The organism is Aeromonas veronii (genome assembly GCF_040215105.1).
Taxonomy (GTDB): Bacteria; Pseudomonadota; Gammaproteobacteria; order Enterobacterales; family Aeromonadaceae; genus Aeromonas; species Aeromonas veronii_G.
In genome coordinates this window covers 2,001,703-2,231,019 of record NZ_CP157875.1, presented here as the reverse complement: position 1 = coordinate 2,231,019, position 229,317 = coordinate 2,001,703, and the positions used below count along the sequence as shown (strand labels likewise).

The window sequence follows — 229,317 nt, the reverse complement described above, 5'->3', positions numbered from 1 at the left end:
ATAAATACAAATGCACCTATTGGCATCCAGTGATGCCAAACTCGCCATAATTGCTGTGCTTTAGGGTCTTGCGATGAAACTCTAAATAGCCTGGCTGTTTCTGGGAATTTTTCACCCAAGAACTCTTCAATACGATGCAAAGGATACATCCCGGCGGCGTTCGTTACCACTAAACGCCCTTCCCTTAATGCCGGTAATAATCGATACCAAATGACTGACGAGCTTTTATATGAGCCGTTGTGACCATGTTCAATTACGATTGCCATTTACCACCCCATAATATTCATTACGAAGCGGGTTATGTAACAATTAATAATTAAATTTAACCCATTAACGAACCCCAATTGCTCAAGCCCCCAACGTACACTAGAAGGCAATTGAGATATAGAAGAGAGCAAGTAACCACTGATATTTATATCGGTGGCTATCTGCTTAGCGACCAGATAGGCAAACTCAATCATCTGTAATTTAGCTGTTATGACGCAGAGAGTATAAAACTCAATACCCCAAGCAACAAAGCGATGGAATATGCCCGGCACCTCTTCGGTAATAACGTAGTGCATGCCGTTGAGCCTATCGGCTATGTAGTCAAGGAATGACGGCTCGTCAGCGGCCAGCGCAAGCGAAGGCATAAGCAGCAAACCCCATAAAATGATATTACGCATTTTTCCTCCCCCCCATCAAAATTGCGAACGCGACTAGGACAGCCAAGAACCAGAGCGCTTGTTTTGGCCCCAGTGAAAAGAAAAGTTCAAAATTAGATTTGCCACTTAAATCTATATTGGCGCCTTTAATATCGTGAAAGTCTGTATTGTAAGTGCCTGATATCTCGAGCGGGTCGGCAATGAACACAGATCTAACCTCTTGCATCTTGTCTTTAAGCGCCTTTTCCTTTTCAACAATCTGCTGCTTAACGCCGGCAATCGCCACTTCGCCAAAGATGTCAGAGAACCCCGTGCCGCCAGCACCAGAAGGCGGCGAGAACGTGCAAAGCGGGCCAGTGCAAGGCTTGTCCCCTACCCCGCCATCGCCACCCGAGCCAGCCCCATCCTTGATTGCGTCCTTGATGGCAGCCAAATCCCCGGCCATCTGAGTTTGTAAATTCGTCTGCTGTTTATTGAAGTGTTCCAGCATGGGAAACATAGGAGCCACACTATTAGAAATCCCCGTGAGCTGGCTATTAATAGCACTCAAGTTTCCAGGCGTACCGCCCCACCAACCCATGGCCGTTTGCATCATGTTTTTAATCGCCGCCGTGTCACCCGACGAAGAACCACCACCCCCATTACCACCACCCAAATGCTCACAGTTATTTCCATTTGGGTTTACAACACAGTTAGTTAATTGCTGCAAGGTGTCTTGGGTTTTCCACATAACACCTTGTTGCTGACGAAGGACCTCCTCAATACCACCCATGCCGTTATTAGTCGCCTTGGCCGTATGTAGCAAGTCATACATCTTTACATCCATTGAATTGGCATAAGCCACCATGCCAGCCCCTTGCTCAGTGAGTTTTAGCATTCCTCCCCGCAAAGTATCATTAACATGCCTCAAGGCTGCGGTTGTTGCATCCTGATAAGCTCCACCAACTTGAATAGGGTTCGTTGGTGGAAGCCAAGACGGAAAACCACCGTTATCACCACCGCCGTTATCACCACCGCCATTATCACCACCGCCATTATCACCACCGCCATTATCACCACCGCCGCCTAATTCACATTCCGTACCGTCAGAGAAATAAGGGCCTTTACTAGGTGGTGTGGCTGCAGGCAATTCAACGCAAACAGATGAACCTGCCCCACCGCCGCAATAAGCAGTACATCCCCCAAGTGTGGAGCCAGAATAAGCAATACAGACAGGGCTGGGAGACGTTAAATCGAGAGAGCCATAGTTAACGCCGGGGGCACAGGCCGCATATGAAAGCGAGGGAATGAACAGAAGGGGAAAGAAATGACGCATGACACCACCAGATCTCGAAGGGGGCCGAAGCCCCCTAATTACGATGTGAACACTCCAGAGAAGAAGGCCGAACCAAATACGAACGCACCCGTGGAGGCCATGATAGCCGCGACTAACATTACTTACGCAGCCAGGAAACGACCATACCCACGCAGAAGCCGAACGCCGCCGCAGAGATAACACCGGTAATAACCAGCTCATAGCTCAAAGAGCCATTGCTGACGGCCGCGGTGATAGCGGCCTTGATCTCTTCATAGCCAGCATGTGCCCCAGTGGATACCGACAACGCAGGAACGGCAACAACCGCAGGAACAGCCACTTTACGAACAGCAGCACTTTTCAGACCAGCCTGGAACAACTCAACAATCTTCTTCATGGTTTTACTTCCCTTTTGTTATTAACGGCCAAGCTTTCTAGCTATAAGGCCAGCGAAATATCCTGATACAAAGAGCAGGACGTAATACATCAAAAACATTGAAAATATTTCAGCGTCAAAGCCGAATAGTTCATTTAAAGAGGCAGCGTTTTTATATTCGGCTTGAGTTAAAGCCGTAAAAACAGTTTCACCTTGGGGCCCTATATCGGGGCAGGTTTCGAGATTCCTGATATAGACAGCATCCGAACCAGCCCCCACGAAGAAACAAGGGCGAAGCATTAGAACTTATCCTTATTCCCCTCAGTGTTCAGCTTCCCGCCTTCACTGGCCTGTTTGATGGCCTCAGCAAGGGGGAGTTTCTTACCGTTAGGCACGAAGCCCACCACGGTCGGCTTAGAGCCTTTGAGGCTGAACGAGAGTTGGAACTCAAATTCAGCGTTACCTGGAACAAGCTCACCCGAGCGAACGGCGGCATGGATGGACTTGGCCAGCTTGTTACCGTCGGAGGTGTCGAGGGTGATTTTACCCAAGTCACACCCGGCGAACCCGTCACGAACGTCTATGGTGTCCTCGATAACGTGGATATGAGCCCAGACGTTGCCGCCGTCGCTCTCATCCATCTGGCCATAGCGAACGTTCACGAAGTTCACGGTTTGCTTCATACCTGACATGCAATTTCCCCTTGTTTGATGTTGCGGCCACGGGAGTCAGTGACCTGATTGGCCCAATACCAGAGACGGTCTAACCGCCGCTTGGTGTGGGTGATTCGTTCGCGGAGCTTGACCGCCTTGGCGATCATTTCCGGGTCTTGTTCGGCGTCGGCCAGCTCGGCCCGCAGGTAATCGAGGATGCGAGATTGCTTACCGTGCTCAGCTTCCGCATATGACCGGGCATCAAATTCAGGCGCGGCCTTCGTGCCCAGATAAGCGGCGAAGTCGTCCCGCAGCTCCTGCTCGGTGCCATATTTGGGTTGCTCTGGAAGCGGGATCTTGTAGTTCTCGTGGTACTCAATAACATCGCCACGAACCAGCTCGAACGAACCGTCATCAAAGACAGCAAGATGCAGGTCAAAGCCCTCACTGACACGCAGCGGTCGGCCTGCAATGAGGTGCTGGACGGATGCCTCAGCAGCGGCAAGATCCACATAGGATCCAACAGCACGGGCAATAAGCTGCTCGCGGGACTGGCCGAACGACTGGACGAAGCCACGGCCAAACTTATCGCCAATGCTCAACAGGTCGCCCTGCTTATCAAGCACGGTGCCGACTGGCTCGACGTAATTGGCGGGACGCTGGTTAGCGAAATCTATCTTGATCAGGTGCAAGAGCTTGAGGGTCTGGCGCTTCTTCAGGTTCTGAAGCTGGGCCTTGGTCAGACCGATGGCCATCAAGCAGTTCACGGCATCATAGAAGGTGCTGGAAGCGGTCAGGCGCTTGGTCTTATCCCACCCGTCTGTTGCCAGACTGCGATAGAACAACATCAAGCGATCCGCACGGGCATAGCTCCACTTTTCGGCAGTGGTGCCGTCAGGGTTGTTGATCACCTTGCAGCGGCCGTAATGCTTGCGAAGCTGCTCCTGCACCCGGCTGTTTTGAGTCAGGGAAACCTTGGTTGCCCCCAGTGCCTGGAACATGTCAGAGAACAGGTCACGCCATGCCCACTCGCAGAACGTCATGCCCGCATTGTCCGGGTTGCTCTCAAACTGACCAACGAACGTCAGGAACTGCCACACGTTGCGGGGGATCTTGTTGCGCTCAAACCACCGGGTCAGCGCCCTCCCCTCAAAACGGAGACGGTTCGCCGCAAACGCATTCAGTTCGGGGTTTTCAAGGCTGCGGATTACAGCGTCATAGCGGGAGGTTTTTTCGGTGCGCTTGGCCCGGCGTAGCTGCTCAAGCTGGTGCTGCATCTCATTGTGCTTGGCGTAGACCACGAGCACCTTAGTTCGCCCGGCATCCTTCTGGTCTTGGCTGCGCTTGTTGAAATAGATCGTCGATTCATAATCAGCCTCTTTGGCTGCCCTCATATGGCGGTGTGAGAGATTACCAATGGCAGAAAGGCAGTTCGCCAGCGTCTCGGCGTCTGGAAGCTGGATCGAGTTGGTGACGTCTACCCGGCGAATATGGGCATGCCCCCAATCGAGCATTTCGGCGACTCGTGGAAGGCTTCGAGCGAAGGCCGCGAGTAATTCGAGGATACCAGCAGCAGCATTGTCCGGCCCGTAGACGTTGTGACCTTGCAGCAACTTAGCCGGTGATGCCTTGAGAGCAATGCAAGGCCAACTGCGCTTGAGATGGGCTTGATGGAGCTTGACCGCGATGTCAGTGAAGCTTGAAGGGAGAGACTCCCAGGGGTGATACAGGTCATGGATGGTGCCCTCTCTATCGATGGCGAAGTCAACACGTCTAGAGCCAAGGGATAAACCACGACGACCGCACTCTTCAAGATCTACCATCCCCACGATATCGGCAGAGCCAGCGCCTACACGCTGGGTTGTGCACCACCTATCGGCAAAGGGGATATGGATTTCCCAGAAGTCGTACATTTTCGTGATTTCCCGGTCGAATATTTAACGCATGCGCGCATGTGACCGAAAAATCATACGGTGATCGCATACGCCATGCAAGCATGGTGATCACAAAAAACTAGCATGCTGTAGACTTGTGCCCACGTGTTGAGGAGTGAATCAGGAGGCTCACATGAGCAAGCCACAGAGAGAAGACACCACCGTTCGTATAAACGGACCCCGGCGAATGAGGCTGGAACGGAAGGCCATAGAGACAAGTTTCAAGTGCAGCTCAACTGTGAAGATGAGCGACATAGTGAACTGGCTGATCGATAACAGGCTAGAAGAGGCCGCAAGCGCCATTGAAAGGGAGAGAAAGGAAGCCGCCAACTAATCCCACAAGCCCCACTCTCGATTTAGCACCCCATACCAAAGCTAACACACTAAAAAACAACAAGAATTGTCCCGAGTCCTAGTCCGGCTCCCGGAGTCAAAGCCACAGTTAGAGTACGTGGCTTGCTCCAACCCCACCCGGCCCCCTTCGGGGGCCAAAATTCCCCGCCTTGAACCTGCTGCCCGCGAGCGGGCCCACCCTCTCTGTAGATGGACGAACGTCACCGGGCCGCAAAGACGGTTTAGCAGGAAGGGGGGTGCTCACTGCCTCTGGGGAGCACTCCAAAGAAGTTGCGGCGGGCCTACCGCTTTCCCAGATATGAGCAACTGGGGGCCGCCTTATACTCGCTTGCACTGCGTGCGCTCGTTTGCAGCAGTGGATCACATGGGAAGTGGGGGGAGTCGGAATGATAGCAGGGGGAGCAGCTGCAGGAAGTTGGCCAAGGCCGAACGCGCGAGAAGGTGATAGCAAAAAGTCGCCCCGGGTTTATCCAGGGCGATGCGTTTTGCTACAGGTTGTCGAAGTCTTGCCGAGCCGCCTTGTACCGCCCGACGACCTGCCGATACTCGGCGAACTCACGGCGCAGGGTCTCCAGTTCGGACCGCTGCCGTTCAACGGTCTGGCCTAACTGGACGAACGAACCAGCCGCCATCATCACGGCCTTGGAGGCGGCACTCTGCCCGGTGGCCTGCTTCAACTGCTCGACAACTTGATCCTCTTCCGGGGTCAATCGCAGGGTAAGGATCATGCGCCCTCCCCTTTGCGAGCTTTACAGCGGGCAATGCGTCTTGCACGGGCACGGCGTTCAGTCCAATCAGCGAAAGAGGCTATGCCGAACATCAGGGCAGCGCCCACAAACGGCGAGGCAACCAGCGCAACGATGAAGCCCCAGAAGGTGATAGAGAAACCGAGATAATGAGCCGCACCCAGAGGGCCTAGCAAACCGAGCACTACGAACAGCGGGAACACTTCTTTCAAGCTCATTTGGTATCACTCCGTTGATGGGCACCGATGCCCCATGACAGTAATGATAGCAAATAGGGCTCGCCAGGTAAACATCGATGTGCTGTTTTGATAGCAGAAAGTCGCCCAGGTAGCGCGCCGGCGACAAGTTTTTGATAGCAATCCCCAGTCGCGCACAACACAGATTATGTTACGGGCGCTCTGTCGTTGCGACGATGCCGCTGCGCGTCCCACGTAGCGGCCTTGTCGCGTCCCCCTGCCCCTTCGGGATGCTGGCAGGGGGCAGACCCTCAACATAATGCTGAACGACATTATGCGCGGTTGTGGCTTGCTGTGTGGCGGGATGGGGTGTCAGAGTTGGCTGATGCCGATAATTCTGTTTATCGGCACCAACTGCGCCGGGCCGCTGGCCCTTGCCGCTCGGCCCGCTACGCGGGCTGCGCGGCCCGGCGCAGTCGTATTTTTTTAGCTCGACAAATTGGTCATGTTTGCCAACTGGACAACGTTGTCAGGCATGACATTTTTGCCAGATGCCTCGGGCTTGCTGTAGATCCTCGGTGCACAGTTGACGGTGATGGCCCGGCCAGTCTTGTCAGTCACCACCGAATAGCAATCGCCCAGGTAATCGACCTTATAGCCCATGTTCACCAAGTCGTCAGAGTTAAAGGCCAGCTCTTGATTGCCACGAACGCCAGAGAAAATGACCATCCCCTCGAACCGCCCGGCATATATGGCACCACTGGCCCCAGTCATAAATAATTCAGTCACCCGGAACGGCATCAAAAAAGGCTGCCCAGCAACTGCGCCGACACCATCCGAACCAGAAACAGGCATAGCCACAGAACCAGCAGTCGAATCAGCACCACCCGAACTATCCACCATAGCGGCCTCTTTAACGAGCGGATTATCCATCGCAGACCGCTGATAAAGAAGATAAAAGAAATAACCAAGTAAGCACGGAAGGACGCCAAATAAGACAAGCCGGACTTTAAAAGAAGAAAGCGGGCCTTTTGACTGCCCTGACTTGGTAATGTTTCCAGTTTGCGTGGATTTATATAGACGGTGAACAGCCACAGGCACATGCCTTTTAAATATAACGCTCTGCTTCGTAGGGATGCCGTTATCAAGCGGATTGTGCTCATAGATGCGTGGTTTCCGTTTTGAAAGAATAAAGCTGTCCTTGCTGCTATAAGAAAAAGCCACTTCACAGCAAGCGCGAACAGGTCGAGGAATAGCCGTTATATCTGGGGTTGCAAGCACCACATCCCAGTTATAATGACGATGCCGCATAAAAGATTCTTTTGGCGATGTGGGATACATAATTCGCCCGGCCTCATCAAATACAACCTTTCCAGTGTCATCAATATCACACTCTTCGATATTATCAGGGCGATAGCTCTCTAATGTATCCTTGTACTGCTGAATAAAGTCAGCAGGTAAAATACTATCGTAATAGTCTATGGGCTTTAAGTCATATTCAGGCTTACCTGAAAATACATCCCGATCATATATATCCTGACACTCATCTATAAATACAAATGCACCTATTGGCATCCAGTGATGCCAAACTCGCCATAATTGCTGTGCTTTAGGGTCTTGCGATGAAACTCTAAATAGCCTGGCTGTTTCTGGGAATTTTTCACCCAAGAACTCTTCAATACGATGCAAAGGATACATCCCGGCGGCGTTCGTTACCACTAAACGCCCTTCCCTTAATGCCGGTAATAATCGATACCAAATGACTGACGAGCTTTTATATGAGCCGTTGTGACCATGTTCAATTACGATTGCCATTTACCACCCCATAATATTCATTACGAAGCGGGTTATGTAACAATTAATAATTAAATTTAACCCATTAACGAACCCCAATTGCTCAAGCCCCCAACGTACACTAGAAGGCAATTGAGATATAGAAGAGAGCAAGTAACCACTGATATTTATATCGGTGGCTATCTGCTTAGCGACCAGATAGGCAAACTCAATCATCTGTAATTTAGCTGTTATGACGCAGAGAGTATAAAACTCAATACCCCAAGCAACAAAGCGATGGAATATGCCCGGCACCTCTTCGGTAATAACGTAGTGCATGCCGTTGAGCCTATCGGCTATGTAGTCAAGGAATGACGGCTCGTCAGCGGCCAGCGCAAGCGAAGGCATAAGCAGCAAACCCCATAAAATGATATTACGCATTTTTCCTCCCCCCCATCAAAATTGCGAACGCGACTAGGACAGCCAAGAACCAGAGCGCTTGTTTTGGCCCCAGTGAAAAGAAAAGTTCAAAATTAGATTTGCCACTTAAATCTATATTGGCGCCTTTAATATCGTGAAAGTCTGTATTGTAAGTGCCTGATATCTCGAGCGGGTCGGCAATGAACACAGATCTAACCTCTTGCATCTTGTCTTTAAGCGCCTTTTCCTTTTCAACAATCTGCTGCTTAACGCCGGCAATCGCCACTTCGCCAAAGATGTCAGAGAACCCCGTGCCGCCAGCACCAGAAGGCGGCGAGAACGTGCAAAGCGGGCCAGTGCAAGGCTTGTCCCCTACCCCGCCATCGCCACCCGAGCCAGCCCCATCCTTGATTGCGTCCTTGATGGCAGCCAAATCCCCGGCCATCTGAGTTTGTAAATTCGTCTGCTGTTTATTGAAGTGTTCCAGCATGGGAAACATAGGAGCCACACTATTAGAAATCCCCGTGAGCTGGCTATTAATAGCACTCAAGTTTCCAGGCGTACCGCCCCACCAACCCATGGCCGTTTGCATCATGTTTTTAATCGCCGCCGTGTCACCCGACGAAGAACCACCACCCCCATTACCACCACCCAAATGCTCACAGTTATTTCCATTTGGGTTTACAACACAGTTAGTTAATTGCTGCAAGGTGTCTTGGGTTTTCCACATAACACCTTGTTGCTGACGAAGGACCTCCTCAATACCACCCATGCCGTTATTAGTCGCCTTGGCCGTATGTAGCAAGTCATACATCTTTACATCCATTGAATTGGCATAAGCCACCATGCCAGCCCCTTGCTCAGTGAGTTTTAGCATTCCTCCCCGCAAAGTATCATTAACATGCCTCAAGGCTGCGGTTGTTGCATCCTGATAAGCTCCACCAACTTGAATAGGGTTCGTTGGTGGAAGCCAAGACGGAAAACCACCGTTATCACCACCGCCGTTATCACCACCGCCATTATCACCACCGCCATTATCACCACCGCCATTATCACCACCGCCGCCTAATTCACATTCCGTACCGTCAGAGAAATAAGGGCCTTTACTAGGTGGTGTGGCTGCAGGCAATTCAACGCAAACAGATGAACCTGCCCCACCGCCGCAATAAGCAGTACATCCCCCAAGTGTGGAGCCAGAATAAGCAATACAGACAGGGCTGGGAGACGTTAAATCGAGAGAGCCATAGTTAACGCCGGGGGCACAGGCCGCATATGAAAGCGAGGGAATGAACAGAAGGGGAAAGAAATGACGCATGACACCACCAGATCTCGAAGGGGGCCGAAGCCCCCTAATTACGATGTGAACACTCCAGAGAAGAAGGCCGAACCAAATACGAACGCACCCGTGGAGGCCATGATAGCCGCGACTAACATTACTTACGCAGCCAGGAAACGACCATACCCACGCAGAAGCCGAACGCCGCCGCAGAGATAACACCGGTAATAACCAGCTCATAGCTCAAAGAGCCATTGCTGACGGCCGCGGTGATAGCGGCCTTGATCTCTTCATAGCCAGCATGTGCCCCAGTGGATACCGACAACGCAGGAACGGCAACAACCGCAGGAACAGCCACTTTACGAACAGCAGCACTTTTCAGACCAGCCTGGAACAACTCAACAATCTTCTTCATGGTTTTACTTCCCTTTTGTTATTAACGGCCAAGCTTTCTAGCTATAAGGCCAGCGAAATATCCTGATACAAAGAGCAGGACGTAATACATCAAAAACATTGAAAATATTTCAGCGTCAAAGCCGAATAGTTCATTTAAAGAGGCAGCGTTTTTATATTCGGCTTGAGTTAAAGCCGTAAAAACAGTTTCACCTTGGGGCCCTATATCGGGGCAGGTTTCGAGATTCCTGATATAGACAGCATCCGAACCAGCCCCCACGAAGAAACAAGGGCGAAGCATTAGAACTTATCCTTATTCCCCTCAGTGTTCAGCTTCCCGCCTTCACTGGCCTGTTTGATGGCCTCAGCAAGGGGGAGTTTCTTACCGTTAGGCACGAAGCCCACCACGGTCGGCTTAGAGCCTTTGAGGCTGAACGAGAGTTGGAACTCAAATTCAGCGTTACCTGGAACAAGCTCACCCGAGCGAACGGCGGCATGGATGGACTTGGCCAGCTTGTTACCGTCGGAGGTGTCGAGGGTGATTTTACCCAAGTCACACCCGGCGAACCCGTCACGAACGTCTATGGTGTCCTCGATAACGTGGATATGAGCCCAGACGTTGCCGCCGTCGCTCTCATCCATCTGGCCATAGCGAACGTTCACGAAGTTCACGGTTTGCTTCATACCTGACATGCAATTTCCCCTTGTTTGATGTTGCGGCCACGGGAGTCAGTGACCTGATTGGCCCAATACCAGAGACGGTCTAACCGCCGCTTGGTGTGGGTGATTCGTTCGCGGAGCTTGACCGCCTTGGCGATCATTTCCGGGTCTTGTTCGGCGTCGGCCAGCTCGGCCCGCAGGTAATCGAGGATGCGAGATTGCTTACCGTGCTCAGCTTCCGCATATGACCGGGCATCAAATTCAGGCGCGGCCTTCGTGCCCAGATAAGCGGCGAAGTCGTCCCGCAGCTCCTGCTCGGTGCCATATTTGGGTTGCTCTGGAAGCGGGATCTTGTAGTTCTCGTGGTACTCAATAACATCGCCACGAACCAGCTCGAACGAACCGTCATCAAAGACAGCAAGATGCAGGTCAAAGCCCTCACTGACACGCAGCGGTCGGCCTGCAATGAGGTGCTGGACGGATGCCTCAGCAGCGGCAAGATCCACATAGGATCCAACAGCACGGGCAATAAGCTGCTCGCGGGACTGGCCGAACGACTGGACGAAGCCACGGCCAAACTTATCGCCAATGCTCAACAGGTCGCCCTGCTTATCAAGCACGGTGCCGACTGGCTCGACGTAATTGGCGGGACGCTGGTTAGCGAAATCTATCTTGATCAGGTGCAAGAGCTTGAGGGTCTGGCGCTTCTTCAGGTTCTGAAGCTGGGCCTTGGTCAGACCGATGGCCATCAAGCAGTTCACGGCATCATAGAAGGTGCTGGAAGCGGTCAGGCGCTTGGTCTTATCCCACCCGTCTGTTGCCAGACTGCGATAGAACAACATCAAGCGATCCGCACGGGCATAGCTCCACTTTTCGGCAGTGGTGCCGTCAGGGTTGTTGATCACCTTGCAGCGGCCGTAATGCTTGCGAAGCTGCTCCTGCACCCGGCTGTTTTGAGTCAGGGAAACCTTGGTTGCCCCCAGTGCCTGGAACATGTCAGAGAACAGGTCACGCCATGCCCACTCGCAGAACGTCATGCCCGCATTGTCCGGGTTGCTCTCAAACTGACCAACGAACGTCAGGAACTGCCACACGTTGCGGGGGATCTTGTTGCGCTCAAACCACCGGGTCAGCGCCCTCCCCTCAAAACGGAGACGGTTCGCCGCAAACGCATTCAGTTCGGGGTTTTCAAGGCTGCGGATTACAGCGTCATAGCGGGAGGTTTTTTCGGTGCGCTTGGCCCGGCGTAGCTGCTCAAGCTGGTGCTGCATCTCATTGTGCTTGGCGTAGACCACGAGCACCTTAGTTCGCCCGGCATCCTTCTGGTCTTGGCTGCGCTTGTTGAAATAGATCGTCGATTCATAATCAGCCTCTTTGGCTGCCCTCATATGGCGGTGTGAGAGATTACCAATGGCAGAAAGGCAGTTCGCCAGCGTCTCGGCGTCTGGAAGCTGGATCGAGTTGGTGACGTCTACCCGGCGAATATGGGCATGCCCCCAATCGAGCATTTCGGCGACTCGTGGAAGGCTTCGAGCGAAGGCCGCGAGTAATTCGAGGATACCAGCAGCAGCATTGTCCGGCCCGTAGACGTTGTGACCTTGCAGCAACTTAGCCGGTGATGCCTTGAGAGCAATGCAAGGCCAACTGCGCTTGAGATGGGCTTGATGGAGCTTGACCGCGATGTCAGTGAAGCTTGAAGGGAGAGACTCCCAGGGGTGATACAGGTCATGGATGGTGCCCTCTCTATCGATGGCGAAGTCAACACGTCTAGAGCCAAGGGATAAACCACGACGACCGCACTCTTCAAGATCTACCATCCCCACGATATCGGCAGAGCCAGCGCCTACACGCTGGGTTGTGCACCACCTATCGGCAAAGGGGATATGGATTTCCCAGAAGTCGTACATTTTCGTGATTTCCCGGTCGAATATTTAACGCATGCGCGCATGTGACCGAAAAATCATACGGTGATCGCATACGCCATGCAAGCATGGTGATCACAAAAAACTAGCATGCTGTAGACTTGTGCCCACGTGTTGAGGAGTGAATCAGGAGGCTCACATGAGCAAGCCACAGAGAGAAGACACCACCGTTCGTATAAACGGACCCCGGCGAATGAGGCTGGAACGGAAGGCCATAGAGACAAGTTTCAAGTGCAGCTCAACTGTGAAGATGAGCGACATAGTGAACTGGCTGATCGATAACAGGCTAGAAGAGGCCGCAAGCGCCATTGAAAGGGAGAGAAAGGAAGCCGCCAACTAATCCCACAAGCCCCACTCTCGATTTAGCACCCCATACCAAAGCTAACACACTAAAAAACAACAAGAATTGTCCCGAGTCCTAGTCCGGCTCCCGGAGTCAAAGCCACAGTTAGAGTACGTGGCTTGCTCCAACCCCACCCGGCCCCCTTCGGGGGCCAAAATTCCCCGCCTTGAACCTGCTGCCCGCGAGCGGGCCCACCCTCTCTGTAGATGGACGAACGTCACCGGGCCGCAAAGACGGTTTAGCAGGAAGGGGGGTGCTCACTGCCTCTGGGGAGCACTCCAAAGAAGTTGCGGCGGGCCTACCGCTTTCCCAGATATGAGCAACTGGGGGCCGCCTTATACTCGCTTGCACTGCGTGCGCTCGTTTGCAGCAGTGGATCACATGGGAAGTGGGGGGAGTCGGAATGATAGCAGGGGGAGCAGCTGCAGGAAGTTGGCCAAGGCCGAACGCGCGAGAAGGTGATAGCAAAAAGTCGCCCCGGGTTTATCCAGGGCGATGCGTTTTGCTACAGGTTGTCGAAGTCTTGCCGAGCCGCCTTGTACCGCCCGACGACCTGCCGATACTCGGCGAACTCACGGCGCAGGGTCTCCAGTTCGGACCGCTGCCGTTCAACGGTCTGGCCTAACTGGACGAACGAACCAGCCGCCATCATCACGGCCTTGGAGGCGGCACTCTGCCCGGTGGCCTGCTTCAACTGCTCGACAACTTGATCCTCTTCCGGGGTCAATCGCAGGGTAAGGATCATGCGCCCTCCCCTTTGCGAGCTTTACAGCGGGCAATGCGTCTTGCACGGGCACGGCGTTCAGTCCAATCAGCGAAAGAGGCTATGCCGAACATCAGGGCAGCGCCCACAAACGGCGAGGCAACCAGCGCAACGATGAAGCCCCAGAAGGTGATAGAGAAACCGAGATAATGAGCCGCACCCAGAGGGCCTAGCAAACCGAGCACTACGAACAGCGGGAACACTTCTTTCAAGCTCATTTGGTATCACTCCGTTGATGGGCACCGATGCCCCATGACAGTAATGATAGCAAATAGGGCTCGCCAGGTAAACATCGATGTGCTGTTTTGATAGCAGAAAGTCGCCCAGGTAGCGCGCCGGCGACAAGTTTTTGATAGCAATCCCCAGTCGCGCACAACACAGATTATGTTACGGGCGCTCTGTCGTTGCGACGATGCCGCTGCGCGTCCCACGTAGCGGCCTTGTCGCGTCCCCCTGCCCCTTCGGGATGCTGGCAGGGGGCAGACCCTCAACATAATGCTGAACGACATTATGCGCGGTTAGGTCAGGCCCGGGACTAGGCGCCAGAAGGACAGCAATACCAAGGGCTAGCGCCGTACTGGTGCCCTTGGTGTACTTTGCCAGGATGTCGTACCAAGCCTGTTTTAACTCGGGATCGGTTTCTCTAACTGCGGCAAGGCTTAACAGCACCTCTTGCACGTCGAGGCCGATTTCCTGGGCAATCTTTTTCGCAGTCGCATCAGTGAGTTGCACTTTACCAGTGGTCAGGCTGGAGATGTGCGATTTGGTAAAACCAAGTTCAACGGCCACTTGCTGATACTGGCTGAGTTTTTTGGCTCTCATGTAGGCCTGAATCAGTGCTTTTGAGTCCATCTTACTGTTTCCTCACTTTTGCTAATGGGCATATAACACACCGAAAAACGCGAAATGTCACCCGTTGTTAGTTAGATATAGTTCTGATTCAATCCAGTCAGTTCATAATAAATCTGACCTACACATGACCCACTCTAGCCCACAACACACTGATTTGCCTGCGCTCCTGGAGCGCAAGGTCTATTGGCAGGATGAGCCCACGGGCGACATTTCCGCTTGTGTGGCGGGCCAGGTCGAGATATTCCGTGATCTGCACGAGATGCGGATCTACCTGGCCATGACGTACCCCGACACCGCTTTTGAGCTGGTCGAGGTGACTGAGGAGACTTGGCAAGGCTTCTATGACCAGGGAGTGTTTTTCGATGACTGGTCATAAATCCGTAATGCCGATAAATGGGGTTATCGGCAACAAAACCCTGATCGATTATCTGTCCTTTACCTGGGCACCGGACGAATTGCGCCGGATGACCGACTTGGCCAAGCAAGGTGCCTTGCTCAAAGCCATCCCGCGCTTTGATACCCAGGTGCTCGGCATCAAGGCGGCGTTTGCTGCGCCGGCGGTGGCTGATCTGCGTTACCTGTGGAAGCGCCCTGCCTCCTTCGCTCCCCTCTCCCGCTTTGAGCAAGAAACCCAGCGGCTACGGGACAAGGCCTACCCCAAGCATGAGGCTCGCCCTGTGGCGCCGGTGCTCACCCCTTCCATGGCCCAGATGATGGAAACCGCCCTGCACTCGGGCTACAGGTCTCGCGCCGACATGCGTAAAGAGCTCAAGGCCGTCTGCTCTGCCCTGCTCGACTTCTCCGAATTCGAGGTGGTGCCCGATGCCAAATACTGGCACGTCTATAACGACATCATCGACAGCTATGGTGTCCAGTTCCTGGACGCCCTCTGCTGCGCCGAAATTGATTTCTGGCTTGAGGAGCTGAATCAGCAGATCGGGGTGCCCATCCCCTCCCCTCGGTTCAGCAAACGGGATCGCCGCGCCGGTCTGCACGGTTATGCCCATTCCGCCGACCTGCTGTGTGATGGCCTCCCCTGTGGCCTGATCGGTTGGGGGGCAGCCAACCACGGTTGCATGGTGAGTTTTTCCGGTGTGGGTTGTGCGGCCCTCGACTTGCCAGCTTTGCACGATGTTATCTCTCACATTCCGGGTATCCGCATCACTCGGGTCGACTTGGCGCTGGACGATTACCAGGGAGACACCATTTCTTACCTTGGTGCTGTCGAGGCGGCCAAATGTGGCCAGTTCCACCCGCAGCGGGGAAAGGCACCGTGCTGGATGGCTATCGAGTCCGGCGAGTTCGTGCCCTCTGAAGTCTCCAAAGGCATCGTCAAGCGTTATGGTCTCCTGCCTTCCAAGGGCTGCTCCTTCTATGTGGGCAGCCGCATCAACGGCAAATGCGCCCGCATCTATGAGAAAGGCAAGCAGATGCAGTCGGCTGACTTCCCGAACTGGGTGCGAGCCGAGGGCGAGCTGCATAACAAGGATCGCATCATCCCCTTGGATGTGCTGATCAACCCCGACCCTTATTTCGCGGGCATGTACCCACAGTTTGCGTCTTGGCTGGAACAAGTAGCCGACGTGGAGGCTGAACCTATCCGCATTACCACGTTCAAGAACCGCTTTAAGACCTCGCGGGATAATGCAGTGTTCAATATGTCGAGAATGGCGGGTCGCCTTGTCAATTGGTTAGCGAATATTGAGGGGTTATCCCCTGACAAGATTATTAACCAATTAACAGCGCACCTTGAGCCGTTGGATATTCCAGCGCGGTTAAGAATGCCATTACCGCCCGATATTATTTCGGGTGACTATCCATTGCTATCGACCTAACCAAGGTTCTTCAACGAGGAAATAACATGTCTATTCTGTCCGGTGTTCTGGTCACTCGCGTGACTCATGGCTATGGCGTCTCCCGTAAATCCGGCTCTCCGGTGCCTTATGATTTCGCTCAGGTGGAATATCTGGCTCCGGCGAATAACGTGAATAAACCGGAGTGCAATATCACCTCTTGGGGCTATGAGGTTCGTCAGCTAGCCCTGCGCAATGACGCTGCCACCATCAAAGAGCTGTCCGACTGCCCGAAACTGGTGGCGGTGGATCTCGTGCTGGAAGCCGACCCCAGTAATCCGACCCGCAACGTGGTCGTTGCGTTCCAGGCAACCAAGAAGCCCCTTTAATCCGCCGCGCGTGAGGAGGAGGAGCGAGGGCGCGCAGCGACCGACGACGAGAGCGCGAGAATATGCTCTGTTTAGATATTACCGCTGAGGGATATACCAAACTCGCTCAGCCGGATAACTGTCAATATGTGCTCCTGACAATTCAGGAGCATTCCAAACTCACCGATATATCCAACTGGTTTCAGTTTGATATGACGGAGGTAGGAATAGCCTTTAGCTCTGGCATTGTTATATGGGCTCTGGGTTTAAAAGTGGGCGCAATTGCCCGAATAATCGTAGGTGCAAAAAGAGGATAATCGAGTATGAGAAATTATATCCGTAATGGTTCCATCGCTCTGGTGGGTTCCCTGGTAGCCATGGGGGCAAGTGCTGAATCCGGTGGTGCTGCTGCCGCCGCTGGGGCTGCTCTGGATCAAGCGCAATCTGATGTGAACATGACGTCGCCGAAGGTCATGATGGTCGTGGCCTCCGTCGTCGCCGTCACCATCCTGATTGGCTTGATGCGCAAGGCTTAAACCATGTCCCTGCTCATCGGGACGCTGTGGTTTCTGTTCTTTGTCGAAGGCTACAGATCATCGTTTTCGATATGACACAAGGCGGCTCCGGTCGCCTTTTTTATTGGGGGTCGTGTGAGAGTTCTTTATTTGCTGCTCCTGGTGCCGTTGGGAGCGCTGGCGAGCTGTCCAGCAGGTCTCCAGTTATCCAACGTGCCCATCAGCACGACGCTGCCGTACTGCGTGAAATGGGAGTCATCCAGCCTGGGTGGGTGTGAGGTTAATTGCCCTGGCGTGTGTGTCGAGATGCCTAATGCCGACTCCAAAGGTCCTATCCAGACAACGGGAAGTGAGTGCAAGCTCGGGGGTAGTGAAGGCGGTGGTGATGGAGAAGGTGGTGGCAATGTGGATCCCTCTCTGCCATTTCCGAACCAGATAAGTCCGATTGCGGTTGGCGGTGCGTACCAGGAGGGAACGACCGCAGCCCTAAAGCAGATAGATTCGGATCTGCGGTGGTTTGCGATTAAAAGTCATGAGCAAGGAAAAGAAACGCTCGCCACGTTCAATGCCTTTGGCAAGGACTTGATGAAAGTCACCGATGCGCTAACTACTCAAAGTAATTCTTTTGAAGAATATGGAAAGACACAGTTTTCCATGCTGACTTCACTGGTGAAAACACAGGATACCTTGCAACAGCTAACTAATTGCGTAGTGAATCCATTTAATAATGGCTGTGACCATTTGGGCGGTTCTGGTGGCGGCGGCTCTTCATCGAGTGATACCGCTGCAATTAAAGGCATGATGCAAACGGCCATGGGATGGTGGGGTGGCACACCGGGCAACCTGTCTGCAATTAACAGCAATCTCACTGGTATATCAAACAGCATATCGCCGATGTTCCCCATGCTCGAGCATTTCAACAAGCAGCAGACCAATCTGCAGACCCAGATGGCCGGTGATCTGTCCGCAATCAAAGAATCACTGGGTAATGGGCAAGGGTCTGGTGGTGGCGTTGATATTGATTATTCGAAAATGCCAGGTGCAGCGGGCAATCCATTACAGATAGCAGGTGCCGAGTATGAGTCTGGTTTGTGCCAAGAAGGTGATAATTGCGCCTTCAATTTGGCCAACATCAACAAGCAATATGACGAAAGCAAAGATGCCTTGAAGAAAGCCTACAAGGATATAAGGACTGAGGTTGCCGACACATTCAAATTTCAGTTAAACGGCTCTGGTGCTGCCCCCAAGTGTTTCGAGATGTTCTCGTTGTTCGGCAAGTCTTATTCAGTGTGCCCATCGGTTGGTGGCTATTGGGAAACGTTGGCAGCCATCATGATGTTCATATTTTATTTCATAGCATTGATGATTGTGGCGAGGAGATAATTCATGGAGTGGTTAGGGGATTTGTTTAGTGGATTGTTCAACGACATATATGACCTCGCTGTCCAGGTAACCGCGTGGATGGCGGTCAAGCTCGCCATCCAGTGGGTCGAGTTCAAGCTGTTCATGCTGATGTTTTCTTGGGACGTTGCCAGGGAAATCCTGATTAACCTGCAATTCAGCGACTTGATCTCGCAGTCCTTTAATAACCTGCCGAGCGATGTGCGGGACATATTGCTGTATCTGCACCTGGACAAAGGCTTGTCGATTATCACCCAGGCATTTGTGACCCGCTTCTTGCTGAATATCATGGGGTGGTGATCCATGTCCATTAAAATCCACCACGGCGCCCCTGGTTCTTATAAGTCGTCCGGCGCCATTCATACCGATGTGATCCCGGCTATCAAGGCAGGCCGCCACATCATCACCAACGTGCGCGGTTTCTCGGTGGAGCGTTGCCGTGAGGTGCTCGGCAAGGATGTGCCAGACAGCTTCGAGGTGCTCTATATCGATACGGAATCCCAGGATGGCCGAGACCGTTTGGCGCGGTTCTATCACTGGGCACCCAAGGGGGCATTCTTCCTGGTCGATGAGGTACAGCGCATATTCCCGCCTGCTTGGCGCCAGGGTGATTTGGACAGGCTCGATTATCCAGGTGGGCCGGACGTGGCTAAGGCTGATGGACGCCCAGAAACTATCGATGTGGCCTTTGATATGCACCGTCACCATAACTGGGACTTTGTATTAACCACCCCGAACATCAAAAAGGTGCATCAGGTAATCCGCGCCGCTGCTGAGACTGCCATTCGTCACACCAATATGGCGATATTGGGGATTGGTGGTCGTTATAAGACGGTACTTCACCTCTCTGATAATTCCGGCACATCAATGTCTGATGTGCTGCAAGCCAAGCCATTTAACAAGGTGCCGAAATATGTTTTCAAGCTTTATGACTCGACTACAACCGGTAAGGTTTCGGATACAATCGCGGGTAGCTCGATACTGCGAGATCCTAAAGTTCTCTTTATTCTGGCGGTGTGGGGACTCTGTTTATACTTTGGTTTCATCAAGCCTGAATATGTTGATGCTCCTGCTAAGGCCCCTGCGCCCTCTCCTACCGCTTCTGAGGCTCCTGGGGCGGTGGGTGCTTCGCCCACTGCTGATGTACGTCCTAGCAGCGCTCCTGCTGCGTCTGCTGATGGCCTCCTTGCTGTAGGCCCATTCGCGGGTTATCGCCTCATCATCAACTGCCATGTGCTCACCAAGAGCAGCCGAGACGTCTACAGCGTCGAATACTGCTTTGCCCTGCGAAAGGGCGACGACGAGCAGGCGATCTATGCTGAGGAGTGGCCACAATACTTCGTCGATTTGAAGCCGATGACGGCCTGCCATGCGGTGATCCAGTACCAGGGGCAACCCGTGGATGTGTACTGCGACCCTGACGGGGATGCACTGCGCAAACGGGTCAACTCCGCCCTCTTCGCGGGTCGGGATAACAAGGCGGCACCCAATGATGACCGGACATAACAAAGTGGTCGAATATTGCTACCGCGATAGTGGGTTTCTTATGTTAAAGACAGAGGTTTCAGAATGAATATGATGCTGGGTGTTATCGTCGTTTGCCTGGATATTGCCATCCTGGTTGCTCTGGGGATGAATGCTGAGTATTCCGCTGAGGTGCGTTGGGCCTGTGTTGCGCTGGTCGCGCTGCTCTCGGTGCCTCCTTTTCTATGGCTCTTTGAAGGACAACTTATCGAGCTGGAAGAAAGGTGGCAGGTTTACTGTCGTAATAGGCGCCGTGCTCGCGCTGTGGCCACTCGTCTCAAGGATAACCGCTGAACTACAGGGGCGTGAGCCCCTATAAGGCGATACACTGCGGCCCATTGTCGGGAGGGTGGTATGCTCGCCGAAGCTTCTTTGGAGTGCTTCTGTGAGGCTGTGAACCCCCTTCCCTGCTAAACCGGCTTTTGAGGCTTTCTCAGCCTGAGGGCTATCAGTTCTACCACGCAAGGGGATTATTTTTCCTTAGTGCAAAATTATAATATTGATTATCGAGCTCAAACCTATTTTGGTTGGTTGTATATTTGTATATCTTTACATGTTTATAATTATCATCGCTTAGTATTTTTTTAATTATGGAATCTTCATTTTCTTGACTAATTCTGCACCCGAGATGGATGCTTTTAATCGCTTTTTTATCTATTTTCTTAAGAAATAAAAAGTCTTTGTCATTGGAGAATTCGACATACGAACCTTTATAATTCTCGGGTTGAATTGAGCTAAGGTCTTCTTTTGATGGAGTTTGCTTGCCAACATATACCACCTCATCACAATTCTTTAATGGAAGAATTATCCTATATTCTTTTTCATATATCCATTCGTCGCTCTTTGTTGTTAGAACATGAAGTAATATAGACTTTAGCTTTTCATTGTGACTGCTTTTTATGTTAATTGACATGTTGGTGAAATCATACCGACAATTATTATATTTTATTTTTAATGGGAGTGTTGATATTGGTAATCTCTCATCATGTGAATTTTCATCATTAAATAGTTTGCTGTCATAACCGATACAAAAACCTTGGTGGTTATTTGCATAATGAGCCCACATTAGTAGATTTCTTGATGTTTCAGACATGGAAATTATCCCAATACTTCTAACCATCCCAAGATAACCCATATCATTTATAAGCTGAGCGGATATATCGTCTCTTGGGTGGCCATCTTTAGTTAAATTAAGTTCATATTTCTCACGTGTATCTTCAACCGTTAAGGATTTCAGTTCACTTGGTATTATGGATTCAAAGGGGTCGTTAAGGCTCTCCGGTGGTGATATTTTTAAATTTGGATTGTCAAAATAGCTTATAGGTAGCTCTGTGTAATATTTATACAATATGTCACTGTGATTGTTCATTGCTGTTCTCTCTTTTGCCCCCCCGTATAGTAATACGGGGGGAATTCTTCTACCAAGTTAAACCTCAGGCACATCCCTGTGGGGATCGAGCCCGAAGGGCTCTCATCTGTATCTTTGCTTTAAAGGGTTGAAACACAACTGGAGAGTACCCATATGCATCCTGAGCATACGGCTCTGAACTATGGTGAATCTTATGATTATTGACTCTGCTTTTGCTGACAAACTCTTGAAGCTGCAGGCTGCGGTTGATCGCCTTGAAGCTGAACTGGATGCTATGTATCTCCAGAAGGCCACAATTGAAGATCTGCATGCAAAGACGAAAGAGTACACTGAGGCGTACAAGGCCTTGAATGACTTGGCTCTGAGTGCTGTGACAGTCTCTTGATGCCGATAAAATAATTGGTACAAGTTGTGCTGATATGAAAAGGGGGCTTCTGCCCCCTCCTCTGTTTAGTTGATGCCCAGTCTCTTCCTCCAATAGAAAGTTTCTTTCTGCTTCTCTGTCCGTTCTGCATGGATGACGGCCAACGCCTCGATCCTTCTTCTATCGAACCTCACACCGTTGGGAGAGATCAGGCAGTCATTCGCCATCCGCCAGCCTTCCCAGGCTTTGAAGATCGTGGGCAGCTCCCGCCCCGATGCCATACGCATAAGCCGTTTATAGACAGGTGGGATCTCTTTACCCTTATCCCAATATGTGACCTGCCTCACAGAAACGAAACATAGATTTGCCGTCTCCTCTTCCGATAAACCGCATTCAAACCAACGAAAAATGAAGTTTTTGGTCAACTCTCGTTCCATCCAAGTAAATACCTGATAAACCAGCAAAATTGCGTGGGCTGGCTTATCGGCAGGTTTCAGATGGGCATTTAACAAAACCGGGCATTATGCGCGGTTTTCTGTAGGGGACATATCGAGGGAGACGTCGGCGCTGCTCGTAGACCACCTTGATGGTGTCTTGCTCCGGCTCATTCGTGCAGATGGTCCAGCGGTTTGCGGTTGGCGCTTTCGTGCCGTTCGCTGTGACCGGTATGCAAATACTTGGAGGTGGTGTCTATGCTGTCGTGGCCTGCGTCGGCTTGTACGTGGGACAACGGCCGGCCGTTCAAGTTGATGTCATGCGTAATGCCGGTGTGGCGGATGGAGTGCGGCGTCAGGCTGCGCATCTCGGCGGCATCCTGGGCAAAGCCATCCTGTTCGGCCAGATGAGCCGCTTGTTCGAGTACCGCCATCACCAGTTCTCTCAACTGACGGATCCCGAGGTTGGCATTGAGCTCACCCTGTTCACGACCGTGAGCCGCCGCCTTGTGGCGTATGAAGAGTGGCGTCTGATCGCCTGGCGCCGGCAAGGCAGGCAATCCTAAAAAGGTGCGATAGCGCTTGAGCGCATCCAGCAAGGCCTGTGACACCGCAACGGTGCGCCGCTTGCCGCCTTTGCTGCGCGGGATGAAATAGCCCCAGACGCCCGTCTTGGCGTCGCGCCGAAACTGGCTCATCACCGGGCTGAAACCGGGTCTGGCGGCGACCTCGGAGATCCGCAGATAACAGGCATACATCAGGCAGATGAGAAATCTGCTTCGCTCGTGCTGAACGGGATTTTCTTCTGCCAATTGTTCGGCCGCCTGCATGACATAGGCCCACTGCAGTTCGGAAAAGGATTGGCTCTGCTCCTCCTGCTGCGGCTGCACGGGGCGATTGACCCGTTGCAGCAACAGGGCGGGATTGCGATCCATGTACTCTTCCTGGACGAGGAATTGGAAGAAACTCGAGAGGATGGCGAGCTTGGTCTTCATGGCCTGCTCGCTTAAGCGGTATGGCAGCTCCCGCCCCAGTTCCCGCTTGCCCAGAAATGGCCGCCACAGGGGATTGGGCAGCCGCTCTCCCCACTCCTTGTCCTGCACGAACTGGGCGACGTTGCGATAAGCGATAAGCGTCGTCGGCGGCGCCTGGCAGTAGTCGAGATAGCGCATCATGATGCGCCGGGTAAGATCCTTGGGGCTGATGGCCAGCTCCGCGAAACACCAGTGAAAAAAGGTGGTCAGCTCGCTGCGATAGGTTTTGTAATTGTTTTCGCTGTGGCGCTGCTCCAGCAGCCAGTCGACGGCGAGCTCATAGACGAGTCCCGCATCCGGTACATTCCCCAGGCTGAGATTGGCCAGATACTGGTTGACCAGCGGGTTGCCCGCCTCCAGATGGAGCAGGCTATCGAACAGTGGCATGGCGGGGGGTAGAGACGGATGAGTCATGGCGTTCTTGTTGTTGAAATAAGGTGTGACAGGGTTCGAGCCTGATGCCGATAAATGGGGTTATCGGCATCATTGCCCGGCTTGGCGGGATCAATACGGGCCTGCCTCCTGGTGGCACCGCCATCACCGCGCTAGCGTTATTATTCAATGAATATGCAGGTTGGTTGGAAAATTCTCGGGGTAAATATCAATAAAAATGAATTTAAAAACTGGATATCTGAATAAACCACCCAGTTCTCTCCCCGTGAAGGCTTCTGCTACCCGCCTCCCCCTCAGGCCACGCTCTTGAGGGATTTACCCTTGGGCTTGTCGGCAGAGATAGCCTCGCTTTTCTCATCCCTGGCGGGGATCCCCTGCCCTTTGCCGCCTCGCAAGACGCTTTGCAGCAGATCCCGCTGCTCGGCCAGGTAGAAGGCCAGCCCCTCTTGCTGCTCCGGGGTCAGTTCCACCGGCGCAGTGGCCAACACTGTCATCAGTTCGTCGGCGGTATCCAGCAGCTTGTCATAGGCATCCGCCTCTTTCTTGCTGGTAAAGGTCATCTTCTCCACTCCCCCACGCACCACTACATACTTGATCTCAACGGCCATGATGGCGTCCTCCTCATGATAGTGAGATAATTATATGTACGGATATACAGTGTTTGTAAACAGCTATCCGTTCCAAGGCACTGACGGCGATCATCTAGGCCCTGGCGGGATCCTGATGACGGGCGGACAAGACGAGTCATCCCCCCGGTATGCAACATGCCGACACACTTTTCTTGGGGCAAGGCGGTGCCCGGGCAAGACAGCTGGCTGGTTTTAGGGTAAATTTTGTCAATTCCTTCAACAGGTTGAATCGTATGTCGGAGACCCGTTCCGTGACCGTTTGCCCGGCCTGCGACTTGCTGATCGAACGCAAGTTATTGCCGCTGCGTCGTCATGCCCATTGTCCCCGCTGTCATCAGCACCTGTACGGGCGCTACGCCTTCCGATCTTCCCAGTTGATGGCGCTCACCATCACGGGGTTGCTGTTGCTGCCGTCGGCCTTCTTCGAACCCCTCATCTACCTGCGGCTCGCGGGGGTCAACTCGGACGCCAACCTGCTCAAGGGCATACTGGTGCTGTTTGAAGAGCGCGAATTCTGGGTGGCGGGCTTGGTACTCTGGTGCGCCGCTCTGGCGCCGACGGGCTTGCTGCTCGGGATCTTCACCCTCGCCTCCGGCCTTGCCAAGCGCTGGCACATACTGGCGCCGACCTTGAAACTCGTCGAGGTGTTTCGCCACTGGGCCATGCTGGAGGTCTACATCGTCAGCCTGCTGGTCGCCCTGTTCAAGCTCATCGACATCGCCGATGTGCGGTTGGGGGGCGGCTTGTTGAGCCTCGGGATCCTGATGCTGCTCAACATGACGCTGCTGATCCTGTTCGACCCCTCCCCTTACTGGGAGAAGATTGCTCTGCACACCCCCTCACAGGAGCCGGCCCATGAGTCAGACCAGCGCCCGTGAGCTCGGGCTCTGCCGCTGCCACACCTGCGGCCTGCTGGTGCGCTATCAGAGCGGCGCGAGCTGCCCGCGCTGCCACAGCCATCTGCAGATGCGTATCCCCAGATCCCTTGCCTGGTCTTGGGGGCTGCTGGCGCTCGCCACCTTCATGTTGCTGCCCGCCAATCTGCTGCCCATCACCCACTTCTACAACAAGGGTTTACTGCAGTCCGATACCATCTTCAGCGGTATCATGGCGCTCTATCGCAGCAAGATGTCGGGGATCGCCACCATAGTGCTGACCGCGAGCATCATAGTGCCCATCGGCAAGATCCTGGGGCTGGGCTGGATCTGCTGGCAGCTGCAACGGAGCAAGCCGGTGCGACGCAAACGCCAGCTCATCATGTATCGCATCATCGATTTCATCGGCCGCTGGTCCATGCTGGATCTTTTCGTCATCTCCCTCATGGTGGCGCTGGTGGATCGGGGTGTGTTGCTCAACGTGCGGGCCGGCCCCGGCGCCACCGCCTTCGCCGGCGTGGTGGTGCTCACCATGATGTCGGCGCGGATGCTGGATACCCGCCTGTTATGGGACAAGGCATCTCGCTAGTCTATTTTCGTCTGTATCGGATGTGCTGTTACCACGGCCAATGTAAGGAGTCGGTATGATCGGGGCTGAACCCGTCATTGAGAAACATCGCTGGTTATCCCCAGTCTGGTTATTGCCCGCCATCGCACTCTTGCTGGCGGGGGGCTTCCTCTACCAGCAGTGGAGCAACAGCGGTCAGCTCATTCGCATCAACTTTGCCCAGGGCAACGGCATCTTGCCGGGCAAGACCCAGCTGCGCTATCAAGGGGTGGCCATCGGCGTCGTGCAAGAGCTGGAGCTCGCCGCCGACGGCCGCAAGATCGCCGTGCTGGCCAAGGTGGACAGCCGCGCCCGTCCGCTGATCCGCAAGGGGTCCGACTTCTGGCTGGTAAGTCCCAAGGCGTCACTCACCGAGATCTCCGGCCTCGACACCCTGGTCTCCGGCAACTACATCAACCTGCAACCCGGGCGGGAGAACAACCCGCAAGAGGATGAGTTCGACGCCATTGACGGCCCTCCCCCCGGCTATCAGGCCCAGGGGCGCACCCTGCATCTGACGGCCGACTCCCTGGGGTCGGTGGGTATTGGTGCCAAGATCTATTTCCGCGGGCTGGAGGTGGGCAGTGTCATCAATACCCGCCTCGGTGAGGAGAACCAGAACGTGATCCTGGATCTGGTGATCGAACCGCGCTTTGAGCACCTCATCAAGACCGACACCCGCTTCTGGAACATCAGCGGCATCAAGGGCTCCTTCAGCCTGGAAGGGGTCAAGGTGGAAGCCGGCAGCCTCACCTCCATACTGAGCGGCGGCATCGCCTTCGACTCTCCCAAGGGCTCGGCCTCTGCCGAGAAGGGCCAGAACTTCACCCTCTACAAGGGGCTGGCCGAGGCGGCGCGCGGTGAGCGCATTCAGATCCAGGCGGGCTCGCTGCCCATCAAGGGAGGGATGCCCATCCTGTTTGAGGGCATCGAGATTGGCCGCATCGATCCCATCCGCCTGACCCAGCAGGGCCGGGAGGTGACGGCGCTGATCAATCCGGAGCAGGCCTTCAGGATGACCGGCAAGAGCCGTCTGGTGTGGGAAGCGATCTCCCTCTCCCCCTCCGGCCTCAAGCATGCGGATCGCCTGCTGGCCGGTCCCGCCATTCGCCTGGACTACGTGGCCGGTGAGCGAGTGCATGCCATGACCCTAGAGAGCCAGGGACAAGTGGGCGGCATCCTCCTGACTCTGCAGGCTGACGATCTCGCCGGCTTGAGCGAGGGCGCCCCACTCTGGTTCAAGGGATTGCAGATAGGTCAGGTGGGGCCGCTCAGTCTGGATGCCAGCGGCAATGCCAGGGTCGCCCTGCGGGTGGAAGAGGCCCATCGCGCCTTGCTGAATCGAGCTCGCTTCTACCGCGCCTCCCCCTTGCAGATCGATGCGAGCCTCGCGGGCATCAAGGTTGATACCAGCCCGGCCAGCGCCTGGCTCGGCGGCGGCATCAAGCTCGTTCAGGCGCCCTCGGGGGAGCGGATCGACCGCCTCTACCCCAGCGAAGAGCTGGCGCTGCTCGGCAGTCGCAATGCCAAACCGGAGCGCTGGTTGCTGCGGACCGACCAGGCCGACGGGATCGGGATTGGCTCCCCCGTGCTCTATCTGGGACTGGAGGCAGGCCGGGTCAAGGGGCTCAAGGCTGACGCCAAGGGGGTCGAGATCACCCTCGAGATCGATGCCACTTATGCCCCCCTGCTCAGGCAGCTCCCCCAGTTCTGGAAGAAGGCGGCCATCGACGGCAAGATCCGGCTCGACGGCGTGCAGGTCAAGATGGGCAACCTCGCCACCTTGCTGCGCGGAGCCATCGAGTTTGACCGCCTCGGCACCGGTCGCAGCAGCCACCAGCTGTTTGACAGCAAGGAGCAGGCGCAAACCCAGGTGAGAACGCTGACCCTGGTGGCCGAGAGCAATCCGGGTCTGGGGGTCGGCAGTCCCATCCGCTATCGTGGGGTGGACATCGGCAAGATTGAGCAGGTACTGCTGGATCCCTCCCTCGGCCAGGTGAGCTTCAAGGCGGAGCTAGACAACCAGTATGCCGAGCGCTTCCTGCAATCCGGTGCCCGCTTCACCCTGGTACAGGCCAAGCTGGGGCTGGGGGGCGTCTCTCACCTCGACACCCTGATCAAGGGCGCCTTCGTCGAGGCCAGTCCTGGCCAGGGCGCCGGCAAGGAGCGTTTCCCCTTGAGTCAAAGTGGCCCCACCGGCCTGGTCCTGACCCTCAAGAGCCCTTCCGTCAGCGGGATCAGCGTCGGCAGCCCCTTGCTGTTTCGCAAGCTGGTGGTGGGCAGCGTGACCCGGGTCGCCCTGGCCCGCGATGGCAGCGAGGTGCTGATCGATGTGAGCATCGACAAGGAGTATGCCCATCTGGTGCGGGCCAACAGCCGCTTCTGGAATGTCTCCGGCGTCAAGGCGGACATCGGCCTCACCGGCGGCACCATAGAAGTGGAAACCGTGCAGAGTCTGCTGGCCGGTGGTATCGCCTTCAACACGCCGGAGCGGGAGATGGGCCCCACCGTCAAGGGTGGCCACAGCTATCCCCTTTACGGCAAGGCGGAGAAAGAGTGGCTGGAGTGGAGCCCCCGCATCCAGCCTTGATCCTCTCCTGCTTGAAGAAAACCGGCCTCTGGCCGGTTTTTTATTGAGCGGAGGGTCGCTGCGCCATGAAAGTGGCCTGAAGAGGGAGCACTCCCTGTGATAAGATGTCGCCCCTTGTTTTGGGTCCGCGAGATTGCACCGTGCACGACAACACCTACCTCCCCGATCACTTCCTGCGTCATATCGCCGCCATCATGCCCGATCACCTCTCCATGGATGAGTTCGTGGCGAGCTGCCGACGACCGCTGCGCCGCAGCATACGGGTCAATACCCTCAAGATCGGCGTCCCTGAATTTGTCTTGCAGATGCAGCAGCTGGGCTGGCTGCTGGATCCCGTGCCCTGGTGCGAGACCGGCTTCTGGCTGAGTCGAGAGGACGAAAGCGTGCCCCTTGGCAACACCGCCGAGCACCTGAGCGGCCTCTTCTATATCCAGGAGGCGAGTTCCATGCTGCCGGTAACGGCGCTCTTTGCCAGCGACAAGGTCAAACGGGATGGCATCTTGCTGGATGCGGCGGCGGCGCCGGGATCCAAGACCACCCAGATTGCGGCACTGATGAACAATCAGGGCATGCTGGTGGCCAACGAATACTCCAGCAGCCGCCTCAAGGTGCTGAGTGCCAACATCCAGCGCTGCGGCGTGACCAATGTCGGCATGACCCATTTCGATGCCAAGGTCTTTGGCCAGTGGTTGCCGGAGACCTTCGACGCCATTCTGCTGGACGCCCCCTGCTCCGGTGAAGGGACGGTGCGCAAGGACGACGATGCCCTGCGCAACTGGAGCCTGGCGAGCATCGATGAGATAGCGGCGGTGCAGGCCGGACTGCTGGAAAGCGCCTTCCATGCCCTCAAACCCGGCGGCGTGCTGGTCTACTCCACCTGCACCTTGAGCACCCTGGAGAACCAGGCCATCTGCCAATCCTTGCTGGATAAATTCGGCGATGCCCTGAGTTTTGACTCGCTCGCGGACCTCTTTCCCGGTGCGGACAAGGCCTGCACGGCCGAGGGTTACCTGCATGTCTGGCCCCAGATCTTCGACAGTGAAGGCTTCTTTGTCGCCCGTCTTCGCAAACATCATTCGGTGCCCAACCCCCTGTTCAAACCGGGCAAGCTCGGCAAGTTCCCCTATCTGCCGCTGCCGGCAAAAGAGAGTGAGCCCATGGTGCGCGAGATCGGAGCCAACTTCGGGGTGGCGCCCCGAGGCGTGCTTTATGGGCGCAACGATGAGATCTGGCTCTTCCCCGAGGTATTCGGGGAGCTGCAGGGCAAGCTGCGCTTCGATCGCATCGGCATCAAGCTGGCGGAAACCTTCAAGAAGGGGTATCGCCTGACCCACGAGTGGGCGCTGGCCTATGGCGGCGCGGCCACTCACGGGGTGGTGGAGCTGGATTCGAACAATGCGCGGGAGTACATGATGGGGCGGGATGTCTGGCCGGAGCTGGCAGCAGGATCCGGCGAAGTGATCGTCCGTTATCAGGGACAGCCGCTGGGCATGGGGAAATGGGTCGGCAGTCGGGTCAAGAATGCCCTCCCCCGTGAGCTGGTGCGCGACAACAACCTGTTCAATGGGTGAGTGGTATGCCGGTGGCTGGGGTTGGTTCGATGGCGTCACAGACTGATGCTAAACCTGAACGAGTCTGAAAAACCTACACTCTGGTTGAACTTTTAGTCAGATCTTGAAATGCCTTGGGTCTTGTCTACGCTTAAGGCTATCTGCACACCCGTTAGCGCACGGCTCTGCAAGGAGCCAATTCCCCTATGCCAGGTACAAGGAATTCGTACCTGGCTTTTTTTATGCCCTCACAAATGAAGATCGCTGCTCGTGTTCTCTTTATTCCACCGGATCCGGGAGGGGGCTCTCTGCTTCGCGATAGCTGGGCACCAGTTCGTGCTGGTAGAGCAGATCGATGGCCTGTTCGATGAGAGAGGCTTGACTGTCTTCCAGATGTTGGCCGAGATCCTGCAACCGCTCGGCGTGACGATTGCTGATCCAGCATTGCAACCGGCTGTGACTCTCCTGCTTGCGCTTCACATGTTGGCGCTGACGCTCGGCATTGTCCTGCGGCTCTGAAAGCGGTTTTTCTTGCGTGATATTCTGGCTCATATGACCTTGCAACATTCAGGTTTCTTGACTGTTATCTCTCACTTCGCATATTGCGGGCGGCAAAGAAGTGCTTCCTTGCCGCTGCCCTCCCCCCGAGAGAGAGCGTGAAGGCTGTTCAGGGGGACGGCTAAATATACCATTGGATCAACAAGATGCAATTTAACATAAAAAAGGCCCTGACGCAGTTGGGCTGTAAAGGTTAAGTCCTCATGCCCCGCTTCAGAAAAATGGTGATGCCAAAACATGGCCATCCGGTTTCACTGGCGATGACGATCGGCGCGTCGGTAAAGCCCCCATTAAATGACGCAGACGTATATTGCTTCTTGCCCCCTGCGCCAGCTCTGGCAAATGCAGAGGATGGTTTCAAGACAATGATGGAGTCAGTGGTCATTGATACCTGTCAAGGTTCCTACCCACATAAAAATCAATGATACTGCCTATCAACATGTGACAGCGAGAATGGGAAAAATATGTTTGAAAATACACCAACATCACCATTGGCACTTAGCCTCAGTGACCTGTCTGCGTCGATCGCCCGCAAAGAATATAAGGCAGCAGAGGTGACGGAGTTGGCACTCCAACGCATTCAGAAATACGATATTGAATTACACGCATTTTGTTTGGTTGATGGCGATGGCGCAAGGCAACAGGCCGAACATATCGATGATTTGATATTAGCCGGCAAGCCAGTCGGCCCCTTGGCCGGTGTCCCCGTTGCGGTCAAAGATTTAATTTGTACCAAAGGCGTTCGTACCACGTTCGGTTCATTATTGTACGAAGATTTTATTCCTGACACTGATGATATTGTTGTTCAGCGCCTGAAAGAAGCAGGTGCCGTCATATTGGGTAAAACGAATACCTCGGAATTTGGTTATGGGGCAGTCGGTCATAACAAGTTATTTCCTACGACAAGAAACCCCTGGAATACCGATCTCACGCCAGGCGGCTCAAGCGCGGGATCTGCGGCGGCGGTCGCGGCAAGAATGGTTCCTCTTGCCTTGGGAAGTGATGGGGGGGGATCTATCCGGATACCCGCCGCACTGTCGGGTGTGTTTGGGATGAAACCCTCCTGGGGGCGCGTTCCTCTTTATCCCGGTTGCAGGGATGAGCGCTATCCCGGCCAGTCAGGATGGGAGTCGCTGGAGCATATTGGCCCGCTGACGCGCAGTGCGGCTGATGCGGCGCTGGCACTCTCTGTCCTCAGTGGCCCATCCCCTTATGATCGCCATTCCATTCCTGCTGAATCAGATGACTGGGCGTTAAAAAGCATCGATTCATTGCGACATTGTCGATTTGCCTACTCAACGGATCTGGGTTTTGCCGTGGTAGATCCTGAAATCATTGCCGCCGTTGATAGCGTCGCCATGCGATTAAAAGCCGTGCTTGGCAATATGGAGCAGGCATTCCCCGCCATAGGAAACAATGAAACGTTATTGGATACGATCGTTGCGCTAGAGACGGATCGCTCTGGTTTGATATCAATGTCGGAAGATAAAGGGGTTGCCATTGACGGATGGCTGGGCAGTATTCTTGAAAGAACATGGTCGGGTGATCAATTCAGCCATGCCTTGGTCGAAAGAAAACGTATTGTAAATGCGACTGCCCGTTTTATGCAGAATTTCGATTTTCTGATCACCCCAACGACGGCATCGGCAGCCTTTCCCATTGATACTTATGGCCCTTCACTGATTGCCGGAAAAGCATTGTCCCCTTCGGCTTGGGTGCCATTTTCGGCACTGGCAAACTTTACCGGGCTCCCGGCGGCCTCTGTTCCTATCGGGTTCACTCGGGATGGTCGCCCCATCGGATTGCAAATCATGGGCAGGCACTTGGATGATCGCGGCGTATTAGCCTTGTCTGCGGTGGTTGAATCGCTGTTCCCAAGTGTCCAATGGCCAGGCCCGGCACTCTAAGAGACAGGGTCAGCGATTGACGATGATTACGCTTAGCTGGCCCCTCCCCCGGTTGATACCGGGGGCGCCTAATGGCCGATAAACATCTCAGTTGTAATCGATGGTCACCATGCCCTGGACCATGACGGTGCCCGGGGTCAGGCTCTCCTCGGTCTGCACGTATTCGGCTGAAAACGGCAGGCTGATGAGGTTTTGTCCACTGCCGAGGTTTTGCAAGGGAAACTCGCTGCCGCCGGCATCGAAGGCCTGGCCGGCGGCATTGAGGATCTGGTAACCGACGCTGGGGGGCATGCCCGCATAGGTATAGACATCGCTATAGCCGGGGACCAGGGTCGGGATGACACCCGATACCGGGCTGAGGGCCCAGCCGCCGCCGCCGGCACAATCTTGCATGTTGTTTTGCCAGGCCGATGTACAGGTGATATTGACGGTGAGGCGCGCATCCGAGCCCGGGATCAGGCTGCCGAGCGCCGTATTATTCGTCAACTGGCTATTCATCATGGCCGTGTTGGGCAGATCGCCGCTGCTGCAGTTATTGGTATTGCCCGCCTGGGCCGGGAGCGGCAGAGAGAGTGACACACTCAGGCAGAGCGCCATCGACAGGCTCCAGTACAGGCTTATCCCGTTCTTCATGTTTCTCTCCTCTGTACCCGCCGGGCGGGTCAATATGCACGGATGACCACGTTAAAAAGCATACCGTGACCGCATGGTGAATCGTAAAAAAAACATCTATTACATATGTCACAAAATGAATTTCTTGGTTATTAATGCTGAAAAATAACCTATTAACGGTGTTATGTTTCAATGCGATCCTCCTGCCAATGCTGGCTAACCGGATGTCGCCCCTCGCGATGCATGAGCATCAAGGCAGTGTCATGGTGACGATGGCCTGGGCACTGAACTGCCCCACTTCGATGGCCTGACCGGGTAGCCGGGCTGGATACAGGTTGACGAAGAAGTGCGTCGATGCGTTGGTCGAGGGCACCGAAACCGAGTTTTCGAACCCCAGTCCAATGGGGTTGTGGTTGTCGTCGAGCAACCCGATCCCGACGCCGGGCAGGGTGGTCTTGATCAGGTTGCCTTCCGAGCCGGAGGCGCTCTGGAAGGTATAGTCAATGACCTGGTTGCTCTGCATATTGACGCAGTCCACACCGAGATCGAGCCGCGCCGGTGGCGGGCTCAGGGGGGGCTCCCCTGTCTTGAGCGCATATTTGCCAATCTTGCCCAGCTCCACGGTAAAGGTATCCCCCTGTCTGAACGAGCAGGAGGTATCGGCATTGAGCTGGATATTCGCATCGACATAGGCGAAGGGATAGGCGTAATCGACGGAGCCAGGATCAGGGGCCAGTCGCCAGTACAGGGTGGCGAGCCGTCCGGAAAACAAGACCTGGGCGATGATGCCCTTGCGCAGCCGAAACTGCGTCTTGATTTGACTGCCGGTGGCGACCCCGCTGACCAGGGAGTCCCGCTTATAGCAGGTCGACAATCCGGCATTCTGGACGCTATCAAACGGCACTTCCTGAAAACCTGGACCATAGATGAATATAAAGGTTTTCACCTCGATATAATCATTGAGCATCCGCCAGCCATTGCCTGCATCTGGCAAGTCGGTCGTCGCCGTGAAAAATGAGTAATATTGGCCATCCTCCCAGCAATCACATTTCCCTCTGCCGGATTGCCCGGAGTGACTCTCCTCCTCTATCAGGGTGCCCGCGGCATTACCCGTGCTATCCGCAGCCAGGTCGGATTCAACCGCGAATTTATGCACAATCAAGGGATCCCCTTCACACTGCCAGCGATGTTTGGCTGATGCTACATTGGGCCAGGCAAAGAAGAGGGTCAGCGAAAGAATGCCCACCGATTTCAATAACCAGCGAGGCCCGGCAATCATAAGGTTCATCATGGCAATACTCATACAGTTCTGACCGGTTGATTGTGGATATGACCCACCCTGGGCCGATGAAGAATTGAGCAACAACCGTTCCCTGCAATTGAAAGCGAAAAAGGGAATCCATCTCGGATCCCCTTTGCGACCATGGCTACCAATATGCATGGGGCCGCGTCTGTGTTTGAACATTCAGCCTGGCACTAGGGTATTGAAACCGTCACGATGGCTTGCGCCGAGAAGTGGCCAGGCTGCACCTCTTGTCCTGCCAATTTGGTCGGATACAGTTTGACATTAAAGTCGCTTGCGGAATTATCTACTGTACCAACCGTCGGGACCGTCACCGCATTATTGATGCCGAGTCCAATGGGGTTGCCACTCCCATCGAGCAACCCCACGCCCACTCCCGGAAGATCCGTGTTGATAAAATCACCGGTGGAGCCGGAGGCGCTCTGGAAATTATATTCAAGGGCCGAGCTGTCCAGATTGGTGCAATCCACACTCAGATCAATGTTTCTGGGGGTGTAATTGTTCGGTATGTTGCCGTCCGTCATATTGCCCTTGTAGACATCGCCCAGATCAACGGTAAAGGTATCGCCTTGTCTGAAATTGCATTGCGCGAGCGCCCCCAGCGTAATATCCGCATTCACCACCGCGAAGGGATAGTTAAAATCGGGGAGCTTATTTGAACCTATCATCCAATAGAGGGAGGCGAGCTCACCTGAATATTTCACGTACCCCACAATCCCTTTGCGCAAGCGGAAGGTCACCATTGCCCGTCCCCCTGTGGCGACCCCAGAGACCACGGTATTGGCACCGGCACATTGAGAGGTCGCGCTATTTTGTACCGAGGTAAAGGGCACCAGTTGAAATCCGGCGCTATAAACATAGATAGAAATTTGTGCGTCGAGATATTCGTTGAGTTGATAGTAACCGCCCCCCGCCTCGGGTAAGTTGGATCGCCCTGTGAACCACGAATAATAGCTTTTGCTGTCACGGCAATTGCACAGGCCAGTGCCTGACTGTCCGGACCCTGCTTCCAGGGTCATTTTATCTCCGGTGGCGGCCGTGCCATCCCCGAATGTTTGATCAATCACCAGTTGGTGATTGATCAGCGGATTACCCTCGCACTGATTCACTGGCAACTCGGCCATGGCCCCCTTGGACCAGAGGGAGACGACAACCAGCATCACCGTCAGGCAGACCCTGGTTATTGCCCCTTTATGCGCCATTGCGTGCGGGTCATTCATATGGCGTTTCCTGTATTGCTATTGCGGCATTTTTTCAAATAAATGGTCAGCATCAGGGGAGCGTGACGGTGACGGTGACGATGGCGTTGGCCGAAAAGGCCCCCGGTTCGATGGGGGCGCTGTAACCCGGCGTCTTGGCGGGGTAGAAACGCAGGTCCATGCTGGACTGGCCGTTCTGGAAGGGGCGCAACACGCTGTTGCTGCTCCCCAGCCCGATGGGGTTACCAGCATCATCTGTCATGCCGACCACGACGCCGGGGTTGCTGGTGGCGATAAAGGGACCCTCGGCGTTGGGCGCGCCCACACCATTGAAGAAGTATTCAAGTTGGGTTGGGGCAGTGACCAAGTTGCTGCACTCGATGGTGATATTGAGGGGCCTTGGGCTGTAACCAGCGGGCGGCGCCCCGTCCTGCAGGCTCTGCCTTGCCACGGAACCGAGATCCACGGTAAAGACCTCCCCCCCCCTCGAAGCTGCACTCGGCGCTGGATTTGACGGTGAGATCCACATAATACTCGGCGATGGGGAAGGCGCGGTCGGGGATGTTGCCATAGGTGCGATAGAGGCGACCCAGAATGCCGGTGAATCTCGACTCCCCCAGTATGCCCTTGGTGATCTTGACGTCGAAACTGCCGCTCATTCCCTCCGAATCCTGAAACTGGTTGTTGGCGCTGTTGCACTCCTGGCTATAGGAAGAGAAACGCTCGAACGGCAACTGCAGGCTGCCCGCGCCCGGCGCATTGTAAATGGAGGCTCTCGTTGAGGATGGCCCAGATATTGCCGTTTTGACCGTTATCGGGAAGGGTGTAGTAGGCCGAATAGGTCACGCCACTGAAGTTGTAGGGGTCTGGACAATTGCAGACCACGGTGGACTGGGTGCCGGTGTTGAAGTTGTTTTTATAGATGACGCCGGAACCCACATCCTGGCCATTGTCGCCGGTATCAACCACGGCAGTGACATTGCGGGTGAGATCACCGCTGCACTGCTTTTGCGGCAAGCCTGCCGGAATGGGAGTGCTGGCGGCAAAGGCCTGGTGTGCGGGCAGCAGGCTGGAGAGGGCCAGCAGCAACCAAGCTAGAGCAATATATAATATGTTAACCATACGAGACTCCACAAAGCAAAACAAAACACTGAAATATTAGGTATTTCATTATTTAAAACCTGCCACTAGGTGCATGTCGCATCGCGCTGCTGGTAGACATTCTCGCTGCTGTCATCGCTCACGGGGGGATATTGCAACTGGCATTGATGCTCAGACTGCGGACCCCAGACGACTTTCAGCCCCTTGTGTTCGCCGCGCAGGAAGATGATCCCCCCTGCCCCACCAGGGCCACCTGGTTGTTGTCCCCATCTTTCACACTCGCCCCGAAGGGAATGCGGATATCGTCCAGGCGCAGTAGCAGCGGCTTGCCATTGAGGGTGGCGTAATCGAGTCGTACCACGGCGCCACGGCGTGGCACCGCGCGTTGGGAGGTGACCTGCAGCTCGACATCCATCGGCAAGCCACGGGGGCTGATGCCGAGCGTGTTCTGGCGATAAGGGGTGAGCTCTGCCTTGAGGGCCTGACCATCGCCATCCAGACGATTGCCCTGGTCGGTGTTGAGCATGGCGCCGGGGGCGCCGTCGGCCACCATCAGTGCCATGGTCTCGCCCCGCTCCGGGCTCATGACCACACCGCCCGAGTGAAGCACCAGGGTGCCGCTCGCCGTGGCCGAGTATTGGTTGTAGCTCTCTCCGTGGCTATAGCTGGCCCCGAGCTGGGCGGCCGAGGTGCGGTAGTTGAGGTTGCCGCCATAGGTGTAATCATTGCCCGTGCTGTCATGGTCCCGGCTGCCATAGAGGCCGTAGTTGAGCTGGCTGTATTCGCCGAGGGAACCGGAGAGGTTGGTTCGAACCGAACTGCTGTGGTCCTCGTTGAAGGTGGCCGTGGTGCTGAGCAGAGGGCGCTGGCGGCCGCTGCCGATGGGGATGCTGGCGGTCAGCATCAGGGTGTCGTTGCTGCCGTACTCCTGCAGTTCCCGGCTGGCGGAGACGCCGAGGCTGCCCCAGCCGAAGCTCTTGTTGTAACCGAGCTGATAGGTAGTGACGCTCGACTGCTCTCCCCAGTAATTACGGATAAGGCCGGTGAAGTTGAGATCCCCATACTGCCCCATGGGCTGGCTGACGCTGAGCTGGAAGCGATTGCGCTCGCGCATGTAGGTGCTGTCCGTGTTTTCGCGCTGGCGGGCGAAGTCGCCAAAACTCAGAAACTCTTCGCTGGAGAAGCGATAGGCGGCGAGGGAGAAGTTGGTGCGGCTCTGATCCAGCAGCTTGCTGTAGCTCACCCGGTAACTCTGACCCGTCATGTCGCCATCCTGGGGCAGACCGTTTAGTCCGCCGGGCAGCCCTCTGGCGTGGGAGAAGGTGGCGTCCAGCGCCACGGCACCAATAGGGGTCGCGAAGGCCGCTCCCCCCAGCAATGAACCGTAATCCTCAGCGAGGCCCCCCCATAGAGGGTCAGGCTGTTGCTGATCCCGCGCCGATAGGTGCCCTGCAAGAACCAGGGTTCATCGCTGAGGCTCTCGTCACGGTACTGGCCCGCCGCCAGGTTGAAGCGGGAAGCATCCGGGCGCAACATCTGCACCACGGAGGAGAAAGGCACGGTGAAGTGCTTCTCACGCCCATCCGCCTCGGTGACGGTCACCTCGAGATCGCCCGCATAGCCGGTGGCATAGAGATCGTCGATGACGAAGGCGCCAGGTGCGACCGTGGTCTCGTAGACCTGGTTGCCGTTCTGGCTCACCGTGACCTTGGCGTTGGTGTCGGCGGTGCCCCGGATGACGGGGGCGAAGCCCCGCTCGCTCTCCGGCAGCATGCTGTCGTCGCTGGCCAACTGCACTCCGGTGAAGGGGATGCAGTCAAAGTCATTGCCCGAGGTGAAATATTCACCCAGGGTCAGCTGGGACTGGAGGGGATCAATATCGGTCTGGGCATAGGTATTGAGGGCCGTATAGGTGCTGCCGGTGTCGTTACCGCTCTGATAGCTGCCGTTATGGCGCAGTCGCCAGCCGCCATGATTGATGCCGGCGTTGATATTGACGCTGTAATCCGTGCTGGAGGCCGCGCCATCGCGCTCATTGTGGAAGGCGTTGGCGTGATAGCCGAGGATGGCGGCGTCGATCCCCTCATCCCACTCGGCGGGATCCACGTAACCGCGTTTGACCTGGCCCGCATAGGCCTGGGGGATGCTCAGTACCCCGGTGAGTTCGGCCGTGTCCATGGTGAAGGTCGCCCCCGGGATCAGCTTGCCGACCTCGATGCAGTCGGTTGCCAGCAGTTGCGTGACGTCCTCCTGATTGGGCAGCTGTTCGAGCTTGGCCCCCCAGCGATGGACATCGGCGGCCTTAAAGCAGAACTTGGATGAGGCTTGCCCCTCCCCTTGAGTCACTTCGACGGATTGGCGCAGCCGCTCCTTGCCGTTGAGGGTGATGTCCAGGGTATAGGTGCCGGGCAGGATGGCCCCGGCCTCGGAGAATTGAGAAAGGTCGATGTTCTGGCCCAGCCCCCGCAGGAATGTGTTGTCAAACTGGACGGCTTCATTGCTCGACACCGCCGGGATCGCCTCTGGGGATTCCGTCGCCAGCGCCGACGAGAGCATGCCCATGCCGAGCAGCGCACAGATCGCCTCGGCGATGGCCGTGGGTCGCCATGGTCGCTCGGCAGGCATCTGCGGGTTATCTGTGTTGGTGCATCGGGAGAAGTTCATACCGCGTATCCAGAAGAGTGAGAAATGGACAGCATGAGCGGGCCGGAGGCGGTCACTCGCGTCTGAAGTGAGCCTCGTTCATGCAAATCGAAACAGGCGATAGAGCGTGGATGATCAGGGTTTCAAGGTGTAGCTCTGGTCTCGGGTTGCCCCGAAGTCGTCGATCCAGTTGGCGCTGACGGTGCCCGTTGCGCCCTGCCACCCCTTGAGGGGGTAGTCGCGGCTGGAACGCGGGTTCACCATGCCGGCGGCCGCTATCTTGAATTGCCTGCCGGCCGCCTTCACGGTGACATCGGCAAAGCTGACGTGAAAGGCCGAGTCATTGCGCACCCGGATCCCCGTGGGGGTTGGTGTCCAGCTCAGGGACTTGGCAGCGTCAATCGGGGAGCCAGTCAACCCAGCGGGCCGATAGAACAGCTTGAGGCGCGAGCGGAAGGCAAGCTGCATGACGTTGCGATCCTGGGTGCCTTCGGCCCTTGGCGGGATCTCCAGCACATTGAGCCAGTAGACGGATTCACGATCCTGCACGGGATTGGCAACCTTGGTAATGCGCAGGACCTGCCCCTTGTTGGCTTCGATACGGGTCAGAGGGGGCAGCACCATGAAGGGGAGCTTTTCTGCGCCCGGCTCTACCGATGGATCCCCTTTGTCGAGCCAGGATTGGACCAGGGTCGGCCTTGCCGAGTTATTGGTCAGGCGCACCGTGATCTCGCGTTCCTGCTCCGGGTAGATGAAGCGGGTGCCCATGATCTTGACACCGGCCTGGGCCAGCAAGGGAAAGCAGAGTGCGCCGGCTATCAGGCAGGCAGACAGTCTCTTCAAGCTGGTTTTCATAGTGATTTCCTCAAAAAAACACTGGCAACAGCAGAGAACACTGCTGCCAGAGACGGCTTATCGATAGATATCCATCTAAAAAAGTATGGCAGCAGCACAGGGTCTGCTGCCAAGGGGTTATAGCTCGCCACGGTAGCGACGGTACCGGCAACAGCTGCGTCAGTGGCCACGTATTGAACGGTGTATTGAATGTCGGCCGAGCCGACACCGGCATTGTCAACAAAGGAGGTGAACATGTTTTGGCTTTGGTCACGCATGTCGATAGCGGCCCCAGCAGGGTTGGCAAACTGAACCTGGACATTCTGGGCGGAACCCAGGTTCTGGAGGTTGCCGGTACTCTGGTCAACGTTCATGGCTTCAAAGAAGGCACGTACGGCACCGGAGGCCGGGCAGTTGCTCAGGGACATCATGACTGGCGTGCTGCCCGCGATGTCACCGGCATTGGCCAGGGCGGTCTTGGAAATGGTTGGCAACTGGACAGTGGCATCACTCACACCACCATTGACGGCGATGTCACAGGCAGCATCGACAACCTCACCGGTGATGGTGATTTGGCCATCGGCAGCATAGGCGCTCTGGGCACTCATCATGGCAAGACCGGATACGGCGGCGAAGATTACTTTTTTCATGTTTAGCTCCTGATAATGAAACGAGCGTCTATGTGTATTCACAACGCACCGCCATTTTAAGAATTCAGCACGAGAATCTCTGTCGGTCCCAGCCTACGGATCTGTAGGAAAAGTCTTAACCACCTCGAGTCCAGTTGACCAAATGTTAACTCATGGTTTGTTTGTGGTTAATCTGGGTTTTGTTCAGCACTTGTTGCTCAATGGCCGTGATCAGCTCTTCCATGGCGGTGGCCAGTTGCAGCGCCTGTTGGGTAACCCGTGACATGTCCTGGCGCTGACACGACGCCTCCAGGGCCTCACAACAGGCAAACAGGGGGCGGGCCTTGATGATCTTGGCCGCTCCTTTAATGCGGTGAGCCAGACTGTCAAAACGCGCCAGATCCGGGGACTTGAGCAGTTGCTCCAGCGTGGCCAGATCCCCTCGGGTGCTCTCATTCATCTGCTCCAGCAATGTGATCACCAGGGTCGGGTTGCCTCCCGTCATCTTCTCCACCCCTGAGATATCGAATATGGCCTCAACGGCAGGCGTAGGCTCGGGGGTGAGATGAATTTTCTTTTGGAAAACAGGGTGATGAAAATCACCCTATGGACAGATAACTGGCGGTGAACAGGACGAGAGGCTTATAACAGGCCATCCAGGGCATGGTCGGAGAACTTGTGCGCGTCATCGAAGTACTCCTGCAAGGTGCGTATGTCCTTGTGCCTCGTTACTTCGATGATCTTGTTCATGGGCTTGCCGGCGGTGACCGCCGAGGTGATGAAACCGCGCCGCAGACTGTGGCCGCTGACCTGGAGATCGTCGATGGCCTGGCCGGTGCGGCGCTTGATCATCAGGTTGATGCCCTGTGGGCCTAGGGCATCCGGCATCAATTGTCCCCAGCGGTTCATGCGCCGAAACAGCGGCCCCTCATCGATCCGGCTTTGTTTCAGCCAGCGTTGCAGCGCTCTGACCGGACAGTGGTGTTTACCGGGGATTAGGGCTATCTCGGTCTCGTGCAACTGATGTTTGCTCGGTTTGAGGCGAAGGCGGATCCCCTGCCCCACGAACTGGAGATCGCTCACTTCGATACGGGCCGCCTCCGAGCGGCGCAGGGCGCCGCTGAACATCAGCAGCAGCAAGGTGTGATCCCGCAAACCGGCGAGGCTGCGGGTATCTATCTCATCCAGTACCTGGTTCAGCGGCTGCAGGGTCAGCGCCCCGGTCTTGCGCTTGCGATTATCCCCGAGGCGCACGATGCCGCGCATCATCTCCTTGATCTCTGCGTGCTCGGTCGGCATGGGGTGAACGCCTTTTTGTTTGAAGGCGTAGCGAATGCCGGCAAGACGCCTCACCAAGGTTGCCGGTTTGCGCGGCTCGCCGTTGCGAAGCTCTCCCTTCCCCTCCTCCTTATCGAGCCAAACCCAGTCGGCGAGAATGCCGTCAGCCTGATCCGCCAGGAAGTTCATGATGTCATGATGGGTGCTTTGCAGTGGATCCAGCCGCTGCAACTGGCACCAGTAGACGAAGATGCGGGTGTCCGCCTCATAGGCATTGAGGGTCGAGTCCGATTTTGCGCTGCGCAGGAAGCGGCGAGCTCGGCTGTTGAGCCCGGGATCGAATACTGCCTGCAATGAGTGATGGGCAGACACCTGTGAGGATGGATAGGTCACTTAAGCTGATGATTCAATGAGAAGTTTACGAGGATCTTACAGGATCTTCCAGATCCATCAAGTATCGATAATGAATATTATCGATACTTATAGGAAGTCAGTTTTAACCCCCTTCAGCATCAGTGGGAACCTCCCATCCCCCGACTGCCATTTCACCTGTTTCCAGAAACCGAGTTGCTTCTGTTCAGTTGAATGGTGAGAGATAACGTGATTCGGTTTTCGTTTTTATCAGGTGGGTTATCCTGTCGATTGAAAATAACAAGGCCCCGTTGATGGGGCCTTGTTGATTATTTTTTTGCCAGCTTGAACAGCTCGAAGAAGTTGTGGCTGGTGGCCTCGGCCAACTGCGTCAGCGGGATCTGGCGAAGGTCGGCAATAAACTGGGCGACGTCTCGCACGAAGGCGGGCTCGTTCTCCCTCCCCCGATGGGGAATAGGCGCAAGATACGGCGAGTCGGTTTCGACCAGCAGCCGCTCGAGGGGCAGCACCTTGACCACCGCCTGCAAGGCGGCGGCATTCTTGAAGGTGACGATGCCGGAGATGGAGATGTAAAACCCCATCGCCATGGCCGCCTCGGCCATCTCGAGAGACTCGGTGAAGCAGTGCAGTACACCGCCCACCTGATCCGCCCCCTCTTCACGCATGATCCGCAAGGTATCGTCCTGAGCATCCCGGGTATGAATGATGAGGGGCTTGTTCAGTGCCCGCGCTACCCGGATGTGTTCACGGAAGGAGTCTTGCTGCACTTCCTTGTTTTCCGGCGAGTAGAAATAGTCCAACCCCGTCTCGCCGATAGCGACCACACGAGAGTCAGCCGCCTGAGTCAGCAGCAGGCTCGCATCGACCCCGGGATCCTGGTTGAGCGGATGCACACCGCAGGAGGCAAAGACCTGGGGATAGGGAGCGATCGCCGCCAACATGGTCGGGAACTGGCCCTGGGTCACACTCACGCAGAGAAAGTAACCCACCTCCTGCGCCGCCGCCTTGGCCAGCACATCGGCCATGTCGGTCTGCTTGCTGCCGTAGCTCAGGCGATCGAGGTGACAATGGGAATCAACGAGTAACATAGCTAACCTTGTGTGCTTGAACGCAAATCATAACCAGCGATTGAGCCAGTTCATGAGATGAATGGTGGGGTTGGAGAGCTGCCCCGGCTGACAGGCGGCCTTGAGGCCGACGAGTTGCTGCTCCGCCTCCAGCAATTTTTCACTGGAGTGACGCTCGGCCAGCTGCTGGCTGAGGGCCGCGAGATCCGGCATGGCCAACTGGTGATGACCGCAACCTGCCTGGGTCTTGAGGGCATCACACAGAAACAGCTGCAGCCAGTGCAGGCGAACCTGACTCTCTTCCGCCAGTTGGCCACAGACGCTGGCCGCCCGTGTCGGGGCTTGTGACAGGGAGACAAAACTCTCCAGCAGAGTCCGGCGAGCCTCATCTTGCTGGGCTTCGATATAGTCCAGCACCCGCAGCGGCGCCCCCTGGCAGATCCGCACCTGGGCCTGGGTGGCCTGGTGCCCCTGCGCTGCGAGCCAGTTTAGCGTCTCCCCTTCCGTCGGCAATTGGCAGACATGCTTGTGGCAACGACTCAGGATCGTCGGCAGCAGACGGGAAACCTTGGAGGCGATGAGCAGCAGCAGGCTGTCGCCGGCCGGCTCTTCCAGGGTTTTCAGCAGGGCATTGGCGGCAGACTCCGTCATGCGCTCCGCGTCAAAGATGATCACCACCTTGCCACGACCGAGCTGGGAGGTGCTCTGCAACCGGCCACAGATCTCGCGAATGGCCTCGACGCCGATGGTCTTGCTCTCGGTGCCGATGGTGCCGAGATCCGGGTGATGTCCCTTGTCCAGCAACTGGCAGGAGTGACACCGATCGCAGGGCTCCCCGTCCCTTGGCTGCTGGCACAGGTGCAACCTGGCCAGCCGCTCGGCCAGCTGCTCCTTGCCAAGACCGGGATCCCCGAGCAGCAGCCACGCATGGCCGAGTCGACCACGCCGGGCATTCAGGCTCAGACTTTGCCATTCCGGGATCAGCCAGGGATACATAGGCCCTCGCGCGTGAAATAAGCATCGAGGGTGGCCTCGATGGCGGCCTTGACCTCGGCCGGTGTCTGGCCTGCGTCGATCACCTTGATGGCCTCATCCTGCGCCGCCAGTTCCAGGTAACGCAGGCGGGTGCGCTCGAAGAAACCGATTTTTTCCAGCTCGATGCGATCCAGCTCGCCGCGATGGCGAGCACGTTGCAATCCGAGGGCGGGATCGATATCCAGATAGAGGGTCAGGTCCGGTTTGAAATCTCCGAGCACCGCCTGCTTGATGGCCTTGATGAGTTGGGCATCGATACCGCGTCCGCCCCCCTGATACGCCTGGGAGGAGAGGTCATGTCTGTCCCCCACCACCCAGACGCCGTCCGCCAGGGCGGGCTTGATCCGGGTTTCCACCAGTTGCACCCGGGAGGCGTACATCAGCAGCAGTTCGGCTTCGATGGTAAGGCGCTCGTCGTGCACTTCTTTCACGATGGCGCGTATCCGCTCGGCGAGCGGTGTGCCGCCCGGTTCACGGGTGCACTCGATCCGCCCCACTCCATGCGTCTGCAGATAGTCGGTGACATAACGTACGGCGGAGCTCTTCCCTGCCCCTTCGAGTCCTTCAATCACGATAAATTTAGACATTAGGGTTTCTTCAATATGTATTCGCGCACCGCCCGATTGTGTTCATCGAGGGTCTTGGAGAAGTAGTGGGCCCCGCCCCCTTTGGCGACGAAATAGAGATAGTCGGTCGACAGGGGATTGAGCGCCGCCTCGATGGAAGCCTTGCCCGGCATGGCGATGGGGGTCGGCGGCAGGCCATCGATCACATAGGTGTTATAGGGGTTGATGTCGGTCAGATCGCTGCGGCGGATGTTGCCATCGTACCTGTCCTTGACCCCGTAGATGACGGTGGGGTCAGTCTGCAGCTTCATGCCAAGACGCAGGCGATTGACGAAGACGGAGGCGATCTGCGCCCGTTCGTCCGGCTGACCGGTCTCTTTTTCGATGATGGAGGCCATGATCAGCGCCTCATAAGGGCTCTTGTAGGGCAGATTGGCCTGACGCTTGTCCCAGTTCTGCAGCAGGAAGGACTGCATATCCTGATAGGCGCGACGTAAGATGGAAATATCGCTGGCGTGGGTGGTGTAAGCATAAGTCTCTGGCAGGAACCACCCTTCCAGCTTGCCATTCTCTATGCCCAGCTCCTGAGCGATTTCCGTCTCGTCCTGCTCCACCGTCAAACGCTCCAGATAAGGCGCGCTGGCGAGCTGTTTCTGCCAATCCTCGAAGCGGGATCCTTCCACGAAGGTGAGGCTGAAGTGGAACTCCTTGCCAGAGGCGAACAGGGAGAGGGTCTCCTTGAGCGGAGCCCCTTCCTTGATCTCATAGGTGCCGGACTTGATGGCCACCAATTCGGGATGGCCACGCAACCACAGACGCACCGCCCAGGGGGCAGGTTCCCCCTCCCCGAGCTCGGTGATGAGGCGCGCCGCATGGGCGCCCTTCTCGACGGTGAAGAGGCGGGTCGGCCCCTTGTTGGTGAGGGTCTCCACCTCTTGCCATTTGTAATACACATACCCCCCGGCGACGGCGGCCGTCAGGGCCGCTCCCGCGAGCAGAGTATAAAGTCGATTAAACTTCAATGACCAAACGCTCCTGTAAACGGCGGATCAATACCGGGTTGGGATAGCCTTGATCGCCAATGCGATTGAGCGGCACTATGCCCATCAGGGTATTGGTCAACCATACTTCTTCGGCCTGCCACAGTGACTCCAGCGGAGCCTCCACGACACGCAGTTCAATGCCCATCTGTTTAAGCATCCCCATCACACGTCGTCGCATGATGCCGTCCACACCGCCATGGGTGAGATCCGGGGTAAACACCGTCTTGCCACGACGCCAAAACAGATTCGCGCTGACACCTTCTACCAGAAATCCGCGGCTGTTCAACACTATACCTTCGACTCCACCGCGCGCGGCAAGTTCGCGCTTGAGCAAAACTTGCTCTAGCCGCCCGAGGCTCTTGAGCCCCGCCAGCATGGGGGCGTCCCCGAGGCGTTGCTGACAGATCAGCGCTTCAATGCCGGTCCGCTGCCAGTCCGGGTAGTGGGCCGGATAATCAGCCAGCGAAACAATACGGGTGGGTGAGTCGCAGTTGACCCCGTCATAACCCCGTCCGCCACTGCCACGGGTCAGCACGACTTTCACGACAGCCTGCGTCTGACCCGCCGCCAGGCTTGCCACCTCGGCGGCAAGCTGATCCCAGGGGATGGCGGCAAAGCCGAGCCGATGGCTGGCCTGCTGCAGGCGAGCCAGGTGATCCGGCCACCAGACGACCTCCCCTCCCTGCACCAGCATGGTGGTGAAATGGCCATCTGCGTATGCCAGACCGCGGTCCCTGGCAGATAGGGCTTCTGTTGACACTCCATTGATCAGCATACAGGTCCCTTTGATAAAAAAGGCCCGATACTGGCGTATCGGGCCCGACACTTCGCTAGCAATCTGCCCAGCGAGAATTATACGCGTTTGAAGATCAGGGAGCCATTGGTGCCGCCGAAACCAAACGAATTGGAGAGGGCATACTCAAACTGACCGGCCTTGGCCACGTGGGGCACCAGATCCAGATCACACTCCTCGTCCGGGTTGTCCAGGTTGATGGTGGGAGCCACCTTCTGATCCCGCAGGGACAACACGGTGATGATCGCCTCGATGGCGCCGGCAGCGCCCAGCAGGTGACCGGTCATCGACTTGGTGGAGCTGATCATCAGGGCATTGGCATGTTCGCCAAACACCTTCTTCATGCCACGCAGTTCCGCCACGTCCCCGAGGGGGGTGGAGGTGCCGTGGGCATTGATGTAACCGATCTGCTCGGGGGCGATGCCCGCATCCTTGATGGCGTTCTTCATGGCACGCGCGCCACCGTCACCGTCCGAGGGAGGCGCCGTCATGTGGTAGGCGTCGCCGCTCATGCCAAAGCCGACCAGCTCGGCGTAGATCTTGGCGCCGCGCGCCTTGGCGTGTTCGTACTCTTCGAGCACCAGCACCCCGGCGCCGTCACCCAGCACGAAGCCATCGCGATCCTTGTCCCAGGGGCGGCTCGCCTTCTGGGGCTCGTCGTTGCGGGTGGAGAGCGCCTTGGCCGCCGCGAAGCCGCCCATCCCCATGGGGGTGGAGGCCTTCTCGGTCCCGCCCGCCACCATGACATCCGCATCCCCGTAGGCGATCATGCGCCCGGCCATGCCGATGGCATGGGTGCCCGTGGTGCAGGCGGTGGTCACGGCGATGTTCGGGCCTTGCAGGCCTTTCATGATGGAGAGATGACCGGACACCATATTGATGATGGTGGACGGCACGAAGAAGGGGCTCAGCTTGCGCGGGCCGCCATTGATGAGGCTGCTGTGGTTCTGTTCGATGAGACCCAGGCCACCGATGCCGGAGCCGATGGCAACGCCTACCCGCTCGGCATTCTCTTCGTTGATGACGAGGCCAGAATCGTCCAGCGCCTGCACACCCGCCGCCACGCCGTACTGGATGAAGAGATCCATCTTGCGGGCTTCTTTGCGGTTGATGCCGTATTGTTCGGGATCGAACTCTTTCACCAGGCCGGCGAAGCGGGTCGCGAATTCACTGGTATCAAAGTGGTCGATGAGGGAAATGCCGCTCTGCCCGTTGAGCAGGGCTTGCCAGCTGGATTCGGCAGTGTTACCCACCGGGGAAAGCATCCCCAAGCCGGTCACCACGACTCTGCGTTTTGACACTGAGGTAGTCTCCGAGAGGTGTTTTATGAGGGAACAAACATAAAAGAAGCGGCCCTTGGGCCGCTTCTTTCAGAACAGGATCTTATTCCTGATTAGCGGTGATGTAGTCGATAGCCGCTTGAACAGTGGTGATCTTCTCGGCTTCTTCATCAGGAATTTCGGTATCGAATTCTTCTTCCAGCGCCATTACCAGTTCAACGGTATCCAAAGAGTCAGCGCCCAGGTCGTCGACGAAGGAGGCAGCGTTCTTAACGTCTTCCTCTTTAACACCCAGTTGTTCGATGATGATTTTCTTTACGCGTTCTTCGATGTTGCTCATGACCTGAATTTTCCTTTAAAAATACGCTATTGCGTCTGGTTGGGGTAGTGTATTCAATTGACTGGAGTTTGCAAGTAGCTTGCCGCTGGTCAAACCACGAAATGTGCCAAACTTCGGCGTACTATCGCAAATTTGAACAGATCTCACGACAAATTGATTACACCATGTACATCCCGCCATTAACATGCAGGGTTTCGCCAGTGATGTAAGCAGCGTCATCAGACGCCAAGAATACCACAGCGGCGGCAATTTCTTTCGGATCGCCCAAACGGGCGGCAGGCACCTGGCTCATGATGCCGGCGCGCTGCTCTTCGTTGAGTGCACGGGTCATGTCGGTCTCGATGAAACCGGGGGCAACCGCATTCACAGTAATGCCACGGGAAGCCACTTCACGGGCCAGGGACTTGGTGAAGCCCACCAGACCGGCCTTGGCGGCGGCATAGTTCACCTGACCCGCGTTGCCCATGGTGCCAACCACGGAACCGATGCTGATGATGCGGCCATGGCGCTTCTTCATCATGGCACGCAGCACCGGCTTGCTCAGGCGGTAGAGCGAGGTCAGGTTGGTGTCGATGATCTCGTTCCACTCATCGTCTTTCATGCGCATCAACAGGTTGTCACGGGTGATCCCGGCGTTGTTGATGAGAATGTCGATGTCACCGAAACGCGCCTTGATATCGGCAAAGACGGCTTCAATGGATTCCTGGCTGGTCACGTTCAGTGCCATACCGCAGCCCTGCTCGCCCAGATAGGCGCTGATGGCGGCGGCGCCGCTCTCGCTGGTGGCCGTGCCTACAACCTTGGCGCCACGGGCTGCGAACGTTTCGGCAATCGCGCGGCCGATGCCACGACTGGCACCGGTGACCAAGACAACCTTATCGGTAAAACTCATCTTCTGCTCCTGTTTACTTGGCTTGGGCCAGCGCCTGCTCGAAAGAGGCGGCATCGGTGGCGTGAACACCTTCCACGCGCGAGTCGATGCGCTTGGCGAGCCCAGTCAGTACTTTGCCCGGTCCCATCTCGACTTCGAGGGTGACCCCGTCGTTTGCCATCCGCTCAACGGTCTCGGTCCAACGGACCGGACTGAACAGCTGGCGCACCAGGGCTTGTTTAATGGCGGCCGGATCCTGCTCACAGGATACGTCCACATTATTGATGACTGCGATGACAGGAACCTTGATCTCGATCCCATCCAGCGCGGCGGCCAGTTTTTCGGCGGCCGGCTTCATCAGGGCGCAGTGAGACGGCACCGAGACCGGCAGCGGCAAGGCACGCTTGGCGCCGGACTCTTTCATCAGCACGTTGGCGCGCTCGACCGCCTCCTTGTGACCGGCAATGACCACCTGGCCCGGGGAGTTGAAGTTGACCGGCGACACCACCTGGCCCTGGGCTGCCTTCTCGCAGTTGGCGGCGATGCTGTCGTTGTCCAGACCGATAATGGCGGCCATGGCACCGGTACCTTCCGGCACGGCTTCCTGCATGGCGAGGCCACGCAGCTCGACCAGCTTGACGGCATCGGCAAAGCTCAAGGCACCGCTGCACACCAGGGCGGAATACTCACCCAGGCTGTGCCCGGCCATCACGGCGGGGGTCGCCCCACCCTGCTGCTGCCACAGGCGCCAGAGGGCGACGGAAGCGGTCAGCAGCGCAGGCTGGGTACGCCAGGTCTTGTTCAGATCCTCGGCGGGGCCATTCATGACCAAGGCCAGCAGATCGTAACCCAGTACCTGGCTCGCCTCGGCGAAGGTCTCTTTAATCACGGCATGTTGCTCGGCCAGTTCGGCCAGCATGCCGACGCTCTGGGAGCCCTGTCCCGGGAAGGCAATGGCAAATCGGGTCATCATTGATTCCTTTAAGGTAAGACGAAATCGGTCAGCGAGCGCCCGAGGCCCAAACCCCGGACGCGGCTTGATATCAGAAGCGCACCAGCGCCGAACCCCAGGCGAAACCACCACCAAAGGCTTCCAGCAACACTAGCTGGCCCGGCTTGATCCGGCCATCACGCACCCCTTCATCGAAGGCGATGGGCACGGAGGCGGCAGAGGTATTGCCGTGCTTGTCGAGAGTCAGCACGACCTTATCCAGCCCCATGCCAAGCTTCTTGGCGGTAGCGCTGATGATGCGGAAGTTGGCCTGGTGAGGCACCAGCCAGTCGAGCTCGCTGGGATCGATGCCGTTGGCGGCCAGGGTCTCGGTCACGATCTCGCTCAGGCGGGTCACCGCCACCTTGAACACGTCGTTGCCCTTCATATACATGTAGGCTTCGAGCTCGGCCCCCGGCATGCCGCGGTGAGGCTGCGGCAGCTTCAGTAGATCCCCATAGCGGCCGTCCGCGTGCAGATGGGTGGAGATGATCCCCGGGGTCTCGCTCGCCCCGATCACCACGGCCCCTGCCCCGTCACCGAAGATGATGATGGTGCCGCGATCCTTGGGATCGCACATGCGGGACAGGACGTCCGCGCCGACCACCAAGACGTTGCGGGCGGCGCCGGATTTGACGAATTGATCCGCCACGGCGAGGGCGTAAGTGAAACCGGCACAGGCGGCGGCCACGTCGAAGGCCGGGATCCCCGGCACCCCGAGCAGCCCCTGCAATTCGCAGGCGGCGGCCGGGAAGGCATTTTCTGCGCTGGTGGTGGCCAGCACTATCATGTCCAGATCGGCGGCGGTCAGGCCGGCCGCGTCCAGTGCCCGCAAAGCGGCTTGATGAGACAGGGTGGCGACTGTTTCGTCGGCCCCGGCGATGCGGCGCTCACGGATCCCGGTACGCTCCACGATCCATTCGTCACTGGTTTCCACCATCTGTTCAAGATCGGCATTGGTACGCACTGAACTCGGCAGGTAACTGCCAGTACCCAGAATTTTGCTATGCATAGAGTTTTATAAATCCCTGTCGGAAAAGACAGATTCAAGGCGATCTGCAATCTGCAATGGAAGCTGATGCTTGGCCTCTTGTGCGGCCAGCAGGATCGCATGACACAGAGCGCGCCGCTCGGCACGCCCATGGCTTTTTACCACAATGCCGCGCAATCCTAACAGACTCGCGCCATTATACTGGTCGGGGTTCAGGTAAGAAAAACGCCGTTTGAACATAAATCCGGCGAGTCGACCAAGAAAACTGCGTTTTTTACGGGGATATCCGGCCAGTTCGGCCATCATCCGCACCACACCTTCGGCGGTCTTGAGCGCCACGTTGCCCACGAAACCGTCGCAGACGATCACATCGCAGTCACCGCTGAAGATCCTGTCCCCCTCGATGAAACCGACAAAATTGAGGGCGGGACACTGGCGCAGCAGTTCGGCGCTGTGACGTACCAGGTCGTTGCCCTTGATCTCCTCCTCCCCCACGTTGAGCAGTGCGACCCGGGGAGACGGGATCCCCGCCACCTGCTCGGCGACCACGGACCCCATCACCGCAAATTGCAGCAGGGTATCGGCATCGCAGCTCACGTTTGCCCCCAGATCCAGCATCACGGTGCGCCCGCCCCCCAAGGTAGGCAGCGCCTTGATGAGCGCGGGTCTGTCGACACCGGGCAGGGACTTGAGCACGCATTTCGCCATGGCCATCAGGGCGCCGGTATTGCCGGCACTGACGCAGGCATCCGCCTCGCCAGCCTTGACCAGATCCAGCACGACCCGCATGGAGGAGTCTTTCAGGGTGCGCAATGCGACAATGGGTTTCTCGCCCATGCCGACGACTTGAGAGGCATGCACGAAACGAACGCGAGGGTGATCCAGCAAGCCATGTTGCTGCAAGAGAGGGGTGGTCTGGTGTTTGTCTCCGACCAGAATGAGATTGAGCTGAGGCAGAAGAGACAGTGCCTGCACGGCGGCAGGCACTGTTTCCGAGGGGCCAACATCTCCCCCCATTATGTCTAGCGCGACAGTTTGCGTAGACAAAGGCAATCCTTAAGCGATTACCTTTTTACCGCGGTAGAAACCATCGGCAGTCACGTGGTGACGACGATGAATTTCGCCACTGGTCTGATCAACAGTCAGTGCAGCGGTGGTCAGGGCATCGTGGGAACGACGCATGCCACGCTTGGCGCGGGTTTTACGGTTCTGTTGTACGGCCATGGTAGGCTAACTCCTAAAATTCACTTACGTTTGAGCTCTTCAAGAACTGCAAAGGGATTTGGCCGCTCATCAGCAGGTTCGATGTCACCCCAGGTCATCTCCATGTTCCCTCGCGGACAGACATCCAGAGGATGCATGGCCACTTGAGGCAACGAGAGGATAAGTTCATCCTCCAGGATTTGATGAAGATCTATCTCGCCGTTTTCGTCCAACTCAATGGGCTCATAAGCTTCCGGCAGTTCTTCCTCGTTTGTTCTCTCGAACAGCGGAGTGTAGATAAAATCAGCTTCACAAAGGTGTTCGAACGTCTCTCCGCAACGCTGGCAAACCAGGTCAACCTTGGCATGGGCAGTGCCTTTCATAACGGTCAACTTCTGGATGTCTTTACCAAATTGCAGTGTGACATCAACATCACTTCGCAAGCCTTCGGTTGATTCTTCCAATCTGGGCATCTGCGACTTTTCCACTATCCCGACATAGTCGAGTAGCTTCAAGGCATTACGGACTGGATCAACCTTAACGGGCAACTTCACCTTTTGCATAGGGCGCGAATATTATAGGTCCAACAAGGGATAGTCAAAGGAAAAAGTCCTTACCGCCGATGATTTTAACTGCGCAGACCCCTGTTCACAGGAACTTGCGCTCACCGGTGACTGATTATGCCATAAACAGCCGGATCCCACACGGGATCCTGCACGGTACGGGCATGCAGGAGGGGGAAATGCGGACAAATCCCCTCAACCCCTACGCGATGCCCGCTCTGCTGATTTGACCAAATCTGACGCTTTGCTTGAAAACAACCCGCTGAGGCTCGACTTTGTGTCTTAGGATAATCAGGGAGATGAGACGGGGTTTATCTGGAGGTTATCGATGAAGGTGGTAATTTCTTGGTGGTTTATGCTGATTTTTATCCTGTCAGCGATGCAACCTGTGGTTGTCTTCGCCGAAGAGAAGAGCAGCGGTCATGTCTACCTGGATGACAACATGCCGGTCTTCCTCCCCTGCGGTTCGGACAACGCCTTCTTGCTGATTGGCCCGGACAAGCTGCTGCAATCCTTGCAACAGCAATGGCACCAACTCAATGCGCAGCGCTCCACCTCCCCTCGCCCGCTTTACGTAGAAATGACGGGGCATTTTGAAGAGAATCCCGATGCCGAGGGACGCTCGGCAGATTTCGACGGCCGCTATCGTGGAGAATCCCTCCTGCGCAGTCAGGCCGAGAGTCCCGCCACCTGCCCGGTATTGGTGGTTGAGGGCTAGATCAGGACGCTCATTTCCCCGGCTATATCAGGGCCTGGCCATGCACGTCGGCTTTTGGGTGAACAGGGAGACCGGACGGCGGGGCGCCGCCTCCATCAACCGGCGAATGGCTTGAAAACTCTCGAGGGCCGCCTTGATGGCAATGGGATTGACTATCCAGCCCGGCAGGTTGTTGCCCGGATTGGTGTAGGTTTCGAGTCGCACCAGGGTGGCACCATCCCCTTGGGGCAGGGCCTCCCAGCGACCGCTGCTGGCCCGGATCCGCACCAGCCCCGGCCGCTCGCGCAGGGCATCGGGTTCGGCCCAGACCTTGAGCACCAGGCCACAATCCGCCCGTCTCGACACATGGGAGCGGGTGATGAGCTCCCTGTCCTGCACCGGCCAGGGGGATTCCAGCCGGGTGTAGACCAGTTCATCATCCTCGCCGGCTCGCGCCAGTACCCGTACCTCGCGACTCTTGGGCAGCCACTCCCGATGCCGGGCGGTGTCCCGCAGCACCGCCAACAGGGCCTCAGGGGCGGCCTTGACCCGCATCTCCAGACGCAAGGCCAGGTAGGGGCCTGGCGGGCGAGGCTGGGTCCAGAGGCTCACATTCCCCTCCCCCTGCTGCGGCAACCATGCCTGCCCCCAGCTGGCAAAGGAGAGCAAGATCACCACCAGTGCTCCGTATTTGATCATGCCATCTCCCCCCGTCCGTCCATTATCCATACCAATGCAAGTGCAGTATGACAGTCACGCCCTGGCATGAGAGCTGACCATCGATGTATCCAGTGTCGGAAGCTATGTGCTTATCCATGTCGCTGCAGGCAAGCCAGTTTACACCCTGCCTGCTGGCCTTATAGAATCAACCAATTGATTTATCACTGGATATCACCACATGATGGCTGCCACTCTGATCCTTGCCTCCACATCCCGTTATCGCAAGGCCCTGCTGGAAAAACTCGGCCTGCCATTTCAGTGTGCGGCCCCTGACGTGGATGAAACTCCGCATCCCCAGGAGTCGGCCCAGGCACTGGTAGCAAGGCTGGCACATGCCAAGGCGAGCGCCATCGCAGCGCAGCATGATCACGGCCTGGTCATCGGTTCTGATCAGGTGTGTGTCTGCGATGGGCGCATTCTTGGCAAACCGGGCACGGTAGAAAACGCGGTGGCACAGCTGATGGCCGCCCAGGGTAAAAGCGTCACCTTCTATACGGGGCTGTGCGTACTGGATGCGGCGAGCGGCCGGGCTGAACAGTGGGTGGAACCTTTCACCGTGCACTTCAGAACCCTGGGTGAGGCGGCCATCCGCCGCTACGTAGAGGCGGAACTGCCGCTCGATTGCGCTGGCAGTTTCAAGTGTGAAGGCATGGGTATCGTGCTGTTCAAGGCCTTGGAGGGTCGCGATCCCAATGCACTGATCGGCCTCCCCCTCATCGCCCTGATCGAGCTGCTCGAGCGCCATGGGCTGGCCCTGCCATGACCCTGGCGAGAGACACATCGACATAGAAAAACGGGAGCCTTGATGGCTCCCGTTTTATGTTTTCGATGCTGGCTCATGCCAGCAGCTGGCGCAGCTCCGCCATGGTATCGACGATGGCAACGGGTTCGTATTGCGCCAGCCTGGCCCTGTCGTGCACACCCCAGGTCACCCCGATGCGCGGCATGGCAAGGGCTGCGGCCATCCCCATGTCGTGGATGGAATCGCCGATCATCACCGCCTGCTCTGGTTCCAGGCCCAGTTCATCCAGGATCTGGGTCAACATCAAGGGGTCGGGCTTGGAGTGGGCTTCATCTGCTCCGCGCGTCGCGGCAAAGAGCGGACGTAATCCCGTCTCGTCCAATACCCTGTCCAGACCCTGCCGGGACTTGCCGGGACTTGCCGGTGGCCACGGCCAGTTGAATGCCCGACTCCCGCCAGTGATGAAGCAGTTCGCTCGCCCCCGCAAACAAGGGGCTCGGCGTGTCATCGTGCAGATAAAGGTGGCGATAGCGGTCGATCAGGGCCTGGGCCCGCTCGCTCCCCTCCTTCAGGGTGAACAATCGGGGGATCCCCACCGCCAGGCTGAGGCCGATGATCTGATGGGTCTGCTGCACCGACGGCACCGCTTCCCCACAATCGCGGGCGGCCCCCTGCACACAGGCGACGATCCGCCCCACCGAATCCATCAGGGTGCCGTCCCAGTCGAAGATGGCGAGGTGGATATCCTGCATCAGCGGGCCAGCTTGCCGAGGAAGGTTTCAAGTTCAGGGGCAAGCGGCGCTTCCACCTGCATCTCCCTGTCATCCACCGGGTGAGTAAAGCTCAGCTTCCAGGCGTGCAGGAAGAGCCGCTTCAGCCCTTGATTGCGCATGCTCTCATCAAATGCCGCCTCACCGTATTTGTCATCACAGGCGATGGGGTGGCCGGCATGCTGGGTATGGACCCGGATCTGGTGAGTCCGGCCGGTGATCGGGCTGCACTCCACCAGGGTCGCCTCGGCAAACTGGCGGGCGATGCGAAAACGAGTCTCGGACGGCTTGCCATCGGCGCTGACCCGCACAACCCGTTCGCCGGATTGCAGATCATTCTTGCGCAGAGGCGCATTGACCACCTTGACGTGAGGCTGCCATTGGCCGCGTACCAGCGCCAGATATTGCTTGCGCATGGTCTTGACCCGCAGCTGCTCATGCAGACTGCGCAGGGCGCTGCGCTTCTTGGCAACCAGCAACACGCCGGAGGTATCGCGATCGAGGCGATGCACCAGCTCGAGGAAACGGGCTTCCGGGCGCAGGGCCCGCAGCCCCTCGATCACTCCGAAGGAGAGACCACTGCCGCCGTGTACCGCCATGCCGGAGGGCTTGTTCAGCACGATCATGGCCTCGTCTTCAAACAGGATCTGGCTCTCCAGACGCTGGATGCTGCCAAGGTTGGCCGAGGGCAGTTCGTTCTTCTCGGCAACGCGCACGGGCGGTACCCGTACTTCGTCGCCGGCACAGAGCTTGTATTCGGGTTTGATGCGTTTCTTGTTGACGCGCACTTCGCCCTTGCGAAGGATGCGATAGATCAGGCTCTTGGGGACGCCCTTTAGCTGAGTCTTGAGAAAATTGTCGATGCGCTGCCCTTCATGCTCAGCTTCGATGGTGAGCAGCTGCACTTGTTGATGTATCTGTGTCATGGCGCGGATTTTAACACTGCCGATGGCCCTTGGCTCCATGCTTTGTTAAAAAATGGCGTCTTGCTATAAAAGTGGTTTAAATGGGATAATAAACAAGGTTTTGTCATTGTGTTCAAGCCTTGTACTAAGTGGCCAAAATTTATGCCACCCAATCCCGAAACACCGTGTATACAAGAACATGACGGTTCCCGGGTGCGAGGTACAACGCATGGAGAACGCAAACAGAGCCGCTTTAATTGTCTCCACATCGGTATCCTTAATTCGCGCCTTCGAGAAGGCAGAACCCGAGTGCCCTTAATTAGCGCCTCATGCATACCCCAACCGGGAGGTTGCCCAAGCATGCTGAAGACCCGAGGCCGGCGCCGGCAGGACCCTGTGGAGGGATCAAAATGACAAAATAATGAGAACTCAATGAAAAGAATGCTAATCAACGCGACTCAGGAAGAGGAGTTGCGCGTAGCGCTGGTTGACGGACAACAGCTCTACGATTTGGATATTGAAAGTCCGGGGCACGAGCAGAAGAAAGCGAACATCTACAAGGGCAAAATCACCCGCGTAGAACCCAGTCTCGAAGCTGCTTTTGTCGATTATGGCGCCGAGCGCCACGGTTTCCTGCCGTTAAAGGAAATCGCCCGCAATTATTTCCCCTCCGGTTATTCCTATCAGGGTCGCCCCAACATCAAAGAAGTGGTCCGCGAAGGCCAGGAAGTGATCGTCCAGATCGATAAGGAAGAGCGTGGCACCAAGGGTGCAGCCCTCACCACCTTTATCAGTCTGGCGGGCAGCTACCTGGTGCTGATGCCGAACAACCCCCGTGCCGGCGGCATTTCCCGTCGCATCGAGGGTGACGAGCGGACCGAGTTGAAGGAAGCCCTGAGCGGCCTGACCGTGCCGGACGGCATGGGCCTCATCGTGCGTACCGCCGGTGTGGGCAAGTCCCCGGAAGAGCTGGAATGGGATCTGAACGTACTGCTCAACCACTGGGATTCCATCCACAAGGCCTCCCAGAACCGCTCCGCTCCGGTGCTTATCCATCAGGAAAGCAATGTGATCGTGCGGGCCATCCGTGACTACCTGCGTCGCGACGTCGGCGAGATCCTGATCGACAACCCTGTCATCTTCGAGCGCGCCAAGTCCCACATCGAGCTGGTTCGTCCCGATTTCCTCAATCGCGTGAAGCTGTACAAGGGTGATGTTGCCCTGTTCAACCACTTCCAGATCGAGAGCCAGATCGAGTCGGCCTTCCAGCGCGAAGTGCGCCTGCCCTCCGGCGGCAGCATCGTCATCGACCCGACCGAAGCGCTCACCTCCATCGATATCAACTCCTCCCGCGCCACCAAGGGCGGCGATATCGAAGAGACCGCACTGCAGACCAACCTGGAAGCGGCCGACGAGATTGCCCGTCAATTGCGTCTGCGCGACCTGGGTGGCCTCATCGTCATCGACTTCATCGACATGACCCCGGTTCGCCATCAGCGCGAAGTGGAAAACCGTCTGCGTGAAGCCGTGCACCAGGACCGTGCCCGCATCCAGCTTGGCCGGATTTCCCGTTTCGGTCTGCTGGAGATGTCCCGCCAGCGCCTGCGCCCCTCCCTCAACGAGTCCAGCAGTCATATCTGCCCCCGTTGCCAGGGCCAAGGGGTCATCCGTGACAACGAATCACTGGCCTTATCCATCCTGCGTCTCATCGAAGAAGAGGCCATGAAGGACAACACCGAGCAGGTTCACGCTCAGGTGCCGGTCGATGTCGCCGCCTATCTGCTCAACGAGAAGCGCGCCTCCATCGCCAGTCTGGAGCAACGCAATGAGGTACGCCTGTACATCATTCCGAACCAGCATCTGGAAACGCCGCACTACGAAGTGACCCGCATCCGTCAGAACGAAATTCCGGAAGTGGCCAGCTACGAGCTCAAGACCGAGATTGCCAAACCGGTTTACCAACCGAAGCAGGCTCAGGTCATTGAGCGCGAGCAACCCCTGCTGCAAGGTTTCGTGCAGGCACCCCAACCCGCCGCACCGGCTGCTGCCGCCGCGCCTGCTCCCCAGGCCGCTGCTGTCGCCGCCGAGCCGGGCCTGTTCGGCAAGCTGTTCAAGGCCATCTCTGGCTTGTTCAGTTCTGACGCGGCCCCTGAGGTGAAAGCCCCTGCCGAGAAGCCGGTGGCTCGTGAAGCGCGCAAGGAAGAGGGTCATCGTCATCAACGTGACGAGACCCGCAGCCGTGGTCAGCGTGGTCGTCGTGATGACAACCGTGGCAACCGCAACGAAGGCGGTGAGAAACGTGAAGGTTCGGCCAACCGCGAAGGCGGCGAGAACCGTAACCGTCGTCCGCGCAAAGAGCGTGAGCCGCGCCAGGAACGTGAAAGCCGTGGGGAAGCCCGCAGCGAACAGCGTATGGAACGCGAACCACGCGAGGCTCGTGAGCCCCGTCAGGAACGTGAGCCCCGCGCTCCGCGCCCTGCCCGTGAGCCGCGCGCACCTCGTGAACCCCGTGCCGAGGTGGTGGAAGCCGTCGAAGCCGTTGAGGTGAACGCTGCCGCAGTGCAAGCCGAACCCCGTCAGGAGAAAGAGCAGAAAGTGGCCGAGCGCCGCGAACGTCGCCAACTGCGCAAGCAGGTTCGGGTCGATGTCGCCGCCGCCGACACCCCTGCCCTGCCCGTTGACGAGCCTGCCTCTGATGTCGTGGAAGCCCAGACCATGGCCGGTGAGCAAGAGGAGCAGACCGATGGTCAGCGCCGTTCTCGCCGTACCCCGCGTGGCCAGCGTATCGAAGGTCAGCGTCGCAAGCGCATCAACGAAGAGGCCCGTGGCCAGCGCGATGATGAGCCTCAGGCCGAAGTTCAGCTGACCGCTGCCGCCCAGGCCGATGCCGCTCATGTGAAGGTGGAAGAACCGGCCGTGCCGGTGATCACCATCCCGAGCGCCGAAGCCGTGGCTGCTGCCCTGCAGGCCTCCTCTGCGCTGACCGAGCATGTGGTCGCCGAAGCGGTGGCAGAAGAAGCCGCTGAAGCCGCCGCCGCACCCATCGTTGAGCAGGTAGCTGAACCAGTGGTTGCTGACGTTGTGGCCGAGGTCGCCCCTGTCGCTGCCGAGCCGGTCGTAGCTCCCGCCACTGACGTGACTGTGGCCGAAGCAGCCCCTGCCGTTGAAGCTGATGCTGCCGAGGTGGTAGCTGCCGTGGTCGAGACTGCACCGGCTGTCGTCGTCGAAGCTGCGCCCGTGATTGAACCTCAGGTTGCTGCCATCGACGTCGAGCCCGCTGTCGTTGAAGCGGCCGATGCCGAACCGGTTGTTGCCCCTGAGGTTGCAGACGTCGCGCCGGCGGTCACAGCTCCTGTGACCAAGCCGGTCAACAAGGGCGGTGTCCTGGCCCGCGCTCGCAAGGCCTCTGCGCCGATGGCAACACCGGCCGCCGTGCCTGCCCAGCCTGCCCGCGAACTGGTTGCCTACGCACCGCTCGAGCGCAGTGAAGTGACCACCTCCGGTCGCCACGCCGGCAGCACCGCTGCCAGCAACGTGGCAACCAGCCCGGCCGGTCGCCCCTGAGCCAGCTTGCTAGTCTGATGAAAAGGGCCACACACTGTGTGGCCCTTTTTTTTACCCGCCACTCTCCATCCTGCCATATCTGTTCCATCACGCGCCGAGCCGTCACCTGCTTCAATCAGCGCCTCTCGCTCGACATCACACTGAGCGCTCGCAGCAGTGAAACCACCCGTTATATTTTCAGGACTTATCTCTGCCTTTCTCTACATAAACACTCCATTCCAACTACTTGTAGGCAATTCAACCGCTGGTTGATTTTTATCCAGGTTCAACTATCGGGATTAAGCACTCCCCCTAGCAACCAGCATCAATATCGGCAGTCATTGTCGGTGCCCTCACTCTGGCCATCACGGCAGACCAACATCCCATGGCGTATCCCTGGCTCACCTTTCCTTCGTAGAAAGGTTTGTCGATGCCTTCCATTCCTCCTGATGTACTCATCGCCCTGCCAGACCCCATATTCCATGGGGCAACGCGCTCTACAGTGAGAATATCCAGCCCCTCGCCTCACCCCTTCATTGGCTCACGCCAGTGTAATCAAACCCAGTGAAACTGGATCAAACGAGCGTAGCGGCTAGCCAGGTACTCTCCCCCTCTCTCAATCACTCGAGGTGACCCCTGATGAACTTTGGTTGTGGGACGCGACAATGAAAGATGACTGTGGATCGTGGTGTGAACATCAACACTAGTTTGATGGCATATAATGCTGACTACAGAGGCTTGCTGCCTCAAGGGTGCATCCATCTATGGGATGGAAGAATGGCAATAAAAAAGGGCCCGCAGGCCCTTTGATGATATCGATGAGACAGTGACTATCAGCCACCAAACAGATGGTTGCTGACGATGAACAGGCCACCGGAGAGCAGCATGGTCAGCGGCAGGGTCAGCACCCAGGCCAGCAAGATGGTCTTGATGGTCTGGCTCTGCAGCCCGGATTTGTTGGCCACCATGGTCCCCGCCACCGCAGAGGAGAGGATATGGGTGGTGGAGACCGGCATACCGGTCAGGCTGGCGACTCCGATGGAAGCGGCGGCGGTGATCTGGGCGGCGATGCCCTGGCTGTACGTCATGCCGGAGGAGCCAATCTTCTCCCCTACCGTGTAGACGATACGGCGCCAGCCCACCATGGTGCCACACCCCAGCGCCAGGGCTATGGAGACGATGACCCAGGTCGGTGCATATTCGGCGGTCGCGGTCAGATCCTTGCGCCATTTGGCCAGATCGGTCAGCTCCTTGGCCGGCAGCGGCAGCTTGGAGACCTTGCGGGCGGTGTCGTCAATACAGAGCAGCAGACGACGCACTTCACGGCGATCGGTCAGGCTCATCTCTTCATAGGTACGGACCTTGCCGAGACGATTGTCCAGGGTCGCCATGGCCTGCAGCACTTCACCGGCGGCGCAGTGGGTCATCAGCTCTTCCTGGGAATGGGCAGGCACGTTGAAGTCCACCAGAGTGGAGACCTGCTCCTGATTGCGCTGGTAGATCTCCATGATGCGCTGGTTGGCATCCTGGGTTCTGTCCAGATCATAGGAGCGGCTGTTCATGTCCAAGGCAAAGTAGGCGGGCGCCATGCAGATCAGCACCAGCATAACCAGACCTATCCCCTTCTGACCGTCGTTGGAGCCGTGCACGAAGCTCACCCCCATGGCGGAGCAGATGAGGGTGACACGGGCCCAGAACGGCGGGTGTTTCTTGCCATCCACCAGCAGACGCTCTTCCGGGGTCTTGTGGATCTTGCTGTTCAGCCAGACGCGTTTCATGGCAAACAGCAGCAGGGCCGCGATAACGAAACCGACGGTCGGAGAAATGATGAGGGAGAGCATGATGTCGATGGCTTTACCGACGTTGATGCCTTCCTGCAGGGGCTGATGGGTCATCCAGGCATAGGCGCCGCCTACCCCCAGGATGGAGCCGATCAGGGTGTGTGAGCTGGAGGCCGGGATCCCGAAGAACCAGGTACCCAGGTTCCACACGATGGCGGAAAACAGCAGGGAGAAGACCATGATCAACCCCTGGGTAGAATCCATCCCGAGCAGCAGATCGATGGGCAGCAGATGCACGATGGCATAAGCAACCCCGAGCCCACCCAGCATGACCCCGGCGAAGTTGAACAGACCGGAGGCCACTACCGCCATATGGGCCGGCATCGCCTTGGTATAGATGACCGTTGCTACCGCGTTGGCGGTATCGTGAAAGCCGTTGATGAACTCATAGGCCAGCACAAAAAAAACGGCCAATACCAAACCGATTGACCACCAAAAACCCAAACCACTAAACATTTCAAACATAAAAACGAACCTGTTTATGAGTTGCGGCGGATTATGCCAGAAGGCTAGGTGCGCCATAGCCGTGATTGAAATATTTCAGTAAGAAAAAAAAAGGGCATTCCGTCAGAAAATGTCTTAGGCCCAGTCGGAATGCGCCTTGTCATAGATTAATTAAACGCACGATGCAGCACGAGATCATGAGTCATATCAAGGCCCTATCTTGCACAAACGCGCCATATTTCCTCGCTTTTTGTCACAAAACCTTGATCTTTGGCACACATATCCAGCCACGGAGCATGCGGCATCTGTCGGCAGCAAATCAAAAAGGGTGCCGAAGCACCCTTTCATCGTTCACTCATCACAGGGGTTCAGTCCTGGTTGATACGGCTGGCGACCGCCCCTTGCTGACTCTTGTACTTGGCATTCTCACGCTTGTTGTACGGACGAGCCGCAACGCCTGAGAGCATTTCGAAGTTCAGCGCCCCGATCTTCATCTTGGGGCGCAGTGCCAAGGGCAGTTTGCCGCCGTTGTAGAACTCCAGCACGATACGGCCGGACCAGCCCGGATCGATGCGGTGGGCAGTGACGTGTACCATCAAACCGAGTCGCGCCAGGGAGGAGCGACCGTCCAGCCAGCCGACGATGTCCGCCGGCAGGGTAACGGATTCGTAGGTCACCGCCAGGGCCAGCTGACCCGGGTGCAGGTAGAAGGCTTCGCCGTCCGGGATGTGGATCTCCTCGCTCATCACCCGCTCGATGGCATCGGCCATCTCGGCACTGGTACCGCCGAGGTCGATATAAGGCGCGGTATGATCGCGAAACACCCGAAACTCGTTGCCGAGCAGCACATCGACGCTGACGCCACTGATCCGCTCGATGCCGGGGCGCGGCTCAATCACTATCTTGCCTTCATCCAGATGGCGTTCGATATCGGTATCACAAAGACGCATTCGGCGACTCTCCTGACAAATGATTCATTTAAAAAAGCCGGGCATCACCCGGCTCTTTCCTGATTAACCGATCAACATGTGGCGGATGCGCGCCTTGAGCATGTCGATGGCGATGCGATTCTTGCCGCCACGGGGCACGATGACATCGGCGTACTGCTTGGACGGGTCGATGAACTGCATGAACATGGGACGCACCGTCTTCTGATATTGCTTGAGGACGGAGTCCATGGTGCGGCCCCGCTCCTGCACATCGCGCACCAGACGGCGCAACAGGCAGATGTCGAGGGGTGTATCCATGAAGATGGAGGCATCCATCAGATCCCGCAGCCGGCTGTCGGTCAGCAGCAATATCCCTTCCAAAATGATCACCCGACGAGGGGCGAAGGGGGTGATCTCGTCCATACGCGTGTGTTCGGAATAGGAGTAACGGGGAATGTTCACCGACTCCCCGCCCACCAGCTGGGTCAGATGCTGCACGAGCAGATCGTGATCCAGGGCATTGGGGTGGTCATAGTTGGTCTTGACCCGCTCTTCCATGGTCATGTGGGTCTGATCACGGTAGTAGCAATCCTCGGTGATCACACCAATCTGACCTGCGCCCAGTTCGGCCACCAGCTCTTCATAGATGGTTTGAGCGATAAGACTCTTGCCGGATGCGGACGCACCAGCAATACCGATGATCACACAAGAATGTTGAGTATCAGACATTGAAAATACCTAAAGAAAGAAGAGCACTGGGGATTGTTTAAACCGATCCATTATATAAAAAAGGGTGAGCCATGCCCACCCTCAAATCCGCAGCAAACGGCCGACAGCCGATTATTCGTCCAGCGCCACCGTATAGAGCGGGGTCGCAATCGGTTTACCACTGAAATAGAGTTCGGCCCCGACCCGTCTGGCCAGTCTCAGATAAGCCTCTGCAAGCTCCCCTTCCGGCGCCCCGAACACGGTCGGGCAACCTTCATCCATGTGCTGACGGATATCGATGTGCAGCGGCAACTGGCCAAGCAGCGCCACTTGATACTGCTCTGCCATCTTCTTGCCGCCACCGGTGCCAAACAGCGGCTCGTGGTGACCACAGGCGCTGCAAACGTGATAACTCATGTTCTCGACGATGCCGAGCACGGGTACGTTCACCTTGTTGAACATGGCGATGCCCTTGCGCGCATCCGCCAGTGCCACGTCCTGGGGCGTGGTTACAATCACCGCCGCCGTGGTAGGCACCTGCTGGGCCAGGGTGAGCTGGATGTCGCCGGTACCTGGCGGCATGTCCACCACCAGATAGTCCACCTCGCCCCAGCGGGTCTCGTGGAGGATCTGCGCCAGCGCTTTGCTCGCCATGGGGCCGCGCCAGATGGTGGCATCCTGCTCATCCACCAGATAGCCGATGCTGTTGCTCTTGAGGCCACAGGCCATCACCGGCTCCATGGTCTTGCCATCACGGCTGCTCGGACGCTCCTTCAAGGTGCCCATCATGGTCGGAATGGAGGGGCCGTAGATGTCCGCATCCAGGATGGCGACCCGGGCCCCCTCCTTTTGCAGCGCCAGTGCGAGGTTCACCGCCGTGGTGGACTTGCCCACCCCGCCCTTGCCGGAGGCCACCACCAGGATATTGCGAATGCCCTGCACTGCCGCAAGCTGCTGGGCACGGGGCATGCTGGCGACCTCTATCTCCCCCAGCCAGTTGATGCGGCTGGCCCCCGTGGCACTGCGAAGGCGTCCATCGAAGCACTCCTTGAGCTCATCGAACAGGGATTGCCCGGCAAAGGGCAACACCAGTTTGATGGTCAGGGTCTGCTCCTGCTGTTCGATGGCGCGCACGAAACCGGCCGCCACCAGATCCTTGCCCCAGCCGCTTGGCTTAAATTCGGCCAGGATCTGTTTTACTGAATCCATCACCATTAACTCCCCATTATCTTGTCGTTATGCTGAAGTGAAACCTTCCTTTAAAAACACGTGTGTATCGCTTATTACACTGAGGTGAAAGGTTACCGCACATAAATCAGTGGGTTGCAGGCTTGTAGCCGAGTGCCGAAGCCTGGGCCTGACGGGCCAGAGCCCTAGGCAGGCTACCCCCAATTCGGGTAACATGCTCGGCACTGTATCATCCCAACAGGCACATAAAGAACGTATTATGGCAACTGATCCTCGTAGAATGCTGGTAACCTGCGCCCTCCCCTATGCCAACGGCTCCATCCACCTTGGCCACATGCTGGAACACATCCAGGCCGATATCTGGGTCCGTTATCAGCGAATGCGCGGCAATCAGGTGCATTTCGTCTGCGCCGATGATGCCCACGGTACCCCCATCATGCTCAAGGCACAGCAGATGGGGATCACGCCGGAGGCGATGATCGCGGCGGTCTCCGAGGAGCATCAGGGCGATTTCGCCGGTTTCAACATCAGCTTCGACAACTATCACTCCACCCACAGCGACGAGAACCGCGAGCTGTCGGAGCTGATCTATGGTCGCCTGAAAGAGTCCGGCAAGATCAAGATCCGTACCATCTCCCAACTGTTCGATCCGGAAAAGTCCATGTTCCTGCCGGACCGTTTCGTCAAGGGTACCTGCCCCAAGTGCAAGTCCCCCGAGCAGTACGGTGACAACTGCGACAGCTGCGGCGCCACCTACAGCCCGACCGAACTCATCGATCCGAAATCCGCCGTCTCCGGCGCGACTCCGGTGATGAAGGACTCCGAACACTACTTCTTCGACCTGCCCCAGTTCGAAGCCTGGCTCGCCGACTGGGTGCGCGGTTCTGGCGCCATCCAGGAAGAGATGGCGAACAAGATGCAAGAGTGGTTCGAATCCGGTCTGCAGCAGTGGGACATCACCCGTGACGCCCCCTACTTCGGCTTCGAGATCCCGGGTGCGCCGGGCAAATACTTCTATGTCTGGCTGGATGCCCCCATCGGCTACATGGCGTCGTTCAAGAACCTGTGCAACAAGCGCGGCGACATCGATTTTGACAGCTACTGGCAGGCCGACTCCGACGCCGAGCTCTATCACTTCATCGGCAAGGACATCGCCTACTTCCACTGCCTGTTCTGGCCGGCCATGCTGGAAGGAGCGGGTTTCCGCAAGCCGACCAAGGTCAACGTGCACGGTTATGTGACCGTCAACGGTGCCAAGATGTCCAAATCCAAGGGCACCTTCATCAAGGCGAGCACCTACTTGAAGCACCTGGATCCCGAGTGCCTGCGTTACTACTACGCGGCGAAGCTCAACAGCCGCATCGACGATCTGGACTTGAACCTCGAGGACTTCGTGCAGCGGGTCAACGCCGACGTGGTCAACAAGCTGGTCAACCTGGCCTCCCGCAACGCTGGTTTCATCGCCAAGCGCGCAGGTGGCAAGCTGGCGGATGTGTGCAGCGAACCCGCGCTCTACGCCGAATTCGCCGCTGCCAGTGCCACCATCGCCGAGGCCTACGAGAGCCGTGAATTCAGCCGCGCCATTCGCGAGATCATGGCGCTCGCCGACAAGGCCAACCGCTACGTGGATGACAAGGCCCCCTGGGTCATCGCCAAGCAGGAAGGGGCGGACGCCGAGCTGCAGGCGGTCTGCTCCGTCGGCATCAATCTGTTCCGGGTGCTGATGGCCTACCTCAAGCCCGTCATGCCCGAGCTGGCTGCACGCGCCGAAGCCTTCCTGGGTGAGACCCTCTCCTGGGACGGTATCGCGACCCCGCTCACCGGCCACCAGCTGACTCCGTTCAAGGCGCTCTTCGCCCGTATCGAACCTGCCAAGGTCGAGGCCATGGTGGAAGCGTCCAAGGAAGATCTCGCCAAGGAGCAGAGCAAGAAGCCGGCCGGCCCCCTGGCGGATGACCCCATCAGCGACACCATCGCCTATGAGGATTTCGCCAAGCTGGATCTGCGTGTTGCGCTCATCAAGAAGGCCGAAGCCGTGCCGGAAGCGGAGAAGCTGCTAAAACTGCAGCTCGACCTTGGTGGTGAAACCCGTCAGGTATTCGCCGGCATCAAGTCCGCCTACAACCCGGAAGATCTGGAAGGCAAGCTGACCGTGATGGTGGCCAACCTGGCCCCGCGCAAGATGCGCTTCGGCATGTCCGAGGGCATGGTGCTGGCAGCTGGTCCAGGCGGCAAGGATCTCTGGATCCTGGAGCCCCAGGAAGGCGCCCAGCCCGGCATGCGCGTCAAGTAAGCACGCCGTATCAGGATGCAAAAAGAGAGGCTCAGGCCTCTCTTTTTTATGTCTGCTTGTTATCTGCGTGGACTCAGTCTCAGGCCGTGCGCTGCATCGCCATCCTGAGCCCCACCAGCTCCGCCTGCTGGCAGTTGAGCTGCTGCAACTGACACCCTATCGCCTCTTCCAGCTGTCGCCTCTGGCGTCGCCGCTTGTCACTGAGCCCCTTGCGCGCCAGCTGCCTCTGCCACTGGCGTGCATCCTGCAACTGACCCAGCCTGGTCTGCCACTCCACCAGCCGGGCCAGCCAGGCCGGATCCCCCTCCCCCTGCTCCAGCAGCAACTCCACCCCGTAGCGGGTCTGCTTGAGGATGAGGCGCAGCCTGTGCCAGTGACGCAGCTGACGCCTGGCACCGCCCGAGAGCTCATCAAGCCCGTCTACCCCCTCCGCCAGCGTCAGGGCCAGCTGCATCTGATAGAGCGGCAAGGGATTGAACTCCACAGGCACCTGCGCCAGACGGGTCAGCCAGCGGTCGAGACGCACCGTCAACAAGGGGACTCGCGGCGGCCCGCTCTTTGCAGGCTTGCCGCCGAAGCGTTCGGCATAGACCTGGGCATCGCGCAGCGCGGAGAGCCGATGGGTCGCCTGCAGCAATCGCCGTTCAAGACCTGGCTGATGGATGAGGGGTCGCCAGAGGGCGAGCAAGGCCAGCAGGCGCCGCGCCGCTATGCGGTAACCGTGCACCTCCTCCACCCCGACCTGAGCGCGCAGAGCCAGGGTGGCAGCGCAATAGGCGTCGATAAGCTGCCGGGCCTGGTCATGCCATGTCATCTGCTGCATTCCTTTCCCTCCCTCAGTTGGTATGAAAACCGCGCCCCGTGGGCGGCGATGCCTTGGCATACTCCATTTTCTCGACGGTGGCGGTCCGCGGGCCGTACTCCAGCCAGCCCAGCATCATCTGTACCTGCTGCTCCGGCCCCGCGATGAGGATCTCCACCGAGCCGTCCGCCAGGTTGTAGGCATGGCCCCGCAGCCCCAACTGCAGCGCCCGCTCCCGGGTGAAGTAGCGAAACCCCACCCCCTGGACCTGACCCCAGACCCGGACGACAAACGATTGCTCTCCCATTTTCAGCACCTTTTTCTCAAGAATGTTCACCCCAGGGCGATAATGACGGCGACTCTCTTTTCCCTGCAGGAAGCATATCATTATGAAAGAAGTAAAATTTCGTTGGGTTGACCGCTATCTCATTCACCTCACGATCAGTGAAAAATTCCTCATCACCTTCTGGTGCCCCCTGCTCTTCATCGCCGCCCTCACCTGGTATCTGCTGGCCGATAGCCATGATCAGCAGATGCAGCTGCGACTGGATCAACTCAAGCTGCGGGTCGAGACCACGGCCGCCCTGGTGAGCCAGCAACCGACCCTCACCCTCCCCGCCGAGCTGACCCTGAGCCAGGCTGGCAGCGATGGCCTGCAGCAGCAAGGCGATCGCTACAGCTACAGTGCACGCGCGGGCCAGGCCGGTTTCGTCACCGGCACCCTTGATACCGCCGGGGAGACCATGTGGACGGGCCAAGGCACGGCTCTCACCATCATCGCCGTGCTGGCCGCCCTGCTTGCCCTGCTCACCCATTATCTGATGACCTTCGTCTCAGGCGCGCTCTACTCCACCAACAAGGCACTGCAGACGGTGGCAAACGGGGATCTGACCTTCCGTCTCAACTTCTTCCCGGTGCGGGACGAGTTCTCCGTCCTCGCGGGCAGCATCGACAAGTTCACCGACCGTCAGCACAAGATAGTGCAACTCGTCGACGAGTCCGCCGAGGCGCTGGCCATGGCCGCCGACGAGTTCCGCGAGCATGCCAGCGATGGTGAAACCCTGGCCCGCACCCAACGCCAGCACATGGACTCCCTGGCCGCCGCCATGGAGCAGATGTCTGCCGCCATCCGTGAAGTGGCCCGCAATGCCAACGACACCCTGCTGCAGACCCGCCAGTCCAGCGAGGAAGCCGCCAACGGTGCCGAGCGGGTGGCGCGCACCATCAGCGCCATCGGTACCCTGGCGGACGAGATTGGCAACGCCTCCGGCGCCGTCGAGCGGCTCACCCACAACGCCAACCGCATCAACGAAGTGGTCAGCGTCATCAATGCCATCTCCCAGCAGACCAACCTGCTGGCCTTGAACGCCGCCATCGAGGCGGCCCGGGCCGGCGAACAGGGACGCGGGTTCGCCGTGGTGGCCGATGAGGTGCGCACCCTCGCCAGCCGCACCCAGCAGGCCACGGTGGAAATTCAGCAGATGATTGAGGAGCTGCAGGCCGGCACCGGGGCACTGAACGACATCATGGAGAAGACGGTCGGGCGCGCCGCCAGCAGCCAGCAGCTCATCACCGAGGTGGGCCTGGACATCGACAAGCTGAGCCATCACAGCGACGCCGTGCTGGAGATGAGCACCCAGATTGCCACCTCCAGCGAGGAGCAGAGCTCGGTGGCCGAGGAGATCAGCCGCAATCTCGATCAGGTGCGTCAGGAGGCAAACCGGGTCGAAGAGGCCGCCAGTGCCTCGGTCGCCGGAACTGCCGGCATCAAGGCCACCGCGACCGAGTTGACCCAGGCCATGACGGGCCTGCGGATCTGATACTTCTGCTTCTGACTTGAGTGACACAGCAAAAGGCCATCCCACGGATGGCCTTTTTGATGGGCGTCGATGCTTGTGGGCGCTGTCTGCATGCCCCCGATCAGCAGGCCCCGCGCCCTCACAACAAAGGGACCCGAAGGTCCCTTGTCTTGTACTCGTCGCGGCCCCGCTGACTCAGCGGCCGAAGGGCCACCAAGGCTTGTCATTGTCCTGGATCTCGACGCGGCTCTGCGGCACGGGCCCGACGTCAGCCCCCTGCAGACGTTGCAGGCTGACCCTGAACTGCTCGGTGGGCTCCACGAACCAGTCGTCGATGATCAGCACCTTGATGGATTTGACCCCACCCTCACCGGCGGCCCAGCTCACGGACTGACCGAACCAGGGCAGGAAGTCCAGCCCCCAGCGGGCCGTGCCACTGTCCAGCGCCAACTGGGCGCGGGCCGGCTTGCTCAGATCGCCGCTGCGCACCAGCGGGATCTCCGCCAGCCATTGCCCCTCGCTCACCTTGATCACCGCGTTTTGCAACGAGATGGTCGAGGGGACCGGTTTGTCCTTGATGGTCACCAGGGTCTGGGACTGGGCCCCCAGGGCCGCTCCGCTCGCATCGTGCAGCACCAGGGTGAAGGTCTCGTCTCCCTCGTTTTTCGTATCGGCAAGGGTCGGGATCTGCAATATTTTGTCCTGCTCATCACCATCAGACCAGTTCAAGACACCACTGACCGGCGCCACATCCTGACTGTCGGCGCTGCCATATTGCACGCTCCAGCTCACGCTGGCGGCGCCATGGCTGCCCCCCTTGCGCTCTACCGCCAGGGTCAGGGTGCCGCCCTCCTCCACCTGGGCAGCCCCCAGGCTCAGGCCGAGTTCACCGGCAGGGGGCAAGGGGTACTGGATGGCCACCAGCACGGGATCGTGATCGGAGGCGCTGAACGGCCCCTCGGACTTGCCGAGCTGGCCCGAGTACTTGTTGCCGTACTCGAAGAAGTTGCTCTCCACCGAGTTGATGTGCCAATCCTCGATGCCGACCACCTTCTGCGCGAGGCTCGGATTCGCCAGGGCGTGATCCAGATTGCCGAGCTCCCCCTCATAGCTGTAGGAGTAGGTGTCGGTGCCGTGGAACCGGGTGTTGAGGTTGATCAGCCCCGCCCCCTTGCCCACCGCCGTTGCCTGCTCCTCATAAGGCTGGCCCGCCAGCTGGGTGAAGGCGGCACTCATGATCTGGCGGGGTTGAGCGGCGGGATCATAATCCGTCAGCACCCGCACCGGATCCTCCAGCCCGTAGGCGTTGAGATCGCCGATCACCAGCAGATCCCCCGGCTCCTGCTTGAGCTTATCCCCCAGCACCCTGGCGGCGGAGACCCGCAGGGCGTTGCAATGACCTTGCCCATCCAGGGGATCGGCGCTCACATAGTCGGGGTAATCCTCATAACAGGCCGAACCCTTGGATTTGAGGTGATTGACCACCAGGGTCAGGGGCGCATCCCCTTTGGGCGAGGTGAAGCGCTGCAGCAGAGAGTCGCGCATTCCCTGCTGGATGCTGACCGTCTTGCCCGCACTGTCGATGGCCTCGGCCACCTGCACCGGCAGCGGAATGAGCTGGGCCGCGCCCTCCAGGCTGACTCGAGCGGGCCGGTAGATGAGCCCCACCGTGATGGCGTCCGTTCCCATGGGCTGACCATCGGGAGAGTGAACGAAGGCGTAGTGATCCTGCTCATCCGGCAGGGCGGCATTGAGGGCATTCACCAGGTTCGCGATGGCGGAGTTGTCACCGTAACCGTTGTTCTCTATCTCCATCAGCCCCACCACGTCCGCGTTGAGGCGGGTGATGGCGCTGACAATCTTGGTGCGCTGCAACTCGAACTCCCCCACCGTCAGGGCGCCCCGGTTGCTGTTGGTGGGATTGGCATCCCCTCCCACGACTGTGGTGAAGAAGTTCAGCACGTTGAAGCTCGCCACCCGCAGATCCCCCGCCGTGGCGAGCTCAGGGGTCTCAACCCTGTCCCAGCCACGGTGATCCACGTCGCCCTGACTTATCTGGTTGTCCGCCACCAACCGGTAGAAGTCATAGGAGTAGCCAATGGCCCCCTCCAGGTTGTTCAGACGATCGCCGATGCGCAGATACCCTTGCTCGGCATCGAAGGCGGGATACCAGGGCAGCACACCGTCCGGCGCCTTGGCGTCGGTCTCCACCACCAGCTGGTTCACCCGATTGCGATCGCTCCACTGGCTCGCCTCCGTGCTCATGGCCGGGAACTTCTGGGTCGACTTGATGAGGGGTGCCCCGTAGGCCAGCACCAGGTTGTTGCGCTTGCCGTCGTAATCGAAGCTGAAATTGCGGGTCACCACCAGGCTGGAGGCCGGCACCAGCCGCACTCGCATCCCCTCGTGACGCTCCAGCAGGGTTGCCAGGCTCTCACCCGCCACCGGCACCAGATCCACCGCCGGCACCAGGCCCACCATGGGCTCGGTCACCGTCATGGCATCGGCGCTGAGCTGGGTCTGGTTGTAATACTCCTTCACCTTGCCCGACACGCACACCTCGGCGCCCGGTACCAGATCGGCACTGACCTGATTGCTCTGCACGAAGAGGCCATCCGAGCTCGCGGGATCGCCATCCCCCTGCACGTCCTGGATGAAGAAGCCCTTGTAGAGCCCCTTCACCACCTGGGTCACCACGCCGCGGGTGGCATAGGCGGTCTCGGACTCAAACTTGCCGGCGGGCACCAGAGGGCTGCGATCACCAGTGCCCTGAATGGCGGGCACCGGGATGAGCTGATCGACCGGGCAGACGAAGGCCGGTGGCTGGCTACCATCACAGTTATCCTCGCCGCTGCAACCGAGCCCGGCCGCTTCATCCCGGGGGAAGGCCAGGTATTCGGCGGCCGGGTCGAAGGACGCCGTCGCATCGCTGCGTCCCTGATTGACGCTGGCCTTGCGCCGCAGGGTCATGTCCAGGGTCGAGACGGCGCCGGAGACCCAGGCCGTGCCGGGATCCACCCCGACCTGCCCCAGGCTGTCGACTATCTCGTCGCCGCGATAGAGCACCAGCCCATCGTCGCCGTTGAACACCAGGTTGCCACTGGTCTGACTGGCCTTGGCCAGGGTCGCGGGCAGCGCCGAGGGGTGCGCCAGCACCAGGCTGGCACCGGGAGCCAGGGTGCCTTGCAGCGTCAGGCTGTTGGTGGGGCCGGCCGCCAGGGCGCGGCCATTGGCATAGAGAGCGAGGCGGTATTGTCCGAGATCCAGCGTATTTGCACCGAGGTTGCTCAGCTCCAGCGCCTTGTTGTTGCCGGATCCTTCCAGGTATTCGGTAATGAGCAGCTGGGCCTGGGCCTGGCCGGACAGCGCCAAGGCGACCGAGAGGGCCAGCAGGGAGTGTCTTCCTGACATCGTCAGTTTTCCTTCTTGATTATTGTTGCCAGTTGAATCGCGATCGGGTGATCGCCGCACCTTGTGAACATGCCGTACAAAGAGTCATACGACGCACATATTCTGCCCGTTTTTCCCTTGAGGCACCGCGAGCTGGCTAACAATTGCAGAAGTTTGTTGCTGGCAAGTGACAGATAAGGCTGAGATTTACCCCAGGGTTTAACAACTGTCCCCGTCATGGCGTGCCCCTGAAAGCCTGCGACAAGGCTGGCGTAAAGCCCGGCTTGCCACTAAAATACGCCCCCTCTTATTCTGGTATCGGTAACCCCCATGAGCGCTTCCATCTATCTCGTCAAAGGCCGCGAAAAGTCCCTGCTGCGCCGTCACCCCTGGATCTTCTCCAAGGGGATCGACAAGGTGCAAGGCACCCCCATCGATGGCGACACCGTCGAGATCTACGCCAACGATGGCAAGTGGCTCGCCCGCGGCGCCTGGTCCGGCAGCTCCCAGATCCGCGCCCGGGTCTGGACCTTCGACAAGGACGAGACCGTCGATCTGGACTTCTTCATCCGCCGTCTCCAGTACGCCCAGGAGTCTCGTGACCCGCTGATCAAGCGCCAGGGTCTGACCGGCTATCGCCTCTGCGCCGCCGAGTCCGACGGCCTGCCAGGCCTGACCATAGACCGCTATGCCAATTTCCTGGTGTGCCAGATCCTCTCGGCCGGCGCCGAGTTCCAGCGCGAGCTCATCACCCAGGCTCTGCGCACCCTCTACCCCGAGTGCAGCATCTATGAGCGCTCAGATGTCGCAGTGCGCAAGAAGGAAGGGCTGAAGGAGCGCACCGGCGTCATCTATGGCGAAACCCCGACCGACCCCGTGGTCATCGAGGAGAACGGCGGCGTCAAGATCCTTGTAGACATTCGTAACGGTCACAAGACAGGTTTCTATCTGGATCAGCGGGACAATCGCCTGGCGGCAGCGAAATACACTGAAGGCAAGCGGGTGCTCAACTGCTTCTGCTACACCGGTGGTTTCGGCGTCTATGCCCTCAAGGGAGGCGCCAGGGAAGTGGTCAACGTGGATCTCTCCCAAAACGCCCTGGACATCGCCCGCCAGAACGCCGAGCTGAACGGTCTGGATACCACCAACACCCAGTTCGTGCGTCACGACGTGTTCAAGCTGCTGCGGGAATACCGCGAGAAGGGCGAGAAGTTCGACGTCATCGTGCTGGATCCGCCGAAGTTTGCCGAGAGCAAGGCCCAGTTGCTGGGTGCCTGCCGCGGCTACAAGGACATCAACATGCTGGCCTTCCAGCTGCTGGCGCCGGGCGGCGTGCTCTTGACCTACTCCTGCTCCGGCCTGATGGAGCAGAGCCTGTTCCAGAAGATAGTGGCAGATGCGGCGCTCGACGCCGGTCGCGATGCCCAGATCCTGGAGCTCTTGTCCCAGGCCTCCGATCACCCCATCGGCACCGCCTACCCGGAAGGCTTCTACCTCAAGGGCTTGGTAGTGCGCGCCCGCTGATCTACATTTGATCAGCTAAAGCACCAACCCCTTGATCAAACAGGCCCGCCATCGCTGCGGGCCTGTTTTTTTATGGGCGATCTTCGCCTCAGTCCCGCTGGGGCGCTCCCAGGGGGAAGTAGTGGCGATAGGGTCTGGCCTCGTCCACCACCCTGGCGACGCTGGGGCGGGCCAGCAGGCGGGCACGATAGGCCCGAAGCTGGGGGCAGGTGGACGGGATCTCGTGGGCCCAGTCGGCGTAGAAGAGCGCAGGCGCGGCGGCGCAGTCGGCCAGGGTAAAGTGCTCCCCCGCCGCCCAGACTCGCCCGGCGAGGTGCTGGTCCAGCCAGGGGTAGATCTTGTCCAGCATGGCCCGCGCCTCGGCCACCCCGAAACTGTCGTACTCGGTCGCCGGGCGCAGCTTGTCCAGCACCACCTTCTGCATGGGGCTCATCACATAGTTGTCGAACAGGCGATCCAGCATGTGTACCTCGATGCCCGCCTCCCCCGCAGGCACCAGGGTGCCAGGGCCGGGGTGGCGCAGTTGCAGGTACTCGATGATGGTGCTGCTCTCGAGCAGGGTACGCCCCTCATCCACCAGCACGGGAAAGCGCTTGAGGGGCCAGAGACTGGCTAGCTCGGTCTTCACCGTGGGGGACTCCAGGTTGTGGTACTCGAACGAGAGAGCATTCTCGTAGAGGGCGATCAACACCTTCTGGCTGTAGGACGAGAAGGGATGGGCATAGAGTTTCATCTCACCGAATCCTTGTATTCTGTTGCATTCCCAGTCTTTGCATATCAGTTACGCCAGACAATCCAAAACTGGCAGTCATTTGTTCCACAAAACGACTATCTCGCCACTAACCTTGCGGCTTGAAGGCGAGCACCATGACCCCGCTGGCGATGAGACCGATGCCGAACCACTCCCGCAGGGAGGGACGCTCCCCCAGAAACAGAACGGCGAACACCACCACCAGCACCAGGCTGAACTTGTCGATGGGGGCCACCTGGGCGGCGTTGCCGAGCTGCAGAGCGCGGAAGTAGCAGAGCCAGGAAGCCCCGGTGGCGAGTCCGGAGAGGCCGAGGAACAGCCAGCTGTGGCCGGAGATCGACAGCGGATTGCTCCACTGCCGGGTGGCGGCCACATAGAGGCAGAGCAGCAGGAAGATGATGGCGGTGCGGATCAGGGTCGCCAGATCCGCATTGATCTGCGCCACTCCCACCTTGGCGAAGATGGCGGTCAGGGCGGCAAAGCAGGCCGACAGCAGGGCCCAGCCAAACCAGTTCAGGCTGGAGAAAAAAGAGGTGAAAAACGTGCTGCTCATGGTGACACCTTGCATCCGGGGGTGAGCTAGTTGTAGCAGAGTCGGCAGAGAGTGACAGGGAACTCGTCGAGGCGCCCCTCGGTGGCCATGAGCGCGCCCTCTTCAATTGCGGATCGGATCCCTCATCCTCTTTGTGGCATAATGCCCCGTCCCGTGGCCCTGGGTGGCACAGCCTGGGCCCCTTCAGAGGGCGCGCCGGCTCACTCGTCCCGCCACCCGGACCCACCCGTTTTCTGCGATTGTCCGCAATGGGATGACCGCACCCATATCGCACCGCTTCACGCGAGCTTGAACCAAGAGGGGTCAGTATGTCTTCCATTCGTCTCACCCAATACAGCCACGGCGCTGGCTGCGGCTGCAAAATCTCCCCCAAGGTGCTCGACACCATTCTCAAGAGCCAGATCCCGGGATTTGACGACCCGACCCTCATCGTCGGCAACAGCAGCAAGGATGACGCCGCCGTGGTGGACATCGGCAACGGTCAGGGCATCGTCTCCACTACCGATTTCTTCATGCCCATCGTCGATGATCCCTTCACCTTTGGTCGCATCGCCGCCACCAACGCCATCAGCGACATCTACGCCATGGGGGGCAAGCCCATCGTCGCCATCGCCATCCTCGGCTGGCCCATCAATACGCTCGCGCCGGAAGTGGCCCAGCAGGTGATCGACGGCGGCCGCCAGGTGTGTCACGAGGCGGGGATTTCCCTGGCCGGTGGTCACAGCATCGACGCCCCCGAGCCCATCTTCGGCCTGGCGGTGACCGGCATAGTACCGCTCGATGCCATCAAGCAGAACGACACCGCCAAGGCGGGCGATGTGCTCTACCTGACCAAGCCTCTTGGCATCGGCATCCTCACCACGGCCCAGAAGAAGGGCAAGCTCAAGCCCGAGCACGAGCAGCTGGCCCCCGCGGCCATGTGTACCCTCAACAAGATTGGCCAGCGCTTCGCCGCGCTCCCGGGCGTGCACGCCATGACGGACGTCACCGGTTTTGGTCTGGCCGGTCATCTGCTGGAGATGTGCGAGGGCTCCCAACTCTCTGCCCGCCTCGACTTCAACGCCCTGCCGCTGTTGCCCGAGGTGGACCACTACCTCAACGAGGGCTGCGTACCGGGCGGTACCCTGCGCAACCACGACTCCTACGGCCACAAACTCGATGCCATGGACGATCGCACCCGCAACATCCTGTGCGACCCGCAGACCAGCGGTGGCCTGCTGGTGGCGGTGGGCAAAGAGAGCGAAGCCGAGCTGCTGGCCATCGCCGCCGAGGCCGGCCTCTCCCTCTCCCCCGTCGGGGTGATGACCCCCCTCGTTGGTGCACGCTTTATCGAGGTCATCCAATGAGTGCCTTGCCTCAGGCGACGGATCTGGCCCGCATCTTCCTGGACGATGTGCCGCTCATCGACTTGCGCGCCCCCATCGAGTTCAACGAAGGGGCCTTCCCCCAGGCCGTCAACCTGCCGCTGATGACCGACGATGAGCGTGCCCAGGTCGGTACCTGCTTCAAGCAGCAGGGTCAGGCCGCCGCCATCGCCCTCGGACACCAACTGGTGGGCGGCGATGTGCGGGCAGAGCGCATGGAAGGCTGGCTGGCTCACCTGCGCCAGCAGCCCGATGCCCTGCTCTATTGCTTCCGGGGCGGTCTGCGCTCCCAGACGGTGCAGCTGTGGCTACATGAGGCTGGCGTTACTCGCCCCCGGGTGGCTGGCGGCTACAAGGATCTGCGCCGCTTCCTCATCGATACCCAGGCGAGCGCCTCGGCCGAATGCCACTGGACGGTGCTGACCGGCATGACGGGCTCCGGCAAGACCCACATGCTGGAGCAGGTTGCCCAGGCGGTGGATCTGGAGGGGCACGCCCATCACAGGGGCTCCTCCTTCGGTCAGCTCCCTGGGGGTCAGCCCAGCAACATCAACTTCGAGAACAAACTCGCCATCGAGCTGCTCAAGCGCCGTCACCTCGGGGAATCCGCCTTCGTGGTGGAGGACGAGAGTCGCCTCATCGGTCGCTGCGCCCTGCCGCTGAACCTCTATGAGGCCATGTGCCAGGCGCCGCTGGTGGTGGTGGATGTGCCGCAAGCCGAGCGGGCCGAGCAGATCCGCATCGATTACGTGCAGGATCTCTGGCAGCGCTATCAGGAGATGTACGGGACCGAGGAAGGCTGGCCGCTGTTTGCCAGCTATTTGACCGATGCCCTGGCCCGCCTCAAGCGGCGCCTCGGGGACAAGGATCACCGGGAGCTGGATGCCCTGATGCAGGCCGCCCTCGCCGAGCAGGGGAGCAGCGGCAATACCGAGCTGCATCTTGCCTGGATCCGGCTGCTGCTGACCCGCTACTACGACCCCATGTACCTCTATCAGCTCGACAACAAGCGGGAACGGATCCGCTTCAGGGGCGACAAAGCGGCGTGCCTCGCCTATTTCGCAGAACAAGTCGCCTGTGGACCTAACGTGGATAGCCAGACATGCTGAAATTTGAAATTATTCCAGTCACTCCCTTTGCCCAGAACTGCTCACTCATCTGGTGTGACGAGACTCGCCAGGCGGCGCTCATCGACCCGGGTGGCGAGGCAGACAAGCTGCTGGCCGCCATCGAGAAGCACGGGCTGACGCTCTCGATGATCCTGCTGACCCACGGCCATCTGGATCACGTGGGCGCCGCCGCCGAGCTGCGCACCCGCACCGGGGTGAGCATCACGGGCCCCCACCGGGAAGATGCCTTCTGGCTCGACATGCTGCCCAGGCAGAGCCAGATGTTCGGCTTCCCCCACACCCCAGCCTTTGCCCCGGACGCCTGGCTCGAGCAGGGGGACAAGGTGGCGCTTGGCAACTGCGAACTGGCGGTCTATTTCTGCCCGGGCCACACCCCGGGGCACGTGATCCTGCTGAGCCAGGCCGAGCGCCTCGCCTGGGTTGGTGACGTGCTCTTCGCCGGCGGCATCGGTCGCACCGACTTCCCCCGTGGCGATCACGCCACCCTCATTCGCTCGATCACCGAGACCTTGCTGCCGCTGGGGGATGACATCGTCTTCATCCCGGGCCACGGTCCCAGCTCCACCTTCGGCCACGAGCGGGTCAGCAACCCCTACCTCACCCAGCCGGCCTGGTAGAGCTGCTCCCCACAAAAGAAGGGCGACCCTTGGGTCGCCCTTCTTTTTAGACTCACGCCTTGGCGCTAACGCCAGAATGCAAAAAGCCACTCCGGGGAGTGGCTTTTCATTCAACGGGACTGACGCAATTAGATGCGTACGAAGTCCAGGTGAACCAGCTTGTAGCGAACCGGGTGACGCTGGATAGCCTTCACGTTCACTTTGACTTCTTCGCCGTTGATGACCAGGGTCAGCTCGGAGGAGTAGAACTCCGGCTTCTCTTGGGCCAGGATCAGCTTTTTGTGGTCCAGGGTGATGGACACGGCTTCTTTGCCTGCACCGTAAACGATGGCAGGAACTTGGTCAGCATGACGCAGGCGGCGGCTCGCACCTTTCCCCAGGTCAGAACGGACTTCAGCTTGGAATACGAAAGACATAGTAGTTATCTCTTTTAAGATGAATGTATGGTGTTGACTGCGACCGGTCAGCACCTCGCAAAACGAGCGCGAATACTAGCATGGGGTCTTGGTGGATACAAGCCGCGGGCCGCGCTTCACCGCATTATCCCGAAGGCTAGGCCGATACGGCGCAGCGCCACGGGCGGCAAGGCTCCTCTTCCTTCAGCGCCCCTGCTCCAGGCGGGCAAACTGCTGCTGGCGCTGGGCCGGGCTCATGGCATCGAACTGGGCCAGGGTCTCGGCCCTGGGGCAATAGAGGCGCTGACCGGTCTTGACCCGGATCCCCGTTCCCATGCTGGTACGATTCTCCTCCACCAGCGCCAGCAGATAGCTGTAGGTATCGTTCCCGCGCCCTTCCTCTTGGGAGACCAGCATGCTCGCGATGCGCCACAGGGTCTCCCCTGCCGCCACCTGATGGCAAGGCTGCTCGCCCCCGGCGGCGGGGGGCGACAGTGTCAGCGTGGTCTCTCCGGCTTGCTCCGGGACGCTCATGGAGCGGGAGGCCAGCTGGGTCAGGCTCTCTTGATTGGCGCCATACCCCAGCTTGGCCAGCAGAGGCTCGCCCGCGGTCAACCGCCCCCCGCCCCGCACAGGCAAGGAGAATTCGGCGATGAAGGGTTGCATCCCGGACACCATGTCCGTGGCAGCCAGCGCCTGAACCGGTGCGCTCTGGTGGGGGGCCACCCCATAGGCCATCTCGTCGATGCGCTTGAGGCGCGCCAGATAGGCCTTGGAAAGCTGGGCCTCCCCCTCGAACAGGTCAAACGGCGGCACCAGGCGGGCGGGGAAGAGGATCTGCCAGCGGCCGTTTTTCTGCTTCTGCTCCAGGGGCGGGAACTGATTGCCCCGCCAGGCCACGAAAATGGGCGGCACGGCACGGTGCGCCGGATAATAGTCCGGATTGAGCTGCACCCAGGTCTGCTCCGCGATAGGCTGATAGCCGCTGATATTGACCAGCGCAGCCCCCAACCAGATCCCCCACATAGTTGCACTCCCCCTCTTTTTTTATGCGCACCGCTCTCGCTCTTTCCCCTGTTTCTCCGTCCATCACACAATGATTCAGGAAAACAGATAGATAGCAGCTTAGCACTGGGCTATGGCATTGAGCACCCGTTTATCGGAAACCGGATAGGGGGTGCCCAGTTGCTGGGCGAAGAAGGAGACCCTCAGCTCCTCTATCATCCAGCGGATATTGGCCACCTCGACCGGGATCAGCTGGGATTTCGGGATCTTGGCAAGCAGCGCCTTGTATTCGGACTCCACGCTCTGCACTTTCAGCATGTAGACCCGATCCCGGTTCGGATCGATGGCCAGCTTCTCGAGGCGCCGCTCGATGGCGCGCAGGTAGCGCAGCAGGTCCGGCAACCGCTGCCAGCCGGTCTCGGTGACGAAGCCCTTGTGGATGAGCTTGTCCAACTGCAACTGGATATCCGACATGGCAAAGGCCGTGTCGAGCTGCATCTTGCCCTTGAGCCGCTTCTTGATCTCATGGGACAGGGTCAGCACGGCCTCCACCTGCTTGGCCACCTCCACCACCGCATCGTTGAGCTCGGCGCGCACAAACTCCTTGAGCGACTCGAAGCCCGCCTCGTCCCAGGCCAGGCCGCCGTGCTGCTCGATGAGCTTGTCACAACCGCAGGCGATGCAGTCATCGATGAGATCGGCCACCTTGCCAAAAGGGTTGAAATAAAGGCCGAGCTTGGCCTTGTTCGGCAGCTTCTCCTGCAGGTACTTGATGGGGGATGGCACCCCCAGCAGCACCAGCCGTCGTTGGCCCGCCCACATCAGTTGCTGCTGCGCCGCCGGGCTCTCCACCAGCTGGATGGAGACCGAGTCCTTCTCGTCCACCAATGCCGGATAGGCTTTGACCTCGAATCCAGCCCGCTTCTGGCTGTACTCCTTGGGCAACTCGCCAAAGCTCCACAGGGTGAGGCCGGACTGCTCTATGTCGTCATCCGCCACCTGAGACAGGGTCTCCTGTACCTTGCCGCGCAGGGATTCTTTCAGCGCCTCCAAATCCTTGCCTTCCGCGACCTTTTTCTGTTTCTCGTCCACCACCCGGAAGGTGAGTTTCAGGTGATCGGGCACCGCAGCCCAGTCCCAGGCTTCACGGGGCACGGTGACCCCGGTCATGCGGCGCAGCTGGCGCTCCATCTCGTCGAGCAGCGGCCCTTGCTCCGGGCTGATGCTGGCGAGCAGGGCATCGGCGTAGTTCGGTGCCGGCACGAAGTTCTTGCGCATGGGTTTGGGCATGGACTTGATGAGCGCCACCAACAGCTCGTGGCGCATCCCCGGGATCAGCCACTCGAAACCCTTCACCTCCACCTGATTGAGCAGCGGCAATGGGATATGCAGGGTGACGCCATCGGCCGCCTCCCCCGGTTCAAACTGGTAGGTCAGCTTGAGCTTGAGGCGCCCCTGCTGCCAGAGATTGGGGTAGTCGAGATCGCTGATGTGGGCCGCATCCCCCTTCATCAACATCTCTTTCTCGAAGTTGAGCCGCTCGGGATCCTGCTTCTGCGCCTCCTTCCACCACTTGTCGAAGTGGCGGGCCGAGATGATCTCCTCCGGCAGGCGCGCATCGTAGAAGCGGAACAAGTCCTCGTCATCCACCAGGATGTCCCGGCGCCGGGACTTGTGCTCCAGCGCCTCCACCTCGGCCAGCAGTTTTCTGTTCTCGCCAAAGAAACGGTGACGGGTCTCGAAGTCCCCTTCCACCAGGGCGCGGCGGATGAATAGCTCACGGCACTGGGCGGGATCGATGCGGCTGAAGTTGATGAGACGCTCATTGACCAGAGTCAAGCCATAGAGGGTCACCTTCTCCTTGGCCATGACGGCGCCATTTTTCTTCGACCAGTGGGGATCGCTGTGATGTAGCTTGATGAGATGGCCGGCGAGCGGCTCCACCCACTCGGGTTCAATCTTGCCGTTGATACGGGCGTAGAGGCGCGAGGTCTCCACCAGTTCGGCGGCCATCACCCATTTGGGCGGCTTCTTGAACAGACCCGACGCCGGGAACAGGTGGAAGCGGCCGTTGCGGGCACCGAGAAACTCGGGCTTCTCCAGATCCTTGTTGCCGATATGGCTGAGCAGGCCCGTCAACAGGGCGCAGTGCACCGTCTTGAAATCCGCCGGCTCCGCATTGGTTTTAAAGCCAAGCTCTTTGACCGTCTGGCGCAGCTGGAAGTGGATATCCTGCCATTCGCGCACCCGCAGATAGGAGAGGAACTCCTTCTGACACAGGCGGCGGAACGGATTGCTGCCGAGCACATCCTGCTGCTCTTTGAGGTAGTTCCAGAGGTTCACGAAGGCGAGGAAGTCGGAATCCTTGTCCTCGAAACGCCTGTGCTGCTCGTCCGCGGCCTGCTTCTTCTCCATGGGGCGCTCGCGGGGATCCTGAATGCTCAGCCCCGCGGTGATCACCATGACCTCACTCAGGCACCCGGTCTGCGCCGCCGTGATCACCATTTTCGCCAATCTTGGATCAAGGGGGATACGCGACAGCTGGCGACCGGTCTCGGTAAGCTGCAGTTTCTCTTCCAGCTCCCGTCCATTCAGCTGGCGGGCAGGCAGCTCCCTGACCGCTTCCAGTTCCTTGAGCAGGGTCAGGCCGTCCTTGATGTGGCGAGATTCGGGCGGCTCGACGAAGGGGAAGGCTTCCATATTGCCAAGGCCGAGCGCCAGCATCTGCAGGATGACAGAGGCCAGGTTGGTGCGCAGGATCTCGGGGTCGGTAAACGCCGGACGATTGTTGAAATCCTCCTCGGCGTAGAGGCGGATACAGATACCGTCGGCCACCCGGCCGCAGCGCCCTTTACGCTGGTTCGCACTCGCCTGGGAGACCGGCTCGATGGGCAGGCGCTGCACCTTGGTGCGCCAGGAGTAGCGGCTGATGCGAGCGGTACCCGGGTCTATCACGTAACGGATGCCCGGCACAGTCAGAGAAGTTTCCGCCACGTTGGTGGCGAGCACGATGCGTCGTCCGGCATGCTGCTGGAACACCTTGTTCTGCTCGACGTTGGAGAGGCGCGCGTAGAGCGGCAGCACCTCGGTGTCTCGCAGGTTCAGCTTGCGCAAGGCATCGGCGGTGTCGCGGATCTCCCGCTCGCCGTTCATGAAGATGAGGATGTCACCGAGCCCTTCCCGGGCCAGCTCTTCCACCGCATCGAAGATGCCTTGCAGCTCGTCGCGATCCCCTTCCCCCTCCATCAGGGGCCGATAGCGCACTTCCACCGGGTAGGTGCGACCGGACACCTCGATGACGGGTGCCTGGTTGAAGTGGCGGGAGAAGCGCTGGGGATCGATGGTGGCCGAGGTGATGATCACCTTGAGATCGGGCCGCTTCGGCAACAGTTGTTTGAGATAGCCCAGAATGAAGTCGATGTTGAGGCTGCGCTCGTGGGCCTCATCGATGATGATGGTGTCGTACTGGGTCAGCATACGGTCATGCTGGATCTCCGCCAGCAGGATGCCATCGGTCATCAGCTTGATGTGGGTCTGCTCGCTCACCTGATCCGTGAAGCGCACCTTGTAGCCCACGTACTGACCGAGCTCTGACTCCATCTCCTCGGCGATGCGGGCCGCCACGGTGCGGGCCGCCAGACGCCGCGGCTGGGTGTGGCCGATATAACCTTTCACCCCGCGCCCCAGCGCCAGACAGATCTTCGGGATCTGGGTGGTCTTGCCGGAGCCGGTTTCGCCCGCGATGATCACCACCTGATGATCCTGGATGGCACGGGCGATCTCCGCCTGCTTCTGGCTGACCGGCAGGTTGTCCGGATAGGTGACCTTAGGGACACCCGCCAGACGAGACTGGTAGCGCGCTTCGGCCAGGTCCAGATCCGCGGCTATGGTCGCCAGCACGGCAGCCTGTTTGGCCTCTGGCAGCTTCTTGACCCCGTGCAGACGGCTGGAGAGACGACGGGCGTCGAGATTCATGCAGGCGGACAAGCGGCGGCGCAGCGCCTCGAGAGAGAGAGACAAGGTACTGATTCCTTATGAGAAGCCCGCAAGGGGCCGATAGCTGGGGCAGATCCTAAAGAGCGGGGGGAAAGGGTGCAAGCCTTAAAGCACCTCCTGGCGGATGAAGGCGGTTGGCAGAAATAAAAAGAGCAGGTATTCGACCTGCTCCCGTCACGAGCCAGCTTAGGTCACACCCTGGCCTGATGCACGAAGCAGGTGCCGAGCTGGGCATGAATGGCCTGCATCACGTTGTGGCGACTGATGACACCGAGCAACCGCCCCCCTTCCACCACCGGATAGATCTTGGGCTTCTGGCCCATCATCATCTCCGCCAGCTCCAGAATGCTGGTGTCGGGGTCGACCGCCAGCACCTCCTTGCGCATCACATCCCTGACCTGGGCCACCTGCTCGCAGTGATAGGCCTCCTTGAGCATGACGGCGATGCAGTCCTGCTCCGACACCCAGCCGATCAGGTGGCCCTGGGGGTCCACCACAGGGCCACCGAGCTGATGGCTGTTGAGAAACTTGGTGACGGCGGTCTGTACCATCATGTCTGCGCTGAACGTGATGGGCCGGGTCTGCATATAATCCTTCGCCTTGAGTGATTCCATGACGCTTCCCCCAACAGGCCTCCCAGGCGGGAGGCGCAAGCCGGGCAGGATGTCCGGCTCACTCCAAGCATAGCCTGCCGAAGATCAGGAGATTGACTGCAGCAACAGCAGCAATTCGTTCTGGCTGTGGCAATCGGTCTTCTTGAAGACCCCCTTCAGGGTGGATCGCACCGTCTCTACCTTGACCCCGCGCAATGCGGCGATGTCGTTGCTGCTGTACCCCTTGCTCATCAGCACCAGCAGCTCTTTCTCGCCGATGGTGAGAGGATAGAGGCTGGCCAGGGCTTCGATGTCCGGGTTGAAGGCGTGCTCGGGGTCGCGCAGCACCACTTCCACATAGCGCTCGAAGCGGCTGAGGCCACTCATCAGGGTGCATTGCACCAGCAGCGGTCGCAAATCCGCCTGACGGGGAATAGACATATAAGCGCTGGCCCCCGGCAACAAATAGGAGAAGCCGTTCAATATCTCCTTGAACTGGCGTTGCTGATCCTTATTTTGCAGCGAAAAAATGCCATTGCTCGCCCGCAGCTCCACATTTTCATCGGAGATACGATTGAACGCCACATTGGAATAATGAATATGTCCCTTGTCATCAATGATGGCACTGGGTTTATTATGGTTTTTAACCAGTTGTTGTAGCTGATAATTCTGCGTTTCCAGGGCGAGCAGGTTCCAATAGTGCTGACTCCAGGCCGCCAGGCCGGAATAGATCTCGCCGAGGGAAGAGATATCCTGGGCGCTGAAATCATCCTGAGTGCTGCCACGATAACTGCACAGACTGCTGAGGCCCCGTCCCTTCACCCGGCAGACGCCGCCCGCCGCATATTGGGCACCAAAACTCGCCAGCAGACCCGGTGAACTGGAGATGGCATTGGCATTGACGATCCCCTGGCAGCCCTTGTCCAGATAATGATTGAACCACACATCCTGGCGATGGTGTTGCACATAAAACTGCTGCTGGGCCTCGGTCAAGCCGCTCGCAAAGAGCTTGATACCGGCGCTCTTGTCATCATCCCGCAATAAAAACAGGGACGAGCTGCCGGATAGATCAACGCGAAATTGATCCACCACCAACTTAATGTCAGAATCATTAATACCGCACTCATATAACTGGCTGATATAGGGCGATATCCTTTCTTTTACTAATGCCTTCACACCCGAACTCCTAATTCTTATTTTTATTGAAGAGGCATCTTACTCTGCAATGGGAAACTCGAGAAGCCATCAAATCAATAAAGCCTTTATAACTAATCCATGAATAGTCATGAAAACGATACATATGAATATGGTAAAAAAAGTTTATAAATCCGAACTAATGTTTCAACTTTTTCTGGTCGATTAAAGACAGCTTCTATTCCAAACGCGCCACGTCGGCACCACCGCTAGCCTATCTCCCTTCTCTACCCCTAGGCAGCAGCCCCGCCTCATCACTGGCTTCAAGCGATCCCGTCTGGCTCTGACAGCATGAAACCCATACGACTCCTCCCTTTTAATTTGTTATTTTTTGGTGAATTTTTTGCTTCCATTTTGACCCATGGTCGATATTGTATATACAAATAACCATGCAAAAGGAGTTGACCCATGAGGATCACAAGGAGGAACCATGGAGCCTGAAAATACCCTGACTGCCCCTGCCCGCTCCGGGGCCGGGATCAAACTGCTGCTTACCAGCCTGCTCGGGATCGCCATCTTTTTCGTTCCCTTCGAGCTCGCCGGTCGCAGCACCATTTTGGTGGACCACCTGGCCGGCTTTCTGATCGCCAAACGTCCCCTTGCCGTGGGTCTCATCCTGCTGCTTATCGCTTACGGCGCCATCACGCCCCTGCTGGACGGGCGCTGGCGTGCCCGCCCCATCGATCGGGTACTGAGTCTGTTCAAGCTGCTGGGGCTGGGGCTGGCCGTGTTGTATGTCACCGATCTTGGTCCCGCCTGGCTGATGACGCCGGACAGATTGCCCTTCCTGTTCGACAAGCTCGCCATGTCGGTGGGCCTCATCGTTCCCATCGGCGCCATGGCCCTCACCTTCCTGCTCGGATTCGGGTTGCTTGAACTCATCGGCGTCCTGATGCAGCCCGTGATGCGCCCGCTCTGGCGTACCCCCGGCCACTCCGCCATCGATGCGGTGGCCTCCTTTGTCGGCAGCTATTCGGTCGGTCTGCTCATCACCAACCGGGTCTTCCTCTCAGGGAAATACACGGTACGGGAGGCCGTCATCATCGCCACCGGCTTCTCCACCGTCTCCGCCGCCTTCATGATCATCGTGGCCAAGACCCTCAACCTGATGGGGCACTGGAACTTCTACTTCTGGTCCACCCTGGTCATCACCTTTGTCATCACCGCCATCCTGGCCCGTGTTCCCCCCATCAGCACCATGAGCGATGAGGGAGAAACCGACGAGCCACTGCCGGCGGGACAGAGCCGCTGGCAAACGGCTCTCGCCTGCGGGTTGTCCCAATCCCGGCAGGCGGACTCCCTCTCCCGCCAGCTCAGGGACAATCTGAAAGATGGCGTCACCATGGCCGCCGCCGTGGTACCCACCATTTTGTCGGTGGGTCTGCTGGGATTGCTGCTGGCCCAGCACACGCCCTTGTTCGATTTGCTCGGCTGGTTGCTGTGGCCGATGACCTGGCTGCTGGATCTGGGTGAGCCGCTTGAAACGGCGCGTGCACTCTCCGCGGGGCTGGCCGAGATGTTCCTGCCCGCCATCCTGCTCAAGGATGCTGACTTGCTGGTGCGCTATGTGACGGCCGTGGTATCGGTCAGCTCCGTGCTCTTCTTCTCCGCCTCCATCCCTTGCATACTGGCGACCAAGATCCCGGTGAGCGTGGGGCAGCTGGTGGTGATCTGGCTGCTGCGCACCCTGCTCGGCATATTGCTGGCGGCGCTCTGTGGCCGACTGGCGCTGACACTCGGCTGGCTGAGCTAGGCCCTGATCTTTTCAAGGCAAAAGCAACAAAGCGCCCTCGGGCGCTTTGTTGCTACCTGGTTCACGAGATTGCCATGTTTCTCGGTGATGTCTCTCGGTCATGTCTCTCACCGCAACAAGCGGGTTCACGTCATGATTGGCAAACTCTCCTTTCGGCCAAGCGACAGACAAAAAAAGAGCGACCCTGAGGTCGCTCTTCTTATCGGTGCAGACTGCGATTATTCGTCGCCGGCTACACCCTCTTCGCTGGCGTCGTCGGCAGCACCGGCGTCTGGCGCGCTGTCCGCACCTTGCGCCTGCTCACCGTCGATGGCGACAACTTCGTTCTCTTCCTCGTCGCTCTCGGCAACGCGCTGCAGGCCGACCACGGTCTCGTCTTCACCGGTCCGGATCAGACGCACACCGCCGGTGTTGCGACCGATGATGCTCACCTCGGAGACGCGAGTCCGCACCAGGGTGCCGCCATTGGTGATCAGCATGATCTGGTCGGTATCCTCGACCTGAATAGCATCAATCACCTTGCCGTTGCGCTCATCCACCTTGATGGAGATGACGCCCTGGGTACCGCGGCTCTTGGTCGGGTATTCATCCAGTGCGGTGCGCTTGCCGTAACCGTTCTCGGTGGCGGTAAGGATGGCACCCTCGCCACGGGGGACGATGAGGGAGACCACCTTGTTGCCGCTCGGCAGACGAATGCCGCGGACACCGGCGGCGGTACGACCCATGGGACGCACGCCCTTGAAGGTGCCCTTGGTTTCGCCACCTTCGCCGTTGTCGCTGCCGTCATCGTCGTTGCCGACATCGTCGTCGTTCTCGACGTCGTCACCGGCATCCGCCGCATCGGCGCGGCCGCTGCCTTCTGCGAAACGAACCACCTTGCCCGCATCGGAGAACAGCATGATTTCGTTGCTGCCGTCGGTGATGTCCACCCCGATCAGTTCATCACCCTCTTTGAGGTTGATGGCACGAATACCGGAGGAGAGCGGACGGCTGAACGCGGACAGGCTGGTCTTCTTCACGGTACCGTCTGCGGTGGCGAAGAAGACGTACTTGTCATCGCTGTACTCTTTCACCGGCAGGATGGCGGTGATGCGTTCACCCTCTTCCAGCGGCAGCAGGTTGATAATCGGACGGCCACGGGCGCCACGGGACGCCTCCGGCAGCTGATACACCTTGAGCCAGTAGACCTTGCCACGGGTGGAGAAGCACAAAATGGTGTCATGGGTGTTGGCCACCAGCAGACGCTCCACGAAGTCCTCTTCCTTGATCCGGGTGGCCGACTTGCCACGACCACCGCGGCGCTGGGCCTCGTAGTCGGAGAGCGGCTGATACTTCACATAGCCCTGGTGAGACAGGGTAACCACCACGTCTTCCGGGGTGATCAGATCTTCGATGTTGATCTCGGCACTGGACATGCTGATCTCGGTGCGACGTTCGTCGCCGTACTGCTCGCGTACCGCCAGCAGTTCATCGCGGATCACTTCCATCAAGCGTTCCGGGCTTGCCAGGATGTGCAGCAGCTCGGCGATAAGGTCCAGCAGAGACTGATACTCTTCCAGGATCTTCTCGTGCTCGAGGCCGGTCAGCTTGTGCAGACGCAGGTCCAGGATGGCCTGGGCTTGCTGTTCAGTCAGGTAGTAGTGACCCTCACGAATGCCGAACTCCGGCTCCAGCCACTCGGGACGGGCCGCGTCGTCACCCGCTTTTTCCAGCATGGCGGCCACGTTGCCGAGCTCCCAGCCACGGGCAACCAGCTTGGCCTTGGCGTCCGCCGGGGTGTCGGAGTGACGGATGAGCTCGATGATGGGGTCGATGTTGGCCAGCGCAACCGCCAGACCTTCCAGGATGTGGGCCCGATCCCGCGCCTTGCGCAGTTCGAACACGGTCCTGCGGGTCACCACCTCACGGCGGTGCAGCAGGAAGGCATCCAGGATCTCCTTGAGATTCATCACCTTGGGCTGGTTGTTATCGAGCGCCACCATGTTGATGCCGAACGTGGTCTGCATCTGGGTGTGCTTGTAGAGATTGTTCAGCACAATCTCGCCGGACTCGCCGCGCTTGATCTCGATAACGATGCGCATGCCGTCTTTATCAGACTCATCGCGCAGGGCGCTGATGCCCTCGATCTTCTTCTCTTTGACCAGCTCGGCGATCTTCTCGATGAGCCGCGCCTTGTTCACCTGATAGGGGATCTCGTGGACGATGATGGTTTCGCGACCGCTCTTGTCGTCCACTTCCACCTCGGCCTTGGCCCGCACATAGACGGAACCACGACCGGTACGGTACGCCTGCACGATGCCGGAGCGACCGTTGATGATACCGCCAGTGGGGAAGTCCGGGCCGGTGACATAGGTCATCAGCTCATCGATGGTGAGATCACCATTTTCGATGAGCGCCAGACAGCCGTTCACTATCTCGGTGAGGTTGTGAGGAGGAATGTTGGTCGCCATGCCCACCGCGATACCGGAGGAGCCGTTGATCAACAGGGTGGGAACCTTGGTGGGCATGACAGCCGGGATCATCTCGGTGCCGTCATAGTTCGGCACCCAGTCCACGGTCTCTTTGTCCAGATCGGCCAGCAGCTCGTGGGAGATGCGCGCCATCCGCACTTCGGTATAACGCATGGCGGCGGCGTTATCGCCATCCACCGAACCGAAGTTGCCCTGACCGTCGACCAGCATGTAACGCATGGAGAAATCCTGCGCCATGCGGACGATGGTGTCATACACGGCACTGTCGCCATGCGGGTGATATTTACCGATTACGTCACCGACCACACGGGCCGATTTTTTATAGGGCTTGTTCCAGTCGTTCCCCAACTCGTTCATTGCATACAGAACGCGGCGGTGAACCGGTTTCAAGCCATCACGCACATCCGGCAGAGCTCGTCCTACGATCACGCTCATGGCGTAATCCAGATAGGAACTCTTGAGCTCTTCTTCGATGTTGACCGGCGTGATCTCTCTGGCCAGATCGCTCATAGAAAGCCTTAATCCCTAATTAGTTGTTCTTTGGCTTAAACAGCGCGACATGGTAACACAGCGCGTGAAAGACCTTAAGCCGCAAATCAGGCTGGTTTGACAAAGTGCGTCCGTTATAATGCCCGCCAGGACAATAGATTGCGCGCCTCTCCCCCCTTGCGCGCCCCTGCCACAGGATCCATGAAAATGAACGCTGATGCCAATGTCGATCTGACAGAAATCGCCAAATTTGAAGCCATTGCCTCCCGCTGGTGGGATATGGAGGGCGAGTTCAAGCCGCTGCATCAAATCAACCCCATCCGCCTTGACTGGATCACCGACAAGAGCGGTGGCCTGTTCGGCAAGCGCACCCTCGACATCGGTTGCGGTGGCGGCATCCTCGCCGAGAGCATGGCCCGCCGTGGCGCCAAGGTGACGGGCATCGACATGGGCAAGGAGCCGCTCGGGGTCGCCCGCCTGCACGCCCTGGAAGCCGGAGTGGAGCTCGAGTATCGCCAGATCACCGCCGAGGCGCACGCCGCGGAAGTGACTGAGCAAGGGCCCAGTGGCCAGTATGATGTGGTCACCTGCATGGAGATGCTCGAACACGTGCCGGATCCGGCGTCCGTGATGCGGGCCATCGCCACCCTGGTGCGCCCGGGCGGCCAGGTGGTGGTCTCCACCATCAACCGCAACCCCAAGGCCTATCTGATGATGATCCTCGGCGCCGAGTACCTGATGAAGATGGTGCCCAAGGGCACCCACGACCACAAGAAGTTCATCACCCCGGCGGAGCTGTGCCGCATGGGTGAAGCGGCGGGCCTGGTGGTAGAGGACATGAGCGGGGTGCACTACAACCCCCTCAGCGGCCACTTCAGGCTGGGGGCCAACGTGGACGTCAACTACATGGTGAGCTTCACCCGTCCGGAGCAAGGCTGATGAGCGCCGCCAACCAGGCGCCCCTGCGCTGCGTGCTGTTTGATCTCGACGGCACCCTGCTCGACACGGCCCCGGATCTCGGCGCCGCCGTCAACCATGTGCTGATAAGCGAAGGCTTTGCACCACTCTCTGACGACATCATCCGCCAGACCACTTCCCACGGGGCGCTGGGGCTACTCAGGGCCGGCCTTGGGGACGAACTGCTTGAAGAACTCGGGGCGACACGCCTTCGCACCGCCCTGCTCGACTACTACGCCGCTCACCTCTGTGTCGGCACCCGCCCCTATGACGGCATGCTGGATCTCATCGAATGGCTCGAAGAACAGCAGCTGCCCTGGGGCATCGTCACCAACAAGCCGGGCTTTCTCACCGAGCCGCTGCTGGCCGCCCTGCCGGCGCTGGCGGGCTGCGGCGTCACCGTCAGTGCCGACACCCTGCCGGTGCGCAAGCCCGACCCCGCCCCCATGTATTTCGCCTGCGAGCAACTCGGGGTGGATGCGGCGCACTGCCTCTATGTGGGGGATCACGTGCGCGACATCGAAGCGGGTCGCAATGCCGGCATGCGCACCGCGGTAGCGGGCTGGGGCTATCTGCACGATGACGAGGATCCCGCCGGCTGGGGCGCGGATCTGCATTTTGACACGGTACAGGCTCTGCACCACTGGCTGCGCTACGAACTGAGCTGAATCTGGCACATCGATTGATGGATATGGCCGGCACCTTATCGGGGCCAGGCATCCGTCGATGAACGCGCAAGACGTCACGGCAAAACTGTTGAACATCACGAAGGGGAGCCGGGTCGGGCTCCCCCTTTTCCTGCGTGGCCGTCAGCCATTTCAGCCGGATCGGACAGCTTTTGTCCCTTGCCGTTCAAGGGATAACCAGCCTGAATTTGCTAGTAAAACCGACCCATTTTCGCAAGCAAAAAAAGTTATTTTAATTTTCCATCTTCGATCTTCGGACTTGCATTTGACGGATCAGACGCATGAAAACCCACTCACTGTGAGCAGTCACTAACAGATCCCATAACACCCACAATTTATCCACAGCAATGAGGTTATCCACACGTTGCAATACGGGGACGACCTCACTATCTTGTAGTTCGCATTAAAAATAACACTATATCTTGTGATTCATCGCGCAGTACGCCCCCACTCTTTACCAAGCCAGGTCCGTGGGGAGCGTGGCGCGATGGTTTTTCGGGAATCAACCGATGCCGGCAGGTATCAGCTAATAAGGGTCATCAGCCAATGAACTTGTTTGTGACGAAGCGTAACGGACACAAAGAACCCATCGATCTGGATAAGATTCACCGCGTGCTCGACTGGGCTGCCGAGAAGCTCGACAACGTGTCGGTCTCCCAGGTGGAGCTCAAGTCCCACATCCAGTTCTATGACGGTATCCGTACCGCCGACATCCACGAGACCGTCATCAAGGCTGCCGCCGACCTGATTTCCGAACAGAGCCCGGACTACCAGTACATGGCCGCCCGTCTGGCCATCTTCCACCTGCGCAAGAAGGCTTACGGCCAGTTCGAGCCGCCCCACCTCTATCAGCATGTCGCCAAGCTGGTGGACATGGGCAAGTACGACAAGCACCTGCTGACCGACTACACCCAGGCCGAGTTCGAAGAGCTCAACGCCTATCTGGATCACTGGCGCGACATGGACTTCTCCTACGCCGCGGTCAAGCAGCTGGAAGGCAAGTACCTGGTACAGAACCGCGTCACCGGCGAGATCTACGAGAGCCCGCAGTTCCTCTATATCCTGGTGGCGGCCTGCCTCTTCTCCAAGTACCCGAAAGATACCCGTCTTGACTACATCAAGCGCTTCTACGATGCGGTCTCGACCTTCAAGATCTCCCTGCCCACCCCCATCATGAGCGGTGTGCGGACCCCGACCCGTCAGTTCAGCTCCTGCGTGCTGATCGAGTGCGATGACAGCCTGGACTCCATCAATGCCACCGCCAGCGCCATCGTACGTTACGTCTCCCAGCGCGCCGGCATCGGCATCAACGCCGGCCGCATCCGCGGTCTGGGCAGCCCCATCCGTGGCGGCGAAGCCTTCCACACCGGCTGCATCCCCTTCTACAAGTACTTCCAGACTGCCGTGAAGTGCTGCTCCCAGGGCGGCGTGCGCGGCGGTGCGGCCACCTTGTTCTACCCGCTGTGGCACACCGAAGTGGAAAGCCTGCTGGTGCTGAAAAACAACCGCGGCGTGGAAGAGAACCGGGTCCGTCACATGGACTACGGGGTGCAGATCAACAAGCTGATGTACCAGCGCCTCATCAAGGGCGGCGACATCACATTGTTCTCCCCCTCCGACGCCCCTGGCCTGTATGACGCCTTCTTCGCGGATCAGGACAAGTTCGAGGAGCTCTACGTCAAGTACGAACAGGATCCGGCCATTCGCAAGAAGACTCTGAAGGCCGTGGATCTGTTCTCCCTGATGATGCAGGAGCGTGCCGGCACCGGTCGCATCTACATCCAGAACGTGGATCACTGCAACACCCACAGCCCGTTCGATCCGGCTGTCGCCCCGGTGCGCCAGTCCAACCTCTGCCTCGAAATTGCGCTGCCCACCAAGCCGCTCAACAACGTGGATGACGAGGATGGCGAAATCGCCCTGTGCACCCTGTCCGCCTTCAACCTCGGTGCCATCGAGAAGCTCGAAGACCTGGAAGAGATGGCAGATTTGGCCGTCCGCGCCCTGGATGCCCTGCTCGACTATCAGGATTATCCGCTGAAAGCCGCGCAAAAAGGCAGCATGAATCGCCGCACCTTGGGGATTGGGGTGATCAACTATGCCTATTATCTGGCAAAAAATGGTGCTCGCTACTCCGACGGTTCCGGCCTCGCGCTGACCCACCGTACCTTCGAGGCTATCCAGTACTACCTGCTGAAGGCCTCGGTGCAGCTGGCTCGCGAGTTCGGCCCCTGCCCGGCCTTTGGCGAAACCACCTATGCCCAGGGGATCCTGCCCATCGATACCTATAAAAAGGATCTGGACGCCCTGTGCAACGAACCTCTGCACCTGGACTGGGAAGCGCTGCGCACCGAGATCAAGACCGTGGGTCTGCGCAACTCCACCCTGACCGCCCTGATGCCGAGCGAGACCTCCAGCCAGATCTCCAACGCCACCAACGGCATCGAGCCGCCCCGTGGTCTGGTCTCCGTCAAGGCCTCCAAGGATGGCATCCTCAAGCAGGTGGTGCCGGAATATCACCGCCTGAAGGATCAATACGAACTGCTGTGGAAGCAACCGAGCGTCGATGGTTACCTGCAGCTGGTCGGTATCATGCAAAAATTCGTGGATCAGGCGATCTCCGCCAATACCAACTATGATCCCGCCCGTTTCGAAGGCAACAAGGTACCGATGAAGCAGCTGCTCAAGGATCTGCTGACCGCCTACAAATACGGCCTCAAGACCCTGTACTATCACAACACCCGTGATGGTGCGGACGATGCCCAGACCGATCTGCAAGATGACGGTTGTGCTGGCGGCGCCTGTAAGATCTGATGAACCGGGCGGGAGCATGAAGCTCCCGCCTTCCTGTTTCCCCCATTTCGCGACATTCGACAACCATGGCCTATTCAACCTTCTGCCAGACCCAAAACGATCAACTCAAGGAGCCGATGTTCTTTGGCCAATCGGTCAACGTGGCCCGTTACGATCAACAGAAACACGACATCTTCGAGCGGCTGATCGAGAAGCAGCTCTCCTTCTTCTGGCGCCCGGAAGAGGTGGACGTCTCCCACGATCGCATCGACTATCAGGCCCTGCCTCCCCACGAGCAGCACATCTTCATCTCCAACCTGAAGTACCAGACCCTGCTGGATTCCATCCAGGGTCGCAGCCCGAACGTGGCGCTGCTGCCGCTGGTCTCCATCCCGGAGCTTGAGACCTGGATCGAGACCTGGGCCTTCTCCGAGACCATCCACTCTCGCTCCTACACCCACATCATCCGCAACATCGTCAACAACCCGGGCCAGGTGTTCGATGACATCGTCACCAACGAGCAGATCCTCAAACGCGCCGGCTCCATCAGTCACTACTATGACGATCTGATCGAGGCCACCGCCCTCTATCACCTGCACGGGGAAGGCACCCACAGGGTCGGTGATCGCGAGCTGACCATCACCCTGCGCGGCCTGAAGAAGAAGCTCTATCTGTGCCTGATGAGCGTCAACGCCCTGGAGGCGATCCGCTTCTATGTGAGCTTCGCCTGCTCCTTTGCCTTCGCCGAGCGCGAGCTGATGGAGGGCAACGCCAAGATCATCAAGATGATCGCCCGCGACGAGGCCCTGCATCTGACCGGCACCCAGCACATGCTGAACCTGATGCGCAGCGGCAACGACGATCCGGACATGGCCGAGATCGCGGTCGAGTGCGAGCAGGCCTGCTTCGAGATCTTCAAGGAAGCTGCCATCCAGGAGAAGGAGTGGGCCGAGTACCTGTTCCAGGACGGCTCCATGATCGGCCTGAACAAGGACATCCTCTGCCAGTACGTGGAGTACATCACCAACCTGCGCATGAATGCGGTGGGCCTGCAGCCGGCCTTTGCCGGTGCCAAGCAAAACCCCATTCCCTGGATCAACACCTGGCTGTCGTCCGACAACGTGCAGGTCGCCCCCCAGGAAGTGGAAGTCAGCTCCTACCTGGTCGGCCAGATCGACAGCGAAGTGCACGCCGATGATCTCGGTGATTTCGAGCTGTGATGAGACTTGGGGCTTGTCGCGCCATGACGGGCAGCGGGTGTCGACGCGCTGGCATGCGTGATGAGTGATGCCATCGGCACCCCGTCCCCTGCACTGCGCCATGAGGCCGAGCAGGAAACCCTGACGCCCCTGGTGCACACCCAGGATGGCGTGCTGCACGCCCACCCCGGCGAGAGCGTGCTGGAGACCCTGGAACGCCACGGCCATCAAGTGGAGTTCCAGTGTCGCAGCGGCTATTGCGGCGCCTGCCGCACCCCGCTGCTCGAAGGCCGGGTGTACTACCCCAGTGTGCCGCTGGCCTTCGTCTCCCAGGGAGAGTGCCTGCCCTGCTGCTGCAAGCCGGTGGGGACCATCCGGCTGGATGTGAAGAAGGATTGAGACCCACATCCAGGTCTGGGTGATGCTCGTCACCACCTGCAGCCCACAAAAAAGCCGCCGGATAATCCGGCGGCTTTTTTATTTCTCATGCATGTGCTGCCCGCGTCGGTCAGATCCAGGGCGCGGCAGTGGGGCCGTGGTGCAGACCCAGCTTCCAGACCCGGCCGAAGTGCTTGTAGTGACCCGCGGCCACCCCGGCCTTCTCTCCCATGCCGTGGTAGAGATCCAGGTGCCCCTTCTTGACCGCGCCGCCCACGTCCAGAGCGATCAAGAGCCGCAACTGATGCTTGCCGGTCCAGTTGCCCGCCTTGTCGAGCAGCGGCACCTCCGCCAGTATGGGGGTGCCCATGGGCAGCAGGGTCTTGTCCGCCGCCACCGCCGACATGGGCAGCAACGGAATACCGGCAGCCCCCACTACGTCATTGGTCGGACGGCGTTCGAAGAAGACGTAGGAGGGGTTTTGCTCCACCAGCTCCATGACGTTCGCCTCCGGCTGACGGTTGGCCCAATCCTTGATGGCCTTCATGGACATCTGCTCCTTGGGCACCTCGCCCCTGTCGATCAGCACCCGGCCGATGCTCACGTAGCCGTGGCCGTTCTTGCCGCTGTAACCCAGGTACTGCAGCCTGTCGTCATCGCCGTAGTGCACGAACCCCGAACCCTGCACGTCCATCAGGAAGTTGTCGATAAGGGACTTGCTGTAGCCAAGCTCCAGCCCCCGGTTGGACAGCGCCCCCTGGTGGATCTGGGCCCGGGTCGGGCAACGGCCGCCGCAGTTGGGCATGGCGTAGATGGGGTATTTGTATTTGGCATCCGGGCGGTGGCGCACCTCCAGTACCGGCGAGTAGTAACCGGTGAAGAGCACGTTGCCCATGCGATCGGCACCGCCGAGCTGGGCCAGACTGATGCCGTAGCGGGTGATCTGGGCGGGATCCCCGCCGTTGGCCACCCAGCTGGAGAGCTGGCGATAGAGCTCACCATAGCGGCTCGCCATCCGGCCGGAGCGCTCCAGCACCAGTCGGCTCTGGGGGCCAAAACGGCTGAAGTCAGACGACTGGCGGCTGTTGACATACTCCACCCGCACCAGATCATCCGGCAGTGTGCCATCCAGATACTGCTTGCCCAGATTGACTGGCACCTCGCAGTTCAAAAAGCATCTGGCTTCAGGCTTCTTCGGGGGCACCTTGGCGGGCTCGGGATCGCTGGCACAACCCGCCAGCCCAAGTGCCAGGGCACTCAACCAGTACGCGCGTTTGTTCATAAATCCTCGTCTAACCAGAAAACGCTAACTTCATGAAAATAATGATGAATTCAATCAATGGCCCGGGCTGAGACATCATCGCCGCTCAAGGCTCGCCCCCGGCCCCGCCATGGGCGGCGCTATCATACAAAAACTCGGGCCCTGTTGACCCCATAAATTGCAAAATTCATCGCACTTGTCGATCCCTGCGACACCAGGGTACGACCAAAGAGGACGGGAGGATGGCGCCGACGCACCGCACATCAGAAAGGAAGGAGAGGCAGGTTGGCCAACTGCCCTGTCGCAGCATGGCCAGCCCCGGACTACACGGGATACACGGGATACACGGGATCAGTGGGAGTAAGGCAGCGAGGAGTGATGCAGGATGATGCGCTCCTTGCCATCGTCCCCCTTGCGAAAGCCCCAGGTCTTGTCCACGTCCACCTCTTTGTTGTCCCGATCGACGAGGTGCACCGTCCCCATGGTCAGCGCCATGTTGCCATCGATGTAGATGGCGGCATTGTCGTAGCGGTAGCGCTGCCAGTTCTTCAGGGCAAAACCGGTATCCGCCGGATAGGCCGGATCGTGGCCGACAAAATAGGCGAGCGCCCCCGCCTTGGTCAGGCGAAAGGTCTGCGCCCCGCTCGCCAGGGTCGGCTTGAACAGCACGGGCCCGTCGGCATAGCCATAGGCGCTGTCGAGCACGGCGTTGGCGGTCGCCCTGGCCTTGTCGATGCCTCCCGTCCGGTAGTCATCGCTGATCTGGACCAGGGCCTTGCCCCAGCCATCCTGCGCGGCCTTGACGTCCGCCTCGGTGATGTTGCGATTGACCAGCTCGGCGGCGCCCAATGACCCGCTGGCCACCAGCCATATCAGTGCGAGACCCGATCCTTGGTGAAACCCTTTCATGTTTGTGACTCCAGATAGATGAACCGCATCTCGAAGCTTAGCCGAGGGCCGGGCACGGAGCGCCCTCCCCGGGCAGCCATCATGCCTTGCGGCCAGCACCTTCAAGCCTGGTATATCTTTGGCCCACCCTCTCTCCCGCCGCCGATCTGGCGCGGCTATGCCCTGCATGGCTTCCCCTTCGCCAACGGGCCACTCTGGGTTATAACAAGGTAACGCGGCGCGAGAGGTGGTGAATGGAACAGCTCGAGATCTTCCCGCTCCAGAGCCCCTGCATCGGGGTCTGTGAGGTCAACAACAAGGGTTACTGCAAGGGGTGCCTGCGCAGTCGGGAGGAGCGTTTCAACTGGCTGACCATGACCCCGGCCGAGCAGCAGGAGGTGATGCGCCTGTGCCGGGGCCGCAAGGCACGGGTGGAGGCGGCGCGGCGCAAGGCACGGGAGGCGGCCGAGCAGCCCCCATCGCCCCCTGCCGGGTGGGATTTTTAACTGCCCATCATCAATTTTTCGATCCTGTTTCTCTGCGCATAGGCATGAACGCAATAAAAAAGGCGACCATCTGGTCGCCTTTTGCGCAATTCAACTAGGGATTCATTTCACCCTTGACAGCGTCAACCACTCAGGCTGTCGCCAGCTTGGCCACAGGTTGCTCGGCCCGCTTGAGCATGGCGTAGGCGACACCGGTCACCAGTGAGCCTGCCGCGATGGCCAGGATATACATGAACACATGGCTGATGGCGTTCGGGATGAACAGCACGAAGAGGCCGCCGTGGGGTGCCACCAGCTCACAGCCGAACAGCATGGAGAGTGCACCGGTCAGGGCGCCGCCCACCATGCAGGCCGGAATGACCCGCATCGGATCCTTGGCGGCAAACGGAATGGCGCCTTCGGAGATGAAACACAGACCCAGCACGAAGGAGGCCTTGCCCGCTTCCTGCTCCGCCTTGATGAACTTCTTGCTGGCGAGGAAGGTGGCGATGCCCATCCCGAGCGCCGGTACCATGCCGGCAGCCATCACGGCAGCCATGGGGGCATAGGTCTTGGAGGCGAGCAGGCCGACCCCGAAGGCATAGGCCGCCTTGTTGACCGGGCCACCCATGTCGAAGCACATCATGGCGCCGATGATGACTCCCAGCAGCACGGCGTTGGCGGAGCCCATGTTGTTGAGGAACTCGGTCATGGCGCTCATGATGCCGGCCACCGGGCCGCCCACCACGTAGATCATGACCAGACCGGTGAACAGGCTGGCAAACAGCGGAATGATGAGGATGGGCTTGAGCGCTTCCAGGGTTACCGGCAGGCGCACCTTGTCGCTCAGGAACTTGGCGCTGTAACCGGCCAGGAAGCCGCCGACGATGCCGCCGAGGAAACCGGCGCCCAGCGAGCTTGCCAGCATACCGGCGATCATGCCGGGAGCCAGACCCGGGCGGTCGGCGATGGAGTAGGCGATGTAGCCCGCCAGCACCGGGATCATCAGGGCGAAGGCCGAGCCACCACCGATCTGCATCAGGGCGGCCGCGAGGGTCCCCTGCTCCTTGAACGCCTCAATCCCAAAGATAAAAGAGATGGCGATGATGAGGCCACCGGCCACCACCATGGGCAGCATGAAGGAGACCCCGGTCAGCAGGTGCTTGTAGGGACCGGCCTTCTCTTCCTTCTTGGCAACGGCGGCGCCGCTGTGACGGTAGACGGAGGCCTCGGTCCAGGCCTTGTCCAGCTCGGCGCGAGTCTTCTTGAGCGCTGCCCCCGTGCTGGTGTGATAGACCGGTTTGCCATCAAAGCGAGCCATGTCCACCTCGATGTCGGTGGCGAGGAACACCAGATCCGCGGCGGCAATCTCCTCCGCCGTCAGGGCGTTCTGGGCACCGACCGAGCCCTGGGTCTCGACACGGATCTGATAACCCAGCTGCTTGGCCATGGTTTCCAGCGCTTCCGCCGACATAAAGGTGTGAGCCACCCCGGTTGGGCAGGCGGTGACCGCCACGATGCGCTTGCTGGCGCTGGCAGGCTTGGCCACGACGGCGGCAGCCTGATGGCGATAGATCTTGGCCTCCCCCTCGGCTGCGCTCAGCACAGCGGCGGGATCTTGCAGGGCGAGATCCAGGCTGCCCTGATAGAGGCGCTTGCCGTCATAGGCGGCGAGATCCACCGGGGCGCTGGCGACCACCAGCACCAGATCGGCGGCGGCAATGTCGGTGGCCGAGGGTTGCTGACGGGGCTGCACGCTCGAATGGGTGTCGAGTTGCAGTGTCCAGCCCGCCTGTTTGGCCTGCTGTTCTATCCGTTTGGCTACGAGAAAGCTGGTGGCGATGCCCGCGGGGCAAGCCGTGACCAAGATTGCTTTCATTGGGCATCTCCTGAAGGTTCCATGAAATCAAAGTGAGCGGGACTGAGGCGTTGCAGCCGCACCTGCTCGAGTAAAGGGGTCAAGACGGCGATATCACTGAAGCCCACCGCCACCTGGCTCACCGCCAGGGCCGAGACGGCGGTCGCCAGACGCAGGGTCTGCTCGGGTGCCCAGCCGAGGCTGAGACCATGGGCCAGCCCGGCCACCAGGGAGTCACCGGCACCGACGGTGCTGACTACCTGCATGCGTGGCGGCACGGCCTGCCAGACGGCATCCGGGCCAAACCAGACAAGGCCCTCGGCGCCGTTGGAGATCACCACGTGCTCGATGCCATCCGCCTGCAAGGCGCGGGCACACTCGGCCTGCTCTTTCAGGGTCTTGACGGGACGCCCGGCCCACTGCGCAAGCTCCTCGAGATTGGGTTTGACCAGGGTCGGCGCGGCGGTGAGACCCGCCTTGAGCGCCTCGCCGCTGCAATCGAAGATGACCTTCTTGCCACGGGCCTTGAGCAAATTGATGAGACGGGCGCAGTAGGCGGGCTCCACGCCCTTGGGCAGGCTGCCCGCCAGCACGAACCAGTCCGCGTGCGGGGCCAGCTCGTCGATGGCCGCCTCCAGCTGATGTACCGCCTCGTCGCTGATGTCAAGGCCGGGCAGGTTGAGATCGGTGACCCGCCCCGATTGCTCGGAGATCTTGACGTTGATGCGGGTGCTGCCCGCGACTCGCACGAAGTGATCCGCAAGCTCCCGCTCGGCAAAGAGCGACACGAAGCTCTGCTGGTTGGCGTCGCCGAGCCAGCCGCTGAGCCCCACCTCGCGCCCCAGATCTTTCAAGACCATGGCGACGTTGATCCCCTTGCCGGCGGCGCGCAGGTTGCCCTCGCTCACCAGGTTCACCTCGCCGGGCACCAGGGCCTCGAGGCGAGTGGTGAGATCCAGCGCCGGGTTCAGGGTAATGGTGACGATCTCCATCAATGTGCCCCCTCTCCCAACCCGGCGGCGATGGCGGCACCCAGCCCCTTGAGGGCGGCTTCGGCATCCGGCCCTTCGGCACGGAACGCGAGGCGATGACCACATTTCACCCCCAGGCCGATGACCTTCATCAGGCTCTTGGCGGAAACCGCCTCGCCGCTGCCATCCAGGTTCGCCACCCGGATGTCGGATTCATACTCTTTCGCCACCTTGACCAGCATGGCGCCCGGGCGGGCGTGCAGGCCGTGGGAGTTGATGATGGTGAAGGTGTCGGACAGCCCGGTGGCAGGGCCGGCTTGCAGCACTCCCAGCCCTTCGCTACCCGCGAGACTGGCAAGCTGGCTGGCGGCGGCGAGTTTGGCCAGATTCTCCAGCTGGGGCAGATGGCTCGCATCGGCGGCGCAGAGCAGCAGCAGGGCATTCACGGGGAGCTCCCCTGCACTTATTGCACTGCTCGGGGTGGCCAGTACCCAGCCAGTCTGGGCGGCTTGCGTGCGGGCCAGCCAGACACCCTCCCCCAGATAGGCAGGATCGTTTGCCAGCAGGGCGCTCACCATGGCGGCGTCCCCCCAACCGGCGGACTTGGCGCGAGCGGCGGCCCCCAGCAGCAGTTGATCCCGATCGTCGGCCGGGAAGTCTGCCAGAGTCAGGAATTGCACCTCTTTCGCAGCCGCTGCCCCGGTCAGGATGTGGATGATGGTCTCTTCATCGGTGGCGTCTTTGAGCTGCGCCGCCGCTTGTTCGTCCCCCAGCACATGGGTGAGCTGGCGCAGAATCCCCAGATGCTCGTCGGACTTGGCGGCGATGCCGATGGCCACATAGGCAATCTGGCCTTCGTCCCACTCGATCCCTTGCGGGAACTGGGCCACCATGACGCCGGTACTCTTGACCAGGTGGCGGGTGTCCGTGGTGCCGTGAGGAATGGCGATGCCGCTGCCAAGATAGGTGGCGTGCTGCGCCTCCCGGGCCAGCATGCCATCCACGTAACCGGCTTCCACCAGACCGGCCTCGGTCAGTTTGCCTGCCAACAGGGCGATGGCTTCCGCTTTGGTTGCTACCGATTGCCCCAGCAGGATCTGCTGTCGCGCCAACTTCAACATAGAGATTCTCCTAAAGGACCGACCGTCCACAGTAGACTAGTCGGCTCAACACCTGATTTCCATTGACCTGCCAGCCAAAAATAGACCGGAATGTGTCCCGTCGTGATCCGGCACCCGTTTTTAACCCCGGTCATCGATTGCTTGCTGACAAGCTGAATCGTTTCACCTACACTCAGACTGAATCGTTTCAGCTGATTGTTCAAGTGCCCACGCAGAGTGCTTTTCAATGATATGATCCCGCGCACACTTTTCGCCGTCCCAACCGGGACCCTCGCGGGCCTTGCAACTCAAACAGAGCCAATATGATGAAACTGGATGAAATCGCCGCCCTGGCCGGTGTCTCGCGCACCACCGCCAGCTATGTGATCAATGGCAAGGCCGATCAGTACCGCATCAGTCAGGCCACCCGTGACAAGGTGATGGCGGTGGTCCATGCCCACAACTATCAACCGGACAGCCGCGCCGCCTCCCTGCGCGGCGGCCAGACCCGCACCCTCGGCTTCATCCTGCCGGATCTGGAGAACGCCAGTTACGCCAAGCTCGCCAAGCGACTCGAACAAGGGGCGCGGGCCCAGGGTTATCAGTTGCTGATCGTCTGCTCGGAAGATGAGCCGGATACCGAGAAGGAGCTGGCCCGCATGCTGGTGAGCCGCCACGTGGATGCGCTGCTGGTGGCGAGCTGCCTGCCGCCCGCGGATCCCTTCTATTTGCAGCAGCAGGCCCAGGGGGTGCAGATCCTGGCCATCGACCGCGCCATGGCGGCGGAACACTTCATCACGGTGGCGAGCGAAAACCAGAAGGCGAGCCACTCCCTCACCGCCTCTCTGCTCACACCCGCCATCGGGCACGTGGCGTTGATCACCGCACTGCCGACTCTCACGATCAGCCAGGAGCGCAAAGCGGGATTCGATCAGGCGCTGACAGAGTACGGCGACGCCGCCACTCCCTCATCCCGCATCTCGTCCCACCTCTGCGAGGGGGAACACTTCTCCCGTGCCGAGGGCTATCGGCTGATCAAGACTCTGCACACTCAACTCGGCCAGTTGCCCGAGGCGCTGGTCGCCACCTCCTACATCCTGATGGAGGGGGTGCTCGATTATTTGCTGGAGCAGGAGAGCGACATGAGTCGGCTCGCCATGGCCACCTTCGGTGACGACAGGCTGCTGGACTTCCTCCCCTTTGGCATCAACTCCCTGCCCCAGCAACACGACGCCCTGGCGAATCAGGCGCTGGATCTGGCCATCAAGGCCATCAACGGCGACTATCAGGCGGGCCTGCATTACGTGAGCCGCACCCTCAAGCGCCGCCGCTAACCCTCCCGCCGGTCTCCCAACACCGGCGCCACGCCAGACGCTGACCCCTGCGCCGACGAGATGGCTCGTCGGCGTATTTTTCACCACTCCCAACGCCATACTGTCATCATTTATTTCCACTCATTGCCACCAGGCAGTACAAACCACAGTCTTTACCCCTTGTAACCACTATTTTAATCCGCTAACGTGGCAACCAACTTTTACAATAGACAGGTCTAGTGTACAGATGCGTCCATTCCGATATCCCTAGCCTCCGGCCTCGCCCCCGGAGGCGCCTTGCCACCACTGCCCCTGGCACTCTTTTCCCATTTCGGATGAACCTCATGAACACCAAGACTCTCGGTTGTACCCTGCTCATCGCCGGCACTACCATAGGCGCCGGCATGCTGGCCCTGCCGCTCGCCTCTTCTTCCCTCGGCGGCCCCGCCACCCTGCTGCTGATGGTCGGGCTCTGGGCCCTGATGGCCTTCACCGCCATGCTGCAGGTGGAGGCGAGCCTCAACACCGGCAAGTGGTACCTGCACCAACTGGCGGATCAGCTGCTCGGCCCCTGGGGCAAGCGCATCGCCTCCTTCTGCATCCTGATGCTGTTCTACTCGCTGGCCTCTGCCTACATCAGTGGTGGCAGCAGCCTGCTGGCACAGGCTCTGGCCGATGCGGGCATGAACGTCAGCCAGGAGCAGGCCGCCTGGGCCTTCACCCTGCTGTTTGGCGGCATGGTGTGCGTCGGCACCAAACAGGTGGATTACCTCAATCGGCTGATGTTCACCGTGAAATTGGTGATCATGGTTGGGGTGCTGGCCCTGCTGCTGCCCCGCGCCGAAGGCCAGCACCTGCTCTCCATGCCGCTCGGCCAGGGCCTGCTGCTGGCGGGCCTGCCGGTCATCTTCACCTCGTTCGGCTTCCACGGTTCCATCCCGAGCGTGATGCTCTACCTCGGTGATTGCCCCAAGCAATTGCGCCGGGTCTTCGTGTGGGGCTCAGCCCTGCCCCTCATCCTCTACGTACTGTGGCAGGTGGCCATCCTGGGCCTGCTCGGCCAAGAGAGCCTGATCCAGACCGGCGGTGCCCTGGACAGCCTGCTCGCCAACGTCGGCAACCTGGTCAGCTGGCCTGCCTTCAATCAGGCGATGCATATCTTTGCAGATCTCGCGCTCGCCACCTCCTTCCTCGGGGTGACCCTCGGCCTGTTTGACTTCATGGCCAAGGTGACCCGCCGCAAGGACAACGCCAGCGGCCGCGTGCAGACAGGCATTATCACCTTTGTGCCGCCCCTGCTGTTCGCCCTCTACTTCCCGCAAGGCTTCATCATGGCGCTCGGCTACGCCGCCATCGCGCTGGCGGTGCTGGCGGTGCTGCTACCGGTGGCCATGGTATGGCAGAGTCGCAAACGGGCTGAAGCGCATCACTACCGCGCCCCGGGTGGCGTGCTGGCCCTCGGGCTCGCCGGTGCCATGGGGGTGCTGATCGTCGGGGTGCAGATAAGCGTGAGCCTCGGCCTCCTGCCCGCGCTCTGATCCTCATCAGTTCAGAAGACAAAAGCCCTGCCACATTGGCAGGGCTTTTTGTTGGTCCCTCTCCCAGTCCAGTCATGGACCGACCAGGAGAGTCGCCATAACGGCCATAATCACATATGTTCACTTACACCTAGTCGTGTACATATGTGTACAACTCTTCTACACTGATGATCAGGCGACAGGCCATATCATCGCCCTCGCCAGCACAGAAGATAAGGAGGCATCATGGTCGCAACAGCACAGGTATCCCGGCAAGAAAACGCCATCGACCCCAGCAAGGCGCTGCCGGTGGTGTTTCGGATCCTGGATAAATGGCAGTGCAACACAGATGAACAGCTGACCCTTCTTGGCATTTCCTCCCGCTCAACCTTGAACAAATACAAGGAGTCGAGCGGCGGCATCCGTCTGGGGGTCGATCTGCAGGAGCGGATGAGCTACATCCTCAACATCCACAAGAGCTTGCGACTGCTGTTCAGCCTCGATGAGAGCATCTACGGCTGGGTGCGCAAGCCCAACAGCCACCCCTTCTTCGCAGGGCGCAGCGCCATGGACGTCATGCAGGGGGGGCGTGTGGCCGATCTCTATGAGGTCGCGACCCGCCTGCACGCCTGGCGTGGGGGTCAGGCCTGATGACCGTCGCCCCGCCCTTAAGCGAGTTGGACGATCAACACGCCTTTCGCATCATACCGAGCCGCTATCCCCCCATCTGCCTCTATGAGGATGTGGCCAATGCCGACGAACTGGAGGCGGTCTGGGCCGTCGAGGCCCTCACCAACGATCGCCTGCGGGAAGAGGCCGGCGAGCTGACGCGAGTGCCGAAAGAGGATTGGCTGGTGGGATTGGCCGGTGGCAGCTATGTGATGGCCGCCTTCACCCATCTGAGCCCCGAGGGGGCCCGCTTCACCACGGGGGACTTTGGCGGCTACTACTGCGCCCCTGTCCTCGATACCGCGGTGAAGGAGACCGTCTATCACCAGGAGCGCGTCTTCGGCTACACCCGGGAGCCGGCCCAGAAGCTGCAGATGCGGGTGCTCCACACCGAGTTCTGCGCCCGCCTCGTCGATATCCGCGGGGATAGTTACCTCGCCTCCCCCCTCTATCACGCCACCGATTATGGGCATTCTCAGGAGTTTGCCCGGGAGCAGCAGAGCCTGGGCCAGGATGGTATTCATTATCGCTCGGTGCGCCACAGCGGCCACGACTGCTACGTGCTCTACCGCCCCCGCCTCATCACCAAAATCCACCAGACCCAGCATCTGGAGTACCACTGGAACGGCAGCGCCATCGCCAATGTGCTGGAGATCAGGCTATATGGGGAGTGATCTCCCCTCCTAACGCGACAACAGCCCCACCCGATGAGTGGGGCTGTTGTGTTGAGTAGCCTGCTGGGCGGTGATACTTAAAAATGTCCATATCAATAACAGGGCTTGTTCTCGTCGCCTTGCCTCAACGGCTCATTTAACCGCCCATCTAATATGAATACTTATCATTTAGATCCGTTTCCTTGATTTCTCTCAATTTTATCTCTCCCCTTGCGGCGTAGAGTGGCGGCCATGGTGATCGGGGAGGCGCTTCCTTTTATCGCACCGTCCATGCACCAGAAAACCCAGTGGAAGCTGGCATTAAAATGATCGTAAAGGGAATACTTTCAAATGGTTGAGACATTATTGAACAACGTCAATCGCCTGCTGCATCACGAAGATCTTGGCAAATTGCTGCTGAGACTGGCGGTCGGGGGCTTGATGTTGTTTCACGGCCTGCACAAGCTGATCGACGGCGTGGACGGCATCTATGCCATGCTGGTCGCCAAGGGATTGCCCGGCTTTATCGCCTACGGGGTCTTGCTGGGGGAAGTGGTCGCACCACTGCTGATCATCCTCGGCATCCTCACCCGCCTCTCCGCCCTCGGGCTTGCCTTCACCATGGTCGTCGCCTGGTTGATGGTGGGGATCGGTGAAACCTGGCAACTGACGGCGGTTGGAGCCTGGGGTATCGAGAGCCTGGTCTATTTCTTTGTCGGGGCACTGGCGGTGGCCTTCATGGGGGCAGGCCGTTACGCCCTTGGCGGTCAATCAAGCTGGCGATAAGGCCGATAACCAATGATGCCGGCTACCTCACATCGCATGCGAGTCATGAATAACCCACGTTAGACGCCACCAGCCTGGCGCATCGTCACACAAAAACAATCACACGCCATCGCTTGATGCGAAACCCAAAGCCCTGCCAGATCCGGCAGGGCTTTTTCATCATCCCCTCACCACCCCGTGTCCAACAACAGGGGATGCTCCTTCATCGACCCCCTTGGGTTGCAAGATAAACAGAAGTGGATAAGGTACAGTGATGCTCGATTGGCGAAACGCCGACATGGCACCTCTTTGGCGAAGAACGCCGCTGCGGTGTGAGGTCACGTCCACCCGCAAAACGACACGACGATGTGTGATTGAGAACCCCTGGAGCCTTGTTTGTTTGAACTCAAGAAATGGCTTGGCCAGTTGCTGATGCCACTCCCCTTCTCCCTTTCCTTGCTGCTGCTGGCCTTGCTGCTGCTCTGGTTCACCCGCTTCCAGAAGAGCGGCAAGCTGCTGGCAAGTTGCGCCTTCATGCTCATCGCCATGATGGGAATGCGCCCGGTCAGCTACGAGCTGGCCCGCAATCTGGAGCAGACCTATCCCCCCTTCGAGGCCACCCAGCATCCGGATATCGAGGCCATCGTGGTGCTCGGCAACGGCCATGTGAGCGATCCGGCCGTGCCAGAGCGCGCCTGGCAGAACAACATCGCACTGGCCCGCACCCTGGAGGGGGTACGCCTCGCCGAGGCCTATCCGAAGGCAGAGCTCATCTTCTCCGGCGCCGTGGCGGGGGATCCCCTGTCGAACGCCGAGGTCAACGCCCGCATGGCGACGAGCCTCGGCATCTCGCGCGAGCGCATGACGTTGTTTGAAAACAACAAAGACACCCATGATGAAGCGGTCAGCATCGCCCGCCACCTCAAGGGCAAGCGGGTGGCGCTGGTGAGCTCGGCCACCCATCTGCCCAGAGCCATGGCGCTCTATCGCGCCCAGGGACTCGATGCGGTGCCAGCCCCCACGGATTACACCGCCAAGCAGAGTCAGCAGCCGCAACCTCTGTACACCTACCTGCCGAAGGGGCGTTATCTGATGTATTCCGAGGCTGCCATTCACGAGTGGATTGGGGTATGGTGGGCCCGTCTGCGGGGCCAGGTCAACGAATGAGCGTTTGACGATTCCATTCCTGATTTGGATCAGGAAAGCGAAAAAAAATTACGTCATTTGCCGCCGGGTCAGCTATCTTGGGCTCGGTTCAATTCATATAATGTCGCGCAATCAAATGCCTAGGAGATATAGAAGATGAGACAGCACCTGGTAATGGGTAACTGGAAACTGAACGGCACCAAGGCTTCTGTTGAAGCCCTGATCAAAGGACTGACCCCGGCTGCGGCCGCTCATCCTTCGGTACAAGTCGCCGTCTGCCCGCCGGTTATCTTTTTGGGTCTGGTTGAGCAACTGACCGCTGGCAGCAAGATTGCCTACGGTGCCCAGAACGCCGACGTTCACGAGTCCGGCGCCTTCACCGGCGAGAACGCCCCCTCCATGCTCAAGGCCTTCGGTTGCACCTACTCCCTGGTCGGTCACAGCGAGCGTCGTACCCTGCACGCAGAGACCGACGACGTGGTTGCCGCCAAGTACGAAGCTATCCAGAAAGGTGGCCTGATCCCGGTACTGTGCATCGGCGAGACCCTGGCTCAGTTTGAAGCCGGCACCACCAACACCGTGGTTGAAACCCAGCTCAAAGCCGTGATCGACCGTTGTGGCATCGCCTCCTTCGCCAACGCCGTCGTCGCCTACGAGCCGGTATGGGCCATCGGTACCGGCAAGACCGCCACCCCGGAAATCGCCCAGGCCGTGCACGCCCATATCCGTCAGTACCTGGCCGGTTTCGACGCAGCCGTCGCCGCCAAGGTGCAGATCCTGTACGGTGGTTCCGTCACTGGCGCGACCGCAGCCGACCTGTTCGGTCAGCCGGACATCGACGGTGGCCTGGTGGGTGGTGCGTCCCTGAAAGTGGACGACTTCTCCCAGATCATCGCTGGCGCCGCCAAGTAAGGCTCGCACGAAGAGGGGCCCGTCCCCTCTTCGTCTTATCCCCTTTCCTATGAAACCGAGTCCCTCATTTTCATAGGAAAGCCGATATAGTAAGCAGATGGCTGACTGCATTTTCAGATACTGATTTTCGTCAACTTGGATCCAGAGGCACTCATGACCAAACAAATCAAACGTATTGGTGTTTTGACCAGTGGTGGTGACGCACCGGGTATGAACGCAGCCATCCGCGCCGTGGTGCGCGCCAGTCTGCACCATGGCCTGGAAGTCTACGGCATCTATGATGGCTACCTCGGCCTGCACCAGGACAGGATCGTCAAACTCGAGCGCCACAGCGTCTCCGACGTGGTCAACCGTGGCGGTACCTTCCTGGGCTCCGCTCGTTTCCCCGCGTTCAAAGATCCGAAAGTCCGTGCGGAAGCCATCGAGAACCTGAAAAAACACGGTATCGACGCCCTGGTGGTGATCGGCGGTGACGGCTCCTACATGGGCGCCAAGAAGCTGACCGAAGAGGGTTTCCCCTGCATCGGCCTGCCGGGCACCATCGACAATGACATCGCCGGCACCGACTTCACCATCGGTTTCGACACCGCCCTGAACGTGGTGGTGGATGCCATCGACCGCCTGCGCGACACCTGCAGCTCCCACCACCGCATCTCCGTGGTCGAGATCATGGGTCGTCACTGCGGTGATCTGGCCATGTCTGCCGCGGTCGCCGGTGGCGCCGAGTACGTGATCGTGCCGGAAGTGGCTTTTGACAAAGAGAAGCTGCTGCAACAGATCAAGGAAGGGGAAGCCAAGGGCAAGCGCCACGCCATCATCACCATCTGTGAACACGTCACCGATGTGAACGCCCTGGCCAAAGACATCGAGTCCATGACGGGCCGCGAAACCCGCGCCACCATCCTGGGCCACATCCAGCGCGGTGGCTCCCCCACTGCCCGCGATCGCATCATGTCCAGCCGCATGGGCGCCTTCGCCGTCGAGCAACTGCTGGCCGGCCAGGGTGGTCGCTGCGTCGGGATCCAGGGCAACGAGATGGTGCATCACGACATCATCGACTGCATCGAGAACCTCAAGCGCCCGTTCAATCAGGAGCTGTACGATCTCTCCACCACCCTGTTCTAAGCCCAGCCGGCTGAACCGGGTCGTTGTAAAAAAACCCTCCACAGGAGGGTTTTTTATTGCGCCATGGTCAGCGGGCTGGCGGGACAATGCGGCGTCGATATAGCGCGCTGCCAGCATGCTATATTGAAACCAGTTGCCTCACGAAACCCCATTCAGCCAGATGAAAACATCATAAATATGCACATTAGCAGTCAATCATCTCGCCACGGCGTCTCTATCAGGGGAGCTCGATGGCCATGGCGGTCGCCTCGCCGCCTCCGATGCACAGGCTCGCCACTCCCCGCTTGAGGTCACGGGCCCGCAAGGCGTGGATCAGGGTCACCAGGATGCGGGCACCGCTGGCCCCGAGAGGGTGACCCAAGGCGCAAGCGCCGCCGTTCACGTTCAGCTTCTGATGGGGGATCTGGCAGCCCGCCATGGCCAGCATGCTCACCATGGCGAAGGCCTCGTTCACCTCGAACAGATCCACCTCCTCCACCGACCAACCCACTCGGGTCAGCAATATCTGGATGGCGCCGACGGGGGCGCTGGTGAACTCCGCCGGCAAGGCGGCGTGGCTCTGGTAGCCGACAATCCGCGCCAATACGGGCAGCTCCCACTCGGCCGCCGTGTCGGCGCGCATCAAGATGAGCGCCGCGGCCCCATCCGAGATGGAGCTGGAGTTGGCCGCCGTGATGGTCCCCGTCTTGCTGAAGGCGGGCTTGAGAGCGGGGATCTTGTCGGGCCTGGCCTTGCCTGGCTGCTCGTCATCGGCCAGCAGCATCTGCTCTCCTGCCAGCACTGGGGTCAGTTCAGCCTCGAAGGCGCCGCTCTGCTGGGCCGCCAGGGCCCGCTGGAGCGAGCTGATGGCAAAGGCATCCATGTCGGCGCGCGCCAGCCCCGCCTTGTCGGCACTGGCCTGGGCATAATGCCCCATCAACTGCCCCTCATAGGCATCCTGCAGGCCATCGAGGAACATGTGATCCAGCACGCTTTGGTGGCCCATGCGATAGCCTGTGCGCGCCTTGTCCAGCAAGTAAGGGGCCCGGCTCATGCTCTCCATGCCGCCGGCGACCACCACCCGGGTATCGCCAAGGCGCAGGCTGTCTGCCGCCAGCATCACCGCCTTCATGCCCGAACCGCACACCTTGTTGAGGGTGGTGCAGGGTACGCGGTTTGGCAGACCCGCCTTGAGGGCCGCCTGACGGGCGGGGGCCTGCCCCACCCCTGCGCTCAGCACATTGCCCATGTAGACCTCGTCGATCTGCTCCCCTTGCAGGCCGGCCGATGCCATGGCCGCCGCGATGGCGCAGGCGCCAAGTTCGGGAGCGCTCTGGCCGCTCAATGCCCCCTGGAAGGCGCCCATGGGGGTGCGTTTGGCCGCCACTATCACTATGTCCATGCGTCTGCTTCTCCTTTTGTTACATGGAGATAACATATGCTGCCGGGGGGATGGGAACAAGACTTGCGGGGAAGTTGACGTTTGGGTAAGGTGCCAGCCAGCCTTGACAACCAGATGACGATGCCATGACTCAATCCAGGGATGACGTGCGGACCTTCAGTATCAGCGAGCTGGCCCGTGAATTTGATGTAACCACCCGCAGTATCCGCTTCTACGAGGATCAGGGGCTGCTGAACCCCGCCCGCCAGGGCCAGACCCGGATCTACAGCCGCCAGGACAGGGTGCGCCTCAAACTGACCCTGCGCGGCAAGCGTCTGGGTTTCAGCCTCGCGGACATTCGCGATCTGTTCGATCTCTACGATGCGGACAAGAGCAGCCGCACCCAGTTGCAGACCATGCTGGGGTTGGTGGCCGACAAGCGGGAAACCCTGCAACAACAGCTGGAAGACATCAAGATGGTGCTGCTGGAGCTGGACGCCGCCGAGCAGCGCTGCCAGCAGGCCCTGGCCCAGCTCTAGTCTTAAGCGCCAGCGCTTTCCATTGCGAACGGCGCCCATAAAAAAGAGGGAAGCCCATGCTTCCCTCTTTTTCATTCACGATGATATCAAGCCACTGGTCAGGTGTCCTTGCTCCAGCGGTTGGGATCGTAATCCGGGCTGTAACGGTCGACGATGACGGCGCAGGCCGCATCCCCGCTGATGTTCAGCGCGGTACGGATCATGTCGAACAGGCGATCCAGGGCGAACAGCAACGGCAGGCCCTCGATGGGGATCCCCGCCGCCAGCAGCACGGCCACCACCAGGAAGCTCGGACCCGGCACACCGGCCTGACCGATGGCACCCAGGGTCGAGGTGAGGATGATGGCCGCCCAGGCACCGGCTGAGAGGTCGATGTTGTAGACCTGGGCGAAGAAGATGGCCACCAGACCGTAATAGATGGCGTTGCCGCTCATGTTGATGGTGGCGCCAAGGGGCAGCACGAAGGAGGCGGTGGCGTTGGTCACCTTCAGCTCTTTCTCGCAGGTCTCCATGTTGACCGGCAGGGTCGCCATGGAAGAGGCGGTGGAGAAGGCGACGATCTGCGGCTTCTTCATCGCCGAGAAGTATTTGCGCACCGGGGTGTTGGAGAGCAGTGATACCAGGAGCGGATAGACCACGAAGCCGAAGATCAGGATGGCGGCGACATAGACCACGAACAGCTTGAGCACCAGGGTCAGCACATCGAAGCCATAGGTGCCGATGGCGTCAGCCATCAGACCGAAGACCCCCAGAGGAGCAATCAGCATCACCTTGTTGATCATCCAGACGAAGGCATCCACCAGGGTGTTGAGGCCATCGATGAGCGGCTTGGAGCGCTCACGGGGCTGCTTGGCCAGGGCGATGCCGAGGAACATGCAGAACACCAGGATCTGCAGGATGTTCGCCTCGTTCAGGGAGCTGAACACATTGGTGGGGATCATGCCGAGCAGGGTGGAGACCGCATCCGGCAGCGCGCCCTTGTCGGCATAGTCACCGGAGAACATGGCCGCCGTTGAGCCGAAATCGACCCCGACCCCGGGTTGGAAGACCTGCCCCATCACCAGCGCCAGCAGCACGGCCAGGGCGGAGGTGACGAGGAAGAAGGCCAGCGTGCTTACCCCTATCTTGCCCGCTGCCGGGCTGGCACCCAGGTTGGCGGCCCCGGACAGGATGGCCACCGCCACCAGGGGGATCACCAGCATCTTGATGAGCTGGATGAAAAGCGTCCCGAGCGGCGCAAAGACGGTGGCTTGCTCACCCATGAGCGCACCGGCCAAGGCCCCCAGTATCATGGCGACCACTACCTGGAAGCCGATATTTTTGATTAATCCTTTTGTTAACACAGAATGTTCCTTTATTGAGCGACTATTGACACTATCCCAGTGCAATTGACTGCCCAGGGCGGTGAAAAGCTCGCCATTACCCTGAGGCCGCGTGTTATCTCATATTTGTCATCCGTTTTACATCCCGTTTCCTGAACGCCGTGCATTTAATATCTTATTGATAAAATGCAGACTCATAAGGTTCATCCTGATTTTTCCCCATTTCATCATGACAATGGGCAAAAAGGTGTGCTACGTTGGCATGTCAATCATGCATACAGGGAAGAAAAGATGCTGAAAGTTAACGAGTATTTCGATGGAAATGTTAAATCTATCGGTTTCGAGCAAAAAAGCGAGAAAGCCACGGTCGGTGTGATGGCAGCAGGTGACTACCTGTTCAACACCGCCGCCCCCGAGCGGATGACGGTGGTCAAGGGCGCCCTCACCATCCAGTTGGCCGATGAAGATGGCTGGACCACCTATCAGCAGGGTCAGTCCTTCGACGTGCCCGGCCACTCCTCCTTCAAGCTGGAGGTGAAAACCCCCACCGCCTATCTGTGCGAGTTCCTCGACTAAGCCGCGACCAGACCCGCCAGACGCCTGCCATGAGGAGCCTCCCGGCCCTCATGGTTCTTCTCTTTTCCCCTCCCCTTGTTCATCCATTTGTGCATCCTCATCACAAGCCATCATTTCCCCTCTTTCCAACGACTACAAAAAATTTACAATGTTTAGACAAAATCCATAATCGGAGTACGTCATGATCAGTGTCTTCGACCTGTTTTCCATCGGGATTGGCCCCTCCTCGTCCCACACGGTGGGGCCCATGCGCGCCGCCTGTGCCTTCATCAACGCACTCCGGCAGGCCAGCCTCCTCTCCCGCACCGAACGGGTCGTCACCGAGTGCTACGGCTCTTTGGGTCAGACCGGCAAGGGCCACGGTACCGGCAAGGCCATCATCCTGGGGCTCGCAGGCTTCGATCCCGAGTCCGTCGACATCGAAGCCATTCCGGATTTTCTAAGCCAGGTGGAGCACAGCCAGAGCCTGCGCCTTGGTGGCGAGCAGCCCAGCCAGTTCCCCCGGGTCGGTGCCATTCTCTTCAACCGGCGCAAGACCCTGCCCGCCCACTCCAACGGCATGACCCTGCGTGCCTTCGAGGGGGACACCCTGCTGTTTGAGCAGACCTATTACTCCATCGGCGGCGGCTTCATCATCGAGGAGAGCCACTTCGCCAACGCGAAAGAAGAGGCCGCCCGCTTCGATGCGGCGCACCCGGTTCCCTACCCCTTCGAGAGCGGCGCCCAGTTGCTGGCCCACTGCCAGGAGAGCGGTCTCTCCATCTCCGGGGTGATGCTGGCCAACGAGAAGGTGTTTCGCAGCGAAAGCGACATCAAAGCCGGTCTTCGCAAGATTTGGCAGGCGATGCAGGGCTGCGTGGAGCGCGGCTGTCGCAGTGAGGGGGTGCTGCCCGGCGGCCTCAAGGTGAAGCGGCGTGCCCCCATCCTCTATCGTCAACTCAACGGGGAGACCAACTTCAACAAGGATCCCCTGATGGTGATGGAGTGGGTGGATCTCTTTGCCCTGGCCGTCAACGAGGAGAACGCCGCCGGAGGCCGGGTGGTGACGGCGCCGACCAATGGCGCCGCCGGCATCATCCCCGCCGTGCTGCACTATTACGATCGCTTCGTGAGAAAAGTGGATGACGAGCTCTTGATGCACTACTTCCTCACCGCCGCCGCCATCGGCATTCTCTACAAGAAGAACGCCTCCCTGTCAGGGGCCGAGGTGGGCTGTCAGGGGGAGGTCGGGGTGGCCTGCTCCATGGCGGCCGGCGCCCTGGCCGAGTTGCTGGGGGGCAGTGCGGCCATCGTCGAGAATGCGGCCGAGATCGGGATGGAACACAACCTGGGATTGACCTGCGATCCCATCGGTGGCCTGGTGCAGGTGCCCTGCATCGAGCGCAACGCCATGGGGGCGGTCAAGGCGATCAACGCCGCCCGCCTCGCCCTGCGCGGCACCGGCGAGCACAAGGTGTCGCTGGACAAGGTGATCAAGACCATGTGGGAAACCGGCAACGACATGAAGACCAAGTACAAGGAAACCGCCCGTGGCGGCCTCGCCGTCAACATCACCGAATGTTAAGACAAGGTAACAGGGCTACGTTTGGCGCTAAGATACCCGGCTCGTCCGGGTATTTTTTTGCAAAACGTTTGCAAGATGCTTAACAAATTGGATAACCATCAAAATTAATTTTATACTCGCGCCGTCAATTCAACAAAAATAGATCTGTTTCAACTTTTTTTAGGCAATGAGCCGTTAGACTATCGCCAGCTGGTTCATTGGCCTTTTGTGACGACAGACCCGTCCCATGGATCACCCCAATTTCTGCGAGCGGGCATGGCGCCCCCTTCTACCCTGAGGTAATTGTTACATGATCAGCGTTTTTGATATCTTCAAAATCGGTGTTGGCCCCTCCTCTTCCCACACTGTCGGCCCCATGAAGGCGGCCAAACAGTTCGTGGATGAACTGCGTGCTGGCGGCAAGATCCGTGACATCACCCGGATCCAGGTCGACGTCTACGGCTCTCTCTCCTGGACCGGCAAAGGCCACCATACCGACACCGCCATCATCATGGGTCTGGCTGGCAACCTGCCGGAAAATGTCGATATCGACGGCATCCCCGAATTCATCTCCCGCGTGGAGCAGACCGGTCGTCTGCCCATCGGCCTGCACTGCCATACCGTCAGCTTCCCCCGCGATGCCATGGTGTTCCATGACGAGGCCCTGCCGCTGCACGAAAACGGCATGAAGCTGACCGCCTTCATCGAAGACGCCATCGCCTACAGCAAGACCTACTACTCCATCGGCGGTGGCTTCATCGTCGACGAAGAGAGCTTTGGCAAGGCCGACAGCGGCGCCATGGCCGTGCGCTACCCCTTCAAGAGCGCCGCCGAGTTGCTGGCTCACTGCGGTCAGACCGGTCTGTCCATCTCCGCCCTGATGCTGGAAAACGAGAAGTGCTTCAACACCCCGGAAGAGATCTACAAGAAGCTCGGCAAAATCTGGACCACCATGCGTGAGGGGATCGAACGCGGTTGCCGCACCGAGGGTGTCCTGTCCGGTCCGCTGCGGGTGCCGCGCCGTGCCGCGCCGCTCTACCGTCAGCTCACCACCAACGAGAACCTCTCCAACGATCCCATGAACATCGTCGACTGGGTCAACATGTTCGCCCTGGCGGTGAGTGAGGAGAACGCCGCTGGTGGCCGCGTGGTTACCGCCCCGACCAACGGCGCCGCCGGCATCATCCCTGCCGTGCTCGCCTACTATGACAAGTTCATCCAGCCGGTAGGTCGCGACGAGTACACCCGCTTCTACCTGGCCGCCGCTGCCGTCGGCATGCTCTACAAGATGAACGCCTCCATCTCCGGCGCCGAAGTCGGTTGCCAGGGGGAAGTGGGCGTATCCTGCTCCATGGCCGCCGCCGGCCTGACCGAACTGATGGGTGGTAGCCCGGAGCACGTCTGTGAAGCCGCCGAAATCGGCATGGAGCACAACCTGGGTCTGACCTGTGATCCGGTTGCGGGTCAGGTGCAGGTCCCCTGCATCGAGCGCAACGCCATCGCCGCCATGAAAGCGGTCAACGCATCCCGCATGGCCCTGCGTCGCACCTCCAAGCCCCGGGTGTCGCTGGACAAGGTCATCGAGACCATGTACATCACCGGCAAGGACATGGACTCCAAGTACCGCGAAACCTCCCGCGGTGGCCTGGCCATCAAGGTGATGCAGGTTGCCTGCGACTGAGTCTGCTGCGTAAACACGCACCACATAGAAAAAGGCGGGAAATACCCGCCTTTTTTATTGCCTGCTATTTCCCGTCCATATCGCCGGCTATCACCGAATATGGCGATCCCCTCTTCTTCCCTGCGCGCGCATATCGCCATGGGCAGAACGGTATTCATCGCTGTTATTGGATGATGGCAAGGCGCCGCCTTCTGCCCATGTCATGCAAGCCATGGATGTCGAGCCCGCGTTCACTATTTCACGATGCGATCTGCCAGGGTGCCCACCGCCACCACGAAATAGGGGGAGCGATTCCAGTGGCGCAATACCCGGTAATTGTCATAGGCGAGATAGCTGCGGCCATGAACGTCATCGGGCCGGATGAGGGAGGCCTGCATCCCGGCCTTCGGCAAGGGAGCACCATCCTGTTGCCGTACCCCGAGGGCCTGCCAGGCCGACAGCGGCTTGCGGACCTCAAGCCCGAACAGACTCGGGTCGAGGGTGTCCGGCACCCGCACCCGCCGCCCCCAAGTCTCATCCTCGCGCCAGCCATTCTGGTGCAGATAATTGGCAGCAGAACCAAATACATCCGCAAGATTTCCCCACAGATCCTTCCTGCCATCTCCGTCCTGATCCACCGCATAGCGCAAGAAGGAAGAGGGCATGAACTGCACCTGCCCCATGGCGCCGGCCCAGGAGCCCTTGAAGGCCTCCGGGGTCACGTGGCCCTGCTCGATGATCCGCAGGGCATCGAACAGTTGCGCCTTGAAGAAGGCTTCGCGGCGCCCCTCCCAGGCCAGGGTGGTCAGGGAAGATATCAGGGGAAAATGACCGGTCAATTTACCGAAATTGGTTTCGATGCCCCAAAGCGCGACAATAAAACGGGGTTGCACCCCATATTCCCGCCCTATTTTCGTGAGCAACGGCAAATGCTGGCGATATAAGGCTCTGGCCTGATTGACTTTCCATTGGGGCACGGCGCGGGGAATATAGCTATCCAGCGTCAGTTTGAATTCTGGCTGGTTTTTGTCGTGCTTGATGGCCACTTCGATAAGCCGGATATCGGCGAAGGCGGCCTGCACCGTGGCGGCAGAAATACCGGCGGCCACGGCGTCCTGTTTGAGGGTGGTGACATAGGCATCGAAGTCGGGTCTGGCCTGCAGCGGCATACTCAATACACCGCTTAGCAATAACAGCGCCAGCCGACCCCGCATCAGGATGAGACCTTTAATTGCGCCTTGTGCTGCTCCAGCAAATTCTCAGGAGGTGGCGGCACCTGCAGGTAGAACCCCTGCGCCTTGAGCGCCTCCATCACCCGTTCGGTGGAGGCCAGCCCCAGGGGCTTGGCCGGGTCCAGCTTGGTCATCAGGACCAGTTCGGGGCGACCAAAGGTACTCATCAGTGCCTCGGGCACCCGGGAAAAGTCCTCTCTTCTTTCAATAAAAAGATAGGTCTCGGCTTTTTTGCGACTTTTATAGACTGCACACAACATGGAAATTGATATAATCCAATCGGTTTATTGCCTCTGATGGTGGCAAACTATAACATCGGAAAATGAATAACAATAACGGATTACCGTCTCGGTTCGGGGAAGATTCATGGTTGAGCGCGATAACGAATTGAAAGGGACTACCTTCACTATTTCTGTTTTGCATCTCAGCGATGGCAATCCCACGCGGATCCGTCAATTGTTGGCGGCCAAGGTTGCCCTTGCCCCCCAGTTTTTTAATTGTGCCCCCCTCGTCATCAACGTGGAACGGCTCGCGGCCATTCCGGATTTCGAACAGCTCAGGGAGCTGGTCGAGTCGGAAGACTTCGTGCTGGTCGGGATCACGGGGGCAAGAGACGAGGCGATGAAGACGGCGGCCAAGGCGGCAGGGCTGGCGGTCATGGTCTCCGGCAAGAGCCGCAAGGCCGAGCCGGTCCCCGAAGCGGCCCCCCAGCCCAAACCGGCCGACCCCGTCGTCGCCGCCCCGCCAGTACCTGAACCCGCGCCGCTGCAGGCGAGCAAGGTGCATGTGGGGCCGGTACGCTCGGGCCAGCAGATCTACGCCGCCGGCACCTCGCTGGTGGTGCTGGGTTCGGTGAGCCCGGGGGCCGAGGTCATCGCCGATGACAGCATTCATATTTATGGCGCCCTGCGTGGCCGAGCCATCGCCGGGGCCAAGGGCAATGCCCGAGCCCGCATCTATTGTCAGCAATTACAGGCCGAGCTGCTTTCCGTCGCTGGCACGTTCCAGCTGAGCGATGCGCTGCCGGCAGGCCTTATCCAAGAGCCAGTCCATATCCGACTGGACAACGAACAACTCCGTATAGACCGTATCAAATAGAGTTACAAGGAAGCGAGAATGGCGCGAATCATAGTCGTTACATCGGGCAAAGGCGGCGTTGGCAAAACCACGACCAGCGCGGCGCTGAGCACCGGCCTGGCCCAGCGTGGCCACAAGACGGTGGTCATCGATTTTGACATTGGCCTGAGAAATCTGGATCTCATCATGGGCTGCGAACGGCGCGTGGTGTACGACTTCGTCAACGTGATCAACGGTGAGGCCAACCTCAATCAGGCGCTGATCAAGGACAAACGCTGCGAAAACCTGTTCATCCTGCCCGCCTCCCAGACCCGTGACAAGGATGCCCTGACCCGTGAAGGGGTGGAAAAAATCCTGGATCAACTGGCGGAGATGCAGTTCGACTACATCGTCTGCGACTCCCCCGCCGGGATCGAGTCCGGTGCTCTGATGGCGCTCTACTTCGCCGATGAGGCCATCGTCACCACCAACCCGGAAGTCTCGTCCGTGCGCGATTCCGATCGCATCCTCGGCATCCTGGCCTCCAAGTCCCGTCGCGCCGAGCGTGGCGAAGACCCCATCAAGGAGCACCTGTTGCTCACCCGTTACTGCCCGACCCGCGTCAACCGCGGCGACATGCTGAGCGTGCAGGATGTGCAGGAGATCCTGGCCATCAAACTGCTCGGGGTGATCCCGGAGTCCCAGGCGGTGCTGCGCGCCTCCAACTCGGGGGAGCCGGTCATTCTGGACAAGGAGTCAGACGCTGGTCAAGCCTATGAAGACGCCGTGGCGCGTCTGCTCGGCGACACCAAGGATTTTCGTTTTCTGGAAGAAGAGAAGAAGGGCTTCTTTAGCCGACTGTTCGGGAGTTAAGCATGTCATTATTGGATTATTTTCGTTCCAACAAGAAACAAAGCACCGCACAACTGGCCAAAGAGCGGTTGCAGATCATCGTCGCTCACGAGCGCTCATCCAGAGGGGGGCCGGATTACCTGCCCCAGCTCAAGCAGGATATCCTCGACGTGATCCGTAAATATGTGCAGATCGATCCGGACAAGATCACCGTCCAGCTGGATCAGAAGAGTGATGAGCTGTCAGTCCTTGAGCTCAACATCACCTTCGCCGATGACAAGAAGGGATGAGCTGACGCCCCATGCGTGACCCCTTTCCCCAATGAAGACCGGATCCGTTGCCAGGATCCGGTTTTTTATTACCCCGACATGCGCATCTGATAACAGCGCATCTCGCCAAGGGCCCGGGGGCCAGCTAGAATATCGCCCGCCGCCGTGCGGCCAAGCCGCTCAGGCTTCTTCCCCCTATCTGGAACCGACTTGCTTATGTCTTTGAATGACGAAATGCACAGCGTCGAGGAACTGCTCGACACCGCCCTCGCACTCTTCATGGAGCTGGCCTCCGACAACCTGCCGGAGCAGGAGATCGCCCTGTTCAACCAGGAGTTCAACAGCCGCGGCCTGCTGGCCGAGAGCGATCCCGCCGATGATTGGGAAGCGGACGTGGGTTTTGCCGTGAGCGACGAGGAGTATGCCGAGATCTGGGTCGGCCTTGGCAACGCCGAAGAAGAGTATGAGCACCTGTTCGCCCGCATGCTGCTCTCCCGTCGTGTCGACGAGAAGTTCTGCCACATCGAATGGCTACCCCAGTAATTCCGGATCCCGATGATCCTGGCCACTACGACTGGGAGCCCGCCCCCGTGCGGCGGCCGCTGATGCGCCGCCTGCTGGGCGGGGTCGTCAAGTTGCTGCTGGCGGCCGTGCTCAGCACCATAGTCTCGGTGGCGTTGCTGCGCTTCATCGATCCCCCCATGTGGACCTGGCGCCTGGAACGGGCCCTGTTCCCTCCCGCCAAGGTGGCCGAGGTCAAGCATGACTGGGTGCCGCTCGAGCAGATCTCAAAAGAGCTGCAACTGGCGGTGATCGCCGCCGAGGATCAACGCTTCCCCGAGCACAACGGCTTTGACATGGATGCCATCAGCTCGGCCCTCAAGCACAATCAGCAAAGCCGGCGGGTGCGCGGAGCCAGCACCCTGAGCCAGCAGACGGCGAAGAATCTGTTCATGTGGAGTGATCGCAGCTTCCTGCGCAAGGGAATTGAGGCCTGGTTCACCCTGTTGATGGAGCTGGGCTGGGACAAGTCCCGCATCCTTGAGGTCTATCTGAATATCGTGGAGTTCGGCCCCGGCATCTACGGCGCCGAGGCGGCGTCGCGCCATTACTTCGGCAAGCCCGCGATACGCCTCACGCGCTACGAGGCTTCCCTGCTCGCCGCGGCCCTGCCCAATCCCTGGCGCTACCGGGTCAGCCCTCCCTCTCCCTATGTACAACAGCGTTCTGCCTGGATCCGCCGCCAGATGGGGCAACTCGGTCAGGTGACGCTGAACAGGGTGCACGGCACCGATTAATCTTTGCCGGCAGTTTGTACTGCCGGCCCGAGATGACCGCCAATCGTCTCCCTGTGCAGGGGCAAATAGTGCCACCACCAGGTCTCTCGCCGCCGTTTGATCTGCCGCCTGAACTGTCGTCGTTTCATGCTGCCCTCATCCTGCCTCTGTACCTGCACAGCTCGATCAACCTTATCTCCTGAATCATCCCATGGACAGGGCCATTGCGCCCCGATCTGGCCCCCAACTTCAATAATTGATACAGTGGCGCACCTGGATGTACCTGGAGTGAGTGCATGGAACAACGTAGCCCGGATCAACTGGTCGAGTGGGCCTATGATCAGTTTCTTGAGCAGGCCGCCGACATGCTGGCCCCCGAACAAATCGTCGACATTACCCTCGAATTCGAACAGCGAGGCGCCGTCGAGGCAACCCTGCCCAATGCAGACTGGTCGACCGAACTCGGCGTGCCCGTCGACATGGAGCGCTGGGTCGAGGTGTGGGTCGGGCTGCTGGATCATCAGGATGAATTCGAGGTGATCTACGCCACCTTCCTGCTGCCCCGTCATCGCAGCGAGCACGATGTGCATATTCGCTGGCACCGCCAGCAGCAGGCATGAGAAAGGCGCCCATGGCGCCTTTCTTGTCTCTGTAATCCAGTAAGTTTGCTCAGGGCCGGGCGGCAACCACCTTGGCCAGACAACGGCGGCACCAGCAGGCACTCGCCTCGCTCATGGGCAGGGCCGGCAACTGGCTGCACCAGCACTCCGTAATGGCGCTTCCCGCCGACACGGCGCAAAACGCCGGCTCGCCACAACCCGGGCAGGCATGGGTGCTGCGCGTGCCATCCAGCTCCGCCATGCGCGCAAGCTGGGCTTCACTGTCCATGGCGGACCATTGGCCAATCTCGGTCAGGGTACGACCGCAGCCAAGGCAGAGTCCATCCTTGGCCTTGCAGTGACCGATGCAGGGGCTCGGCACTTACTCGCCGCTCACGTCGTCAGCATCGGCCTTGGGCGCATCGACCAGGGTGATGCAGTTGTCTTCGATGACGATCTTGCCCTGCTTGTAGAGGCCGCCGATGGCCTTCTTGAAGGTGCCCTTGCTCATGCTGAACATCTTGTAGATGAGGTCGGGATCACTCTTGTCCCCCACCGCCAGGCTGCCGCCCTGCTTCTGCAACCGCACCAGAATGCGCTCGCCAGCGTCGTCCATCCGCGCCGTCACTCCCGGCTTTTGCAGGGTCAAGTCCAGCTTGCCATCGTCGCGCACCTGCTTGACCCAGGCGGTCAGCGGCCGACCCGTCATCACCCGGCCAAATACCTCGTTCTTGAACAGCATGCCGGAGTATTGGCCGTTGACCACGGCCTTGATGCCGAGGGGGGTATGCTCGCCCGGCAGGGCCGTCACCTCATCACCGGCCTTGAGGGGAATGCGGTCGATGCGCAAGAAACGTTCGAGACGGCTGGTGCCCACCATGCGTCCCTCGTTGTCCAGCATCAGGTGTACCAGATAGACGTGACCCACCTGCATGGGCTTGTTCTGCTCGCGGCTTGGCACGAACAGATCCTTTTTCATGCCCCAGTCGAGGAAGGCGCCGATCTTGTTGGCATTGACCACCTTGAGACCCACGATCTCCCCCACCATGGCATAGGGTTTGTCGGTGGTGATCACCGGTTCACAGTCAGCATCCAGATAGAGGAAGACGGACACTTCGCCGCCCTCGACCACACCTTCCGGCAACTGACGCTTGGGCAGCAGCAGCTCGCCATACTCTTCGCCGGCCGCCAGCCAGGCGCCCCGCTCTTCGAGTTCGACGACGGTGAGGGTGTTCATTTTGCCAATCTGTAACATGGTGATCTCTTCTTTCAATATCCGGATGAGCCGGCTTTTCCGGCCCTGATGGAGGCGCATTGCCTGCCATCATCCCCAGGATGGGCAGGCCCGGCCCGATTGCCGATGCAGGCGCGCATGTTACCCCAGAGCCGTGTCGGGACCTAGCCCCTTGCTCTTTCAGGGCCACTATTTTCCGGCCCGCGGCACGTCCGCCTGGCGATAATAACAGCATTCAGCCGCCCATTGGCTGCATATAACCCCATTTTTGGGTAGACTGCGCCGCCGTTTACGCCACAGGACGCTTCGATGAACCCAGCCACTCGCACCCGCCTTCTCAATCAATGGATTCAGCAACATAGCCAGCAGACGCTGTGTTACCCGGCTCTGCATGGCTTCCTCTGTGCCCGCCTGACGGGGCCAGCACTGCCGGACTGGCAGGCCCCCCTGAGTGGATTGTTTGAAGACGCATGCGAGCCGGATGCACAGAGCGGCGCCGCCCTCTCCCACCTCATCACCGAGCTGGAAACCCTGGCCGATGAGGGTCAGCTCGCTTTGCCGAGCCAGTGCCGTCTCTCCACCGGGACCCCTGAGCAGGTCTTCGCGAAGACTCACCCCCTCGGCCAGTGGAGCTATGGGTTCAGCCTGGGCCTCGCCTGCTGGCCCGCCCCCACCGATCTCAATGCCCCCCTTACCCGTCTGCGTTACAGCCTGGCCGCCGAACTCTGTCTGTTCCGGGACGAGCCCATGGCCCGGATGCTGCACCAGGCCGCAGGCAGCGAGCTCTCCTTCCTCGATTTCTGCAAGCGCCAGCGTCAGCAGATGAAGGCGGCCCTCAACCAGTTGCTCATCCTGGATCAGCAGCTCTCTGTCTCTGATGATCAGCAGGCGCCCGAGACGGAGCAGAGCCGGCAATGGCAAGCATGGTTTGAACAGGCGGCCGCCTGTCGCGATCCCGGGACGCGCCTCGGCTGGTTTGACAAGATAATCCACGATGCCGAGCCGCAATTCGATGACACCTTCTGGCAAGCCACCGCCGGGCATGGTTGGGGCGCCGAGGCGGCGCGCCCCTTGCTGGCGGCTAGGGCCGGGCGGGCCGACTGCCTGTTGCGGCTGGGAGAACTCGATGGGGCACGGGCCGAGTATCTGGCCCTGCTCGCGCTCTGCGTGAGCGATGAGCCGGGCAGTCGTCACCCCTTATCCAGCCTCTATGCCCGGTCGGGAGAGTGGGATGCCCTTCAAGCCCTGCTGATGCGCTTTGATGAAGCTTCCTGCTGGCTGCGCTACAACCAGGCGCTGATGATCTTTGTCCGGGAGGGTGACGCGGCGGCGGCCCCCTATCTGGCGGCGGCCATGGCCATCAATCCCCATGTCCCCGCCTGTCTGCTGGGTCAGCGCAAGCTACCAAAACAGGATCCCCAAGCATGGCAAGCGGGCAGCCGCGACGAAGCGGCGCTCTATGCGTTGCAGAGCAAAGAGGCCTGGCTTGGGCACAATGCCTTGATCTGGTTGAGAAAGCGTGCGACCCAAAAGGCCAATTGACGCCTTTAAAACTTTTTTCACGGCCTGACACGTGCGCCACCGCACATTTTTCTTTTGCATTCTCAGACAAATGCCCTTGTGTTCCGTATCATCAAGGTCAAAGTATCAAGAGAAACTGCACCCGATGCAGCCGTTACAGCAGGATGCCTTATGTCAAAAATCATTGAGCTGCTCGCCCACTACCCTCCCTATCAGCTGGTACACGCCGCTGAGATGGTGCGCGATACCTTTGAACAGTTTTACCAGCAGCGCTATCAGCTGACGGTGCCCCAGTGGCGCCTGATGATGGTGCTCGGCCCCAACTATCCCATCAGCCAGAAGGAGCTGGTGGAGGCGAGCGGCATGGACAAGGTGCGGATCTCCCGCGAGATCCACCGCCTGGTGGAGAAAGGGATCCTGTTCACCGAGAGCAGCCCCCAGGACAAGCGCATCAGCCTGGTCTCCTTCACCCATGCTGGGCTGGTGCTGTTCCAGCAGCTCAAGACCGAGGCCGGCAGCTGGCAACACACCCTCACCGATTATCTGCCCGCCGAGGCGCGGGAGAGCATCCGTCTGCATCTGCAGAGCGTGAGCGACGCCATCGAGCAGCTGCACCTGCTGGATCAGGAGAAGCAACCATGAATCTCAAGAACTTCGCCACCATGGACATCCACATCCTGCTGAGCACAATCAACATGCAGTTGCGTGATCACTACGATGATCTCGACGATCTCTGCCGCGCGCAGGAGCTGGACAAGGCCGCCCTGGAAGCCCGTCTCGCCAGCGGCGATTTCCACTATCAGGCGGCGCAAAAGCAGTTCAGATAGGGATCCGGATCACAGAGTGCCCAGCCGGGCTGGCTCTGACGGCAAAAGCTGCTAAGGTGGGATGACCTGTTGCCTGAGGTATGGATACATCAGGCTGTCACACAGAGCGGATAATTTATCCGTGCACCACTAGCCAAGGACGACGCCATGCACCTGACCCGACAGACCAGCCTGATCATCATCAGCGCCCTCTTCACGATCAGCCTCTTCTTCCCCCAGTTACCCGACAGCACCGAGCAGTGGCTCAGCAGCCTGCTGCTGGGATCCCTGGTCGTCGTCTGCCTGCTGGTCGGCAGCGGTTGTCGCCACTTCCTGCGAGACTGACCCAATCCGCCTGGCCGGATCCTTAAAAACACAACGCAGCCCGAGGGCTGCGTTGTTGTTTCGTCTGGCGTAGAAAGCGGATTTAGATAGCCAAGGCTTCCAGCTGCTCTTTCGCCTGCTCGATACCCTTGGCTTGCGCCTCCGGGCCCATGCCCATGCCTTCGGCGTAGATGAAGTCCACATCATGGATGCCGATGAAGCCGAGCACGGTACGCATGTAAGGGGTGACCAGGTCGGTGGCATTACCCACGTGCAGGCCACCGCGGGGGCTGACCACCAGGGCGCGGGTATTTTCCACCAGGCCAACCGGGCCGGTTTCGGTGTAGCGGAAGGTCACGCCAGCACGAGCCACCAGATCAATCCAGTTTTTCAGCTGGGTCGGGATGTTGAAGTTGTACATGGGAGCCGCAATCACTACCAGATCGCTCGCTTTCAGCTCGGCAACCAGTTCGTCGGATTGTGCCAGCACGGCCAGTTGACGCTCGCTCAGGTTCTCGCCACCACGCAGACCGAAGGCCAGCTCGCCATCCAGCACCGGCAGGTTCAGGGCAGCCAGGTCACGCACAGTGACGTTGTCATCCTGGTGGTCGGCCAGGAAGCCGTCGATCAGGGCGTTGGACTGGGAGTATTGACCCAGGATGCTGGACTTGAGTACGAGGATGTTGGCCATGGTAAGACTCCATTTGGTTATCAGTTGGACAGTCACACTGTCGATGGAGACAACTATAAAGATTGGCTTTCATCCCTGAAAGCGAAAATAGATGCTCAACTTGTTCAAAATTTTTGATGTCTGGACACTTCCTCGCCACCCAGGCTTGCGCCAAGCCCCCCGCCCTTGGCAGAACAAACGATTGCCGTTATGATCCGCCGCACTTTTTTGCATGATTCCGGATCCCATGGCACTCCCTCGCAGGCACTCCCCCTTTGCCGGTGCAGTCTGGATGATGGTGGCAGGTCTCTGTTTCGCCGCCGTCAACAGCCTGAGCCAGTATGTCAGCTTCAAGCTCGGCCTCGCCTCCACCCAGGTCGCCTTCCACCAGTACCTGATCGCCCTGGTCTGCCTGCTGCCCTGGCTCATCCGCCACGGCCTGCGTCAATCCCTGATGACCAATCAGTTGCGTCTGCACCTGCTGCGGGTGGCCCTTGCCGTCATCGGCATCCAGTTCTGGCTCTGGGCGCTGGCGGTGCCTGTGCCCATCTGGCAGGGGATTGCCTTGTTGATGACCTCGCCGCTGTTCGCCACCCTGGGGTCTGCCCTGCTGCTCAAGGAGCAGGTGAGCCGGGCCCGCATCCTCGCCACCCTGGCGGGCTTTGTGGGGGCCATGCTGATCCTGGCGCCCTGGACCGATGATTTCAGCTGGGCCTCCTTGCTGCCGGTGGCGGCCGCCCTGTTCTGGGCCGGTTACTCCCTGCTGGTGCGCTATCAGGCGGCGAGCGAGTCGTCCCACACCATCGTCGTCTACCTGCTCATCTTCAGCACCCCGTTCAACGCCATGCTGGCCCTGCCGGAATGGCAGTGGCCGACCCAGACCCAGTGGCTGCTGGTGGCGGCTTCCGGGGTGCTGTCGGCGCTGGCCCAGATGTCCATCGCCCGCGCCTACAGCGTGGCCGAGGCCTCTTTTGTTCAACCGTTCGATTTTGCCAAGCTGCCCATGAACGTGCTGGCCGGCTGGCTGGTATTTGGCTGGGCCCCCCCTGGCCGATTGTGGCTCGGCGCCGCCATCATCATTGGCGCCATCACGCTGCTGACCCATCTGGAGCAGCGCGCCCACAAGTCCGTTTCCTGAGGTACGCCATGCGTGCCTCTTTTTTTGTCCGCCCGTTGGCCACACTGGTGGCCGTACTATGGCCATCAACCTGAGGAGAGATCGAATGTTTGGAACCGCCACCCGCCCCTCTGCCACCCGTGCCCTGCTGCTGGGCTCGGGGGAGCTCGGCAAGGAAGTCGCCATCGAACTGCAACGTCTTGGCATCGAGGTCATTGCCGCCGATCGCTACGCAGGCGCCCCCGCCATGCAGGTGGCGCACCAAGCCCATGTGCTGGACATGCTCGATGGCGCCGCCCTGCGCGCCCTGGTCAATCAGGTCAAACCCGATCTCATCATCCCCGAGATTGAAGCCATCGCCACCGACACCCTGGCAACCCTCGAACAGGAAGGGGTGAACGTGGTGCCGAACGCCCGTGCCACCCAGCTCACCATGAACCGGGAAGGGATCCGCCGCCTCGCCGCCGAGGAGCTGGGCCTGCCTACCTCGACCTATCGCTTCGCCCAGAGCAAGGCCGAATTTGACGCCGCCGTGGCCGCCATCGGCCTGCCCTGCGTGGTCAAACCGGTGATGAGCTCCTCCGGCAAGGGCCAGAGCCTGCTGCGCGATCTTGCCAAGCTGGACGACGCCTGGACCTATGCCCAGGAGGGGGGCCGGGCCGGTCGTGGCAAGGTGATCGTCGAGGGCTTCGTGCCTTTTGACTACGAGATCACCCTGCTCACGGTGCGGGCGGTGGATGGCATCCACTTCTGCGATCCCATCGGTCACCGCCAGGAGGATGGCGACTATCGCGAATCCTGGCAGCCCCAGGCCATGAGCGAGCTGGCCCTGGCCCGCGCCAAAGAGGTCGCCGCCAAGGTGGTCGAGGCCCTCGGCGGCTACGGTCTGTTCGGGGTCGAGCTGTTCGTGCAGGGGGAAAACGTCTGGTTCAGCGAGGTTTCCCCCCGTCCCCACGACACCGGCATGGTGACGCTCATCTCCCAGGATCTCTCCGAATTTGCCCTGCACGTGCGCGCCATCCTGGGGCTGCCCATCGGCGCCATCAACCAGTACGGGCCGAGCGCCTCCGCCGTGGTACTGCGGGACGGCCACAGCCAGGACATCCGCTATCAGGGCATTGGCGAGGCTCTGGCCCTGGTGCCGGGCGCCCAGCTGCGGCTCTTTGGCAAGCCGGAGATCGCCGGTCGCCGCCGCCTCGGGGTCGCACTCGCCCGTGGCCTGCACTGCGAGGAGGCCATCGCGCGGGCCAAGGCGGTGGCTGCGAGCGTCGAGGTCATCCTTTAAGCAGACGCCCCCCCGGGCATGATCGGGCGCAAGGGGCAGTGAAATGCCCCTTTTGCATTTGCCCGTCCGGCTTATAATCCCCCTTCAACCTTGTCAGGAGTCAATGATGTTAACTGCCGTGATCTTCGATATGGACGGTGTCCTGATCGATTCCGAACCCTTTTGGCAACGGGCCCAGATGGCCGTATTCTCCGAGCTTGGCCACTTCCACACCGAGGAAGATTGCAACTCCACCATCGGCGTGCGTATCGATCAGCTGGTGGCGCACTGGTATCGCATTCGCCCCTGGAGCGGCCCGAGCCAGGAAGAGGTGGTACAACGCATCCTGGATCAGGTCATTGCCCTCATCCTGAGTGAGGGCCAGCCCAAGGAGGGCGTGCTGGAAGCGCTGGCATTGATGGAGGCCCGCGGCCTCAAGATCGGCCTCGCCACCTCCTCTCCCTTCTCCATGGTGGAGGCGGTGCTCGGCAAGCTCGGCATCAAGGAGCGTTTCCTCGCGGTGCACTCCGCCGAGGTAGAGCGCTTTGGCAAACCCCACCCGGATGTCTACATCCACGCCGCCGAGAAGCTCGGCGTGCTGCCGGTGCACTGTCTGGCCATCGAGGACAGCTTCACCGGGCTGCTGGCTGCCAAGGCCGCCTCCATGAAAGCACTCATCGTGCCGGATCCCGCCCTAGTGGGCGATCCCCGTCTCGCCATTGCCGATCACGAGCTCCGCTCCCTGGCCGAGCTGGACGACGATATGCTGGAACGCTGGATAGCCTGAGTCAGCCGGATAACAAGGCGCTGATCGTTCCCATGCACCCCGCCCTGGTCGGCGATCCCCGCCTCGCCATCGCCGATCACGAGCTCCGCTCCCTGGCCGAGCTGAATGGTGGCATGCTGGAACGCTGGATAGCCTGAGTCAGCCGGATAACAAGGCGCTGATCGTTCCCATCCACCCCGCCCTGGTCGGCGATCCCCGTCTCGCCATCGCCGATCACGAGCTCCGCTCACTGGCCGAGCTGAATGGCGACATGCTGGAACGCTGGATAGCCTGAGTCATCTGACCTTGCCGACCCTGTTGGTCAGCCCCGCTCAGGCGGGGCTGCTTATTTTCCTCTCGCCAATCAATACGCTGGGGTAACGCCTGCGGCCCACGTAAGGAATGACAAGGGGCCAGCCTCGCGATAACCCCGCGCAAGCCTGTCTGCCCCCGAAGCCCGCCGCCGCGGCCCCTTTCCCTAAACGTGCGCTTGCTCGCGGATGCCTCTGCCCTCCCCGACTAGAATCAGGGGAAAGAGGCGGCCAGTCGGCCCCGGGAGGTCACCATGATCGAGTACACCAGCAAGCGCATCGTCTGCCCCCACTGCGGCCACCACACCCGGGTCGAGCTGGACGCCAGCCAGGGGGATCAGGAGTTCTACGAGGATTGCATGGCCTGCTGCAACCCCATCCACCTGCGGCTGCACCGGGACGAGGTGCGCGACTGCCTGCAGCTGTTTGTGGATGCGGACGACGAGCAGCTGTTCTAACGGCGCCGGGCGTTGTTGTTACCCTGCACAAGGCAGTGACGTGAACTGCCTGACTTAGAGTTGACGATATAAACGATCTATAAAATGTAAAAAAGTCCAGCAATCTGCTGGCCTTTTAGCATCCATCACGAGATGTCGGATTAACTGCGGGCCGCCAGCACCCGCTCCACCGTGTCGACGATGGCCTGGGTCTGGGGATCGATCTCGATGTTGGTGCGCCAGCCTGCCTTGACCCAGCCCAGGTTGGTACGGGCCAGGGTCTCGGGAATGAGGTTGACGCAGAATTCATGCTCCCGCACCTCGCCGACAGTCAGGCTGATGCCGTCGATGCCGATGTAACCCTTGGTCAGCACGTATTTCATGAGCTCGGGGGCCTGGCGATACCACACCTGACGGTTGTTCGGGGTATCGATGACCGAGATCACATCCGCCGTGCCCATGATGTGGCCGGACATGGCATGGCCGCCTATCTCGTCGCCAAAGCGGGCCGCCCGCTCCACGTTCACCTTGTCCCCCACCTTCAGCGCGCCCAGGTTGGTGAGGCGCAGGGTCTCCTGCATCAGATCGAAGCTGACCAGTTCCCCGTCGATCCGGGTCACGGTCAGGCAGCAGCCGTTGTGGGCGACGGAGGCGCCGAGCGCCAGCCCCTCTCCCCAGGCCGGGCCCGGCATGCGGATCACGTGGGTGCGAAAATTGGGCTGTTCGGTGAAGGCCACCAGTTCGGCGGTGCCCTGTACTATGCCGGTGAACATGTCTCGTCTCCTGCTTGTCCAAAAAATTGCTGGCAGGTTAACCCCCACCATTTCGCAAGACAAGCGCAGCGGCTGACAAGGCGGGCGACGATCGCTATAGTGACGACAGTCAGACCCGGCTATCAAAGGAAGTAAATATGCAGGTATATCAATGCTGTGAAGCCATTCGCATCGCCTATAACCAGATTGGCTCGGGGGAGCAGGGTTATGTGCCGAACGCCATCGCCGCCACCATTCGCGCCCTCAACGCCGTGGCCGGTGACGAGCGGGTGCCCAGTGATCTGCGCGAGCAGGCCGCTTACGCCGCCGCCAACCTGCTGATCAGCGATCACGAGGACGCCTGATCCCGGCATCCCCGTCAGCGCTTTCCCGTCGGCGGTTTTTCAGGCTAGAATGACACCCCCGCTCTTTGTCTCCCCGGCTCCGGGGAGGCAAAAGCTCCTCTCAATTACCCGTTCTTTCCCTATTATCTGATCCACTCGGAGGTGTCAGTGCAACGTTATTGGTCCGAGGCGAAACAACTCGTTCGTCTTGCCAGCCCCATTCTGGTCGCCCAGGTGGCCCAGATCGCCATGAACTTTGTCGATACCGTGATGGCGGGACAGGTCAGCGCCGTGGATCTCGCCGCAGTGTCGGTGGCCTCCAGTTTCTGGCTGCCGATCATCTTGCTGGTTCAGGGCATCATCATGGCCCTCACCCCCATCGTCTCCCAGCTCAACGGCGCCCGTAAACGGGACGAGATCCGCCCGGCCGTACACCAGGGCTTCTGGCTGGCGCTGATGGTGACCCCCATCGCCATGGTGGCCCTCTATTTCAGTCCGCTGGCGCTGCAATTCATGGACGTGGATCCCGTGATGGCCGCCAAGACCGCCGGCTATCTGCATGCCATTCTCTGGGGCCTGCCCGCCTTCGTGCTGTTCCAGGTGCTGCGCAACTTCAGCGAGGGGCTCTCCCACACCATGCCCACCATGGTGATCGGCTTCGTGGGGCTCGCGGTCAATATTCCGGCGAACTACATCTTCATCCATGGCCACTTCGGCATGCCCAAGCTCGGTGGCGTGGGTTGCGGCGTGGCCACCGCCATCGTGCTCTGGGCCATGCTGCTGGCGATGATCGTCTATGTGAAATTCTCCTCCCATTTCAAGAAGATCAACCTGTTCGCCCAGCTCGCCCGCCCCAACGGCAGCCGGCTCTGGCGTCTGTTCCGCTTGGGCTTCCCCATCGCCATGGCCATCTTCTGCGAGGTGACCCTGTTTACCGTGGTGGCCCTGATGCTGGCGCCGTTTGGCGCAGAGACGGTGGCGAGCCACCAGATAGCGCTGAACTTCTCGAGCCTGGTGTTCATGCTGCCCCTGTCCATCGGGGTGGGGGTCACCATCCGGGTCGGCCACAACATCGGCGAAGGCCGGCCGGATCATGCCCGGGTCGCCGCCCGCACCGGCCTGATGCTGGGGATGGCGGTCGCCGCCGGCACCGCCGCCATTACAGTACTGCTGCGCGAACATATCGCGGGGATCTACACCGATGATCAGCAGGTAATCGCCCTGGCGGCGATCCTGCTGTTCTTTGCTGCCATCTACCAGATCTCCGACTCGGTACAGGTGGTGGCCGCCGCGGCCCTGCGCGGTTACAAGGACACCCAGGCCATCTTCTACATCACCATCGTCGCCTACTGGGGCATGGGGCTGCCCACCGGCATGATCCTGGGGCTGACCGACTGGGTGGTGCCGCGTATGGGCCCGCAAGGCTTCTGGGTCGGCTTCATCGTCGGCCTGACCGGCGCCGCCCTGATGCTGGGGGCTCGCCTGCGCATCATCTATGGCCGCTTCGCCAGCCCCGAGGCCTGCACCGCCCTCTCCCGGGCCCAGTGATCGAGGCCGATGAGCAGCATCGCGAGCCGCGCTTTCCAGGCGGCTCGCCTGCAAAATCAACAGGCTGCGCAAGAACTGGGCAAACAGTCTCCTTTGTGCATGTCCCTTGTTGACAGCCTTGGGGGCCATGGGTAGTATGCCGACCACGCCAGCAATGCTGGCGTTGTTGAAGTGGGTTTATAGCTCAGTTGGTTAGAGCACTACCTTGACATGGTAGGGGTCGTTGGTTCGAATCCAATTAAACCCACCACTTATCTGTTCGTGATGCGTCCTTAGCTCAGCTGGTTAGAGCACCACCTTGACATGGTGGGGGTCGGTGGTTCGAATCCACTAGGACGCACCATCACGATACAACACAGAATTTGCGTCCTTAGCTCAGCTGGTTAGAGCACCACCTTGACATGGTGGGGGTCGGTGGTTCGAATCCACTAGGACGCACCATATTGCCGTGAATGAGTACATCTGCTCCATCACGGGGATAGCAGCACGGAACGATGTGGGTTTATAGCTCAGTTGGTTAGAGCACTACCTTGACATGGTAGGGGTCGTTGGTTCGAATCCAATTAAACCCACCACTTCCCTGCAATCAAAGTCGCACAGCGCACCCTGCGTCCTTAGCTCAGCTGGTTAGAGCACCACCTTGACATGGTGGGGGTCGGTGGTTCGAATCCACTAGGACGCACCAGATTTAAAAAGCCCGCTTCACAGCGGGCTTTTTGCATTTCAGCTTTCGGCAATTCTCTGGAGAGGAAAACGGGTTTGTACCGGCATGACCTCGCCTCCCCCGACGTCGTTATCACCACTGCGCTCCCCACATCTTCCTGTTTATTCTTTTTCTTTGCACAGCAGCAGCTTTTACTCCTACTGCCTCTTGGGGCTAGAAGAGATCCAGCTGCTGGCCGCAGATCCGCTCGAACGACTCGCCGATGAAGGGCAGGATGGCATCGGCGATGGGTTTGAGCTGCTTGTCGATGTAGTGCTCATAGTCGATGGCACTGCGCCGATATTCCAGCGGCTCGGGCCCGTTCATGGTCACCAGGTAGGCGATGGTACCCCTGTGCTGGTAGCGCTGGGGCCGACCCCGGCGCAGGTTCTCCTCGTCCGCCAAGCGTGCCGCGCGCACGTGGGGGGGCACATTCTTCTGGTACTCCTCCAGCTTTTGCCGCAGCCGCTTGCGATAGACCAGTAGATCGTCGTACAGGCCGGCCCGGGTCTCGTCCACCATGGTGCGTACATAGCCACTGGGATCCGCATCGTGAAACACCAGTTCATAGAGCCGGGTCTGGAACTGCTTGGCCAGGATTGTCCAGTCGGTGCGCACGGATTCGAGCCCCTTGAACACCAGCTGTTCCTCTCCGCCCTCGCCCACCAGGCCGGCATAGCGCTTCTTGCTGCCCTTATCCAGTCCGCGAATGGTGGGCATGAGGAAGCGGCGGTAGTGAGTCTCGTATTCGATCTCGAGGTAACAGGGCAAGTCGAACTCACGCTTGATCAGCGTCGTCCAGTTGGCGTTGATCATGGTGGCCAGCTTGCGACCTATCTCGTCCGCCTCCTCGGCACTGACTGCCCGCCCCAGGTGGACGAAGGTGGAGTCGGTGTCCCCGTAGATCACCTCGAAGCCCTCGCCCTCTATCCACTCCCGGGTCTGCTGCATGATGCCGTGACCGCGCAAGGTGATGGAGGACGCGAGACGCGGATCGTAGAAGCGGCACCCGCCGGAACCCAGCACCCCGTAGAAGGAGTTCATGATGATCTTGATGGCCTGGGAGAGCGCCTTGTTCTTCGCCGCCTTGGCCCTGTCCCGCGCCGCCCACAGGGTGGCGATGAGGTCGGGCAGAAAATGGCGGGTGCGGGAGAAGAGGGCGCCGCGAAAACCGGGCACGGCGGTATCGGGTTGCTGCAGGCCCTCTATCAATCCCATGGGATCGATGCAGAAGGTGCGGATGATGCTGGGATAGAGGCTCTTGAAATCCAGCACCAGCACGTGGCGGTAGAGGCCGGGCTTGGAGTCCATCACATAACCGCCGGGGCTCGCGAGGCCGCCGTCGGCGGGCAGATTCGGGGCCACGTAGCCGCCCCGGTGCAAGCGCGGCAGATAGAGGTTGGTGAAGGCGGCCACCGAGCCCCCCACCCGGTCGAGTTCGAGACCGGTGAGGGAGGCCCGCTCGATGGCAAAGGGGATGAGGTGGCAAAAATCGAAGATCTCCCACACCAGCTTGCAATCCTCCAGGTTGTAGCGGGCGAGCGCTTCTTTATCCGAGTGGAACAACTCGGTGATCTTCTCCCCCCGGTTGGCCACGTCCTCGATGTCCTTGCCACGGCCCAGCAGCTCGCTCGCCACCGAATCCAGGCTGTAGCTCGCAAACTGCCAGGTCGCACTTTTCAGGGTGTCGATGCCATCGAGCACCATGCGACCCGGGATGATGACGTTGCCGCTCTGGGGATCATTGCGCGACGAGCGCCAGAAACAGAGCTCACGCCCTCGCCCGAGGCGCAGTCGCCGCCCGCCGAGTTCGGCCCGGCGCAGCAGCAGGCGAAAGTCGAAGTTGACCACGTTCCAGCCGATCACCAGATCCGGATCGTGACGGGTGAACCAGGCCTCCAGCGCACCGAGCAGGGCATTCTCATCCGCCACCCACTCGATGGGGGTCTCCCAGCTATTGGAGTCCGTCTCAGGCACACCGATCATGATGACTCGCGCATCCTGCTCGCCATAGAGCCCCACCGAGAAGAGCGCCCCGTCCATGGCACACTCCACGTCCAGCGACACCCAGGAGAGCGCCGGGGTCATCCCCTGAGGCGCACAGCGTGCCTCGTTGACCTCCCAATAGCCCTGCTTGCCCCCCTTCTTCAGCACCCGGCCATCGAAGCGCACGCCGGCGGTGATGAAACGCTCCATCAGGTAGCGCTCCGGCAGCCGGATATCCGATTCAAAATGCTCGAGGCCACGGATGAGCAGCAGTTCGATGGCCCGATGAAAGGCGCTCAGGGTGGAGAAATAGCAGCCCACCACGGCCCGGCCATCGAAGGTATGCATGGGCAGCCGGCGAAACCGGCCGCTCACGCCGGATCCCTTGAACAGCTCGGCCGCCTCCTGCATGTGGCGCTCGGGCAGGAAGAACACCGGCTCCTGTCCCGGCACCACCAGCCGTACCGGCCCCTGGGCGCTCCAGAGCCACATCACGATCTCGGTGTGCGAGCCTGCCCCGCTGCGCCCACGCACATCCCGCCCGTGACGGGTCAGGATGAAACCGTCCTGGGGAGGCGGGTCCGGTGCAAGAAGGGGGCTGGGGGCTGGGGTCACACTCATGACGGCATAGGGAACAGGGTCTGGGATGAACCTATTGTACGTTCATACAGTACCTTGCCGCAAATGCCGTGCAAGGGGCGCAGGCTCCCCTTTTCCTCCCGCGTCTGCCATCTGGCCGCGGATTGGTGCATATTAACGTTATCATCAGCCATCGCCGGAGCCCCCATGCGTATTTCCCTGCTCATTCCCCTGCTGGCCGCCGGTCTCGCCGGTTGCAGCTCTTCAAACTCGTCGGTCGGCGTGGGGGTCGGCACCGGCTATTACGGCAGCGCCTACGGCGCCTATCCCTGGTGGTATGACGACTACTTCTACTACTGGGATCACTACTACCCCTGGTGCTGCGACAATCAGGGGGATTTCGACGAGCTCATCAAGAAGTGGTGGAGCGGGCTGGATGGGGATCGCCAGCAGGAGATCAAAGACAAATTCCACGACTGGCAGGATAACCACGGGGGTGCCGATCTCGCGGCCCTGCGGGGCGATTTCGCCACCCGCTGGCATGCCATGTCCCCGGAGCAAAAAGAGGCGCTGCGCGAACACAGCAAGCTGCGCCCGAGCGTCAGCAACCCCGAGCGCGCCCCCCACTCTCCGCTGGATGAGAGGGCCGCCCGCGCCGGACTGGATCGCAGTGCAGGAGGCGAGCACGGCGCCCTGCTCCCCACCAGCCGGCCCCAGACAGAAGGCGGCTTGCTGGCCCCCGCGCAAACGCGTCCCGAGGGTGAGCTCAGACCCCATCTGCCGAGCAACCTGGCTCCCCCCCTCGCCCGCCCCGCCATGCCTCACCGGATGGCGCCCCCCATGCGCAGCTTTCCGGGGATCCGCCGCCGATAGTGCGCCCATACTTCACGTTTCACGTCACCCCAGTGCAAGGAGCACCCCATGACACAACAGTGGCAACGCATCCCCTCCCGCATCACGGACGTGGGGGGCATCCCGGTCGCCCGCGCCATCCCGGTCAAGGAGAGGCGCACCATCGGGCCCTGGTGTTTTCTCGACCACATAGGGCCGACCCGGTTCGCCCCGGGCGCCAGGGGGATGAATGTCGGCCCCCACCCGCACATTGCCCTGCAAACCTTCACCTGGATGCTGTCTGGCGAGATATTGCACCGTGACAGCCTCGGCAGTGAGCAGATCATACGGCCAGGGCAGGTCAATCTGATGACCGCCGGACGCGGCATCGCCCACACCGAGGAGTCGGTGGCGGGCCACCCCGACCTGCACGCCGCCCAACTCTGGATAGCACTGCCCGAAGCCCATCAGGATGCCCAGCCCCGTTTCGATCACTACCCGGACCTGCCTCGCTGGCAGGAGGACGGGATAGCCCTGACCCTGCTTATCGGCGAGCATGGCGGACATCTGGCCCCCACCCTGCGCTTCTCTCCCCTGATCGGGCTGGATCTGCACAACGACGGACAGACTGAGTCAACCCTCTCCCTCCCCCTGGATCCCCAGTTTGAGCACGGCCTGCTGCCCCTGCAGGGTGAGGTCGCCGCCTCGGGCCAATCCTTCGCCCACGAAGAGTTGCTCTATCTGCCCCCCGGGACGCCCCGGGTCGAGCTGACCCTGGCCCCGGGGGCCAGGGTGCTGGTGATAGGTGGCGAGCCTCTGGCCCAGGCGCTGCAGATCTGGTGGAACTTCGTGAGCTTTGACAGGGAGGCCATTCGCACCGCCGCCGCCGACTGGGAGAGCGGCCATCCGCGCTTCGGGGAGGTGGTGGGCTACACCGGCCCCCGTCTCAGCGCCCCGCCCCTGACCGGGATCTGAGCCTGCCGCCATGGCAGACACCAACGAAAAGAGCGCCCTCGGCGCTCTTTGCTTTTTGCATGATTAGCAACGTGGCAGCGGGATCAGAACCCCTCTTCCTGCTCTGCCTGCAGGCGGGCACGACGCGCCATGGCCTCTTCCTGGGCACTCTCGATCTCGTGCAGCACGGCGTCGAGATCGATGGCTTCGGTGCTCTCCTCGAACAGGCCGGTCAGCTCGGTTTCCGGACCGAGCTTGCCATCTTCGAACAGCGCCCACATCTCCCGGGCGTAGCGGGTCTTGAGCAACTCTGGCGCATACATGCCGTAATAGGCGCGCATGTTGTTGACGTCGCGCTCCAGCATGGCCTTGGCCTGATTGTTGGCGGCGGCATTCACCACCTGGGGCAGGTCGATGATGACGGGCCCCTCGGCATCCACCAACACGTTGAACTCGGAGAGATCCCCGTGAATGAGGCCGGCACAGAGCATGCGCACCACGTAGCGGATCACCTTGCCATGATCGATGAGGGCCTGCTCCGGGGTGAGGGCCACATCGTTGAGCCGCGGCGCCACATTGCCATCCTCATCGGTGATGAGTTCCATCAGCAGGACGCCGTCCAGGCAGACATAGGGTCTGGGTACCCGCACATTGGCGGCTGCCAGCTTGAACAGGGCGTCCACCTCGGTGTTCTGCCACACCTCTTCGTGCTGCTTGCGGCCGTATTTTGAGCCCTTCTCCATGGCGCGGGCGTCGCGACTGCCCCGCACCTTGCGCCCTTCCTGATAGACCACCGCCTGCTTGAAGCTGCGCTTGGCCGCCTCTTTATAGACTTTGGCGCAGCGGATTTCGTCGCCGCAGCGCACCACATAGACGTCGGCCTCTTTGCCGCTCATCAGCCGGCTGATGACATCGTCGACCAGGCCGTCATCAACCAGAGGTTGGATTCGATTTGGAATTTTCATGACCGCCCTTTTACCTTATTTGCACCTTGTTTGCACTCTGTTTGCATCTCATTCTCCTCTGGCAAGATAACGCGAGCCGACACCGCTCGCCATCCCCCATCAAGAGCCTGACATCCAGACCTTGTCGCACCTCATCTCGTAAGGTGCCTGGCCCCGGCGCGTCCCCTATAAGACGTGAGGCAAATCCCGGGCCACATCATGCAAAACGGCCCGCGAGGGGCCGTGAAGATGAGTCAGGCGTCGGGGGGCAGCCCCTGGCGGATGCGCCTGATCCCCTCTTCGTAGAGGCCGTCCTTGCCCTCGTTATCCTCCTGGGTCTCGAAGATCTTGAGGAACCACATGTACTGCTCCGGGAAGCGGGTGAGTTGCCGCTCCACCATGCGGTTCATGGCATTGACGTCGGCCATCAGATCCTCGGTAGGATAAGGGTCGAACGGTGCCTCTATCTCCATCCGGTAGCAGTGCTCGTCCTCGTCATAGCAGGCCAGCACCGGCACGGCCCTGGCGCCGGTCAGCTTCACCAGCTTGGGCAGGGCCGGCAGGGTCGCCTTGGGGTGGTTGAAGAAGGGCACGAAGAGGCTGGCATCCCGGCCGTGATCCTGATCCGGCAGGTAGAAGAAGCTGTCCCCCGAGCGCAGGGCCTTGATGGCCGGCTTGATGCCGACGCTGCGCTCATAGACGCGCCCTCCCTTGCTGCGTTCGCGGTTGATGTACCAGTCGAATACCGCATCCTTGGGGCTCTTCATCATGGTGCACAGGGGAACCCCCTCGTCCGTGATGAAGCGGCCTATGGTGTCCACCGCCCAGGTGTGGGGCACCACGAAGATCATGGGGCGACCGGCGGCACGCTCGGCTTCGATGTGTTCCCAGCCACGCACCTTCATGCGCCCTTTCAGGTACGCCTTGCTGCGCCAAGTCATCTCGCCAAAGCCCATGAAGGTCTTGAGACCGGTGCGAATGGACTTGAGCAGCAGCGCCTCGCGCCCGGCCTCGTCGAGCTCGGGGAAGCAGATCTTGATGTTGGTCTCGGCGATATAGGCCTGTTTCTTCGAGTAGCGCAGCAGCAGGGGCGCCATGCCGTCGGCCAGCCTGTCGCGCAGCCTTGCCGGTGTCCAGGCGAGCCCGGAGAGCAGACCGAGGGCCAGCCAGCTGCCCCACCATTTGGGATGCAGCAGACGGGGATGAAATGAGGTGTCGAACACCGGATCTTGTGCGGACATGGTCGCCATCGAATCGTCAAAACAGACCGTTATTTTAGTGATCCTGACAGTTTTTTCTACCCTGAGCCCGCCAGAGTCCCTCTCCAAGTCACTGATCCGACTAGTTAGAAACAAAAAATGGCCCACATGGGGCCATCTTCAGCAGGCTATTCAGCCAAGGTTCAGGGAGTGGGAGACAAGCCCCGTCGAATGCGCTTGATCCCCTCCTCATAGAGGCCGTCTTCCCCTTCCTGATCTTCACGGGTATCGAAGATCTTGAGGAACCACATGTACTGACCCGGGTGGCGGGTCAGCTGGCGCTCCACGCTATCGTTCATGGCACAGGTATCGGCCAGCAGATCGTTGGTCGGGTAATCGGCAAAGGGGGCATCGATCTCCAGTCGGTAGCCGTGGGCCGCCTCATCGTAACAGGCCAGCACGGGCACCGCCTTGGCACCGGTCAGCTTCACCAGACGCGGCAGGGCCGGCAGGGTCGCCTTGGGGTAGTTGAAGAAGGGGGCGAAGATGCTCGCCTCGCGACCATGATCCTGATCCGGCAGATAGAAGAAGCTCAGGCCGGACTTGACCGCCTTGATCACCGGCTTGATGCCGGCACTGCGCTCATAGACACGGCAGCCGTTCTTGGCACGCTCGCGGTTGATGTGCCAGTCGAACACCGGATTGCGGGCGCTCTTCATCATGGTGCACATGTTCAGGCCCTGGCGGGAGAAGTAGTAACCCGCCGCATCGATGGGCCAGCTGTGGGGAACCACCAGGATCACCGGCCGCCCGGCCGCCTGCTCGGCTTCGATATGTTCCCAGCCGCTGACCTGGATGCGCTTCATCAGGTGTGCGGGGCTGCGCCAGGTGAACTCCCCAAACCCCAGCAGGCTCTTGAGGCCGACCCGGATGGAGGTCATCAGCAGGGCTTCCCGCTCCGCCTCGCTCTTGTCCTTGAAACAGATGGCGAGGTTGGTGCGGGCAATATAGATCTGCTTCTTGGAGAACCTGAGCACCAGGGGTGCCAGCGCATCGGCCAGCTTGTCACGCCAGCGGGGCGGCACATAGGCGAACACGCCGAGCACCCCGAGGGCGAGCCAGCTTGGCCAGTAGCGGGGGCGTAGCAAACGGGACTGAAACGAGCAATCAAATACGGGATCTTGGGAGGACATGGATAGGTCAATTGATAGAGAACAGCATTGGCGGTCATCGTGACAGGTAATACCAGTGAACACCACCTTAATCTTGGCTGAATCAACGACTATTTAAGCCATTTCACGGATTGACAAATATAAAGCCGCCGGATTGCCCGGCCATGAGCTTCATGCATATCCCACCATCCCGACGAAAAACAACACACCCCGCGAGGCGGGGTGTGTTGGGCATAGTGCAGAAGCGTGGCGCCTTAACGGTGAGCGGGCGTGCGCTGCGCCAGGCTCTGTGTCAGTGGCAAGCAGGCCATCAGGTAACGCAGGGCCACATAGGTGACCACCAGGGTTGCCACGGCGAGCTCCAGATTGGCCAGCAGATGGAGCTGCTCCACATAGTGCGCCGCCTCAGGCCACTGCGACAGCAGCTGACTGACCTTGTACAGGGCGGTGGCACCGATCACCAGGGGGAAGGTGAAAGCGGCAAAGCCCGGAGAAAACGGCAGACGCAGCAGCTTGAACAGGGAGAGATAGATGATCCCCGTCATCAGCACGGCGATCCCGAGCAGCACGGCCACCAGCAGCAGGGAGGGCTCGCCGGTCACGGTCAGATAACCGGCCAGTGACAGGCTGGCGGGCGCGGCCAGGATGGCGATGGTCGGCTTGGCGGCGTCCGGCACCTCGTGGCTGAAGATGAGGCGATAGAGCATCAGCGGCAGCATCAGGCCATAGCAAATCAGGCCGAACCAGAGCAGGCCGTTGGCCAGCGCGGCGAAAGGGCCGCCCGGATAGGCGACGTCGGCGACGATGATCCCCACCGGCGGCACGAACCAGCTCGGCACCATGTGATGGATCTCGAACTCCTTGGCCCGGTGCCAGACAAAGGCGGCGAGGAACAATAGGTGCAGCACCACGGCGAACAGCCATAGCCCCTGCCCCAAGGCCGGAGCCAATTGGCCGATGGCCTTGGAGACCACCATGGTGGCCATGGCATAGGTGGGCACCACGCTGCCGACCACGGGGTGGGCGAGATCCTGCCACAGCAGACGCGGATGCAGCAGGAACTTGCCGGTGAGGATAAGGAGCAGCACGGCGGCGATGGCAGCCCCCAGCAGTTGCAGGCGACCATCGAATTGACCGGCATTTTCCCAGCACCAGCCGAGGCTGGCGATCCCGAGAGCCAGCCCGGCCATGGGGGTCGGGGCGGCAGCCAGAGAACGACGGGTACGTGCGATCATGGTGGACATCCTCTTCTTGATGACGATGGCCATAGGATAAAGGGGACGTATCGTTTACGATATCTAAATGAATTGAATCAAGCGTTAAGGAAAACTAAACAACATGAAGCTCACGCTGCAACAACTCAAGGTGTTTGCCACTATCGCCCGCCACGGCAATCTGGGGTCGGCGGCGAACGAGCTTTGCCTCAGCAAAGGCGCCGTCTCCCAGTCGTTGCAGGAACTCGAGCGCCAGCTCTCGACCCCGCTGTTTGACAGGGTTCATCCCAGGTTGCAGCTCAACAGCGAGGGGCTCTTGCTGCAACCCGCCGCCGAGGAGCTGCTGACCCGGATGCAGGAGATAGAGCAGTTGTTCAGCCCCGACGCCGAGCCCGGCAGCCAGCTGCGCCTGGGGGCCAGCCAGACCATAGGCAACTATCTGCTGCCCACCCTGCTGGCGCACAGCGTCAAGGAGCTGGGGCAGCCGCCCCGGATCAACATCGCCAATACCCATCTGCTGTGTCACGCCCTCGCCCACTTCGAACTGGATCTCGCCCTCATCGAAGGGGAGAACCATCATCCCGAGCTGTTAAGCGAACCCTGGCTCGAGGACGAGATGCTGATCATCGCCCCTCCCGATCACCCCCTGGCCGGGCGTCTCGAGCTGCCCCTCAGTCAGCTCGCCGGCGAGACCTGGGTACTGCGCGAACCCCAATCCGGCAGCCGGGAGCAGTTCGAGCAGCAGCTTCAACCCAGATTGCCACGTTGGCAGGCGGGGCTTGAACTCAACACCCTGGAGGCGGTGATGCTGGCGGTGGAACAGGGTCTGGGCCTCTCCTTCATCTCCCGATTGGCGGTGGCGGACAGGCTCGCGAGTGGCCGCCTGGTGGCCCTCACCCCCAGCCGCCGCTTCCCGCGCCAGCTCTTCCTCGTCTGGCACAAACAGAAATATCACTCCGCCACCCTGCGCCGCTTCCTCTCCTTTTGCCGTACCCAGCCACTCACAGGGCTTCACTCGGGCAATGAGGACGGCGATACACCGGCCTGAGGCGCAGCACGACGCTCGATGACAAGGGCAGCGAAGAGCCAGCCTGATGTGAGAGTGATGACCCAATGATAGAGGGCGCCGCGGCGCCCTCTGTTGATCAAGACAACATCCTCGTGAGTGATCACGTCTCTGCTGGACGAGCGGGTGCCAACCCGGCCTCGACCCAGCCCAGCACCTGCCGGGTCAGGGCCTGGGGCAGCCAGGGAGAGTCCAGCAGGCCATCCTGCACGCAGCGGGCGAAGTGATCCGCCTCGTGCTGCATGCCGCCCCCCTCCACCGGCTGGACGATATCCTGGGGCCAGGAGATGGGCGGCACTTCCCCCTGCAGGCACACCCTTTGGGGATTCCACCATTTGCCCTCGATCACCAGTGTCCAGCCAGCGCCCGTGAGCGAGGCCGCCTTGTCGAGATCCTCCACGATGGAGGCTCCCAGCTCGGCATCCAGCGCCCCGCCGAAGACAAAGCGGGCGCTCAGGTCCACCTCCCCTGGCGCTCGCTGCAACTGCACCTCGGGAGCGCCCGCTGCCAACCCCAACTGCCGGCAGAAGGCGGCATAGAGCCAGAGGGGATAGACCCCCACATCCCAAGCGGCTCCCCCGTCCAGGGCGGGATCGAACAGCTTGCCCTCCCGGGGCGGGGCCGAGCCGAATGCCGCCCGCAGGGAGAGGGGGCCCGGCAGCGCGGGCAGGCGCGAAAGCAGGGTGCGCATGGCGGGGAAGCACATCACCTTCATGGCTTCGAGCAGCAGCACCTTATGCTGCCGGGCGAGCGCGACCAGTTCATCCCAATCATCAACACGGGTGACGGCAGGTTTTTCCACCAGCACGTGCTTGCCTGCCAGCAGCATCTCCCTGATGAGGGGGGCATGCTGTGGGTGGATCACCGCCACATAGACGGCGTCCACCTCGGGGCTCAGGGCCAGGGCCTGATAACTGCCAAAGGCATGCGGCAGGCCCTGCTCGGCCGCAAAGCTGTCGGCCCGCGCCTGATCCCGGGCGGCGATGGCCACCACCCGCCCCAGGCTGGCGTGCTGGTTGACGTCACGGCAAAAACGCCGGGCGATGGCACCGGCGCCGGCAATTCCCCAGCGCAGTGGCGCTGCCTTTCCCTCTGCTTGCATCTGATCTCCTGATAATGCTCGGCGCTCTTGCCCCACCTGGCGCTCTTACGCCTTGGCCAGGCTGCGCAGCCAACTAATTTCATCTCCCCAGATGGACTCGTCGATGGTCTCGAGGATGAGGGGGATGTTGTCAAAGCGGTCGTCGTTCATGATGTGGTGGAACACCGCCTCACCGAGGTTGCCCTGTTGCAGGCTGTGGTGGCGATCCACCCGGCTACCGAAGGTACACTTGGCACCGTTGATATGCATCCCCTTGAGGTATTCAAAGCCGACGATGCGATCGAAATCGGCGAAGACCTGGGCGCAGCTCTCAGCGCTGCGCAGATCGTAACCGGCGGCGAAGGCGTGGCAGGTGTCGAAACAGACCCCGACCCGGCTCTTGTCCTCCACCCCCTCGATGATGGTGGCGAGGTGTTCGAACGACCAGCCCAGGTTGGTTCCCTGACCGGCGGTGTTTTCGATGATGGCGCTCACCCCTTGGCTGCGCTCCAGCGCCCAGTTGATGGACTCGCTCACCAGTTTCAGGCTGGCGGCCTCCGGGATCTGCTTCAAGTGGCTGCCGGGGTGGAAGTTGAGGTAGCAGAGCCCGAGCTGTTCGCAGCGCTTCATCTCATCGAGGAAGGCATCCCGGGATTTGGCGAGGCCGTCGGGATCCGGGTGCCCCAGGTTGATGAGGTAGCTGTCGTGGGGCAGGATCTGCTCGGGGCGAAAACCCGCCTTCTCGCAGGCGGACTTGAAGGCGCGGATGCTGGCGTCAGACAGCGGCGCCGCCTGCCACTGGCGCTGATTCTTGGTGAACAGGGCGAAGGCGTTGGCTCCGATAGCCTGGGCACGGGCGATGCAATTCTCCACCCCGCCGGCCGCACTGACATGGGCACCGATAAATTTCATAGGATCTCCTCTTTGGGGCGCCATTATGCCCAAGCCCGGTCCGCGCGCCAAACCGGGATCTTCGATGGCCGCCATAGAAAAGGCGCCCACAGGCGCCTCCCTTGCATGACTGGCACGACGATGTGGCCATGGGCAACCCGCGTCATGCCCGCCATCTCCGGGTTAGCTATCCGGGGTGGCATTCAACCCGGTTGCGGCCATTGCGTTTGGCCGCATACAAGGCGCCATCGGCTCGCTTCAGGATGGCGCTGAGCTCGGTGTCTTGCGCCGACAGGTGTGAAAAGCCGATGCTGCCGGTCAACCTGATGGTATTGCCCTCATAGGTGATGGGGTGCGTTTCAATCAGGGTGCGAATATCATTTAATATCAACTGGCAGATATCAGGCTGGCTGCCTGAAATAATGATGGCAAACTCTTCCCCGCCAATACGGGCAAAGATATCCTCTTTTCTTATTATTGTCTTGATGACGCTCGCGACCTCTTTCAAGACATAGTCGCCGGCATCATGCCCATATTTATCGTTCAGGTTTTTAAAGTGATCCAGATCCAATATACCGATGGCAAGCGGTATCTCTGCCAGCCGGGAGAGGATCAATCTGCGCTCCCCTTCATGCATGAAAGCCCGCCGATTCGCTGTCTCCGTCAAATAATCTGTCGATGCCTGCAGCTCCATCTCGGTCACTTTGAGATGCAACTGGATATTCAGTGCCAACCAGTTCGCCAGACATTGCAATATGATGGCATGTTCGAGGCTGTAATATGACGGCTGGTGGTGCGCGACATTCAAGGTGCCGATGCAGGTCTTGCCCTGTATCATGGGGGCATCCATGCAGCTGCCCATCCCGTGCTGGGACAATATTTTACAGTCAAGGTCAGCGGCGCTGCCCAAATCATCGCAGATCCGCAACACGCCGGTTGAAAATACCCTCCCCACCATAGTGCCTTGTATTGGAACCAATGACTCCATGGGGATGGCATTATTTCCCATCACGGCATATAGCCGCAGTGATGTCTCATTCTCTTTGATGGTAATACTGGCGCGTTCGGCAGAGAAAATATGAAATATCCAGTTTGCCATCACATTCAACACATCCTGAAGGGAGACGGCTTGTGTCAGATCCTGAATAAAGGCAATGGGCAGGGTTATTTTCTTGCCGGGATCGGCATGAGATAGAAAATCGGGGTCAAATACTCGCTCATCATGATGCATATATACCTCACACAACGCCCTGCACTCTGCGGTGGGCCCTTGCCACGCCATCAGGCGTTCAGATAACTGCCTATACGCTTTTGCGAGAGTATAACAATCGTGTGGGTTCTGAAACGCTTATCATCAATACGCCGGTCTTGTGAGCAAATGACAGACCCATAAAAACAATACTGACTATAAGGCGTGATGAAAGGGCGCCACCGCTCACACCCAGGATTGTGGCGCTCCTCTTGCCGTTATCTCCCCCTTCTTCGGGTGCCAATCACTCACAATGAACGAGGCGCCCGCAGGCGCCCCGTTTCGTTGTGCCAAGGCGATGATCAATAATCGAGACCGGCGCCGTAGGCAAAGAGGGGATCCTGGGAGTCGCTCGCCACGTCCGAGTCCTGAGCCAGCACCGCCTGCCAGCTGGAGGGAAGCTCGAAGGGCAGCTTGCCGCGGGCCTTGGCCTTGCCGCTCATCACATCGAACAGCGCCTGATCCAGTGCCCCGAAGTTAGCCAGCAGCACCTGGGCCGCCGGCGCCACCTCGGTCAGGATGGCGGGTCTGTCCAGATAGACCGACAGCACCAGGGGCACCCCGGCTTGCTGGATGGCCTGGATCTCCGCCAGTTCATCGCTGCCGTGATAGCTGCCCTCGTGAGCCGTCTCCTGCACCACCTGATCTGCACTGGCAAAGCCAAGCTGACCGAAGTGGATGGTGCCGAACGGGAAGCGCGCATCTTGCTCACCCGGGGTGTTGACCCGGGCGATGGCCAGATCCGCCTGCGCCAGATCCGTCACCACCGTGTAGCCATTGGCCTTGGCCACCTCGGCATTGACCTGGTAGAGGTAGACCCGTTTGCCCTCGGGCTGCATGGGCAGCATTGAACCCTCATTCTTCAGCAGCACATGGGCCGCGGCCTGGGCGGCCTGGGCCTCTTGCTGGAACTCGGCCTTGCCCACCAGGGCGACGGCGGCCGTGGTATCCACATAGGGATCCTCAAACAGCCCCAGCTCGAATTTCTGCTCCAGGATGCGGCGGGCGGCGGTGGAGAGCTGCGCCTCGCTCACCAGCCCGGCTTGCACCGCTTCCAACAGTGGCGCCGGATCCTCCACCCCGCCGAATTGATCCACCCCGGCGGTGATCGCCTTGGCGTAGCGCTGGGCCTGGGTCAACTTCTCCACCCCCCAGGACATGCCAAAGGGTACCGTCCAGGGGCTGACTCCAGCGCTCAGCTCCGCCTGGCTCAACCCTTCCTCGCAGCGGCTGTTGCAGTCATTGACGATGCCCCAGTCGCTCAGCACCACTCCTTCAAAGCCGAAATGGCCGCGTAAGAGATCGGTGAGGATCTGGCGATTGAAGCCAAAGCCCACCTCCTCGATGGCCTGGCCCTCATAGGTCAGCCCCTGTGGCAGGGCGTAATAGGGCATGACGGCCCCGACCTTGGCCTCGAATGCCCCCTCGAAGGGCACCAGGTGATAGGCAAAGTTGTTGCCCGGGTAGACCTGCTCCTTGCCCCAGGGGTTGTGGGCATCCAGCCCATCCTTCTGGGGGCCGGCGCCGGCAAAATGCTTGACCACGGTGACCACGCTCTCCTTGCCGATCCCGCCATCCCCCTGCTGGAAGCCTTCGATGTAAGCCTTGACCAGGGACTTGGCGGCCCGGTTGTTCTCGCCAAAGGTGCCATTGATACGGCCCCAACGCGGCTCGGTGGCGAGATCCGCCTGGGGAGATAGGGCCTCCTGGATGCCCACCGCCCTGTACTCCTGGCGAGCGATGTCGGCGAAGCGGCGCACCAGCTCGGCATCGCCGATGGCAGCGAAGCCCAGCGTCTCCGGCCATTGGGAGAAGGCACCGGCGGCGATGCTGGTGGCCTTGGGATCGTTGGTGAAGTGGTTGCGGGGATCCGTGCTGACGGTCATGGGAATGCCGAGCCCCACCCCTTCCAGCAACGCCTGGATCTGGTTGTTGTCCTCGGCGATGGCCGCAGGATCGCCCGCCATCCGGGTGATGAAGGTGTTGACTCCATCGGTCTTGAGCATCTTGTCCATGGCGGTGAGATTGATGCGCCCTTCCCCATCGAGCACCAGGGTGCCGTGCATCATCAGCCCCGCCTTCTGAGCCAAGGTGAGGCGACCCACCAGATCCTCTGCCCGTTCGGCGGCGCCGAGGCGCCAGTCTTCATAGGGGGTCAGGTTGCCGCTGCCATCCAGATCCTTGAACTGCAAGCCATCCTGTTCGATCAGGCTGGCGGTGCGATGACCCAGGGTGGGCTGCGCCGGCTTCGGGGTGGAGTCGTTGTCATTGCACCCGGCCAGCAGCAGGGCGCCGATGGTCAGGGCGAGCGGGGTCATCGCGAGACGATGGATGTTCATTATTGTTCTCTTCCTTGTGTGTGTAGGTCCGGCCACTCTAGGCAAAACGGACCCGCCTCACTTGCCATTCGGGTGCAGGAAGTTGACGGTTGGGAGCAGGCGCCAAAATTGTGAAAAGGGTTGCAGGATTACCTTTAGTTACAAAGTTGAAACATTAAGAGGAAGCTGGCTCACAGCAATTTTTGGCGACTGGCCGATGATGATGGGCCCTCGTCGACAAGGATTTCGCCGTGAAAACCGTCTCAAACCGGATCGCCCTGCACTGCCTCAACCACTGGCAGCGGCAGGGGCGGGATCCGGACCAACTGCTGCAGGGTGCCGGCATCGCCAGGGAGGAGCTGATCCTCCCCCATGGCCGCATCGATGCGCCGCGCCACTTCCGGCTGCTGGCCCAGGTCGCCCCCCACATGGATCTGGCGCGCAACTGGGCACCCCCCTCCCTCACCGGGCTCTTCACCGATTATCTGCCGCTGGCGAGCCTCTGCTGCAACGCTGCCAGCTGGCGTCAGGCGCTGCATTTTTTCACCGCCTTTCGCCCCCTCATCGGCGAGTGCGACCGGATCACCTTGCAGGAGGGGGATGAACTCGCGCTGATCAGCTACCACTCGGAGTCCGATCATCCGGACGTCGTCGCCATGAGCAGTCTCGCCAACCTGTGTCATCTCTACGCCCTGCTCCAGTTCTACCACCCGGGGGCCGGCCAGCTGATGCTGCCGACACCGGTGCGACCCAGGTTGTGGCGCGAACTGGCGGCCTGGCTGGGAGGACGGCTGCGGCTCGGGGATGGTTATCGGCTCTGCTTCCCCGTCCAGCTGCTGGATCAGGCCTATGGGAACCACAACGCCCCCCTGCAACCCCTGTTACTGGAGGAGCTGGATACCCAGATGCAGCGATTGCGCCCCAGCCCCCACTACAAGGAGCGGGTGCTCGGCCTCATCCGCCATCAACTGTGGCAGCAGGAGGCGGATCCGCGCACCTTGCTCGCCTGTGTCTGCGAGGCCCTGCGGTTGACCCGCTGGACCCTGCACCGCCACCTGCGTGAAGAGGGTTGCCACTTTTCGGCCCTGCTGGAGCAGGTGCGCCGGGAGGAGGCCTGCCGCCTGTTGCAAGACCCCAGCCTGCAACTGCAGGAGGTGGGGGGCCGGCTCGGCTTCGCCAGCCAGAGCAGCTTCACCCGCTTCTTCAAGGAGGCATTCGCCCTGTCCCCGAGTCAGTACCGTTCAAGGCGCAGCCGGGCCTGACGCCTCGCCAAGGGCATCCGTCAACAGCGCTCCCAGCCAGTGGATGAAGGTCTGCACCCTGGGGGCAAGGTGGCGGCGATGGGCATAGAGGGCGTGGATGGGAAGGGGCGGTGCCTGCCAGGCGGGCAGAATGATCACCAGCTCGCCGCTCGCCAGCAGCGACTCCACCCCGACTCGTGGTATCTGTATGATGCCAAGTCCCGCCTGGGCCGCCGCCAGATAGGACTCGCTGTCGTTCACCGTGAGACTGGCCCCCATGGGCAGTGTGGCGGGGCGTTCATCCTCCCCGAGGTATTCAAACCCGGGCTCGCCGCGCCCCTGCCCCGAGCCGTAATGGATCAGCCGATGCTGACCCAGATCGGCGAGACTCTGCGGTACCCCGTGGGCGGCCAGGTAGCCCGCGCTGGCACAGTTTATCTGGCGATAGTGACCTAGGGGCCGCGCCACCAGGCTGGAGGGCTCGAGTGTGCCGACCCGCACGACACAGTCGAACCCTTCCCGCACCAGATCCACCCGCCTGTCCGTGCTGCTCAGCATCAGTTGCAGAGCGGGATGGGCGGCCAGAAAGGCCGGCAGCGCCGGGATCACCAGGTGGCGAGCCATCCGGCTCGGCATGTCCACCCGCAACTGGCCCGCGATCTGCCCCGTCTGCCGGAACAGGCCGTCAAACTCCTCCATGTCCGCCAGCAGATCCCGGCAGCGGGCGTAGCAGAGCTGGCCGTCCGTGGTGAGCTGCACCCGCCGGGTGGTGCGCTGCAGCAGCCGGGTGCCCATGTGCTCCTCCAGTCGCCGGATGGCGGCGGAGAGGGTCGCCTTGGGGATCCCCAGCTGCTCGGCGCAGCGGCTGAAGCTCTCGAGTTCGGCGACCCGCACGAACATCCTCATTCCATCCAGTTGGTCCATGGTCATTGTTATCCAAATCGGAACAGTGCATTCATTATCGCCATCTTTATCCAGCATGAAAGCACCAATAGAGTGAAGGGGTCGGCTCGCCATGAGCCCTTCATCGTTCAGACAGGAGCCATACCATGACCAGACCCATCGCCCTCATCACAGGTGCCAGCCGCGGCCTTGGCAGACACGGCGCCCTGGCCCTCGCCGCCAGGGGCGTCGATCTCATCATCACCTACCGCAGCCAGGCCGGGGAAGCGGCCGAGGTGGTCGCCAAGGCCGAGGCCCTGGGGGTCAAGGCCCGGGCGCTCGCGCTGGATGTGGCAGAGAGCACCAGCTTCCCCGCCTTCGCGGACGCGGTGCGCCTGCTGCTGGCGCAAACCTGGCAGCGTGACCGCTTCGACTACCTGGTCAACAACGCCGGCATCGGCATCCATGCCAGCTTCGAGCAGACCACGGAGCAGCAGTTCGACACCCTGCTCAACATCCATTTGAAGGGGCCTTTCTTCCTGACCCAGGCCCTGCTGCCCCTCCTCGCGGATGGTGGCCGCATCCTCAATGTCTCCACCGGTCTTACCCGCTTCGCCCTGCCGGGCTATGCCGCCTACGCGGCCATGAAGGGGGGCGTCGAAGTGCTGAGCCACTACCTTGCCAAGGAGCTGGGCCCGCGGGGCATTGCAGTCAATGTGCTGGCTCCCGGCGCCATCGAGACCGACTTTGGCGGCGGCGCCGTGCGTGACAATCCGGCCCTCAACGACTTCGTGGCGAGCCAGACGGCGCTTGGCCGGGTCGGCCAGCCCGATGACATCGGCGACGTCATCGCCGCCCTGCTCTCCCCGGACAGCCGCTGGATCAACGCCCAGCGCATCGAGGCGTCCGGCGGCATGTTTATCTAGGCAGTGCGGAGCGCCGCTCTCCGCCATCCCCTGCCGATACAAACGAAAAAGGCCCCCGCGGGGATTGACATCCTGTTTGGCAAGGGCTCAGAGCGACTCGCCACCGCTGGCAATCACCGACTGATACCAGTGGAAGCTGTCCTTCTTGATGCGGCGCAGGGACCCGCCCTGCTCGTCCCTGTCCACGTAGACGAAGCCGTAGCGCTTCTGGTAGCCGTTGAGCCAGCTCAGGATGTCGGTGAAGGACCAGGCGCAGTAGCCGAGCAGTTCGACCCCGTCCTGCAGCGCCTCCTGGCAAGCCTTCAGGTGGCTCTGCAGGTAGGCGATGCGGTAGTCGTCGTGCACCTTGTCCCCCGCCGCCAGCTTGTCGAATTCACCCAGACCGTTCTCGGTGATCATCAGCGGCAGGCCGTAGCGGGACGAGAGGCGACGCAGGGCGATGCGCATCCCGGTGGGATCGATGGCCCAGTCCCAGTTGCTGGTCTCGAGGTGCGGGTTCGGGGTGGTCTTGTAGAGTCCCGGCACGCCGCTGGAGGGAGTGGTACCCTTCTGCCCCGTGGTGTTGATGCGCTGCATGGTCTGGCCACCGATGGGATTGTCGGTGAAGGTCAGGGTGTAGTAGTAGTTCACCCCGATGTAATCCGGCGTGCCCTCGCGCAACAGTTCCAGATCCCCCGGCAGGATCTCGGGGGCTTCGCCCGTCTCCCTCAGGTAGGCGAGCGCCGCCTGGGGATAGCGGCCGAAACAGTAGGCATCCAGCCACCAGAGGTTGGTGAACTCTTCCGCATTTTCGAACGCCAGCATGTCGCTCGGGGCGCAGGAAGCGGGATAGGCAGGGGAATAGGCGAAGCTCGGGCCGATGAGGCCACCCGGCACGTGCTGGCGGAACGCCTTGATGACCCGGGCGTTGGCCAGGAATGCCACGTGGTTGGCGGCGAAGAAACGTTTCCTGTCCTGCACGGCGGGCGGATGAGTCCCCAGCTGGTAGGCATTGGTCAGGTTATAATTCTGCTCATTGAGTGAAACCCAATATTTTACCTTGCCGGCGAAGCGCTGATAGAGGGTGACGCAGTAGTGCTCGAAGTCATCGATGATGCGTCTGTCTTCCCAGCCGCCGTATTCGTCCTGCAGCGCCTGGGGCAGATCCCAGTGATAGAGGGTCAGCACCGGTTCGATGCCGTGCGCCAGTAGGCTGTCGATCAGCCGGTCGTAGAAGGCGAGGCCCGCCTCGTTCACCGCACCGCGGCCGGTCGGGAAGATGCGCGGCCAGCTCACCGAGAAGCGATAGGCCTTGAGCCCCATCTCGGCCATCAGCGCCACGTCTTCTTCGACACGATGGTAGTGATCCACCGCCACGTCGCCGTTGCTGCCCTGGAACGTCTTGCCCGGCAGCTTGGTGAAGCTGTCCCACACCGAGGGGCCCTTGCCATCGGCATCCCAGGCCCCTTCCACCTGATAGGCGGCGGAGGCGGAGCCCCAGAGGAAATCGGCGGGGAACCCTTTGTACTTGGCATGATGCATCTGGTCTGTCTCCTTCTGCTTGAACGAGTGAGTGCCGCACAGCCTGGGCACCCCGAATGAATTGGCATCAGCATCGAACAGATCTAGAATTCCGTCCAATGACATTTTTGACCACTCAAGATTCCTTATAGGAATGATGGAGCCGCAATGGAACTGAGGGATCTGAAGGCTTTCGTCACCCTGGGGGAGGTGCTGCACTTTGGCCAGGCGGCAGCCCGCCAGCACATCACCCAGTCCGCCCTGAGCAAACAGATCAAACGGCTGGAGGCCCAGTGGGGAGGCGAGCTGTTCGAGCGCAGCGCCAGCAGCACCCGGCTGACCGGGCTCGGTCGCGCCCTCTACCCGGATGCCTGCGCCCTCATCGCCCAGAGTGAACAGCTCGATCGCACCGCCCGCGATGTGCTGGCGGGCAACGGCGGCACCCTGCGCATCGGCTTCGGGGTCGCCACCAAGCTGCTGGTACCCGCCGCCATCGCCCGTTTTCGCGCCGAGCGCCCCAAGGTCAATATCGAGCTCAACGATCTCTCCACCCATCACCAGTTGCTGGCGCTGGCGGAGGGGCGCCTCGATCTCGGCTTCTGCCGCCTGCCCGCCCCCAAAGGCTGGCACTTTCTGCCGGTGGTACGCGCCCATTTCATCGCCGTCCTGCCCGCGAGTTACACCGGGATAACGACACTCGCGGATCTGGTGGACAAGCCGCTGGCCGTATTGCGCCGGGACAAGGCCCCCTCCTTTCACGATCAGTTCGTCCATTATCTGGCCCAGAGCGGGCTGCGTTTTCGGGATATCCAGTATGTGAACGACTTCGCCGCCGGGGTCGCCACCGCGGCGGCGGGCATAGCCTGGACCCTGGTGCCCTCCTCCACCACCATCGAACATCCGGACGTCATCACCCTGCCCCTCACCGCGCCCGAGGCAAGCTGGATCATCGGCCTGATCCGTCCGCCTGGTGGCGACAATCCCCTCATCGGCGCCTTCTGGCAGACAGTGGCTGCCTTGCGAGAGCCGGATCTCGCTCCCCTGCCGGCCGAATGACCCGGGTCGATCACCGCGTGCATTGTCCTTGTCTGCCGGATTATATTGACTCCTGCCTTGAGGGTTCTTGCCTTCGGGTCAACACTCCATGGGCACCGCGGGCGGCACGGGCAACTCGTCCTGGCCACCGCCTCTTCCAACGGGCATCAGGCCCTGCAACAAGCGAGAACACCATGACGATGAGAGTACTCGGTTACGCCGCCCAGTCGGCCCAGGCGCCTTTGGCCCCCTTCCATGTCGAACGCCGGGATCCCCGTGCCGATGATGTGGTGATCGAGATCCAGTATTGCGGCGTCTGCCACTCGGACTTGCACAATGCCCGCAACGACTGGGGCAACAGCCACTACCCCCTGGTGCCTGGTCACGAGATCATCGGCCGGGTCAGCCGGGTCGGCAGCGCCGTGACCCGCTTCAAGCCCGGGGACAGAGTGGGGGTCGGCTGCATGGTCGACTCCTGCCAGCACTGCGCCCCCTGCGAGCGAGGGCTGGAGCAGTTTTGCGACGAGTTTCCCACTCTCACCTACAACGGCGTCGACAGGCAGGACAAACGCCCCACCTTCGGCGGCTATTCGCAGCAGATCGTCACCCGTGACAAGTTCGTGCTGCACATCCCGGACGGGCTGGACCTGGCGGGAGCCGCGCCCCTGCTCTGCGCCGGCATCACCACCTGGTCCCCGCTGCGGCACTGGCAGGTGGGGCCTGGCAAGCAGGTCGCCGTCGTCGGTCTCGGCGGGCTCGGCCACATGGCCCTGAAGCTCGCCAATGCGTTGGGGGCCGAGGTGACCCTGTTTACCCGCTCCCCCGGCAAGGAGGAGGACGCCTACCGGCTCGGGGCCCACCGGGTGGTCATCTCCAGCGATGACGCCCAGATGGCCGCGGCCAGGGGGACGTTCGATCTCATCATCGACACCGTGCCCTATGTGCACGATCTCAACCCCTATCTGCCGACCCTGGCCATCGACGGCACCCTGGTACTGGTGGGTTATCTTGGGGACCTCAACCCCCTGCTCAGCACGGTTCCCCTGGTCATGGGCCGCAAGTCGGTGGCGGGATCCCTCATCGGCGGCATCAAGGAGACCCAGGAGATGCTGGATTTCTGCGGTCAGCACGGCATCACCTCGGACGTGGAGACCATCGCCATCCAGGCGATCAATGACGCCTACGAGCGCATGCTCAACAGCGACGTCAAGTATCGCTTCGTCATCGACATGGCCTCCCTCAAGGGCTGAGGAGCCGCTCGGGGGTGAGTGCGTTCACCCCCTTTTTGTCTCGCGAATCCGTCACATCGGCGCCTTTTGCCCGCGGGACGCGGGCTGCAGGCCCCGTCCTTGTCAGGAAGCGGCGTCCTCCACCCAATATGCAGTAGCTTTTGCGCCGCCAACCCCTTTAAACTTGCGCCATGGACCCCGGCGACTCGCTGTTTGACAAGGACTCCCTCTCCCCATGCAACCTCACTGGCTGCTGAAGTTTGATCTGCATCGTCTCATCCTGGCCCTGGCGGTATTGGGTGTTCTCGCAACCTTTGGCAATAGTTTCTACGCCATCTATCAGGCCCAGCGGCAGCTGTTGATCGCCAATACCCTGGAATCCAACCGCGTCTATGCGACCAAGCTGGCGACCTCGGCCGACAACATGCTCAAGTCGGCACAGGGGCAGCTGGCCTACAGCGCCCAGTTGCTGGCACCACTGCTGCAAGCCAACGACGGTGAGGCCCTGGATATCGAGGTGGATCGCCTGCGCCAGCAGACCAGCACCTTCAACTCCGTGGTGATCGTCAATCCCGAGGGGGTCATCGTCGCCGTCTCTCCCGAGACGCTGCAGGTGAAGGGCGCCAAGCTCAGATCCCCGACGGCACTGAAGGCCATCGAGAGCCAGCAGCCGCAGATCACGGATCCCTTCGTCTCCCTGACCGGCAACTATCTCATCAGCCTCTCCTACCCGGTGTTTTCCGCCGACAATGTCTACCTGGGCTATGTCGCCGGCACCATCTATCTGCAGTCCACCAGCGTGCTCTCCAACCTGCTGGGCCAGCACTACTACCAGGATGGCTCCTACCTCTACGTGGTGGATCGGGAGAAGACCCTGATCTACCACCCGGATCCGGCCCGGATCGGCCAGAAGATCACCGGCAACCCGGTCGTGAATAGCGTTCTCGGGGGCAGCACCGGCACTCAGGAGGTAGTCGATTCCCGTGGCGTCGATATGCTGAGCGGCTTTGCCCCCGTCTCCAGCACGGGCTGGGGCGTGGTGGCCCAGCGGCCCCGCAACGCCACCCTGGCGGGGCTGAACGATCAGATGTCAGGGGTGTTGATGCAGATGGTGCCCACCACGGCCCTCATCCTCTTCATCATCTGGCTCTCGGCCACCTTCATCTCCCGCCCCCTGCGCCAGCTGGCCAATCGGGCCAGCCTGATGGATCAGCAAGGGGCCTTCTCCCATATCTCCGGTATCCGCGCCTGGTACTTCGAGGCGGCCCAGCTGAAACAGGCCATTCTCAAGGGGCTCGGCTTGCTCAATACCAAGATCGACAAGCTGCACAATGACAGCCACACCGATCCCATGACCGGCCTGTTCAACCGGCGTGCCATCCAGAGACTGCTGGATGAATATCTGATGGATCCCAAGCCCCTGTGCGTCATCGCCCTCGATATCGATCACTTCAAGAAGATCAACGACGGCTTCGGCCACGATGTCGGGGATGAGGTGATCATTGCCCTGGCCGCCCTGATGCAGCAGGAGGTCAGATCCGATGCGGCACTCTGTCGCAGCGGCGGTGAAGAGTTCCTGCTGCTGCTGCCAAGCGTCACCCTGGCCCAGGCCCAGGGGGTCGCCGAGCGGCTGCGGCTGAAGGTCGCCAGCCATGAGATGCCGACGGCGGGAACCATCACCATCTCCCTTGGCGTCGCCCATTGGCCCGGCCACGGCAGCCACGATCTGGATGCCGTGCTCAAGCAGGCCGATCAGGCCCTCTATGAAGCCAAACACCGGGGCCGCAACTGCGTGGTGATCGCCGAGTGAACGGACAATGGCAATGGATGGCAGCGATATGTATCGCCCTTTCATCGCTTAATGGTGATAGACACAACAAGATTGCCACCTGACAGCATAAGCGCCGCATAAAGCGCGCCAAAGGCAGATAAAAAAAGCCCCCGACCATGTGTCGGGGCGCTGTTTTACCGGTGTCGCTTACTGGTTGACGGCCAGCCGGGTGCGCGATGCCTCGCTCGGGGTGACCAGCACGGGGATGGACTTGGAGGTGGGGGTGAAGGAGCCCTCCCCGATGCTGTCGATGGCTACCAGGGGGTTGGTCTCCGGGTAGTAGGCGGCGATGTTGCCCCGCGGGATCTCGTAGAAGATCACGCTAAAACCGCTCACCTTGCGCTCGCGGCCATCGTTGCAGATGGCGCTCATGTCCACCGACTGCTCCTCGGTGAGCCCCAGCATGCGGGCATCCTCCTCGTTCATGAACACCACGTTGCGTCGCCCCTTGATGCCGCGATAGCGATCGTCCATGCCATAAATCGTGGTGTTGTACTGATCGTGGGAGCGCAGGCTCTGCAGCAGCAGGACCGGCTCCCCCACCATCTGCTCGGCGTGACGGGTGCACTCCGGCAGGATGGAGTCCGGCAACCGGCTAGCCCGAAACTCGGCGCGTCCGCTCGGAGTATTCCAGCGCAATAGGGCGGCGCTGTTGTCCAGGTGGAAGCCGCAGGGTTCCTCGATGCGGCGGTTGAAGTCATCGAATCCGGCGATGGTCTGGGCGATCAGATCCCGCAGCACGGCGTAATCATCCCGCAGGGCGAGCCAGTCCAGCTGCTCGCTGCCCAGGGTGGCCTCGGCCATGCGCGCGACGATGTCGATCTCGGACAGGCAGAGGGGGGAGACCGGCTCGTTCATGCCGGTGGAGGCGTGCACCATGCTGAAGGTGTCCTCCACCGTGATCTTCTGGATGCCGGCGCGCTGTACATCCAGCTCGGTGCGGCCAAGGCAGGGCAGGATCAGCGCGTCTTGCGTGACCATAAGATGGCTGCGGTTGAGCTTGGTGCTGATCTGCACGTTGAGCTCGCTCCGGCGCAGCGCCTCGTAGGTGAAATCCGTGTCCGGTGCGGCGGCGGCCAGGTTGCCACCCAGACAGACCAGCATCTTGCTCTTGCCGGCGTGCAGGGCCTTGAGCGCCTCATAGACGTTGTGACCCGGCGTGCGCTTGAGCCCCACCGGGAAGCGGCGCTCCAGCCGGTCGATGAAGGCCGCGTTGGGTTTTTCGTTGATCCCCATGGTGCGGTTGCCCTGCACGTTGCTGTGTCCACGCACCGGGCACAGACCCGCCCCCGGCTTGCCGAGCTGACCGCACATCAGGTGCAGATTGACTATCTCGCGAATGGTATCGACCGAGTGCTTGTGCTGGGTGATCCCCATGGCCCAGCAGCTGATCACGCTCTCGCTTCTGGCGAAGATCATGGCAGCCTGGGTGATCTCGTCGCGACCAAGGCCTGACTGGGCCTCGATCTGTGACCAATCGGTGGCCTTCACCTCGGCCACATAGTGATCAAAGTTCGCCGTGTGCTGCTCGATAAAGGCGAGATCGAGGCGCCCGCCTTCCTCTTCCAGCACGTATTTGGCCATGCCGCGGATGGCCGCCATGTCGCCGCCAAGCTTGGGGGTGAGGTATTGATGGCTGATGCGGGTGGCGGCCGGGGTCAGCAGCTCCGCCGGGCTCTGGGGGCTGGCGAAGCGCTCTAACGCCACCTCTTTCAAGTTGTTGAAGGAGACAATCTGGCAACCCTGACGCGCCGCCTTGCGCAGGGCGTTCATCATGCGCGGGTGGTTGGTGCCCGGGTTCTGGCCGAAGACGAAGATGGCCTTGGCGGCATCGAAGTCCTCCAGCACCACAGTGCCCTTGCCTACCCCGACGGACTGGATGAGCCCCACCCCGCTCGCCTCGTGACACATGTTGGAGCAGTCGGGGAAGTTGTTGGTGCCATAGAGGCGGCCAAACAGCTGATAGAGATAGGAGGCCTCGTTGCTGGCGCGGCCCGAGGTGTAGAACTCCACCTCGTCCGGGCTCGAGAGGCCCTTGAGTTTGTCCGCGATGATCCTAAATGCCTCATCCCAGCTCACCGGCTCGTAGTGATCGCTGGCCGGGTTGTAGCGCAGGGGTTCGGTCAGCCGCCCCTGATACTCCAGCCAGTAGTCGCTCTGGGTGGCGAGACGACGCACCGAATGTTCGGCAAAGAAGTCCGCCCCCACCGTCTTGCCGGTGGACTCCCAGGCCACCGCCTTGGCACCGTTCTCGCAGAACTGGAAGGCCCCCTGCTTGTTGTCTCCCCAGGCGCAGCCCGGGCAGTCGAAGCCATCGGTCTGGTTGACCCGCAGCAGATTCTTGATGTTCTGGCGGGTCTTCTGGCTGCGCAGCACCTGTCTGAAGGTGGATTGCAGGGAGGAAAAACCGCCGGCCTTCGCCGGTTTCTCAATATGGTTGGACATTGCGTTCTCCGATCTGATCCCAGGCGGTGTAATAGACAGGCGCGTCGGATCTGGGCACGTGGATAAGGTTCAGGTGGTATTTCAAGGCCAGTCGCACGGCGAGCTGGCTGGGGGAGGCAAGGCTGATGAGGTGCGCGGCGCCATATTGCACCGCCTTGTGAATGAGTTCGCTGCCGCAGCGGCTGGTGATGACCAGGGTGTCGCTGCGCGCGGGTTGGCGCAACTGCATGCCGATGAGCTTGTCCAGCGCATTGTGGCGGCCGATGTCTTCCCGGCAGGCCAGGATCTCCCCCTCGGCCCCGAGCGCCAGCGCGGCATGCAGCGCACCGCTCTGGCGAGCCTTGTTCTGCCAGGGAATGATGCGCTCACGCAGGTCGAGCAGGCGATCGGCCGCAGGTGGCATGCTGGGGGACAAGGGAGTCAAGGCCGGCAGCGCATGTTCGATGGCCTCCACCCCGCAGATGCCGCAGCCGCTCACCCCGGTGAGACGGCGCTTGCGACGGTTGAGTTCGACGAGACAGCGATTGGCGATGGTGACATCCAGCACCATGCCCTGCTCCGAGGGGATAAGTTGCATATCATGCACATCATGATTGCCTTTGATGATCCCCTCCCCATAGAGAAAACCGATGGCGAAGTCATCGAGATCATCCGGGGTCGCCATCATGACGGCATGGCTGATGCCATTGATGTTGATGGCGATGGCGGCCTCTTCCACCAGTTCATCCATCCTGGGCAACCACGAGTTGTGAAGGTCCATGCGAAGCGCTTATAAAATGTATTCGGTCCTCAAGTTTAGATAACCCTGCACATCAAAACCAATGAAACAAATCTATAACCCAATAGAACAAGGCTATTGCCGACGGCTCATTGATTGATTAAATTTGTCACCCCGTGTCGTTCACCCCAGCCAGCCTTCCAATGAATATCAAGCAGTTGCGCTATTTCTACGAACTCGCCCAGCACCGTCACTTCGCCAAGGCGGCCAAGGCCTGTTTCATCACCCAGCCCACCCTGTCGGCCAGCATCACGGCGCTGGAGAAATCCCTCGGCACCGAACTGGTGGTGCGCAACAGCCAATTCGTGGGCCTCACCCAGGCGGGCGAGGTCGTGCTGCGCCATGCCGAACGCATGCTGCAAGAGCAGGACGCCATGCACCAGGAGCTCAGCCTGTTTGACGGCGAGCTTTCCGGCACCTTGCGCATCGGCATGGTGCCCCAGTCTGGCATCGACATCATGCCCCTGCTCAAGCGCTTCCACGAGGCCTACCCCAGGGTCGGTTTACGCCTGTCGGTGGTGACCCACGGCGCCCTGCTGGAGCAGCTGGAGCTGCACCAGATCGATCTGGGGCTGGGTTTTGACGAACTGCTCACCGACCACCAGCGCCGCACCTTGGCGGTGCAGCAGCCTCACCCTAACCCCATGGCGGTGCTGGGCCCTTTGCCCGGGCATGATGAGCGACCTCAGAACGCCCCCCTGCAACTGGCCGACTTGCAGGATATCCCCCTGATCCTGCCAAGCGGCACCATGCAGTTTCGCCGCTACTTCGATGAGGCCGCCGCCCGCCAGCAACTGAGTTTCAGGGTGGTGCTGGAGACCGACTCCCTGTTCCATCTGGCCAATGGGGTGAGTCACGGCCTCGGCTGCGCCGTGGTCAGTGCCAGCATCGCCGCCACCGCCCAGCGGTTGTTCCAACTGCCATGGCGACCCCTGACAGACGCGGCGGCCGGCACTACCGCCTTCATCACCCGCAAACACAGCGTCACCCCCGCCATGCGCGCCTTTCTCGCCCTCCCCCAGGCCTGAGCGGCCATCCAGTGATGGCCGCACAGTCCTCGATCTGGTGCGAATTAGGTTCATCAAGCGGGCACACTGGCGCCTCCCTTGTCAGCAACGAACAGAGAACTGATGGGCCAGACGAGGATAAGGGCAGAGAAGAGGCAGTGGGACCGGGGAGAAAAGAGGAGAGGAAAAACAAGAAGGCGGCCAGACAGCCGTCCTCTTGCTCATCGCCTCGGCTTATTTAGCCGGGCACAGCGCGGGATCGAAGACGGTTTTCCAATCCCGTTTCATGTCGACCAGGGTCCAGCCGTATTTGGGCGCCTCGGTCAACCCCTTTACCAGGGTGCCGCTGCTGGGGGGATGGCTGTCATAGGCATACTCCCGCTTCTCGTCCGTGTGGTGCACCAGCAGGCCGAAGGTCTTGAACTCCGGGTTGGTCGAGGTGTACTGCAACATGGGTACGTCACCATCGCTGTTGCCAAAGGCCCCCACCGGACGCTGCCCCATGAACAGATGGATGGCCGCAGGCTTGGCCGCCCCATCATCCAGGTAGGCACCCTTCATGGTCTTCATGATGGAGGCGCCATCCTTCGAGAAGGAGAACTCCCCGAGGGCGAAGGAGCCGACCACTTGCTCAGGGGGAATGCCGTACATCTGCTCGGCAAATACCCGCATGAAGTCGATGCCGCCACCGGAGACGATCCAGGTCTTGAAGCCATTGGCCCGCAGATAGGCGAGCAGTTGCACCATGGGCTGGTAACCCAGCTGATCATAGTGGCAGCCAAAGCGTGGATGCTTGCTGGTATCGAGCCAGGTGCGTACCCGCTTGGCATATTCATCCGCACTCATGCCGCTGTGGGTCAGGGTCATCAGCTTCACCAGCCCCTCCTTGCCCGCCTTGGCAAGGCCGGCCAGATCGTTGGCCAGGACCAGCTTGACGATGGGGTCCTGTTTCCATTCCGGGTGCTCGGGGGCCAGACGCTTGATCTCGTCGACGGCAAATTGCAGCTGGAACGTCAGGGGTGCCTCGCCCCAGAGGGTGCCGTCGTTGTCAAAGACCACGTTGCGCTTGTTCACTGGGATGAAGGTGGTGCTGCCAGCCTGGGTGGCACCGGCGACCCAGGCCTCAATCGCCTGCTTGGGAGCCGTATCCTGCCAGGCCGAGAGCGGATCGGCCGCCTGCGCACTGACTCCCCAACTGGCACCGGCCAGCATGGCCACAATTAACGGGGTGAGTTTCATCTATTTCTCCTTGTTCACCGGGAGCAATCCCGGCAGTGGGACAGGTGTCCAGAAGCGTTTCAGGGCCTCACGGGCAAAGCACCAGCCTCGCAAGAGCGAGTGACGGGCAAGATAGGCGGCCCCAGCCAGCAGGAGGATGAGCACCAGGCCAATGGCATAGGGTTTCCAATGGGCCAGTGACGAGGCGCGCAGCACGGCCTCCCCACCGGCAGTGCGCGGGGCACCGACCTTGTATTCGGCGCCGGGCAGGCTCTCCTGCTGCCATTGCTGCTGCTCGCTGTTCCACCATCTCAGGGTCAGGGGGGGCAGCGTCACCGTGCCCGCCGTGGTGGGCATATAGCGCAGCCGCTCCTCACGCTGACCCCCCATGAAGTCACCGCGGCCACTGTCCAGCAGACGGTTGACCGGAGCCAGACGCTGGCTCTCCTGACCCGGGATGGCATAAAGCAGTTGCGGGATCTGGGACGGCACCGCCCCTTCGGCCTGCACCGTCACCTGACGCTCGATCACATCCCCCACGTGCAGATCCTCGCCCTCCCCGGCGTGATAAGTCACCACCTTACCGGTCAGGGTGACCTTGCTCGCGGGCAGGAAGCGATCCGGCTGGGTGACATCGGGGGGCCAGGCCACGTCATGTTCGATGGCGGGCAGTTGCACCGTGTGGGGCGGCTGCCCCGGTGATGTCAGCGTGATCTCCAGGGCGGGGAAGACCAGCTTCCCCGCGTCCCAGGCAGAGACCAGCCGCTCCAGACGAACGCCGCTCCAGCTCTTTCCGTCGGCCTGACGAGTCAGCAGCTGATTGGGCAGCGGAGTGGTGAGCAGAGCCCCGTTTTTGACCTCCTGAGTGGGCCAGCTGGGGGGCGGGTTGAACCAGGAGTCGGTCCAGAAGGTCACCGCGAGGCGCAGAGGCTGACCCGGCGCCACCTGGGCCGGGGCCACCAGTTCACGGGTGATGTTCACCTCGCTGTGGCCGGGCAAGCTTATCAGCAACAGCAACCACCAGAGTCGTCTCATTGAGCCTCCTGCGTATCGGCTTGGTAGAGGTTGTGCAGCAGTATCGATGGAGAGACCTGCAGATTGTCATACCACTGATTGACCTGAGGGTCGGCGCTGCCGCCGGGCTGGATATCCTGCTGATCCGCCCCTTCCCCTTTTTTCAGATCATGCTTGATCTCATCGGGATCGTAATTGGCCTCATCCCCCTGTGAGCCCTCCTGGTCTCTCTCCTGCTTGCGCAGCTGCATGATGATGTCGGCTATCCTGGCGCGATTGGTCAGGGCCAGATCCCAGCCGGGACGAAGGCTCAGGGCCTGATCGTAACTGACGAGCGCCTGCTGCCAGGATTTTTGCTGGGCATAGCTGTTCCCAAGCCACACCAGAGACTCCGGCGTTGCCTTTGCCTGGCGAAACGCCGTGATCGCCGCCACGTAATCCCCACCCTGGTAGCTCGCTATTCCCCGCCACAGGGGATCCTCGAAGTGGCTGGCTGCCTGTTCGTACTCCTGATGCGAGAAGGCGTACTGACCCTGCTGATCCGGTGTCACCCACCAGTCCAGCAAGGCGGCCTGCCCGGGCTCGGAATAGGTGCCAAGGGAGAGCGCCAGCATGGTGAGGCAGAGCAGTTGCCTGCGCCAGAAGAGCAGCAACACCAGCATGGGGATCACCAGCAGATAGCCGCCATCCTTCCACTTGAGCTCTTCGCGGGCATCGTTTTGGGCCTGGATGGCATGCTGAATATGATCTGCAACCGCCGCCAGATCGTCGTCATCAACGCTGGCCAGCGTCACCGGCACGCCATCGTCTCGCAGCGCACTGAATCGGCCAACGTCGAGCCGGGTATCGAGCCCCTTGCTCTCATATTTGGCCGGCAGATTGCCACCGCGCTCGGTGCCCACCACCCAGACCTGTACCGGCAGGGGGAAGGCCGCCAGCGACGTCGCCTCCTCCGCGGTCAAGTGATCGGCCACCACCAGCACGCTCGGAGCCTCATCGGGGGTGGTCGGCAGGTTGCGGGTCGCCAGCGTCAGCGCCTGCGCCAGTGCCGAACCCTCACCCTCTGGCATGAGGGCAGGCTCCTGGGCACTCAGAAACAGGGAGAAGAAATCGGGATCCTGGGTCAGTGGCACCGCCAGGTGCGCCGAACTGTCATAGGCAATCAGCCCAAAACGGGTGCCAGGCGAGCGTTCGACCAGCACCGCCAGCTTGTGCTGCATGCGCTGATGGCGGCTGGGCGCCACATCCTGGGCATACATGGTCAGGTCCTGTTGCAGTACCACCATGACACTGCCCTGGGGCGAGAGGGCCGCGGGGACTTCCCGCTGCCAGCTGGGGCCGGAGAGCGCCAGCACCCCGATCCCGCACAGCCAGGGCAGCAGTTGCAACAGGGGGCGGGATTTGCCGACCACCAGCGCCTCGGCCACCCGCTTGTCCATCAACTGATACCAGGCGCTGCGTGGCTGGCGTACCACAAACCAGAGGCCGATGCAGAACACGAGTCCCAGCAGATGCCAGGGATAGATAAAGTGAAAGTCGCTCATGCCGCCCTCCCCCTGAGGTAACGCCCACCCGTAATGAGGAGCAGAAGCAGCAGGGCCAGCAACAAAGGCCACTGGAACAGCGCTTGGTGCCAAGACCAGCCAAGGGTGCGAACCTGCACCGGCGTCAGGGCGTCGATATCCTGCCAGACGCTGTCAAGGGCCGCGCCGCTGCGGGCGGCCTGCCAGCTCTTGCCGCCGGTCATCTCGGCAATGGTCTTGAGCAAGGCGAGATCCACCTTGTCATCCCCGCTCTGCTCATTGCCAAAGGCGATGGTGTGGATCTGAACCTGATGGGCGGCGGCGAGCTTGGCGGCCACCTCAGGGGTGAGCTGGGATGCGGTGTCATTGCCATCGGTCAGCAGAATGGCCAGCTTGCTGCTCCCGTGCTGCGCCTTGTCCAGCAGTTTCACCGCCACCCCGATGGCATCGCCGATGGCCGTCTGTTCGCCGATCATGGCCGGTGCCAGCTGGGCGATGCGGGCCTGCAGCGCCCCCTTGTCTTCACTGAGGGGGGCGAAGGGGTAGGCTCCGTTGGCGAAGATCACCAGACCAATCCGGTCCTGCTTGCGCGCCGTGACAAATTTGGCCACCGAATCCTGCATGGCCTTGAGGCGGGTCTCCCCCCCCGGCAGATCGTTCTTCCCCATCGAGCCAGAGACATCGAGCACCAGCACGATGTCGCGCATCGGTTTGACGATCTGCTGGGGCGGTGTCAGCAGCTCCGGCCGTGCCAGGGCGCATACCAGGAGCAGCCAGAGCACCCAGAACAGCAGACGTTGCCAGGGCCCGCTCCTCTGTTGTTCTGCCTTCAGATCCAGCGTGTTGACGAGATGAGGCAAGAAGGGCACTCGCACATAGTCGGCCATGGGGCGCGCCGGTGGCAGCAAGAAGCGGCTGACGAGGGGGAGCAAGATGAGCAACCAGGCCCAGGGCCAGGCAAAATCGAAACGGGACAGCCAGTCAGACATGGGGCAAGGTCTCCAGCCAGGTGGCGAGTTGTGCGGCCAAGCGGGCGTTCTGCTCGGGAGTCAGCCGGTTGTCGGGGCGGCAATAACGCTCGCACAAGAGCGTGCGGGAGGTTTCGTCAAGGGGCACCGCCTGCAACAAGGCGTCCGGGGTCACGGCCTGCGCCACCTCCTTGCGGGGACGATGAACCAGGCTTATCTGCTTGATGAGGCTGAGCCAGGCGTCCGCGTCCTGCAGCGTGTTCAGCTGCGACTGTGCCTCCCGGCGCCAGCGATTGCGCCGCCAGTGGGCAAGGCGGGCGATCGCCATACCGGCGGCGAGCAGCAGCAACAGAGTCGCCAGCCATGTCCAGCCGGGGGCCGATGGCCACCAGGAGAAGCCCGCCGGCAGTGCGGGGTCAAGCAACGCCGGCACGGTAAAGCCTTTCTCGAGCATTCAACCTCCCTTCTGCAACTGGCGGACCGGATCCTGATGGGTAAGGATGTGGTGAACCCTGACCCCCAACCGGGTGAGGCGCTGCTCCTGCGCGGCCAGCCGCTGGGTGATGGCCTGCTGGATCTCGCGATTCATCTGGGAGGAGAAGGAGAAGCTCGCTTCGCTGCCCTGATAACGGGCGCTCACCGACCCTTGCGTGGGCAGGCGAAGGTGAAGATCGTCATAGACGACGAAGGCGTGCATGTCGCAGCGTCGCCGCAACCCGGCCAGGATGGCTTCGCTGCGGGCGTCCAGGTCGTGAAAGTCACTGATGATGGCGAGCCAGGCCCCCGGGGGGATCAGGCCGTGCACACGCTGCAACACTTCGGCCAGACTCAGCGAACCCGCAGGCTCTGCCGGATAGGCCTGCGTCAACGACTGGTTGAAGCGGCCCAGATCCTCCAGTATTCGTCCGAGGTTCTGCTTGGCAGAGCGACAGGGATGAACGGCCAGCACCTCATCGTTGAAGGTCACCCCTCCCAGCCGGTCGCTGTCGTGCCAGCTTCGCCAGGCATAGAGCCCGGCTATCATGGCCGCCGTCACCGACTTGGTATGGCCGCGCGTGGTGAAGTACATGTCGAGGCGTTGATCGGTCAGCAGAAAGACCGGGCGCTCCCGCTCCTCATTATAGAGCCGGATCCAGGGGGTGCGCAGCCGGGCGGTGGCTTGCCAGTCGATGAGCCGCACGTCATCCCCCGCCTGATAGCGCCGCAACCCTTCGAAGTTGAGGCCTCGCCCCTGCTGGCGGGACACCCGCTCCCCCGCCATGGCGCCGAGGGAGATGCGCTCGGGATCATTTCTGAGCAGACGGGCTTCCCCCGCCAGCGCCATCAGCCCGGCGTTATCGATGCTCAGCCGCGTCTCCATCAGGCGACCAGGGTATCGAGCAGAGTCTGGATGGCGTCGTCGGCACTGACCCCATCGGCATTGGCCTGATAGCTCATCATCAGGCGATGGCGCAGCACGGCGTGGGCGATGCCCTTGATGTCTTCGGGCAGGACGCTATCCCGGCCGGCCAGCCAGGCGCTGGCACGGGCACAGCGCTCCAGGGCCAGGGTGCCACGGGGGCTGACCCCGAGGGCAATGTAGCCGGCCAGCTCATCGCTCACCCCTTGCGGATGGCGGGTCATGCCCACCAGGTTGAGGATGTACTGCTCCACGGCCGGGGCGACATGAACGCGGGAGATCTCCTGCCAGCAGCTCAGCAGATCCTCCTGGGAGAGCAGGGCGGCGCTGTGGTCAGTCGTGCTGCTCGTGTCCTTTTCCTGGCTATATTTGTGCTGCTGCTCCTCCCTGACCAGTTGCATCATCTGCTGTTCATGATCTTTTGAGGGATAATCCACCAGCACCTTCATCAGGAAGCGGTCCAGCTGGGCCTCCGGCAATGGCCAGGTTCCCTCCTGATCCACCGGGTTCTGGGTCGCCAGCACCATGAAGAGGCTGGGGAGTGGCCAGCTCTTGCCGGCAACGGTGACATGACGCTCTTCCATCGCCTCCAGCAAGGCGGACTGGACCCGCGCCGAGGCCCGGTTGATCTCATCGGCGAGGATGATGTTGCCAAATACCGGCCCCTGGCGGAACCGGAACTGATCCTCTGGCGAGGTGGCATTCTGCTGGTATATCTCGCTGCCGGTGATATCCGATGGCAGCAGATCCGGGGTGAACTGTATCCGGCTGTAATCCCCCTCGATCTGGCTGGCAAGGGCCCGTACCGCACGGGTCTTGGCAAGGCCGGGCAGCCCCTCCAGCAAGACGTGGCCATCACAGAGCAGCGCGATGATCAGCATCCTGACCAAGGCCTCCTGCCCGAGCACCTGTTCATTCATTCGTTGTTCAAGCCGTTGCAGTTTTTCCCTGTTGTTCATGCGTGCTCTCCTGGCTGGTTCTGCAAGATAGTAGCAATTCCCACCACTATGGGCTGGGCATAGTCAAAGAAGGCCTTGATGCCCGGGCACAGATAGTTGAGACCGAGCTCACCATCCGGTGCGCGCACTATCCGGTTCTTCGGGCACTCCCCCCAGCACAGCTTGAGATAGGGACAGGCCTTGCAGCAGGCGGGCAAGGTCTCTTTCTTGCCAAATCCGAAGGCCTGCTGGCGCTCGGAAAATGCCATGTGCGACAACCTTTGTATTGACATATTACCTAATTGGTACTCGGGGTAAACATAGTGATCACAGGAAAAAACATCGCCGTTTTTCTCCACCGCCAACCCCTTGCCGCAAAACTCGGAGGTGACGCAGATCTGGGCGGGCATCCCCAGGGTCTGGGCCACCGCGGTCTCGAACAGGTTGACCTGCACCCGGCCCAGATCGTTGTTCACCCACTCCTCGAACACCGCGATGAGGAAGCGCCCCCAGTCATCGGGATCCACCGACCAGTCCGTGACGATGGAGTCCAGATCCCCCGGCTTGGCCCGGCGACTCCCCGTCACCGGGATGCTGTCATCGTGCCAGAACTGGGGCGCCGTCCTGGTGAAATCCACCGGCTCAACACAGGGGTTGAACTGGATATAGGTAGCACCGAGCTCGCGGGTGAGAAAACGATAGATCTCGAGGGGAAAGCGAGCATTGGTGCGATTGACCGTGACCAGGGCATTGAAGGGCACCTGGAATTTCTTGAGGGCGGCCACCCCTTCCATCACCTTGTCGAAGGTGGGCTTGCCGCTGCGGGTCAAGCGGTATCTGTCGTGCAGTTCGCGCGGACCGTCGATGGACAACCCCACTAAAAATTGATGTTCCTTCAGGAACGCAGCCCATTTGTCATCGATGAGGATGCCATTGGTTTGCAGGTCGTTCTCGATGCGCTGACCCGCTTTTTTGTACTGCTGCTGTAACTTGACCACTTTATGGAAGAAATCCAGTCCCATCAGGGTGGGCTCTCCCCCCTGCCACGAGAAGACCACCTGCTCCCCGTCCTGGCTGTCGATGTACTGGCGGATAAAGTTTTCCAGCACCTCATCGCTCATGTGGCTATGGCGATCCTGGTGCAGCAGCCCCTCCTTGTGCAGGTAGAAACAGTAGGTGCAGTCGATGTTGCAGGTAGACCCCGTGGGCTTGGCCATCACATGGAAGCGGCGCACCCAGGCAGGCCCCTTGCCGGCGTATTTCTCTGCTGAGGGGAGTGCGTTGACAGGCAGTGTGGTGCTGTGTTTCATCTTCTTTCCTCAAAACGGATGGGGTTTCCCCCATCCGAATACATCGATAATCAGTGGTTCTTGGCACCCTGCTCGATCAGGGCGCTCACGTCGGAGACGGTGAAGCTGCCCGGTTTCTGGCGTGGTGGGAACTCCTTGAAGCTCTGGATCATCTCGGTGGCATACTTTTGCGCCCCGCCCAGCAGGTAGAGACGATCGTAGAACCAGTTCTTGTAACCCATGCCGTCCGAGCCTTTCTCCAGCGGATCCACGTCCAGATCGAACAGCATGGGCACCCGCAGCTTGGTGAAGGGGTACTGCCACACATCAAATCCGCTGTGCTCCTGGATCATGAAGTGGGCCTTCCAGCGGCCGTAACGCATGGCCAGCAAGTCGCCATCATCACTCCAGTAGAAGAACTCCTTGCGCTTGTCTTCTCCCTTGCCCTTCAGGTAGTCGAGCTGGTTGTAGCCATCCAGATGCACCTTGTAGGTCATGGCCGGGGTCTTGTAGCCCTTGAGCAGTTTTTCCTTGATGTTCGGCTCACCGGCCGCCGCCACCAGGGTCGGGAACCAGTCGTTGCTGCCGAAGATACCGTTGAGCTGGGTGCCCGGCTTGATGTGACCCGGCCACTTGATCATGGCGGGTACCCGGAAGCCCCCTTCCCAACCGGTGTTCTTCTCACCGCGGAACGGCGTGAAGCCCCCATCCGGCCAGGTGGCGGTCATGGGGCCGTTGTCCGTGGTGTAGACGACGATGGTGTTGTCTTCGATCCCCAGATCTTTGATCTTCTTCATCACTTCGCCGACGATGGCGTCATGTTCGACCATGCCGTCCGCATAATCCCCGAGGCCGGTCTTGCCCTGGTGATCCGGCTTGATGTGGGTCTTGTTGTGCATGCGGGTGGTGTTGAACCAGGCGAAGAAGGGTTTTTTGGCCTTGACCTGACGCTCCATGAAGTCGTTGTTGGCCGCCAGGGTCTCTTCATCGACGGTCTCCATCCGCTTCTTGGTCAGCGGGCCGGTGTCTTCAATCTTGCCGTCGGCGCTGCTCTTGATGACGCCGCGCGGGCCGAACTGCTTGCGGAAGGCGGGATCTTTCGGGTAGTCCACGTTCTCCGGCTCTTCCTCCGCGTTCAGGTGATAGAGGTTGCCGAGGAACTCATCGAACCCATGAGCGGTGGGCAGGAACTCGTCCCGATCCCCCAGGTGGTTCTTGCCGAACTGACCAGTGGCATAACCCAGTTGCTTGAGCACGGTGGCGAGGGTGGGATCCTCTTTCTGGATCCCCTGGGGGGCCCCCGGCATGCCCACCTTGCTCAGGCCGGTACGAAACGGCATCTGACCGGTGATGAAGGAGGAGCGACCCGCGGTAGAGCTTTGCTCGGCGTAGTAGGAGGTGAACTTGGCCCCTTCTGCGGCGATCTTGTCGATATTCGGGGTCTGGTAGCCCAGCATGCCCTGATTGTAGGTACTCAGGTTCCCGTAACCGATATCATCGCCGAAGATGACCACTATGTTGGGCTTGCCTTTCTGTTGCTCCGCCGCCGTGGTCGCGGCCTGGGCCGAAACCGCGGTCGCGCCGAGCGCCAAGGCCAGCATACTGGCAACCAGGGTGCGTTTGGATGGAATATTATTCCGCATTGCAGTGACTCCATTGTGATGGTGGTAACTTAATGTCACTGGCAACTAGATAATAATCGGCAACCCCCGTCAAACTTTCACAATTTGCACCGATTACTTAATGGGGGCTGAATATGCAAGGCGTGCAGATGGAATATATAAAAATATCACGTCCCCATCCGACCCTATTAATAAAGAAGACGGATAGGATTGCGGCCTGAATAAGGACAAACTTGCCCTCGCCGTTCATGGGACAAGTCCATCTGGTACCAAACACGACACGACCAGCCGGGCGCAACGAGAAGATGCCAGCTTCATCCATGATTTTACCCCCATGACAGCCACACAACTAATGCATTGATTTTATAAGATAAATTACAGGGGCACATCGGTAGGCTGCCACTTGCCACACTTTCTTCATGCCATGATCCGCCAGATAAAAACCTGACATATCATATGGTTAACAGCGCATACTGAACCCGCTCGCCGATGTCGACCCGGCGCCAGAATCGGTTCCCCCTCCCAGGTATCCATTCCCGGCCCTCCGTATTGACCATGATCTCTGGCAAGGCACAACGCGTATTTTTCTGACGCAACAAAATGGACATTTTCCGCCATCAAAACATAATTTCATCGCGTCCATGCATACCGCAATGAAACCATTTCCATGGCGCAGAAAAATCAAAAATAAAATAGCAACCCTGTTTACCCCCCCTCAATAAAAACGATATCCCTATCCAGATAAAATAATGACGGAGAAATAGATGGCGCTGATTCTTAATGGCTGAAATATGACAATAGGGCCCTATTCTTATCAAAATCTGGATGAGGTATGTCAATAACTGTCGTCACCCAGAAGAAGGATGACAGACAGCATCCAGACGGGAGGCGCTTCCATCGGTACAGCCCGTCACTAAACCTGGATGCACGATGTAACCTGATGCTCACCGTCGGCAGTCAGGGGAGCGCCAGTGCCAACGACACGCCCCACTCCCCCGGCGAGGCAACGGCTTGGCGCAAACCTTAGCAGAGAAACCGAGCCTTCTTGGCTGGTATTCATTACCACCAGTGAATTTTTATATTCAATTAACGCCATTTAAGTGAACTAACTCACTCCCTAGACTGCTCATCGAACCTTAACGAGGAGTCTAGTATGAAACTCACCAACGTTGCTCTCTTGGCTGCGGCCATCGCCTCAGCAGTCTCTGTCAATGCCTTTGCCAACGATGTGGTCTCACTGAAATTCAGTGATGGCCGTGCCGAGGTAAAAGGCGTCGAAGCCGTCAATGCGGTGTTGAACCCCATCGGCGTCAACGTCATCACCATCGACATACCTGAAACGGCAAAACCGGTTCTTAACGCCGCAGAATCCCGCGCACTGACTAGCGCCGAACATGCTTTTTTGATCAAAGAATTCAACTTGGATCAGGCGCAACTCCTTGAACAGGTGAAGCTCGCCGGCCGTTCGCCCGCAGTACAAGGCGGCGGTGTGCTGACAGAAGAAACCGGTTTTGGGCCCTATCCGAAGGTCTACGACATGATGGCACTGGACAAAAACGTCCATAAAGCCGTGCTGGAAAAATACGGCCGCATGCATGTCAACTCCGCAGATGACGGCACCGATGTCGATGAAGTAATGACCGTCGTCAACGGAGGGCCGTTCCGCTGGGGCTTCACCTTGAAAGACGGCAGCATTGCCCGCTTCCAGGTTGAGAAAGTGAGCCTCAATGACAAAGCCGTACGGGTCAGCTATCACGGTCTGGGCATGCATGCCGGGATCATGGATGCCAAGCAAGGGCTGATTGTGGCCTACGGCCATGGTCCAAAAGAGTTCACCATGCGCTACCAGGCTGATGTGCCCCATGCCAACCTGCTCGGCACCAACCCCTGGCTCGATTTCAGCGGTGACTACCCCATCGCTCTGGACAAGGTGAATTAAGCATTCCCAATGCGCGTTGGCGGTAAGGCATCAGCCTTTACCGCCTTTTTTCTGCCCGCCTTTTAAACCAGCGCACGACCATGGCCCTGCCTCAAGCGCGCATGACTGCGTGGCGGGTCGCGTCACCATCACCAGGGAATAAGCATGAATATCGCTGTTATCGGCTCGGGCCGAATGGGCAACGCCTTGGCCCAACTCCTGAAAGAGCATCACCATGAGGTCGCGCTTGAGTGGACAATGATTGAAAATACGACATCATAATTCACTAAACATGCATTGAATCGAGGGTGACATGAACAAGATCACGGCACTGAACGTCTTTCGCCGCGTGGTGGAGATGGGCACCTTCAAGGCGGCGGCGGATGATCTGCAGCTGTCCCAGGCGGCAGTCAGCAAGAACATCAACGAACTCGAGGCCTTTCTCGGCATTGCGCTCATCAACCGCACCACCCGGCGGATGAGCGTGACCGAGGCCGGCATGGCGTACTACGGCCAGATCTGCAGCGTATTGGACAATCTGGAGGCCGCCGATCAATCCATCATGGCCGCCTCCTTCACCCCCAGAGGCAGGCTCAGGGTCAGCGTCCCCATGTCCTATGGGCTGATCCGGATCAACCCGATCATCTGCGCGTTCCAGCGTCACTATCCGGCGATCAGCATCGAGGTGATCCTGAGTGACACCTATGTGGACCTGATTGACCAGGGGATCGACGTGGTGATCCGGGGGGGCAGCGCTCTGGACGACTCCACCATGCGCTCGAAACAGGTGTGTCAGGTGCAACGGGTCCTGTGCGCGTCGCCGGAGTACCTCGCCGGCGCAGGTGCTGTCACGCACCCCGACGATCTGACGGCGCACAACTGTCTGGTCTACAGCCTCTCCTCCTCCCCCCGCAAGTGGCTCTTCAACCGGGGGGATGAGCACCTGATGGTGGAACTCAAACCCGCCAGCTTTTCCGTCAACAACGGCATTGCCCTGAAGCAGGCGGCCATCGAGGGGTTGGGCGTCATACTGCTGCCTGAGGATTTTGTGGCAGCCGAGCTGGCATCCGGCGCCCTGGTGGAGCTGATGCCGGCGTGGCGGGCGGAGAGTCATGCGCTCTTTGCCGTCTACCCCTTCCACAAGGAGCAGTCCCAGAAGGTGCGGCTGTTCATCGATTTTATCGTGAAGTCCTTCCAGCCACGCTGAACCTGATGATTGGCACTACTCGCCGATGGCCCGCTTCTCTTTGGATGCCTGCACCTGCAGCAGTATGGTTGCCAGTACACCACCGTGCTGATGAGGTAGACCAGCAAGGTGCCGGCCCGGATCTTGTCCCAGAACAGGAAGATGCTGACCAGGGCGATCAGGAAAGGCACCAGGGTATAGAGGGTGCCGGTGTTGAGGGTGGTCGTGGTTTTCAACGCCTTGAACATGATGAGAAAGAAGGCGGCATAGAAGAAGCTGATGATGAACCCCTTGGGCAACACCCGGATGAAGGTCTGCCGCCGCACCTCGCTGAGCCCCACAAAGGGGGCCAGCAGCAGCGCAGCCAGGCTGAAGCGCATCAAGGCGAGCGAAGCGGGATCGACCATCGTCGACAGCACCTGCGCCGAGATGAAGGAGCCGGCGATGATGACGGTGCTGACGAGCAACAACAGATGGTACTTGAGGTGGGACATGGACACGCCTGACAACCGGGACACCCCGACAATGGACGGTTCAGGCAGTGATTGTCGATGGGCATTTAGTTTACTGAAATGGCGGCAAAGTGATTTTATAATTCACCAATGGTGAACTAGCCGTGTCGCCGGGCTCGGGGCCTCCTTGCCCCGGCCCCGCCATCAACCCGCAGCGCATTCTGTCGGGTACTCGCCCAGGGATCCCTCCTCCTCTATCCCAGCGCCATCGGGTGGCGCAGACTCACGCCAGTTTGGAGAGCAGGTTAGCCCCAAGATCAGCGTTGCCAGCAGCACAACAGATCCATCCGCCCCGGCTGATCGCTCGCTAGCGGCGCCACCAATGCTCCCCCGGGTGGGGGGACAAGAGTGACAATGGTTCCCCCATCATGGGGGTCGTCAGCGAGACCTGCCGCTCGCGGGCCAGACGGCTGATCTGCTCAAGGGGATCGTCCCAGCGGTGTATCGCCAGATCGAAGGTGCCGTTGTGGATAGGGTAAAGCCACTTGCCCCGCAGATCTTCAAACGCCTGCGCCGTCTGCGCCGGCAACATGTGCACGTATTCCCAGCGCGGACTGTAGGCCCCCGTCTCCACGAAGGCCACGTCAAAGGGACCGAAGCGTTCACCTATGGTCTTGAAGCCGTCGAAGTAACCGCTGTCGCCGCTGAAGAAGAGATTGACCCGCTCGCTTCTGATCACCCAGGACGCCCACAGGGTCTGGTTGCCATCTCCCAGCCCCCGGCCGGAGAAGTGCTGGGCCGGGGTGGCGATCAGTGCCACGTCCCCGACGCGGATCTCCTGCCACCAGTCCAGCTCCTTCACCTTCTCCTTGGGCACGCCCCAGGCAATGAGCCGGGCCCCGACCCCGAGCGGGGTGATGAACTGCCCCACCTTGTCGCTCAGCGCCAGCATGGTGCCGTGATCGAGATGGTCGTAATGATCATGGGAGAGGATCACCGCTTCGATGGGGGGCAACGCCGCCAAGGCGATAGGGGGCGCATGCCAGCGCTTGGGACCGAACCAGGAGACGGGCGAGGCACGCTCGCCGAACACCGGATCCGTCAGCCAGAATTTGCCGGCGAGTTTGAACAACAGGCTGGAATGACCCAGTCGCCAGACGCTGTCATCGGGCGCCGCCATCAGCTCTGCGGGCGTCATGGCGACCACCGGGATGGCCCGATCCGGCACAGTGTCCGCCGGCTTGTTGAACAAAAAATCCCGCCACAGCCCCACCCCTTCCCAGAATCCCCGTGAAGGAGTGGGCACCCCGTTGCCAAAGTGCCCCTCCCGGTACTGGGCCGAGTCCGTATAGGCAGGCAACCCGGATTTGAACAGATACGACAACACACCCGCCATCATGACCCCTGTCAGCAGTAACCCATATCCCCAACCCCGACGTCGCCGGGGCTTGCTTGCATCAACCGATGATGAGCGCATCCATTCCTCGCCAGCCGCCTCGATGGCAGCACTATAAAGGGAGAGCATATCCCTGACCAGATGAAGAGAAGATGTATGAGTGACACCCAGAAGATGCGAATTGACCCATGGCCCCTGCGCGTACACTGAGCAGATCCGGCGCCCCTGTGATGACGTTTTATCCACTCGCCGCCTGCCACCACCCCGTTGAGGGCCTGCTATCGACAAACAGGTCGGCAATACAGGGTGCCCTGCCCGTTTGTCGGCTGCGCAAAACCGTATTGACGCCAGGCGTGGCGTTGACGGCATCACCCGTTGGCGTTTTTTCAATTATTCACCGGGAGCGGATCACGCCCGGCACTGACTCGACCACAGATGACCCCCCCCCCCGAAGCGCTGCCTGATGAAAGAGGCCCGACCATTATAAATTCCATTGCCTTCTCAAATACAAATGGTAATGATTCTCACCCCAATCAAGAAAGACCCCTAGAAGGCTATAACAAGATGTTTCGTCGCCCCATAGTCCAGCTGATGCTGCTGGCCCAATTAACCCTGGTCAGCTGGATGGCACAGGCTGCAAACCCGGTGGAAGTAGAAGATGTCATGGGCCGCAAAGTGTCGCTCACCTTGCCCGCAAAGCGCATCGTACTCGGCTTCTACCCCGAAGATTACCTGGCGGTGGCGGGTGAGGGTGGAGCCGATCGTCTGGTTGGCATGTCCCTTGGCTGGTTTGTCAAATCACGCCCCGCCACCTGGGCACTCTACCTGGCGAGCCAGCCTCAGCTGGCTAAAGTGCCGGATCTGGGCACGGTGCAAGAGCAAACCTTTTCCATCGAGAAAACCCTGGCCGTCAAACCTGACGTCGTGGTGCTGGCGAAGTGGCAATATGAAGCGTTGGTGGCCGATCTGCCGCGTCTGGAGCAAGCTGGCATCCCGGTAGTGGTCATCGACTACAACGCCCAGACCCTGGCTCATCACATGGCGAGCACTCTGTTGCTGGGACAGCTGACCGGCCAGAATGAGCGAGCAACCAAGATGGCGGAGGAGTACAAAGCCAGGATAGAAACCATTACCACCCGTCTCGCCAAGGCGAAGCGCCATGCCCCTCGCATCTACATCGAACTGGGCGACAAGGGTCCGGCCGAATACAGCTACACCTTTGGCAAGGACATGTGGGGGGCGATGGCCGTGCTCACCGGGGGTGACAACGTCGCGGCACCCTTTGTTGAACGCTGGGGTCAGCTCCATCCCGAGCAGTTGCTGGCCAGCAAGCCCGAGGTCATTCTCATATCAGGTTACGAAAACGTGACCAGTCAACAGGCGATGCAGATAGGCCAGGACATCTCGGCCAAGACAGCTCGTGAGCGTCTGCAAGGTTTTGCCAATCGACCAGGCTGGAGCAATCTGCCCGCCGTGCAGCAAGGTCGCCTCTATGGTGTCTATCACGGGGCCACTCGCAGCATCATGGATGCGGCTCTCATCGAATTCATGGCCAAGGCACTCTATCCGGATCTCTTTGAAGACCTCGACCCACAAGCCACCTACCTCGACTTCTATCGTACCTACCTGCCGATCCGGCCCCAGGGCACCTTCATGCTGGGCATCAACCCGGCCAAATAACGCTGAGTTCTGAGCCAGAGATTGCGCTGGCTCGTTCCCTCACATTGGCCAGGCACCCGCAGGCCAATGAGAGGACCCGCTGACGACGCCCACGCTCGCCGGCCATAACAACAATCACACGGAGTTTGCACGCAGCATGAATGTGTTATCCAGATATACCAGCCTGGCGCTGGTGAGCCTGAGCTGCCTCTTTGGCACCGCCCAGGCGAAGGTTGAAACCCTGACCGATGTATTGGGACGGGAAGTCCAGGTCGATTTACCGGCCAAACGAGTGGTACTGGCCTTCTACTTTGAAGACTACCTTGCGATTGGTGGCGATCAGGCGTTTGATCGGGTCGTCGGGATCTCCCGCGAAGCCTGGGAAGGGTGGCGTCCCGCCAACTGGTCCCTGTTCACCGCCCAGCGCCCCTCACTGAAACAGATTGCGGACGTCGGTGAAGTAGAGGTGCAGACCTTCTCGGTTGAGAAGGTGCTCGCGCTCAAACCCGATGTCGTCGTCCTCGCGGATTGGCAGTACAAGGGACTCGGCCCTGATGTTGAACGCCTGGAGCAGGCAGGCCTGCCGGTGGTCGTCGTTGACTACAACATGGAACTGCCCGCCAACCACCATGCCAGCACCCTGTTGCTGGGCAAGATTGCAGGCCAAGAACCACGTGCCCGCCAACTGGCTGACGAGTACCAGCACGCCATTGATGACATACAAAACCGGATCGCCAAGGCCAAGCTGCCCAAACCCACTTTCTACGTGGAGTTCGGTAACAAAGGACCGGCCGAGTATGGTTTCAGCTATGGCAAGGGGATGTGGGGTCCGTTGGGTCAGCTGGCCGGGGGGGACAACATCGCCGCCCCCTTCGTTGAGTGGTATGGCCCGATGAATCCGGAGAAAGTGTTGGCGGCCAAGCCCGATGTCGTCTTCCTCACGGGGACCGAGTCCACCAACAACCCGACAGCCATGCTGTTGGGCCAGGGAGTCAAGCCGGAAGTGGCCCGTGAGCGGTTGCTCGCCTTCACTCAGCGCAGCGGCTGGGCCAACTTGCCTGCGGTACAGCAGCAGCGCGTCTACGGGATCTATCAGGGTGCCTCACGGACCGTGCTGGACTACACCATGGTCCAGTTCATGGCCAAGGCGCTCTACCCGGCCCTCTTCAACGATCTGGATCCGGTCGCCAACTACCTCGATTTCTACCGTCGCTATCTGCCGGTCAAGGCTGAAGGCACCTTCGCCATCGGCCTCTAACCTTTCATGGGCGCTCTTTTATGAGAGCGCCTTTTCAGGATCTCCATCATGAATGATTTGGCTGCGCTGCAGCAGACTCTCGTCCGTCAACGCAAACGGGAGCGCCGTCGTTGGCACTGGCTGCTGTTGCTGACACTGACCCTCTGTCTCACGCTCATCCTCGATATTGCCACCGGCCCTTCGTTGCTCGCCCTTCAGGATGTCATAGATGCCCTGCTCTCGCCCGCACAGGCTGATCCCATGACCCTTACCATCGTCTATGACATGCGCCTGCCCATTGCTCTGATGGCGCTGGTTGTTGGCGCCTCCCTTGGCCTTGGCGGGGTACAGATGCAGACCTTGCTCGATAACCCGCTCGCCAGCCCCTATACCCTGGGCCTGGCCGCGGCGGCCGGGCTTGGCGCCGCGTTGGCACTCTATACCGGTGGCCTTGGGCTATCCCCCCTCATCGCGATCCCGGTGGGTGCCTTCATCCTGTGCATGCTTGCTGCCAGCCTGCTGTTTGGCCTTGCCATGATGCGCCATGTCAGCAGCCAGACCCTGATCCTCGCGGGCATCGCGCTGCTGTTTCTGTTCCAGTCCTTACTGTCACTGCTGCAGTTTCTCTCCTCCCCGGAGTTGAACCAGCAGATCCTGTTCTGGTTATTCGGCAGCCTGATGCGCACGACCTGGGATGCCCTTCTCATTACCGCCGCCGTCACCCTACTGTGTACCGTGCTCATCTACCGGGATGCCTGGGCGCTGACCAGCCTGCGTCTCGGGGAGGACAGGGCCCGCAGCTTGGGCGTCAACGTGGACAGACTGCGCCTCAAGACGCTGGTGCTGGTTGCCCTGCTCACAGCGACCGCCACCAGCTTCGTGGGGGTCATCGGTTTTGTCGGGTTGGTCGCCCCCCATATCGCCCGCATGCTGGTCGGTGAAGATCAACGCTTCCTGATCCCACTTTCCGCCCTGTGTGGAGCCTGCATGCTGTCGGCCGCCTCGGTACTCTCCAAGTCCATCATTCCCGGTGCGTTGTTTCCCATCGGTATCGTCACGGCGCTCATCGGTGTGCCCTTCTTCATCTGGCTGATCCTCGGTAAGGGGCGTAAACGTGCTTGAGATATCCCGCCTCTCTCTCTCCATTGGCCAGCAGACACTGCTGCGAGAGCTTGATCTGACGCTACTGCCGGGCCATGTTCACGTGATCATTGGCCCCAATGGCACGGGCAAGACCTCGCTACTGCGTGCCCTGTTTGGCGAGCTGACCCCCACCCGCGGTGACATTCACCTTGCCGGGCAGAGCCTCTCGCAGATGACCATTGCCAAGTGGCGCCAGCAATTTGGCTATATGCCTCAGAACATTCAGCTGGAACTGGATCTCAGCGTCATCGAGGTCGTGGTGCTGGGGCGGCTTGACAGCCTATCCATGCGGCTAGCCGATGAGGATATCCTGGCCGCTGGCCGCGCCCTGCAGGCACTCGGCATCGCGCATCTGGCCGATCGCCCCCTCTACTCGTTGAGTGGTGGCCAACGGCAGATGGTGCTGTTTGCCCAGGTGCTGCTGCGGGATCCCCGCATCATGATGCTGGATGAGCCGGTCAGCGCCCTTGACCTGCACCACCAGATGCAATTGATGGAGCACCTCTGCCAGCAGACTCGCGCCCAACAATGGATCACCCTGGTTGTGCTGCACGATCTCAATCTCGCCGCCCAGTTTGCCGATCAACTGATCGTGCTGGCTGGCGGTGACTTGCAAGCCTTCGGCCCCCCGGCCGAGGTACTGGATGCCCCCTTGATTGAACGTCTGTATCAGGTGCCGGTTGAGGTGATCCACGATCACAACGGCACCCCTTTCCTGCGAACATTACGGAAACAACGCTGATGAAAAGCCTGTTCATGACCACGATGGCCAGTCTGTGCCTCCTCCTCTCCCACAGTGCCCATGGGGCCGAACATCGGGTGCGCATGCTCAATCAGGAAGGCGATGAGACCATGCTGTTCCTGCCAGCATTCGTGCACGCGCAGGTGGGGGATACGGTACGCTTTGAACCGACCCAAAGCGGGCATTATGTCCGTTCACTCGCCACACCGGAGAAGGCCGAGGCCTGGCAAAGCGAACTGGATAAGCCATTCACGCTGACCCTGACTCAGGAGGGACTCTATTTCTACATGTGCCCTCCCCACCTGATGATGGGCATGGTCGGGCTCATCCAGGTTGGCAACCCCGTCAATAAAGCGGTAGTCAGCAAACAGATGCTGGCAAACAAGGGGCGCATGTACAGCAACAGTGCCCGCATTGACTCTCTGCTCACCCAGGTGAAATAGACATGAGTCGGGCATCCTACTGGCAAGATTGGCAAACCATGAGTCCGGCTGCCCGGCTGCTCATCACCAACGGCCTGGCATTCAACCTCGGTTTCTACATGATGATGCCATTCCTGGCCCAACACATGGGGACAGGCCTTGGCCTGGCTGGCTGGGCCTGCGGCCTTGTCATGGGGATGCGGGTCTTCAGCCAGCAGGGGCTGTTTTTAGTGGGCGGGACGCTTGGGGATCGTATCGGCTATCACCCCGCCATCGTCTGGGGTTGCTTGCTGCGCTCCCTTGGCTTCGTGCTACTCGGTTTTGCCGACTCCCTGCCCATACTGCTGCTGGCGGCGGCCCTAACCGGCTTTGCCGGGGCCCTGTTCACCCCCTGCGCTCAAGCTTATCTCGCCAGCGAGTGCACGACGCCTGAACAGCGACAGCGTGCTTTTGCGCTACACAACCTGGCCAGCGAAGCAGGGATGCTGCTCGGCCCACTGCTCGGTCTGGCACTGACCCAGCAAAGTTATGGGCTGACGGGGCTGCTGGCCGCAACCCTCTTCGCCCTGCTCGGCATATTGCAATACCGGGTGCTGCCCAAACGCCCGGTGGGTGCCCTTGCCCCTCGCGGCACCGTCCTTCGGCAGTGGGGCGCCATCGTACGCCAGCGCCCCTTTATCTCATTCACCCTGTTGGCCGGTGCCTATCAAATCCTTTTTCATCAACTTTATCTGGCCCTCCCTGCCTATATTCAGAGCCTGCCCGATGCCACCCATCTGCTCGGCACCGTCTTCACCCTGTCCGCGGTGATCGGCATCATGCTCCAATTACCCGCCTCCCGCCTGGTGGAGCGCAAACTGGGTGTACCGTTGGCCATGGGGTTGGGGGTCGGCTTGATGGGGGCAAGTTATCTGGCCTTGCCACTCCTGGGCTCTTGGCCGACCTCGGCGGTCTTGATGCAAGTCACCCTGCTCTCTGTTGGGTCCATTCTCTGCTTCCCGCTCTTCGCGGCTCAACTCCCCCGCTATGCGCCGCCAGAACAACTGGCCAGCTACTACGGCTTTTACGCCAGCGCAGGAGGCTGCATGGCACTCTTTGGGAATCTGCTGACAGGCTTCATGCTGGGTGATGCCGGAACCCGTCCTCCTCTCGCGATCTGGGGGCTGTTGGGCGTGGTGGGGATAGTCGCAGGAGTCGGGCTATATCTGCATCTGCGGGCACGACAAAACGGGGAACGATGTGTTGCGAGTCACTAGCAGCGGACTCTCGGCGGCAAGTTAATCGGCAAGATAGCGCCTGCAGGTACTGGTTGATGATGGCCGAATTCTTGTCAACGTTCAGCCACCCCTCCCCTTGAACTTGACCACCTCCCCTTTGCTATCCAATCGGTCTATCCCCCACCCCACGGCCGCGATAAAAGGGCCTGTATCGTTCTTTCGGTTACTGATCGCTGTCGAGGTTCAAGAGAGGGCCTGCCCTTTCTGATAGCCGTCACTCAATACCGACAGGCGTGGAGCAAGCGGTTTGGCCGCCCGAGCCACCGGTTTGGTGCTCGCTTGCTTTGCAGGCCCCTCTGGGGCACCAACAAACGGCACGGTAGGTCGGTCTTGATCGCACACAGGCAAGCAACTGAGCGACCTTGTGGCGGGCACAAAGCTTGTCTCGGATATGCAGGGATTGTTTGATCTCTTTTCGGCGACCACAGGGGAGCGTGGTGACTTTCCGGTAATATCAGATGCCGCGGGGACTGAACCAGAGATTCACAGAGAAAACTCCTGATCCATCCACATAAAATGGATTACCAAGAGGTCTGAAGGGGGCTACTAGCTGTAACTGATTGAATTGCAGAAACAAGTGGTGGCCCTACCAGCCACATCCCGGCACTCGAGTCCCCCACCTTGGCTGCTACCTTCCGGTCCTGACCAGGTCGACGGGTTATCAATGCGAGAGGACCAATAGGACCACCGGCGAGGAGAATAGGCAAACTGGCCTGCCAATGCAACGGCTTTCTGCCCAAGGCTGAACCGTTCGCCTGCTTTTTCGGCAATTTGCCAATAAATCAGCTAAATAGCATGAACTTTGTCCCAATCAGCAGCATCAGCAAGGCGAAGGCCTGCTTGAGCCGCTTAGGCGGGAGGCGGTGGGCCAGGCGGGCACCGATCCGGGCAAACTGGGTACTGGTGAGTATGATGCCGAGCAGGGCCGGCAGGTAGATGAAGCCCAGACTCCACTCGGGCAAGTCGGCATGACCCCAACCGGCGTAGAGGTAGCTTAGACTCCCCGCCAACGCGATGGGGATACTGCAGGCGGCGGACGCCGCCACGGCATTGCGCATCGGTACGCTGTTCCAGGTCAGGTAGGGCACCGTCATGGAGCCCCCCCCGATGCCGAAGAGCGCCGACAGCCAGCCGATGATGGTGCCCGCAATGCCGGTGCCGACCGGGCCGGGCAAGGTGCGTTCCGATTTGGGCTTGAGGTTGAGCCCCATCTGCAGCGCCATGGTCCAGGCAAAGCAGCCGATGATGATGTTGAGGGTACTGGCGCTAAGCAGGTTGGCAGTCATGCCGCCGAGCCAGGCGCCGATCAGCATGCCCGCCCCCAGCCGGCGGATCAGGGTCCAGTCCACCGCCCCCGCCTCCCGGTGCGCCCGCAGAGAGCTGATCCCGGTGAAGATCATGGTGGGCAGGGAGGTGCCCAGTGCCAGATGGGTGATGATGTCGGGAGAGACTCCCTGCGCATGGAAGCTCAGCACCAGCACGGGTACGATGATGAGCCCGCCACCGATGCCGAACAGACCGGCCAACATGCCCGCGAAGGCCCCCAACACCAGATACCCCAAGAACAGCATAAAAATTCCTTATCGGTCTGCGCTGCAGCGTTTTTATCTCGCCGCGCACATAAAAAAAGAGATGGCACCAGGCCATCTCTTCATTGTGCCGATTAATGCAAGGGAATGGTACCGTCCATCACCTTGTAAAACGCCAGTACGGCGCAACCGAGCAGGACCGCCGTCATCCCCTGCTCCAGCCGGTTCAGGCTGCGCAGACCGTGATGCTGGCGCGCCTTCCAGTAGATGAAGATGCCGGGGCTGTAGAGCAGCGCCACCAGCAGCAGGTATTCCACCCCGGCGGCATAGACCAGCCAGCAGCCATAGACGGTAGCCACCAGTGCCAGTATCAGATCGCGCCTGCGCTGGTGGGGCTGGCCCTCGTAGGTTTCCCCTTTCAGCGCCAGTTTGAGGCCATAGGCGCCGGAGAAGACATAGGGCACCAGGGCCGCCGAGGTGGCGATGTTGACCAGCGCCAGGTAGGTGCTGTTCTGGAAGTAGATGATGATGAGGAAGATTTGCACCAGACAGGTGGAACACCAGAGGGACACCTTGGGGGAGCCGTTCTTGTTCTCCTTGGCAAACCACTCGGGGAAGACCCCGGTTTTGCCTGCGATGTAGGGCACTTCCGCCGCCAGCACTGTCCAGCTCAAGAGAGCCCCCATCACGGAGATCACCAGGCCGATGTTGATGAGCCAGGCGCCCCAGGGGCCGACCACGGCTTCCAGGATCATGGCGGTGGACGGGTTCTTCAAGGCCGCCAGTTGCGGCTGGTTCATGACCCCGAGGGAGAACAGGGTCACCATGACATAGAGCGCCAGGGCACCGAGCAGGGCCAGCACGGTGGCGCGTCCCACGTCCTTGCGATGACGGGCACGGGCGGAAACCACCACGGCCCCCTCGATGCCGATGAAGACCCAGAGGGTCACCTTCATGGTGGACTTGACCTGATCCATCACCGAACCCAGTTCACCGTTGCCCTGCCCCCAGAAGTCCAGGGTGAAGGTCTGCAGGTTGAAGGCGAGCAGGATGGCGACGCAGAACACGATGAGGGGCACCATCTTGGCGATGGTGGTGACGATGTTCACCAGGGCCGCGACCTGGATCCCGCGCAGCACCAGGGCATGCACCGACCAGATGAGCAGGGAGGCGAGCACGATGGCCACCGGAGTGTTGCCGTCACCGAAGATGACGTTGTCCGGCGTATCGAAGAAGTAGCTCAGGGCGCTGAACACCACGATGGCGTAGGAGACGTTGGCCAGCAGCTGGCACAACCAGTAACCCCAGGCGGCGTTGAAACCGATAAAATCGCCAAAACCCGCCTTGGCGTAGCTGAAAATACCGCCGTCGAGATCCGGGCGGCGCATGGAGAGATTCTGATAAACCAGTGCGAGGCAGATCATGCCCAGCCCCGTGATGGCCCATCCCAGGGCGACGGCCCCGGCGCTGGCGTGCGCGGCGATGTTTTGTGGCAGGCTGAAGACCCCGGCGCCGACCATGGAGCCGATCACCAGCGAGATGAGGGCACCTAGCCCCAGTTTCTTGTCCATCTCATTCCTGTTTGATTAGGCGGTGGCAGAGCATCCGTATTCATGCGACGCGCGACATGGGAGGGGCAAAGAGTCCGTACCCCGTGAAAAAGGCGGCAACTATATTGCATGACTATTCCGACCGCAATCCTTCGTAGCGCCAATCATGCACCGCCTTGACCGCGCGCAATTCTACAGCACTCACTCGGGGTGCCTGTGAGCTGGTTCAAATTAAGAGAGACCCATTGATATTTCACGCTTTTCCATGACTTCATCCCCCTTTTAACAAGCAGACCTGCATGGCTATTCACGCCGATAAGTGGGTGCACGAGCCCCCCAACGTCCTCCATAAAAAACGCCCCGACTGGCGGGGCGTGTCCACATCATTCATGCCATCAGGTCAGATCCGAAGGCCTCCGTCCAGCTCGATCACCCGCCCGGAAAGATAGTCGTTGGCGAGGATGAACTGCACCGTCTGGGCCAGTTGCTCGGCCTGCCCCAGGGTACCGACCGGAATGGCCTGCTGCATGCGCGCCATGGCCTCGGGTTTCATCGCCGCAGTCATGTCGGTGGCGAACACTCCGGGGGCGATGCCCATCACCCGGATCCGATGGCGCGCCAGCTCCCGTGCCCAGGTCACCACCAGGGAGGCCACCCCCGCCTTGCTGGCGGCATAGTTGCTCTGACCGATATTGCCGGCCCGGGCGATGGAAGAGATGTTGACGATGACCCCCCCCTGCCCGCTTCGGGCCATCAGGGCCGCCCCCTCGCGCCCGCACAGGAAGGTCCCGGTGAGGTTGACGTCGATGACGGACTGCCACTGGGCCAGGCTCATCTTCTCCACCCGTTCCCCCTCCTTGACCTTGATCAGCATGCCGTCCCGCAGTATGCCGGCGCAGTTGATGAGACCGTGCAGGACGCCGCACTGCTCCTCGATGGCGGTAAAGGTCGCCTCCACCTCGGCTTCACTGGCCACGTTGCAGACGAAGAGGGCGCAGCGCCCGTCCCGGCTGCGTATTTCCGCCTCCGTCACCTCCAGATCCATGCGGTTGACGTCGACAAGCGCCAGCACGGCGCCCTCGTCCGCGAGACAGAGGGCGATGGCGCGGCCAAGACCTCGCCCGGCACCGGTGATGGCGATGACCCTGTTGTTGATATCCATGAATACTCCTCAAAAGTGGGGCTCGATACGGCACAGTGTGATGAAAACGATGAAATGGACGGTTAAGCCCGACGGTTGGCTCCTGCAACGAGTTCACGTCGCGTTTGAGGGTGCTGGATAAGCCCAACCTTCCCTAATCCATCTGCGCTTGCTGGTTGAGCAGGTTGCGGGCGATCGCCCCAGGCCCTTACTCTTCACCCGCCTCTTTACCCCGATACAGGGTCAGGATGCTGGAGAAATCCAGCCCTCCCTGGCCCTGCTGCGCATGCAGGTTGAAACCGCGATGGGAGGCGAGCGCGCCAGTCCCTTACTCTTGACCCGCCTCTTTGCCCCGATACAGGGTCAGAATGCTGGAGAAATCCAGCCCCCCCTTGCCCTGCTGTGCATGTAGATTGAACAGGTTGCGGGCGAGCGCCCCCATGGGCACGGCGCTGTGGGCTTGTTCAGCCAGCCCCATGGCCAGCCCCAGATCTTTCACCATCAGCCGGGTCATGAAGCCCCCCTGATAGCCACGGGAGGCCGGCGCATTCTCCATCACTCCGGGCCAGGGGTTGTAGCGCTCCAGACTCCAGTTGTTGCCCGAGCTCTTGCCCATAATGGTGGAGAGGACACCTGGATCCAGCCCCTCCTTGACTCCGAGCGCCAGCGCTTCGGCGGTGCCTGCCATGTGGATGGCGAGCAGCATGTTGTTGCACATCTTGGCGATCTGCCCCGCCCCCAGGGCACCGGCATGGAACAGGTTCTGGCCCATCAGCGAGAGCACGGGCTTGGCCGCCTCGACATCGCTGGCCTCGCCGCCGATGATGAAGGTAAGGGTTCCCGCCGTAGCCCCGGCCACGCCCCCCGACACCGGCGCGTCGATGAAGCGAATGCCCCGCGCCTTCGCCGCCTTGCCCACCTGACGGGCCGAGGCCACATCTATGGTGGAGCTGTCGATGAGTAGGGCCCCCACCGGCAGGGCGGCCAGCAGATCCTGGCCACCTTTTTCCCCTGCGCTCTCCCCGAGCCAGAGCCCGCGCACATGCTCCCCCGCCGGCAACATACTGATCACCACCTCGCAGCCACTCACTGCCTCCCGGGCATCGCCAGCGGCGATGCAACCGGCGGCGATCGCCTTGTCCATGTTCTCGGGCACCAGATCAAAGACCTGCACCCCGTGGCCTGCCCTGGCCAGGTTGGCCGCCATGGGCCCCCCCATGTTGCCGAGCCCGATAAACCCAATCCTTGTCATTGTTTGCTCCTCCATTTTTTATTGCGCCAGCTTTCCTATTGCTCAGCACTCCCGACGCCGAGCCTTCCCCGCAAGGGGTGGATACCCTCCGGCCAGCGATAGTAGGCATCCAGCCACTCGGTACCGGACTGGGGTGCCTGCCAGCGAGGGGACTTGTCCTTGTCGATGAGCAGCGCCCTCACCCCTTCCACGAAATCTCCCCTGAGGACGCAGTTCACCGACAGGGTCAGTTCATCGGCGAAAACCTCGGCGAGGGATTGGCGGCGGGCCTGCCAATATTGGCGCCAGAGGATGGCACGACTGATGGAGCTGCCGCGCTGGCAGGTCTCCCTGGCCAGGGTCAGACTTGCTTCCCCCTGCTCAATCTCGAATCGGGCACTATCGAGCCGGGCCAGCACGCCTTCCAGGGAGCGCCCCGCCAGCAGAGCATCGATCCGTTCTTTGTGAGGCAGCACCACGGGAGCGGGAAGATCTGACACCACTGCGGCCTGGGTGTTGGAAAACAGCGTGTCCAGCTGATCCTTGGGTGCCTTGCCCCAGTCGATGCGGGCGAGACGGGGCAGGAGGGTGGCCCGCTCCTGGCTCCCCATGGCGTGATCCGCGAGTCCAAGGCCCAGAGCGTCCGCCCCGTTGAAGCGGGCACCGGTGAGACCGAGCCAGAGGCCGAGCCGCCCCGGCATACGGCTCAGAAACCAGCTGGCCCCCACATCCGGGTAGAGGCCTATGGTCACCTCCGGCATGGCAAACAGGCTCTTCTCGGTCACCACCCGGTACTCGGCGCCGGCAAAGAGGCCGATCCCGCCCCCCATGCAGATGCCATCTGCCACGCAGATGAGGGGCGTCTTGTAGCCGTGGATCCGGTGATCGAGCCGATACTCCTGCTCGAAGAAGTCCCGGGCATAGGCAAACAGTTCAGACTCGCAGGCCGCCTGCTTCTGGTAATAGAAGGAGCGAATATCGCCCCCTGCACAGAATGCCTTCTCCCCCGCCCCCTGCAGCAGGACGCAGACCACGGCGGGATCCTGCTCCCATTCGTTGAGTGCGACCTGCAGTCGCTCAATCATCGGCAGACTCAGGGCATTGAGGGAAACGGGGCTGTTGAGGGTCAATACCCCGATCTGATACCCGTCCAGGGTGGGATACAGGGTGATGTCGACCGGCTCATCCATGGCAGACATCCCCATTCAATGACGCATTCGCGGGGTGGCAAAACAGCGGGGGGAACTCACTCATGCACGGCTCCATTTGGCTTGGTTGAAAGCCCATAGTGCCAGCGGGCCGGACGTTTCTCCAGGAAGGCAGCCACCCCCTCGCGCTGGTTCACATCCGCAAACAGTTCGAGGAAGAGACTGCGCTCGAGTGGCAAGGCCGCATCCCGCGGGCCGAGGCGGCCCTGATTGATGAGGTTCTTGCAGGCACGCAGGGCGCTCGGGCTCTGGCGCTCCACCTGCTGGGCCATCTGGGCCGCCGCCGCCCAGGCCTGCCCCTGGGGAACCACCTCCTCCACCAGCCCTATCTCCCGCGCCCGACTGGCCGTGACCTTCTCCCCACAGAGGATGAGCCGCTTGGCCCAGCCCGGCCCCACCAGTTCGGTGAGACGCTGGGTGCCGCCGGCGCAGGGCAAGAGCCCCACCGAGGCCTCCGGCAGCCCCATCCTCGCCTGCTCTTCCGCAATACGGATGTCACAGGCCAGCGCCACTTCCAGTCCGCCTCCCATTGCATAGCCATTGATGGCGGCGATACTGACACCGTGGAAGCGGGCAAGGGCCTCGAAGGCGCGGCCAAAGGCCTCCGCCACTTCGCGGGCGTGATCCGGGTTGCCGTCGGCAAACATCTTGAGATCAGCGCCTGCGCAGAAGAACTTCTCCCCCGCCCCGCGGATCACCAGGGCCACCACGTCGGGACGACTGCCCAGCTCCACCATCATCTGCAGCAGGGCCTGCAAACTGGCGAGGGTCCAGGTGTTGGCAGGGGGATGATCGAAGGTGATATAAGCCACATGACCGTGATACTCGAGCCTGATCCTTGTCATTGTCTTGTCCTTGTCAGTCACAGTGCCCGTCACTCCAGCGTCAGGCCGGGATCGGCCAGCAGGCGGCGAGCGATGATGAGTCGCATGACCTCGTTGGTCCCCTCCAGGATGCGATGCACCCGGGTATCGCGAAGGTAACGCTCCAGCGGATATTCGCGGATATAACCATAGCCGCCAAAGAGTTGCAGTGCCTCGTCGCAGACCCTGTGACCCACATCCGTGGCCAGGCGCTTGGCCATGGCGCACCAGGCACTCTTGTCAGGGCTGCCTCTGTCCAGCTTGTCGGCGGCCTGGCGCACCAGCAGTCGCGCGGCGGCAAGCTCAGTGGCCATGTCGGCAAGGCGAAACTGCACACTCTGGAACTCGCCGATGGGGCGGCCAAACTGCTGACGCTGTTGCACATGGGCCAGGGCATCATTCAGCGCCTGCTGGGCGGTCCCGACCGAACAGGTGGCGATGTTGATGCGACCCCCGTCCAGGGCCTGCATGGCAAACTTGAAGCCTTCTCCCTCCTCCCCCAGTCGGTAACGAGCGGGAATGCGCACCCCGCCAAAATTCACCTCCCGGGTGGGCTGGCTGTTCCAGCCCATCTTCTCCTCCGCCTTGCCATAACTCACCCCAGGCGTGTCGGCTGGCACCATGAAAGCGGAGATCCCCCTGGCCCCCTCGCCGCCGGTGCGGGCCATCACCACCAGCACATCCGTACTGCCCGCCCCGGAGATGAAGACCTTGCTGCCATCTATGAGGTAATCCTCGCCATCGCGCACGGCCCGGGTCTTGAGGGCCGCCGCGTCCGATCCTGCTCCCGGCTCGGTGAGACAGTAAGAGCCCAGCAGCTCACCGCTGGCGAGCCTCGGCACCCACTCCTCGGCCACTTCGGCAGGCAGCCAGGAGCCCAGCATCCAGCTCACCATGTTGTGGATGGTCAAATAAGCCGTGGTGGAGGTGCACCCCATGGCGAGGCGCTCGAAGATGAGGCTGGCATCCAGCCTCGGCAGGGCCAGTCCACCGAATTGCTCAGGGGTATAGAGACCGCAAAAACCGAGCGCCGCCGCCTCCTTGATGGTGGCGACGGGGAACTCATGCTCCCTGTCCCAGCGCGCGGCATGGGGCTTGAGTGCCTCCTCGGCGAAGGCGCTGGCAGCCTCCATGTAGGCCTGTTGATCCGCGGTCAGCGTAAAATCCATCTTGTTTGCTTCCTTCTTGTCTTGGTCGTGACACCGCTCAACGCAGGTGAATGGTCATGTTGGGGCCGCTCGGGATGTCTTCATCGAACCAGCGTTCGGTCACCGTCTTGGTCTCGGTGTAGAAACGCACCGCCTGCTTGCCGTAGGCGTGCAGATCCCCGTAGAAGGAGCCGCGCCAGCCGGTGAAGGAGAAAAACGGCAGCGGCACCGGGATGGGGACGTTGATCCCCACCTGGCCTACCGCCACCTCGTGGCGGAACTTGCGGGCCGCGGCGCCGCAACCGGTGAAGATGGAGGTGCCGTTGCCATAGGGATTGTCGTTGATGAGAGCGAGCGCCTCGTCCAGGCTCGCCACCTCGAGGCACACCAGCACCGGGCCGAAGATCTCTTCTTGATAGATACGCATCTCTGGGGTCACGCCGCGAAACAGGGTGGGCCCCACCCAGTTGCCCACCGGGTAACCCGGCACGTCGCAAAAACGCCCGTCCAGCAGGCACTCGGCCCCCTCGGCGATCCCCGCCTCGATCAAGCCCTCGACCCTTACTTTCGCCTCCGGGCTGATCAAGGGGCCATAGGCGGCCTCTGGATCGTGCCAGATCCCCGGTTTCACCTTGGCAAACTCGGCGGCGAGCTCCGGGATCCACTCCCGCGCGCTCCCGACGAACACCGCCACGCTGATGGCCATGCAACGCTGGCCAGCGGCGCCCACTCCGGCGCCCACCAGGTTGCCGAGCACCTGCGCCTTGTTGGCATCCGGCATGATCACCATGTGGTTCTTGGCGCCGACGAAGCATTGTGCCCGCTTGAGCTGGGAGGTGGCGGTGCGATAGACATGGGCGCCGACCCGGGCCGACCCCACGAAGCTCACCGCCTTCACATCCGGGTGGGCGAGCAGTGCATCCACCTGCTCGGCACCGCCGTGCACCACGGAGAGGATGCCCCTGGGTGCCCCTGCCTCGGCGAACAGCTCCGCCAGCCGCATGGGGGTGAGGGGATCCTGCTCCGAAGGCTTGAGCACGAAGCCATTGCCGCAGGCCACCGCCAGCGGGAACATCCAGAGCGGGATCATGGCCGGGAAGTTGAACGGGGTGATCCCGACGCACACACCGAGGGGTTGCACCCAGGAGTGGCCGTCGACCCGGCGCGCCACGTTGCCCATGGTCTCACCCAGGGTCTGGCTCGCGATGGCGCAGGCCTGCTCCACCACTTCGATGCCGCGCCACACATCCCCCTTGGCATCCGCCAGATTCTTGCCGGTCTCCTGCGCCAGCAGCTCCGCCAGCTCGTCGTGATGGACTTTGAGAAGATGTTGGTAGTTGAACATGACGCGCGCCCGCTCGGAGGCTGGCACCTCTCGCCACAGCAGATAGGCATCGTGGGCAGTACGCACTGCCAACTCCAGCTCGGCCGGGGTGGCCTTGGGCACCCGCGCGAGCAGGCTCTGATCTGCCGGATTGGTGACCTCTATCCATTGCTCGCTGGCGGAAGCATAAGCCTCTCCACCGATATGAAGGGGCAGATCCCCGTACCGGGTCTGCGGGTGACCGCTGTGCTGACTCATGACGCCCTCCTCCCGTTGACGGCGATCTGGATGTGAAGCCTGGTTCCATGGGCTCCCTGCCGATTGCAGTTGTTGATCATCTTCCTCACTCCCTGGATTCGACCGTCTCCCTGGATATCCCCTTGCGGTTGGCGGCCAACGAATTTACCTTAGACTAACAACTCATTTACGTTTACGCTAACGTAAACTTGATTCATTGATGGACTGACCAGTATTTCCCTCTTCTGAGATGACCCCGGGGAACACGGTCCGCCCATGACCGCTTGATAAGGAGAGCAAGGATGCATGCCCTGATGGATGAAACCCTCCAGGCCCTGACCGAACAGGTCGAGGCCTTCTGCCAGAAAGTGATCGCCCCCCGCGCCGAGGAAATAGACAGAAGCAACGCCTTTCCCCGGGATCTCTGGCCCCAGATGGGGGCGCTGGGCTTGCATGGCATCACGGTGGCGGAAGCCTATGACGGCGTGGACCTCGGCTATCTCGCCCACGTGCTGGTGATGGAGCAGGTGAGCCGCGCCAGCGCCTCGGTCGGCCTCTCCTACGGCGCCCACTCCAATCTCTGCATCAACCAGATCCACCGTCACGGCACCCCTGATCAGAAGGCGCGCTACCTGCCTGATCTGGTCAGCGGCAAGCACGTGGGGGCACTGGCCATGAGCGAACCCGGTGCCGGCTCCGACGTGGTCGCCATGCGTCTCATCGCAGAAGACAAGGGTGATCACTTTCTGCTGAACGGCAACAAAATGTGGATCACCAATGGGCCGGATGCGGACACCTTCGTCATCTACGCCAAGACGGACGCATCAGCCGGCCCCAAGGGGATATCGGCCTTTATCGTCGAGGCGGGCACGCCGGGATTCACTACGGCCCAGAAGCTCGACAAGCTCGGCATGCGCGGCTCCAGCACCTGCGAGCTGGTGTTCGAGGATTGCAAGGTGCCCAAGGAGAATCTGCTCGGCCCATTGCACGGCGGAGTCAAGGTGCTGATGAGCGGGCTCGATTACGAGCGCGTGGTGCTGGCGGCGGGACCCCTCGGCATCATGCAGGCCTGCATGGATGTGGTGCTGCCCTATGTGCGCGAGCGCAAACAGTTCGGCCAGGCCATCGGCGAATTCCAGCTAGTGCAGGGCAAGCTGGCCGACATGTATACCCGCCTCGCCAGCAGCCGCGCCCTGGTCTATTCGGTGGCCACGGCCTGCGACTTGGGTCACACCAGTCGCAAGGATTGCGCCGCCGCCATCCTGCTCGCCGCCGAGAATGCCACCCAGATGGCACTGGATGCCATCCAGCTGCTCGGCGGCAACGGCTACATCAACGAATACCCCACCGGCCGCCTGCTGCGAGACGCCAAGCTCTACGAGATAGGCGCCGGCACCTCGGAAATCCGTCGCTGGCTCATCGGCCGTGAGCTGATGGGAGAGCAGGCATGAGCCGCCTCTTCTCTCGTCTTGACAGGACCAGTCCCGAATTTGCCGAAAACCACGCGGCCATGGCGGCCCTGGTCCAGGATCTGCATGCCCGCCTGGACGAGATTGCCCTTGGCGGCGGCGCCGCCAATCAGGCTCGCCATCGGGAGCGCGGCAAGCTGCTGCCCCGCGAGCGCATCGATCGGCTGCTCGACCCCGGTTCCCCCTTCCTCGAACTCTCGGCGCTGGCCTCCTGGCAGGTCTATGACGAGGCCGTGCCCGCCGCCGGCATCATCACCGGACTTGGCCGCATCTCGGGTCGGCTCTGCCTCTTGGTGGTCAACGATGCCACCGTCAAGGGGGGCACCTACTACCCCCTCACGGTGAAAAAACACCTGCGGGCCCAGGCCATCGCCGCGCGGCTGCACCTGCCCTGCCTCTATCTGGTGGATTCCGGCGGTGCCTTCCTGCCCATGCAGGACGAGGTCTTCCCGGACCGGGAGCATTTTGGCCGCATCTTCTACAACCAGGCCCGAATGTCGGCCCAGGGCATCCCCCAGCTCGCCGTGGTCATGGGCCTGTGCACCGCCGGCGGCGCCTATGTGCCCGCCATGGCGGACGAATCCATCATGGTCAAGAACCAGGCCACCATCTTCCTGGCGGGCCCTCCTCTGGTCAAAGCCGCCACGGGGGAAACCATCAGCGCCGAGGCCCTCGGCGGCGCCCAGGTCCACTGCGCCCACTCCGGGGTCGCGGATCACCTGGCCGAGGACGATGCCCATGCGCTGGCCATCGCCCGCACCTTGGTTAGCAACTTGGGGATGAGCGACCCGGGGACTGGCAATCAGGAAACCCAACCGATCTTTGAGGAGCCCCGCTACCCCATCGAGGATCTCTACGGCCTGGTGGGCACCAATCTCAAGCGTCCCTACGATGCCCGGGAGCTCATCGCCCGCCTGGTGGATGGTTCGGAGTTTGATGAGTTCAAGGCGCTGTTCGGTACTACCCTGGTCACCGGCTTTGCCCGCATCCAGGGTATGGCGGTGGGGATCCTCGCCAACAACGGGGTTCTGCACAGCGACAGCGCCCAGAAGGGCGCCCACTTCATCCAGCTGTGCAACAAGCGCGCGATCCCGCTCCTCTTCTTGCAGAACATCACCGGCTTCATGGTGGGCAATGCGGCGGAGAAGGAGGGGATCGCCAAGCACGGTGCCAAACTAGTCACCGCCGTGGCCTGCAGCCGGGTGCCGAAGATCACCCTGATCGTCGGCGGCAGCTTCGGCGCCGGCAACTACGGCATGTGTGGCCGCGCCTATGAGCCCGACTTTCTGTTCAGCTGGCCCAACAGCCGCATCTCGGTGATGGGGGGCGAGCAGGCCGCCGGCGTCCTGGTGCAGGTGCGCCGTGACAAGCTGGCGGGCGAGGGAAAGACATTGAGTGAACAGGAGGCTGCGGCCATCCGTTCCCCCGTGATAGAACAGTATGAACGGCAGGGGCACCCCTACTACGCCACTGCAAGGCTGTGGGATGACGGCGTCATCGACCCCGCCCAGAGTCGCACCGTGCTGGCCCTGGCCCTGGCCGCCTGTCAGGGAGCCGAGATTGGCCCCGAACAGTACGGCATCTTCCGGATGTAAGGAGCGCACCATGACTGACCCTCTCTTTGACGATCCGCCGGCCAGTTACCGGCTGGAGTGGCACGGCCCCCTGGCGGAACTCATCCTGGCGCGCCCGGCTCGTCACAACTCCTTTGACGCCGCCTTGATGCAGGGGCTGCTCGACTGTCTCCACGAGCTGGTTCACCGCCCGTCCCGCCCCCATGCGCTGATCCTGCGCGCCGAGGGCAGGCATTTTTGCGCCGGGGCCGATCTCGACTGGATGCGCAGCCTGGCCCACGCGGATTTCGAGCAGAACCGGGAGGATGCCCGGCTGCTGGCGCGGCTGATGCAAACCCTGGATGAGCTCCCCTTCCCCACCCTGGCCCTGGTGCAGGGAGCCGCCTATGGGGGAGCGCTTGGCCTCGTCTGTGCCTGCGATATCGCGATCGCCGCCGACAACGCTCGCTTCTGCCTCTCCGAGGTGAGCCTCGGGCTGGTTCCGGCGGTGATCAGTCCCTACGTGGTGCGCGCCATGGGCATGCGTCAGGCACGCCGCTACATGTTGAGCGCCGACCCCTTCGATGCCATCACCGCCTGCCGCCTCAACGTGGCTCACCTGATGACCACCCCGGCCGAATTGCTGACCGAGGGACGTCGTCAGGCCCTGCGCCTGTGTCGCAACGGCCCGCAGGCGATGAAAGAGACCAAGCGGCTGCTGGCAGAACTCGATGCGCACGGCGGCCGCCACCATGAAGAACACACGGTCGAGACCATAGCCCGGGTGCGGGTCGGTCTGGAAGCCCAGGAAGGGATGCAAGCCTTCTTCGACAAACGCCCTCCCAGCTGGCGCCCCCGTTTCAAGGGCGAAGCATGATCAAACCCATCAAGCACCTGGTGATCACCCATTACAACGGATCTGGCCGATGGACGGCTTATCCCGCACCGCACTCCCACACCATTGCAGTCCGTGAGGCGCAGATATGACGGCTCCCATCAAACGCCTGCTGATCGCCAACCGGGGCGAGATCGCGGTGCGGATCATCAAGACCGCCCGCCGCCTCGGCATCCACACCATCGCCCTCTACTCCGATGTCGATGCTGGCGCCATGCATGTGCGCGACGCCGACGAGGCCTGGCATCTGGGGCCGGCGCCTGCGCGGGAGAGTTACCTCGACGCCGCCAAGGTGCTCGCCATCGCCCTTGAGACCAAAGCCGATGCCATTCATCCTGGCTACGGTTTCCTGTCCGAGAACAGCGATTTCGCCAGCGCCTGTGAGGCAGCAGGCATTCGCTTCATCGGCCCGAGCGGCGCCGCCATCCTTGCCATGGGGGACAAATCCGGCGCCAAGGCCCTGATGCAGGCCGCGGGGGTGCCCGTGTTGCCCGGCTATCACGGGGCGGATCAAGAAGCCGGCTTTTTGCGCGATCAGGCGAGTCTCGTCGGCTTCCCGCTGCTCATCAAGGCCGCCAGCGGTGGTGGCGGCAAGGGGATGCGCCGAGTCGATCAGCTGGCCGATTTCGACGACGCCCTGGCCGCAGTCAAACGAGAAGCCAGGGCCGCCTTCGGCGACGATCATGTACTGCTGGAGCGCTACCTGCCCCGCGCCCGCCACGTGGAGGTGCAGGTGTTTGCCGATGAGCTCGGCAACGCCATCTATCTCGGGGACCGCGACTGCTCCTTGCAGCGCCGCCACCAGAAGGTGATTGAAGAGGCCCCCGCCCCCGACATCCCGCCCCCCCTGCGCCAGGCCATGGGGGAGGCTGCCGTGGCCGCCGCCCGCACCATCGACTATCGCGGCGCCGGTACCATCGAGTTTCTGTTGTGTGGTGGGGAATTCTTCTTCATGGAGATGAACACCCGGCTGCAGGTGGAACACCCGGTTACCGAATGCATCACGGGTCAGGATCTGGTGGCCTGGCAACTCGCGGTCGCCCAAGGCAAGCCCCTGCCACTGACGCAGGATGCGGTCGTGCTGCGCGGCCACGCGGTGGAGGCGCGGCTCTACGCCGAGGACGTGGGAGCGGGTTTCCTGCCCGCCAGCGGTCCCATCGACTGGCTGCACTGGCCGGACGGGATCCGCATCGACACCGGGGTGGGCGCCGGAGATGCCGTGAGCCCCTATTACGACCCCATGATTGCCAAACTCATCGTGCACGGCCAGAGCCGCGCCGAGGCCTTTGCCAGACTGGCCGAGGCGCTGGCGGCACTGACGCTGGGCCCCCTGGTGCACAACGGTGCCCTGCTGCTGCGCCTGTGCCAGGAGCCGGATGTGCTCGCCATGCGTCATCACACCCAATGGCCCATCCCCACCGACCCACTGCCCGTGCCAGAGCTCGCCTGGCCACTCGCCACCCTCTGGCTTGCCAGCAGGCAGCGCAAGGTTCAGGCCCCGGACCCCTGGCAGCAGGCTGACGGCTTTCGCCTCGGCGCTCACAGGCACTGGACGGCGGTGGTGCGGATCGGCGACGAGAGTCGCACATCGACCCTCATCGAGACCGCCGGCGCCATTGAATGGCAGGGGATCCGACTGCCCTACGAGTCCGGGACAGATTATCTGCGCATCAAAGCGGGAGACACCTGGCAACGCTACCCCGTCAAGACACAGGGGCAGCATTTCGTGCTGACCCTGCAGGGCCGAAGCCTGCCATTTTGTGAAGATGATCCACGGCACCAAGCCCGTCCTGATCACCAGCATGGCGGCAGCACGGGGGAGATACACGCCCCCATGCACGGCATCGTCGTGGCCTTGCTGGTGGAGACGGGACAACGAGTCAGCAAGGGGCAAGCCTTGCTGGTGCTGGAGGCCATGAAGATGGAACACAACCTCAGGGCCGAACAGGATGGCGTGATTGCGGCCCTGCACTGCCAGCAGGGGGAGCAGGTGAGCCAGGGTAACGTCCTGGTGCAGTTCGCCCCGGGCAAGGATGAACAGACACAGGCGGATGGAGCATGAACAAGGAACAGGGAAGACCCGTGGATCGGGTGAGCCTGGTGGAGATGGGGCCGCGGGACGGGCTGCAAAACGAACTGCACATACTGCCCCTGGTCCAGCGGCTCGAGTTAATCGCGCGCCTCACCGAGAGCGGCCTGCAACGCATCGAGGTGGGGGCCTTTGTCTCCCCCAAACGGGTTCCCCAGATGGCGGACTCCGGCGCCCTGCTGGCAGCCCTGCCCCGGCGCGCCGAGGCGGGTCATCCGCGGGTACGCTACGGCGCCCTGGTGCCCAACTTGCAGGGGCTCAAAGCCGCCATCAGTGCCCAGGTGGATGAGATAGGCCTCTTCACCGCCTGCTCCGATGGCTTTACCCGCGCCAATATCGGCATCGGCGTGGAGGAGTCCCTGGTGCGCTTCGCCCCCCTGGTGGCCGAGGCCCGCAGCCTTGGCATCCGGGTGCGGGGCTATCTCTCCACCGTCATCGCCTGCCCCTACGAGGGCCTGACCCGGCCGAAACGGGTGGCGGCGCTCGCCGAGCGGCTGCTGGATCTGGGTTGTCACGAGATCTCCCTTGGCGACACCATAGGGGTCGGCACCCCGGGCACCGTCGCGCCCATGCTGGACGCCGTCTTGCACGAGGTGCCGGCGGGGCGGCTCGCGGTCCATTTTCACGACACCTATGGCCAGGGGCTGGCCAATTTACTGCCGGCGCTCGAGCGCGGGATCCGCACCATCGACTGTTCGGTGGCCGGGCTCGGTGGCTGCCCCTATGCCCCCGGTGCCTCCGGCAACGTCGCTTCGGAAGAGGTGGTCTACCTGCTAAACGGCCTTGGCATGAGCACAGGGGTGAACCTGGACACCCTCGCCGCCACCGGCCAGTGGGTGAGCGAACAGCTGGGGCGGGCCAACGGCTCCCGGGTCGGTCAGGCAATGCATGCCAAGGCCCTCGCCCGCCAGCGGACTACAAAGGATGAGATCCCACAAGGAGCCTGCCATGGTCCCTAACCGTTTCGCCAGCAAGGAGGTGACCTACAGCATCTCGGAGCTGGCCCAGGAGTTTGACGTCACCCCGCGCACCATCCGTTACTACGAGGATGAGGGGCTGATCACCCCGACCCGTGAAGGGCAGACCCGGATCTACAGCCACAAGGACAAGATCCGCCTCAAGCTCACCCTGCGGGGCAAGCGGCTCGGTTTCAGTCTGGCGGAGATCCGCGAGCTGTTCGATCTCTACGATACCGACAAGACCAGCCGAACCCAGTTACACTCGATGATCCAGATCATCGAGGCAAGACGCCACTCCCTGCGCCAGCAGCTCGAAGATATCCAGATGGTGATGGCTGAACTGGAGGTCGCCGAGCAGCGCTGCATCCACTCCCTCAATACGCTGACAACCGGGGCAGATTGACCGGCGCTGGGCGACAATCCGGCTCATGAGGCTGCTCCGACGAGCAATCGGCGACGATGACGGGCACCAAGGTTCGAGACCGGAGGCAGCGGTGCTCCACGCCCGCCCCGCCATGTCGGAGCCTCCCTGGTGTCAAGGGCAGCCAATTGCACACATGACCACCAATGCCGGTCAGAGTCCGGCGCAGCTTCAAGGAGAGATCATGCTCGGGCGGTGATTAATTGCTACCATGTGCGCATCAAATGGAGACCGCCATGCCCAAGCCTCTGCCCACTCGCCTGTTGCGCTATGCCCTCTACCTTTGCGTCGCCCTGCTCATCGCCTTCGTCATTCTGCTGTGGCAAGCCCCTGGCCTCGCCCAGCGCCATCTTCCCGGCTGGCTGGCCAAGCACTATGGACTGCAGCTCACTCTGGGGGAGATCCGGGTCAGCCTGCAGACCCCCTCCCTCACCCTGGGCCCCACGACGCTGCTCGATGCCCAGCAACAACCCATACTGGCCTTCGAGCAACTCCTGATAGTCCCCAAGCTCAAAGAGAGCTGGCAGCAGCGAGCAGTGGTGCTGGCCGAGGCCAGTCTCAGCAAGCCCGTCGCCAACCTGGTACGCCTCGCCGATGGCAAGGGCCCGGACAAGCAGCCCGAGGCCAGATTCAACCTGACCGAGGCACTCGCCCCCTTGCTGGCGGCCGACCCGGTCACCCCTGCCAAGCCGACGCAAGAGATGCTGCCGGTACAGATCGACAAGCTGACCCTGGTGCAGGGGCAAGTCCGCTATCAAGACAGCCGCAAGCCTGGCAGCCCGGGCTGGGTGCCGAAGCTTGCCCTCGACAAGCTCGAGCTGCAACTGCCCGGTGTATCCACCGCCAAGGGGCATCAGAGCCCGTATCAGCTGAGCGCCACCCTCAACCAGAAGAGCCCTCTCAAGGCCCGGGGTGAACTCGACATTCTGACCGGCTCCGGCAAGGGAAGCGTCAGTCTCGGCAAACTGGCTCTCGCCCCCTTCGCCCCCCTCTGGACGCCTTATCTCAAGGCGGAGCTGGCCCGGGGGGACGCCAGTGCCGAACTCAGCTATCGCCTGACCCAGGGCAAGCAGGGACTGGGGTGGCAACTCTCCAACGGCAAACTGCTGCTGAACAACTGGCAGCTCAAGCGTGCCAAGGGCAGCGAGTTTGCCCGCTTCAACCAGCTGGCCCTGACCGGGATCAGCGTGGATGGGGCCAAGCAATCCCTCACCATCGGCAGCGCTACCCTCAAGGCCCCCACCCTCAGCGCCGTGCTTGATGAGAAGCAACAGCTGGATCTCGCCGCCTTGTTGGTCGCTCAGCCCGCTACCAAGGCTGCGGCAAAGCCCGCCAAGAAAACCAAACCGGCCCAGACCAGCCAGCCCTGGCGTTGGCAGCTCAAGCAGTCCCGTATCAGCGAGGGTCATCTCAAGCTGACCGAATCCAGCTCGGGCAAGCCGTTGCTGCGCGAGTTATCGGGGCTCAGTCTCAGCCTCGGGGCACTCGGCAGCCATGCCCAGGCGCCCAGTCCCCTGCTCCTGAACGCCACCCTCAACCAGCAGAGCCCCGTCAGTTTCGATGGCAATCTCACGCCTGCGCCTTTTGCCTTGAGCGGAACCATCAAACAACAGGCGTTGCCCCTTGCCTGGGCCCAGCCCTATCTGCAGGATCTGCTGCGCATCAAGGTGCAGGATGGCCTGCTTAGCAGCCGCACCAGACTGACCCTGGCCACCGATGCCAACGGGGTCCTGAGCCGGCTGGATCTGGAAGGGGGGCTCGATGTCGACAAGCTCTATGTACTGGACAGGGCCGACAACCAGCGCCTACTGCAGATCTCCCGCCTGGAGCTCACCGGGCTGCAGTACGATGGCATGAGCCAGCAGTTGAAGATAGCCGACATCCTGCTGCGCCAACCCTTCGCCCGTATCGAGATCAGCGAAACGGGGATCACCAACGTGCAGCAACTGCTGTTGCCCCAGCCGGACAAGCCACAGGGGGCCAGCACGCCCACTCCCCATATCCACATCGATCAGGTGCGCACCGAGCAGGGCAACCTGCGCTTTGCCGATCGCAGCCTGAGTCCGGAATTCGTGGTTGATATCGCCTCCCTCGCGGGCCAGAGCCGCCATATCAGCAACGTACCGGGTCAGCGTTCCGAGCTCGCCTTCAATGGCAAGGTGGATCGCTACGCCCCCGTCACCATCAGGGGGGGAACCAACCTGCTCATCGATGATCCCGTTCTCGACGTCGCCGTGGCCTTCAACAACCTGGAGCTCACCACCTTCACCCCCTACTCCAGCACCTACGCGGGCTATGCCATCGACAAGGGGCAGCTCTCCATGAAGCTCAACTACAAGTTGCAGGGCAACCGGCTGGAGGGGGACAACGACATCACCATCAAGAAGCTGCAACTCGGTGAGAAGGTCAAGAGCGAGCAGGCTAGGGATCTGCCTCTGGGCCTTGCCATCGCCCTGCTGAGCGATTCCAATGGCGTCATCAAAATGAACCTCAAGGTGAAAGGCGATCTGGATCAGCCGAACTTCAGTCTGGGCAACATCTTCTGGGACGTGCTCGGCAATACCCTGACCAAGGCCATCAGCTCTCCCTTCTCCCTGCTGGCCTCCCTGACCGGCGGCACCCAGGATCTCGACGAACTGCCCTTCCTGCCAGGCAGCCCGGATCTCAGCCCGAGCCAGCAGACCAAGCTGGACAAGCTGGCCCAGGCCCTCAAGGAGCGCCCCAAGCTCAGCATGAACATCCGCGGCAAGGTCAATTTCAACGAGGAGAGGCCCATCTTGCAGCGCCAGAAACTGGAGCGGGTGCTGGCCAAGATCACCGGCTCGCCGGTGGATCTCAACCTGCTGGAGCAAGACAGCACCATGCAATCCGCCCTGGCCGATGCCTATGAGGCGAAATTCAACGAAGATCTCGGGGATCTGGCGGACAGGCTGAGACTCGCCGAGCAGAGCCCGGCCCTGCGCAGTCAGGCCGTGATCCTGCTGCGAGACCAGCAGCTGATCACCGCCAAGTCCCTGCGCAGCCTGGCCATGCGCCGCGCCCAGAATACCAAGGCATTCCTGGTCGAGAACCAGGGCATAGCGCCGGAGCGGCTGTTCGTCCTCGACAGCCTGGTCAAGGAGACGGACAAGGAGGCCAAGGTGGTGCTGACTCTAGACAACTGAGCCCGAGGGGCGGCCCTGGTCGCCCCGTTTTCGAGCAACCCTGGCTCCCTTCCCTCTCCTGCATCTTGCCAGCCTTGCCTTCCAGCTCCCTCACTTTCCCCAGTTCTCCCAGTTCTCCCTGTTCTTCCAGTCCTCCATCACGCGACTCCGCCGCCGTACATTGGCGTCTCTTTCGCCTGTGACTGTCGTGCTGACTGCAACCGTCTTTATGGTCTTTATCTGCCCCTGCCTTTGATCCTGCGACTCTAGCTCTCTCCCGCGCCCCGTCCCCGACCAGCTCTACGCGTCTCTGGGTATCGGCATTCCGACTCGCCTCATCACGCGGAGGCATCCCCGCCATGCCAGGATGATCCCCTGACTCGTCCCGAACGATGGGACCTTCGCCCGGACACTCGCCCTGGCAAGGCTTCTTCTCGATTCACAGCCGTTTTCACTGCCTGCTTGAAGACGAGCAGTGGAATCATCCACAGGATTCAACGCGATGCAGACAGGTGTCGATAAGTGGACCTCAAGCCGGGATAACATAGCCTTGTCTGATGGCATATCAGACCATTTTTCATCCATTCTGCCGTGCAGGCCATCGCTACCTCGGCCGACGAGTCTCCTGCACCGCCCGTCCGGCTGCATGAACAAGGTGTCATCGTTGTCTCCTGCCGCCTCGTCATTTACTTTCACAACCCCGTCATTTACACAAAAAACCAACCTGGCATGCGTGATTCATTTACCTGTTTTCTACCTCCCAGACACGAATGATGAGCCGGGTAATATCCCGTGTCGTTTTTTTACTATTTATTCGCTCATCCCCCTTGCCCGGGGGTCGGCGGCTGCCTAAAATCGCGCGTCTTTTATCAACCCCCACCTCTATCGTTGGAGAACACACGTGAGCGAAAAATTGGCCAACCCTGCCCCTCTGGGTCTGATGGGTTTCGGTATGACCACCATTCTGCTGAACATCCATAACGCAGGCTTCTTCCCCATCAGTGCCATGATCCTGGCCATGGGCCTGTGCTATGGCGGTCTCGCCCAGATCATCGCCGGCATCATGGAGTACAAGCGTGGCAACACCTTCGGTGTCACCGCCTTCATCTCCTACGGCACCTTCTGGTGGAGCCTGGTGTTCCTGCTGATGATGCCTGGCATGGGCCTGGCTGAAGCCACTCCCCACGCCTTCATGGGCTGGTATCTGCTGATGTGGGGCATGTTCACCCTGTTCATGCTGGTTGGCACCGTCAACTTCCCCCGCGTGAAGCAGTTCGTGTTCGCCTCCCTGACCGTGCTCTTCTTCCTGCTGGCCGCCCGTGACTTCACCGGCAGCACCCTGATCGGCACCATCGCCGGTTTCGAAGGCATCATCTGTGGTGCCAGCGCCATCTACCTGGCCATGGCCACCGTGATCAACGAGCAGTTCGGCCGCACCGTGCTGCCCATCGGTGATCACAAGAAAGCCGCTGCCGTCCAACTCAAGGCTGCCGCCTAAGCCGCAGACATGGCTCGCGATGACGCGCCAATCATGAAAAAGGCACCCCGAGGGGTGCCTTTTTGTTTGCCTGCGAAAGCAGTCCGCTAGCTGGGCAAGGACTCCTCCCCCGCCAGCAAACGGGTGGCCGGGAAGCGCGCCGCCGGCTGCTGACAATAGAAGAGCTCGAACTGCTCGTAGACGGCGGGATAGACGGCCCGCAGCCGCAGGGGATCGGTGAAGAAGCTCTCGCTGCACACCGCGAAGAACTCCGCGGGGTGCGAGGCCGCATAAGGGTCTATCTGGGTCACTTCGTCCCGGGACAGCTGCTCATTCATCTCATCGAAGGCGCTTTGCAGGGCCCGGGTCCAGGGTTGCTGCTCCATGCCGCTCGGCAAAGGGGGCGCCCCGTCCGCATCGCCTCCCAGCATGTCGAGCTTGTGGGCCAGCTCATGGATCACCAGGTTGAAACCATCCCAGTCCCCGTCCTGCTGCAACTCGCTCCAGGCCAGCACCAGCGGCCCCTGAGGCCAGGATTCGCCCGCGTTCTCCTCCTCCCACTCGCTCACCAGCCCGAACTCGTCCTGCACCTCCTGACGACGGGTGACGGGCTCGGGGATGATGATCACCTCATGAAAACCGCGATACCAGTCCATCCCCAGATGCAGGATGGGCAACACCGCCTGCAGGGCCAGCACTGCCTGCTGGCGCGCCGTGAGCTCGACCCCGATCTGGGTAAGGGTCTTGCGGGCCAGAAACTGGGTGGCCAGCGCCGTCAGCCGCTGCTCTTCGGCGGGAGTAAATCCCTGCAAGATGGGGATGGCGCCCAGCGCCTGCTGCCATTCAAGCGCCTGGGGGGCATTGTCCGCCGACCGGGCTGGTGAACCGAATACACTTCTTAACCTCGACCAGAACACAGACTCTCCTGTTTCACTTCAGATGACTTTGACGAATCGCTTGGGGCGCTCGAGATAACCCTGCCCCAGATAGAAGCGGTGCGCCCCCTCCCGCTTGAGACTGCTGGAGAGCTCCAGCTGCGTGCAACCGGCCACCCGGGCCCGCTCCTCCGCAGCCGCCAGCAGCCGGGCCCCGACCCCGAGGCTCCTTGCACTATCATCGACGACCAGCGCCGAGATGAGGCCCCAGGCGGGTGCAACGTGCAGTGGTTGCAGGCGATGCCACACCAGCACCCCGACCACGGCCTCCGCCATGCAGGCCACCAGCACCTCCCGCGCCGGATCCGGCTGCATCAACCCCTGGCTCACCCCGGCTTCGAGGGCCGGGTAACCCAGCTGGACGAACAGGGACGCGAGGGCGGCACCATCCCCCTGCTCGGCAAGACGAACGATGCAACCATTTCCATCCTTGATGACGCGAGATCTCACTTCTGGCCTCAAACTTGCTCTCCTTGTCAGGGGCGCTCAGGGTCGTGTCGGATGCCACCCTCATGATGGCTGGGCCACTGGGGGAAATTCCGCCCTATGGGTAAGCGCCGTATCTTGTCCACCACTCACTGCCAATTGTTACTGTCAATTCACAAATTAACAGCTTGGCAACATATTTCACTAGGAAGCACTGGCACAAGTCGATATGTTAAAACCCGCGGACTTTGCAGTCGAAAGTCCCGTGTCAATCGGTGTGGCCCTCTTGGTCACCCACTATTCAATTTAGGGAACGAGGCGCAGACCTCGTCAAGACAGCGCAACAAAGGAGTTGTTGTACATGAATGAGATCGTCAATGCCATCAATGGTGTGATCTGGAGCCCAGCGCTCATCTATCTGTGCCTGGGAGTCGGCCTCTACTTCTCCCTGCGCAGCCGTTTTTTGCAACTGCGTCATATCAAGGAGATGATCCGGTTGATGTTTGATGGCAAGAGTACCGATGCCGGTGTCTCTTCCTTCCAGGCGCTGGCCATGACCCTGGCGGGTCGGGTCGGTACCGGCAACATTGCAGGGGTCGCCACCGCCATCACCTTCGGCGGCCCGGGCGCCCTGTTCTGGATGTGGATGGTTGCCTTCCTTGGCGCCAGCTCCGCCTTCGTGGAGTCCACCCTGGGTCAGGTCTACAAAGAGAAGATCAACGGCGAATACCGCGGTGGCCCGGCTTTCTACATCGAGAAAGGACTCGGCATCAAGTGGTACGCCTGGACCTTCGCCATCGCCACCATCTTCGCCTGCGGCGTGCTGCTGCCAGGGGTACAGGCCAACTCCATCGGTGCCAGCCTGCAGACTGCCTTTGATATCGATCCCAACGTCACCGCCGCGGGTCTGGCCATGCTGCTTGGCTTCATCATCTTCGGCGGCGTGAAGCGCATCGCTCACTTCGCCAGTACCGTGGTGCCCTTCATGGCGCTGGGCTACATCATCGTCGCCTGCGTCATCATCGCCCTCAACATCGGTCAGCTGCCGGGCATACTGCTGCTCATCTGGAAGAGTGCCTTCGGGATGGATGCCGGTTTCGGTGCCATTCTGGGCCTGGCCATCATGTGGGGGGTCAAACGCGGGGTCTACTCCAACGAAGCAGGTCAGGGCACCGGCCCGCACGCCTCCTCCGCCGCCGCCGTGAGCCACCCGGCCAAGCAGGGTCTGGTACAGGCGTTCTCCGTCTACATCGACACCCTGTTTGTCTGCTCCGCCACCGGCTTTATGCTGCTGATTACCGGGCTTTATAACGTTCAGGGTCCGGATGGCGCTGCTCTCTATACCGGTATCGCCGGTGTGGCCGCGGGCCCTGGCTATGTGCAGACCGCCATGGAGAGCATGATGCCGGGCTTTGGTAGCTACTTCGTGGCCATCGCGCTCTTCTTCTTCGCGTTCACCACCATCGTCGCCTACTACTACATCGCCGAGACCAACATCGCCTTCATCAACCGCAAGATCAACCGCCCCTGGCTCACCTTCATCCTGAAGATCGGCCTGATGGCGGCCACGGTGTACGGCACGGTCAAGACCGCCGATCTGGCATGGGGTCTGGGGGATATCGGGGTCGGCCTGATGGCCTGGCTCAACATCGGTGCCATCTTGCTGCTGCAAAAGACCGCCTTTGTCTGCCTGCGCGACTATGAGGCACAAAAAGCCCAAGGGCTGGATCCCGTGTTCCACCCGGAAAAGCTCGGCATCAAGAACGCTGATTACTGGACGGGCCGTCGCTCCGAGCAAAACCTGGAGCAGGAGCAAGCCGGTCATCCGTTCGAGGCGGATCGCACACCGTCCTGATCCCTCTCACCGAATGAGATCAAAAATGGCAGCCCTGGCTGCCATTTTTCTTTGGTAAACACTGCGTCATGAGGCGGCTTTTATCCCCTAGAGCGCGTTGCGCCTCGGTCCGAACGGCAGGCGCCAGCGAAACAGGCTGTTGAGGGTGGCGCGCCACTGATTGGGTCGCCCCAGGATCTGCCGCTGCAAGCGGGTCTCTTCTTTGAGCATCGCCTCATCGCTGCGGGCCCAGGCCTGGGTATAGAGCTGCTTGATCCCCGCCAGGGCATCCGGTGACTTGGTGATGAGGGTGTACGCAAACGCCCGCGCCTCCTCCAGGGGATCATCGCAGACCCGGCTCACCAGGCCGAGGCTCTTCGCCTCCGCGGCCAGCAGCTCACGCCCGCTCATGGCAAGCTCCATGGCAGTATCCACCCCCATCAGATTGCGCAGGGTGACGCTGCCACTCATGTCGGGAATGATGCCCCACTTGATCTCCATCACCGAGAAGCGGCAATCCGGCGTGCTGAAGCGAAAATCGGCGCCGAGCGCTATCTGCAGACCGCCGCCGAAGCAGACCCCTTGCGTCACGGCGATCACCGGTACCGGCAACTGGTGCCAACCATAGGCCACCCGCTGGGCCAGATTGGTCGCCTCGTCCGCCTCGCGCTTGAGAATGTCCAGAGCCGCCACCGGCTGACGCAGCATGGATTTCACATCCAGCCCGGCGCAGAAGGCGCGCCCCTCCCCGTGCAGGATCACCGCCCGCAGCCCCTTGTGCTGACTCAGCTCAATGAGCGTCTCGTCGATGGCCCCGAACATGACCCTGTCCAGCGCATTGAGTTTGTCCCCGCGGCTCAGCAGCACCTCGGCGATGCCGTCCCGGATCGTCCACTTGACCCTTGGTTTGTCCATGTCCTCTCTTCTCCCTGTGAATCGACACTGGTCATACCACAACGTTACCAGAGTGTTACTAGCGGGGATAGAGAGGCTTGGCTCCCACTGCGACTAAAGTCGGCTGGCCTTTCGTCGCCCCTCTTTGCCAGACTGGCACCAGGTTCCCTGCCCCAGGCCGAGACAAGCCATGTCCCTCTTGTTCGATTTCGCTCGTCCCCCCTTTGACTGCCTGGATGCAGAGGCGCGCGACCATCTCGGCCAGCATCTCAGCATCTGCTATTTTCGCGCCGGTCAGACGGTGCTGAGCCCAGGGGGAGCACCACCCGGCCTCTACCTCATCACCAAGGGGGCGGTGGAGGAGTCCGGCCCTCACCAGCGCTTCGGCGACTACGGAGAGGGGGACATGTTCGATGTACGGGCCCAGTTCGATGGCCACTGCCGCCATCGCTTCGACGCCCTGGAAGACAGCCTCTGCCAGCTCATTCCCACGGACGTGTTTCAGTACCTCTGCGCCCGGCATCCCGAGTTTGCCCACTACTTCACCGCCACCCTGACCGAGCGCCAGCGCGAGCAGGAGCGGCGCAGCCAGATTGGCCAGCAGAATCTGGCGGAATTCATCCTGACCCGCATCGACCCTCATCATCTGCAACCCGCCCTGCTGCTCGGCAAGCACAGCACCCTGTTGGCCGCCAGCGAGGCCATGGCGGCCAAGGGCACGGATTGCCTGCTCTACCCGGCCGCCGATGGCAGCCTGAGCCTCGCCACCCGCAAGACCTTGCTCCATGCCCTGACCCTGAGCGGCCTGCCACTCTCGGCCCCGCTCTCGCTGCTGACCCCGGCCCCCCTCATCGGCCTGACTCTCGGCAGCTATCTGTTCGATGCCCTGCTGCTGATGACCCGTCATCGTATCAAGCGGCTGGTGGTCTGGCAGGGGCACGAGGTGGCGGGCATCCTGCACCTGACCCAGGTGCTCGGCCTTTTTTCCGCCCACTCCCACGTGCTGACCCTGCGCATCGCCCGGGCAGATGATCCCGCCTCCCTGGAGGCGGTGGCCCGGGAGCAGCAACAGCTCATCCGCACCCTCCATGCCCAGGGGATCCACACCCTCTTTCTGATGCGCCTCGTCGCCACCATCAACGAGCAGCTGATCGCCAAGGCCTTCACCCTGGTGATCCCGGCCGAGGTACAAGACAAGGTATGCCTGCTGATGCTGGGCTCGGAGGGGCGTGGCGAGCAGATCCAGAAGAGCGATCAGGACAATGCCCTGATCCTGCAAACAGGGCTGCACTGGCCGGACAGGGCGCGCGATCTCGCCGCCTTCAGCGCCCTGCTGGCTCGCCTCGGCTATCCCCCCTGCCCCGGCCATGTGATGGTCAGCAATCCGGCCTGGACCAGGGAGACCAGCCAGTGGCAGGACAACATCGAACAAGCCTGCCACAGGGCCAGCGAGGACGACCTGCTCTGGCTGGCGACCCTGGCCGATGCCCAGGCCATCGCCGGGGATCGCAACCTGCTGCCCCCCCTTGCCCGACATCTGCGAACCGCACTCTCGGAGCGGCCCGATCTGCTGGCGGAGATGGCGAGGGCGGCGGTCGCCTTTCACACCCCCCTGACTCTCTTCGGGCGCCTTGAGCAGGCACCGGAGGGGCTGGATCTCAAGCGCGGCGGCCTCTTCCCCCTAGTTCATGGCTTGCGCGTGCTGGCCCTGGAGGCCGGGGTGCTGGAGACTTCCACCCTGGGACGCATCGAGGCATTGGTGGCCCAGGGACGACTCAGCCAGGACTATGGCGCCAACCTGGCGGAGGCGTTTCGGCTCTTCATTCGTCTGCGGCTCGCCAGTCAGCTCAAGGGAGAAAACAGGGTGAGAGTGGAAACGCTCGGTCACGGGGAACGGGATCTGCTGCGCCACGCCCTGCATCAGGTGAAAAAGTTCCAGCAGTGGCTCGGCATCCACTTTCGTCTAAGGCAGTGAGCGGAACATGAGTCTCTGGCAGCACGGGCGCAGACGCTGGCATGGCCGTCACTTTCGTCAGGGGGAGTTCGCCCCCCTGTTCGGCCCGCCCCCGGCGGATGAGTGGGTGGCGCTGGATTTCGAGACCACCAGCCTCGATCCGAACCTGGCCGAGATCGTCGCCATCGGCGCCGTGCGCATCGAGGGCAACCGGCTGCTCACCGGCGAGGCGCTCTCCCTCAAGGTACAGGCCCCCGCCAGCCTCAACGGGCAATCGGTCGCCATCCACGGCCTGCGCCATCAGGATCTGCAAGAGGGATTGCCCCTCGAGGAGGCCCTGCGCCAGCTGTTGGCCTTTATCGGGCCACGGGAACTGGTGGGCTACCACATTGCCTATGACCTTCGCATCCTCAACCTGGCCTGCCATCAGCGCTGGGGGCTGCACCTGCCCCAGCGCGGCATAGAGGTGAGCCGCCTCTATCACGACAAGATCTACCGCCGCCACCCCGATGCCGTCATCGATCTGCACCTGGCCGCCATCTGCGAGCATCTTGCCCTGCCGCCCCTGCCCGCCCACGACGCCTTGGCGGATGCCACCGCCGCGGGCCTCATCTTCCTGCGCCTCACCCGGGGCGGCCCCCTGACTTATCCCAAAGTCTAATTGTCGACAAATAACATTTAATTCACATTTTAGTTACATGAGCAGGCCTCCTGCTCGGTAGGGACAAGTTCACACACAGTCGACACAACCGTCACGGAGAACTGCAATGGAACAGCAACGCTATCTGAGGATCCAGCAAGATCCTGTCTTCCAGGAGTTGGTCAGCAAACGCCAACGCTTCGCCTGGACCCTCTCCATCCTGATGCTGGGGCTCTACCTGGCATTCATCCTGCTCATCGCCTTCGCCCCCGGCTGGCTAGGCACGCCGCTCAGTGAAGGCTCCGCCATCACCCGTGGCATCCCGGTGGGGGTGGGTCTCATCCTCTCCTCCTTCGTGCTGACCGGCATCTATGTCTATCGCGCCAACGGCGAGTTTGACGAGCTGAACAACCAGATCCTCAAGGGAGCTCAATCATGAGCGGCATCTCCATGAAACAGACCGCCTTGCTGCTGCTCGGCGGCCTTCTCTCCACCCCCCTGCTGGCGGCCGATGCGCTGACGGGCGAGGTGCAGCGCCAGCCCCTCAACGTGCCGGCTATCGTCATGTTCGTGGCCTTCGTGGCCGCCACCCTGTTCATCACCTACTGGGCCTCCAAGCGCAACCGCTCGGCCTCCGACTACTACGCCGCCGGCGGGCGCATCACCGGTTTCCAGAATGGCCTGGCCATCGCCGGTGACTACATGTCCGCCGCCTCCTTCCTCGGCATCTCCGCCCTGGTCTACACCTCGGGCTATGATGGCCTCATCTACTCCATCGGCTTCCTGGTGGGCTGGCCCATCATCCTGTTCCTCATCGCGGAGCGGCTGCGCAACCTCGGCAAGTACACCTTCGCCGACGTCGCCTCCTACCGCCTCAAGCAGACCGAGGTGCGTACCCTCTCCGCCAGCGGTTCCCTGGTGGTGGTGGCCCTCTACCTCATCGCCCAGATGGTCGGTGCCGGCAAGCTCATCGAGCTCCTGTTCGGCCTGCAATACCACATCGCCGTGGTACTGGTCGGGATCCTGATGGTGCTCTACGTGCTGTTTGGCGGCATGCTGGCCACCACCTGGGTGCAGATCATCAAGGCGGTGATGCTGCTCTCCGGCGCCTCCTTCATGGCCATCATGGTGATGAAGTCGGTCAACTTCGACATCGGCGCCCTGTTCAGCGAAGCGGTCAAGGTACACGCCAACGGCATCGCCATCATGAGCCCGGGCGGTCTGGTCTCCGACCCCATCTCCGCCATCTCGCTGGGACTGGCATTGATGTTCGGCACCGCCGGCCTGCCCCATATCCTGATGCGCTTCTTCACCGTGGGTGACGCCAAGGAAGCCCGCAAGTCGGTATTCTACGCCACCGGTTTCATCGGCTACTTCTACATCCTGACCTTCATCATCGGCTTCGGTGCCATCCTGCTGGTCAGCACCAATCCGGCCTTCAAGGACGCCACCGGCGCCCTGCTGGGCGGTACCAACATGGCGGCCGTGCACCTGGCCGATGCCGTCGGTGGCAGCCTGTTCCTCGGCTTCATCAGCGCCGTGGCCTTCGCCACCATCCTCGCGGTGGTCGCCGGCCTCACCCTGGCGGGTGCGTCTGCGGTCTCCCACGACCTCTATGCCTGCGTGCTGAAGAAGGGCAAGGCCAACGAGGTGGACGAGCTGCGGGTCTCCAAGATGACGACCCTGGTACTGGGTGTGGTCGCCATCGGCCTTGGCATCCTGTTCGAGAAGCAGAACATCGCCTTCATGGTGGGTCTGGCCTTCTCCATCGCGGCGAGCTGCAACTTCCCGGTGCTCTTCCTCTCCATGTTCTGGTCTCGCCTGACGACGCGCGGTGCCGTCTATGGTGGCTGGATGGGGCTGGTGAGCGCGGTCACCCTGATGATCCTGGGCCCCACCATCTGGGTGAAGGTGCTGGGTCATGCCGAGCCCATCTACCCGTACGAGTACCCGGCCCTCTTCTCCATGGCCATCGCCTTCATCGGGATCTGGTTCTTCTCGGTGACCGACAAGTCCCAAAATGCCAGCGACGAACATGCGAAGTTCTTCCCGCAGTTCGTGCGCTCCCAGACCGGGCTCGGTGCCGCCAGCGCCAGCTCCCACTAAGCCCGTCACTTTGTTTCCAAGCCGGCCCAGTGCCGGCTTTTTCTCTTCTCTGACCCCTCATCTCTTCCTTGTTGTTCTGTGATCCTCCTCTCCGGACGCCAATCCCTTCGTCCTCACTCCTGCGGCCTGCATGCAATAGCGCCAGATCACAGTTCTCGCTAAAACTTTCGGGGGATCTGTGCCATAATGCGCGCCATTTGACAGACCAACCGGGACATTCCAGTGCTTTCAAGCAACAACATCACCATGCAGTTCGGCGCCAAGCCGCTGTTTGAGAACATCAGCGTCAAGTTTGGCGGCGGCAACCGCTACGGCCTCATCGGCGCAAACGGCTGTGGCAAGTCCACCTTCATGAAGATCCTCGGCGGCGATCTGGAGCCCACTGGCGGTAATGTGAGCCTGGACGTCAATGAGCGTATCGGTAAGCTGCGCCAGGATCAGTTCGCCTACGAAGAGATGCGCGTGCTGGACGTGGTCATGATGGGCCACATCGAGCTGTGGGCCGCCATCGCCGAGCGTGACGCCATCTATGCGAACCTGGAAGCGACCGACGACGACTACATGAAGGCCGCCGAGCTCGAAGGCCTGGTCGCCGAGTACGACGGGTACACCGCCGAATCCCGCGCTGGCGAGCTGCTGCTGGGCGCCGGCATCCCCATCGAACAGCACAACGGCCCCATGAGCGAAGTGGCGCCGGGCTGGAAGCTGCGGGTGCTGTTGGCACAAGCGCTGTTCTCCAACCCCGATATCCTGCTGCTGGACGAACCGACCAACAACCTGGACATCAACACCATTCGCTGGCTGGAGCAGGTGCTCAACGATCGCGAGAGCACCATGATCATCATCTCTCACGACCGTCACTTCCTGAACTCCGTCTGCACCCACATGGCGGATCTGGATTACGGCGAGCTGCGGGTCTACCCGGGCAACTACGACGAGTACATGACCGCGGCCACCCAGGCTCGTGAGCGTCTGATCGCCGACAACGCCAAGAAGAAGGCCCAGATTGCCGACTTGCAGTCCTTCGTCTCCCGCTTCAGCGCCAACGCCTCCAAGTCCAGCCAGGCGACGTCTCGCCTCAAGCAGATCGACAAGATCAAGATTGAAGAAGTGAAGGTCTCCAGCCGTCAGAACCCCTTCATCCGCTTCGAGCAGGAGAAGAAGCTCTATCGCAACATCCTGGAAGTGGAAGGCGTCTCCAAGGGTTATGGCGAGGCTCCCCTGTTCAAGGGCCTCAACATGATGCTGGAAGTGGGCGAGAAGGTCGCCATCCTGGGTACCAACGGCATCGGTAAATCCACCCTGATCAAGACCCTGGTCGGCTCACTGGCACCGGATACCGGCACCATCAAGTGGTCCGAGAACGCCCAGATCGGCTACTACGCTCAGGATCACGCGGAAGACTTCGACACCGATCTCAACGTGTTCGACTGGATGGCCCAGTGGAAGCAGGCCAACGAAGACGAACAGGCGGTGCGCTCCGTGCTGGGTCGCCTGCTGTTCTCCCAGGACGACATCAAGAAGCCGGTCAAGGTGCTCTCCGGTGGTGAACAGGGCCGCATGCTGTTCGGCAAGCTGATGATGCAGCGCCCCAACATCCTGATCATGGATGAGCCGACCAACCACCTGGACATGGAATCTATCGAATCCTTGAACTTGGCGCTGGAGATGTATCAGGGCACCCTCATCTTCGTCTCCCACGACCGCGAGTTCGTCTCCTCCCTGGCGACCCGGATCCTGGAGCTGACCGAGAACGGCATCCGCGACTTCGGCGGTACCTATGAGGATTACCTGCGCACTCAGGGCGTGGTGTAAGCCTCCCCCTGCTCAAGCAGTCATGCAAACCGGCGCCCAGGCGCCGGTTTTTTATTGTCCTATGTGTATGCCTGCCTACCCGCAGTGCCTGTCTATCCGTAGTACCGCCTGCCTATCCGTATTACCTATCTATCAGCGTGGCCTGTCTGCATGTGCTCCGGGTCGCCGAGTCCCTCACCGCCGGCATCCCCTACTCCGAACCGGCCTCAGTGGGATGTGTTGTTAGCATTCCCAGGACATGGGAAGCAATTCCCCGTACACCAAGATGCTGCCAAAGCCATTCATATCAACGCACTTCATCTGCACTGACTGAATTTCACCGATGAATATCGCTGCAAAACCAAAATTTCATGGATAAAAAAACGGCCCCGATGTGGGGCCGTTTTCGATGGGTTGCGATGCCGGATTACTCGACGGTCGCTTCCACGTCGGTGAAGTACTCAATCTTGGCGGACTTGCGCAGCCCGTCGATGAGCGCCTTGTAGTCGGCCTGGGCTTTGCCCTGGCCAAGCTGGCCTTGCAGCAGGTTGACCATCTCGGACGGCTTCTCGGTCACATTGACCTTGTCCAGCGCCACTACCACGCGATCGCCATTGGCTTCAGCAACCAGTTCGACGCTCGGCTTGCCATCCTTCGGATGGGGCATGCGGAAGGCCTGGGCCAGCAGGTTCTGATCCAGATCCTGGGTGAAGCGCACGACACCCTTGTGGGCCTCGACCTTGGCACCCAGGGCGGTCAGATCGGCCTGGATATCGTCACCGGCATGCAGCTTGTCCAGCAGGGCCTGCGCCTTGCCACGGGCCACTTCGCTCGCCTTGTCATGCTTGATGGCCGCAACCACCTGCTCCTTGACCTCGGCCAGCGGCTTGGCGGCCTTGGGCTGATGGCCCATGATGTGCAGCACCAGTGCCTTGCCATCCCCGAGTTCAATCACGTCGGAGTTGGTGTTGTCATCGCGCAGCTGTTCGGAGAAGGCGGCGGAGATCACCTTGGGATCGTTCAGCGGTGCCGGGGCATCGGCCTGGCTGAAGTAATCGGAGGAGACCACCTTCAGGCCCATGGCTTCTGCAGTCAGATCCAGGGAGTCCGGGTTCTCGAAGCTGCTGTCAGCCATCTTCTGCTGCTCGGCAAAGAACTGCTCCTTGGCCTTGTCAGACTGCAGACGGGTGATGGTCTCGCTCATCACATCGACAAACGGCTTGGTCTTGGCCGATTCGACCGCCAGCAGCTTGATGATGTGGAAACCGAACGGGCTCTTCACCACGGTGGAGAGATCGCCAGCCTTGGCCAGGGCAAAGGCCGCCTTCTCGAAGGCCGGATCCATCACCCCTTTCTCGAACCAGTCCAGCTCGCCGCCCTTCTTGGCGGAGAAGGTATCGGACGAGTTGGCCTTGGCCAGGGCAGCGAAATCTTCACCGCCTTTCGCCTTGACCAGCAGGGCTTCGGCTTGCTGCTCGGCCGCCTTCTCATCCTTGCCAAACGGGATCAGGATGTGGGCCACCTGACGACGCTCCGCACGCTGGAACAGGTCCTGGTGCTGATCGTAGTAATCCTGCGCATCCTGCTCGGTCACCTTGATGTCTTTGCTCAAGGTGGCGGCATCCAGCAGCAGATAGTCGACCTTGACCTTCTCGTCATTCATGAAGCGGGTGCTGTTGGCCTTGTAGAACTGCTCCACCTCGGCGTCGGTCACCTGAACCTCGTCGACGTAGGCTGCGGCCGCCAGACGCACCAGACGCAGATCGCGAGTCTGGTTGTAGAGCTTGTCTAGCTGCTCCGCTTCACCCTTGAGGGCGAACTCGGAACCCAGCACGGCGCCCATCAGCTGCTGACGCACCATGTCCTGGCGCAGGGAGTCACGGAACATCTCCGGGGTCATGCCGGCGCGGCGGATGAGTTGCAGATAGCGGTCGTTGTTGAACTTGCCGTTCTCGGCAAATTCCGGCATCGCGACGATGGCCTGCTTGATCTGCTCGTCGCTGACGCGCAGACCCAGCTCACGGGCCTTGCCGTCGATCAGCGCCTGATCGATGAGACGGTCAAGAACGCCGCGACGGAACTGTTTCATGTAATCGGGATTGGCGGCCAGCTGGTTGAAGGCTTCCCCCATCTGGGATTCCATGCGGGCCCGCTCGTTACGATAGGCATTCTCCAGTGCGGGAGCACTGATGTCATTGCCGTTGACGGTAGCGGGGGCGGTACGTGCCGGGCCATTGAGGTAGCTACCTACACCGGCCAAGGCAAAGGAGAGGATGATCAGGCCCAAGATAACCTTGGCTACCTTGCCCTGCGCCCCTTCGCGTAGTTTATCCAACATCATGTTTGTACTTATGCTCCCGAACTCGATGGGCGTAAATAATGAAAAGGCGCACCGATTGCGATGCGCCTTGGTCAATCAGTATGAGGGAGAGCCCTCTCACTTGTCTGGTCTGTGACCAAGGACGGTGCCGATGTGGTATCAGCGTCCGACTTAGTTGACCGCGTCTTTCAGGGCCTTGCCGGCTTTGAAGGCAGGAACTTTACCGGCGGCGATTTCGATGGTCGCACCAGTTTGCGGGTTGCGGCCGGAACGAGCAGCACGCTCACGAACAGCGAAAGTACCGAAGCCAACCAGCGCAACCTGGTCACCCTCTTTCAGCGCTTCACCAACGGCATCGATGAAAGCATCCAGCGCACGGCCAGCAGCGGCTTTGGAGATATCAGCACCGTCTGCAATCTTGTCAATCAGTTGAGATTTATTCACTCTTATTTTCCCCTATTATCGAACATCGCTGCGGCGCTGATTTCCCTGGCCACAACAGTGGAGGTTTTATAGCAAGCCTCCTGATCAGTTGCAAGTGACAATCTGGCGCAAACCCGCGCCACATCACGCATTGCGACTCATCATGAGTACCCGATCGGTGGTCAAGGCTACTTCCGTTATCCGGCGCATGCAAGCCTTAACCACCCCTCGAATGCGCCAAATTTGCGGCGCATCAACATTTACACGACAGAAACGCGTTCGAAACCCTGCGGATTGTCTTGCAGTGCCAGCGCCAGCACCTCATCTATCCAGCGAACCGGATAGATTTCAAGGTCTTGTTTGACGTTGGCCGGGATTTCTTCGAGATCCCGCTCATTCTCTTTCGGGATCAGCACCCGCTTGATGCCACCACGGTGAGCCGCCAGCAGCTTCTCCTTGAGACCACCGATGGGCAGCACTTCGCCGCGCAGGGTGATCTCGCCGGTCATGGCTACGTCGGCACGCACCGGGTTGCCAGTCAGGCTGGAGACCAGAGCGGTACACATGGCGATACCGGCACTCGGGCCATCTTTCGGGGTCGCCCCTTCCGGCACGTGCACGTGGATGTCGCGCTTCTCGTAGAAGTCACCGTTGATGCGCAGCTTCTCGGCACGGGCCCGCACCACTGTCATGGCCGCCTGGATGGACTCCTGCATCACATCACCGAGAGATCCGGTGTAGGTCAGCTTGCCCTTGCCCGGCATGTTGGTGGTCTCGATGGTGAGCAGATCGCCCCCCACCTCGGTCCAAGCCAGACCGCACACCTGACCAATCTGGTTCTGGTCGGTGGCCTTGCCGTAGTCGAAGCGCTGTACCCCGAGGAACTCCTTGAGGTTCTCCTGATTGACCAGAACATGCTTGATGCTCTTGTCCAGCAGGATCCGCTTGACCGCCTTGCGACAGATCTTGGAGATCTCGCGCTCCAGACTACGCACCCCCGCCTCGCGGGTGTAGTAGCGGATAACCCCGATCAGCGCCGAGTCATCGATGGTGATCTCCGCAGGCTTCAAGCCATTGCGCTGGATCTGCTTGGCCACCAGATGCTGCTTGGCGATGTTGAGCTTCTCGTCCTCGGTGTAACCGGACAGACGGATCACTTCCATCCGGTCCAGCAGCGGACCCGGAATGTTCATGGAGTTGGAAGTGGCCACGAACATCACGTCCGACAGGTCATAGTCCACTTCCAGATAGTGATCGTTGAAGCTGCTGTTCTGTTCGGGATCCAGCACTTCCAGCAAGGCAGATGCGGGATCGCCGCGCATGTCCGAGCTCATCTTGTCGATCTCGTCGAGCAGGAACAGCGGGTTCTTCACGCCGACTTTCGCCATCTTCTGGATGAGCTTGCCGGGCATGGAGCCGATGTAGGTACGGCGATGACCGCGGATCTCCGCCTCGTCACGCACGCCGCCGAGCGCCATGCGCACATATTTGCGGCCGGTGGCCTTGGCGATGGACTGACCCAGCGAGGTCTTGCCCACACCGGGAGGCCCAACCAGGCAGAGGATGGGGCCCTTGAGCTTGTTGACCCGCGCCTGCACCGCCAGATACTCGAGGATGCGATCCTTGACCTTGTCCAGGCCATAATGATCCGCGTCCAGCACTTCCTGGGCCTTGCCGAGGTCTTTTTTGACCTTGGAGCGGGCTTTCCAGGGCACCTGCACCATCCAGTCCACGTAGCTGCGCACGACCGTGGCTTCGGCAGACATGGGGGACATCATCTTCAGCTTGGCGAGCTCGGCCTGGGCCTTCTCACGGGCATCTTCCGGCATCCCCGCCTCTTCAATCTTGCGATTGAGGGCTTCGAATTCGTCCGGACTGTCTTCCAGCTCACCCAGCTCTTTCTGGATGGCCTTCATCTGCTCATTGAGGTAATACTCCCGCTGGCTCTTCTCCATCTGCTTCTTGACCCGGGAGCGGATGCGTTTCTCGACCTGCAGCAGGTCGATCTCCGACTCCATCATGGCCATCAGAAACTCGATGCGCTCGGACACGGAGGCGATTTCCAGCACCTTCTGCTTGTCTTCGAGCTTGAGCGGCATGTGGGCCGCCATGGTGTCCGCCAGGCGGGCAGCATCATCGATCGCCGAGATCGAGGTAAGCACCTCGGGCGGGATCTTCTTGTTGAGCTTGATGTAACCTTCAAACTGGCCGATGGCGGAGCGCACCAGCACATCCTGGTCCTTCTCGTCGATGGCGGCAGACGCGATGTACTGCGCCTCCCCGACGAAGAAGTCCTTGTCATCGATCATCCGCTCAAGACGGGCACGCTGACCCCCTTCCACCAGCACCTTGACGGTGCCATCCGGCAGCTTGAGCATCTGCAAAATGTTAGCCACTGTCCCGACGGTGAAGATCTCCTCCACCGTAGGCTCGTCTGTCGACGCATCCTTCTGGGCCACCAGCAGGACTTTCTTGTCCTGCTCCATGGCCGCTTCCAGACAGCGAATGGATTTTTCCCGCCCCACAAAGAGTGGAATGACCATGTGGGGGTAAACCACCACGTCACGAAGAGGCAGGACGGGAATCTCGATGCGTTCAGAACGCTCTAGGTTCATATATGTCCTCTCGGCTTGTTATACCGTTGGCAAAGCGCTTGGCAGAGTATATGGGGGCGCAAAGATGAGATTCAATCGCCTTGGCCGTAAAAAGCAAGAAAGGGGCAAAATGCCCCTTTATGTGATTAAAAATCAGCCAGTTACTCTGAAGCAGCGGCCTGAGTCTCGGAATTGTCGTAGATCATCAGGGGGGCGGAGTCGCCCTTGATCACCGTCTCGTCGATCACCACCTTGCTGACCCCTTTCAGGGATGGCAGGTCGTACATGGTGTCGAGCAGCACGGCTTCGACGATGGATCGCAGACCCCGGGCACCGGTTTTGCGCTCCATAGCCTTGCGCGCGATGGCGTTCAGGGCGTCGTCGCGGAACTCCAGTTCCACCTCTTCCAGGGCAAACAGGGCGGCATACTGCTTGGTCAGGGCGTTTTTCGGCTCTTTCAGGATCTGGATGAGGGCAGCCTCGTCCAGCTCGGTGAGGGTCGCCACCACGGGCAGACGGCCGATGAACTCGGGGATAAGACCGTATTTGATCAAATCTTCCGGTTCCACCTTGGCAAAGTTCTCGCTCAGGGTCGCCTTGGCATTCTTGGATTTGACGTCGGCGCCAAAGCCGATGCCGGTCCCCTTGACGGAGCGCTGCTCGATGACCTTGTCCAGGCCCGCGAAGGCGCCACCACAGATGAACAGGATCTTGGAGGTATCGACCTGCAAAAACTCCTGCTGCGGGTGCTTGCGGCCCCCTTGCGGCGGTACCGAGGCGATGGTGCCCTCGATCAGCTTGAGCAGTGCCTGCTGCACCCCTTCCCCGGAGACGTCACGGGTGATGGAGGGGTTGTCCGACTTGCGGGAGATCTTGTCGATCTCGTCGATGTAGACGATGCCACGCTGGGCCTTCTCCACGTCGTAGTCGCACTTTTGCAGCAGCTTCTGGATGATGTTCTCCACGTCCTCACCCACGTAACCGGCTTCGGTCAGGGTGGTGGCATCGGCCATGGTGAAGGGTACATCCAGCAGACGGGCCAGGGTCTCGGCCAGCAGGGTCTTGCCGCTGCCGGTGGGACCGATCAGCAGAATGTTGGACTTGCCAAGCTCCACCCCACCGGACTCGCTGCCGCTGCGCAGCCGCTTGTAGTGGTTGTAGACTGCAACGGCCAGTACCTTCTTGGCGTACTCCTGACCGATCACGTAGTCATCCAGGTGAGCACGGATCTCATGAGGGGTCGGCAGCTCGCTGCCATCACGCTTGGGGGAGATCTCGCGGATCTCCTCGCGGATGATGTCGTTGCACAGCTCGACACACTCGTCACATACATAGACGGAAGGGCCAGCGATCAGCTTGCGCACTTCATGCTGGCTCTTGCCGCAGAAAGAGCAATAAAGCAGCTTGTCGCCCTCACCCTTGCGTTTCTCTGTCATTCAGCAACCTCGTTTTATCAATAGAGGATGGATATCGTCCTGCTGAGTTTACAACAGGACGGGGTACCCTGCTCAAGCACACCCTTTGGGAAAATCGTCACCCAGGAGCGCTCAAGTCGGCTTGACGGACCTGACCGTGACTCAGCCGCGCTGGCTCAGGATGCCGTCCACCAGACCGTAGGCCACGGCCTGCTCCGCCGACATGAAGTTGTCACGGTCGGTATCGCGCTCGATGGTGGCCATGTCCTGGCCGGTATGGAAGGCCAGACGATCGTTCAGGGTGTTCTTGATCTTCAAAATTTCCTGGGCGTGGATCTGGATGTCAGAAGCCTGACCCTGGAAGCCGCCAAGGGGCTGGTGGATCATCACCCGGGCGTTTGGCAGGCAGAAGCGCTTGCCCTTGGCACCGCCGGCCAGCAGGAAGGCGCCCATGGAGCAGGCCTGCCCCATGCAGACGGTGCTGACGTCCGGTTTGATGAACTGCATGGTGTCATAGATGGACATCCCCGCAGTGACGGCGCCACCCGGCGAGTTGATGTAGATGCTGATGTCCTGATCCGGGTTCTCGGATTCGAGGAACAGCAGTTGGGCCACCACCAGGTTCGCCATGTGATCCTCGACCTGACCGGTCAGGAAGATCACCCGCTCTTTGAGCAGACGGGAATAGATGTCGTAGGAACGCTCACCCTTGGCCGTTTGCTCTACCACCATAGGGATGAGCGCATTGCGTGGGGATTCAGTCACATCGTTATAGTTTTTGTACATAAGGCATTGTCCCTAAAATAAAATGGCCCGAGTGGAGATCACACGAGCCATTATACTTAACAGTTTTGACCTTAAGTCAAATGATCTTAGGCAGCGGCACCGGACTTGTTGATCACGTCGTCGAAGGCCACTTCTTTCTCGGTCACTTGGGCCTTGGACAGGATCAGGTCGATGGCTTGATCTTCAACCGCCAGATTGCGGACGCCGTTCAGCATCTGCTCGTTCTTCTGGTAGTACTCGATCACTTCCTTCGGATCTTCGTAAGCGGTGGCCATGGACTCGATGATGCTGGTCACACGGGCTTCGTCAGCCTTGATCTCGTTGGTGCGGATGACATCACCCAGCAGCAGACCCACGCGGACGCGGCGCTCGGCTTGAGCCTGGAACAGCTCGGCCGGCAGCTCGGGAGCGTTGCCGCCCTGGAAGCCACCGAAGCGCTGCAGCGCCTGCTGACGCAGGGTGTCGATTTCCTGGGCAACAGCAGCCTTGGGCAGATCGATCTGGTTGGCTTCAACCAGGCCGTTCAGCACTTGCTCTTTCACGCTGTTTTTCAGGGCTTGGGCCAGTTCGCGCTCCATGTTCTTGCGCACTTCGGCTTTCAGCTCTTCCACGTTGCCGCTTTCGATGCCGAAGCGCTTGACGAACTCTTCGGTCAGCTCAGGCAGTACCTGCTCTTCAACCTTGGTCAGCTTGGAGGCAAACTTGGCCGCCTTGCCTTTCAGGTTTTCGGCGTGGTAGTCAGCCGGGAAGGTCACTTCGATGGTGAACTCGTCGCCGGCTTTCTTGCCGATGATGGCGTCTTCGAAGCCCGGGATCATGCGGCCAGCGCCCAGTTCCAGTGCGAAGCCTTCGGCCTTGCCGCCGTCGAACTCTTCACCGTCGATGGAGCCGACGAAGTCCAGGGTCACACGCATGCCGTTGGCGGCAGCGGTGTCCACTTCGGACCAGGTGGCGTGCTGCTTGCGCAGGGTGTCAATCATGTTGGCCAGATCGGCATCCTTGACGGAAGCAACCGGCTTCTCGACCTTGATGCTCTCCAGACCGGCAACTTCAAACTCAGGGTATACTTCGAAAGTGGCGGTGAATTCGAAATCTTGGCCTTCCTTGATCTCTTTCGGATCCATGGTCGGCGCACCGGCCGGGCTCAGTTTGTTTTCGATGATGGCTTTGATGAAGTTGTTCTGCATCATTTCATCGGCAACGCGGGCATGGGCCATGGCACCAAACATCTTCTTGATGATGGTCGCCGGTGCCTTGCCAGGACGGAAGCCGTCGATGCGACGAGTCTTGGCCAGGCCATTCAATTCTTTGCGCACGGCAGCGTCAACGGTCGCAGCCGGTACGGTGATGGTAAGACGGCGTTCCAGACCCTGGGTTGTCTCTACAGAAACTTGCATTCTTTTACCTCGTTCAACTCAGCACTGCGTGCTGACCCTTTATTACCCCTGGGCACATACCCGGAGTCTTCCTGTTTATAAAGACAACGACTGTCTTTGTGATGAGAAAATTTGACGCGACATTATAGCGGCGCACAGTGGTCGCGTCGAGCCGCACATCCCCCATCCGGGGCGCAGACGGCACAATTTGCGCAAGTCTGACCCCTATATGGGGAAAGCGGGCCGCGAGTTCAAGCATCCAGGACGCAATAATTTGCACTGGCTCACTCTTTTTGCTCCAAAAGCCCCTATTTTTCATGGGAATGGGCCCCAGACCGGGCCAGGCCTGGGGGCTGCGACCCAAACTGTCCGCCTTGTCATCTCAACCATTGCGTCCCTTGATGGGGATCGCTATGGTGACAGCCAACTTATGAGTCTGGAGTGACCCAAATGACCTTTTTTCGCTTCTTGTTTAACCTGCTCTGGTTTGTACTGGGGGGCGTCTTCATGGGGCTGGCCTGGTGGCTGGCCGGGCTGCTCTGTTTCGTCTCCCTGATAGGGATCCCCTGGGGACGCGCCTGCTTCGTCATCGGCACCTTCACCTTCTTCCCGTTTGGCAAGCAGGCGGTGAGTCGCAAGTCCATGACAGGCCAGAGCGACATCGGCACAGGGGCCCTGGGGATGATTGGCAACATCCTCTGGTTCCTGGTGATCGGGGTCTGGCTCGCCATCGGCCACATCGCCTCGGCCCTAGCCTGCTTTGTCACCATCGTCGGCATCCCCTTTGGCATCCAGCACCTCAAACTCGCCCTGATCGCCCTGGCCCCCATCGGCCAGATGGTGGTGACCAATCAGGAGGCCGAGTCCGGCCGCTATATCCGTTAATTCGCCCGTCGCAGACTAGGCGAAGGCGCAGAAAAAAGGGCAGACTAGGGTCTGCCCTTTTTCATTGCCATTGTTCGAGGTCTCCATGCTTCCCAGCCATTTCTTCGCCAACCTCGCCCGCATGCGGCTCATCTACCGCTGGCCGCTGATGCGCAACATCCAGCCGGAGAACATCGCCGAGCACAGCCTGCAGGTCGCCATGGTCGCCCATGCTCTCGGCGTCATCGGCAACCGCTTGTTCGGGGGCAACGTCGATGCCAACCGTGCCGCTGTCATGGCCCTCTACCATGACAGCAGCGAGGTGCTGACCGGCGATCTCCCGACCCCGGTCAAGTACTTCAACCCCGAGATAGCCCGTGAATACAAGAA

Annotated in this window: 212 protein-coding genes, 5 tRNA genes, 1 other RNA gene and 3 pseudogenes (2 of these 221 cut by a window edge); 100 read left to right on the top strand and 121 right to left on the bottom strand. The window is 60.4% G+C overall.

Translation table 11 applies throughout. From position 1 onward, the window contains the following. The 7 genes from ABNP46_RS10290 to ABNP46_RS10260 form a co-directional block, all read right to left on the bottom strand. Positions 1–266, bottom strand: the start of a protein-coding gene (locus tag ABNP46_RS10290; protein ID WP_349922271.1) for a zonular occludens toxin domain-containing protein. Its footprint begins 1,063 nt before the window's first position; the window shows 266 of its 1,329 coding nt (coding positions 1–266); the start codon lies at positions 264–266; the stop codon falls past the left edge of the window. Continuing rightward, complete coding sequence (locus ABNP46_RS10285; RefSeq protein ID WP_349922270.1) at positions 267–665, bottom strand: hypothetical protein; 399 nt, start codon at positions 663–665, stop codon at positions 267–269. After that, the gene (locus tag ABNP46_RS10280; protein WP_349922269.1) at positions 658–1,959 is read right to left on the bottom strand and encodes a hypothetical protein; all 1,302 of its coding nucleotides are present in this window, start codon (positions 1,957–1,959) and stop codon (positions 658–660) included. Before ABNP46_RS10280 ends, ABNP46_RS10285 begins: the two co-directional genes overlap by 8 nt. Positions 1,960–2,077: 118 nt before the next feature. Beyond that, entirely contained in the window at positions 2,078–2,335 is a 258-nt protein-coding gene (locus ABNP46_RS10275; protein WP_349922268.1) for a hypothetical protein, read from the bottom strand. A 21-nt stretch (positions 2,336–2,356) separates the two neighbouring features. Continuing rightward, complete coding sequence (locus tag ABNP46_RS10270) at positions 2,357–2,614, bottom strand: hypothetical protein (protein WP_349922267.1); 258 nt, start codon at positions 2,612–2,614, stop codon at positions 2,357–2,359. Further along, positions 2,614–3,006: a hypothetical protein gene (locus tag ABNP46_RS10265; protein WP_349922266.1), complete on the bottom strand. Its 393-nt coding sequence runs from the start codon at positions 3,004–3,006 to the stop codon at positions 2,614–2,616. The genes ABNP46_RS10270 and ABNP46_RS10265 overlap by 1 nt, the downstream gene beginning before the upstream one ends. Beyond that, positions 2,994–4,880 (bottom strand): phage/plasmid replication protein, II/X family, encoded by a 1,887-nt coding sequence (locus tag ABNP46_RS10260; protein WP_349922265.1) that lies wholly within the window; start codon positions 4,878–4,880, stop codon positions 2,994–2,996. Before ABNP46_RS10260 ends, ABNP46_RS10265 begins: the two co-directional genes overlap by 13 nt. A 154-nt stretch (positions 4,881–5,034) precedes the next feature. Between ABNP46_RS10260 and ABNP46_RS10255 the strand changes: the two genes are divergently transcribed. Continuing rightward, a complete protein-coding gene (locus tag ABNP46_RS10255) occupies positions 5,035–5,235 on the top strand; it encodes a hypothetical protein (RefSeq protein WP_349922264.1) in 201 nt (66 codons plus the stop codon). Between the two features lie 508 nt (positions 5,236–5,743). Here the strand turns inward: ABNP46_RS10255 and ABNP46_RS10250 are convergent. The 9 genes from ABNP46_RS10250 to ABNP46_RS10210 form a co-directional block, all read right to left on the bottom strand. Beyond that, on the bottom strand, positions 5,744–5,983 hold the full coding sequence (locus ABNP46_RS10250) for a hypothetical protein (protein ID WP_349922263.1): 240 nt from the start codon (positions 5,981–5,983) through the stop codon (positions 5,744–5,746). Further along, entirely contained in the window at positions 5,980–6,219 is a 240-nt protein-coding gene (locus ABNP46_RS10245) for a hypothetical protein (protein WP_349922262.1), read from the bottom strand. Before ABNP46_RS10245 ends, ABNP46_RS10250 begins: the two co-directional genes overlap by 4 nt. A 444-nt stretch (positions 6,220–6,663) precedes the next feature. Beyond that, positions 6,664–7,992 carry a zonular occludens toxin domain-containing protein gene (locus tag ABNP46_RS10240; RefSeq protein WP_349922271.1) on the bottom strand — a complete coding sequence of 443 codons (1,329 nt, stop codon included), beginning with the start codon at positions 7,990–7,992 and terminating at the stop codon, positions 6,664–6,666. Next, positions 7,993–8,391 (bottom strand): hypothetical protein, encoded by a 399-nt coding sequence (locus ABNP46_RS10235; RefSeq protein ID WP_349922270.1) that lies wholly within the window; start codon positions 8,389–8,391, stop codon positions 7,993–7,995. It abuts the gene before it with no gap. Continuing rightward, positions 8,384–9,685 (bottom strand): hypothetical protein, encoded by a 1,302-nt coding sequence (locus ABNP46_RS10230; RefSeq protein ID WP_349922269.1) that lies wholly within the window; start codon positions 9,683–9,685, stop codon positions 8,384–8,386. Before ABNP46_RS10230 ends, ABNP46_RS10235 begins: the two co-directional genes overlap by 8 nt. 118 nt (positions 9,686–9,803) lie before the next feature. Further along, positions 9,804–10,061 (bottom strand): hypothetical protein, encoded by a 258-nt coding sequence (locus ABNP46_RS10225; RefSeq protein ID WP_349922268.1) that lies wholly within the window; start codon positions 10,059–10,061, stop codon positions 9,804–9,806. A 21-nt stretch (positions 10,062–10,082) separates the two neighbouring features. Next, the gene (locus ABNP46_RS10220) at positions 10,083–10,340 is read right to left on the bottom strand and encodes a hypothetical protein (RefSeq protein WP_349922267.1); all 258 of its coding nucleotides are present in this window, start codon (positions 10,338–10,340) and stop codon (positions 10,083–10,085) included. After that, positions 10,340–10,732: a hypothetical protein gene (locus ABNP46_RS10215; RefSeq protein WP_349922266.1), complete on the bottom strand. Its 393-nt coding sequence runs from the start codon at positions 10,730–10,732 to the stop codon at positions 10,340–10,342. The genes ABNP46_RS10220 and ABNP46_RS10215 overlap by 1 nt, the downstream gene beginning before the upstream one ends. Beyond that, complete coding sequence (locus ABNP46_RS10210; RefSeq protein WP_349922265.1) at positions 10,720–12,606, bottom strand: phage/plasmid replication protein, II/X family; 1,887 nt, start codon at positions 12,604–12,606, stop codon at positions 10,720–10,722. Before ABNP46_RS10210 ends, ABNP46_RS10215 begins: the two co-directional genes overlap by 13 nt. A gap of 154 nt (positions 12,607–12,760) precedes the next feature. Here ABNP46_RS10210 and ABNP46_RS10205 point away from each other — a divergent pair, with 154 nt between their 5' ends. Continuing rightward, entirely contained in the window at positions 12,761–12,961 is a 201-nt protein-coding gene (locus tag ABNP46_RS10205; RefSeq protein ID WP_349922264.1) for a hypothetical protein, read from the top strand. Between the two features lie 508 nt (positions 12,962–13,469). Here the strand turns inward: ABNP46_RS10205 and ABNP46_RS10200 are convergent. The 3 genes from ABNP46_RS10200 to ABNP46_RS10190 form a co-directional block, all read right to left on the bottom strand. Further along, a complete protein-coding gene (locus ABNP46_RS10200; RefSeq protein ID WP_349922263.1) occupies positions 13,470–13,709 on the bottom strand; it encodes a hypothetical protein in 240 nt (79 codons plus the stop codon). Further along, on the bottom strand, positions 13,706–13,945 hold the full coding sequence (locus ABNP46_RS10195; RefSeq protein ID WP_349922262.1) for a hypothetical protein: 240 nt from the start codon (positions 13,943–13,945) through the stop codon (positions 13,706–13,708). The genes ABNP46_RS10200 and ABNP46_RS10195 overlap by 4 nt, the downstream gene beginning before the upstream one ends. A 169-nt stretch (positions 13,946–14,114) precedes the next feature. Further along, on the bottom strand, positions 14,115–14,579 hold the full coding sequence (locus tag ABNP46_RS10190) for a helix-turn-helix domain-containing protein (protein WP_349922261.1): 465 nt from the start codon (positions 14,577–14,579) through the stop codon (positions 14,115–14,117). Between the two features lie 124 nt (positions 14,580–14,703). Between ABNP46_RS10190 and ABNP46_RS10185 the strand changes: the two genes are divergently transcribed. The 8 genes from ABNP46_RS10185 (at position 14,704) to ABNP46_RS10150 (ending at position 20,474) form a co-directional block, all read left to right on the top strand. Further along, positions 14,704–14,955, top strand: coding sequence for a hypothetical protein (locus ABNP46_RS10185; RefSeq protein WP_349922260.1), 252 nt, complete (start codon positions 14,704–14,706; stop codon positions 14,953–14,955). Then, the gene (locus ABNP46_RS10180; RefSeq protein WP_349922259.1) at positions 14,942–16,414 is read left to right on the top strand and encodes a replication initiation factor domain-containing protein; all 1,473 of its coding nucleotides are present in this window, start codon (positions 14,942–14,944) and stop codon (positions 16,412–16,414) included. The genes ABNP46_RS10185 and ABNP46_RS10180 overlap by 14 nt, the downstream gene beginning before the upstream one ends. A 26-nt stretch (positions 16,415–16,440) precedes the next feature. After that, complete coding sequence (locus tag ABNP46_RS10175) at positions 16,441–16,761, top strand: hypothetical protein (RefSeq protein ID WP_042653776.1); 321 nt, start codon at positions 16,441–16,443, stop codon at positions 16,759–16,761. 302 nt (positions 16,762–17,063) lie between these two features. Next, complete coding sequence (locus ABNP46_RS10170) at positions 17,064–17,276, top strand: Flexible pilin (RefSeq protein ID WP_349922258.1); 213 nt, start codon at positions 17,064–17,066, stop codon at positions 17,274–17,276. A gap of 285 nt (positions 17,277–17,561) precedes the next feature. Continuing rightward, the gene (locus ABNP46_RS10165; protein ID WP_349922257.1) at positions 17,562–18,638 is read left to right on the top strand and encodes a hypothetical protein; all 1,077 of its coding nucleotides are present in this window, start codon (positions 17,562–17,564) and stop codon (positions 18,636–18,638) included. Between the two features lie 3 nt (positions 18,639–18,641). Continuing rightward, a complete protein-coding gene (locus ABNP46_RS10160) occupies positions 18,642–18,956 on the top strand; it encodes a DUF2523 family protein (RefSeq protein WP_349922256.1) in 315 nt (104 codons plus the stop codon). A 3-nt stretch (positions 18,957–18,959) separates the two neighbouring features. After that, a complete protein-coding gene (locus tag ABNP46_RS10155; protein ID WP_349922255.1) occupies positions 18,960–20,162 on the top strand; it encodes a zonular occludens toxin family protein in 1,203 nt (400 codons plus the stop codon). 63 nt (positions 20,163–20,225) lie between these two features. Next, positions 20,226–20,474: a hypothetical protein gene (locus ABNP46_RS10150; protein ID WP_349922254.1), complete on the top strand. Its 249-nt coding sequence runs from the start codon at positions 20,226–20,228 to the stop codon at positions 20,472–20,474. Between the two features lie 160 nt (positions 20,475–20,634). Here the strand turns inward: ABNP46_RS10150 and ABNP46_RS10145 are convergent, their stop codons facing one another. After that, a complete protein-coding gene (locus tag ABNP46_RS10145) occupies positions 20,635–21,549 on the bottom strand; it encodes a DUF2971 domain-containing protein (RefSeq protein ID WP_349922253.1) in 915 nt (304 codons plus the stop codon). Between the two features lie 193 nt (positions 21,550–21,742). Between ABNP46_RS10145 and ABNP46_RS10140 the strand changes: the two genes are divergently transcribed. After that, the gene (locus ABNP46_RS10140) at positions 21,743–21,934 is read left to right on the top strand and encodes a hypothetical protein (protein ID WP_349922252.1); all 192 of its coding nucleotides are present in this window, start codon (positions 21,743–21,745) and stop codon (positions 21,932–21,934) included. 65 nt (positions 21,935–21,999) lie between these two features. On the opposite strand, the gene ABNP46_RS10135 is transcribed toward ABNP46_RS10140, so the two are convergent. The 3 genes from ABNP46_RS10135 to ABNP46_RS10125 all read right to left on the bottom strand — a co-directional run bounded on the left by ABNP46_RS10135 (position 22,000) and on the right by ABNP46_RS10125 (position 24,382). Next, entirely contained in the window at positions 22,000–22,350 is a 351-nt protein-coding gene (locus tag ABNP46_RS10135) for a DUF3653 domain-containing protein (protein WP_349922251.1), read from the bottom strand. A gap of 167 nt (positions 22,351–22,517) precedes the next feature. Continuing rightward, positions 22,518–23,795, bottom strand: coding sequence for a tyrosine-type recombinase/integrase (locus ABNP46_RS10130; protein WP_349922250.1), 1,278 nt, complete (start codon positions 23,793–23,795; stop codon positions 22,518–22,520). Positions 23,796–24,067: 272 nt separating this feature from the next. Continuing rightward, positions 24,068–24,382 (bottom strand): YebG family protein, encoded by a 315-nt coding sequence (locus tag ABNP46_RS10125; RefSeq protein WP_349922249.1) that lies wholly within the window; start codon positions 24,380–24,382, stop codon positions 24,068–24,070. A 254-nt stretch (positions 24,383–24,636) separates the two neighbouring features. Between ABNP46_RS10125 and ABNP46_RS10120 the strand changes: the two genes are divergently transcribed. The 4 genes from ABNP46_RS10120 (at position 24,637) to rsmF (ending at position 30,046) form a co-directional block, all read left to right on the top strand. Beyond that, positions 24,637–25,281 (top strand): paraquat-inducible protein A, encoded by a 645-nt coding sequence (locus ABNP46_RS10120; protein ID WP_349922248.1) that lies wholly within the window; start codon positions 24,637–24,639, stop codon positions 25,279–25,281. Further along, entirely contained in the window at positions 25,259–25,867 is a 609-nt protein-coding gene (locus ABNP46_RS10115; protein ID WP_349922247.1) for a paraquat-inducible protein A, read from the top strand. Before ABNP46_RS10120 ends, ABNP46_RS10115 begins: the two co-directional genes overlap by 23 nt. A gap of 55 nt (positions 25,868–25,922) precedes the next feature. Further along, positions 25,923–28,475, top strand: a complete 2,553-nt coding sequence (locus ABNP46_RS10110; protein ID WP_349922246.1) for an MlaD family protein — start codon at positions 25,923–25,925, stop codon at positions 28,473–28,475. Between the two features lie 140 nt (positions 28,476–28,615). Next, a complete protein-coding gene (rsmF, locus tag ABNP46_RS10105; RefSeq protein WP_349922245.1) occupies positions 28,616–30,046 on the top strand; it encodes a 16S rRNA (cytosine(1407)-C(5))-methyltransferase RsmF in 1,431 nt (476 codons plus the stop codon). A 258-nt stretch (positions 30,047–30,304) separates the two neighbouring features. Here rsmF and ABNP46_RS10100 read toward each other — a convergent pair whose 3' ends face one another. Beyond that, positions 30,305–30,577, bottom strand: coding sequence for a RepB family protein (locus ABNP46_RS10100; RefSeq protein ID WP_434476194.1), 273 nt, complete (start codon positions 30,575–30,577; stop codon positions 30,305–30,307). A 470-nt stretch (positions 30,578–31,047) separates the two neighbouring features. Between ABNP46_RS10100 and ABNP46_RS10095 the strand changes: the two genes are divergently transcribed. Continuing rightward, positions 31,048–32,490, top strand: a complete 1,443-nt coding sequence (locus tag ABNP46_RS10095; protein ID WP_349922243.1) for an amidase — start codon at positions 31,048–31,050, stop codon at positions 32,488–32,490. Between the two features lie 87 nt (positions 32,491–32,577). Here the strand turns inward: ABNP46_RS10095 and ABNP46_RS10090 are convergent, their stop codons facing one another. The 24 genes and pseudogenes from ABNP46_RS10090 to yceD all read right to left on the bottom strand — a co-directional run bounded on the left by ABNP46_RS10090 (position 32,578) and on the right by yceD (position 53,204). Beyond that, positions 32,578–33,123: a hypothetical protein gene (locus ABNP46_RS10090; RefSeq protein ID WP_349922242.1), complete on the bottom strand. Its 546-nt coding sequence runs from the start codon at positions 33,121–33,123 to the stop codon at positions 32,578–32,580. Between the two features lie 229 nt (positions 33,124–33,352). Continuing rightward, entirely contained in the window at positions 33,353–34,405 is a 1,053-nt protein-coding gene (locus ABNP46_RS10085) for a fimbrial protein (protein WP_349922241.1), read from the bottom strand. A 173-nt stretch (positions 34,406–34,578) separates the two neighbouring features. Then, on the bottom strand, positions 34,579–35,625 hold the full coding sequence (locus ABNP46_RS10080) for a fimbrial protein (protein ID WP_349922240.1): 1,047 nt from the start codon (positions 35,623–35,625) through the stop codon (positions 34,579–34,581). Positions 35,626–35,677: 52 nt separating this feature from the next. Further along, positions 35,678–36,055, bottom strand: coding sequence for a fimbrial protein (locus ABNP46_RS10075; RefSeq protein WP_349922457.1), 378 nt, complete (start codon positions 36,053–36,055; stop codon positions 35,678–35,680). Continuing rightward, positions 35,946–36,263: a hypothetical protein gene (locus ABNP46_RS10070; protein WP_349922239.1), complete on the bottom strand. Its 318-nt coding sequence runs from the start codon at positions 36,261–36,263 to the stop codon at positions 35,946–35,948. Before ABNP46_RS10070 ends, ABNP46_RS10075 begins: the two co-directional genes overlap by 110 nt. 46 nt (positions 36,264–36,309) lie before the next feature. Beyond that, positions 36,310–36,726: a hypothetical protein gene (locus tag ABNP46_RS10065; protein ID WP_349922238.1), complete on the bottom strand. Its 417-nt coding sequence runs from the start codon at positions 36,724–36,726 to the stop codon at positions 36,310–36,312. Positions 36,727–36,901: 175 nt separating this feature from the next. Continuing rightward, positions 36,902–39,261, bottom strand: a pseudogene (locus tag ABNP46_RS10060) (fimbria/pilus outer membrane usher protein). A 222-nt stretch (positions 39,262–39,483) separates the two neighbouring features. After that, positions 39,484–40,203 (bottom strand): fimbrial biogenesis chaperone, encoded by a 720-nt coding sequence (locus ABNP46_RS10055; protein ID WP_349922237.1) that lies wholly within the window; start codon positions 40,201–40,203, stop codon positions 39,484–39,486. Continuing rightward, positions 40,200–40,832 (bottom strand): fimbrial protein, encoded by a 633-nt coding sequence (locus tag ABNP46_RS10050; protein ID WP_349922236.1) that lies wholly within the window; start codon positions 40,830–40,832, stop codon positions 40,200–40,202. Before ABNP46_RS10050 ends, ABNP46_RS10055 begins: the two co-directional genes overlap by 4 nt. A gap of 145 nt (positions 40,833–40,977) precedes the next feature. Then, a complete protein-coding gene (locus tag ABNP46_RS10045) occupies positions 40,978–41,316 on the bottom strand; it encodes an Hpt domain-containing protein (protein WP_349922235.1) in 339 nt (112 codons plus the stop codon). A 137-nt stretch (positions 41,317–41,453) separates the two neighbouring features. After that, positions 41,454–42,395: a site-specific integrase gene (locus ABNP46_RS10040; RefSeq protein WP_349922455.1), complete on the bottom strand. Its 942-nt coding sequence runs from the start codon at positions 42,393–42,395 to the stop codon at positions 41,454–41,456. Between the two features lie 374 nt (positions 42,396–42,769). Further along, the gene (locus ABNP46_RS10035) at positions 42,770–43,549 is read right to left on the bottom strand and encodes a TatD family hydrolase (protein WP_349922234.1); all 780 of its coding nucleotides are present in this window, start codon (positions 43,547–43,549) and stop codon (positions 42,770–42,772) included. A 27-nt stretch (positions 43,550–43,576) separates the two neighbouring features. Further along, positions 43,577–44,524: a DNA polymerase III subunit delta' gene (gene holB, locus ABNP46_RS10030; RefSeq protein WP_349922233.1), complete on the bottom strand. Its 948-nt coding sequence runs from the start codon at positions 44,522–44,524 to the stop codon at positions 43,577–43,579. Continuing rightward, positions 44,509–45,150 (bottom strand): dTMP kinase, encoded by a 642-nt coding sequence (gene tmk / locus ABNP46_RS10025; RefSeq protein WP_349922232.1) that lies wholly within the window; start codon positions 45,148–45,150, stop codon positions 44,509–44,511. The genes holB and tmk overlap by 16 nt, the downstream gene beginning before the upstream one ends. Continuing rightward, positions 45,150–46,151: an endolytic transglycosylase MltG gene (gene mltG, locus ABNP46_RS10020; RefSeq protein ID WP_349922231.1), complete on the bottom strand. Its 1,002-nt coding sequence runs from the start codon at positions 46,149–46,151 to the stop codon at positions 45,150–45,152. The genes tmk and mltG overlap by 1 nt, the downstream gene beginning before the upstream one ends. After that, positions 46,141–46,947, bottom strand: coding sequence for an aminodeoxychorismate lyase (gene pabC / locus ABNP46_RS10015; protein WP_349922230.1), 807 nt, complete (start codon positions 46,945–46,947; stop codon positions 46,141–46,143). The genes mltG and pabC overlap by 11 nt, the downstream gene beginning before the upstream one ends. A gap of 77 nt (positions 46,948–47,024) precedes the next feature. Then, entirely contained in the window at positions 47,025–48,266 is a 1,242-nt protein-coding gene (fabF, locus tag ABNP46_RS10010; RefSeq protein WP_349922229.1) for a beta-ketoacyl-ACP synthase II, read from the bottom strand. Positions 48,267–48,348: 82 nt separating this feature from the next. Then, the gene (gene acpP / locus ABNP46_RS10005; RefSeq protein WP_005300909.1) at positions 48,349–48,585 is read right to left on the bottom strand and encodes an acyl carrier protein; all 237 of its coding nucleotides are present in this window, start codon (positions 48,583–48,585) and stop codon (positions 48,349–48,351) included. A gap of 157 nt (positions 48,586–48,742) precedes the next feature. Next, positions 48,743–49,477, bottom strand: coding sequence for a 3-oxoacyl-ACP reductase FabG (fabG, locus tag ABNP46_RS10000; protein WP_349922228.1), 735 nt, complete (start codon positions 49,475–49,477; stop codon positions 48,743–48,745). A gap of 13 nt (positions 49,478–49,490) precedes the next feature. Then, a complete protein-coding gene (fabD, locus tag ABNP46_RS09995) occupies positions 49,491–50,426 on the bottom strand; it encodes an ACP S-malonyltransferase (RefSeq protein ID WP_349922227.1) in 936 nt (311 codons plus the stop codon). Positions 50,427–50,499: 73 nt separating this feature from the next. Next, positions 50,500–51,459, bottom strand: a complete 960-nt coding sequence (locus ABNP46_RS09990; RefSeq protein ID WP_100858312.1) for a beta-ketoacyl-ACP synthase III — start codon at positions 51,457–51,459, stop codon at positions 50,500–50,502. Positions 51,460–51,465: 6 nt separating this feature from the next. Continuing rightward, positions 51,466–52,485: a phosphate acyltransferase PlsX gene (gene plsX / locus ABNP46_RS09985; RefSeq protein WP_349922226.1), complete on the bottom strand. Its 1,020-nt coding sequence runs from the start codon at positions 52,483–52,485 to the stop codon at positions 51,466–51,468. A 9-nt stretch (positions 52,486–52,494) separates the two neighbouring features. Next, positions 52,495–52,662, bottom strand: a complete 168-nt coding sequence (rpmF, locus tag ABNP46_RS09980) for a 50S ribosomal protein L32 (RefSeq protein ID WP_005300935.1) — start codon at positions 52,660–52,662, stop codon at positions 52,495–52,497. Between the two features lie 20 nt (positions 52,663–52,682). Continuing rightward, entirely contained in the window at positions 52,683–53,204 is a 522-nt protein-coding gene (gene yceD, locus ABNP46_RS09975) for a 23S rRNA accumulation protein YceD (protein WP_349922225.1), read from the bottom strand. A 328-nt stretch (positions 53,205–53,532) separates the two neighbouring features. Between yceD and ABNP46_RS09970 the strand changes: the two genes are divergently transcribed. Further along, complete coding sequence (locus tag ABNP46_RS09970) at positions 53,533–53,922, top strand: hypothetical protein (protein ID WP_349922224.1); 390 nt, start codon at positions 53,533–53,535, stop codon at positions 53,920–53,922. Positions 53,923–53,949: 27 nt separating this feature from the next. Here ABNP46_RS09970 and ABNP46_RS09965 read toward each other — a convergent pair whose 3' ends face one another. Beyond that, entirely contained in the window at positions 53,950–54,600 is a 651-nt protein-coding gene (locus ABNP46_RS09965) for an START domain-containing protein (protein WP_349922223.1), read from the bottom strand. 202 nt (positions 54,601–54,802) lie between these two features. Here ABNP46_RS09965 and ABNP46_RS09960 point away from each other — a divergent pair, with 202 nt between their 5' ends. Beyond that, positions 54,803–55,384 (top strand): Maf family protein, encoded by a 582-nt coding sequence (locus tag ABNP46_RS09960; RefSeq protein ID WP_349922453.1) that lies wholly within the window; start codon positions 54,803–54,805, stop codon positions 55,382–55,384. Positions 55,385–55,457: 73 nt separating this feature from the next. Here the strand turns inward: ABNP46_RS09960 and ABNP46_RS09955 are convergent. Continuing rightward, positions 55,458–56,115: pseudogene (locus ABNP46_RS09955) on the bottom strand (HAD family hydrolase). Further along, positions 56,115–57,059: a 23S rRNA pseudouridine(955/2504/2580) synthase RluC gene (rluC, locus tag ABNP46_RS09950; RefSeq protein WP_349922222.1), complete on the bottom strand. Its 945-nt coding sequence runs from the start codon at positions 57,057–57,059 to the stop codon at positions 56,115–56,117. The pseudogene ABNP46_RS09955 and the gene rluC overlap by 1 nt, the downstream one beginning before the upstream one ends. 411 nt (positions 57,060–57,470) lie before the next feature. On the opposite strand from rluC, the gene rne reads away from it, so the two are divergent. Continuing rightward, a complete protein-coding gene (gene rne, locus ABNP46_RS09945; RefSeq protein WP_349922221.1) occupies positions 57,471–60,602 on the top strand; it encodes a ribonuclease E in 3,132 nt (1,043 codons plus the stop codon). An 812-nt stretch (positions 60,603–61,414) separates the two neighbouring features. On the opposite strand, the gene ABNP46_RS09940 is transcribed toward rne, so the two are convergent. The 4 genes from ABNP46_RS09940 to apbC form a co-directional block, all read right to left on the bottom strand. Beyond that, on the bottom strand, positions 61,415–62,887 hold the full coding sequence (locus ABNP46_RS09940) for an inorganic phosphate transporter (protein WP_349922220.1): 1,473 nt from the start codon (positions 62,885–62,887) through the stop codon (positions 61,415–61,417). Positions 62,888–63,234: 347 nt separating this feature from the next. Further along, positions 63,235–63,816, bottom strand: a complete 582-nt coding sequence (gene dcd, locus ABNP46_RS09935; protein WP_349922219.1) for a dCTP deaminase — start codon at positions 63,814–63,816, stop codon at positions 63,235–63,237. Between the two features lie 63 nt (positions 63,817–63,879). Next, complete coding sequence (gene udk / locus ABNP46_RS09930; RefSeq protein WP_349922218.1) at positions 63,880–64,524, bottom strand: uridine kinase; 645 nt, start codon at positions 64,522–64,524, stop codon at positions 63,880–63,882. A 111-nt stretch (positions 64,525–64,635) separates the two neighbouring features. Further along, positions 64,636–65,718 (bottom strand): iron-sulfur cluster carrier protein ApbC, encoded by a 1,083-nt coding sequence (apbC, locus tag ABNP46_RS09925; protein WP_349922217.1) that lies wholly within the window; start codon positions 65,716–65,718, stop codon positions 64,636–64,638. A 232-nt stretch (positions 65,719–65,950) separates the two neighbouring features. On the opposite strand from apbC, the gene metG reads away from it, so the two are divergent. Beyond that, on the top strand, positions 65,951–67,984 hold the full coding sequence (gene metG, locus ABNP46_RS09920) for a methionine--tRNA ligase (protein ID WP_349922216.1): 2,034 nt from the start codon (positions 65,951–65,953) through the stop codon (positions 67,982–67,984). A gap of 79 nt (positions 67,985–68,063) precedes the next feature. Here the strand turns inward: metG and ABNP46_RS09915 are convergent, their stop codons facing one another. Together ABNP46_RS09915 and ABNP46_RS09910 are read right to left on the bottom strand one after the other, a co-directional pair. Further along, on the bottom strand, positions 68,064–68,798 hold the full coding sequence (locus tag ABNP46_RS09915) for a CHAD domain-containing protein (protein WP_349922215.1): 735 nt from the start codon (positions 68,796–68,798) through the stop codon (positions 68,064–68,066). Positions 68,799–68,820: 22 nt separating this feature from the next. Continuing rightward, positions 68,821–69,093, bottom strand: coding sequence for an acylphosphatase (locus ABNP46_RS09910; RefSeq protein ID WP_349922214.1), 273 nt, complete (start codon positions 69,091–69,093; stop codon positions 68,821–68,823). Positions 69,094–69,175: 82 nt separating this feature from the next. Between ABNP46_RS09910 and ABNP46_RS09905 the strand changes: the two genes are divergently transcribed. Next, complete coding sequence (locus ABNP46_RS09905) at positions 69,176–70,606, top strand: methyl-accepting chemotaxis protein (protein WP_349922213.1); 1,431 nt, start codon at positions 69,176–69,178, stop codon at positions 70,604–70,606. A gap of 174 nt (positions 70,607–70,780) precedes the next feature. Here the strand turns inward: ABNP46_RS09905 and ABNP46_RS09900 are convergent, their stop codons facing one another. Then, positions 70,781–73,996 (bottom strand): ExeM/NucH family extracellular endonuclease, encoded by a 3,216-nt coding sequence (locus ABNP46_RS09900; RefSeq protein ID WP_349922212.1) that lies wholly within the window; start codon positions 73,994–73,996, stop codon positions 70,781–70,783. Positions 73,997–74,305: 309 nt separating this feature from the next. On the opposite strand from ABNP46_RS09900, the gene ABNP46_RS09895 reads away from it, so the two are divergent. Beyond that, positions 74,306–75,499: a class I SAM-dependent methyltransferase gene (locus ABNP46_RS09895; protein WP_349922211.1), complete on the top strand. Its 1,194-nt coding sequence runs from the start codon at positions 74,306–74,308 to the stop codon at positions 75,497–75,499. Between the two features lie 88 nt (positions 75,500–75,587). On the opposite strand, the gene ABNP46_RS09890 is transcribed toward ABNP46_RS09895, so the two are convergent. Then, positions 75,588–76,232, bottom strand: a complete 645-nt coding sequence (locus tag ABNP46_RS09890; protein WP_349922210.1) for a glutathione S-transferase family protein — start codon at positions 76,230–76,232, stop codon at positions 75,588–75,590. A gap of 106 nt (positions 76,233–76,338) precedes the next feature. Further along, positions 76,339–76,803: an EamA family transporter gene (locus ABNP46_RS09885; protein ID WP_349922209.1), complete on the bottom strand. Its 465-nt coding sequence runs from the start codon at positions 76,801–76,803 to the stop codon at positions 76,339–76,341. A 308-nt stretch (positions 76,804–77,111) separates the two neighbouring features. Here ABNP46_RS09885 and selD point away from each other — a divergent pair, with 308 nt between their 5' ends. The 3 genes from selD to ABNP46_RS09870 are packed head-to-tail and all read left to right on the top strand — an operon-like array spanning position 77,112 to position 79,914. Beyond that, the gene (selD, locus tag ABNP46_RS09880; protein WP_349922208.1) at positions 77,112–78,149 is read left to right on the top strand and encodes a selenide, water dikinase SelD; all 1,038 of its coding nucleotides are present in this window, start codon (positions 77,112–77,114) and stop codon (positions 78,147–78,149) included. After that, entirely contained in the window at positions 78,146–79,276 is a 1,131-nt protein-coding gene (gene mnmH, locus ABNP46_RS09875; RefSeq protein ID WP_349922207.1) for a tRNA 2-selenouridine(34) synthase MnmH, read from the top strand. The genes selD and mnmH overlap by 4 nt, the downstream gene beginning before the upstream one ends. Then, positions 79,270–79,914, top strand: a complete 645-nt coding sequence (locus ABNP46_RS09870) for an MBL fold metallo-hydrolase (protein WP_349922206.1) — start codon at positions 79,270–79,272, stop codon at positions 79,912–79,914. Before mnmH ends, ABNP46_RS09870 begins: the two co-directional genes overlap by 7 nt. Positions 79,915–80,042: 128 nt before the next feature. On the opposite strand, the gene rplY is transcribed toward ABNP46_RS09870, so the two are convergent. From rplY to ABNP46_RS09845, 5 genes are all read right to left on the bottom strand, one after another. Beyond that, a complete protein-coding gene (gene rplY, locus ABNP46_RS09865; RefSeq protein WP_303804487.1) occupies positions 80,043–80,330 on the bottom strand; it encodes a 50S ribosomal protein L25 in 288 nt (95 codons plus the stop codon). A gap of 183 nt (positions 80,331–80,513) precedes the next feature. Next, a complete protein-coding gene (locus tag ABNP46_RS09860) occupies positions 80,514–81,335 on the bottom strand; it encodes a hypothetical protein (RefSeq protein ID WP_349922205.1) in 822 nt (273 codons plus the stop codon). A 99-nt stretch (positions 81,336–81,434) separates the two neighbouring features. Next, positions 81,435–85,334 carry an ATP-dependent RNA helicase HrpA gene (hrpA, locus tag ABNP46_RS09855; protein ID WP_349922204.1) on the bottom strand — a complete coding sequence of 1,300 codons (3,900 nt, stop codon included), beginning with the start codon at positions 85,332–85,334 and terminating at the stop codon, positions 81,435–81,437. A 167-nt stretch (positions 85,335–85,501) separates the two neighbouring features. Next, positions 85,502–85,924 carry a CBS domain-containing protein gene (locus tag ABNP46_RS09850; protein ID WP_349922203.1) on the bottom strand — a complete coding sequence of 141 codons (423 nt, stop codon included), beginning with the start codon at positions 85,922–85,924 and terminating at the stop codon, positions 85,502–85,504. Positions 85,925–86,008: 84 nt separating this feature from the next. After that, a complete protein-coding gene (locus ABNP46_RS09845) occupies positions 86,009–87,079 on the bottom strand; it encodes a helix-turn-helix transcriptional regulator (RefSeq protein ID WP_349922202.1) in 1,071 nt (356 codons plus the stop codon). A 448-nt stretch (positions 87,080–87,527) separates the two neighbouring features. Between ABNP46_RS09845 and ABNP46_RS09840 the strand changes: the two genes are divergently transcribed. Continuing rightward, positions 87,528–88,850: a YjiH family protein gene (locus ABNP46_RS09840; protein ID WP_349922201.1), complete on the top strand. Its 1,323-nt coding sequence runs from the start codon at positions 87,528–87,530 to the stop codon at positions 88,848–88,850. A 218-nt stretch (positions 88,851–89,068) separates the two neighbouring features. Here ABNP46_RS09840 and gyrA read toward each other — a convergent pair whose 3' ends face one another. Continuing rightward, positions 89,069–91,831, bottom strand: coding sequence for a DNA topoisomerase (ATP-hydrolyzing) subunit A (gyrA, locus tag ABNP46_RS09835; RefSeq protein WP_349922200.1), 2,763 nt, complete (start codon positions 91,829–91,831; stop codon positions 89,069–89,071). Positions 91,832–92,017: 186 nt separating this feature from the next. Between gyrA and ubiG the strand changes: the two genes are divergently transcribed. The 5 genes from ubiG to yfaE all read left to right on the top strand — a co-directional run bounded on the left by ubiG (position 92,018) and on the right by yfaE (position 97,844). Beyond that, the gene (gene ubiG / locus ABNP46_RS09830; RefSeq protein WP_349922199.1) at positions 92,018–92,749 is read left to right on the top strand and encodes a bifunctional 2-polyprenyl-6-hydroxyphenol methylase/3-demethylubiquinol 3-O-methyltransferase UbiG; all 732 of its coding nucleotides are present in this window, start codon (positions 92,018–92,020) and stop codon (positions 92,747–92,749) included. Further along, positions 92,749–93,435, top strand: a complete 687-nt coding sequence (locus tag ABNP46_RS09825) for an HAD family hydrolase (RefSeq protein ID WP_349922198.1) — start codon at positions 92,749–92,751, stop codon at positions 93,433–93,435. Before ubiG ends, ABNP46_RS09825 begins: the two co-directional genes overlap by 1 nt. A 564-nt stretch (positions 93,436–93,999) precedes the next feature. After that, positions 94,000–96,267 (top strand): class 1a ribonucleoside-diphosphate reductase subunit alpha, encoded by a 2,268-nt coding sequence (gene nrdA, locus ABNP46_RS09820; protein ID WP_349922197.1) that lies wholly within the window; start codon positions 94,000–94,002, stop codon positions 96,265–96,267. Positions 96,268–96,332: 65 nt separating this feature from the next. Continuing rightward, complete coding sequence (gene nrdB / locus ABNP46_RS09815) at positions 96,333–97,466, top strand: class Ia ribonucleoside-diphosphate reductase subunit beta (RefSeq protein ID WP_349922196.1); 1,134 nt, start codon at positions 96,333–96,335, stop codon at positions 97,464–97,466. Positions 97,467–97,526: 60 nt separating this feature from the next. Further along, positions 97,527–97,844, top strand: coding sequence for a class I ribonucleotide reductase maintenance protein YfaE (gene yfaE, locus ABNP46_RS09810; RefSeq protein ID WP_349922195.1), 318 nt, complete (start codon positions 97,527–97,529; stop codon positions 97,842–97,844). Positions 97,845–97,953: 109 nt separating this feature from the next. Here the strand turns inward: yfaE and mltA are convergent, their stop codons facing one another. Beyond that, the gene (mltA, locus tag ABNP46_RS09805; protein WP_349922194.1) at positions 97,954–99,105 is read right to left on the bottom strand and encodes a murein transglycosylase A; all 1,152 of its coding nucleotides are present in this window, start codon (positions 99,103–99,105) and stop codon (positions 97,954–97,956) included. Between the two features lie 330 nt (positions 99,106–99,435). Further along, positions 99,436–99,993: a hypothetical protein gene (locus ABNP46_RS09800; RefSeq protein ID WP_349922193.1), complete on the bottom strand. Its 558-nt coding sequence runs from the start codon at positions 99,991–99,993 to the stop codon at positions 99,436–99,438. A 233-nt stretch (positions 99,994–100,226) separates the two neighbouring features. On the opposite strand from ABNP46_RS09800, the gene ABNP46_RS09795 reads away from it, so the two are divergent. After that, positions 100,227–100,478 (top strand): DUF1289 domain-containing protein, encoded by a 252-nt coding sequence (locus ABNP46_RS09795; protein WP_349922192.1) that lies wholly within the window; start codon positions 100,227–100,229, stop codon positions 100,476–100,478. Between the two features lie 130 nt (positions 100,479–100,608). Here the strand turns inward: ABNP46_RS09795 and fruA are convergent, their stop codons facing one another. Genes fruA through fruB form a run of 3 tightly spaced genes read right to left on the bottom strand, consistent with a single transcriptional unit; the run spans position 100,609 to position 104,407 of the window. Next, entirely contained in the window at positions 100,609–102,336 is a 1,728-nt protein-coding gene (gene fruA, locus ABNP46_RS09790; RefSeq protein ID WP_349922191.1) for a PTS fructose transporter subunit IIBC, read from the bottom strand. Continuing rightward, on the bottom strand, positions 102,333–103,307 hold the full coding sequence (pfkB, locus tag ABNP46_RS09785; protein ID WP_349922190.1) for a 1-phosphofructokinase: 975 nt from the start codon (positions 103,305–103,307) through the stop codon (positions 102,333–102,335). Before pfkB ends, fruA begins: the two co-directional genes overlap by 4 nt. Further along, entirely contained in the window at positions 103,307–104,407 is a 1,101-nt protein-coding gene (fruB, locus tag ABNP46_RS09780) for a fused PTS fructose transporter subunit IIA/HPr protein (protein ID WP_349922189.1), read from the bottom strand. The genes pfkB and fruB overlap by 1 nt, the downstream gene beginning before the upstream one ends. Before the next feature lie 302 nt (positions 104,408–104,709). Here fruB and cra point away from each other — a divergent pair, with 302 nt between their 5' ends. From cra to pfkA, 8 genes are all read left to right on the top strand, one after another. After that, positions 104,710–105,720: a catabolite repressor/activator gene (gene cra, locus ABNP46_RS09775; RefSeq protein WP_349922188.1), complete on the top strand. Its 1,011-nt coding sequence runs from the start codon at positions 104,710–104,712 to the stop codon at positions 105,718–105,720. 323 nt (positions 105,721–106,043) lie between these two features. Beyond that, entirely contained in the window at positions 106,044–107,237 is a 1,194-nt protein-coding gene (locus ABNP46_RS09770) for an aromatic amino acid transport family protein (protein WP_349922187.1), read from the top strand. Positions 107,238–107,462: 225 nt separating this feature from the next. Continuing rightward, positions 107,463–107,867 carry an MbcA/ParS/Xre antitoxin family protein gene (locus ABNP46_RS09765; RefSeq protein WP_349922186.1) on the top strand — a complete coding sequence of 135 codons (405 nt, stop codon included), beginning with the start codon at positions 107,463–107,465 and terminating at the stop codon, positions 107,865–107,867. Then, entirely contained in the window at positions 107,867–108,559 is a 693-nt protein-coding gene (locus tag ABNP46_RS09760) for an RES family NAD+ phosphorylase (protein WP_349922185.1), read from the top strand. Before ABNP46_RS09765 ends, ABNP46_RS09760 begins: the two co-directional genes overlap by 1 nt. Positions 108,560–108,889: 330 nt before the next feature. Then, positions 108,890–109,324 carry a DoxX family protein gene (locus ABNP46_RS09755; RefSeq protein ID WP_349922184.1) on the top strand — a complete coding sequence of 145 codons (435 nt, stop codon included), beginning with the start codon at positions 108,890–108,892 and terminating at the stop codon, positions 109,322–109,324. A 375-nt stretch (positions 109,325–109,699) separates the two neighbouring features. Further along, on the top strand, positions 109,700–110,470 hold the full coding sequence (gene elyC, locus ABNP46_RS09750) for an envelope biogenesis factor ElyC (RefSeq protein WP_349922183.1): 771 nt from the start codon (positions 109,700–109,702) through the stop codon (positions 110,468–110,470). Positions 110,471–110,605: 135 nt separating this feature from the next. Continuing rightward, positions 110,606–111,361 (top strand): triose-phosphate isomerase, encoded by a 756-nt coding sequence (gene tpiA, locus ABNP46_RS09745; RefSeq protein ID WP_349922182.1) that lies wholly within the window; start codon positions 110,606–110,608, stop codon positions 111,359–111,361. Positions 111,362–111,514: 153 nt separating this feature from the next. Beyond that, positions 111,515–112,486 (top strand): 6-phosphofructokinase, encoded by a 972-nt coding sequence (pfkA, locus tag ABNP46_RS09740; protein ID WP_349922181.1) that lies wholly within the window; start codon positions 111,515–111,517, stop codon positions 112,484–112,486. Between the two features lie 217 nt (positions 112,487–112,703). On the opposite strand, the gene ABNP46_RS09735 is transcribed toward pfkA, so the two are convergent. Then, positions 112,704–113,867: a thiolase family protein gene (locus tag ABNP46_RS09735; protein WP_349922180.1), complete on the bottom strand. Its 1,164-nt coding sequence runs from the start codon at positions 113,865–113,867 to the stop codon at positions 112,704–112,706. A 125-nt stretch (positions 113,868–113,992) separates the two neighbouring features. Here ABNP46_RS09735 and ABNP46_RS09730 point away from each other — a divergent pair, with 125 nt between their 5' ends. Then, on the top strand, positions 113,993–114,385 hold the full coding sequence (locus ABNP46_RS09730) for a MerR family transcriptional regulator (protein WP_349922179.1): 393 nt from the start codon (positions 113,993–113,995) through the stop codon (positions 114,383–114,385). Positions 114,386–114,483: 98 nt separating this feature from the next. Here ABNP46_RS09730 and ABNP46_RS09725 read toward each other — a convergent pair whose 3' ends face one another. Next, positions 114,484–115,728, bottom strand: coding sequence for a dicarboxylate/amino acid:cation symporter (locus ABNP46_RS09725; protein ID WP_349922178.1), 1,245 nt, complete (start codon positions 115,726–115,728; stop codon positions 114,484–114,486). A 270-nt stretch (positions 115,729–115,998) separates the two neighbouring features. On the opposite strand from ABNP46_RS09725, the gene ABNP46_RS09720 reads away from it, so the two are divergent. From ABNP46_RS09720 to ABNP46_RS09710, 3 genes are all read left to right on the top strand, one after another. Next, positions 115,999–116,283, top strand: a complete 285-nt coding sequence (locus tag ABNP46_RS09720; protein WP_349922177.1) for a pyrimidine/purine nucleoside phosphorylase — start codon at positions 115,999–116,001, stop codon at positions 116,281–116,283. Between the two features lie 181 nt (positions 116,284–116,464). Beyond that, positions 116,465–117,847, top strand: a complete 1,383-nt coding sequence (locus tag ABNP46_RS09715; protein WP_349922176.1) for an L-serine ammonia-lyase — start codon at positions 116,465–116,467, stop codon at positions 117,845–117,847. A gap of 289 nt (positions 117,848–118,136) precedes the next feature. Further along, positions 118,137–119,507 (top strand): L-serine ammonia-lyase, encoded by a 1,371-nt coding sequence (locus ABNP46_RS09710; RefSeq protein WP_349922175.1) that lies wholly within the window; start codon positions 118,137–118,139, stop codon positions 119,505–119,507. Positions 119,508–119,740: 233 nt separating this feature from the next. Here the strand turns inward: ABNP46_RS09710 and ABNP46_RS09705 are convergent, their stop codons facing one another. Continuing rightward, positions 119,741–120,700, bottom strand: a complete 960-nt coding sequence (locus ABNP46_RS09705) for a lytic murein transglycosylase (protein ID WP_349922174.1) — start codon at positions 120,698–120,700, stop codon at positions 119,741–119,743. Further along, the gene (locus ABNP46_RS09700) at positions 120,700–120,978 is read right to left on the bottom strand and encodes a YcgL domain-containing protein (RefSeq protein ID WP_349922173.1); all 279 of its coding nucleotides are present in this window, start codon (positions 120,976–120,978) and stop codon (positions 120,700–120,702) included. Before ABNP46_RS09700 ends, ABNP46_RS09705 begins: the two co-directional genes overlap by 1 nt. A 106-nt stretch (positions 120,979–121,084) precedes the next feature. Between ABNP46_RS09700 and minC the strand changes: the two genes are divergently transcribed. The 6 genes from minC (at position 121,085) to ABNP46_RS09670 (ending at position 124,792) form a co-directional block, all read left to right on the top strand. After that, positions 121,085–121,816 carry a septum site-determining protein MinC gene (minC, locus tag ABNP46_RS09695; RefSeq protein WP_349922172.1) on the top strand — a complete coding sequence of 244 codons (732 nt, stop codon included), beginning with the start codon at positions 121,085–121,087 and terminating at the stop codon, positions 121,814–121,816. Positions 121,817–121,834: 18 nt separating this feature from the next. Then, positions 121,835–122,647, top strand: coding sequence for a septum site-determining protein MinD (gene minD / locus ABNP46_RS09690; RefSeq protein ID WP_010674647.1), 813 nt, complete (start codon positions 121,835–121,837; stop codon positions 122,645–122,647). Positions 122,648–122,649: 2 nt separating this feature from the next. Beyond that, positions 122,650–122,916 (top strand): cell division topological specificity factor MinE, encoded by a 267-nt coding sequence (gene minE / locus ABNP46_RS09685; RefSeq protein WP_349922171.1) that lies wholly within the window; start codon positions 122,650–122,652, stop codon positions 122,914–122,916. 195 nt (positions 122,917–123,111) lie between these two features. Continuing rightward, a complete protein-coding gene (locus ABNP46_RS09680) occupies positions 123,112–123,438 on the top strand; it encodes an HI1450 family dsDNA-mimic protein (RefSeq protein WP_349922170.1) in 327 nt (108 codons plus the stop codon). Further along, positions 123,423–124,193: a monofunctional biosynthetic peptidoglycan transglycosylase gene (gene mtgA / locus ABNP46_RS09675; RefSeq protein ID WP_349922169.1), complete on the top strand. Its 771-nt coding sequence runs from the start codon at positions 123,423–123,425 to the stop codon at positions 124,191–124,193. Before ABNP46_RS09680 ends, mtgA begins: the two co-directional genes overlap by 16 nt. 275 nt (positions 124,194–124,468) lie before the next feature. After that, a complete protein-coding gene (locus ABNP46_RS09670) occupies positions 124,469–124,792 on the top strand; it encodes an HI1450 family dsDNA-mimic protein (RefSeq protein WP_349922168.1) in 324 nt (107 codons plus the stop codon). A 49-nt stretch (positions 124,793–124,841) separates the two neighbouring features. On the opposite strand, the gene ABNP46_RS09665 is transcribed toward ABNP46_RS09670, so the two are convergent. Together ABNP46_RS09665 and ABNP46_RS09660 are read right to left on the bottom strand one after the other, a co-directional pair. Next, positions 124,842–125,153: a DUF1289 domain-containing protein gene (locus ABNP46_RS09665; RefSeq protein ID WP_349922167.1), complete on the bottom strand. Its 312-nt coding sequence runs from the start codon at positions 125,151–125,153 to the stop codon at positions 124,842–124,844. Next, complete coding sequence (locus ABNP46_RS09660) at positions 125,154–126,044, bottom strand: CvfB family protein (RefSeq protein ID WP_349922452.1); 891 nt, start codon at positions 126,042–126,044, stop codon at positions 125,154–125,156. Between the two features lie 270 nt (positions 126,045–126,314). Here ABNP46_RS09660 and ABNP46_RS09655 point away from each other — a divergent pair, with 270 nt between their 5' ends. The 4 genes from ABNP46_RS09655 to ABNP46_RS09640 all read left to right on the top strand — a co-directional run bounded on the left by ABNP46_RS09655 (position 126,315) and on the right by ABNP46_RS09640 (position 128,677). After that, positions 126,315–127,547, top strand: coding sequence for a UPF0149 family protein (locus ABNP46_RS09655; protein ID WP_349922166.1), 1,233 nt, complete (start codon positions 126,315–126,317; stop codon positions 127,545–127,547). A 150-nt stretch (positions 127,548–127,697) separates the two neighbouring features. Then, positions 127,698–128,168, top strand: coding sequence for a MarR family winged helix-turn-helix transcriptional regulator (locus ABNP46_RS09650; protein ID WP_349922165.1), 471 nt, complete (start codon positions 127,698–127,700; stop codon positions 128,166–128,168). Next, positions 128,165–128,353, top strand: coding sequence for a DUF4250 domain-containing protein (locus ABNP46_RS09645; RefSeq protein WP_349922164.1), 189 nt, complete (start codon positions 128,165–128,167; stop codon positions 128,351–128,353). Before ABNP46_RS09650 ends, ABNP46_RS09645 begins: the two co-directional genes overlap by 4 nt. Positions 128,354–128,500: 147 nt before the next feature. Beyond that, the gene (locus tag ABNP46_RS09640) at positions 128,501–128,677 is read left to right on the top strand and encodes a hypothetical protein (protein WP_349922163.1); all 177 of its coding nucleotides are present in this window, start codon (positions 128,501–128,503) and stop codon (positions 128,675–128,677) included. Positions 128,678–128,759: 82 nt separating this feature from the next. Here ABNP46_RS09640 and ABNP46_RS09635 read toward each other — a convergent pair whose 3' ends face one another. Then, positions 128,760–129,347, bottom strand: a complete 588-nt coding sequence (locus ABNP46_RS09635; protein ID WP_349922162.1) for an FMN-dependent NADH-azoreductase — start codon at positions 129,345–129,347, stop codon at positions 128,760–128,762. 226 nt (positions 129,348–129,573) lie between these two features. Here ABNP46_RS09635 and ABNP46_RS09630 point away from each other — a divergent pair, with 226 nt between their 5' ends. The 5 genes and pseudogenes from ABNP46_RS09630 to ABNP46_RS09605 all read left to right on the top strand — a co-directional run bounded on the left by ABNP46_RS09630 (position 129,574) and on the right by ABNP46_RS09605 (position 133,242). Beyond that, complete coding sequence (locus ABNP46_RS09630; protein WP_349922161.1) at positions 129,574–130,464, top strand: DMT family transporter; 891 nt, start codon at positions 129,574–129,576, stop codon at positions 130,462–130,464. Positions 130,465–130,549: 85 nt separating this feature from the next. Continuing rightward, positions 130,550–131,728: a formate-dependent phosphoribosylglycinamide formyltransferase gene (gene purT, locus ABNP46_RS09625; RefSeq protein ID WP_349922160.1), complete on the top strand. Its 1,179-nt coding sequence runs from the start codon at positions 130,550–130,552 to the stop codon at positions 131,726–131,728. Between the two features lie 106 nt (positions 131,729–131,834). Then, complete coding sequence (hxpB, locus tag ABNP46_RS09620; protein WP_349922159.1) at positions 131,835–132,494, top strand: hexitol phosphatase HxpB; 660 nt, start codon at positions 131,835–131,837, stop codon at positions 132,492–132,494. 14 nt (positions 132,495–132,508) lie between these two features. Then, positions 132,509–132,631 (top strand): annotated as a pseudogene (locus ABNP46_RS09615) (hexitol phosphatase HxpB); the annotation flags it as partial. A 407-nt stretch (positions 132,632–133,038) separates the two neighbouring features. Beyond that, the gene (locus ABNP46_RS09605) at positions 133,039–133,242 is read left to right on the top strand and encodes a CPXCG motif-containing cysteine-rich protein (RefSeq protein WP_042023780.1); all 204 of its coding nucleotides are present in this window, start codon (positions 133,039–133,041) and stop codon (positions 133,240–133,242) included. Positions 133,243–133,382: 140 nt separating this feature from the next. On the opposite strand, the gene ABNP46_RS09600 is transcribed toward ABNP46_RS09605, so the two are convergent. Continuing rightward, positions 133,383–133,994, bottom strand: coding sequence for a riboflavin synthase subunit alpha (locus ABNP46_RS09600; RefSeq protein ID WP_349922158.1), 612 nt, complete (start codon positions 133,992–133,994; stop codon positions 133,383–133,385). A gap of 137 nt (positions 133,995–134,131) precedes the next feature. On the opposite strand from ABNP46_RS09600, the gene ABNP46_RS09595 reads away from it, so the two are divergent. The 7 genes from ABNP46_RS09595 (at position 134,132) to ABNP46_RS09565 (ending at position 136,550) form a co-directional block, all read left to right on the top strand. Further along, complete coding sequence (locus ABNP46_RS09595; RefSeq protein ID WP_349922157.1) at positions 134,132–134,338, top strand: YaeP family protein; 207 nt, start codon at positions 134,132–134,134, stop codon at positions 134,336–134,338. A gap of 147 nt (positions 134,339–134,485) precedes the next feature. Next, positions 134,486–135,865, top strand: coding sequence for an MATE family efflux transporter (locus ABNP46_RS09590; RefSeq protein ID WP_349922156.1), 1,380 nt, complete (start codon positions 134,486–134,488; stop codon positions 135,863–135,865). A 173-nt stretch (positions 135,866–136,038) separates the two neighbouring features. Next, positions 136,039–136,115: transfer RNA gene (locus tag ABNP46_RS09585), tRNA-Val, on the top strand. Between the two features lie 16 nt (positions 136,116–136,131). Beyond that, positions 136,132–136,208: transfer RNA gene (locus tag ABNP46_RS09580), tRNA-Val, on the top strand. Positions 136,209–136,229: 21 nt separating this feature from the next. After that, positions 136,230–136,306 (top strand) — tRNA-Val (locus ABNP46_RS09575). A gap of 57 nt (positions 136,307–136,363) precedes the next feature. Continuing rightward, a tRNA-Val gene (locus tag ABNP46_RS09570) sits at positions 136,364–136,440 on the top strand. Between the two features lie 33 nt (positions 136,441–136,473). Beyond that, a tRNA-Val gene (locus ABNP46_RS09565) sits at positions 136,474–136,550 on the top strand. Positions 136,551–136,742: 192 nt separating this feature from the next. Here the strand turns inward: ABNP46_RS09565 and ABNP46_RS09560 are convergent. Next, a complete protein-coding gene (locus ABNP46_RS09560) occupies positions 136,743–139,175 on the bottom strand; it encodes a DNA polymerase II (RefSeq protein WP_349922155.1) in 2,433 nt (810 codons plus the stop codon). Positions 139,176–139,340: 165 nt separating this feature from the next. On the opposite strand from ABNP46_RS09560, the gene ABNP46_RS09555 reads away from it, so the two are divergent. Beyond that, positions 139,341–140,006, top strand: a complete 666-nt coding sequence (locus tag ABNP46_RS09555; RefSeq protein WP_349922154.1) for a hypothetical protein — start codon at positions 139,341–139,343, stop codon at positions 140,004–140,006. A 48-nt stretch (positions 140,007–140,054) separates the two neighbouring features. Further along, on the top strand, positions 140,055–140,939 hold the full coding sequence (locus tag ABNP46_RS09550) for a pirin family protein (RefSeq protein WP_349922153.1): 885 nt from the start codon (positions 140,055–140,057) through the stop codon (positions 140,937–140,939). An 83-nt stretch (positions 140,940–141,022) separates the two neighbouring features. On the opposite strand, the gene ABNP46_RS09545 is transcribed toward ABNP46_RS09550, so the two are convergent. The 4 genes from ABNP46_RS09545 to ABNP46_RS09530 form a co-directional block, all read right to left on the bottom strand. Beyond that, a complete protein-coding gene (locus ABNP46_RS09545; RefSeq protein ID WP_349922152.1) occupies positions 141,023–141,883 on the bottom strand; it encodes a PA4780 family RIO1-like protein kinase in 861 nt (286 codons plus the stop codon). A 233-nt stretch (positions 141,884–142,116) separates the two neighbouring features. Then, entirely contained in the window at positions 142,117–143,112 is a 996-nt protein-coding gene (locus tag ABNP46_RS09540; RefSeq protein ID WP_349922151.1) for a lauroyl-Kdo(2)-lipid IV(A) myristoyltransferase, read from the bottom strand. Between the two features lie 152 nt (positions 143,113–143,264). Continuing rightward, positions 143,265–144,254 carry a lipid A biosynthesis (KDO)2-(lauroyl)-lipid IVA acyltransferase gene (locus ABNP46_RS09535; RefSeq protein WP_349922150.1) on the bottom strand — a complete coding sequence of 330 codons (990 nt, stop codon included), beginning with the start codon at positions 144,252–144,254 and terminating at the stop codon, positions 143,265–143,267. Between the two features lie 233 nt (positions 144,255–144,487). Continuing rightward, positions 144,488–145,468 carry a TDT family transporter gene (locus tag ABNP46_RS09530; RefSeq protein WP_349922149.1) on the bottom strand — a complete coding sequence of 327 codons (981 nt, stop codon included), beginning with the start codon at positions 145,466–145,468 and terminating at the stop codon, positions 144,488–144,490. 103 nt (positions 145,469–145,571) lie between these two features. On the opposite strand from ABNP46_RS09530, the gene ABNP46_RS09525 reads away from it, so the two are divergent. After that, positions 145,572–146,495 carry a LysR substrate-binding domain-containing protein gene (locus ABNP46_RS09525; RefSeq protein WP_349922148.1) on the top strand — a complete coding sequence of 308 codons (924 nt, stop codon included), beginning with the start codon at positions 145,572–145,574 and terminating at the stop codon, positions 146,493–146,495. Between the two features lie 121 nt (positions 146,496–146,616). On the opposite strand, the gene ABNP46_RS09520 is transcribed toward ABNP46_RS09525, so the two are convergent. From ABNP46_RS09520 to ABNP46_RS09505, 4 genes are all read right to left on the bottom strand, one after another. Further along, positions 146,617–147,615, bottom strand: a complete 999-nt coding sequence (locus ABNP46_RS09520) for a Gfo/Idh/MocA family protein (protein ID WP_349922147.1) — start codon at positions 147,613–147,615, stop codon at positions 146,617–146,619. Positions 147,616–147,660: 45 nt separating this feature from the next. After that, entirely contained in the window at positions 147,661–148,506 is an 846-nt protein-coding gene (nfo, locus tag ABNP46_RS09515; protein WP_349922146.1) for a deoxyribonuclease IV, read from the bottom strand. 166 nt (positions 148,507–148,672) lie between these two features. After that, complete coding sequence (locus tag ABNP46_RS09510; protein ID WP_349922145.1) at positions 148,673–149,716, bottom strand: sensor domain-containing diguanylate cyclase; 1,044 nt, start codon at positions 149,714–149,716, stop codon at positions 148,673–148,675. Positions 149,717–150,036: 320 nt separating this feature from the next. Beyond that, on the bottom strand, positions 150,037–152,073 hold the full coding sequence (locus ABNP46_RS09505; RefSeq protein WP_349922144.1) for a glycoside hydrolase family 3 protein: 2,037 nt from the start codon (positions 152,071–152,073) through the stop codon (positions 150,037–150,039). A 230-nt stretch (positions 152,074–152,303) separates the two neighbouring features. On the opposite strand from ABNP46_RS09505, the gene ABNP46_RS09500 reads away from it, so the two are divergent. Then, positions 152,304–153,314: a helix-turn-helix transcriptional regulator gene (locus tag ABNP46_RS09500; RefSeq protein WP_349922143.1), complete on the top strand. Its 1,011-nt coding sequence runs from the start codon at positions 152,304–152,306 to the stop codon at positions 153,312–153,314. Here ABNP46_RS09500 and ABNP46_RS09495 read toward each other — a convergent pair. After that, positions 153,294–154,217 (bottom strand): LysR family transcriptional regulator, encoded by a 924-nt coding sequence (locus ABNP46_RS09495; protein WP_349922142.1) that lies wholly within the window; start codon positions 154,215–154,217, stop codon positions 153,294–153,296. The two genes, ABNP46_RS09500 and ABNP46_RS09495, sit on opposite strands and share 21 nt — an antisense overlap. Before the next feature lie 125 nt (positions 154,218–154,342). On the opposite strand from ABNP46_RS09495, the gene ABNP46_RS09490 reads away from it, so the two are divergent. Further along, entirely contained in the window at positions 154,343–155,101 is a 759-nt protein-coding gene (locus tag ABNP46_RS09490; RefSeq protein ID WP_349922141.1) for an SDR family NAD(P)-dependent oxidoreductase, read from the top strand. A gap of 87 nt (positions 155,102–155,188) precedes the next feature. Here the strand turns inward: ABNP46_RS09490 and ABNP46_RS09485 are convergent, their stop codons facing one another. Then, positions 155,189–156,622: a glycoside hydrolase family 1 protein gene (locus ABNP46_RS09485; RefSeq protein ID WP_349922140.1), complete on the bottom strand. Its 1,434-nt coding sequence runs from the start codon at positions 156,620–156,622 to the stop codon at positions 155,189–155,191. A 147-nt stretch (positions 156,623–156,769) separates the two neighbouring features. Here ABNP46_RS09485 and ABNP46_RS09480 point away from each other — a divergent pair, with 147 nt between their 5' ends. The 3 genes from ABNP46_RS09480 to ABNP46_RS09470 all read left to right on the top strand — a co-directional run bounded on the left by ABNP46_RS09480 (position 156,770) and on the right by ABNP46_RS09470 (position 160,675). Further along, a complete protein-coding gene (locus ABNP46_RS09480; RefSeq protein ID WP_349922139.1) occupies positions 156,770–157,657 on the top strand; it encodes a LysR family transcriptional regulator in 888 nt (295 codons plus the stop codon). Between the two features lie 173 nt (positions 157,658–157,830). Continuing rightward, positions 157,831–158,886 (top strand): NAD(P)-dependent alcohol dehydrogenase, encoded by a 1,056-nt coding sequence (locus ABNP46_RS09475; protein WP_349922138.1) that lies wholly within the window; start codon positions 157,831–157,833, stop codon positions 158,884–158,886. A gap of 214 nt (positions 158,887–159,100) precedes the next feature. Further along, positions 159,101–160,675: a sensor domain-containing diguanylate cyclase gene (locus tag ABNP46_RS09470; RefSeq protein ID WP_349922137.1), complete on the top strand. Its 1,575-nt coding sequence runs from the start codon at positions 159,101–159,103 to the stop codon at positions 160,673–160,675. 168 nt (positions 160,676–160,843) lie between these two features. Here ABNP46_RS09470 and ABNP46_RS09465 read toward each other — a convergent pair whose 3' ends face one another. Both ABNP46_RS09465 and fdhD read right to left on the bottom strand, forming a co-directional pair. Continuing rightward, positions 160,844–163,141: an FdhF/YdeP family oxidoreductase gene (locus ABNP46_RS09465; protein WP_349922136.1), complete on the bottom strand. Its 2,298-nt coding sequence runs from the start codon at positions 163,139–163,141 to the stop codon at positions 160,844–160,846. Next, positions 163,125–163,901 (bottom strand): formate dehydrogenase accessory sulfurtransferase FdhD, encoded by a 777-nt coding sequence (gene fdhD, locus ABNP46_RS09460; protein WP_349922135.1) that lies wholly within the window; start codon positions 163,899–163,901, stop codon positions 163,125–163,127. The genes ABNP46_RS09465 and fdhD overlap by 17 nt, the downstream gene beginning before the upstream one ends. Positions 163,902–164,062: 161 nt before the next feature. On the opposite strand from fdhD, the gene ABNP46_RS09455 reads away from it, so the two are divergent. Next, entirely contained in the window at positions 164,063–164,947 is an 885-nt protein-coding gene (locus tag ABNP46_RS09455) for a LysR family transcriptional regulator (protein ID WP_349922134.1), read from the top strand. A gap of 213 nt (positions 164,948–165,160) precedes the next feature. On the opposite strand, the gene ABNP46_RS09450 is transcribed toward ABNP46_RS09455, so the two are convergent. Genes ABNP46_RS09450 through ABNP46_RS09410 form a run of 9 tightly spaced genes read right to left on the bottom strand, consistent with a single transcriptional unit; the run spans position 165,161 to position 174,918 of the window. Beyond that, complete coding sequence (locus ABNP46_RS09450; protein ID WP_349922133.1) at positions 165,161–166,165, bottom strand: HAD family hydrolase; 1,005 nt, start codon at positions 166,163–166,165, stop codon at positions 165,161–165,163. Then, entirely contained in the window at positions 166,166–167,179 is a 1,014-nt protein-coding gene (locus ABNP46_RS09445; RefSeq protein ID WP_349922132.1) for an oxygen tolerance domain protein, read from the bottom strand. It lies immediately after the preceding gene. Continuing rightward, a complete protein-coding gene (locus ABNP46_RS09440; protein ID WP_349922131.1) occupies positions 167,176–168,702 on the bottom strand; it encodes a VWA domain-containing protein in 1,527 nt (508 codons plus the stop codon). The genes ABNP46_RS09445 and ABNP46_RS09440 overlap by 4 nt, the downstream gene beginning before the upstream one ends. Continuing rightward, the gene (locus ABNP46_RS09435) at positions 168,699–169,670 is read right to left on the bottom strand and encodes a VWA domain-containing protein (protein WP_349922130.1); all 972 of its coding nucleotides are present in this window, start codon (positions 169,668–169,670) and stop codon (positions 168,699–168,701) included. The genes ABNP46_RS09440 and ABNP46_RS09435 overlap by 4 nt, the downstream gene beginning before the upstream one ends. Beyond that, positions 169,663–170,103, bottom strand: coding sequence for a DUF4381 domain-containing protein (locus ABNP46_RS09430; protein WP_349922129.1), 441 nt, complete (start codon positions 170,101–170,103; stop codon positions 169,663–169,665). The genes ABNP46_RS09435 and ABNP46_RS09430 overlap by 8 nt, the downstream gene beginning before the upstream one ends. Next, complete coding sequence (locus tag ABNP46_RS09425; protein ID WP_349922128.1) at positions 170,104–171,009, bottom strand: DUF58 domain-containing protein; 906 nt, start codon at positions 171,007–171,009, stop codon at positions 170,104–170,106. Next, on the bottom strand, positions 171,009–172,007 hold the full coding sequence (locus tag ABNP46_RS09420; protein ID WP_349922127.1) for an AAA family ATPase: 999 nt from the start codon (positions 172,005–172,007) through the stop codon (positions 171,009–171,011). Before ABNP46_RS09420 ends, ABNP46_RS09425 begins: the two co-directional genes overlap by 1 nt. Next, positions 172,004–173,296, bottom strand: coding sequence for an anaerobic sulfatase maturase (locus ABNP46_RS09415; RefSeq protein ID WP_349922126.1), 1,293 nt, complete (start codon positions 173,294–173,296; stop codon positions 172,004–172,006). Before ABNP46_RS09415 ends, ABNP46_RS09420 begins: the two co-directional genes overlap by 4 nt. A 50-nt stretch (positions 173,297–173,346) precedes the next feature. Beyond that, a complete protein-coding gene (locus ABNP46_RS09410) occupies positions 173,347–174,918 on the bottom strand; it encodes an arylsulfatase (RefSeq protein WP_349922125.1) in 1,572 nt (523 codons plus the stop codon). A gap of 1,132 nt (positions 174,919–176,050) precedes the next feature. Here ABNP46_RS09410 and ABNP46_RS09405 point away from each other — a divergent pair. The 3 genes from ABNP46_RS09405 to ABNP46_RS09395 all read left to right on the top strand — a co-directional run bounded on the left by ABNP46_RS09405 (position 176,051) and on the right by ABNP46_RS09395 (position 178,022). Further along, positions 176,051–176,836 (top strand): hypothetical protein, encoded by a 786-nt coding sequence (locus tag ABNP46_RS09405; protein WP_349922124.1) that lies wholly within the window; start codon positions 176,051–176,053, stop codon positions 176,834–176,836. 144 nt (positions 176,837–176,980) lie between these two features. Beyond that, the gene (locus ABNP46_RS09400; protein WP_349922123.1) at positions 176,981–177,097 is read left to right on the top strand and encodes an NAD(P)-binding domain-containing protein; all 117 of its coding nucleotides are present in this window, start codon (positions 176,981–176,983) and stop codon (positions 177,095–177,097) included. A gap of 31 nt (positions 177,098–177,128) precedes the next feature. Then, a complete protein-coding gene (locus ABNP46_RS09395; RefSeq protein WP_349922122.1) occupies positions 177,129–178,022 on the top strand; it encodes a LysR family transcriptional regulator in 894 nt (297 codons plus the stop codon). On the opposite strand, the gene ABNP46_RS09390 is transcribed toward ABNP46_RS09395, so the two are convergent. Next, positions 177,944–178,495, bottom strand: coding sequence for an EamA family transporter (locus ABNP46_RS09390; RefSeq protein WP_349922121.1), 552 nt, complete (start codon positions 178,493–178,495; stop codon positions 177,944–177,946). The genes ABNP46_RS09395 and ABNP46_RS09390 overlap by 79 nt on opposite strands. A 325-nt stretch (positions 178,496–178,820) precedes the next feature. Further along, positions 178,821–179,840, bottom strand: a complete 1,020-nt coding sequence (locus ABNP46_RS09385) for an MBL fold metallo-hydrolase (protein WP_349922120.1) — start codon at positions 179,838–179,840, stop codon at positions 178,821–178,823. Between the two features lie 573 nt (positions 179,841–180,413). On the opposite strand from ABNP46_RS09385, the gene ABNP46_RS09380 reads away from it, so the two are divergent. The 6 genes from ABNP46_RS09380 to ABNP46_RS09355 all read left to right on the top strand — a co-directional run bounded on the left by ABNP46_RS09380 (position 180,414) and on the right by ABNP46_RS09355 (position 186,308). Next, positions 180,414–181,529, top strand: a complete 1,116-nt coding sequence (locus tag ABNP46_RS09380; RefSeq protein ID WP_349922119.1) for an ABC transporter substrate-binding protein — start codon at positions 180,414–180,416, stop codon at positions 181,527–181,529. 136 nt (positions 181,530–181,665) lie between these two features. Next, positions 181,666–182,766: an ABC transporter substrate-binding protein gene (locus ABNP46_RS09375; protein ID WP_349922118.1), complete on the top strand. Its 1,101-nt coding sequence runs from the start codon at positions 181,666–181,668 to the stop codon at positions 182,764–182,766. Positions 182,767–182,814: 48 nt separating this feature from the next. Next, on the top strand, positions 182,815–183,867 hold the full coding sequence (locus ABNP46_RS09370; RefSeq protein WP_349922117.1) for a FecCD family ABC transporter permease: 1,053 nt from the start codon (positions 182,815–182,817) through the stop codon (positions 183,865–183,867). Next, on the top strand, positions 183,860–184,630 hold the full coding sequence (locus tag ABNP46_RS09365; protein ID WP_349922116.1) for an ABC transporter ATP-binding protein: 771 nt from the start codon (positions 183,860–183,862) through the stop codon (positions 184,628–184,630). The genes ABNP46_RS09370 and ABNP46_RS09365 overlap by 8 nt, the downstream gene beginning before the upstream one ends. Next, positions 184,630–185,073, top strand: coding sequence for a plastocyanin/azurin family copper-binding protein (locus tag ABNP46_RS09360; RefSeq protein WP_349922115.1), 444 nt, complete (start codon positions 184,630–184,632; stop codon positions 185,071–185,073). The genes ABNP46_RS09365 and ABNP46_RS09360 overlap by 1 nt, the downstream gene beginning before the upstream one ends. Positions 185,074–185,075: 2 nt before the next feature. Further along, complete coding sequence (locus ABNP46_RS09355) at positions 185,076–186,308, top strand: MFS transporter (RefSeq protein ID WP_349922114.1); 1,233 nt, start codon at positions 185,076–185,078, stop codon at positions 186,306–186,308. 605 nt (positions 186,309–186,913) lie between these two features. On the opposite strand, the gene ffs is transcribed toward ABNP46_RS09355, so the two are convergent. The 9 genes from ffs to ABNP46_RS09310 form a co-directional block, all read right to left on the bottom strand. After that, positions 186,914–187,010, bottom strand: an RNA gene (gene ffs, locus ABNP46_RS09350) — signal recognition particle sRNA small type. A gap of 101 nt (positions 187,011–187,111) precedes the next feature. Continuing rightward, the gene (locus ABNP46_RS09345) at positions 187,112–187,900 is read right to left on the bottom strand and encodes a sulfite exporter TauE/SafE family protein (protein ID WP_349922113.1); all 789 of its coding nucleotides are present in this window, start codon (positions 187,898–187,900) and stop codon (positions 187,112–187,114) included. A gap of 92 nt (positions 187,901–187,992) precedes the next feature. After that, the gene (gene arcD, locus ABNP46_RS09340; RefSeq protein ID WP_349922112.1) at positions 187,993–189,429 is read right to left on the bottom strand and encodes an arginine-ornithine antiporter; all 1,437 of its coding nucleotides are present in this window, start codon (positions 189,427–189,429) and stop codon (positions 187,993–187,995) included. Positions 189,430–189,808: 379 nt separating this feature from the next. Then, positions 189,809–190,570, bottom strand: coding sequence for an SDR family oxidoreductase (locus tag ABNP46_RS09335; RefSeq protein ID WP_349922111.1), 762 nt, complete (start codon positions 190,568–190,570; stop codon positions 189,809–189,811). 307 nt (positions 190,571–190,877) lie between these two features. After that, positions 190,878–191,801: a 3-hydroxyisobutyrate dehydrogenase gene (gene mmsB / locus ABNP46_RS09330; RefSeq protein ID WP_349922110.1), complete on the bottom strand. Its 924-nt coding sequence runs from the start codon at positions 191,799–191,801 to the stop codon at positions 190,878–190,880. Positions 191,802–191,836: 35 nt separating this feature from the next. Next, entirely contained in the window at positions 191,837–192,970 is a 1,134-nt protein-coding gene (locus tag ABNP46_RS09325; protein ID WP_349922109.1) for an enoyl-CoA hydratase/isomerase family protein, read from the bottom strand. A gap of 56 nt (positions 192,971–193,026) precedes the next feature. Further along, positions 193,027–193,833, bottom strand: coding sequence for an enoyl-CoA hydratase (locus ABNP46_RS09320; protein WP_349922108.1), 807 nt, complete (start codon positions 193,831–193,833; stop codon positions 193,027–193,029). Positions 193,834–193,862: 29 nt separating this feature from the next. Continuing rightward, a complete protein-coding gene (locus tag ABNP46_RS09315; protein ID WP_349922107.1) occupies positions 193,863–195,020 on the bottom strand; it encodes an acyl-CoA dehydrogenase family protein in 1,158 nt (385 codons plus the stop codon). A gap of 37 nt (positions 195,021–195,057) precedes the next feature. Beyond that, positions 195,058–196,581, bottom strand: a complete 1,524-nt coding sequence (locus ABNP46_RS09310; RefSeq protein WP_349922106.1) for a CoA-acylating methylmalonate-semialdehyde dehydrogenase — start codon at positions 196,579–196,581, stop codon at positions 195,058–195,060. Positions 196,582–196,862: 281 nt separating this feature from the next. On the opposite strand from ABNP46_RS09310, the gene ABNP46_RS09305 reads away from it, so the two are divergent. The 8 genes from ABNP46_RS09305 to ABNP46_RS09270 all read left to right on the top strand — a co-directional run bounded on the left by ABNP46_RS09305 (position 196,863) and on the right by ABNP46_RS09270 (position 208,587). Then, positions 196,863–198,011 carry an isovaleryl-CoA dehydrogenase gene (locus tag ABNP46_RS09305; protein WP_349922105.1) on the top strand — a complete coding sequence of 383 codons (1,149 nt, stop codon included), beginning with the start codon at positions 196,863–196,865 and terminating at the stop codon, positions 198,009–198,011. After that, positions 198,008–199,624, top strand: a complete 1,617-nt coding sequence (locus ABNP46_RS09300; protein ID WP_349922104.1) for a carboxyl transferase domain-containing protein — start codon at positions 198,008–198,010, stop codon at positions 199,622–199,624. The genes ABNP46_RS09305 and ABNP46_RS09300 overlap by 4 nt, the downstream gene beginning before the upstream one ends. 10 nt (positions 199,625–199,634) lie before the next feature. Then, positions 199,635–200,459, top strand: coding sequence for an enoyl-CoA hydratase-related protein (locus tag ABNP46_RS09295; RefSeq protein WP_349922103.1), 825 nt, complete (start codon positions 199,635–199,637; stop codon positions 200,457–200,459). 106 nt (positions 200,460–200,565) lie between these two features. Beyond that, positions 200,566–202,539, top strand: coding sequence for an acetyl/propionyl/methylcrotonyl-CoA carboxylase subunit alpha (locus ABNP46_RS09290; RefSeq protein WP_349922102.1), 1,974 nt, complete (start codon positions 200,566–200,568; stop codon positions 202,537–202,539). Beyond that, positions 202,536–203,525, top strand: a complete 990-nt coding sequence (locus tag ABNP46_RS09285) for a hydroxymethylglutaryl-CoA lyase (protein ID WP_349922101.1) — start codon at positions 202,536–202,538, stop codon at positions 203,523–203,525. Before ABNP46_RS09290 ends, ABNP46_RS09285 begins: the two co-directional genes overlap by 4 nt. Continuing rightward, entirely contained in the window at positions 203,515–203,928 is a 414-nt protein-coding gene (locus tag ABNP46_RS09280; RefSeq protein ID WP_349922100.1) for a MerR family transcriptional regulator, read from the top strand. Before ABNP46_RS09285 ends, ABNP46_RS09280 begins: the two co-directional genes overlap by 11 nt. Positions 203,929–204,170: 242 nt before the next feature. Beyond that, positions 204,171–207,110: a DUF748 domain-containing protein gene (locus tag ABNP46_RS09275; RefSeq protein WP_434476186.1), complete on the top strand. Its 2,940-nt coding sequence runs from the start codon at positions 204,171–204,173 to the stop codon at positions 207,108–207,110. 880 nt (positions 207,111–207,990) lie between these two features. After that, a complete protein-coding gene (locus ABNP46_RS09270) occupies positions 207,991–208,587 on the top strand; it encodes an acetate uptake transporter (protein WP_349922098.1) in 597 nt (198 codons plus the stop codon). A gap of 86 nt (positions 208,588–208,673) precedes the next feature. Here ABNP46_RS09270 and ABNP46_RS09265 read toward each other — a convergent pair whose 3' ends face one another. Further along, positions 208,674–209,483 carry a zinc-dependent peptidase gene (locus tag ABNP46_RS09265; protein WP_349922097.1) on the bottom strand — a complete coding sequence of 270 codons (810 nt, stop codon included), beginning with the start codon at positions 209,481–209,483 and terminating at the stop codon, positions 208,674–208,676. A gap of 18 nt (positions 209,484–209,501) precedes the next feature. Further along, positions 209,502–209,915, bottom strand: coding sequence for a GNAT family N-acetyltransferase (locus ABNP46_RS09260; protein WP_349922450.1), 414 nt, complete (start codon positions 209,913–209,915; stop codon positions 209,502–209,504). A gap of 373 nt (positions 209,916–210,288) precedes the next feature. Here ABNP46_RS09260 and ABNP46_RS09255 point away from each other — a divergent pair, with 373 nt between their 5' ends. After that, a complete protein-coding gene (locus ABNP46_RS09255) occupies positions 210,289–211,782 on the top strand; it encodes an alanine/glycine:cation symporter family protein (RefSeq protein ID WP_349922096.1) in 1,494 nt (497 codons plus the stop codon). 87 nt (positions 211,783–211,869) lie between these two features. Here ABNP46_RS09255 and ABNP46_RS09250 read toward each other — a convergent pair whose 3' ends face one another. Then, positions 211,870–212,676, bottom strand: coding sequence for a crotonase/enoyl-CoA hydratase family protein (locus ABNP46_RS09250; RefSeq protein ID WP_349922095.1), 807 nt, complete (start codon positions 212,674–212,676; stop codon positions 211,870–211,872). Between the two features lie 169 nt (positions 212,677–212,845). Between ABNP46_RS09250 and ABNP46_RS09245 the strand changes: the two genes are divergently transcribed. The 5 genes from ABNP46_RS09245 (at position 212,846) to ABNP46_RS09225 (ending at position 219,170) form a co-directional block, all read left to right on the top strand. Next, positions 212,846–214,630 (top strand): putative nucleotidyltransferase substrate binding domain-containing protein, encoded by a 1,785-nt coding sequence (locus tag ABNP46_RS09245; protein ID WP_349922094.1) that lies wholly within the window; start codon positions 212,846–212,848, stop codon positions 214,628–214,630. A gap of 7 nt (positions 214,631–214,637) precedes the next feature. Then, positions 214,638–215,270, top strand: a complete 633-nt coding sequence (locus ABNP46_RS09240) for a 3'-5' exonuclease (protein ID WP_349922093.1) — start codon at positions 214,638–214,640, stop codon at positions 215,268–215,270. Positions 215,271–215,376: 106 nt separating this feature from the next. Beyond that, positions 215,377–215,688, top strand: a complete 312-nt coding sequence (locus tag ABNP46_RS09235; RefSeq protein WP_349922092.1) for a DUF485 domain-containing protein — start codon at positions 215,377–215,379, stop codon at positions 215,686–215,688. 11 nt (positions 215,689–215,699) lie between these two features. Beyond that, positions 215,700–217,355 (top strand): cation acetate symporter, encoded by a 1,656-nt coding sequence (locus ABNP46_RS09230; protein ID WP_349922448.1) that lies wholly within the window; start codon positions 215,700–215,702, stop codon positions 217,353–217,355. A 222-nt stretch (positions 217,356–217,577) separates the two neighbouring features. Then, on the top strand, positions 217,578–219,170 hold the full coding sequence (locus ABNP46_RS09225; RefSeq protein ID WP_349922091.1) for an ABC-F family ATPase: 1,593 nt from the start codon (positions 217,578–217,580) through the stop codon (positions 219,168–219,170). 406 nt (positions 219,171–219,576) lie between these two features. On the opposite strand, the gene ppiD is transcribed toward ABNP46_RS09225, so the two are convergent. The 6 genes from ppiD to tig form a co-directional block, all read right to left on the bottom strand. Continuing rightward, positions 219,577–221,490 (bottom strand): peptidylprolyl isomerase, encoded by a 1,914-nt coding sequence (gene ppiD / locus ABNP46_RS09220; RefSeq protein WP_349922090.1) that lies wholly within the window; start codon positions 221,488–221,490, stop codon positions 219,577–219,579. 150 nt (positions 221,491–221,640) lie between these two features. Beyond that, the gene (hupB, locus tag ABNP46_RS09215) at positions 221,641–221,913 is read right to left on the bottom strand and encodes a nucleoid-associated protein HU-beta (protein ID WP_005315375.1); all 273 of its coding nucleotides are present in this window, start codon (positions 221,911–221,913) and stop codon (positions 221,641–221,643) included. Between the two features lie 239 nt (positions 221,914–222,152). Continuing rightward, positions 222,153–224,507, bottom strand: coding sequence for an endopeptidase La (gene lon / locus ABNP46_RS09210; RefSeq protein WP_349922089.1), 2,355 nt, complete (start codon positions 224,505–224,507; stop codon positions 222,153–222,155). Positions 224,508–224,647: 140 nt separating this feature from the next. Then, positions 224,648–225,922 (bottom strand): ATP-dependent protease ATP-binding subunit ClpX, encoded by a 1,275-nt coding sequence (gene clpX, locus ABNP46_RS09205; RefSeq protein WP_349922088.1) that lies wholly within the window; start codon positions 225,920–225,922, stop codon positions 224,648–224,650. Positions 225,923–226,063: 141 nt separating this feature from the next. Beyond that, a complete protein-coding gene (clpP, locus tag ABNP46_RS09200; protein WP_005324106.1) occupies positions 226,064–226,687 on the bottom strand; it encodes an ATP-dependent Clp endopeptidase proteolytic subunit ClpP in 624 nt (207 codons plus the stop codon). Between the two features lie 86 nt (positions 226,688–226,773). Further along, complete coding sequence (gene tig, locus ABNP46_RS09195) at positions 226,774–228,084, bottom strand: trigger factor (RefSeq protein WP_349922087.1); 1,311 nt, start codon at positions 228,082–228,084, stop codon at positions 226,774–226,776. 429 nt (positions 228,085–228,513) lie between these two features. On the opposite strand from tig, the gene ABNP46_RS09190 reads away from it, so the two are divergent. Further along, positions 228,514–228,948, top strand: a complete 435-nt coding sequence (locus ABNP46_RS09190) for a YccF domain-containing protein (RefSeq protein WP_349922086.1) — start codon at positions 228,514–228,516, stop codon at positions 228,946–228,948. A gap of 85 nt (positions 228,949–229,033) precedes the next feature. Next, on the top strand, positions 229,034–229,317 hold the 5' end (the start) of the coding sequence (yfbR, locus tag ABNP46_RS09185) for a 5'-deoxynucleotidase (protein ID WP_349922085.1). The gene runs 307 nt beyond the window's last position; 284 of the gene's 591 nt are visible here — the first part of the coding sequence; the start codon lies at positions 229,034–229,036; its stop codon lies beyond the right edge, outside the window.

Coding starts and splice junctions, on each gene's coding strand:
- ABNP46_RS10285 (WP_349922270.1), bottom strand. CDS start 665: ATGCGTAATATCATTTTATGGGGTTTGCTGCTTATGCCTTCGCTTGCG.
- ABNP46_RS10280 (WP_349922269.1), bottom strand. CDS start 1,959: ATGCGTCATTTCTTTCCCCTTCTGTTCATTCCCTCGCTTTCATATGCG.
- ABNP46_RS10275 (WP_349922268.1), bottom strand. CDS start 2,335: ATGAAGAAGATTGTTGAGTTGTTCCAGGCTGGTCTGAAAAGTGCTGCT.
- ABNP46_RS10270 (WP_349922267.1), bottom strand. CDS start 2,614: ATGCTTCGCCCTTGTTTCTTCGTGGGGGCTGGTTCGGATGCTGTCTAT.
- ABNP46_RS10265 (WP_349922266.1), bottom strand. CDS start 3,006: ATGTCAGGTATGAAGCAAACCGTGAACTTCGTGAACGTTCGCTATGGC.
- ABNP46_RS10260 (WP_349922265.1), bottom strand. CDS start 4,880: ATGTACGACTTCTGGGAAATCCATATCCCCTTTGCCGATAGGTGGTGC.
- ABNP46_RS10255 (WP_349922264.1), top strand. CDS start 5,035: ATGAGCAAGCCACAGAGAGAAGACACCACCGTTCGTATAAACGGACCC.
- ABNP46_RS10250 (WP_349922263.1), bottom strand. CDS start 5,983: ATGATCCTTACCCTGCGATTGACCCCGGAAGAGGATCAAGTTGTCGAG.
- ABNP46_RS10245 (WP_349922262.1), bottom strand. CDS start 6,219: ATGAGCTTGAAAGAAGTGTTCCCGCTGTTCGTAGTGCTCGGTTTGCTA.
- ABNP46_RS10240 (WP_349922271.1), bottom strand. CDS start 7,992: ATGGCAATCGTAATTGAACATGGTCACAACGGCTCATATAAAAGCTCG.
- ABNP46_RS10235 (WP_349922270.1), bottom strand. CDS start 8,391: ATGCGTAATATCATTTTATGGGGTTTGCTGCTTATGCCTTCGCTTGCG.
- ABNP46_RS10230 (WP_349922269.1), bottom strand. CDS start 9,685: ATGCGTCATTTCTTTCCCCTTCTGTTCATTCCCTCGCTTTCATATGCG.
- ABNP46_RS10225 (WP_349922268.1), bottom strand. CDS start 10,061: ATGAAGAAGATTGTTGAGTTGTTCCAGGCTGGTCTGAAAAGTGCTGCT.
- ABNP46_RS10220 (WP_349922267.1), bottom strand. CDS start 10,340: ATGCTTCGCCCTTGTTTCTTCGTGGGGGCTGGTTCGGATGCTGTCTAT.
- ABNP46_RS10215 (WP_349922266.1), bottom strand. CDS start 10,732: ATGTCAGGTATGAAGCAAACCGTGAACTTCGTGAACGTTCGCTATGGC.
- ABNP46_RS10210 (WP_349922265.1), bottom strand. CDS start 12,606: ATGTACGACTTCTGGGAAATCCATATCCCCTTTGCCGATAGGTGGTGC.
- ABNP46_RS10205 (WP_349922264.1), top strand. CDS start 12,761: ATGAGCAAGCCACAGAGAGAAGACACCACCGTTCGTATAAACGGACCC.
- ABNP46_RS10200 (WP_349922263.1), bottom strand. CDS start 13,709: ATGATCCTTACCCTGCGATTGACCCCGGAAGAGGATCAAGTTGTCGAG.
- ABNP46_RS10195 (WP_349922262.1), bottom strand. CDS start 13,945: ATGAGCTTGAAAGAAGTGTTCCCGCTGTTCGTAGTGCTCGGTTTGCTA.
- ABNP46_RS10190 (WP_349922261.1), bottom strand. CDS start 14,579: ATGGACTCAAAAGCACTGATTCAGGCCTACATGAGAGCCAAAAAACTC.
- ABNP46_RS10185 (WP_349922260.1), top strand. CDS start 14,704: ATGACCCACTCTAGCCCACAACACACTGATTTGCCTGCGCTCCTGGAG.
- ABNP46_RS10180 (WP_349922259.1), top strand. CDS start 14,942: ATGACTGGTCATAAATCCGTAATGCCGATAAATGGGGTTATCGGCAAC.
- ABNP46_RS10175 (WP_042653776.1), top strand. CDS start 16,441: ATGTCTATTCTGTCCGGTGTTCTGGTCACTCGCGTGACTCATGGCTAT.
- ABNP46_RS10170 (WP_349922258.1), top strand. CDS start 17,064: ATGAGAAATTATATCCGTAATGGTTCCATCGCTCTGGTGGGTTCCCTG.
- ABNP46_RS10165 (WP_349922257.1), top strand. CDS start 17,562: ATGCCTAATGCCGACTCCAAAGGTCCTATCCAGACAACGGGAAGTGAG.
- ABNP46_RS10160 (WP_349922256.1), top strand. CDS start 18,642: ATGGAGTGGTTAGGGGATTTGTTTAGTGGATTGTTCAACGACATATAT.
- ABNP46_RS10155 (WP_349922255.1), top strand. CDS start 18,960: ATGTCCATTAAAATCCACCACGGCGCCCCTGGTTCTTATAAGTCGTCC.
- ABNP46_RS10150 (WP_349922254.1), top strand. CDS start 20,226: ATGAATATGATGCTGGGTGTTATCGTCGTTTGCCTGGATATTGCCATC.
- ABNP46_RS10145 (WP_349922253.1), bottom strand. CDS start 21,549: ATGAACAATCACAGTGACATATTGTATAAATATTACACAGAGCTACCT.
- ABNP46_RS10140 (WP_349922252.1), top strand. CDS start 21,743: ATGATTATTGACTCTGCTTTTGCTGACAAACTCTTGAAGCTGCAGGCT.
- ABNP46_RS10135 (WP_349922251.1), bottom strand. CDS start 22,350: ATGGAACGAGAGTTGACCAAAAACTTCATTTTTCGTTGGTTTGAATGC.
- ABNP46_RS10130 (WP_349922250.1), bottom strand. CDS start 23,795: ATGACTCATCCGTCTCTACCCCCCGCCATGCCACTGTTCGATAGCCTG.
- ABNP46_RS10125 (WP_349922249.1), bottom strand. CDS start 24,382: ATGGCCGTTGAGATCAAGTATGTAGTGGTGCGTGGGGGAGTGGAGAAG.
- ABNP46_RS10120 (WP_349922248.1), top strand. CDS start 24,637: ATGTCGGAGACCCGTTCCGTGACCGTTTGCCCGGCCTGCGACTTGCTG.
- ABNP46_RS10115 (WP_349922247.1), top strand. CDS start 25,259: ATGAGTCAGACCAGCGCCCGTGAGCTCGGGCTCTGCCGCTGCCACACC.
- ABNP46_RS10110 (WP_349922246.1), top strand. CDS start 25,923: ATGATCGGGGCTGAACCCGTCATTGAGAAACATCGCTGGTTATCCCCA.
- ABNP46_RS10100 (WP_434476194.1), bottom strand. CDS start 30,577: ATGAGCCAGAATATCACGCAAGAAAAACCGCTTTCAGAGCCGCAGGAC.
- ABNP46_RS10095 (WP_349922243.1), top strand. CDS start 31,048: ATGTTTGAAAATACACCAACATCACCATTGGCACTTAGCCTCAGTGAC.
- ABNP46_RS10090 (WP_349922242.1), bottom strand. CDS start 33,123: ATGAAGAACGGGATAAGCCTGTACTGGAGCCTGTCGATGGCGCTCTGC.
- ABNP46_RS10085 (WP_349922241.1), bottom strand. CDS start 34,405: ATGAGTATTGCCATGATGAACCTTATGATTGCCGGGCCTCGCTGGTTA.
- ABNP46_RS10080 (WP_349922240.1), bottom strand. CDS start 35,625: ATGAATGACCCGCACGCAATGGCGCATAAAGGGGCAATAACCAGGGTC.
- ABNP46_RS10070 (WP_349922239.1), bottom strand. CDS start 36,263: ATGAGCGGCAGTTTCGACGTCAAGATCACCAAGGGCATACTGGGGGAG.
- ABNP46_RS10065 (WP_349922238.1), bottom strand. CDS start 36,726: ATGGTTAACATATTATATATTGCTCTAGCTTGGTTGCTGCTGGCCCTC.
- ABNP46_RS10055 (WP_349922237.1), bottom strand. CDS start 40,203: ATGAAAACCAGCTTGAAGAGACTGTCTGCCTGCCTGATAGCCGGCGCA.
- ABNP46_RS10050 (WP_349922236.1), bottom strand. CDS start 40,832: ATGAAAAAAGTAATCTTCGCCGCCGTATCCGGTCTTGCCATGATGAGT.
- ABNP46_RS10045 (WP_349922235.1), bottom strand. CDS start 41,316: ATGACGGGAGGCAACCCGACCCTGGTGATCACATTGCTGGAGCAGATG.
- ABNP46_RS10035 (WP_349922234.1), bottom strand. CDS start 43,549: ATGTTACTCGTTGATTCCCATTGTCACCTCGATCGCCTGAGCTACGGC.
- holB (WP_349922233.1), bottom strand. CDS start 44,524: ATGTATCCCTGGCTGATCCCGGAATGGCAAAGTCTGAGCCTGAATGCC.
- tmk (WP_349922232.1), bottom strand. CDS start 45,150: ATGTCTAAATTTATCGTGATTGAAGGACTCGAAGGGGCAGGGAAGAGC.
- pabC (WP_349922230.1), bottom strand. CDS start 46,947: ATGCTGATCAATGGAGTGTCAACAGAAGCCCTATCTGCCAGGGACCGC.
- acpP (WP_005300909.1), bottom strand. CDS start 48,585: ATGAGCAACATCGAAGAACGCGTAAAGAAAATCATCATCGAACAACTG.
- fabG (WP_349922228.1), bottom strand. CDS start 49,477: ATGAGTTTTACCGATAAGGTTGTCTTGGTCACCGGTGCCAGTCGTGGC.
- fabD (WP_349922227.1), bottom strand. CDS start 50,426: ATGACCCGATTTGCCATTGCCTTCCCGGGACAGGGCTCCCAGAGCGTC.
- ABNP46_RS09990 (WP_100858312.1), bottom strand. CDS start 51,459: ATGCATAGCAAAATTCTGGGTACTGGCAGTTACCTGCCGAGTTCAGTG.
- rpmF (WP_005300935.1), bottom strand. CDS start 52,662: ATGGCCGTACAACAGAACCGTAAAACCCGCGCCAAGCGTGGCATGCGT.
- yceD (WP_349922225.1), bottom strand. CDS start 53,204: ATGCAAAAGGTGAAGTTGCCCGTTAAGGTTGATCCAGTCCGTAATGCC.
- ABNP46_RS09970 (WP_349922224.1), top strand. CDS start 53,533: ATGAAGGTGGTAATTTCTTGGTGGTTTATGCTGATTTTTATCCTGTCA.
- ABNP46_RS09965 (WP_349922223.1), bottom strand. CDS start 54,600: ATGATCAAATACGGAGCACTGGTGGTGATCTTGCTCTCCTTTGCCAGC.
- ABNP46_RS09960 (WP_349922453.1), top strand. CDS start 54,803: ATGGCTGCCACTCTGATCCTTGCCTCCACATCCCGTTATCGCAAGGCC.
- rluC (WP_349922222.1), bottom strand. CDS start 57,059: ATGACACAGATACATCAACAAGTGCAGCTGCTCACCATCGAAGCTGAG.
- rne (WP_349922221.1), top strand. CDS start 57,471: ATGAAAAGAATGCTAATCAACGCGACTCAGGAAGAGGAGTTGCGCGTA.
- ABNP46_RS09940 (WP_349922220.1), bottom strand. CDS start 62,887: ATGTTTGAAATGTTTAGTGGTTTGGGTTTTTGGTGGTCAATCGGTTTG.
- dcd (WP_349922219.1), bottom strand. CDS start 63,816: ATGCGTCTTTGTGATACCGATATCGAACGCCATCTGGATGAAGGCAAG.
- udk (WP_349922218.1), bottom strand. CDS start 64,524: ATGTCTGATACTCAACATTCTTGTGTGATCATCGGTATTGCTGGTGCG.
- apbC (WP_349922217.1), bottom strand. CDS start 65,718: ATGGTGATGGATTCAGTAAAACAGATCCTGGCCGAATTTAAGCCAAGC.
- metG (WP_349922216.1), top strand. CDS start 65,951: ATGGCAACTGATCCTCGTAGAATGCTGGTAACCTGCGCCCTCCCCTAT.
- ABNP46_RS09915 (WP_349922215.1), bottom strand. CDS start 68,798: ATGACATGGCATGACCAGGCCCGGCAGCTTATCGACGCCTATTGCGCT.
- ABNP46_RS09910 (WP_349922214.1), bottom strand. CDS start 69,093: ATGGGAGAGCAATCGTTTGTCGTCCGGGTCTGGGGTCAGGTCCAGGGG.
- ABNP46_RS09905 (WP_349922213.1), top strand. CDS start 69,176: ATGAAAGAAGTAAAATTTCGTTGGGTTGACCGCTATCTCATTCACCTC.
- ABNP46_RS09900 (WP_349922212.1), bottom strand. CDS start 73,996: ATGTCAGGAAGACACTCCCTGCTGGCCCTCTCGGTCGCCTTGGCGCTG.
- ABNP46_RS09895 (WP_349922211.1), top strand. CDS start 74,306: ATGAGCGCTTCCATCTATCTCGTCAAAGGCCGCGAAAAGTCCCTGCTG.
- ABNP46_RS09890 (WP_349922210.1), bottom strand. CDS start 76,232: ATGAAACTCTATGCCCATCCCTTCTCGTCCTACAGCCAGAAGGTGTTG.
- ABNP46_RS09885 (WP_349922209.1), bottom strand. CDS start 76,803: ATGAGCAGCACGTTTTTCACCTCTTTTTTCTCCAGCCTGAACTGGTTT.
- selD (WP_349922208.1), top strand. CDS start 77,112: ATGTCTTCCATTCGTCTCACCCAATACAGCCACGGCGCTGGCTGCGGC.
- mnmH (WP_349922207.1), top strand. CDS start 78,146: ATGAGTGCCTTGCCTCAGGCGACGGATCTGGCCCGCATCTTCCTGGAC.
- ABNP46_RS09870 (WP_349922206.1), top strand. CDS start 79,270: ATGCTGAAATTTGAAATTATTCCAGTCACTCCCTTTGCCCAGAACTGC.
- rplY (WP_303804487.1), bottom strand. CDS start 80,330: ATGTCTTTCGTATTCCAAGCTGAAGTCCGTTCTGACCTGGGGAAAGGT.
- ABNP46_RS09860 (WP_349922205.1), bottom strand. CDS start 81,335: ATGTGGGGGATCTGGTTGGGGGCTGCGCTGGTCAATATCAGCGGCTAT.
- ABNP46_RS09850 (WP_349922203.1), bottom strand. CDS start 85,924: ATGGAATCACTCAAGGCGAAGGATTATATGCAGACCCGGCCCATCACG.
- ABNP46_RS09840 (WP_349922201.1), top strand. CDS start 87,528: ATGGAGCCTGAAAATACCCTGACTGCCCCTGCCCGCTCCGGGGCCGGG.
- gyrA (WP_349922200.1), bottom strand. CDS start 91,831: ATGAGCGATCTGGCCAGAGAGATCACGCCGGTCAACATCGAAGAAGAG.
- ubiG (WP_349922199.1), top strand. CDS start 92,018: ATGAACGCTGATGCCAATGTCGATCTGACAGAAATCGCCAAATTTGAA.
- ABNP46_RS09825 (WP_349922198.1), top strand. CDS start 92,749: ATGAGCGCCGCCAACCAGGCGCCCCTGCGCTGCGTGCTGTTTGATCTC.
- nrdA (WP_349922197.1), top strand. CDS start 94,000: ATGAACTTGTTTGTGACGAAGCGTAACGGACACAAAGAACCCATCGAT.
- nrdB (WP_349922196.1), top strand. CDS start 96,333: ATGGCCTATTCAACCTTCTGCCAGACCCAAAACGATCAACTCAAGGAG.
- yfaE (WP_349922195.1), top strand. CDS start 97,527: ATGAGTGATGCCATCGGCACCCCGTCCCCTGCACTGCGCCATGAGGCC.
- mltA (WP_349922194.1), bottom strand. CDS start 99,105: ATGAACAAACGCGCGTACTGGTTGAGTGCCCTGGCACTTGGGCTGGCG.
- ABNP46_RS09800 (WP_349922193.1), bottom strand. CDS start 99,993: ATGAAAGGGTTTCACCAAGGATCGGGTCTCGCACTGATATGGCTGGTG.
- ABNP46_RS09795 (WP_349922192.1), top strand. CDS start 100,227: ATGGAACAGCTCGAGATCTTCCCGCTCCAGAGCCCCTGCATCGGGGTC.
- fruA (WP_349922191.1), bottom strand. CDS start 102,336: ATGAAAGCAATCTTGGTCACGGCTTGCCCCGCGGGCATCGCCACCAGC.
- pfkB (WP_349922190.1), bottom strand. CDS start 103,307: ATGGAGATCGTCACCATTACCCTGAACCCGGCGCTGGATCTCACCACT.
- fruB (WP_349922189.1), bottom strand. CDS start 104,407: ATGTTGAAGTTGGCGCGACAGCAGATCCTGCTGGGGCAATCGGTAGCA.
- cra (WP_349922188.1), top strand. CDS start 104,710: ATGATGAAACTGGATGAAATCGCCGCCCTGGCCGGTGTCTCGCGCACC.
- ABNP46_RS09770 (WP_349922187.1), top strand. CDS start 106,044: ATGAACACCAAGACTCTCGGTTGTACCCTGCTCATCGCCGGCACTACC.
- ABNP46_RS09765 (WP_349922186.1), top strand. CDS start 107,463: ATGGTCGCAACAGCACAGGTATCCCGGCAAGAAAACGCCATCGACCCC.
- ABNP46_RS09760 (WP_349922185.1), top strand. CDS start 107,867: ATGACCGTCGCCCCGCCCTTAAGCGAGTTGGACGATCAACACGCCTTT.
- ABNP46_RS09755 (WP_349922184.1), top strand. CDS start 108,890: ATGGTTGAGACATTATTGAACAACGTCAATCGCCTGCTGCATCACGAA.
- tpiA (WP_349922182.1), top strand. CDS start 110,606: ATGAGACAGCACCTGGTAATGGGTAACTGGAAACTGAACGGCACCAAG.
- pfkA (WP_349922181.1), top strand. CDS start 111,515: ATGACCAAACAAATCAAACGTATTGGTGTTTTGACCAGTGGTGGTGAC.
- ABNP46_RS09735 (WP_349922180.1), bottom strand. CDS start 113,867: ATGGACATAGTGATAGTGGCGGCCAAACGCACCCCCATGGGCGCCTTC.
- ABNP46_RS09730 (WP_349922179.1), top strand. CDS start 113,993: ATGACTCAATCCAGGGATGACGTGCGGACCTTCAGTATCAGCGAGCTG.
- ABNP46_RS09720 (WP_349922177.1), top strand. CDS start 115,999: ATGCTGAAAGTTAACGAGTATTTCGATGGAAATGTTAAATCTATCGGT.
- ABNP46_RS09715 (WP_349922176.1), top strand. CDS start 116,465: ATGATCAGTGTCTTCGACCTGTTTTCCATCGGGATTGGCCCCTCCTCG.
- ABNP46_RS09710 (WP_349922175.1), top strand. CDS start 118,137: ATGATCAGCGTTTTTGATATCTTCAAAATCGGTGTTGGCCCCTCCTCT.
- ABNP46_RS09705 (WP_349922174.1), bottom strand. CDS start 120,700: ATGCGGGGTCGGCTGGCGCTGTTATTGCTAAGCGGTGTATTGAGTATG.
- ABNP46_RS09700 (WP_349922173.1), bottom strand. CDS start 120,978: ATGTTGTGTGCAGTCTATAAAAGTCGCAAAAAAGCCGAGACCTATCTT.
- minC (WP_349922172.1), top strand. CDS start 121,085: ATGGTTGAGCGCGATAACGAATTGAAAGGGACTACCTTCACTATTTCT.
- minD (WP_010674647.1), top strand. CDS start 121,835: ATGGCGCGAATCATAGTCGTTACATCGGGCAAAGGCGGCGTTGGCAAA.
- minE (WP_349922171.1), top strand. CDS start 122,650: ATGTCATTATTGGATTATTTTCGTTCCAACAAGAAACAAAGCACCGCA.
- ABNP46_RS09680 (WP_349922170.1), top strand. CDS start 123,112: ATGTCTTTGAATGACGAAATGCACAGCGTCGAGGAACTGCTCGACACC.
- mtgA (WP_349922169.1), top strand. CDS start 123,423: ATGGCTACCCCAGTAATTCCGGATCCCGATGATCCTGGCCACTACGAC.
- ABNP46_RS09670 (WP_349922168.1), top strand. CDS start 124,469: ATGGAACAACGTAGCCCGGATCAACTGGTCGAGTGGGCCTATGATCAG.
- ABNP46_RS09655 (WP_349922166.1), top strand. CDS start 126,315: ATGAACCCAGCCACTCGCACCCGCCTTCTCAATCAATGGATTCAGCAA.
- ABNP46_RS09650 (WP_349922165.1), top strand. CDS start 127,698: ATGTCAAAAATCATTGAGCTGCTCGCCCACTACCCTCCCTATCAGCTG.
- ABNP46_RS09645 (WP_349922164.1), top strand. CDS start 128,165: ATGAATCTCAAGAACTTCGCCACCATGGACATCCACATCCTGCTGAGC.
- ABNP46_RS09640 (WP_349922163.1), top strand. CDS start 128,501: ATGCACCTGACCCGACAGACCAGCCTGATCATCATCAGCGCCCTCTTC.
- ABNP46_RS09635 (WP_349922162.1), bottom strand. CDS start 129,347: ATGGCCAACATCCTCGTACTCAAGTCCAGCATCCTGGGTCAATACTCC.
- ABNP46_RS09630 (WP_349922161.1), top strand. CDS start 129,574: ATGGCACTCCCTCGCAGGCACTCCCCCTTTGCCGGTGCAGTCTGGATG.
- purT (WP_349922160.1), top strand. CDS start 130,550: ATGTTTGGAACCGCCACCCGCCCCTCTGCCACCCGTGCCCTGCTGCTG.
- hxpB (WP_349922159.1), top strand. CDS start 131,835: ATGTTAACTGCCGTGATCTTCGATATGGACGGTGTCCTGATCGATTCC.
- ABNP46_RS09605 (WP_042023780.1), top strand. CDS start 133,039: ATGATCGAGTACACCAGCAAGCGCATCGTCTGCCCCCACTGCGGCCAC.
- ABNP46_RS09600 (WP_349922158.1), bottom strand. CDS start 133,994: ATGTTCACCGGCATAGTACAGGGCACCGCCGAACTGGTGGCCTTCACC.
- ABNP46_RS09595 (WP_349922157.1), top strand. CDS start 134,132: ATGCAGGTATATCAATGCTGTGAAGCCATTCGCATCGCCTATAACCAG.
- ABNP46_RS09560 (WP_349922155.1), bottom strand. CDS start 139,175: ATGAGTGTGACCCCAGCCCCCAGCCCCCTTCTTGCACCGGACCCGCCT.
- ABNP46_RS09555 (WP_349922154.1), top strand. CDS start 139,341: ATGCGTATTTCCCTGCTCATTCCCCTGCTGGCCGCCGGTCTCGCCGGT.
- ABNP46_RS09550 (WP_349922153.1), top strand. CDS start 140,055: ATGACACAACAGTGGCAACGCATCCCCTCCCGCATCACGGACGTGGGG.
- ABNP46_RS09545 (WP_349922152.1), bottom strand. CDS start 141,883: ATGAAAATTCCAAATCGAATCCAACCTCTGGTTGATGACGGCCTGGTC.
- ABNP46_RS09540 (WP_349922151.1), bottom strand. CDS start 143,112: ATGGCGACCATGTCCGCACAAGATCCGGTGTTCGACACCTCATTTCAT.
- ABNP46_RS09535 (WP_349922150.1), bottom strand. CDS start 144,254: ATGTCCTCCCAAGATCCCGTATTTGATTGCTCGTTTCAGTCCCGTTTG.
- ABNP46_RS09530 (WP_349922149.1), bottom strand. CDS start 145,468: ATGATCGCACGTACCCGTCGTTCTCTGGCTGCCGCCCCGACCCCCATG.
- ABNP46_RS09525 (WP_349922148.1), top strand. CDS start 145,572: ATGAAGCTCACGCTGCAACAACTCAAGGTGTTTGCCACTATCGCCCGC.
- ABNP46_RS09520 (WP_349922147.1), bottom strand. CDS start 147,615: ATGCAAGCAGAGGGAAAGGCAGCGCCACTGCGCTGGGGAATTGCCGGC.
- nfo (WP_349922146.1), bottom strand. CDS start 148,506: ATGAAATTTATCGGTGCCCATGTCAGTGCGGCCGGCGGGGTGGAGAAT.
- ABNP46_RS09510 (WP_349922145.1), bottom strand. CDS start 149,716: ATGCATCATGATGAGCGAGTATTTGACCCCGATTTTCTATCTCATGCC.
- ABNP46_RS09505 (WP_349922144.1), bottom strand. CDS start 152,073: ATGAACATCCATCGTCTCGCGATGACCCCGCTCGCCCTGACCATCGGC.
- ABNP46_RS09495 (WP_349922142.1), bottom strand. CDS start 154,217: ATGGACCAACTGGATGGAATGAGGATGTTCGTGCGGGTCGCCGAACTC.
- ABNP46_RS09490 (WP_349922141.1), top strand. CDS start 154,343: ATGACCAGACCCATCGCCCTCATCACAGGTGCCAGCCGCGGCCTTGGC.
- ABNP46_RS09485 (WP_349922140.1), bottom strand. CDS start 156,622: ATGCATCATGCCAAGTACAAAGGGTTCCCCGCCGATTTCCTCTGGGGC.
- ABNP46_RS09480 (WP_349922139.1), top strand. CDS start 156,770: ATGGAACTGAGGGATCTGAAGGCTTTCGTCACCCTGGGGGAGGTGCTG.
- ABNP46_RS09475 (WP_349922138.1), top strand. CDS start 157,831: ATGACGATGAGAGTACTCGGTTACGCCGCCCAGTCGGCCCAGGCGCCT.
- ABNP46_RS09470 (WP_349922137.1), top strand. CDS start 159,101: ATGCAACCTCACTGGCTGCTGAAGTTTGATCTGCATCGTCTCATCCTG.
- ABNP46_RS09465 (WP_349922136.1), bottom strand. CDS start 163,141: ATGTCCAACCATATTGAGAAACCGGCGAAGGCCGGCGGTTTTTCCTCC.
- fdhD (WP_349922135.1), bottom strand. CDS start 163,901: ATGGACCTTCACAACTCGTGGTTGCCCAGGATGGATGAACTGGTGGAA.
- ABNP46_RS09455 (WP_349922134.1), top strand. CDS start 164,063: ATGAATATCAAGCAGTTGCGCTATTTCTACGAACTCGCCCAGCACCGT.
- ABNP46_RS09450 (WP_349922133.1), bottom strand. CDS start 166,165: ATGAAACTCACCCCGTTAATTGTGGCCATGCTGGCCGGTGCCAGTTGG.
- ABNP46_RS09445 (WP_349922132.1), bottom strand. CDS start 167,179: ATGAGACGACTCTGGTGGTTGCTGTTGCTGATAAGCTTGCCCGGCCAC.
- ABNP46_RS09440 (WP_349922131.1), bottom strand. CDS start 168,702: ATGAGCGACTTTCACTTTATCTATCCCTGGCATCTGCTGGGACTCGTG.
- ABNP46_RS09435 (WP_349922130.1), bottom strand. CDS start 169,670: ATGTCTGACTGGCTGTCCCGTTTCGATTTTGCCTGGCCCTGGGCCTGG.
- ABNP46_RS09430 (WP_349922129.1), bottom strand. CDS start 170,103: ATGCTCGAGAAAGGCTTTACCGTGCCGGCGTTGCTTGACCCCGCACTG.
- ABNP46_RS09425 (WP_349922128.1), bottom strand. CDS start 171,009: ATGGAGACGCGGCTGAGCATCGATAACGCCGGGCTGATGGCGCTGGCG.
- ABNP46_RS09420 (WP_349922127.1), bottom strand. CDS start 172,007: ATGAACAACAGGGAAAAACTGCAACGGCTTGAACAACGAATGAATGAA.
- ABNP46_RS09415 (WP_349922126.1), bottom strand. CDS start 173,296: ATGAAACACAGCACCACACTGCCTGTCAACGCACTCCCCTCAGCAGAG.
- ABNP46_RS09410 (WP_349922125.1), bottom strand. CDS start 174,918: ATGCGGAATAATATTCCATCCAAACGCACCCTGGTTGCCAGTATGCTG.
- ABNP46_RS09405 (WP_349922124.1), top strand. CDS start 176,051: ATGAAACTCACCAACGTTGCTCTCTTGGCTGCGGCCATCGCCTCAGCA.
- ABNP46_RS09400 (WP_349922123.1), top strand. CDS start 176,981: ATGAATATCGCTGTTATCGGCTCGGGCCGAATGGGCAACGCCTTGGCC.
- ABNP46_RS09395 (WP_349922122.1), top strand. CDS start 177,129: ATGAACAAGATCACGGCACTGAACGTCTTTCGCCGCGTGGTGGAGATG.
- ABNP46_RS09390 (WP_349922121.1), bottom strand. CDS start 178,495: ATGTCCCACCTCAAGTACCATCTGTTGTTGCTCGTCAGCACCGTCATC.
- ABNP46_RS09380 (WP_349922119.1), top strand. CDS start 180,414: ATGTTTCGTCGCCCCATAGTCCAGCTGATGCTGCTGGCCCAATTAACC.
- ABNP46_RS09375 (WP_349922118.1), top strand. CDS start 181,666: ATGAATGTGTTATCCAGATATACCAGCCTGGCGCTGGTGAGCCTGAGC.
- ABNP46_RS09370 (WP_349922117.1), top strand. CDS start 182,815: ATGAATGATTTGGCTGCGCTGCAGCAGACTCTCGTCCGTCAACGCAAA.
- ABNP46_RS09360 (WP_349922115.1), top strand. CDS start 184,630: ATGAAAAGCCTGTTCATGACCACGATGGCCAGTCTGTGCCTCCTCCTC.
- ABNP46_RS09355 (WP_349922114.1), top strand. CDS start 185,076: ATGAGTCGGGCATCCTACTGGCAAGATTGGCAAACCATGAGTCCGGCT.
- ABNP46_RS09345 (WP_349922113.1), bottom strand. CDS start 187,900: ATGCTGTTCTTGGGGTATCTGGTGTTGGGGGCCTTCGCGGGCATGTTG.
- arcD (WP_349922112.1), bottom strand. CDS start 189,429: ATGGACAAGAAACTGGGGCTAGGTGCCCTCATCTCGCTGGTGATCGGC.
- ABNP46_RS09335 (WP_349922111.1), bottom strand. CDS start 190,570: ATGGATATCAACAACAGGGTCATCGCCATCACCGGTGCCGGGCGAGGT.
- mmsB (WP_349922110.1), bottom strand. CDS start 191,801: ATGACAAGGATTGGGTTTATCGGGCTCGGCAACATGGGGGGGCCCATG.
- ABNP46_RS09325 (WP_349922109.1), bottom strand. CDS start 192,970: ATGGATGAGCCGGTCGACATCACCCTGTATCCCACCCTGGACGGGTAT.
- ABNP46_RS09320 (WP_349922108.1), bottom strand. CDS start 193,833: ATGACAAGGATCAGGCTCGAGTATCACGGTCATGTGGCTTATATCACC.
- ABNP46_RS09315 (WP_349922107.1), bottom strand. CDS start 195,020: ATGGATTTTACGCTGACCGCGGATCAACAGGCCTACATGGAGGCTGCC.
- ABNP46_RS09310 (WP_349922106.1), bottom strand. CDS start 196,581: ATGAGTCAGCACAGCGGTCACCCGCAGACCCGGTACGGGGATCTGCCC.
- ABNP46_RS09305 (WP_349922105.1), top strand. CDS start 196,863: ATGCATGCCCTGATGGATGAAACCCTCCAGGCCCTGACCGAACAGGTC.
- ABNP46_RS09300 (WP_349922104.1), top strand. CDS start 198,008: ATGAGCCGCCTCTTCTCTCGTCTTGACAGGACCAGTCCCGAATTTGCC.
- ABNP46_RS09295 (WP_349922103.1), top strand. CDS start 199,635: ATGACTGACCCTCTCTTTGACGATCCGCCGGCCAGTTACCGGCTGGAG.
- ABNP46_RS09290 (WP_349922102.1), top strand. CDS start 200,566: ATGACGGCTCCCATCAAACGCCTGCTGATCGCCAACCGGGGCGAGATC.
- ABNP46_RS09285 (WP_349922101.1), top strand. CDS start 202,536: ATGAACAAGGAACAGGGAAGACCCGTGGATCGGGTGAGCCTGGTGGAG.
- ABNP46_RS09280 (WP_349922100.1), top strand. CDS start 203,515: ATGGTCCCTAACCGTTTCGCCAGCAAGGAGGTGACCTACAGCATCTCG.
- ABNP46_RS09275 (WP_434476186.1), top strand. CDS start 204,171: ATGGAGACCGCCATGCCCAAGCCTCTGCCCACTCGCCTGTTGCGCTAT.
- ABNP46_RS09255 (WP_349922096.1), top strand. CDS start 210,289: ATGAATGAGATCGTCAATGCCATCAATGGTGTGATCTGGAGCCCAGCG.
- ABNP46_RS09250 (WP_349922095.1), bottom strand. CDS start 212,676: ATGGACAAACCAAGGGTCAAGTGGACGATCCGGGACGGCATCGCCGAG.
- ABNP46_RS09245 (WP_349922094.1), top strand. CDS start 212,846: ATGTCCCTCTTGTTCGATTTCGCTCGTCCCCCCTTTGACTGCCTGGAT.
- ABNP46_RS09240 (WP_349922093.1), top strand. CDS start 214,638: ATGAGTCTCTGGCAGCACGGGCGCAGACGCTGGCATGGCCGTCACTTT.
- ABNP46_RS09235 (WP_349922092.1), top strand. CDS start 215,377: ATGGAACAGCAACGCTATCTGAGGATCCAGCAAGATCCTGTCTTCCAG.
- ABNP46_RS09230 (WP_349922448.1), top strand. CDS start 215,700: ATGAAACAGACCGCCTTGCTGCTGCTCGGCGGCCTTCTCTCCACCCCC.
- ppiD (WP_349922090.1), bottom strand. CDS start 221,490: ATGATGTTGGATAAACTACGCGAAGGGGCGCAGGGCAAGGTAGCCAAG.
- lon (WP_349922089.1), bottom strand. CDS start 224,507: ATGAACCTAGAGCGTTCTGAACGCATCGAGATTCCCGTCCTGCCTCTT.
- clpX (WP_349922088.1), bottom strand. CDS start 225,922: ATGACAGAGAAACGCAAGGGTGAGGGCGACAAGCTGCTTTATTGCTCT.
- clpP (WP_005324106.1), bottom strand. CDS start 226,687: ATGTACAAAAACTATAACGATGTGACTGAATCCCCACGCAATGCGCTC.
- tig (WP_349922087.1), bottom strand. CDS start 228,084: ATGCAAGTTTCTGTAGAGACAACCCAGGGTCTGGAACGCCGTCTTACC.
- ABNP46_RS09190 (WP_349922086.1), top strand. CDS start 228,514: ATGACCTTTTTTCGCTTCTTGTTTAACCTGCTCTGGTTTGTACTGGGG.